General features: G+C 64.1%; 213 protein-coding genes, 7 tRNA genes and 1 riboswitch (1 of these 221 cut by a window edge). Of the genes, 79 read left to right on the top strand and 141 right to left on the bottom strand.

The features are described 5' to 3' along the window. Position 1: 1 nt before the first annotated feature. The 24 genes from I4X03_RS12580 to I4X03_RS12695 form a co-directional block, all read right to left on the bottom strand. A tRNA-Gly gene (locus I4X03_RS12580) sits at positions 2-77 on the bottom strand. 88 nt (positions 78-165) lie between these two features. After that, complete coding sequence (gene pgsA / locus I4X03_RS12585; protein ID WP_223468589.1) at positions 166-744, bottom strand: CDP-diacylglycerol--glycerol-3-phosphate 3-phosphatidyltransferase; 579 nt, start codon at positions 742-744, stop codon at positions 166-168. A gap of 206 nt (positions 745-950) precedes the next feature. Further along, entirely contained in the window at positions 951-2,843 is a 1,893-nt protein-coding gene (uvrC, locus tag I4X03_RS12590; RefSeq protein WP_223468590.1) for an excinuclease ABC subunit UvrC, read from the bottom strand. Between the two features lie 4 nt (positions 2,844-2,847). Continuing rightward, complete coding sequence (gene acpS, locus I4X03_RS12595) at positions 2,848-3,264, bottom strand: holo-ACP synthase (RefSeq protein ID WP_223468591.1); 417 nt, start codon at positions 3,262-3,264, stop codon at positions 2,848-2,850. Continuing rightward, on the bottom strand, positions 3,261-4,034 hold the full coding sequence (gene pdxJ / locus I4X03_RS12600) for a pyridoxine 5'-phosphate synthase (protein ID WP_223468592.1): 774 nt from the start codon (positions 4,032-4,034) through the stop codon (positions 3,261-3,263). The genes acpS and pdxJ overlap by 4 nt, the downstream gene beginning before the upstream one ends. A gap of 19 nt (positions 4,035-4,053) precedes the next feature. Next, positions 4,054-4,839 (bottom strand): DNA repair protein RecO, encoded by a 786-nt coding sequence (recO, locus tag I4X03_RS12605; protein WP_223468593.1) that lies wholly within the window; start codon positions 4,837-4,839, stop codon positions 4,054-4,056. Positions 4,840-4,862: 23 nt separating this feature from the next. Then, on the bottom strand, positions 4,863-5,765 hold the full coding sequence (gene era, locus I4X03_RS12610) for a GTPase Era (RefSeq protein ID WP_223468594.1): 903 nt from the start codon (positions 5,763-5,765) through the stop codon (positions 4,863-4,865). After that, complete coding sequence (gene rnc / locus I4X03_RS12615; RefSeq protein WP_223468595.1) at positions 5,762-6,601, bottom strand: ribonuclease III; 840 nt, start codon at positions 6,599-6,601, stop codon at positions 5,762-5,764. Before rnc ends, era begins: the two co-directional genes overlap by 4 nt. A 25-nt stretch (positions 6,602-6,626) precedes the next feature. After that, complete coding sequence (locus I4X03_RS12620; RefSeq protein ID WP_223468596.1) at positions 6,627-7,022, bottom strand: DUF4845 domain-containing protein; 396 nt, start codon at positions 7,020-7,022, stop codon at positions 6,627-6,629. A 16-nt stretch (positions 7,023-7,038) separates the two neighbouring features. After that, positions 7,039-7,953 (bottom strand): signal peptidase I, encoded by a 915-nt coding sequence (lepB, locus tag I4X03_RS12625; protein ID WP_223468597.1) that lies wholly within the window; start codon positions 7,951-7,953, stop codon positions 7,039-7,041. Then, entirely contained in the window at positions 7,950-9,743 is a 1,794-nt protein-coding gene (lepA, locus tag I4X03_RS12630) for a translation elongation factor 4 (protein WP_223468598.1), read from the bottom strand. Before lepA ends, lepB begins: the two co-directional genes overlap by 4 nt. A 367-nt stretch (positions 9,744-10,110) precedes the next feature. Then, positions 10,111-10,365 carry a glutaredoxin family protein gene (locus I4X03_RS12635; RefSeq protein ID WP_223468599.1) on the bottom strand — a complete coding sequence of 85 codons (255 nt, stop codon included), beginning with the start codon at positions 10,363-10,365 and terminating at the stop codon, positions 10,111-10,113. A gap of 48 nt (positions 10,366-10,413) precedes the next feature. Continuing rightward, entirely contained in the window at positions 10,414-11,859 is a 1,446-nt protein-coding gene (locus I4X03_RS12640; protein ID WP_223468600.1) for a Do family serine endopeptidase, read from the bottom strand. 93 nt (positions 11,860-11,952) lie between these two features. Beyond that, on the bottom strand, positions 11,953-12,288 hold the full coding sequence (locus I4X03_RS12645) for a sigma-E factor negative regulatory protein (protein WP_223468601.1): 336 nt from the start codon (positions 12,286-12,288) through the stop codon (positions 11,953-11,955). A 68-nt stretch (positions 12,289-12,356) separates the two neighbouring features. Next, positions 12,357-12,959 carry an RNA polymerase sigma factor RpoE gene (gene rpoE, locus I4X03_RS12650; protein ID WP_169463482.1) on the bottom strand — a complete coding sequence of 201 codons (603 nt, stop codon included), beginning with the start codon at positions 12,957-12,959 and terminating at the stop codon, positions 12,357-12,359. A gap of 68 nt (positions 12,960-13,027) precedes the next feature. Continuing rightward, complete coding sequence (locus I4X03_RS12655) at positions 13,028-13,516, bottom strand: protein YgfX (RefSeq protein ID WP_223468602.1); 489 nt, start codon at positions 13,514-13,516, stop codon at positions 13,028-13,030. Positions 13,517-13,645: 129 nt separating this feature from the next. Then, entirely contained in the window at positions 13,646-14,893 is a 1,248-nt protein-coding gene (gene fabF, locus I4X03_RS12660; protein ID WP_223468603.1) for a beta-ketoacyl-ACP synthase II, read from the bottom strand. 25 nt (positions 14,894-14,918) lie between these two features. Next, positions 14,919-15,158 (bottom strand): acyl carrier protein, encoded by a 240-nt coding sequence (gene acpP / locus I4X03_RS12665; RefSeq protein WP_020653257.1) that lies wholly within the window; start codon positions 15,156-15,158, stop codon positions 14,919-14,921. Between the two features lie 177 nt (positions 15,159-15,335). After that, a complete protein-coding gene (fabG, locus tag I4X03_RS12670; protein WP_223468604.1) occupies positions 15,336-16,073 on the bottom strand; it encodes a 3-oxoacyl-ACP reductase FabG in 738 nt (245 codons plus the stop codon). Positions 16,074-16,106: 33 nt separating this feature from the next. Then, entirely contained in the window at positions 16,107-17,051 is a 945-nt protein-coding gene (gene fabD / locus I4X03_RS12675) for an ACP S-malonyltransferase (protein ID WP_223468605.1), read from the bottom strand. 25 nt (positions 17,052-17,076) lie between these two features. Continuing rightward, the gene (locus I4X03_RS12680) at positions 17,077-18,063 is read right to left on the bottom strand and encodes a beta-ketoacyl-ACP synthase III (RefSeq protein ID WP_223468606.1); all 987 of its coding nucleotides are present in this window, start codon (positions 18,061-18,063) and stop codon (positions 17,077-17,079) included. Positions 18,064-18,073: 10 nt separating this feature from the next. Then, on the bottom strand, positions 18,074-19,135 hold the full coding sequence (gene plsX / locus I4X03_RS12685) for a phosphate acyltransferase PlsX (protein WP_223468607.1): 1,062 nt from the start codon (positions 19,133-19,135) through the stop codon (positions 18,074-18,076). 191 nt (positions 19,136-19,326) lie between these two features. Then, positions 19,327-19,509, bottom strand: coding sequence for a 50S ribosomal protein L32 (gene rpmF, locus I4X03_RS12690; RefSeq protein WP_008449924.1), 183 nt, complete (start codon positions 19,507-19,509; stop codon positions 19,327-19,329). Positions 19,510-19,686: 177 nt separating this feature from the next. Continuing rightward, positions 19,687-20,184 (bottom strand): YceD family protein, encoded by a 498-nt coding sequence (locus tag I4X03_RS12695; protein WP_223468608.1) that lies wholly within the window; start codon positions 20,182-20,184, stop codon positions 19,687-19,689. Between the two features lie 158 nt (positions 20,185-20,342). Between I4X03_RS12695 and I4X03_RS12700 the strand changes: the two genes are divergently transcribed. Continuing rightward, positions 20,343-20,957 carry a Maf family nucleotide pyrophosphatase gene (locus I4X03_RS12700; protein WP_223468609.1) on the top strand — a complete coding sequence of 205 codons (615 nt, stop codon included), beginning with the start codon at positions 20,343-20,345 and terminating at the stop codon, positions 20,955-20,957. Positions 20,958-20,963: 6 nt separating this feature from the next. Continuing rightward, the gene (locus tag I4X03_RS12705; protein ID WP_223468610.1) at positions 20,964-21,713 is read left to right on the top strand and encodes an SAM-dependent methyltransferase; all 750 of its coding nucleotides are present in this window, start codon (positions 20,964-20,966) and stop codon (positions 21,711-21,713) included. A gap of 20 nt (positions 21,714-21,733) precedes the next feature. On the opposite strand, the gene I4X03_RS12710 is transcribed toward I4X03_RS12705, so the two are convergent. The 5 genes from I4X03_RS12710 to I4X03_RS12730 form a co-directional block, all read right to left on the bottom strand. Further along, the gene (locus I4X03_RS12710; protein ID WP_223468611.1) at positions 21,734-23,008 is read right to left on the bottom strand and encodes an EAL and HDOD domain-containing protein; all 1,275 of its coding nucleotides are present in this window, start codon (positions 23,006-23,008) and stop codon (positions 21,734-21,736) included. 141 nt (positions 23,009-23,149) lie between these two features. Further along, positions 23,150-24,253 carry a 23S rRNA (adenine(2030)-N(6))-methyltransferase RlmJ gene (locus tag I4X03_RS12715; RefSeq protein ID WP_223468612.1) on the bottom strand — a complete coding sequence of 368 codons (1,104 nt, stop codon included), beginning with the start codon at positions 24,251-24,253 and terminating at the stop codon, positions 23,150-23,152. 195 nt (positions 24,254-24,448) lie between these two features. Beyond that, positions 24,449-25,747 (bottom strand): isocitrate lyase, encoded by a 1,299-nt coding sequence (aceA, locus tag I4X03_RS12720; protein ID WP_223468613.1) that lies wholly within the window; start codon positions 25,745-25,747, stop codon positions 24,449-24,451. Positions 25,748-26,076: 329 nt separating this feature from the next. Continuing rightward, positions 26,077-26,571, bottom strand: coding sequence for a ribonuclease E activity regulator RraA (gene rraA / locus I4X03_RS12725; RefSeq protein WP_223469051.1), 495 nt, complete (start codon positions 26,569-26,571; stop codon positions 26,077-26,079). Between the two features lie 38 nt (positions 26,572-26,609). Then, positions 26,610-27,818 (bottom strand): MFS transporter, encoded by a 1,209-nt coding sequence (locus tag I4X03_RS12730; RefSeq protein WP_223468614.1) that lies wholly within the window; start codon positions 27,816-27,818, stop codon positions 26,610-26,612. Positions 27,819-27,980: 162 nt separating this feature from the next. Here I4X03_RS12730 and I4X03_RS12735 point away from each other — a divergent pair, with 162 nt between their 5' ends. Beyond that, the gene (locus I4X03_RS12735; protein ID WP_223468615.1) at positions 27,981-28,775 is read left to right on the top strand and encodes an alpha/beta fold hydrolase; all 795 of its coding nucleotides are present in this window, start codon (positions 27,981-27,983) and stop codon (positions 28,773-28,775) included. 100 nt (positions 28,776-28,875) lie between these two features. Here I4X03_RS12735 and clpB read toward each other — a convergent pair whose 3' ends face one another. The 6 genes from clpB to I4X03_RS12765 all read right to left on the bottom strand — a co-directional run bounded on the left by clpB (position 28,876) and on the right by I4X03_RS12765 (position 36,307). After that, positions 28,876-31,488 carry an ATP-dependent chaperone ClpB gene (gene clpB / locus I4X03_RS12740; protein ID WP_223468616.1) on the bottom strand — a complete coding sequence of 871 codons (2,613 nt, stop codon included), beginning with the start codon at positions 31,486-31,488 and terminating at the stop codon, positions 28,876-28,878. A 132-nt stretch (positions 31,489-31,620) separates the two neighbouring features. Then, complete coding sequence (locus tag I4X03_RS12745) at positions 31,621-32,181, bottom strand: DUF5655 domain-containing protein (protein WP_223469052.1); 561 nt, start codon at positions 32,179-32,181, stop codon at positions 31,621-31,623. Positions 32,182-32,211: 30 nt separating this feature from the next. After that, the gene (crcB, locus tag I4X03_RS12750) at positions 32,212-32,586 is read right to left on the bottom strand and encodes a fluoride efflux transporter CrcB (protein WP_370660517.1); all 375 of its coding nucleotides are present in this window, start codon (positions 32,584-32,586) and stop codon (positions 32,212-32,214) included. Next, positions 32,583-33,041: a molybdopterin synthase catalytic subunit MoaE gene (gene moaE, locus I4X03_RS12755; RefSeq protein ID WP_223468618.1), complete on the bottom strand. Its 459-nt coding sequence runs from the start codon at positions 33,039-33,041 to the stop codon at positions 32,583-32,585. Before moaE ends, crcB begins: the two co-directional genes overlap by 4 nt. Next, positions 33,038-35,584, bottom strand: a complete 2,547-nt coding sequence (locus I4X03_RS12760; protein WP_223468619.1) for a DUF349 domain-containing protein — start codon at positions 35,582-35,584, stop codon at positions 33,038-33,040. The genes moaE and I4X03_RS12760 overlap by 4 nt, the downstream gene beginning before the upstream one ends. A 99-nt stretch (positions 35,585-35,683) precedes the next feature. Next, positions 35,684-36,307, bottom strand: coding sequence for a hypothetical protein (locus I4X03_RS12765; protein WP_223468620.1), 624 nt, complete (start codon positions 36,305-36,307; stop codon positions 35,684-35,686). Between the two features lie 576 nt (positions 36,308-36,883). On the opposite strand from I4X03_RS12765, the gene I4X03_RS12770 reads away from it, so the two are divergent. The 3 genes from I4X03_RS12770 to I4X03_RS12780 all read left to right on the top strand — a co-directional run bounded on the left by I4X03_RS12770 (position 36,884) and on the right by I4X03_RS12780 (position 44,595). Continuing rightward, positions 36,884-39,532 carry a diguanylate cyclase domain-containing protein gene (locus I4X03_RS12770; RefSeq protein ID WP_223468621.1) on the top strand — a complete coding sequence of 883 codons (2,649 nt, stop codon included), beginning with the start codon at positions 36,884-36,886 and terminating at the stop codon, positions 39,530-39,532. A 69-nt stretch (positions 39,533-39,601) separates the two neighbouring features. Next, positions 39,602-40,855: an exonuclease SbcCD subunit D C-terminal domain-containing protein gene (locus I4X03_RS12775; protein ID WP_223468622.1), complete on the top strand. Its 1,254-nt coding sequence runs from the start codon at positions 39,602-39,604 to the stop codon at positions 40,853-40,855. Continuing rightward, positions 40,852-44,595 (top strand): AAA family ATPase, encoded by a 3,744-nt coding sequence (locus I4X03_RS12780; RefSeq protein WP_223468623.1) that lies wholly within the window; start codon positions 40,852-40,854, stop codon positions 44,593-44,595. Before I4X03_RS12775 ends, I4X03_RS12780 begins: the two co-directional genes overlap by 4 nt. A gap of 6 nt (positions 44,596-44,601) precedes the next feature. Here I4X03_RS12780 and I4X03_RS12785 read toward each other — a convergent pair whose 3' ends face one another. Then, the gene (locus I4X03_RS12785; protein WP_223468624.1) at positions 44,602-44,760 is read right to left on the bottom strand and encodes a hypothetical protein; all 159 of its coding nucleotides are present in this window, start codon (positions 44,758-44,760) and stop codon (positions 44,602-44,604) included. 134 nt (positions 44,761-44,894) lie between these two features. Between I4X03_RS12785 and I4X03_RS12790 the strand changes: the two genes are divergently transcribed. The 9 genes from I4X03_RS12790 to I4X03_RS12830 all read left to right on the top strand — a co-directional run bounded on the left by I4X03_RS12790 (position 44,895) and on the right by I4X03_RS12830 (position 51,985). Next, the gene (locus I4X03_RS12790; protein ID WP_223468625.1) at positions 44,895-45,107 is read left to right on the top strand and encodes a hypothetical protein; all 213 of its coding nucleotides are present in this window, start codon (positions 44,895-44,897) and stop codon (positions 45,105-45,107) included. Between the two features lie 16 nt (positions 45,108-45,123). Further along, positions 45,124-46,278: a methyltransferase gene (locus I4X03_RS12795; protein ID WP_223468626.1), complete on the top strand. Its 1,155-nt coding sequence runs from the start codon at positions 45,124-45,126 to the stop codon at positions 46,276-46,278. A gap of 58 nt (positions 46,279-46,336) precedes the next feature. Continuing rightward, a tRNA-Met gene (locus I4X03_RS12800) sits at positions 46,337-46,413 on the top strand. A gap of 121 nt (positions 46,414-46,534) precedes the next feature. Next, the gene (locus I4X03_RS12805; RefSeq protein WP_223468627.1) at positions 46,535-46,771 is read left to right on the top strand and encodes a hypothetical protein; all 237 of its coding nucleotides are present in this window, start codon (positions 46,535-46,537) and stop codon (positions 46,769-46,771) included. A gap of 93 nt (positions 46,772-46,864) precedes the next feature. Then, positions 46,865-48,274: an ATP-dependent RNA helicase DbpA gene (dbpA, locus tag I4X03_RS12810; protein WP_223468628.1), complete on the top strand. Its 1,410-nt coding sequence runs from the start codon at positions 46,865-46,867 to the stop codon at positions 48,272-48,274. A 271-nt stretch (positions 48,275-48,545) separates the two neighbouring features. Further along, a complete protein-coding gene (gene tagH, locus I4X03_RS12815) occupies positions 48,546-49,190 on the top strand; it encodes a type VI secretion system-associated FHA domain protein TagH (RefSeq protein WP_223468629.1) in 645 nt (214 codons plus the stop codon). Beyond that, positions 49,183-49,950: a PP2C family protein-serine/threonine phosphatase gene (locus I4X03_RS12820; protein WP_223468630.1), complete on the top strand. Its 768-nt coding sequence runs from the start codon at positions 49,183-49,185 to the stop codon at positions 49,948-49,950. The genes tagH and I4X03_RS12820 overlap by 8 nt, the downstream gene beginning before the upstream one ends. Continuing rightward, positions 49,947-51,572 (top strand): serine/threonine protein kinase, encoded by a 1,626-nt coding sequence (locus I4X03_RS12825; protein ID WP_223468631.1) that lies wholly within the window; start codon positions 49,947-49,949, stop codon positions 51,570-51,572. Before I4X03_RS12820 ends, I4X03_RS12825 begins: the two co-directional genes overlap by 4 nt. Positions 51,573-51,586: 14 nt before the next feature. Beyond that, positions 51,587-51,985, top strand: a complete 399-nt coding sequence (locus I4X03_RS12830; protein ID WP_223468632.1) for a TssQ family T6SS-associated lipoprotein — start codon at positions 51,587-51,589, stop codon at positions 51,983-51,985. 3 nt (positions 51,986-51,988) lie between these two features. On the opposite strand, the gene I4X03_RS12835 is transcribed toward I4X03_RS12830, so the two are convergent. From I4X03_RS12835 to earP, 3 genes are all read right to left on the bottom strand, one after another. Next, on the bottom strand, positions 51,989-53,563 hold the full coding sequence (locus tag I4X03_RS12835; RefSeq protein WP_223468633.1) for an amidase: 1,575 nt from the start codon (positions 53,561-53,563) through the stop codon (positions 51,989-51,991). 122 nt (positions 53,564-53,685) lie between these two features. Continuing rightward, positions 53,686-54,261, bottom strand: a complete 576-nt coding sequence (locus I4X03_RS12840; RefSeq protein WP_223468634.1) for an elongation factor P — start codon at positions 54,259-54,261, stop codon at positions 53,686-53,688. 121 nt (positions 54,262-54,382) lie between these two features. After that, entirely contained in the window at positions 54,383-55,555 is a 1,173-nt protein-coding gene (gene earP / locus I4X03_RS12845) for an elongation factor P maturation arginine rhamnosyltransferase EarP (RefSeq protein WP_223468635.1), read from the bottom strand. 380 nt (positions 55,556-55,935) lie between these two features. Between earP and I4X03_RS12850 the strand changes: the two genes are divergently transcribed. The 3 genes from I4X03_RS12850 to I4X03_RS12860 all read left to right on the top strand — a co-directional run bounded on the left by I4X03_RS12850 (position 55,936) and on the right by I4X03_RS12860 (position 59,349). Next, positions 55,936-56,958, top strand: a complete 1,023-nt coding sequence (locus I4X03_RS12850; RefSeq protein WP_223468636.1) for a hypothetical protein — start codon at positions 55,936-55,938, stop codon at positions 56,956-56,958. A 67-nt stretch (positions 56,959-57,025) separates the two neighbouring features. Continuing rightward, positions 57,026-57,286, top strand: a complete 261-nt coding sequence (locus tag I4X03_RS12855) for a hypothetical protein (protein ID WP_223468637.1) — start codon at positions 57,026-57,028, stop codon at positions 57,284-57,286. Positions 57,287-57,318: 32 nt separating this feature from the next. Then, positions 57,319-59,349 (top strand): S8 family serine peptidase, encoded by a 2,031-nt coding sequence (locus I4X03_RS12860; protein WP_223468638.1) that lies wholly within the window; start codon positions 57,319-57,321, stop codon positions 59,347-59,349. Between the two features lie 52 nt (positions 59,350-59,401). Here the strand turns inward: I4X03_RS12860 and I4X03_RS12865 are convergent. The 5 genes from I4X03_RS12865 to gltX all read right to left on the bottom strand — a co-directional run bounded on the left by I4X03_RS12865 (position 59,402) and on the right by gltX (position 61,387). Beyond that, a tRNA-Glu gene (locus I4X03_RS12865) sits at positions 59,402-59,477 on the bottom strand. A 66-nt stretch (positions 59,478-59,543) separates the two neighbouring features. Beyond that, positions 59,544-59,619: transfer RNA gene (locus I4X03_RS12870), tRNA-Glu, on the bottom strand. Positions 59,620-59,739: 120 nt separating this feature from the next. Continuing rightward, a tRNA-Glu gene (locus I4X03_RS12875) sits at positions 59,740-59,815 on the bottom strand. A 35-nt stretch (positions 59,816-59,850) separates the two neighbouring features. Next, positions 59,851-59,926 (bottom strand) — tRNA-Ala (locus I4X03_RS12880). A gap of 66 nt (positions 59,927-59,992) precedes the next feature. After that, positions 59,993-61,387: a glutamate--tRNA ligase gene (gene gltX / locus I4X03_RS12885; protein WP_223468639.1), complete on the bottom strand. Its 1,395-nt coding sequence runs from the start codon at positions 61,385-61,387 to the stop codon at positions 59,993-59,995. Between the two features lie 277 nt (positions 61,388-61,664). Between gltX and I4X03_RS12890 the strand changes: the two genes are divergently transcribed. Both I4X03_RS12890 and I4X03_RS12895 read left to right on the top strand, forming a co-directional pair. Then, the gene (locus I4X03_RS12890) at positions 61,665-63,095 is read left to right on the top strand and encodes a vanadium-dependent haloperoxidase (protein WP_223468640.1); all 1,431 of its coding nucleotides are present in this window, start codon (positions 61,665-61,667) and stop codon (positions 63,093-63,095) included. A gap of 64 nt (positions 63,096-63,159) precedes the next feature. Continuing rightward, on the top strand, positions 63,160-63,915 hold the full coding sequence (locus I4X03_RS12895) for a Mut7-C RNAse domain-containing protein (protein WP_223468641.1): 756 nt from the start codon (positions 63,160-63,162) through the stop codon (positions 63,913-63,915). On the opposite strand, the gene apbC is transcribed toward I4X03_RS12895, so the two are convergent. Beyond that, complete coding sequence (gene apbC / locus I4X03_RS12900) at positions 63,902-64,990, bottom strand: iron-sulfur cluster carrier protein ApbC (RefSeq protein WP_223468642.1); 1,089 nt, start codon at positions 64,988-64,990, stop codon at positions 63,902-63,904. The two genes, I4X03_RS12895 and apbC, sit on opposite strands and share 14 nt — an antisense overlap. Before the next feature lie 150 nt (positions 64,991-65,140). On the opposite strand from apbC, the gene metG reads away from it, so the two are divergent. From metG to panC, 5 genes are all read left to right on the top strand, one after another. After that, positions 65,141-67,282, top strand: a complete 2,142-nt coding sequence (gene metG / locus I4X03_RS12905) for a methionine--tRNA ligase (RefSeq protein ID WP_223468643.1) — start codon at positions 65,141-65,143, stop codon at positions 67,280-67,282. A 79-nt stretch (positions 67,283-67,361) separates the two neighbouring features. Further along, entirely contained in the window at positions 67,362-68,681 is a 1,320-nt protein-coding gene (locus I4X03_RS12910) for an enoyl ACP reductase FabMG family protein (protein ID WP_223468644.1), read from the top strand. A gap of 108 nt (positions 68,682-68,789) precedes the next feature. After that, a complete protein-coding gene (locus I4X03_RS12915; protein ID WP_223468645.1) occupies positions 68,790-68,999 on the top strand; it encodes a DUF3460 family protein in 210 nt (69 codons plus the stop codon). 11 nt (positions 69,000-69,010) lie between these two features. Further along, positions 69,011-69,883, top strand: a complete 873-nt coding sequence (locus tag I4X03_RS12920; RefSeq protein ID WP_223468646.1) for a segregation and condensation protein A — start codon at positions 69,011-69,013, stop codon at positions 69,881-69,883. Positions 69,884-69,919: 36 nt separating this feature from the next. Continuing rightward, a complete protein-coding gene (gene panC / locus I4X03_RS12925; protein WP_223468647.1) occupies positions 69,920-70,759 on the top strand; it encodes a pantoate--beta-alanine ligase in 840 nt (279 codons plus the stop codon). Between the two features lie 211 nt (positions 70,760-70,970). Here the strand turns inward: panC and I4X03_RS12930 are convergent, their stop codons facing one another. The 16 genes from I4X03_RS12930 to flhD form a co-directional block, all read right to left on the bottom strand. Further along, positions 70,971-72,179 carry an EAL and HDOD domain-containing protein gene (locus tag I4X03_RS12930; RefSeq protein WP_223468648.1) on the bottom strand — a complete coding sequence of 403 codons (1,209 nt, stop codon included), beginning with the start codon at positions 72,177-72,179 and terminating at the stop codon, positions 70,971-70,973. 59 nt (positions 72,180-72,238) lie between these two features. After that, the gene (locus I4X03_RS12935; RefSeq protein ID WP_223468649.1) at positions 72,239-72,898 is read right to left on the bottom strand and encodes a protein phosphatase CheZ; all 660 of its coding nucleotides are present in this window, start codon (positions 72,896-72,898) and stop codon (positions 72,239-72,241) included. A 1-nt stretch (position 72,899) separates the two neighbouring features. Beyond that, positions 72,900-73,298 carry a chemotaxis response regulator CheY gene (gene cheY, locus I4X03_RS12940; RefSeq protein ID WP_223468650.1) on the bottom strand — a complete coding sequence of 133 codons (399 nt, stop codon included), beginning with the start codon at positions 73,296-73,298 and terminating at the stop codon, positions 72,900-72,902. 124 nt (positions 73,299-73,422) lie between these two features. Next, positions 73,423-74,490, bottom strand: a complete 1,068-nt coding sequence (locus I4X03_RS12945) for a protein-glutamate methylesterase/protein-glutamine glutaminase (RefSeq protein ID WP_223468651.1) — start codon at positions 74,488-74,490, stop codon at positions 73,423-73,425. A 17-nt stretch (positions 74,491-74,507) separates the two neighbouring features. Further along, complete coding sequence (gene cheD / locus I4X03_RS12950) at positions 74,508-75,116, bottom strand: chemoreceptor glutamine deamidase CheD (RefSeq protein ID WP_223468652.1); 609 nt, start codon at positions 75,114-75,116, stop codon at positions 74,508-74,510. Between the two features lie 23 nt (positions 75,117-75,139). After that, on the bottom strand, positions 75,140-75,991 hold the full coding sequence (locus tag I4X03_RS12955; RefSeq protein WP_223468653.1) for a CheR family methyltransferase: 852 nt from the start codon (positions 75,989-75,991) through the stop codon (positions 75,140-75,142). Between the two features lie 68 nt (positions 75,992-76,059). Further along, positions 76,060-77,796 carry a methyl-accepting chemotaxis protein gene (locus tag I4X03_RS12960; RefSeq protein ID WP_223468654.1) on the bottom strand — a complete coding sequence of 579 codons (1,737 nt, stop codon included), beginning with the start codon at positions 77,794-77,796 and terminating at the stop codon, positions 76,060-76,062. A 24-nt stretch (positions 77,797-77,820) separates the two neighbouring features. Further along, on the bottom strand, positions 77,821-78,321 hold the full coding sequence (locus tag I4X03_RS12965) for a chemotaxis protein CheW (protein WP_223468655.1): 501 nt from the start codon (positions 78,319-78,321) through the stop codon (positions 77,821-77,823). 29 nt (positions 78,322-78,350) lie between these two features. Continuing rightward, positions 78,351-80,516 (bottom strand): chemotaxis protein CheA, encoded by a 2,166-nt coding sequence (gene cheA / locus I4X03_RS12970; protein ID WP_223468656.1) that lies wholly within the window; start codon positions 80,514-80,516, stop codon positions 78,351-78,353. 54 nt (positions 80,517-80,570) lie between these two features. Further along, positions 80,571-80,936, bottom strand: a complete 366-nt coding sequence (locus I4X03_RS12975; protein WP_223468657.1) for a response regulator — start codon at positions 80,934-80,936, stop codon at positions 80,571-80,573. Positions 80,937-81,002: 66 nt separating this feature from the next. Then, a complete protein-coding gene (locus I4X03_RS12980) occupies positions 81,003-81,551 on the bottom strand; it encodes a chemotaxis protein (RefSeq protein WP_223468658.1) in 549 nt (182 codons plus the stop codon). Between the two features lie 28 nt (positions 81,552-81,579). Next, entirely contained in the window at positions 81,580-82,515 is a 936-nt protein-coding gene (motB, locus tag I4X03_RS12985) for a flagellar motor protein MotB (RefSeq protein ID WP_223468659.1), read from the bottom strand. A 55-nt stretch (positions 82,516-82,570) separates the two neighbouring features. Beyond that, entirely contained in the window at positions 82,571-83,431 is an 861-nt protein-coding gene (motA, locus tag I4X03_RS12990; RefSeq protein ID WP_223468660.1) for a flagellar motor stator protein MotA, read from the bottom strand. Positions 83,432-83,589: 158 nt separating this feature from the next. Next, positions 83,590-84,360: a class I SAM-dependent methyltransferase gene (locus I4X03_RS12995; protein ID WP_223468661.1), complete on the bottom strand. Its 771-nt coding sequence runs from the start codon at positions 84,358-84,360 to the stop codon at positions 83,590-83,592. 37 nt (positions 84,361-84,397) lie between these two features. Next, on the bottom strand, positions 84,398-84,946 hold the full coding sequence (gene flhC, locus I4X03_RS13000; RefSeq protein ID WP_223468662.1) for a flagellar transcriptional regulator FlhC: 549 nt from the start codon (positions 84,944-84,946) through the stop codon (positions 84,398-84,400). 57 nt (positions 84,947-85,003) lie between these two features. Next, entirely contained in the window at positions 85,004-85,321 is a 318-nt protein-coding gene (flhD, locus tag I4X03_RS13005) for a flagellar transcriptional regulator FlhD (protein ID WP_223468663.1), read from the bottom strand. A 634-nt stretch (positions 85,322-85,955) separates the two neighbouring features. Here flhD and kynU point away from each other — a divergent pair. Next, positions 85,956-87,203 carry a kynureninase gene (gene kynU / locus I4X03_RS13010; protein ID WP_223468664.1) on the top strand — a complete coding sequence of 416 codons (1,248 nt, stop codon included), beginning with the start codon at positions 85,956-85,958 and terminating at the stop codon, positions 87,201-87,203. Positions 87,204-87,224: 21 nt separating this feature from the next. Further along, entirely contained in the window at positions 87,225-88,070 is an 846-nt protein-coding gene (gene kynA / locus I4X03_RS13015) for a tryptophan 2,3-dioxygenase (RefSeq protein ID WP_223468665.1), read from the top strand. Between the two features lie 2 nt (positions 88,071-88,072). Here kynA and I4X03_RS13020 read toward each other — a convergent pair whose 3' ends face one another. Continuing rightward, the gene (locus I4X03_RS13020) at positions 88,073-89,080 is read right to left on the bottom strand and encodes a hypothetical protein (protein ID WP_223468666.1); all 1,008 of its coding nucleotides are present in this window, start codon (positions 89,078-89,080) and stop codon (positions 88,073-88,075) included. A gap of 197 nt (positions 89,081-89,277) precedes the next feature. On the opposite strand from I4X03_RS13020, the gene I4X03_RS13025 reads away from it, so the two are divergent. Further along, a complete protein-coding gene (locus I4X03_RS13025; RefSeq protein ID WP_223468667.1) occupies positions 89,278-89,817 on the top strand; it encodes an RBBP9/YdeN family alpha/beta hydrolase in 540 nt (179 codons plus the stop codon). 87 nt (positions 89,818-89,904) lie between these two features. Here the strand turns inward: I4X03_RS13025 and htpG are convergent, their stop codons facing one another. Together htpG and I4X03_RS13035 are read right to left on the bottom strand one after the other, a co-directional pair. Further along, positions 89,905-91,824: a molecular chaperone HtpG gene (htpG, locus tag I4X03_RS13030; RefSeq protein ID WP_223468668.1), complete on the bottom strand. Its 1,920-nt coding sequence runs from the start codon at positions 91,822-91,824 to the stop codon at positions 89,905-89,907. Between the two features lie 209 nt (positions 91,825-92,033). Beyond that, positions 92,034-92,489: a hypothetical protein gene (locus I4X03_RS13035; RefSeq protein WP_223468669.1), complete on the bottom strand. Its 456-nt coding sequence runs from the start codon at positions 92,487-92,489 to the stop codon at positions 92,034-92,036. Between the two features lie 36 nt (positions 92,490-92,525). On the opposite strand from I4X03_RS13035, the gene I4X03_RS13040 reads away from it, so the two are divergent. The 6 genes from I4X03_RS13040 to I4X03_RS13065 all read left to right on the top strand — a co-directional run bounded on the left by I4X03_RS13040 (position 92,526) and on the right by I4X03_RS13065 (position 99,260). After that, the gene (locus I4X03_RS13040; protein ID WP_223468670.1) at positions 92,526-92,990 is read left to right on the top strand and encodes a RidA family protein; all 465 of its coding nucleotides are present in this window, start codon (positions 92,526-92,528) and stop codon (positions 92,988-92,990) included. 106 nt (positions 92,991-93,096) lie between these two features. Then, positions 93,097-94,290, top strand: a complete 1,194-nt coding sequence (locus I4X03_RS13045; RefSeq protein ID WP_223468671.1) for an aminotransferase-like domain-containing protein — start codon at positions 93,097-93,099, stop codon at positions 94,288-94,290. A gap of 236 nt (positions 94,291-94,526) precedes the next feature. Beyond that, complete coding sequence (locus I4X03_RS13050) at positions 94,527-95,888, top strand: diguanylate cyclase (RefSeq protein ID WP_223468672.1); 1,362 nt, start codon at positions 94,527-94,529, stop codon at positions 95,886-95,888. Positions 95,889-95,984: 96 nt separating this feature from the next. Beyond that, positions 95,985-97,193, top strand: coding sequence for a succinyldiaminopimelate transaminase (dapC, locus tag I4X03_RS13055; protein ID WP_223468673.1), 1,209 nt, complete (start codon positions 95,985-95,987; stop codon positions 97,191-97,193). Between the two features lie 21 nt (positions 97,194-97,214). Next, positions 97,215-98,042, top strand: coding sequence for a 2,3,4,5-tetrahydropyridine-2,6-dicarboxylate N-succinyltransferase (dapD, locus tag I4X03_RS13060; protein ID WP_223468674.1), 828 nt, complete (start codon positions 97,215-97,217; stop codon positions 98,040-98,042). Positions 98,043-98,120: 78 nt separating this feature from the next. Continuing rightward, a complete protein-coding gene (locus I4X03_RS13065; protein WP_223468675.1) occupies positions 98,121-99,260 on the top strand; it encodes a PilT/PilU family type 4a pilus ATPase in 1,140 nt (379 codons plus the stop codon). Here the strand turns inward: I4X03_RS13065 and I4X03_RS13070 are convergent. Next, complete coding sequence (locus tag I4X03_RS13070) at positions 99,257-99,706, bottom strand: hypothetical protein (protein ID WP_223468676.1); 450 nt, start codon at positions 99,704-99,706, stop codon at positions 99,257-99,259. The two genes, I4X03_RS13065 and I4X03_RS13070, sit on opposite strands and share 4 nt — an antisense overlap. A 200-nt stretch (positions 99,707-99,906) precedes the next feature. Between I4X03_RS13070 and I4X03_RS13075 the strand changes: the two genes are divergently transcribed. From I4X03_RS13075 to I4X03_RS13090, 4 genes are all read left to right on the top strand, one after another. Further along, entirely contained in the window at positions 99,907-100,257 is a 351-nt protein-coding gene (locus I4X03_RS13075) for an ArsC family reductase (protein ID WP_223468677.1), read from the top strand. 5 nt (positions 100,258-100,262) lie between these two features. Further along, positions 100,263-101,396: a succinyl-diaminopimelate desuccinylase gene (gene dapE / locus I4X03_RS13080; RefSeq protein WP_223468678.1), complete on the top strand. Its 1,134-nt coding sequence runs from the start codon at positions 100,263-100,265 to the stop codon at positions 101,394-101,396. A 22-nt stretch (positions 101,397-101,418) separates the two neighbouring features. Further along, complete coding sequence (gene prmB, locus I4X03_RS13085; protein WP_223468679.1) at positions 101,419-102,312, top strand: 50S ribosomal protein L3 N(5)-glutamine methyltransferase; 894 nt, start codon at positions 101,419-101,421, stop codon at positions 102,310-102,312. Positions 102,313-102,415: 103 nt separating this feature from the next. Next, entirely contained in the window at positions 102,416-104,416 is a 2,001-nt protein-coding gene (locus I4X03_RS13090) for an ATP-binding cassette domain-containing protein (protein ID WP_223468680.1), read from the top strand. Positions 104,417-104,439: 23 nt separating this feature from the next. Here the strand turns inward: I4X03_RS13090 and I4X03_RS13095 are convergent, their stop codons facing one another. Together I4X03_RS13095 and I4X03_RS13100 are read right to left on the bottom strand one after the other, a co-directional pair. Next, on the bottom strand, positions 104,440-104,940 hold the full coding sequence (locus I4X03_RS13095) for a chemotaxis protein CheW (protein ID WP_223468681.1): 501 nt from the start codon (positions 104,938-104,940) through the stop codon (positions 104,440-104,442). A 167-nt stretch (positions 104,941-105,107) separates the two neighbouring features. Beyond that, entirely contained in the window at positions 105,108-106,574 is a 1,467-nt protein-coding gene (locus tag I4X03_RS13100) for a catalase (RefSeq protein WP_223468682.1), read from the bottom strand. A gap of 214 nt (positions 106,575-106,788) precedes the next feature. Between I4X03_RS13100 and I4X03_RS13105 the strand changes: the two genes are divergently transcribed. Beyond that, entirely contained in the window at positions 106,789-107,922 is a 1,134-nt protein-coding gene (locus tag I4X03_RS13105) for a DNA topoisomerase IB (protein WP_223468683.1), read from the top strand. Positions 107,923-107,935: 13 nt separating this feature from the next. Here I4X03_RS13105 and I4X03_RS13110 read toward each other — a convergent pair whose 3' ends face one another. Next, positions 107,936-109,822: a flagellar assembly protein A gene (locus I4X03_RS13110; protein ID WP_223468684.1), complete on the bottom strand. Its 1,887-nt coding sequence runs from the start codon at positions 109,820-109,822 to the stop codon at positions 107,936-107,938. Positions 109,823-109,984: 162 nt separating this feature from the next. Further along, positions 109,985-110,407 carry a hypothetical protein gene (locus I4X03_RS13115; protein ID WP_223468685.1) on the bottom strand — a complete coding sequence of 141 codons (423 nt, stop codon included), beginning with the start codon at positions 110,405-110,407 and terminating at the stop codon, positions 109,985-109,987. Between the two features lie 269 nt (positions 110,408-110,676). On the opposite strand from I4X03_RS13115, the gene ompR reads away from it, so the two are divergent. The 4 genes from ompR to I4X03_RS13135 are packed head-to-tail and all read left to right on the top strand — an operon-like array spanning position 110,677 to position 114,140. Then, a complete protein-coding gene (gene ompR / locus I4X03_RS13120; protein ID WP_223468686.1) occupies positions 110,677-111,378 on the top strand; it encodes an osmolarity response regulator transcription factor OmpR in 702 nt (233 codons plus the stop codon). After that, on the top strand, positions 111,378-112,751 hold the full coding sequence (locus I4X03_RS13125; protein WP_370660518.1) for a sensor histidine kinase family protein: 1,374 nt from the start codon (positions 111,378-111,380) through the stop codon (positions 112,749-112,751). Before ompR ends, I4X03_RS13125 begins: the two co-directional genes overlap by 1 nt. 55 nt (positions 112,752-112,806) lie before the next feature. Beyond that, positions 112,807-113,763 carry a threo-3-hydroxy-L-aspartate ammonia-lyase gene (locus I4X03_RS13130; protein ID WP_223468687.1) on the top strand — a complete coding sequence of 319 codons (957 nt, stop codon included), beginning with the start codon at positions 112,807-112,809 and terminating at the stop codon, positions 113,761-113,763. Continuing rightward, a complete protein-coding gene (locus I4X03_RS13135; protein ID WP_223468688.1) occupies positions 113,760-114,140 on the top strand; it encodes a RidA family protein in 381 nt (126 codons plus the stop codon). Before I4X03_RS13130 ends, I4X03_RS13135 begins: the two co-directional genes overlap by 4 nt. A gap of 1 nt (position 114,141) precedes the next feature. Here I4X03_RS13135 and I4X03_RS13140 read toward each other — a convergent pair whose 3' ends face one another. The 5 genes from I4X03_RS13140 to I4X03_RS13160 form a co-directional block, all read right to left on the bottom strand. Then, on the bottom strand, positions 114,142-114,687 hold the full coding sequence (locus I4X03_RS13140) for a hypothetical protein (protein WP_223468689.1): 546 nt from the start codon (positions 114,685-114,687) through the stop codon (positions 114,142-114,144). Positions 114,688-114,747: 60 nt separating this feature from the next. Further along, positions 114,748-115,071 (bottom strand): thioredoxin family protein, encoded by a 324-nt coding sequence (locus I4X03_RS13145; RefSeq protein ID WP_223468690.1) that lies wholly within the window; start codon positions 115,069-115,071, stop codon positions 114,748-114,750. Positions 115,072-115,160: 89 nt separating this feature from the next. Next, on the bottom strand, positions 115,161-115,820 hold the full coding sequence (locus I4X03_RS13150; protein ID WP_223468691.1) for a hypothetical protein: 660 nt from the start codon (positions 115,818-115,820) through the stop codon (positions 115,161-115,163). A gap of 56 nt (positions 115,821-115,876) precedes the next feature. Next, complete coding sequence (locus tag I4X03_RS13155; protein ID WP_223468692.1) at positions 115,877-116,602, bottom strand: PEP-CTERM sorting domain-containing protein; 726 nt, start codon at positions 116,600-116,602, stop codon at positions 115,877-115,879. Positions 116,603-116,739: 137 nt separating this feature from the next. Further along, entirely contained in the window at positions 116,740-117,660 is a 921-nt protein-coding gene (locus I4X03_RS13160; protein WP_223468693.1) for a LysR family transcriptional regulator, read from the bottom strand. Between the two features lie 100 nt (positions 117,661-117,760). Between I4X03_RS13160 and I4X03_RS13165 the strand changes: the two genes are divergently transcribed. The 4 genes from I4X03_RS13165 to I4X03_RS13180 all read left to right on the top strand — a co-directional run bounded on the left by I4X03_RS13165 (position 117,761) and on the right by I4X03_RS13180 (position 122,570). Further along, complete coding sequence (locus I4X03_RS13165; protein ID WP_223468694.1) at positions 117,761-118,966, top strand: MFS transporter; 1,206 nt, start codon at positions 117,761-117,763, stop codon at positions 118,964-118,966. A gap of 110 nt (positions 118,967-119,076) precedes the next feature. Next, positions 119,077-119,604: an SRPBCC family protein gene (locus tag I4X03_RS13170; RefSeq protein WP_223468695.1), complete on the top strand. Its 528-nt coding sequence runs from the start codon at positions 119,077-119,079 to the stop codon at positions 119,602-119,604. Between the two features lie 9 nt (positions 119,605-119,613). Further along, the gene (locus I4X03_RS13175) at positions 119,614-120,237 is read left to right on the top strand and encodes an NADH-quinone oxidoreductase subunit E (protein ID WP_223468696.1); all 624 of its coding nucleotides are present in this window, start codon (positions 119,614-119,616) and stop codon (positions 120,235-120,237) included. Positions 120,238-120,266: 29 nt separating this feature from the next. Further along, positions 120,267-120,365: riboswitch (TPP riboswitch) on the top strand. Between the two features lie 81 nt (positions 120,366-120,446). Then, on the top strand, positions 120,447-122,570 hold the full coding sequence (locus I4X03_RS13180) for a TonB-dependent siderophore receptor (RefSeq protein ID WP_223468697.1): 2,124 nt from the start codon (positions 120,447-120,449) through the stop codon (positions 122,568-122,570). Positions 122,571-122,619: 49 nt separating this feature from the next. Here I4X03_RS13180 and I4X03_RS13185 read toward each other — a convergent pair whose 3' ends face one another. Further along, positions 122,620-123,141, bottom strand: coding sequence for an AAA family ATPase (locus I4X03_RS13185; protein ID WP_223468698.1), 522 nt, complete (start codon positions 123,139-123,141; stop codon positions 122,620-122,622). After that, positions 123,138-123,740 (bottom strand): nicotinamide riboside transporter PnuC, encoded by a 603-nt coding sequence (pnuC, locus tag I4X03_RS13190; protein ID WP_223468699.1) that lies wholly within the window; start codon positions 123,738-123,740, stop codon positions 123,138-123,140. Before pnuC ends, I4X03_RS13185 begins: the two co-directional genes overlap by 4 nt. Positions 123,741-123,907: 167 nt before the next feature. Here pnuC and I4X03_RS13195 point away from each other — a divergent pair, with 167 nt between their 5' ends. Continuing rightward, positions 123,908-125,857, top strand: coding sequence for an alpha/beta hydrolase family protein (locus I4X03_RS13195; protein ID WP_223468700.1), 1,950 nt, complete (start codon positions 123,908-123,910; stop codon positions 125,855-125,857). A gap of 54 nt (positions 125,858-125,911) precedes the next feature. On the opposite strand, the gene I4X03_RS13200 is transcribed toward I4X03_RS13195, so the two are convergent. Next, complete coding sequence (locus I4X03_RS13200; protein WP_223468701.1) at positions 125,912-128,059, bottom strand: S46 family peptidase; 2,148 nt, start codon at positions 128,057-128,059, stop codon at positions 125,912-125,914. Positions 128,060-128,191: 132 nt separating this feature from the next. Beyond that, positions 128,192-128,710 carry an SET domain-containing protein gene (locus I4X03_RS13205; protein WP_223468702.1) on the bottom strand — a complete coding sequence of 173 codons (519 nt, stop codon included), beginning with the start codon at positions 128,708-128,710 and terminating at the stop codon, positions 128,192-128,194. A gap of 146 nt (positions 128,711-128,856) precedes the next feature. On the opposite strand from I4X03_RS13205, the gene I4X03_RS13210 reads away from it, so the two are divergent. Then, complete coding sequence (locus tag I4X03_RS13210) at positions 128,857-130,413, top strand: serine hydrolase domain-containing protein (protein WP_223468703.1); 1,557 nt, start codon at positions 128,857-128,859, stop codon at positions 130,411-130,413. Positions 130,414-130,420: 7 nt separating this feature from the next. Here the strand turns inward: I4X03_RS13210 and I4X03_RS13215 are convergent, their stop codons facing one another. From I4X03_RS13215 to I4X03_RS13260, 10 genes are all read right to left on the bottom strand, one after another. After that, entirely contained in the window at positions 130,421-131,818 is a 1,398-nt protein-coding gene (locus tag I4X03_RS13215; protein WP_223468704.1) for an efflux transporter outer membrane subunit, read from the bottom strand. Between the two features lie 8 nt (positions 131,819-131,826). Then, positions 131,827-135,033 (bottom strand): efflux RND transporter permease subunit, encoded by a 3,207-nt coding sequence (locus I4X03_RS13220; protein ID WP_223468705.1) that lies wholly within the window; start codon positions 135,031-135,033, stop codon positions 131,827-131,829. Next, on the bottom strand, positions 135,030-138,128 hold the full coding sequence (locus I4X03_RS13225; protein WP_223468706.1) for an efflux RND transporter permease subunit: 3,099 nt from the start codon (positions 138,126-138,128) through the stop codon (positions 135,030-135,032). The genes I4X03_RS13220 and I4X03_RS13225 overlap by 4 nt, the downstream gene beginning before the upstream one ends. After that, positions 138,128-139,438, bottom strand: a complete 1,311-nt coding sequence (locus I4X03_RS13230; protein ID WP_223468707.1) for an efflux RND transporter periplasmic adaptor subunit — start codon at positions 139,436-139,438, stop codon at positions 138,128-138,130. Before I4X03_RS13230 ends, I4X03_RS13225 begins: the two co-directional genes overlap by 1 nt. 240 nt (positions 139,439-139,678) lie before the next feature. Continuing rightward, on the bottom strand, positions 139,679-141,535 hold the full coding sequence (gene sppA, locus I4X03_RS13235; protein WP_223468708.1) for a signal peptide peptidase SppA: 1,857 nt from the start codon (positions 141,533-141,535) through the stop codon (positions 139,679-139,681). A gap of 80 nt (positions 141,536-141,615) precedes the next feature. After that, the gene (locus I4X03_RS13240; RefSeq protein ID WP_223468709.1) at positions 141,616-143,085 is read right to left on the bottom strand and encodes a sodium:solute symporter; all 1,470 of its coding nucleotides are present in this window, start codon (positions 143,083-143,085) and stop codon (positions 141,616-141,618) included. Between the two features lie 240 nt (positions 143,086-143,325). Then, positions 143,326-143,757, bottom strand: coding sequence for a hypothetical protein (locus I4X03_RS13245; RefSeq protein WP_223468710.1), 432 nt, complete (start codon positions 143,755-143,757; stop codon positions 143,326-143,328). A gap of 133 nt (positions 143,758-143,890) precedes the next feature. Beyond that, positions 143,891-145,186 (bottom strand): NYN domain-containing protein, encoded by a 1,296-nt coding sequence (locus tag I4X03_RS13250; RefSeq protein ID WP_223468711.1) that lies wholly within the window; start codon positions 145,184-145,186, stop codon positions 143,891-143,893. A 71-nt stretch (positions 145,187-145,257) separates the two neighbouring features. Next, complete coding sequence (locus I4X03_RS13255; protein ID WP_223469054.1) at positions 145,258-146,640, bottom strand: alpha/beta hydrolase domain-containing protein; 1,383 nt, start codon at positions 146,638-146,640, stop codon at positions 145,258-145,260. Between the two features lie 14 nt (positions 146,641-146,654). Next, positions 146,655-147,071: a DUF1810 domain-containing protein gene (locus I4X03_RS13260; protein ID WP_223468712.1), complete on the bottom strand. Its 417-nt coding sequence runs from the start codon at positions 147,069-147,071 to the stop codon at positions 146,655-146,657. Positions 147,072-147,362: 291 nt separating this feature from the next. Between I4X03_RS13260 and I4X03_RS13265 the strand changes: the two genes are divergently transcribed. Together I4X03_RS13265 and I4X03_RS13270 are read left to right on the top strand one after the other, a co-directional pair. Then, the gene (locus tag I4X03_RS13265; protein WP_223468713.1) at positions 147,363-147,605 is read left to right on the top strand and encodes a hypothetical protein; all 243 of its coding nucleotides are present in this window, start codon (positions 147,363-147,365) and stop codon (positions 147,603-147,605) included. A gap of 32 nt (positions 147,606-147,637) precedes the next feature. Then, complete coding sequence (locus I4X03_RS13270; RefSeq protein ID WP_223468714.1) at positions 147,638-148,063, top strand: hypothetical protein; 426 nt, start codon at positions 147,638-147,640, stop codon at positions 148,061-148,063. A gap of 153 nt (positions 148,064-148,216) precedes the next feature. Here the strand turns inward: I4X03_RS13270 and I4X03_RS13275 are convergent, their stop codons facing one another. Beyond that, complete coding sequence (locus tag I4X03_RS13275; protein WP_223468715.1) at positions 148,217-149,632, bottom strand: M16 family metallopeptidase; 1,416 nt, start codon at positions 149,630-149,632, stop codon at positions 148,217-148,219. A 12-nt stretch (positions 149,633-149,644) separates the two neighbouring features. After that, positions 149,645-151,048, bottom strand: coding sequence for a M16 family metallopeptidase (locus I4X03_RS13280; RefSeq protein ID WP_223468716.1), 1,404 nt, complete (start codon positions 151,046-151,048; stop codon positions 149,645-149,647). Positions 151,049-151,197: 149 nt separating this feature from the next. Between I4X03_RS13280 and I4X03_RS13285 the strand changes: the two genes are divergently transcribed. Further along, positions 151,198-151,413, top strand: a complete 216-nt coding sequence (locus I4X03_RS13285; RefSeq protein WP_223468717.1) for a DUF3820 family protein — start codon at positions 151,198-151,200, stop codon at positions 151,411-151,413. Between the two features lie 3 nt (positions 151,414-151,416). On the opposite strand, the gene I4X03_RS13290 is transcribed toward I4X03_RS13285, so the two are convergent. Then, entirely contained in the window at positions 151,417-152,601 is a 1,185-nt protein-coding gene (locus I4X03_RS13290) for a GAF domain-containing sensor histidine kinase (protein WP_223468718.1), read from the bottom strand. Between the two features lie 175 nt (positions 152,602-152,776). On the opposite strand from I4X03_RS13290, the gene I4X03_RS13295 reads away from it, so the two are divergent. Next, on the top strand, positions 152,777-153,217 hold the full coding sequence (locus I4X03_RS13295) for an FKBP-type peptidyl-prolyl cis-trans isomerase (protein WP_223468719.1): 441 nt from the start codon (positions 152,777-152,779) through the stop codon (positions 153,215-153,217). On the opposite strand, the gene I4X03_RS13300 is transcribed toward I4X03_RS13295, so the two are convergent. Genes I4X03_RS13300 through I4X03_RS13310 form a run of 3 tightly spaced genes read right to left on the bottom strand, consistent with a single transcriptional unit; the run spans position 153,183 to position 157,164 of the window. Beyond that, positions 153,183-154,052: a polysaccharide deacetylase family protein gene (locus tag I4X03_RS13300; RefSeq protein ID WP_223468720.1), complete on the bottom strand. Its 870-nt coding sequence runs from the start codon at positions 154,050-154,052 to the stop codon at positions 153,183-153,185. The genes I4X03_RS13295 and I4X03_RS13300 overlap by 35 nt on opposite strands. Positions 154,053-154,058: 6 nt before the next feature. Continuing rightward, positions 154,059-156,242 carry a putative bifunctional diguanylate cyclase/phosphodiesterase gene (locus tag I4X03_RS13305; RefSeq protein WP_223468721.1) on the bottom strand — a complete coding sequence of 728 codons (2,184 nt, stop codon included), beginning with the start codon at positions 156,240-156,242 and terminating at the stop codon, positions 154,059-154,061. Beyond that, the gene (locus I4X03_RS13310; protein WP_223468722.1) at positions 156,235-157,164 is read right to left on the bottom strand and encodes an EAL and HDOD domain-containing protein; all 930 of its coding nucleotides are present in this window, start codon (positions 157,162-157,164) and stop codon (positions 156,235-156,237) included. The genes I4X03_RS13305 and I4X03_RS13310 overlap by 8 nt, the downstream gene beginning before the upstream one ends. Positions 157,165-157,483: 319 nt before the next feature. Here I4X03_RS13310 and ribA point away from each other — a divergent pair, with 319 nt between their 5' ends. Genes ribA through I4X03_RS13325 form a run of 3 tightly spaced genes read left to right on the top strand, consistent with a single transcriptional unit; the run spans position 157,484 to position 160,623 of the window. Next, the gene (ribA, locus tag I4X03_RS13315) at positions 157,484-158,131 is read left to right on the top strand and encodes a GTP cyclohydrolase II (protein WP_223468723.1); all 648 of its coding nucleotides are present in this window, start codon (positions 157,484-157,486) and stop codon (positions 158,129-158,131) included. 60 nt (positions 158,132-158,191) lie between these two features. Beyond that, complete coding sequence (locus I4X03_RS13320; RefSeq protein ID WP_223468724.1) at positions 158,192-159,655, top strand: trypsin-like peptidase domain-containing protein; 1,464 nt, start codon at positions 158,192-158,194, stop codon at positions 159,653-159,655. Beyond that, on the top strand, positions 159,652-160,623 hold the full coding sequence (locus I4X03_RS13325; protein WP_223468725.1) for an FHA domain-containing protein: 972 nt from the start codon (positions 159,652-159,654) through the stop codon (positions 160,621-160,623). Before I4X03_RS13320 ends, I4X03_RS13325 begins: the two co-directional genes overlap by 4 nt. Positions 160,624-160,626: 3 nt before the next feature. Here I4X03_RS13325 and I4X03_RS13330 read toward each other — a convergent pair whose 3' ends face one another. From I4X03_RS13330 to I4X03_RS13340, 3 genes are read right to left on the bottom strand one after another with little or no spacing between them, the layout of a single operon-like run. Then, positions 160,627-161,382, bottom strand: coding sequence for a DUF4214 domain-containing protein (locus I4X03_RS13330; protein WP_223468726.1), 756 nt, complete (start codon positions 161,380-161,382; stop codon positions 160,627-160,629). Next, positions 161,292-162,014, bottom strand: coding sequence for a hypothetical protein (locus I4X03_RS13335; RefSeq protein WP_223468727.1), 723 nt, complete (start codon positions 162,012-162,014; stop codon positions 161,292-161,294). Before I4X03_RS13335 ends, I4X03_RS13330 begins: the two co-directional genes overlap by 91 nt. A 14-nt stretch (positions 162,015-162,028) precedes the next feature. Continuing rightward, positions 162,029-162,481: a hypothetical protein gene (locus I4X03_RS13340; protein ID WP_223468728.1), complete on the bottom strand. Its 453-nt coding sequence runs from the start codon at positions 162,479-162,481 to the stop codon at positions 162,029-162,031. Positions 162,482-163,043: 562 nt separating this feature from the next. On the opposite strand from I4X03_RS13340, the gene I4X03_RS13345 reads away from it, so the two are divergent. Beyond that, complete coding sequence (locus I4X03_RS13345) at positions 163,044-163,415, top strand: LysM peptidoglycan-binding domain-containing protein (RefSeq protein WP_223468729.1); 372 nt, start codon at positions 163,044-163,046, stop codon at positions 163,413-163,415. 110 nt (positions 163,416-163,525) lie between these two features. On the opposite strand, the gene I4X03_RS13350 is transcribed toward I4X03_RS13345, so the two are convergent. Then, entirely contained in the window at positions 163,526-163,846 is a 321-nt protein-coding gene (locus tag I4X03_RS13350; RefSeq protein WP_223468730.1) for a hypothetical protein, read from the bottom strand. Between the two features lie 149 nt (positions 163,847-163,995). Then, entirely contained in the window at positions 163,996-164,679 is a 684-nt protein-coding gene (locus I4X03_RS13355) for a hypothetical protein (protein ID WP_223468731.1), read from the bottom strand. A 162-nt stretch (positions 164,680-164,841) separates the two neighbouring features. Between I4X03_RS13355 and I4X03_RS13360 the strand changes: the two genes are divergently transcribed. From I4X03_RS13360 to I4X03_RS13380, 5 genes are all read left to right on the top strand, one after another. Continuing rightward, on the top strand, positions 164,842-166,251 hold the full coding sequence (locus I4X03_RS13360) for a DUF389 domain-containing protein (RefSeq protein WP_223468732.1): 1,410 nt from the start codon (positions 164,842-164,844) through the stop codon (positions 166,249-166,251). 14 nt (positions 166,252-166,265) lie between these two features. Next, a complete protein-coding gene (locus tag I4X03_RS13365; RefSeq protein ID WP_223468733.1) occupies positions 166,266-167,522 on the top strand; it encodes a DUF2254 domain-containing protein in 1,257 nt (418 codons plus the stop codon). 15 nt (positions 167,523-167,537) lie between these two features. Beyond that, positions 167,538-168,593, top strand: coding sequence for a sensor histidine kinase (locus I4X03_RS13370; RefSeq protein WP_223469055.1), 1,056 nt, complete (start codon positions 167,538-167,540; stop codon positions 168,591-168,593). After that, the gene (locus I4X03_RS13375) at positions 168,581-169,297 is read left to right on the top strand and encodes a LytR/AlgR family response regulator transcription factor (RefSeq protein ID WP_223468734.1); all 717 of its coding nucleotides are present in this window, start codon (positions 168,581-168,583) and stop codon (positions 169,295-169,297) included. Before I4X03_RS13370 ends, I4X03_RS13375 begins: the two co-directional genes overlap by 13 nt. Before the next feature lie 101 nt (positions 169,298-169,398). After that, positions 169,399-170,613, top strand: a complete 1,215-nt coding sequence (locus tag I4X03_RS13380; protein ID WP_223468735.1) for an acyltransferase family protein — start codon at positions 169,399-169,401, stop codon at positions 170,611-170,613. On the opposite strand, the gene I4X03_RS13385 is transcribed toward I4X03_RS13380, so the two are convergent. Beyond that, entirely contained in the window at positions 170,606-171,199 is a 594-nt protein-coding gene (locus I4X03_RS13385) for a CGNR zinc finger domain-containing protein (RefSeq protein WP_223468736.1), read from the bottom strand. The two genes, I4X03_RS13380 and I4X03_RS13385, sit on opposite strands and share 8 nt — an antisense overlap. Before the next feature lie 118 nt (positions 171,200-171,317). Between I4X03_RS13385 and I4X03_RS13390 the strand changes: the two genes are divergently transcribed. Beyond that, complete coding sequence (locus tag I4X03_RS13390; protein ID WP_223468737.1) at positions 171,318-172,256, top strand: alpha/beta fold hydrolase; 939 nt, start codon at positions 171,318-171,320, stop codon at positions 172,254-172,256. A gap of 3 nt (positions 172,257-172,259) precedes the next feature. Here I4X03_RS13390 and I4X03_RS13395 read toward each other — a convergent pair whose 3' ends face one another. Then, the gene (locus I4X03_RS13395) at positions 172,260-172,601 is read right to left on the bottom strand and encodes a winged helix-turn-helix transcriptional regulator (RefSeq protein WP_223468738.1); all 342 of its coding nucleotides are present in this window, start codon (positions 172,599-172,601) and stop codon (positions 172,260-172,262) included. A 91-nt stretch (positions 172,602-172,692) separates the two neighbouring features. Here I4X03_RS13395 and I4X03_RS13400 point away from each other — a divergent pair, with 91 nt between their 5' ends. Continuing rightward, a complete protein-coding gene (locus I4X03_RS13400) occupies positions 172,693-173,442 on the top strand; it encodes an SDR family NAD(P)-dependent oxidoreductase (RefSeq protein WP_223468739.1) in 750 nt (249 codons plus the stop codon). Positions 173,443-173,567: 125 nt separating this feature from the next. On the opposite strand, the gene I4X03_RS13405 is transcribed toward I4X03_RS13400, so the two are convergent. The 30 genes from I4X03_RS13405 to I4X03_RS13550 all read right to left on the bottom strand — a co-directional run bounded on the left by I4X03_RS13405 (position 173,568) and on the right by I4X03_RS13550 (position 199,689). After that, positions 173,568-174,197: a phasin family protein gene (locus I4X03_RS13405; protein ID WP_223468740.1), complete on the bottom strand. Its 630-nt coding sequence runs from the start codon at positions 174,195-174,197 to the stop codon at positions 173,568-173,570. A gap of 257 nt (positions 174,198-174,454) precedes the next feature. Beyond that, positions 174,455-175,813 (bottom strand): TrkH family potassium uptake protein, encoded by a 1,359-nt coding sequence (locus I4X03_RS13410; RefSeq protein WP_223468741.1) that lies wholly within the window; start codon positions 175,811-175,813, stop codon positions 174,455-174,457. Next, on the bottom strand, positions 175,810-176,460 hold the full coding sequence (locus I4X03_RS13415; RefSeq protein ID WP_223468742.1) for a potassium channel family protein: 651 nt from the start codon (positions 176,458-176,460) through the stop codon (positions 175,810-175,812). Before I4X03_RS13415 ends, I4X03_RS13410 begins: the two co-directional genes overlap by 4 nt. Before the next feature lie 50 nt (positions 176,461-176,510). After that, a complete protein-coding gene (locus I4X03_RS13420) occupies positions 176,511-177,398 on the bottom strand; it encodes an ion transporter (protein ID WP_223468743.1) in 888 nt (295 codons plus the stop codon). Then, on the bottom strand, positions 177,395-177,820 hold the full coding sequence (locus I4X03_RS13425) for a VOC family protein (RefSeq protein WP_223468744.1): 426 nt from the start codon (positions 177,818-177,820) through the stop codon (positions 177,395-177,397). Before I4X03_RS13425 ends, I4X03_RS13420 begins: the two co-directional genes overlap by 4 nt. 7 nt (positions 177,821-177,827) lie before the next feature. Further along, complete coding sequence (locus I4X03_RS13430; RefSeq protein ID WP_223468745.1) at positions 177,828-178,379, bottom strand: NADPH-dependent FMN reductase; 552 nt, start codon at positions 178,377-178,379, stop codon at positions 177,828-177,830. A gap of 67 nt (positions 178,380-178,446) precedes the next feature. Next, positions 178,447-178,752 (bottom strand): hypothetical protein, encoded by a 306-nt coding sequence (locus I4X03_RS13435; RefSeq protein WP_223468746.1) that lies wholly within the window; start codon positions 178,750-178,752, stop codon positions 178,447-178,449. A gap of 4 nt (positions 178,753-178,756) precedes the next feature. Continuing rightward, positions 178,757-180,025, bottom strand: a complete 1,269-nt coding sequence (locus I4X03_RS13440) for an MFS transporter (protein ID WP_223468747.1) — start codon at positions 180,023-180,025, stop codon at positions 178,757-178,759. Positions 180,026-180,122: 97 nt separating this feature from the next. Beyond that, entirely contained in the window at positions 180,123-180,638 is a 516-nt protein-coding gene (gene ispF, locus I4X03_RS13445; protein WP_223468748.1) for a 2-C-methyl-D-erythritol 2,4-cyclodiphosphate synthase, read from the bottom strand. A 27-nt stretch (positions 180,639-180,665) separates the two neighbouring features. Further along, entirely contained in the window at positions 180,666-181,355 is a 690-nt protein-coding gene (gene ispD, locus I4X03_RS13450) for a 2-C-methyl-D-erythritol 4-phosphate cytidylyltransferase (protein WP_370660519.1), read from the bottom strand. Between the two features lie 79 nt (positions 181,356-181,434). Beyond that, positions 181,435-181,995, bottom strand: a complete 561-nt coding sequence (locus I4X03_RS13455; protein ID WP_223468750.1) for an NUDIX domain-containing protein — start codon at positions 181,993-181,995, stop codon at positions 181,435-181,437. A 97-nt stretch (positions 181,996-182,092) separates the two neighbouring features. After that, positions 182,093-182,395 (bottom strand): DUF2818 family protein, encoded by a 303-nt coding sequence (locus I4X03_RS13460; RefSeq protein ID WP_223468751.1) that lies wholly within the window; start codon positions 182,393-182,395, stop codon positions 182,093-182,095. A gap of 3 nt (positions 182,396-182,398) precedes the next feature. After that, positions 182,399-183,892, bottom strand: coding sequence for an NADH-quinone oxidoreductase subunit NuoN (gene nuoN / locus I4X03_RS13465; protein WP_223468752.1), 1,494 nt, complete (start codon positions 183,890-183,892; stop codon positions 182,399-182,401). A 9-nt stretch (positions 183,893-183,901) separates the two neighbouring features. Further along, positions 183,902-185,401 carry an NADH-quinone oxidoreductase subunit M gene (locus I4X03_RS13470; RefSeq protein WP_223468753.1) on the bottom strand — a complete coding sequence of 500 codons (1,500 nt, stop codon included), beginning with the start codon at positions 185,399-185,401 and terminating at the stop codon, positions 183,902-183,904. A gap of 22 nt (positions 185,402-185,423) precedes the next feature. Next, a complete protein-coding gene (gene nuoL, locus I4X03_RS13475) occupies positions 185,424-187,499 on the bottom strand; it encodes an NADH-quinone oxidoreductase subunit L (RefSeq protein WP_223468754.1) in 2,076 nt (691 codons plus the stop codon). A 35-nt stretch (positions 187,500-187,534) separates the two neighbouring features. Further along, a complete protein-coding gene (gene nuoK / locus I4X03_RS13480) occupies positions 187,535-187,843 on the bottom strand; it encodes an NADH-quinone oxidoreductase subunit NuoK (protein WP_223468755.1) in 309 nt (102 codons plus the stop codon). Beyond that, complete coding sequence (locus I4X03_RS13485; RefSeq protein WP_223468756.1) at positions 187,840-188,514, bottom strand: NADH-quinone oxidoreductase subunit J; 675 nt, start codon at positions 188,512-188,514, stop codon at positions 187,840-187,842. The genes nuoK and I4X03_RS13485 overlap by 4 nt, the downstream gene beginning before the upstream one ends. A 24-nt stretch (positions 188,515-188,538) precedes the next feature. Further along, a complete protein-coding gene (nuoI, locus tag I4X03_RS13490; RefSeq protein ID WP_223468757.1) occupies positions 188,539-189,027 on the bottom strand; it encodes an NADH-quinone oxidoreductase subunit NuoI in 489 nt (162 codons plus the stop codon). 12 nt (positions 189,028-189,039) lie between these two features. Beyond that, positions 189,040-190,119: an NADH-quinone oxidoreductase subunit NuoH gene (nuoH, locus tag I4X03_RS13495; RefSeq protein ID WP_223468758.1), complete on the bottom strand. Its 1,080-nt coding sequence runs from the start codon at positions 190,117-190,119 to the stop codon at positions 189,040-189,042. Next, the gene (gene nuoG / locus I4X03_RS13500; protein WP_223468759.1) at positions 190,119-192,458 is read right to left on the bottom strand and encodes an NADH-quinone oxidoreductase subunit NuoG; all 2,340 of its coding nucleotides are present in this window, start codon (positions 192,456-192,458) and stop codon (positions 190,119-190,121) included. The genes nuoH and nuoG overlap by 1 nt, the downstream gene beginning before the upstream one ends. 15 nt (positions 192,459-192,473) lie before the next feature. Continuing rightward, the gene (gene nuoF, locus I4X03_RS13505) at positions 192,474-193,769 is read right to left on the bottom strand and encodes an NADH-quinone oxidoreductase subunit NuoF (RefSeq protein ID WP_223468760.1); all 1,296 of its coding nucleotides are present in this window, start codon (positions 193,767-193,769) and stop codon (positions 192,474-192,476) included. Then, positions 193,766-194,245 carry an NADH-quinone oxidoreductase subunit NuoE gene (gene nuoE, locus I4X03_RS13510; protein ID WP_223468761.1) on the bottom strand — a complete coding sequence of 160 codons (480 nt, stop codon included), beginning with the start codon at positions 194,243-194,245 and terminating at the stop codon, positions 193,766-193,768. Before nuoE ends, nuoF begins: the two co-directional genes overlap by 4 nt. Before the next feature lie 35 nt (positions 194,246-194,280). After that, entirely contained in the window at positions 194,281-195,534 is a 1,254-nt protein-coding gene (locus tag I4X03_RS13515; RefSeq protein ID WP_223468762.1) for an NADH-quinone oxidoreductase subunit D, read from the bottom strand. Continuing rightward, a complete protein-coding gene (locus I4X03_RS13520; protein ID WP_223468763.1) occupies positions 195,534-196,127 on the bottom strand; it encodes an NADH-quinone oxidoreductase subunit C in 594 nt (197 codons plus the stop codon). The genes I4X03_RS13515 and I4X03_RS13520 overlap by 1 nt, the downstream gene beginning before the upstream one ends. 15 nt (positions 196,128-196,142) lie before the next feature. Continuing rightward, on the bottom strand, positions 196,143-196,619 hold the full coding sequence (locus I4X03_RS13525; RefSeq protein ID WP_054263649.1) for a NuoB/complex I 20 kDa subunit family protein: 477 nt from the start codon (positions 196,617-196,619) through the stop codon (positions 196,143-196,145). A gap of 3 nt (positions 196,620-196,622) precedes the next feature. Continuing rightward, complete coding sequence (locus tag I4X03_RS13530; protein WP_223468764.1) at positions 196,623-196,982, bottom strand: NADH-quinone oxidoreductase subunit A; 360 nt, start codon at positions 196,980-196,982, stop codon at positions 196,623-196,625. Between the two features lie 157 nt (positions 196,983-197,139). Next, positions 197,140-197,224, bottom strand: a tRNA-Leu gene (locus tag I4X03_RS13535). 140 nt (positions 197,225-197,364) lie between these two features. Beyond that, entirely contained in the window at positions 197,365-197,829 is a 465-nt protein-coding gene (gene secG, locus I4X03_RS13540) for a preprotein translocase subunit SecG (RefSeq protein ID WP_223468765.1), read from the bottom strand. A gap of 28 nt (positions 197,830-197,857) precedes the next feature. Next, a complete protein-coding gene (tpiA, locus tag I4X03_RS13545; RefSeq protein ID WP_223468766.1) occupies positions 197,858-198,613 on the bottom strand; it encodes a triose-phosphate isomerase in 756 nt (251 codons plus the stop codon). Positions 198,614-198,708: 95 nt separating this feature from the next. Continuing rightward, positions 198,709-199,689: an NAD(P)H-quinone oxidoreductase gene (locus I4X03_RS13550; protein ID WP_223468767.1), complete on the bottom strand. Its 981-nt coding sequence runs from the start codon at positions 199,687-199,689 to the stop codon at positions 198,709-198,711. 117 nt (positions 199,690-199,806) lie between these two features. Here I4X03_RS13550 and I4X03_RS13555 point away from each other — a divergent pair, with 117 nt between their 5' ends. Then, positions 199,807-200,148: a hypothetical protein gene (locus I4X03_RS13555; protein ID WP_223468768.1), complete on the top strand. Its 342-nt coding sequence runs from the start codon at positions 199,807-199,809 to the stop codon at positions 200,146-200,148. A 3-nt stretch (positions 200,149-200,151) separates the two neighbouring features. Here I4X03_RS13555 and I4X03_RS13560 read toward each other — a convergent pair whose 3' ends face one another. Both I4X03_RS13560 and I4X03_RS13565 read right to left on the bottom strand, forming a co-directional pair. Then, complete coding sequence (locus tag I4X03_RS13560; protein WP_223468769.1) at positions 200,152-200,631, bottom strand: VOC family protein; 480 nt, start codon at positions 200,629-200,631, stop codon at positions 200,152-200,154. A 31-nt stretch (positions 200,632-200,662) separates the two neighbouring features. Next, positions 200,663-201,181 carry a GNAT family N-acetyltransferase gene (locus tag I4X03_RS13565; protein WP_223468770.1) on the bottom strand — a complete coding sequence of 173 codons (519 nt, stop codon included), beginning with the start codon at positions 201,179-201,181 and terminating at the stop codon, positions 200,663-200,665. A gap of 132 nt (positions 201,182-201,313) precedes the next feature. Here I4X03_RS13565 and I4X03_RS13570 point away from each other — a divergent pair, with 132 nt between their 5' ends. Further along, on the top strand, positions 201,314-204,187 hold the full coding sequence (locus tag I4X03_RS13570; RefSeq protein ID WP_223468771.1) for a hybrid sensor histidine kinase/response regulator: 2,874 nt from the start codon (positions 201,314-201,316) through the stop codon (positions 204,185-204,187). Positions 204,188-204,206: 19 nt separating this feature from the next. On the opposite strand, the gene I4X03_RS13575 is transcribed toward I4X03_RS13570, so the two are convergent. From I4X03_RS13575 to I4X03_RS13585, 3 genes are read right to left on the bottom strand one after another with little or no spacing between them, the layout of a single operon-like run. Continuing rightward, positions 204,207-206,111, bottom strand: coding sequence for a serine hydrolase domain-containing protein (locus I4X03_RS13575; protein WP_223468772.1), 1,905 nt, complete (start codon positions 206,109-206,111; stop codon positions 204,207-204,209). Then, the gene (locus tag I4X03_RS13580) at positions 206,111-206,722 is read right to left on the bottom strand and encodes a tetratricopeptide repeat protein (RefSeq protein WP_223468773.1); all 612 of its coding nucleotides are present in this window, start codon (positions 206,720-206,722) and stop codon (positions 206,111-206,113) included. Before I4X03_RS13580 ends, I4X03_RS13575 begins: the two co-directional genes overlap by 1 nt. Positions 206,723-206,781: 59 nt before the next feature. Continuing rightward, the gene (locus tag I4X03_RS13585) at positions 206,782-207,555 is read right to left on the bottom strand and encodes a GIN domain-containing protein (protein ID WP_223468774.1); all 774 of its coding nucleotides are present in this window, start codon (positions 207,553-207,555) and stop codon (positions 206,782-206,784) included. A 522-nt stretch (positions 207,556-208,077) separates the two neighbouring features. On the opposite strand from I4X03_RS13585, the gene I4X03_RS13590 reads away from it, so the two are divergent. From I4X03_RS13590 to I4X03_RS13640, 11 genes are all read left to right on the top strand, one after another. After that, complete coding sequence (locus I4X03_RS13590) at positions 208,078-208,662, top strand: A24 family peptidase (protein WP_223468775.1); 585 nt, start codon at positions 208,078-208,080, stop codon at positions 208,660-208,662. A 21-nt stretch (positions 208,663-208,683) separates the two neighbouring features. Beyond that, positions 208,684-209,517, top strand: a complete 834-nt coding sequence (gene cpaB, locus I4X03_RS13595) for a Flp pilus assembly protein CpaB (RefSeq protein WP_223468776.1) — start codon at positions 208,684-208,686, stop codon at positions 209,515-209,517. 21 nt (positions 209,518-209,538) lie between these two features. After that, the gene (locus I4X03_RS13600) at positions 209,539-211,146 is read left to right on the top strand and encodes a type II and III secretion system protein family protein (protein WP_223468777.1); all 1,608 of its coding nucleotides are present in this window, start codon (positions 209,539-209,541) and stop codon (positions 211,144-211,146) included. Between the two features lie 107 nt (positions 211,147-211,253). Then, on the top strand, positions 211,254-211,460 hold the full coding sequence (locus I4X03_RS13605; RefSeq protein WP_223468778.1) for a Flp family type IVb pilin: 207 nt from the start codon (positions 211,254-211,256) through the stop codon (positions 211,458-211,460). 58 nt (positions 211,461-211,518) lie between these two features. Further along, the gene (locus I4X03_RS13610; RefSeq protein WP_223468779.1) at positions 211,519-212,937 is read left to right on the top strand and encodes a pilus assembly protein TadG-related protein; all 1,419 of its coding nucleotides are present in this window, start codon (positions 211,519-211,521) and stop codon (positions 212,935-212,937) included. A 3-nt stretch (positions 212,938-212,940) separates the two neighbouring features. Next, positions 212,941-213,369: a TadE/TadG family type IV pilus assembly protein gene (locus tag I4X03_RS13615; protein WP_223468780.1), complete on the top strand. Its 429-nt coding sequence runs from the start codon at positions 212,941-212,943 to the stop codon at positions 213,367-213,369. Beyond that, positions 213,366-213,794: a TadE family protein gene (locus I4X03_RS13620; RefSeq protein WP_223468781.1), complete on the top strand. Its 429-nt coding sequence runs from the start codon at positions 213,366-213,368 to the stop codon at positions 213,792-213,794. Before I4X03_RS13615 ends, I4X03_RS13620 begins: the two co-directional genes overlap by 4 nt. A gap of 19 nt (positions 213,795-213,813) precedes the next feature. Beyond that, a complete protein-coding gene (locus I4X03_RS13625) occupies positions 213,814-215,004 on the top strand; it encodes a CpaE/TadZ family protein (protein ID WP_223468782.1) in 1,191 nt (396 codons plus the stop codon). Further along, positions 214,991-216,340 (top strand): TadA family conjugal transfer-associated ATPase, encoded by a 1,350-nt coding sequence (locus I4X03_RS13630; RefSeq protein WP_223468783.1) that lies wholly within the window; start codon positions 214,991-214,993, stop codon positions 216,338-216,340. Before I4X03_RS13625 ends, I4X03_RS13630 begins: the two co-directional genes overlap by 14 nt. A gap of 9 nt (positions 216,341-216,349) precedes the next feature. Further along, positions 216,350-217,342 carry a type II secretion system F family protein gene (locus I4X03_RS13635; RefSeq protein ID WP_223468784.1) on the top strand — a complete coding sequence of 331 codons (993 nt, stop codon included), beginning with the start codon at positions 216,350-216,352 and terminating at the stop codon, positions 217,340-217,342. Positions 217,343-217,352: 10 nt separating this feature from the next. Further along, the gene (locus I4X03_RS13640) at positions 217,353-218,258 is read left to right on the top strand and encodes a type II secretion system F family protein (protein WP_307735366.1); all 906 of its coding nucleotides are present in this window, start codon (positions 217,353-217,355) and stop codon (positions 218,256-218,258) included. On the opposite strand, the gene I4X03_RS13645 is transcribed toward I4X03_RS13640, so the two are convergent. Together I4X03_RS13645 and I4X03_RS13650 are read right to left on the bottom strand one after the other, a co-directional pair. Then, a complete protein-coding gene (locus tag I4X03_RS13645) occupies positions 218,245-218,982 on the bottom strand; it encodes a response regulator (protein WP_223468786.1) in 738 nt (245 codons plus the stop codon). The two genes, I4X03_RS13640 and I4X03_RS13645, sit on opposite strands and share 14 nt — an antisense overlap. After that, on the bottom strand, positions 218,979-220,664 hold the full coding sequence (locus I4X03_RS13650) for a sensor histidine kinase (protein WP_223468787.1): 1,686 nt from the start codon (positions 220,662-220,664) through the stop codon (positions 218,979-218,981). Before I4X03_RS13650 ends, I4X03_RS13645 begins: the two co-directional genes overlap by 4 nt. 181 nt (positions 220,665-220,845) lie before the next feature. Here I4X03_RS13650 and I4X03_RS13655 point away from each other — a divergent pair, with 181 nt between their 5' ends. Then, a complete protein-coding gene (locus I4X03_RS13655; RefSeq protein WP_223468788.1) occupies positions 220,846-222,138 on the top strand; it encodes an FAD-dependent oxidoreductase in 1,293 nt (430 codons plus the stop codon). A gap of 370 nt (positions 222,139-222,508) precedes the next feature. On the opposite strand, the gene pnp is transcribed toward I4X03_RS13655, so the two are convergent. Together pnp and rpsO are read right to left on the bottom strand one after the other, a co-directional pair. Further along, on the bottom strand, positions 222,509-224,638 hold the full coding sequence (pnp, locus tag I4X03_RS13660) for a polyribonucleotide nucleotidyltransferase (RefSeq protein WP_223468789.1): 2,130 nt from the start codon (positions 224,636-224,638) through the stop codon (positions 222,509-222,511). A gap of 162 nt (positions 224,639-224,800) precedes the next feature. Then, positions 224,801-225,070 carry a 30S ribosomal protein S15 gene (rpsO, locus tag I4X03_RS13665; RefSeq protein WP_119812589.1) on the bottom strand — a complete coding sequence of 90 codons (270 nt, stop codon included), beginning with the start codon at positions 225,068-225,070 and terminating at the stop codon, positions 224,801-224,803. Between the two features lie 176 nt (positions 225,071-225,246). Here rpsO and I4X03_RS13670 point away from each other — a divergent pair, with 176 nt between their 5' ends. Next, positions 225,247-225,747 carry a hypothetical protein gene (locus tag I4X03_RS13670; RefSeq protein WP_223468790.1) on the top strand — a complete coding sequence of 167 codons (501 nt, stop codon included), beginning with the start codon at positions 225,247-225,249 and terminating at the stop codon, positions 225,745-225,747. Positions 225,748-225,767: 20 nt separating this feature from the next. On the opposite strand, the gene I4X03_RS13675 is transcribed toward I4X03_RS13670, so the two are convergent. After that, positions 225,768-227,527, bottom strand: the 3' portion of a protein-coding gene (locus I4X03_RS13675; protein WP_223468791.1) for a DUF4214 domain-containing protein. The gene runs 1,612 nt beyond the window's last position; the window shows 1,760 of its 3,372 coding nt (coding positions 1,613-3,372); its start codon lies beyond the right edge, outside the window; it ends in the stop codon at positions 225,768-225,770.

Consider the following 227,527-nt stretch of genomic DNA (forward strand, 5'->3'; position numbering starts at 1 on the left):
CTGGAGCGGGAGAAGAGTCTCGAACTCTCGACCTCAACCTTGGCAAGGTTGCGCTCTACCAACTGAGCTACTCCCGCGTCGTCACAACAGGCAGGCATTATAGATGATCTAAACGGGTTGTCAAGGTTGCTTGCGCAAACTTGTTTCCGGACCATCGCCCTGCCCTTACAGCGCGCCACGTTCCTTGATCAAAGGCCACGCCAGGCGCATGTAATAGAACATCGACCACACAGTGAGGATGGCCGCGACCACGATCAGGTACTCGCCGACCTCCTGGGTGTCGATCACGCCCCACAGGCGGTCATGGAACAGCAGCAGCGGGATCGCAATCATTTGCGCGGCGGTCTTGATCTTACCGATCGAGCTCACCGCCACCGAGCGCGATGCGCCGATCTGCGCCATCCATTCGCGCAGCGCCGAGATGGCGATTTCGCGGCCGATGATGATGAAGGCGATGAAGTGGTCGACGCGGTCCAGGTTTACCAGCACCAGCAGCGCGCCGGCCACCATCAGCTTGTCGGCCACCGGGTCGAGGAAGGCGCCGAAGGCCGAGGTTTGATTCCAGCGGCGCGCGAGGAAGCCGTCGAACCAGTCGGTAACGGCGGCGACGATGAAGACAATGGTGGCGGCAAGGTCCTGGTCGGAACGCGGCAGCCAGTGAAGTGGGAGGTAATACACGCCCACCACCAGCGGGATAAGCGCTACACGCAGCCAGGTCAGGAGAATCGGGATGTTAAAAGGCATAAGTGCGCACAGGCTGGTTAGCGTTTGAAATAGTTGCGCCGCTAGTCTAACCTGCCCTTGGTATTTTAACCAGTTTGCTCATGCATACGTGGCGTGCGTACGTACGCACCGTCGCCCCGCGATGGCGGGAGCCTGGGCTTCAGTGGCAGATCTCATCGGGTATGGGTTCCCGCTTTCGCGGGAACGACGGGGGTGGCATCGGCAGGTCAGTGGAGCTGCTTGTAGATTTCTTCAGCCAGCTGGGTCGAAATGCCTTCCACCGACATCAGGTCTTCGACGCTGGCGTCAATCACGCCGCGCAGGCCGCCAAAGCGCGCCAGCAGGCGTTGGCGGCGTTTGGCGCCGATACCCTCAATCTCTTCCAAACGCGACGTCTGGCGCGTTTTGGCGCGTTTGGCGCGCATGCCTGTGATGGCGAAGCGGTGCGCCTCGTCGCGGATCAGCGCCACCAGCATCAGCGCCGCCGACTCCTTGCCCAGCTCCTGCTCCGCGCGGCCATCGGCGAAGATCAGCGTCTCAAGCCCGACCCGGCGCCCCTCCCCTTTGGCGACGCCGACGATCAGGCTGATGTCGAGGCCGAGTTCCGAGAACACCTGGCGCGCCATCTCGACCTGTCCCTTGCCGCCGTCGACCAGCACGACGTCGGGCATCACGCCGTCGCCATTGGCCACCTTTTCGTACCGGCGCTGCAGCACCTGGCGCATCGCCGCGTAATCGTCGCCTGGCGTGATGCCGTTGATGTTGAAGCGGCGGTACTCGCCGTTCTGCATCGCGTGGTGATGGAACACCACGCACGAGGCCTGCGTCGCTTCGCCTTGCGTGTGGCTGATGTCGAAGCACTCTATGCGCAGCGTGTCGAGGTCTTCGGCGTCGAGCGAGAGCGCATCGGCCAGCGCGCGCGTGCGCGATTGCTGCGAGCCCTGCTCCGACAGCAGCCGCGCCAGCGCGATCTCGGCGCCCTTCTGGGCCAGCTCCAGCCACTGGCGGCGTTGCCCCTGCGGCTGGAAGATCAGGTTGATGCGGTGGCCGCACTGCTCGGTCAAAGCCACCATCAGGGCCGGCTGGTCGAATTCGATATTCAGGATCAGCGTGCCGGGAATGAAGCTCTCGCTGTAGTGCTGCGCCAGGAAGGCGGCCAGTACTTCGACTTCCATCGGCGACTCGGCCACCACAGCGGCGTCGATCACGTGCGCCGGGAAGTAGGCGCGGTCGCCCAGGTGCCGTCCGCCGCGCACCATCGCCAGGTTGACGCAGGCACGCCCGCCCTGCACCACCACGGCGATGATGTCGACGTCGGCGTCGCTGCTGGCCTCCATGCTCTGCGCGTGCAGCACGCGCGAGAGCGACTGGATCTGGTTGCGCACCGTCGCGGCCTGCTCGAACTTGAGGTCCATCGCAAAGGCCTGCATTTTCGCTTCCAGGTCGGCCAGCACCTCCGACTGCCGTCCGCGCAAGAACTTGGCGGCGTTGTCGACATCGATGCGATAGTCCGCCACGCTGATCGCTTCCACGCACGGAGCGCTGCAGCGGCCGATCTGGTGCAGCAGGCAGGGACGCGTGCGGTTCGAATACACGCTGTCTTCGCAGGTGCGCAGCATGAACACCTTCTGCAGCACCTGCATCGATTCCTTGACCGCCCAGGCACTCGGGAAAGGGCCGAAGTACTGGCTCTTCTTGTCGACCGCGCCGCGGTAGTAGGCCATGCGCGGCACTTCCTGGCCGCTGAGCTTCAGGTACGGGTACGATTTATCGTCGCGGAACAGGATGTTGTAGCGCGGCTTGAGCGTCTTGATCAGGTTACTTTCGAGGATCAGCGCTTCGGCTTCACTGCTCGTCACCGTGGTCTCAAGGCGCGCAATGCGCTCGACCATCATCGCGGTGCGCGGACTGGCGAGGTTTTTCTGGAAGTAGCTCGAGACGCGCTTCTTGAGGTCGCGCGCCTTGCCGACATACAGCACGGCGTCGCTGGCGTCGTAGTAGCGGTACACGCCCGGCAGGTTTGGCAGCTTGGCCACCGTGGCCAATACCAGTTCGCGCGTGCCCGGCACTGGCAGCGCCGGCAGCGGTTCGGATGCGGGCTGTGGAATCGCTTCTGTCATTCGCTTACTCGATGCTGTTGGTCGCTAAAGGCGCTTGCGTCACGATGACGAAGGCGACGCCGTAGTCGGCTTCGTCGCTGATCGTCACTTGCGCAGTGAGCCTGTTCTCGCGCATGAATTGTTCCAGCTTGCCACTGCAGACGATGACCGGCTTGCCGCCCGGCGCGTTGAGCATCTGCGCCGAGCGCCAGGTCATCGGCATGCGCATGCCAAGGCCGATCGCCTTCGAAAACGCTTCCTTGGCCGAGAAGCGCGTGGCCAGGAAGCGCATGCCGCGCACATCATGCCTGGCGCGGCGCGCATGGAATTTGATCAACTCCTCCGGGCCGAGGATCTTTTCGGCGAAGCGGTCGCCATTGCGCGCAAGGGCTGCCTCGATGCGCGATATCTGGACGATATCGGTGCCGATCCCGTAAATCATCTTGCCTGCGCCAGCGACACGCCCAGGCGTGCGGCAATCATGATCGCCTTCATTTCGCGCACCGCGTTCTCCCAGCCGGCGAACACCGCATGGGCGACGATCGCGTGGCCGATATTAAGCTCGCCGATGTCCGCGATGGCGGCAATCGCCTGCACGTTGGTGTAGTGCAGACCGTGGCCGGCGTTGACCTTCAGGCCATGCTCGACGCCGACACGCGCGCCGGCCTTGATGCGTTCCAGCTCGAACGCCAGCTCAGGTCCGTGCGCTTCGGCGTAGCGGCCGGTGTGCAGTTCGATGACCGGCGCGCCGACGGCCGCAGCTGCGGCGATCTGCTGCGCATCGGCGTCGATGAACAGGCTGACGCGGATGCCCTCGGCCTGCAGCTGCTTCACCGCCGCCTCCACTTCCTTGTAGTAGCGGATCACGTCCAGGCCGCCTTCGGTGGTCACTTCTTCGCGCCGCTCCGGCACCAGGCACACATCCTGCGGACGGATGCTGCAGGCGAAGTCGATCATCTCCTGCGTGACCGCGGCTTCCAGGTTCATGCGCGTCATCAGCTGCGGGCGGATGGCGACGACGTCGGCGTCCTTGATGTGGCGGCGGTCTTCGCGCAGGTGCAGCGTGATGACGTCGGCGCCAGCCTGCTCGGCCAGCAGCGCGGCGCGTACAGGGTCCGGATAGACGGTGCCGCGCGCATTGCGCAAGGTCGCCACGTGGTCGATGTTGACGCCCAGGTCGATGACAGGGCCGGAAGGTTGCAGGAAGCTCATGGCGTGTTTTCTAGGTTGACTATAGCTGCATCAGGTCGATCAGGATCTGGCGGGTGTTCAGCGGCGCCCCGCCCAGCTGGTGCGCCAGCAGAAAGCGCATCAGCTGCTTGCTCTGCATCTGGGTGGCCGGATCGCCGTATTCTTCGTTGGCCATGTCGATCAGCGTCTTGCCGCTGACGACAGGCCAGGTGTCGGACGCACGCGCCATGCGCGGGCCACGCTCCGGATCGACGACGTAGTCGCTGGCCGCCTCCACCGGCCCGCGCGTGCTGGTGCAGCGGGTCAGGTCGGCGGCAACGCCTGTCTCCTTAAGTAGGGACCGTTCGAACTTTCGCAAGACCGTCTGCGCAGGCTCGTTGTGGGCCAGCTGGTTGAGCGTCGAGACGTACTGGTCGAACAAGGCGGGATGCGGGTCGTCGCGCGCCAGCAGCTTGACCAGCAATTCATTGAGGTAGAAGCCGCACAGCAGCGCGGTCTTTTCAAGCGGCAGCATGCCGCCGACCCATTCGGCGTCGATCAGCGTGCGCAGTTCGGATTTGCCGCTCCACGACGTGGACAGCGGCTGGAAGGTTTGCAGCGCGCCGCGCAGCTTGGAGTGCGGGCGCTTGGCGCCCTTGGCCACCACGCCGATGCGTCCGAAGTCGCGTGTGAACAGGTCGACGATCAGGCTGGTCTCTTTGTACGGATAGCTGTGCAGTACAAAGCCAGGCTGGCCCAGGATGCGATGGTCCGCCACCCGCGCGCGGCTACGCTTGGGCGCCGGCGCAGGCGCGCTGACGATCGGATCGGCGTCGAGGGTGGGCATGCCTGCTTGTTGGCCTCTTGCGCTTACTCGTAGCCGTAGGCGCGCAGGCCTGCTTCGTTATCGGCCCAGCCGGAGCGGACCTTGACCCAGATCTCGAGGTAGACCGGGCCGCCGAACAGCTTTTCCATGTCGAGGCGCGCTTGCGTCGAGACTTCCTTCAGGCGCGCGCCCTTGTTCCCGATGACCATCGACTTTTGCGTATCGCGTTCAACCAGGATGACCGCGAAGATGCGGCGCAGGTCGCCCTCTTGCTCGAACTTCTCGATCATCACGGTGCTGGTGTACGGCAGTTCGTCGCCCACGAGGCGGAACAGCTTTTCGCGCACGATTTCCGAGGCCAGGAATTTCTCGCTGCGGTCGGTGATGTCGTCCGGGCCGAACACGGCCGCGTTCTCGGGCAGGAAGCGCTTGATTTCGTTCTGCAGCGCGTCGAGCTGGAAACGCAGCTTGGCCGACACCGGCACGATGGCGGCGAAGTTGAACTTCGATGCGACGTTCTGCGCGAACGGCATCAGCGCGGCCTTGTCCTTGACGCGGTCGGCCTTGTTAATCACCAAAATCACCGGGACGTTCGGCGGCAGCAGCTCGATCACCTGCTGGTCGGCTGGGCCAAAGGTGCCCGCCTCGATCAGGTACAGGATCACGTCGGCCGAAATCAAGGTGTTGGTGACCGTCTTGTTCAGCGTGTTGTTCAGCGCGTTCGAGTGGCGCGTCTGGAAGCCCGGCGTGTCGACGTAGATGAACTGCGCATCGTCCAGCGTCTGGATGCCGGTGATGCGGTGGCGCGTGGTCTGCGCCTTGCGCGAGGTGATCGACACCTTGGCGCCGACCAGCTGGTTCATCAGCGTCGATTTGCCGACGTTCGGGCGGCCGACGATGGCGATATAGCCGCAACGGTAGTTCTCTGGGGTGCTTGTGCTGTTCATGCTGACTTCGTTTCTGGATGCGTTTGTTTCGGAGCCTTGCCATCGGCAGCGGCTTTCGCCGGCATTGGCGGCGGCGTTTCGCTGCTCTGGATGGTGGCGATGCCGGCCAGCTTGAGCTGCGTGGTACGTGGTTTGGATTTGCGCGCGCCGCCCGGCGCCTTGGCCAGCGCCGTTTCGGCGGCGTCGAGCGCGAGGCGCGCCGCGGCCTGTTCGCCGGCGCGGCGGCTGCCGCCACGGCCGTACACCTGGATGCCGAGCTTGGGCACCAGGCATTCGATTTCGAATTCCTGGCTGTGCGCGGCGCCGTGGGTGGCCACCACGTTATAGGTCGGCAGCGAGATTTTTTTACTCTGCAAAAATTCCTGCAGCAGCGTCTTGGCGTCCTTGCCCAGGGTGCGCGGGTCGACCGTGTCGAGGATCGGAATGTAGAAGGCGCGGATCACGTCGCGCGCGGCGTCAAAGCCGGCATCGAGGAAGATCGCGCCGAGCAGCGCTTCGAGGGTATCGGCCAGAATCGACGGACGGCGGAAACCGCCCGACTTCAGCTCGCCCTCGCCCAGGCGCAGGAACTGCGACAATTCGAGTTTCTGGGCGATTTCGTACAGCGACTGCTGCTTGACCAGGTTGGCGCGCAGGCGCGACAGGTCGCCTTCGTCGAGCGCGTTGAAGCGCTCGTAGAGTACCGAGGCGACGACGCAGTTAAGAATCGAATCGCCGAGAAACTCGAGACGCTCGTTATGCACACTGCTATGGCTACGGTGCGTCAAGGCTTGCTGCAACAGGCCAGCATCCTGGAACGTGTAACCTAAGCGCGTCTGCAATAACTGTAAATTCATCTCGATATTCTTGGTGTGGACAGCCTTACTCGGTGGCCGGTTTCTGGGCGACGGCGCCGCTTGGGTCGGTGGTGCCTGCAAAATCGATCAGCAGGCTGACATTGGCGACCAGCGGAATTCGCTTCTCATATTCAAAGCTGATTTCGGTCTCGCCGGATTCCTTGCTGATGACCAGGTCGCGCCCTTTGATCGATTCAATATTATTGATGTCGGCGTTCTTGTCGAACGAAACCTGCATTTCGCGCACCGTGCCGCCGGTGTCCTTGGCGACCGCGATGGCGTCCTTCACCGCACTATACTCCGCATACGCCGGCACCGTTTTCAGGGCGACGATTGCGACAAAGCCCATGATCGCCAACACGAGGATCAGGCCGGTCAGCGACACGCCGCGCTGGTATTTGCCAAAAACATAAGAAGTCATGTGCTTTTCCTTCAGACTAGTTTATCCCGCCAATGCGTTTTGGGTTACTAAAGTTCATCCAGACGAAGAACGCTTTACCGACAATGTTCTTATCTGGCACAAAACCCCAGTAACGGCTGTCGAGACTGTGGTCCCGATTGTCACCCATCATAAAGTAATTGCCCGCAGGAACGGTACAGGTAAATTTTTCGTAGGAAAAATCACACGCCTCACGTTTCGGGAAATTCTCGACGATGCCAACTTCAATGCCGGGCTTGTTGTCTGAATTGAGGATGCGGTGCGGGACGCCGCTGAGGTTTTCCACCAGTTGCTTGTGGTAGACCGGGCTTTCGTCGTCCAGGTAATCGTCCAGCGGCGTGTAGGCGACCGCCTTGCCGTTCACCGTCAGGCGCTTGTTTTCGTATACGACGGTGTCGCCGGGCACGCCGACGACGCGCTTGATGTAGTCCTGGCTCATGTCGTTCGGGTACTTGAACACCATCACGTCGCCGCGCTGCGGGTTGTTGACGTCCACGACCTTCTTGTTCAGGATCGGCAGGCGGATGCCGTAGGTGAACTTGTTCACCAGGATCAGGTCGCCTACCAGCAAGGTTGGCACCATCGAGCTCGACGGAATCTTGAACGGCTCGTACAGGAAGGAACGCAGCACGAACACCAGCGCGATCACCGGGAAGAAACTGCCCGAGTACTCGATCCAGGTTGGCTGGCGCAGCATCGCCGTTTCCACCGCGTGGCGGTCGACCGTGTCGACCTTCAGGCCTTCGGCCGTCAGGCGGGCGTTGCGCTCGTCGATGGCGGCCAGCGCCTTGTTGGCGGCAATCCGGCGCTGCTTGGCAAAATAGAAGATATCGAGGAACCAGATAATGCCTGTAATCACCATCAACACGAACAGGATCAGTGCAAAGTTACCCAGAATCATTTGCAGGTTCATTTATCGTCCACTTGTAAAATTGCCAGGAATGCTTCTTGCGGGATCTCCACCGAGCCCACTTGCTTCATGCGTTTCTTACCGGCCTTCTGCTTCTCGAGCAGCTTCTTCTTGCGGCTGATGTCGCCGCCGTAGCACTTGGCCAGCACGTTCTTGCGCAGCGCCTTGACGTTTTCGCGCGAGATCACGTTGACGCCGATGGCGGCCTGGATGGCCACGTCGAACATCTGGCGCGGAATCAGTTCGCGCATCTTGGCGGCGACCTGGCGGCCGCGGTAAGGGGCGTTGGCGCGGTGGACGATGATCGCCAGCGCGTCAACCTTCTCGCCGTTGATCAGCATGTCGACCTTGACCACGTCCGACGCACGGTATTCCTTGAACTCGTAATCCATCGACGCGTAACCGCGCGAGGTCGACTTGAGCTTGTCGAAGAAGTCGAGCACGATCTCGGCCATCGGCATTTCGTAGACCAGTTTCACCTGGCGGCCGTGGTAGCTCATGTCCATCTGCACGCCGCGCTTGCCGATGCACAGGGTGATCACCGAGCCGACGTATTCTTGCGGCATGTACAGGTTGACCGTGACGATCGGCTCGCGCACTTCCATGATGCGGGTCGGTTCCGGCATCTTCGACGGATTGTCGACCTTGACGATCGAGTTGTCGCGCATGACCACTTCGTACACCACGGTCGGCGCCGTGGTGATCAGGTCCATGTCGAATTCGCGTTCCAGGCGCTCCTGCACGATTTCCATGTGCAGCAGGCCCAGGAAGCCGCAGCGGAAGCCGAAGCCGAGCGCCTGCGATACTTCCGGCTCGTACATCAGGGCGGCGTCGTTGAGCTTGAGCTTTTCCAGCGAGTCGCGCAGCGCGTCGTACTGGTTGGCCTCGACCGGGAACAGGCCGGCGAACACCTGCGGCTGGACTTCCTTGAAGCCTGGCAGCGGCTCGGCGGCCGGACGGGCCACGTGGGTGACGGTGTCGCCCACTTTGGCGGCCTTCAGTTCCTTGATGCCGGCGATGACGAAGCCCACCTGGCCTGCCGAGATTTCCGGCAGCGATACCGAGCGCGGGCTGAACACGCCGACGCTCTCGACCAGCTGCGGCGAACCGGTGGCCATCAGCAGGATTTTTTCCTTCGGCTTCAGGGTGCCGTTCATCACGCGCACCAGCATCACCACGCCGACGTAGTTATCGAACCACGAGTCGACGATCAGCGCCTGCAGCGGCGCGCTCGGGTCGCCCTTCGGCGGCGGCACCTTGGCGATCAGGGACTCGAGCACGTCTTCGACGCCCAGGCCGCTCTTGGCCGAGCACTTGACCGCGTCGGCCGCTTCGATGCCGATCACGTCCTCGATTTCGGCGATGGCGTTGGCAGGATCGGCGTGCGGCAAGTCGATCTTGTTCAGGACCGGCACCACTTCCACGCCCAGGTCGAGCGCGGTGTAGCAGTTGGCCACGGTCTGCGCTTCCACGCCCTGCGACGCATCGACCACCAGCAGCGCGCCTTCGCAGGCCGACAGCGAGCGCGAGACTTCATAGCTGAAGTCGACGTGGCCCGGGGTATCGATCAGGTTCAGGTTGTAGACCACACCGTCGCGCGCCTTGTAATGCAGCGCCGCCGTCTGGGCCTTGATGGTAATGCCGCGCTCGCGCTCCAGGTCCATCGAATCGAGCACCTGCGCCTCCATGTCGCGGTCGGACAAGCCGCCGCAGATCTGAATGATGCGGTCGGCGAGGGTCGACTTGCCGTGGTCGATGTGGGCGATGATGGAGAAGTTACGTATGTTGTTCATTAACAAAACTCAAAACCAGTAGGAAGGACGGGGGCCGAAGCCGGGGCGCGCACATGCGCTGCGCCATACAAAAAAAGCGCTCCGAGGGGGGCAATGGCAATCCCCAGGCGAGCGCCTTATCGATCGGGAGGCTGGCTGAATTGGCCAACAGCATTTCCGACCACCCGCATTTTACCGGATTTCGGGGTAGAAAGCCCGGTTAATAGAGGGAAGCGGACTGATAGCAGGCGGATTCAGGCAGGATTTTTACATTATTGCAACAATTCCGAGCCGACCGGCCACGAACGGTAGGGTGGATAAGCGCAGCGCATCCACCGTGAGTCGCGTTGACGCCAATTCGGCGGATGCGCGCAGGCGCTTATCCGCCCTACGCGTTGACCGAGGCGATATATTCCTCGACCGCAGCTGCATCGAGAAAGTAATGGCACAGCTCCGGCTGCGACAAATCGCCGTACAGCACCGGCACCAGTTCGTCGAAACGCGCCACCAGCGCCTCATCCGCATCGACATCGACGACATCGACGTCGAACCGGGTGGTGTCGTCCTGCATGGCGTTCAAGGCGTCCAGCATGTCGTCGCACAGGTGGCAGTAGCTGCGCGAGTAGAGGGTAAATTTGATCATGGATAGAAACAGGCGGCAGCGCCTGGGCGCTGCCGGATTGAACAGGGGTTATTGGCGCGGCTTGATGACTTCGTAGCGCGTCGTATTGTCGCGCCGCACCAGCAGTGCCACGCTCTTTTTCGGGTCGAGCTTGGCGATGATGGCGTTGAACTGGCGCGCGTCCTTGACGTCGACGTTGTTCACCTGAAGGATCAGGTCGCCGGCGCGCAGTCCTGCCGCCGCCGCCGCGCCGCTGCTGGCGTCCACCCTGACGCCGGTTTCGCCGCGCAGCGCCGCGCGCTGGGCTTCGGTGAGGTCGGACACGGTCAGGCCAAGGGCGTTCGGTGGCGCGGCCGGGCTCGGGGCTTTCGGCGCCGCCGCGCCTGCCGCACGCTCCTCCTCCAGCTGCGCGACGTTGATCGCGATGTCTTGCTGCTGGCCCTTGCGCCACACCGTCACGACCGCGCGGCTGCCGATTGCGCTCGCGCCCACCAAGCGCGGCAGGTCCGCGCTGCGTTCGATCGGCTGGCCGTTATAGCGCAGGATGATGTCGCCGACCTTGATGCCAGCCTTGTCGGCAGGACCGCCCGGCTCCACCAGCGACACTTCCACGCCGCGCGCCCTTCCCAGGCCCAGCGATTCGGCCACTTCCTTGCTGACTTCGCCAATCTGCACGCCGATCCGGCCGCGCGTCACCTTGCCGGTTTTCCTGAGCTGGTCGGCAACCCGCATCGCTTCGTCGATCGGCACGGCGAACGAGATGCCGTTATAGGCGCCCGACAAGGTGGCGATCTGCGAATTGATGCCGATGACTTCGCCACGCATGTTGATCAGGGGTCCGCCCGAATTGCCGGGATTGACCGCGACATCGCTCTGGATCAGCGGCAGGTAATCGCCGGTGTCGCGCGCCTTGGCCGAGATGATGCCGGCAGTGACCGAGTTGTCCAGGTTGAACGGCGAGCCGATGGCGATCACCCACTCGCCCACCCGGATCTTGCCGGAATCGCCGACCACCAGGCTTGGCAAGCGGGTCGCCTCGACCTTGAGCACGGCGACGTCGGTGCGCTTGTCGGCGCCCAGCACCTTGGCCTTGAATTCGCGCCGGTCGGTCAGGGTGACGAGCACTTCGTCCGCGCCCTCGACGACGTGGGCGTTGGTCAGCACCAGCCCGTCGTTGGAAATGATGAAGCCCGAGCCGACGCCGCGCTGGACATCTTCCTGCCCCGGAACGCCACCGCGCGGTACGCGCGGCATGCCCGGCACGCCAAAGAAGCGGCGCAGGAATTCCTGCATTTCTTCGTCCGGCCCGCCCTGCCCCGGTTTGACCTTCTCGCTGGTGCGGATGTTGACCACCGCCGGGCCGACCTTGTCGATCAGGTTCGTGAAGTCAGGCAAGCCCGTCACCAGCGGTGGATTGGCTTGCGCCAGCACTGTGGCGGGTGCGAAGAACAGGCCCGCGCTGGCGATCAGCGCGGCGGACAACAGCTTGCTACCAGCGGAGGATGTCGTGGTCATGGGATGGGAAATGGTCAGGGACGATATTGTCGCCATGTTAAGCCAAATCCGGCAGCTTGTCGCGCCAGCACCGAATGGCGCTGGCGCGCGCGTTCAGGACGCGTTGATGATGGCGGGTTTGGCAGGCGGTTCGGCCGGTGCGCCATCGGCGCCGCGCGCAGGCGCCGCGGCAGTCGCTGCATTGGCGGCAGCGCGCCGGGGGTGCGCCGGCTCGGCCGCCAATCGCTCGGCCAGGCGCTCGGCAAAGCCGTCGGACAGGCTGGGCGAGGCTTGCGCGCGCAACTCGTCGCCGATGCGGAAGTAGGTGTTCCACGCGTGCTGGCCGTCGATGCTCTGCAGCGCCGCGAACGCCAGCTCGAGGTCGGCCGAAGGGAGCTCCCCATCAGACAGGGCCGAGATGTGCTCGCGGATTTTTTTGTGGGTATCCATCAGTGGTTCCATCACAGTTGGTGTGTGATCCATGTTCCATACCGAGTCTTAAGCAATCATCGCTACACCTAGTGTCGCTTGTCAACCGGGAAATCGAGCAGCGGCCTCAATTTCTCAGCGATCACTTCGCGTGCCCGGAAGATCCGGCTGCGCACCGTGCCGATCGGACACGCCATGACTTCGGATATTTCTTCGTAGCTCAACCCCTCAATCTCGCGAAGGATGATCGCCGTGCGCAATTCCAGCGGCAGCGCTTCCATCGCGGCATTGACCGTGTGGGCGATCTGCTTGCTGGCCAACAACGACTCTGGCGTGTTGATGTCCCGCAAGCTGTCCGCATCGTCAAACGCTTCGGCGCGCTCTGCATCTGCCTCCGTGGAGGTAGGGGCACGCCTGCCCTGTGTGACGAGAAAATTCTTAGCCGTGTTGATTCCGATCCGGTATAGCCAGGTATAAAATGCGGAATCACCGCGGAAGTGCCGCAGGGCACGGTACGCCTTTATAAAAGTTTCCTGGACGACGTCTTCGGCTTCGGCGGGGTCATGGACAAGCCGCGACACCAGCCGCATCAGCCTGCGCTGATACTTGCCCACCAATAGGTCAAACGCCTGCCGGTCGCCAGCCTGGACGCGCTCAACCAGCAGTTGATCACCCTCGCGTTCTGTCGTCACTGACCATGTCCTCTTGGCTGCGGCATGGGCGCGTCCCTATGCATAAGAGTTGGCCCGTTGCAATAAGTTCAAAGTATTTTGTGGAGTCTGAAAAAAACCTGATCCTGCGCTTCCTGCCCGCCAATTGCGCGGATTGCGACCGCCAATGCGCGGAACTCTTCCGCGCTGACGCTGTCAGCAAAGACCGCCACAACCACTGTTTTTCCATCATCGCCGCGCGTCAGCAGCATCAGCAAACCCGCCCATAACGTAGAGCCCGGCAACAGCCTGCACGGCGCAGCTTGAGCCACTTCTTGCGCCAGCTTATGTTGTACCGTTACACGCATCTCGCCGAGTCCAGATATATCAATCCGGCGCTTGTTTCCGGCAGAGACAAGCGCGCCGGCGGCGCCCGCTGCCGCCGCCAGGCAACAGGCGGCGATCAGCCATGGCGCGCGGAACGCACCCGGTGCGGCCAGCGGCACGCACGCCATCGCCAGGTGAATCGCGGCGGCGACGGCCAGGGTGCCGCGCAACAGGCGCGACGGCTTGACGACGGCGCTTACCGCGATGGACATGATGTGTGATGGAGGTACGCGCCGGACTTGCACAGTGCCGGGCGAAAAGAAAAACGCCGGCAAGATGCCGGCGCTGTCTATTGCGCCAACCCGTATGACACGGGCTGGCGAATAAGGTTCAGAGCTACTTCAGATCTTGCCGAGGACCAGGGTCCCGTTGGTGCCGCCGAAGCCAAACGAGTTCTTCACCGCGATGTCGATCTTCATTTCACGCGCCTCGTTGGCGCAGAAGTCCAGGTCGCAAGCAGGATCCTGGTTGAAGATGTTGATCGTCGGTGGCGAGATCTGGTGGTGAACCGCCAGTGCCGCGAACACCGCTTCGAGTCCGCCGGCGCCGCCCAGCAAGTGGCCGGTCATCGACTTGGTCGAATTGACCACCAGCTTTTTCGCGTGGTCGCCAAAGGTCTTCTTGATACCCTGCACTTCGGCCACGTCGCCCAGCGGCGTCGAGGTGCCGTGCGCGTTGACGTAGTGAACCTGATCGAGGTTGACTTCCGCATTCTTCAGTGCCGAGACCATGCAACGGCTGGCGCCGCTGCCGTCTTCGACAGGCGAAGTCATGTGGTAAGCATCCGCGCTCATGCCAAAGCCCAGCAGCTCCGCATAGATGCGGGCGCCGCGCGCTTTCGCGTGCTCGTACTCTTCCAGCACCATCACACCGGCGCCTTCGCCCAGCACGAAACCATCGCGGTCGCGGTCCCAGGGACGCGAAGCGGTTGCCGGGTCGTCGTTGCGCGACGACAGTGCACGGGCCGAGGCGAAACCGCCGAGGCCGAGTGGCGAAATGGTGGCTTCGGCGCCGCCGGCGATCATCACGTCGGCATCGCCATATTCGATCAGGCGGCCAGCCGCGCCGATGCTGTGCAGGCCGGTGGTGCAGGCCGTCACGATCGACAGGTTGGGGCCGCGCAGGCCGTACTTGATCGACAGGTTGCCAGAGATCATGTTGATGATCGAGGCCGGGACGAAGAACGGCGAAATGCGGCGCGGGCCGCGCTTGTCGTAGTCTTCCTTGGTCTCTTCGATCAGCGGCAGTCCGCCGATGCCGGAGCCGACGATGACGCCGATGCGGTCGGCATTTTCTTCGGTGACCACCAGGCCGGAGTCTTGCAGCGCCTGCATTCCTGCAGCCATGCCGTAATGGATGAAGGTATCCATGTGGCGCGCTTCCTTGCCGGGCATGTACTCTTCGACGTTGAAGCCCTTGACCTCACCGGCGAAGTGGGTCGAGAACGACGACGCGTCAAACTTGGTGATATTGGCGATGCCCGACTTGCCCGCCAGGGCGGCGCTCCACGCATCGGCAATGGTGTTGCCGATAGGTGAGACGCAGCCCAGGCCGGTAATAACGACACGACGGTTTCGTGAACGGCTCAAGCGATTCTCCCAAAAACGGTAAAGCTTAGGCCTTGACGTGCGCGGTAGCGTAGTCGATTGCTTGCTTCACGGTCGTGATCTTTTCTGCCTGCTCGTCAGGGATTTCCATTTCGAATTCATCTTCCAGCGCCATCACCAGCTCTACGGTGTCGAGCGAATCAGCACCGAGGTCATCGACGAACGACGATTCGATCTTGATGTCCGCTTCGGCAACACCCAGTTGCTCAGCGACGATTTTTTTAACGCGTTGTTCGATATCCGACATGTTTTGGCTCCATTGTGTGTGTTACGGAAAGTGCGCGCATTTTAGCAGGTTTGCGCGCTTAAAAACTAATTTCGGCGTATGACGCGAATTCAACCGAAAGTGCTGCTAAATGATGAGATCTCGCTGCCATTCGTAGATGGATTTCCCATTGGAAACTGAGCGGCAGCGGGCCAGCCATCAATTCATGTACATGCCACCGTTCACATGCAGCTCGGTACCGGTGATATATGCCGCTTGCGGGCCGGCCAGGAAAGCCACCGCGTGGGCGATGTCTTCGGGTGCGCCAAGGCGCGCCAGCGGAATCTGCGTCAGCAGCGCGGCGTGCTGGTCTGCCGACAGCGACTTGGTCATGTCGGTATCGATAAAGCCCGGCGCCACGCAGTTGACGGTGATGTTGCGGCTGCCGATTTCACGCGCCAGCGCGCGCGTCATGCCGGCCACGCCGGCCTTGGCAGCAGCGTAGTTCATCTGGCCCGGGTTGCCGGACGCGCCGACCACCGAGGTGATGTTGATGATGCGGCCGGCCTTGGCTTTCATCATGCCGCGCAATACCAGGCGCGACATGCGGCCCACGGCGCTCAGGTTGGTCGAGATGACATTGTCCCATTCCTCGTCCTTCATGCGCATGGCCAGCTGGTCTTGCGTGATGCCGGCATTGTTGACCAGGATCGACAGGCTGCCGAACGACTTCTGTACGTCGTCGACGATGGCGCCACAGGCGGCGGCGTCGGTAACGTTCAATACCGCGCCTTTACCGCCAAATTCGGCGAGGTAGTCGGAAATTGCCGCCGCGCCCGATTCGGACGTGGCGGTGCCGACCACCTTGGCGCCCTGGCGCGCCAGTTCCAGTGCGATGGCTTTGCCGATGCCGCGCGATGCGCCGGTCACGAGGGCGACTTGGTTCTGCAGATTCATGGTTATCCTTTTGGTTCTGGTTCTGTATGCAGCTTACGCGTTGAGCGAGGCGAGCACCCGTTCAAGCGCGGCCTGGTCGGTCAGCGCGTCGCCGGCCAGGCTGGCGTCGATCCGCTTGGCCATGCCGACCAGCACTTTGCTTGGCGCGCATTCGATCACCTGGGTGACGCCGCTTGCCGCCATCTTCTGCATGCTTTCGACCCAGCGCACCGGGCCTGCGGCCTGGCGTACCAGCGCGTCCTTGATGCGGGCAGGATCGGTCTCGATGGCCACGTCGACGTTGTTGATCAGGTCGATCTGCGGCGCGTTGAAGGTGATGTTCTCCATGTAGTCGCGCAGGCGGTCCGACGCCGGCTTGAGCAGCGACGAATGGAATGGCGCCGACACGGCGAGCAGCATGGCGCGCTTGGCGCCCGCGGCCTTGGCCAGTTCGCAGGCGCGCTCGATGGCCGCCTTGTGCCCGGCGATCACGATCTGGGTCGGTTCGTTGAAATTGACAGGCTCCACCACCAGCGATGGATCGGCCGCGCTGGCATCAAGGCATACGGCGCGCACTGCGTCAGCGCTCAGGCCGAGGATGACGGCCATGCCGCCCTGCCCGACCGGCACCGCTTCCTGCATCGCCTGGGCGCGGAAGCGCACCAGAGGCACGGCGTCCTTGAACGCGATCACGCCGGCCGCGACCAGCGCCGAGTATTCGCCCAGGCTATGTCCGGCAACCAGCGCCGGCTTGGCGCCGCCGGCGGCGATCCATGCGCGGTAGACGGCCACTGCCGCCGTGAGCATCACCGGCTGGGTGTTGGTGGTCAGGTCGAGGTCTTCCTTCGGGCCTTCGGCGATCAGCTTGCCGAGGTCGAAGCCGAGCGCATCGGACGCCTCAAGCACGGTCTGGTCGACGATGGCGTTGCCGGCGAAACCGCCCAGCATGCCGACGGCCTGCGAACCCTGGCCGGTGAATACGAATGCGAATTTACTCATGAACTGGTGATCTCCGTGCTTGTTCTTACATCTTGAAGAGGACAGCGCCCCAGGTGAAACCGCCGCCTACCGCTTCGAGCATGACGTTATCGCCCGCCTTCACGCGGCCATCGCGTACCGCCTTGTCGAGCGCCAGCGGCACCGAAGCGGCCGAGGTGTTGCCGTGCTGGTCGACGGTAACGACCATCTTTTCCAGCGGCAGGTCGAGTTTCTTGGCGGTGCTCTTCATGATGCGGATATTGGCCTGGTGCGGAATCAGCCAGTCGATCTGCGACGACGTCATGCCGGCTTCTTCCAGCACTTCGTTGGCCACCTGCTCGAGTACCGTGACGGCCAGCTTGAACACCGCCTGGCCATCCATGTACAGGAAGGCGCTGCCTTCGATCGCGCCGCCGGCAAGGCTGCCCGGAATGCTGAGGATATCGGCGTAGCGGCCGTCGGCATGCATCTTGGTCGACAGCACGCCAGGCTCGCTCGAGGCGCTCATGACGATGGCGCCGGCGCCGTCGCCGAACAGCACGCAGGTGGTGCGGTCTTCGAAATTGAGGATGCGCGAGAAGACTTCGGCGCCGATCACCAGCACGTTCTTGTGCACGCCGGCCTTGATGAAGGCGTCGGCCACCGAGACGGCGTAGACGAAGCCGCTGCAGACGGCCTGGACGTCGAACGCGGCGCTGTTGTTGTGCATGCCGAGCTTGCGCTGGACGATGCAGGCGGTGCTCGGGAAACTGCCGTGGAAGTCCGGCGTCGAGCTGGCCACGATGACCAGGTCGATGTCCTCGGGCAGCTTGCCCGCCATCTCGAGCGCCTTTTTGGCGGCCTCGACCGCCAGGTCGGACGACATCTGCTCGGTCGACGCGTAGTGGCGCGCGGAAATACCGCTGCGCGACACGATCCACTCGTCCGAGGTTTCGATTCCCTTGGCCGCCAGCTGCGCGGCCAGTTCATCGTTGGAGACGCGCCGTGCTGGCAGATAGCTGCCGGTGCCGATAATTTTGCTGTACAAAGTCATTCGAACCGTCCTACTGGGTAGTTGAGCCTGTCAAATCCTGATCAGGCGTGCGGGGCATCAGCTCAGCGATCAGCGTCGAGAGCTGCTCTTGCACATTATATTTTGCCGCATCGAACGAGCGTTTGATCGCCCACTCAAACGAGTAAGAATCCGCGCCGCCATGGCTTTTGAATACGAGGCCGCGCAAACCGAGCAGGCTGGCGCCGTTGTAGCGCGACGGATTGAAGCGGTTGCCGATGTTTTTCAGCGCGCCGCGGGCAACCAGTGCGCCCAGCATGGTCAGCGGGCTGCGCTTGAATTCGCTGGTCATCACGTCCTTGACGAAGCGGCCAAGGCCCTCGACCGCCTTCAGCGTGACATTGCCGACGAAACCGTCGCAGACGATGATGTCGGTGGTGCCCTTGAAGATGTCGTTGCCTTCAACGTTGCCGTAGAAGTTAAGGATTCCGCGCTCGTGGTCCTCGCGCAGCAGCTTGGCGGTCGACTTGACCACCTCATTGCCCTTGATTTCTTCGGTCCCGACATTGAGCAGGCCGATGGTCGGACGCGCGATGCCTTCCATCGCCGACACCAGCACCGACCCCATGATGGCGAACTGGTGCAGGTGGTGCGGCTCGCAATCGACGTTGGCGCCCAGGTCGAGCATGTAGGTCGGGCCGTTCTTCTGGTTCGGGAGGATCGAGCAAATGGCCGGGCGGTCGACGCCGGCCATGGTCTTGAGCACGTAGCGCGACACCGCCATCAGGGCGCCGGTATTGCCGGCCGAGACGCAGGCGTCCGCTTTGCCGGCCTTGACCATTTCGATCGCCACGCGCATCGACGAATCCTTCTTGCGGCGCAGTGCCACCTCGACCGGATCGTCCATTTCCACCAGTTCGGATGCATGCTGCACCGACAGGCGCGGATGGTTGTCCGCTTTATGCTTCTTGAGTTCGGCGCGCAACACCTCTTCCAGGCCGACCAGGATCAGCTCCGCCTGGGGTTCGCTATTGACGAAGGAAATTGCCGCAGGAATAGTGACAGTCGGGCCGTGGTCGCCGCCCATGCAGTCGATGGATATTTTAATTGTCATTTGTTGGGTTACCGCAAATCAACTACAACGGGCGGCAAGACGCGATCTGAAAACAGGCAGGCGCCAGCCAGATGCAGCGGATTTCAAAATGACGGTGTGCAAAAACTGATTGCAGCCGGGGACAAAGAAAAAGCGGCGCAACGCACGATTAATACGCAGCACCGCCTTCATCTTAGAAGACAAAACGTCGATTACTCGTCGTTTTTGGTCTTCAAAACTTTACGACCACGGTAGAAACCGTTTGGCGAGATGTGGTGACGCAGGTGCGTTTCACCAGTGGTTGGCTCGATACCCAGCTGCGGAGCAACCAGGAAATCGTGCGAACGGTGCATGCCGCGCTTCGAAGGGGACTTCTTATTCTGCTGAACTGCCATGATGACTCCTAATACATAAGTTCTAAAATTCTAACACAATCGACTTGCAAATACATGCTTATCGAGTATCCCAGCGGCAAATGTTACTTCGCCGACATGTTTAACGCTGTCTCACATTTCACTACACACTGCCATACTCGATTACTACACGCGTTTGACACGTCTGTTACGTACTGCTTATTCTGGTTTCAGCGATTTCAAGCCCGCAAATGGCGACGGCTTATCGGTCTTGAGGGACTCCAGCAGACTCGCGTCCGGGCACACCTCGTGTTTCGGCGCCAGCGGCAGGGCCAGCAAGGCCTCGTCTTCCAGCAGGTCGCGGATATCGCAGGTACGGCTGCCGACGATGACGTCGATGCTTTCGTCGGCGATGACTTCCTCGATCTCGTCGGCGTTTTCGTCGTCGCTGCCCAGCATCAGCACGGTCGACGAATCGATCTCGTACGCGAACGGGGTCAGGCAGCGCTGGCAATTCAGCTGGACCGTGCCCGACACCGAGACCGTCAGCTGCGGATAACCATGCTTGCTGGTTGCGCCATCGACAGCCCAGGCGATGTCGCCCGACTGGTCAGCACATTCCTTGTTTAACCGGCTCATTTCGGCGACAGGCGTGACGCCGTCGCGATGGCCGTTGCTTCGACTAAATTCAAAAGCGTCGATGACAAAAGCGCTCATTGCAGAAATTTTCCCCGGAAAACCTGCGATAATAACAGGCTTCTCGCCGCAGAGTCAAAGACTTAGCGCATTTTTTGCAGGCACGCGGCGAGACTTGTGGCTGGCCGGACAATCGCGTGGTTGCCGGGCTGGCGCCCACCCTTTTTCGGCCGCCCCATATGATACCAACTTCCGCCTCGCCGCGCCTGATTCTTGCATCGGGATCCGCCTACCGCCGTGAACTGCTCAGCCGCCTGCGGCTGCCGTTCGAGGTGATGGCGCCCGACATCGACGAGGCGCCGCTGGCCGGCGAAGCCCCGGAAGCGACCGCACTGCGCCTGGCCTGCGCCAAGGCGCGCGCGGTGGCCGAGCGGGCTCCGGGCAGCATCGTCATCGGCTCGGACCAGGTCGCCACCTTGAATGGCGAGCAGATCGGCAAGCCCGGCAGTCACGAAGCCGCCCTGGCCCAGCTGCAAAAGATGCGCGGGCGCCGGGTCGTGTTCCACACCGCCCTGTGCGTCTGGGACGGCCGCGCCACCGCCCTCACCGGCCCGGCGCAGGTCGAGAACGTGCAAGTGTTCGTCACCTTCCGCGACTTGCCCGATGCCGAGCTCGACGCCTATCTGCGCATCGAACAGCCGTACGACTGCGCTGGCAGCGCCAAGAACGAAGGACTGGGCATTGCGCTCCTGTCCGACGTCAGCAGCACCGACCCGACCGCCCTCACCGGCCTGCCGCTAATTGCCCTGACCGGCATGCTGCGCAAGGCCGGCATTCACTTCTTTACCTCTTGAGCTCTCATGCCCGGCACCCTTTACCTGATTCCGAACACCCTTGGCGCGACCGACGCGGTCCCTGGCGCGCTGTCGCACGTGATTCCCGAACATGTGCAGGCGGTCACGGCCAGCCTCGATTATTTTGTGGCCGAAAACGCCAAAACCGCGCGCGCCTTCCTGAAACTGGTCGCGATCAACCATCCGCTGGCCAAGACGCTGCAGGAAATCGAGATTGCCGAGCTGAATGTCAACACCCCGGCGGCGGCCCTGGCGGGCTTGCTTGCGCCGCTGCTGGCCGGGCGCGACGCCGGGCTGGTATCGGAGGCCGGCGTGCCGGCGGTGGCCGATCCGGGCGCCGACCTGGTGCGCCTGGCGCATCAGCATGGCATCGCGGTACGGCCGCTGGTCGGGCCGTCGTCGCTGTTGCTGGCGGTGATGGCGAGCGGGCTCAATGGACAGAGTTTTGCGTTTAACGGCTACCTGCCGACCGATGCGGCGCTGCGCAGCAAGCGGCTGAAAGAGCTGGAGCTACGTTCGCGCAACGAGAAACAGACCCAGCTCTTTATCGAGACGCCATACCGCAACGGGCAGATGCTCGAGGCGCTGGTGGCCAGTTGCCAGCCCGGGACCCTGATCTGCGTGGCGACCGACCTGAGCTTGCCGACCGAGTCGGTGCGGACGATGGCGGCGAACAAGTGGAAAGCGGCGCTGGCGGCGGGCAAGGCGCCCGACTTCCATAAGAAGCCGACGGTGTTTTTGTTGCTGGGACAGTAGGACGCTTTAAAACCCACGTCCTAAGCGGCCCGGCTCCTGGGCACCGGTACCTCGTGCGCCAGCTCGTTGACCCACTCAAACGCGCGCAGCTCGATTTCGCGGACCTGGCGCACCTTGATGCCGAGCTTCCTGAGCGCCCGGGTCAGCGCCGGGCCCTCGTTCGGATTCTCCAGCAGCTCGACAACCCGCAGCATCTCGCCCAGCTCGCCGGACCGCTCAAGCAGCGCGGCGCGAACCTCGTCAGGCACCTCGACGGTCTCCAGCACATCCTGCATCGACATCGAGAACAAGGCATCCATCAGCGACATGATGCCGACCGTGAACCCGGTATCGGCGTACGAGCGCATGCCTGGACGCAAGCACTGGGCCATCAGCTCCATCAGCTTGCCGCGCGTCGAAGCCATCTGCAGCAGCGGTGAATTCAGTTCCACCACGCCGCCGGGCTTGGAGTACAGCAAAATCTGCAGCCAGCGCTGCAGGCGGTCGCGGCCGAGCCGGTGAATCGCTTCGCCCAGCGAATCGATGTGGCTGGTGGTGCCGGCAGCCGGCGTATTCACCAGCCGCAGCAGGTTCAGGCCAACCGAGGCATCGCGCTTGACCGCCATCTCGATTTCGCTGTCGTCGGCGTCCGAATTGATCAGGTCGAGCAGCCGCAGGATGACCAGCTCGGTCGGCGCAATCTTCTTGCCGCTCATGATGGTCGGGCGCGCAAAGTAAAAGCCCTGGAAATAATCGAAACCCAGCGCCATGCATTCGTCGAACTCTTCAACCGTCTCGACCTTTTCGGCCAGCAGCTTTTTCTGATGGCCGCTGAATTTGCGGACCAGCGCCGGCAGCTTGCTGCGGTTGATGCCTTTCAGGTCGATCTTGATCACATCGGCCAGGTCGAACAGCTTGTTCACATCGTCCGATGCCGCAATCACGTCATCGAGCGCGAATTTAAATCCAAGTTCGCGCAATTCCACCACCCGGGCCACCAGCTCTGGCGTTGCCTTGACGGTCTCGAGAATTTCAAGGATCACGTTGTCATGCGGGAGAAAGCGGACGAAATCACTCATTAGCACGACTTCGTCGACGTTCAGGAAGGCCAGGCGGCCGCCAAGCACGGTTTCCATGCCAAGCTGGGAGGCGTGCGAAATCACCGCGGCGGTGGCCGAGGCATGGTCGGTCACATTCGCTTCAAGCGCGCCTTCGGTGCGGAACAAGAGTTCGTATGCCACCAGGCATTGGTCGCGGCCCAGGATCGGCTGGCGCGCGAGAAAGAAATCGTCGGAAATGGTGGCCTCGTTAGCCATGAAAACTCCAGGATGCGACTGGACGCCGGGGCGGCAGCCAGCCGTGGCGATTCCGCAAAGGAAGGCCACAGCTTGAATATACTATAAATATTATAAACTTAACTTTTCGATATTGAATCGAACGGCTGAGTCAGAACCGGATCACGGACGCTTGGGACCGCGTCCGCCCGGGCGGCCGGTCGGCGCCGTGGCCGCCGTCGGGCGCGCGCTGGAGCGCACCGGGGCGCCGCCCGGGCGCTGGCTGCCCGGCTTGGCGGGAGTGCGAGGACCGGCGGCGGCCCCTGGCGTTCCAGCCGGCGCCTGGCCCGGGAGACGCAGGCTGCCGGTGCCGGAGGTCGGACTGGCGCGGCGTGCATTGCCCACCGGCATGCGCACCGTACCATTGGCGCCGAGGCGCGTGGTCGCGGTACCGGTGACTTGGGCGCCGCGTTCGATGGTAAAGGTGGCGCCGGCATCCTTGCCCAGCACCTTGACCAGGTAAGGCATCACTTCGCGCAAGGTCGGCTCAAGCGTGTACGGCGGGTTCAGGATGAACATGCCGCTGCTGTGCAGCGGGCCGAAGCCATCCGGGCCGGGCGTGGTGACGGTGAGCGTGACGTTCAGCCATTCCTTGCACGGCAGGCGCTTGAGCTTGTCGGCGAACTGGCGCGATTCCATGCGCTGCAACACCGGATACCAGACTGCGTAGACGCCGCTCGGGAAGCGCGCCAGCGAGTCGTTGAGCATGTCGCGTACCTTGCGGTAGTCCTGCTTGTCCTCGTACGGCGGGTCGATCAGCACCAGCGCGCGGCGCGACGGCGGCGGCAGCAAGGTCTTGATGGCGTGGAAGCCGTCGCCGCGCTCGATCAGCACGCGGCGGCCGCGTCCCGACGGGCGCTCGCCCTGCTGGGCGGCGTGCTCTTCCACCTTGCGGAAATTGTCGGCGAGGATTTTGCTGTCGGCCGGGTGCAGCTCGAACAGCCGCAGGCGGTCGATCTCGCGCATCATCTTGTCGGCGCAGTAAGGCGAGCCCGGGTAATAACGCATCTTGCCGCTCGGGTTCAGGCCCTTGACCACGTTGACGTAGGCGGCCAGCGACTTCGGCAAGTCCTTGCGCTCCCACAGCGGGCCGATGCCGGTTTCGTATTCGGCATTCTTCGACGCGTAGCCGCTGTCGAGCGCGTACACGCCGGCACCCGAATGGGTGTCGATGTAGGTATAGGCCGTGTCCTTCTGGTTCATGTACTCGTGCAACTGAATCTGCACAAAGTGCTTCAGGACGTCAGCGTGGTTACCCGCATGAAAGGCGTGGCGGTAGCTCAACATAGCGTGGAAATTCCATAAAAAAGGTGTTCTGGTCCTCCATTATCCTCCAAGAACGACAAAGGGCCGCAGTTTAATGCCGGATTGCGACATTCAACTGCGGCCCATACGGGCGAACCCGTCAGTCGCTAGCAGGGTTTAAGCGACTTTCTTATCGTCGAAGAACTGTTCATCTTCGGTCGATCCGTGCAGCGCGGTGGTCGAGCTCTGGTTCTGCTGGATGGTCTGGGTGACGGCATCGAAGTAGCCGGTGCCGACTTCGCGCTGGTGCTTGACCGCGGTGAAGCCCTTGTCGGCGGCAGCGAATTCGGCTTCCTGCAACTCGACGAAGGCCGACATCTGGCGGCGCGCATAACCGTGGGCCAGGTTGAACATGCCGTAGTTCAGCGCATGGAAGCCGGCCAGGGTGATGAACTGGAACTTGTAGCCCATGGCGCCCAGCTCTTTCTGGAACTTGGCGATGGTCGCGTCATCCAGGTTCTTCTTCCAGTTGAACGATGGCGAGCAGTTGTACGCCAGCATTTTGCCTGGGAACTTGGAGTGGACGGCATCGGCGAACTGCTTGGCGAACGCCAGGTCCGGCTTGCCCGTTTCGCACCACACGAGGTCAGCGAACGGCGCATAGGCGATCGCGCGCGAAATGGCCTGCTCGATGCCTGGCTTGACGCGGTAAAAACCTTCCACCGTGCGCTCGCCGGTGCAGAACGGCGCATCGTTGGGGTCGACGTCGGACGTCAGCAGGTCGGCCGCTTCGGCGTCGGTGCGGGCGATCACCAGCGTTGGCGTACCCATCACGTCGGCGGCCAGGCGCGCAGCGGTCAGCTTTTCGACGGCTTCACGCGTCGGGACCAGCACCTTGCCACCCATGTGACCGCATTTTTTTACCGACGCCAGCTGGTCTTCGAAGTGAACGCCGGCGGCGCCCGCCTCGATCATCGACTTCATCAGTTCGTAGGCGTTCAGCACGCCGCCGAAACCGGCTTCCGCGTCAGCGACGATCGGCGCGAAGTAATCGATGTCATCCTTGCCTTCGGACCACTGGATCTGGTCGGCGCGGGCGAAGGTATTGTTGATGCGCTTGACGACCAGCGGCACCGAGTTGGCCGGGTACAGCGACTGGTCGGGATACATCTCGCCGGCCACGTTCGCGTCGCCGGCGACCTGCCAGCCGGACAGGTAAATTGCCTTCAGGCCGGCCTTGACTTGCTGCATCGCCTGGTTGCCGGTCATCGCGCCGAGGGCGTTGACGAACGGCTCGTTGTTGACCAGGTCCCACAGTTTTTCGGCGCCGCGCTGGGCCACCGTGTGCTCGATTTTCAGCGATCCACGCAGCCTGACGACATCAGCCGCCGTATAGTTGCGGACAACGCCTTTCCAGCGCGGGTTGGTGTCCCAATCTTGTTGCAGGGCTGCTGTTTGCTGTTCACGAGTTGCCATGGTGCTCTCCTAAAAAAACCAAGTTATGAAGTGAAATCCGTTAGATACATCATAGCGCTTTTTGTGCATGGCACAACAACTCTTATATAAGACATATAAGCAAAATTTAAATGTTTATATTCAAGAGCTTACATTTTTAATTTCATGATGCGGAATTTAATTTCTTAGAATGGAAGAGATTGGCACGGGAAATTCGCCTGGCGTTCCGCAATGTGAAATGCTCATCCCGTCCAATGAAAACCCCGCGCCCGGCAAGGATGCCCCGGCACGAACCTTGAACGTTGAGATCAGGCAATAAATCGAGGGATGCAGCGCTTGGATGTGCCGGGTCAGGCGACCTTCTGTTGCGCGACAAGAACGCCATCGGCGTCGGCGTAGATCCAGTCGCCTGGGGTGACCGGAACGCCGGCGATCATGACGCGGATATTACGCTCGCCGGCGCCGCGCTTGGCGGGCTTTTGCGGATGCGTCGCACGGGCGCGCACGCCGACCATGCACGCATTGATCTCGTCGGAATCGCGCACGCAGCCATCGACGACGATGCCGGCCCATCCATTATCCTGCGCCAGCAGCGCCAGCTGGCCGCCGACCAGCGCGCGGCGCAGGCTGCCGCCGCCATCGACCACCAGCACGCTGCCGTTGCCTTGCGTCTCGAGCGTCGCGCGCACCAGCGCATTATCTTCAAACACCTTCAGCGTCACCACCGGACCGGCGAATTTGCTGTGTTGGCCGAAATGGCGAAATACCGGAGGCAGGACGGCGAGCCGGCCATCCTCCAGCAGCTGGGAATGGTCGTCGCAGATATCGGCGGTGGCGAAATTCAGCATGGCAGACTCCGTGGAAAAATATCATTTCCACCATTCTATGCGCTTTGCAGCGCCGGCGCGCGGCCGCGTCCGCCCACACCCACGGCGGTGGCGATGGCCAGTACCTGGAACAACGCGATGCAGATGAACACCCATGACGGATGGCCACCATCCATCAGCGCGCCGAACAACAGCGGGCCGACGGCGAGGCCGCTGTCGAGACCAGCATAAACGACGCCAAATACCCTGCCGGTTGCCTGCTTCGGCGCGGCGGCGCGGATCAGCAGGTCGCGCGACGGGCCGGCCACGCCCGCGGCCAGCCCGATCAGCCCCATCAGGATCGTGGTCGACCATCCGGGCACGGCGCCCGACGCCAGCACCAGCGCCAGCGCGGCAGCCAGCGTAAAGGCGCCAGCGATGGTGCGGTCGTGGTGCCGGGTCTTCGCCGCCATGAAGCCGCCCGCCACCATCCCGCCCGCCGAGGCCAGCATGTATGCCGAATAGCCGGCCATGGCCGACGCCAGCGACACCTGGTACAGCGACACCAGGCTGGTCGACGAAAAGCTCTGGATGCCGCCCAGCGCGACGGCCGAGAGGAAGAAGAAGCCAAAGCTCATCCACACGGCGGGCAGGCGCAGGAAGCTGAGCGCGCTGCCCTCGGCGGCCACCTGGCCTTGCGGCGCAAGCGGATCGGAATACAGCGCCGCGCGGTTCAGGAACAACAGCAGCAAGGTAGCAAACGGAATCACCGACGCTGCCAGCAATGCCATGCGCCAACTGGAGAACGTCGCCAGGCCGGCCAGGAACACGGGCGCGGCCGCCCAGCCCAGATTACCGCTGACGCCATGCACCGAGAAAGCATGCGCGATGCGCGCCTTCGACACGCGCTGGTTCAGCAAGGTATAGTCGGACGGATGGAACACCGAATTGCCGAGCCCGGCCAGCATCGACCCGGCCAGCAGCATCGCATAATGGTTGGCGCCGGCCAGCAAAAGCGAAGCGATGCCCAGCAGCGCCATGCCGCCGAACAGCACCCGGCGCGCGCCGACGCGGTCGACCACGAAGCCGGCCAGCGCCTGGCCGACGCCGGACACGACGAAGAAGACCGTCATCAACAGGCCCAGTTCGGCGTACGTCAGGTTGAACGCCGGCTTCAGCCAGGGAAACAGGCTGGCGAGGATCAGGTGATAAAAGTGGGACACCCCATGCGCGAGGCCGACAAGGCCGATGACGCGCGCGTCATCGCGCAAGGAAGCTGGTTGCATTGAAAGGCTCAGGGAAGGTTGAGCCGGTAGTGTATCGCTGTTCCAAGCCATCTGCCGAACCCCGCGCAGTTTCGACGGCAATACCCCCGAAAACATTCTAAAATCGGGGACAGACCCCAATTTTGGAACATGGAGTGGTGGATGGATGGTGCGGGGACAGGTTTGACGATACAGGCGGCCGGCCACGGCCAGCCGCTGTTATGGGCGCATGGCTTGTTGTCGAGCATGGGCACCGAGGACGCGCTCGGCTGGTTCGGCTGGAACGCGCAGGCCGAAGCGGCCAGGCTGATCCGTTATGACGCGCGCGGCCATGGCGGAAGCAGCGCCCCGCGCGGCGCCCACCACTACCAGTGGTCCAGGCTGGGCGCCGACATGCTCTGCGTCGCCGATGCCAGTGGCGCGCCCTGCTTCATCGCCGGCGGCATGTCGATGGGCTGCGCAGCGGCCATCCATGCCGCTGTACAGTCACCGGAACGCGTCAAAGGCCTGATCCTCGCGCTGCCGCCAATAATCTGGGAAAACCGCGCAGCGCAGCGCGGACTGTACAAGCGCATCGGCGAGCGCGGCACGCAGACCGATGGCCGCGCACTGGCCAAGCTGATGAGCCGCGACCTGGCCCGCACCCTGCCCCACTGGCTGACCGACGCGTCACCCGGCATCGCGGCCAGCCTGGCCATCGGGGTGCGTGCGCTGGACCGCCGCATCATCCCCGACCTGTTCCATGGCGCGGCGATGTCCGACCTGCCGGCGCGCGCGCACCTGCAAGCCATCGCCCACATTCCCACATTGATCCTCGCATGGACCGGCGACACCACCCACCCGCTCGCGTCCGCGCATGAGCTCCACGAGCTGTTGCCGAACTCCACATTGCATATTGCCAAGAGTCACGAGGACTTGCTTCAATTTCCCGGCCATATCCGAACGTTCTCAGCAGGCATCGCCGCGCCCGGCCTATAAACGCTGGCCGCCCCGTCCAGCTGGCTGCGGCAAGCGCAAGGCGCATAAAAAAACCGCGCCGCGGCATTCACCGGGGCGCGGCCTTCTTCAGGGCACAGCGTCAGGCCGGTTCCGCCTCGGCCGCAGCCGGCTCCTCGAACACCAGGTTGCCGCGATCCACGCGCACGCGGATCGTGTCCTTCGGCCCGAATTTGCCGCTCAAAATCGCCTTGGACAGCGGATTTTCGATCTGCTGCTGGATCGCCCGCTTGAGCGGACGCGCCCCATACACCGGGTCGTAGCCGGCCTCGGCGATCTTCTGCAGCGCCGCGTCGTCGATATCGAGCGCCATCTCCATCTTGCCCAGGCGTGCTTCCAGGTGCTTGAGCTGGATCTTGGCGATCGCGCCGATGTTCTTCTCGTCGAGCGCATGGAACACCACGATCTCGTCGATGCGGTTGATGAACTCCGGACGGAAGTGCGAGCGCACTTCGGCCATGACCGCCAGCTTGACCACGCCCGGGTCGTCGCTGTCCATCGACTGGATCTTGTGCGAGCCGAGGTTCGAGGTCATCACGATCACGGTGTTCTTGAAGTCGACCGTGCGGCCCTGCCCGTCCGTCATGCGGCCGTCGTCGAGCACCTGCAGCAGCACATTGAACACGTCGTGGTGCGCCTTTTCGACTTCGTCGAGCAGGATCACGCTGTATGGCTTGCGCCGCACCGCTTCGGTCAGGTAGCCGCCCTCGTCGTAGCCGACGTAGCCCGGCGGCGCGCCGATCAGGCGGGCGACCGAATGCTTCTCCATGAATTCGCTCATGTCGATGCGGATCATCGAGTCCTCGGTATCGAACAGGAAGTTCGCCAGCGCCTTGCACAGTTCAGTCTTGCCGACCCCGGTCGGCCCGAGGAACATGAACGAGCCATACGGACGGTTCGGGTCCGCCAGGCCGGCGCGCGAGCGGCGGATCGCGTCCGCCACGGCGACAATCGCCTCGTCCTGCCCGACCACCCGTTCGTGCAGCTTCTCTTCGATGTGCAGCAGCTTGTCACGCTCGCCCTGCATCATGCGCGACACCGGAATGCCGGTCGCGCGCGACACCACTTCGGCGATTTCTTCCGCGCCGACCTGGGTGCGCAGCAGCTTCGGCTTGTTCTGCTGCTGTTCGCTGCCGGCCGAGATTTCAGCCTGTTTCAGTTCGGCTTCCAGCTGCGGCAGGCGGCCGTACTGGAGCTCAGACATGCGCCCGTAATCGCTCTGGCGCCGCGCTTCTTCCATCTGGTGGCGCACCGTTTCGATTTCTTCCTTGATGTGGGTAGTCCCCTGCACCATCGCCTTTTCCGACTTGAGCACTTCCTCGAAATCGTTGTACTCGCGCTCCAGGCGCGCGATTTCTTCGTTGATCAGTTCCAGGCGGCGGAACGAGGCTTCGTCCTTTTCCTTCTTGACCGCTTCGCGCTCGATCTTCAGCTGGATGATGCGGCGCTCCAGCCGGTCCATGACTTCCGGCTTGGAGTCGATCTCGATCTTGATCTTCGAGGCCGCCTCGTCGATCAGGTCAATTGCCTTGTCGGGCAAAAAGCGGTCGGTGATATAGCGGTGCGACAGTTCGGCCGCGGCGATGATGGCCGCGTCGGTGATCTCCACCTTGTGGTGCAGCTCGTATTTGTCTTGCAGCCCGCGCAGGATCGCGATGGTCGCCTCGACGCTCGGCTCGTCGACCATGATCTTCTGGAAGCGGCGCTCGAGCGCGGCGTCCTTTTCGATATATTTGCGGTACTCGTCGAGCGTGGTCGCGCCGACGCAGTGCAGTTCGCCGCGCGCCAGCGCAGGCTTGAGCATGTTCCCGGCGTCCATCGCGCCTTCGGCCTTGCCGGCGCCGACCATCGTGTGCATCTCGTCGATGAAGACGATGGTCTGGCCTTCGTCCTGCGCCAGCTCCTTGAGCACCGACTTGAGGCGCTCTTCGAACTCGCCGCGGTACTTGGCGCCGGCCAGCAGCGCCGCCATGTCGAGCGACAGCACGCGCTTGCCCTTGAGCGAATCGGGCACCTCGCCGTTGATGATACGCTGGGCCAGGCCCTCGACGATGGCGGTCTTGCCGACCCCCGGCTCGCCGATCAGCACCGGGTTGTTCTTGGTGCGCCGCTGCAGCACCTGGATGGCGCGGCGGATCTCGTCGTCGCGGCCGATCACCGGGTCGAGCTTGCCCATGCGGGCGCGCTCGGTCAGGTCGAGCGTGTACTTCTTGAGCGATTCGCGCTGGCCTTCGGCGTCCTGCGACTGCACGCCCTCGCCGCCGCGCACCGCATTGATGGCCGTTTCCAGCGACTTGCGCGACAGGCCGTTTTCACGCGCCAGCCGGCCGGCGTCGGATTTGTCGTCGGTCAGCGCCAGCAGCACCATCTCGCTCGACACGAACTGGTCGCCGCGCTTCTGCGCTTCCTTGTCGGCCAGGTTCAGCATCGACACCAGCTCGCGCCCGACCTGGACCTCGCCGCCGGTGCCGGACACTTTCGGTAGCCGTTCGAGCGCGCTCTTGAGCGCATTCGTCAGCCCGCCCACGTTGACGCCGGCGCGCTGCAGCAGCGAACGCGCGCCGCCGTCGTCCTGGCTCAGCAGGGCCGTCAGCAGGTGTACCGGCTCGATATATTGGTTGTCGTTGCCGACCGCCAGGCTTTGCGAATCGGCGAGCGCTTCCTGGAGCTTGGTCGTGAGTTTGTCTTGCCGCATGATAATGCTCCCGTAGGATTTAACTTGAAAGCAAGGTTGGGCCGGGCGGATGTCTTTTCAAGATGGCATCACCCCAATCATCATGACTGATATCGCGCCAGGGCGGCGCAAGGTAGGACCGGCGCCTGCTGCTCAGCCGGCACTGTCGTACGCTTGCCTGGCCCAGGCCAGCAGCTCGTCGTCGACCTCGGCGGCATCGGCGATGCGGACCTTGTAATTGCACATGCCGCCCGGCGCCTGTTCGAGCAGGCGCCCGCTGGCCGCCACGCCCTTCATGTTCAGGCCAAGCTCGACGCGCGTGTTGGTGGCCGGGCCCAGCATCGCGAACTGCTTCTTGCGGCGCAGGCTCAGGTAGCCCTTCTTCGGCGCGATCTCAAACTCGCCGAACTGCGCCATGGCGGCCATCAGCTTGTCGTGGATCGGGCGCAACGCCGCCTTCGGCCCGGCATAGATGGCGTCCAGTACCTCGTCGGCTTCCTTGCCCGCCGCCTCGGCCGCGCCGCCCGAGCCCAGTACATGGTGGACGGTGGCGTTGGCGTCGCCGTGGCCCATGCCCAGTTCGCGCTTGAGGAAGTCGCGCAGCTCGCCGTGCTTGGCGAGCCCGCTGGCCCGCAGGATCTCGCCCAGTTCGGCCAGGGTCTTGCCGCTGCGTTTCTCGATGTTGGCCAGCTGGGTCGCCACCGCCTTGTCCATATCCGCCACATTACCTCCTTATTGGTTTGATCAGGCAGAGAGCATGCGCCAGGTCGCGAAGCCGGCGATACAGCAGCCGATCGAGCCGGCCAGGTGCAGCGCCGAATGTGCCGCGGCCCAGCCGTAGTCGCCGCGCTGCAGCAGCAGCATGGCTTCGCCGGAGAACGTCGAAAACGTCGTCAGCCCGCCGAGGAAGCCGGTGACCGCAAACAGCCGCCACTCGGGCGACAGCTGCGGCAGCGACGTAAACAGCCCCAACATCAAGCCGATCAGGTAGCCGCCGGCCAGGTTCGCCACCAGCGTGCCGAGCGCCAGCTTGCCGTGCGCGCCGGCCAGCCACAGCGACAGCCCCCAGCGCAGCCAGGCGCCCAGTGCGGCGCCCAGCCCCACCGCCAGCCAGCTCAAACGCCACCCCATTTCGCGCGCGCGCTGTCGTCGGATTCGCGCGCGTCGACCCAGCGCGCGCCATCGGGCGTCTGTTCCTTCTTCCAGAACGGCGCTTCGGTCTTCAGGTAGTCGATGATGAATTCGCAGGCGTCGAAGGCCTCGCCGCGATGGGCCGAGGCGCAGGCGACCAGCACGATCTGCTCGAGCGGCTTGAGCGGGCCGACGCGGTGGATCACGCGCGCGCCGAACAGCGGCCAGCGCGCCCGGGCTTGCTCGATGATGTTCGCCAGCGCCTGCTCGGTCATGCCCGGGTAGTGCTCGAGCTCCATTTCGCTGACGCTGGCGCCGTCGTTCATGTCGCGCACGGTGCCGACAAAGCTGACCACCGCGCCGATGCGCGGGTCTTGCGCGCGCAGCACTGCCAGTTCGGCGCTGACGTCGAAATCGTCCTGGCGGACGCTGACCTCGCTCATGTCTGGTCCTTGCCGAGAATGCGGGCAAACAGGTGCTCGATGCGCGACGCGGTGCGGGCGTCCGCCAGCGCAGGCATCGCGCACAGGTGCAGGAACCGGGCCGACTCGGTGTGCGGCTTCTGCCCCGACTTGAGCGAGGTTTGCAGCGCCTCGACCTGCAGCTTCAGGCGCTCGCGCGCAAACTCGGCACCGCTGTCGATGCCGGTGGCGATTTCCAGCCGCAGGATCTCGTGCAGCAGCGCGTCGCTGTTTTGTTCGAGCACCCGGACATACGCGTCGCGCTGGCCTGAGCGCGCCGCCTCCAGCGCCGCGCGCAGTCGCGCGTCCAGCGCCTGCTCATAGTCGGGGCTGAGCGGCGCCATGCTGTCCCAGCGCGTTGTCCACTGGCCCGGGTCGATCTCCTTGCCCTGGGCGAGCGCCGATTCCAGCGCCTGGCACAGGCGCAGCTTTTCGCGCAGCGCGTTGGCCCGCGCCAGCCCGGCGTTGCGCCTGGCCAGGTCGGCATGCTGCTGCAGCAGCGCCACCGCGGCGTGATAGCGCTTTTCGACTTTCGCCTCGTTCGCGCGCGGCACCGGCCCTGCCGCATGCCACTCGGCGGCGGCCTCGCGCAGCAGCTTGCCGGCCGCCGCAGGTTCGATGCCTTCGGCGGCCGCTTCCAGGCGCGCGCTGATCGCGTCCTTGGCTTGCTGGTGCGCGCGCCGTTCGGCGTCGGCCGCATGCGCGCTTTCCTTGCGGCTGGCGAACACCGCGTCGCAGGCGCTGCGGAAGCGCTGCCACAAGGCCTGCTCGGTCTTGCGTTCGAGCGGCAGCGCCTTGGCGTGTTCCTGCCAGCTCTCCTGCAAGGCGCGCAGCGTGTCGAGCGCATGGCGGTCGTGCGGATTGATCGCCCTGGCTTGCTCGATCAGTTCTTCGCGCCCTGCCGCCTCCGACTTGCGGCGCTCTTCCAGCGGGCCCTGGAGCACGTTGAGCGCATTGGCGAATTCCTGGTCGAGCCGCTTCTTTTCCTTGCGGTCGATGGCGCCAAGGTGGCTCCACGCCAGCCGCAGCCGCTGCACCGTGCCGGCCACGTGCTTCCAGTCGGCGCCGCTGGCGTCGGCAAGCCGCGCCGCTTCGGCCACCGCTTCGGCGACCAGCGCCTGCGCCTTGTCGGCATTGGCGTGGCGTTCGCCCGCCAGCTGCTTGAAGTGGGCCGCCGCCGGGGCGTAAGCCACCGTGCAAGCCGAGTCGAAGCGCTCCCACAGCGTCTTTGGCGCCGCCCCGGACAGCGCGTCGAGCGCCTTCCAGAGTTCGCGCATGCTGCCGACCTTTTTGGCCAGTTCGGCCATCGGGTGGTTTTGCGCGGGCAGCTGTTCCACCGCCTTGATCAATTCTTCGCGCGAGACGTTGCCGCCCCAGCGCGCCCAGTCGGACAGGCGTTTGAACTCGGCGCGCGCATGGGCCAGGCGCTCGGCTTGCGGCGGCGACAGGCGCACGCCCTTGCTGTCCTTGAGGGCCTTGTCGCAGTCGGCGGCGGCGGCCAGCGAACCATGCTGCAGCGCCGCTTCCAGCGCCGCCAGCGTGGCCAGGAAGTCGTCGCCGGCGCCAGGCGCCGCTTGCGGCGGGCGCAGCGCTTTCACCTTCGGCAGCGGCTGCGGCAAGGCCGCCAGCACCGCGTCGAAGCGTGGCTGCAGCGCGGGCGGCGCATCCGCCGGCAGCGGCCCGAACTGCTGCCAGGCGCGGCGCAGGCGTTCGGCGTCGAGCGATTCGAGCGGCGCCGCTTCCCATTCGGCCAGCGCGGCTTCGCGCGCGGCCAATGCCGACTGGCTCTTTTCGATCGCGCCCAGCGAGGCCCTGACGCGCGCCAGTTCCATCGCGAACTCGTTGACCAGGCTGCGCGGCAGCGTCGCATGTTCGGGCGCCGCCAGCGCGTCAGCCTGGTTTTGGTCCAGCCGGTCAAGCTGCGCTGCCATTTCGCTGGCCGGCAAGTTCGATGCGCCCAGCTCGCGCAAGGCATTCAGGCGGTCGATCATCGCGCGCTGCAGCAGCACCTGCGCTTCGAGGCGCCGCCCAAGCCGCGCGCGCAGGCCGTCGAATTCCGGGTTCAGCTCGGGGGCCGCGATCACCGACCAGCGGCGGTCGAGCTCGGCGACCTGGTTCGGGCTGAGCTTGTCGTCGGCTGCAAGCGTGTGGGCGTGGGCGATGCAGGCGCGCCCGCGTTCAAGCTCGGCCTGGTGGTGGCGAATCGCGTCCAGGCGCGACTGCAGCAGTTTTGCGACGCGCCGGTCGGTGTTGCGAATTGCCGCGTGGACTCGTTCGAGCTGTTCGCGCGAATGCACGAATTCGGCTGCGGCCAGGCGCAGCTCGGAAAACTCACTGCTCAGGATGAAATCGGCAGCGGCGGCTTCGTCGCCGGCCAGCGATGCGATCCGCTCGGCTTGCACTGCGCGCGCCGACACTTGCTGGGGCTGCGGCGACTGGTCACGCTGGCCGCCCTTCTGCTCAGCCTGTTCGGCCGGGGCCACGCCCGCCTTGTCGCCGGACCGCTTGAAAAGAAATTCGAACATGACGTCGGATCAATCATTCAAAACCACCATCATAGCAAGAACACAGCCCGGAGCACGGGACTGGCGGCGGTTTCGGGTGCCGGCGGCAGCTCGGCGGATTTACCCAGCGACCCAGCTGGCGTGGCGGCGCTCCATGGCGCGCGCCGCGCCAACCGTCAATGCGTCGTCCATGTCGCTCAGCACTGGCGCGGGCGCGGCGATGTCGCGCAGCGGACGGCTTTCCTGGCGGTAGGCGTCATGGGCGAGCATCTGGTTGGCGACAGCGAACCAGTCTTCGCCGGAAATCATGGTGCGCGCCAGCGCGAATAATTCATGTTCCTCGCGGTCAAGCCGCGCCAGCATCGCGTCGCAGAAGGTGTCAATGCCAATGCAGAAATGGCGCACGCCGGCCGCCGTGTTGATTGGTCCGGCGTTGACGCGCGCAACGACATCGGCAATGGCGTGGCCGGCGACATCGCTGAGCGCGTCGAGTTCATCGAGCAGGCTGTTGGCGTGCGAGGTGGCGCGGCGGATTGCGGGAATCAGGAAAATGTCGATCTTGCGCCAGTGGCAGTTGTGGAACAGCCGCTGCAAGGCATCGCAGGCGTAGCTGACCTGCCCGGCCGTCAAGGCGGACTGGTTGACGAAATTGGTTGGCAGTAACTTTTGAAGTGACTGCAGGCTGACACGAACGCTGGCTTGCTCGACCGACAGGGCTACAAGGGTGTATGTCGCCGTTAACATTCGCTCTCCTCGGGATCGTTCGCCGGCAAGGCGCCCTGGCGGCACCGAAGCGCGCCTGATGGACCTGGCGGTATATGTTTTGGAAAGGCTTGACGGTTGTTGTTTGATCTCTGTTTTCGTCAGCCCGGAAGATCAAGTGTAAATAAGGCCGACATCCCCGGTTTGATATGGCGCAAGCCGGGGGGCATTGACGACGGCCTAATTTGTGCAGGTTTGCAATATTGCCTAGGCGGCCTCAGCTTCGCCAGGAGACAGCGCGGCCAGCGCAGCACGCCGCTGCGATATCGGCGGCGAACCGGTCGCTGATGCGCACGCCCGGCTCCAGCGCCACCGATTTCAGGTCGAACACACCCTCGCGCCGGTGCGCCTTGGCGTCACAGCAGGACCTGTGCGGCCAGGTGCAACGCGCGGGCGCGGGCAATGGTGAGGTGCAGTTCGCTCATGATGCTATTTTAGAGTCCTGCCCGCATTTTTTTCTTAACCGGAAGAACTATTTTTCGCCAACTGCGACCAAACCCGCGGTTTTGGGGGCAGAATGTTAGTACAGCATGCCGGAAGTCTCATCTAAGGGGAAACTTGAGCACCTCAGTCAAACTGCTTCGCCGCTGGGTCGCCACAAGGTTCGGAGCCTACCTGCTACCGGCCTCGGCCACCTTGTTGCTGTTGGGCTTGTGGGGCGTGATGATTTACCAGGTCGACCTTGAGCGCCAGGTAGCGCACAGCAAGGCGGTCGGGCAGAGCCAGTCGCAAGCGCGCATGCTGTCGGACTACGTTGGCAACATCCTGCGCCAGGCCGGCCATGCGACCCACGTCTTCAAGTTGCGCTTCGAGCAGGCCGGCGCCTATCCGCTGGCGCAGTTCGCCGCGCCCGGCGGCCTGCTCGACAGCGTGCTGCCGGTCAGGCTGGGCATCCCGATGGCGGTGTATGACGCCAGCGGCAAGCTGGTCGACAGCCTGAACGGCCCCATGCCCACCAGCGCCGCGGCCTCGCCCTACTTCCCGGTTCTTGCCGGCAGCGCGCGCGACGTCGACCTGGTCACCGCCGCGCGCACCTCGGCGCACGCCAGCGCCTGGCAGATCCAGGTGGCGCGGCGCCTGTCGTCCGCCGACGGCAGCTTCGCCGGCGTGGTGGTGATGGTGATCGAGCCCTCGCTGTTCATCGACGATTACGACCGTCTCGATATCGACGAGCGCTCCGCCGTCGTGCTGCTGAACCGGACCGCGGGCCTGTCGGCGGGCCGCCTTGGCGAATCGCTGTTTACCAGCGATACGCTGGACTTCACGCCGCTTGGAACACGCGGGCGCAGGCTGGCCGAGGTGGTGCCGGACGAATCGCTCGATGAGGTGCCGCGCATCTACGCCGCCAGCGAGCTGGGGCGCGATGCGCTGGTCGCGGTGGTCGGCATCCCGCGCGATGTGGCGCTGGCCAGCTTCGAGCGCCAGCGCCTGGCCTACTTCGCCATCGCAGCCTTTGCCGGGGCCTTGATCCTGGGCGTGACCGTCACGCTGATGCGCCAAAGCACGCGCCTGCGCGCCAGCATGCGGGCGGCAAAGGAAGCACAGGCGATGCTGCGCGGCGCGGTCCACGGCAGCCTCGATGCCTTCATGCTGCTCAAGGCAGTGCGCGGCGAGGAGGGCCAGGTGGTCGACTTCGTCATCGCCGACATCAACGAGATCGGCGCGGCGATCCTGAAACACCCGCGCGGCCGGCTGCTCGGCCAGAAGGCGTTCGCGTTCCTGCCGCGCCTTGCCACCACCGGTCTGTTCGGGCACTACGTCGATGTGCTGGAAACCGGCCACACCCACTCGGAAGAATTCGAGATCCGGCTCGAGGGCGAGAGCCCGACCTGGATCCATCACCAGGTGGTGCCGATCGAGGACGGCGTGGCCGTCACCTGGCGCGACATCACGGTGCGCAAGCACGAAGAACTGGAGATCCGCGGCAGCCGCAACTTCCTGCAGTCGCTGATCAACAACCTGCCGCTGCTCATTTACGTCAAGAGCGCCCGCCCGGAGAGCTTCGGCCAGATCCGGATCTGGAACCAGGCCGCCGAAGCGGTCACCGGCTACCGGCCCGACCAGGTGATCGGCAAGCGCGACGCCGAAGCGTTCCCGCCCGGCTTTGGCCTGTCCACGCCGGCCGAAGACCTGGCCATGCTCGATACGCCGATGATCGTCGACCTGCCGGAAAGGCCGGTCAACCGGCCCGACGGCACCGTTCGCTACCTGCATACGATGTCGGTGCCGCTGTTCGACACCGATGGCCAGCTTGAATACATCCTGTGCATCGCCGAAGACGTGACGCGCCGCCGCGAACAGGACCAGAACCTGCGCGAGGCCCTGGCCGCCCACCGCGCCAGCGAGGCGCGCCTGCGCACCATTGCCGATGCGCTGCCGGCCATGATCGCCTACGTCGACGCCAAGCAGGTCTACCGCTTCCAGAATGCGGCGTTCGTGCGCGACTTCCTGGGCGGTAAAAGCGTGCTTGGTGCCAGCGTGCGCGCAAGCGTAGGCGAACGGCACTACAAGGCGCTCGAACCATACATGCGGCGCGCGCTGGCCGGCGAGACCGTCGTGTTCGAAGAATCCGAAGATAGCCATGGACGCGAACTCACCTACGAAGTGACGTACATACCGCAGACCGGCGACGACGGCCGCACGATCGCTGGATTCCACGTCATGCGGCAGGACATCACCTCGCACAAGCGCGAGAAGCGCCAGCTGATCATGCTGTCGCAGATCGACGCCCTGACCGGGCTGACCAACCGCGCCGGCTTCTTCCAGAAACTCAACGCGGCGATGAAGAACAGCACCGACAAAGGCTCGCTGATGGCGGTGATGTACATGGACATCGACCACTTCAAGCCGGTCAACGACACCTACGGCCACAACACCGGCGACGCGCTGCTCAAGGCGTTCTCGGGACGCCTGACGCATACGGTGCGCGCCAGCGACACCGTGGCGCGCCTCGGCGGCGACGAGTTCACCATCGTGATGGAAAACCTGGCGCGCAACGAGGACGCCTCGGCCATCGCGGCCAAGATCGTCGCGGCCATGCAAAAGCCGTTCAAGCTGGGCGAAGTCAATGTCTCGGTGTCGACCAGCATCGGCCTGGCCTTCTTCGCCGGCGGCCCGATCGAAGCCGAGGAACTGCTGCGACAGGCCGACATGTTGCTGTACCAGGCCAAGCAGGCCGGCCGCAACACCTATCGCGTCGCCAACTGACATTCGTCGTGGCGGGCAGGCCGCCGGGTGCGCTATAGTGAGCGCTTGATTGTCACCCAAGCGTATCCGATGCGGCTGTTGCACACCTCCGACTGGCATCTTGGCCAGGCCCTCCACAATTACGAACGCACCTACGAGCACCAGCGCTTCCTCGACTGGCTGCTCGACACGATCGTGTCGGAACAGGCCGACGCCCTGCTGATCGCCGGCGACATCTTCGACACCGCCAACCCGCCGGCCAGCGCGCAGCGCCAGCTTTACCGTTTCCTGCGCCAAGCGCGCGAACGCTCGCCGCAGCTCGATATCGTCGTCATCGCCGGCAACCACGATTCTCCGGGGCGGCTCGAAGCGCCCGCACCGCTGCTTGAGGCGCACGGCACCAGCGTCATCGGAAACATCGTCCGCAACGCCGACGGCGAGATCGACCTCGAACGCCTGCTGGTGCCGCTGCATGGCAGCGACGGCCAGGTCGCTGCGTGGTGCCTCGCGGTGCCCTTCCTGCGCCCGGGCGACGTGCCGCGCGGCGAAACGCCGCAGGAAGGCGTCGATCCCTACATGAATGGCATCGGCCTGCTGTATCAGCAGGCATTCGCGCTGGCGCAGTCGAAGTGCGTCGATGGCCAGGCGATTGTCGCGATGGGGCACTGCCACATGGTCAACGGCGAGTCATCCAACGACTCCGAGCGCCGCATCGTCATCGGCGGCACCGAGGCGCTGTCCGCGGGGATCTTCGACCCTACGATCGCCTACGCGGCACTGGGCCACCTGCACCTGGCCCAGCGCGTCGGCCACAACGAACACATTCGCTACTGCGGCAGCCCGCTGCCGCTATCGTTCGCCGAGACCGGCTACAAGCACCAGGTGCTGCGGGTCGACCTGGCCGGCGGCAAGGCGGCCGCGGTGACGCCGCTGCTGGTGCCGCGCGCCGTCGAGCTGCTGCGCGTGCCGCCGCAGCCGGCGCCGCTGGAAGAAGCACTGGCGGCGCTGGCAGCGCTTGACCTGCCCGACCTGCCGCATGCGTTGCAGCCCTTGCTGGAGGTGCGCGTGCTGCTGGACGCGCCCGAACCCGGGCTGCGCGGGCGCATCGAAGCGGCGCTCGCCGGCAAGCCGGTGCGGCTGGCGAAAATCGAACCGACCCGCAAGCGCGACCCGTCAAATGCCGAGGCCGCCGCGCTGTCGCTGGAGCAGCTGGCCGAACTCCAGCCCGACGACATCTTCCGCCGCCTCTACCTGCAGCAGTACGGCGAGGACGCGCATCCCGAGCACCTGAGCGCGTTCGCGGAACTGATGCTGACGGCGTCCCATGACGGCGGCAAGGCATGAAGATACTGAAAATCAGCGGCCGCAACCTGGCCTCGCTGGCGGGCGAGTTTTGCGTCGACTTCGAGCAGGAGCCGCTCGCCTCGGCGGGCCTGTTCGCCATCAGCGGCCCGACCGGCGCCGGTAAAAGCACGCTGCTCGATGCCATGTGCCTGGCGCTGTACGACATGACGCCGCGCCTGCTCAAGCGCAAATCCGGCAGCGTCCTTCCCGACGTCGGCGACGATACCGTCTCGGTCCATGACCCGCGCTCGCTGCTGCGCCGCGGCGCGGCCGACGCTTTCGCGGAAGTGGACTTCGTCGGCAACGACTCGCTGCGCTACCGCGCGCGCTGGAGCGTCAAGCGTTCACGCAACAAGGTGGCAGGCCCGCTGCAGAAGTCGGCCATGACGCTGCACCAGCTGCCCGAGCTGGCGCCGCTTGGCAAGACCAACACCGAAGTGCTGCAGGAGATCGTCCAGCGCGTCGGCCTGTCGTTCGAACAGTTCACGCGCGCCGTGCTGCTGGCGCAGAACGAGTTTTCGGCATTCCTGAAAACCGAGGAGAACGAACGCGGCGAGCTGCTCGAGACGCTCACCGGCAGCGCGATCTACAGCGCGATCTCGAAACGCGCCTACGAACGCTTCAAGGCGGAAGAAGCGGTGTCGAAGCAGCTGGCCTCGCGCCTGGCCGACCAGACGCCATTGCCGCCCGAATCCCGCGCCGAGCTCGATACGCGGGCCGCGGCCGCCGGCGCGACGCTGTCCCAGGCCGATGCCCGCAAGGTGGCGCTGGAACAGCAGCTGCGCTGGCAGCAGGAGTCGGACAAGCTGGCCGAGCAGATAGCACAGGCCGACAGCGCATTGGCCGACGGCGTTGCGGCAGTTGGCGCCGCAAGCGGCCGAAAACGGCATCTGGCGACCATCGACGCCGCGCAGCCGGCGCGCCAGATGGTCGCCGATCGCAACCGGCTGGCGGCGGAACAAGCCACCCTGCGGTCGTCGATTGTGGCATGCGATGTCGCCCTGGCCGAGGCGGTCGGCGCACAGGAGCAGGCAGCCAAGGCCCTGACCGGGACCAGCGCCGCCGTGCAGGCAGCCGAACAGGCCCAGCGCGCGGCCGGCCCGCAACTGGACGCGGCCAAACGGATTGACGCGACCATCGCGGCATTAACGCCATCGCACGCCAACGCAGCCGACGCCCGTGCGGCGTCATTGAACGATCTCAACCTCGCCAACGCTGCCGCCACCGACGCGGCCGGCAAGCTGGCCGCCGATCGCACGGCGTACCAGGAAACCGGTGCATGGCTGGAAGCGCACCGCCATCTCGAACCGCTCGCGCTGCAGTGGCCTCGCTGGGACAAGCTGTTCGCCCAGGCCGGCAACGACGCCGAACGCGAACGCAGCCTCGCCGCCGACCTGGCGCAGGCCGATGCCACGCGCACCCAGGCGCTCGCCGCCGAGCAGGCCGCCGCCGCGACGCTGGCCGAATCCACGGTGCGCCTGCAGGCGCTGGAAGCATCGCGCCAGCAGACGATTGCCGCGCTGGCCGGCTTTGCCGCGCTGCGTTTGCGGCCGGAACGGCAGGCGCTCGACCAGCGGCGCGACCGCCTGGCCGAGGGACAAAGGGCATGGGCCGAATTCGACGCCATCTGCAACCGCCTGCAGCAGGCCGCAACGCGTGCCGGCGAGTTATCGGCGACAACCGCGACAGCGCAGGCGCTGCTGGCCAGCGCCGCGCTTGATGCCGTTGGCCTGGATGCGGCCCGCATTCAGGCTGAGCGGTCGCACCATGCCGCGCAGCTGGCCTGTGCCGGCAGTGTCGAAGAACTGCGCAAGACGCTTGCCAAGGACGAGCCTTGCCCGGTCTGCGGCAGCGCCGAGCATCCTTACCAGAACCAGGATGCGGGCCTGCGCGCGATGCTGGCCAGCCTGGACGCCGAGGTGGCCCGCTGCCGCGCCAATGTCGCGGAGAGCCTGGCGATACAGGGTGCGCAGCGCGCCATCATTGCTGCCACCGAACAGCAGCTGGCGGTGTGCCGCGGCGATCTGGAGTCGCTCGAACTCGCGCTCGATACCGCAGCCAGCGCGTGGCAAGCCAATCCCCTGGCAGTGCTGGCCCCCAGCGAAGCAGAACGCAGCGACTGGTTCGCCGCGCAGATCGAGATAACGCGCGCCCGGTCGCAAGAACTCGAGACGCAGGAGCTGGCAGAACGCGCCGCCGCCGACGCGCGCGACCAGGCGCAGTCAGCCTGCGACCACGGCGCGGCCGAACGTGACCGCCTGCGCGAAGCAGCCGCCGCGTCGCGCGCGCTGGCAGAGAAGGCCGGCGCCGATTACGCCACCATCTCCGAACGCCTGGCCCACGCCAGCGCCAGCGTGGCCGCTGTCCTCGACGAACTCGATGGTGTCGTCGCCAGCGCCGATTGGCGTGCCGCGTGGCGTAGCGAACCCGCCGTTTTCCGCGCCCGGCGCGCAGGTGAAGCCGAGCAATTCAATGCCAAAGCGGCTAGCCATGCCGCGCTGGCAGGCGCCCTTGCGACGCAGGATGTTGAGCACCGCGCGTTGCTGCGGCGCTGCGAGCATGGGGCGCAGCTGGCGGCTGCGGCGCAATCGGCGTTTGACCGCATCGACGCCGAGCTGGCCGCCAGGCAGCGCGAGCGCACGGCGCTTTGGGAAGGCCGCGCGGTGGCGGAAGTCGAAGCGGCGCTGATGCAGGCGATTGACAGCGCGCGCGCGCGGCTGGCAAGCGAGCAGGCAGCGCGCGAACACGCCGCCCACGCTGAAACGCGGGCGCGCGAATCGCTCGCGCACAACAAGGATCGGCTTGCCGCCAACCAGACCGAAAGCGCTGCCACACAGGCGCGCCTCGACGCCTGGCTGGCAGATTTCGGCGGGCGACATCCGGGCCTGGGTCCGGTCGACGGCGACACGCTCGCCGGGCTGCTGGAACTTGAACCGTCGTGGATCGCCCACGAACGCCTCGCATTGGCCGACATCGACACCGCCGCCAACAACGCCGCGACGGTATTGGGCGAGCGCCGCAGCCGGCGCGAGCTGCACCTGCAGAACCCGCTCGCCCTGTCAGCACAACCGGCCACCGAACTGATTGAGGCGCTGAGCGCGATGGAACTGCAACGCAAAGCCGCGCACGACAGCGCCACCGCCTTGCGGCTGCAAGTCGCGCAGGACGAGGCGCGCCGCGACAACGCAAAGTCGGTCATGGCCGACATCGAGGCGCAGCAGGCCATCGAGCGGCGCTGGGGCCAGATGAACGAGTTGATCGGTTCAGCCGACGGCAAGAAATTCCGCAACTACGCGCAGCAGTTCACGCTGGATGTGCTGCTTGGCTACGCCAACAGCCACCTGTCGCAGCTGGCGCGCCGCTACCGCCTCGAACGGGTGGCGGCCAGCAGCGGCCCGTCGCTCGGCCTGCTGGTGCGCGACCAGGACATGGGCGGCGAAATCCGCTCCGTCAATTCGCTGTCCGGCGGCGAGTCGTTCCTGGTGTCGCTGGCGCTCGCGCTGGGACTGGCGTCGCTGTCGTCGAACCGGGTGCGGGTCGAGTCGCTGTTCATCGACGAAGGCTTCGGCAGCCTCGATAGCGAAACGCTGCGGGTCGCCATGGACGCCCTCGACAGCCTGCATTCCAGCGGGCGCAAGGTCGGCGTGATCTCGCACGTGCAGGAGATGACCGAGCGGATCGCGACCAAAATTCTGGTGCTGCCGTCCGGCGGCGGCACCAGCAGCGTCACGCTGGAGTAAATACGATCAGCGCTTCTGGCATGGCGGCGGTACTGTGGCGCGCACGAGATCCCAGCCCAGCTCGCGGCGAATCTGGGACGGATCGGGCGGCGGGCGGCGGCGCTCCACTTCGGTTCGCAGCCACTCCCTGACGCTTTCCTTGCTAGGTTGCTGACGCTTGTCCATACCTGGCCTGCTCCTGAGACGGCCCTACGGGCCCTGCGCAGTTAACGTGGTGGCGCGCGGGCAGTTGACAAGGGCGCCGAACCGCCGGGTGATAAAATGCGCGCTTTCCCGAACTGCCCTGCCAAAGCGAAACCATGTCCAAGCCTGCCCGCGTGCTGACCTTCAAGTGCGACACATGCACCAAACCAGTCAAAGTGTTCCTGCAAAAAGTTTCTGCATGCTCACACATCCAGCCTTATCAGGGCCTGTGCGCCTGCGGTGAACTCAAGCGCCACGCAACCGGCAACCCTGACGCGGTCGCTTCCTACCTCCAGTCCAGCGATGGCAACTGGTCGCATCACCACTGACCTTCGATTGCCCTTCATGCACCCACAATCCCCCGCACGCATCCATTGGACCGAATCCGACCAGGAGCGCTCGGCATTGTGGCGTTCCGAAAGCGGCATGCCGGCCCCGAAAAAAGTCGTCATCGCCGACGACAAGACGCCGGCCGATGTCGCCTACCGGCTGGCCTGCGAAGGTACCGCGCTGCTGTGGCGCGGCGATTTCCAGAATGCGCGCCAGTTGCTGCAGGCGCTCGCGCGCCGCGCCGACCATAAAGGCGGCAAGCCGAAACGCGTCAAGGAGCCGAAGGCCGCGCCGACCCTGGCCGAAGCGTTCCACCTTCACCGCCAGGCGCAGTCGCAACGCGCGCGCACCCTGGCGATGCTGCTGATTCCGTTCGATGCCGACTACACCATCCCTCTGCGCCGCGCGCCCGAAGTGAAACTGGCCTGTAACGAGGCGTACGGCCGCGGCGAAGAGCCATTCGTCGCATCGCTGCGCGAGCTGCTCGGCGTGATCGGTGCGCACGAGTGGCGCAAGAACGGCGTCGAGATTGCCGCGCTGGACGCGCGCATCCACCCGCACTATGGCGTGTTCTCGCCGATCCGCGGCGAGTACGTGCAGCTGGTGGCCGATGGCCCGCTGCCAGCGGGAGCCAGCCGCGCTTTCGATATCGGCACCGGCACCGGCGTGCTGGCGGCAGTGCTGGCCGAGCGCGGCATCGGGCAAGTGATCGCCACCGACATGGACCAGCGCGCGCTGAGCTGCGCACGCGAGAATATCCAGCGCCTCGAGCTGCAGCAGCAGGTGCAGGTGGTGCAGGCCGACCTGTTCCCGGAAGGCCGCGCCCCGCTGGTGGTATGCAATCCGCCCTGGCTGCCGGGCCGTCCCAGCTCGTCGATCGAATACGCGATCTACGATCCTGACAGCCGCATGTTGCGCGGCTTCCTCGGCGGCCTGTCGGCGCACCTCGAGCCGGGCGGCGAAGGCTGGCTGATCCTGTCGGACCTGGCCGAGCACCTGGGCCTGCGCCCGCGCGACCAGCTGATGGGCTGGATCGAGGCGGCCGGCCTGAAAGTGCTCGACCGCATCGATGTGCGCCCGAGCCACCCGCGCGCCAGCGATGCCAGCGACCCGCTGCATGGCGCCCGCGCCGCCGAAGTAACGTCGCTGTGGCGCCTCGCAGCACGCTAATTTCACCTGCCGTACATTGATCATTGCTTCATCCCCCAATAGTCTGTACAATTCGCAGTGCGGGGTGGAGCAGTCTGGCAGCTCGTCGGGCTCATAACCCGAAGGTCACAGGTTCAAATCCTGTCCCCGCAACCAAATACCACTACAAAGCCCGACTCCCGCAGCCGGGCTTTTGTTTTTAAGAATGGGAATGGCTGCCTTAAGCCGTTCCGGCACCAGGCGTAGCGGTCAACGCGCGTGGTGGCAAGAGGTCGACATGAGAGACAAAAAAGATAACGCGACGTTTGACCTGCCGGGTTTCGAGGCAGCGCGCCCACTGGCAGCGTCCACGATTGAAGTCAAGCGCGCGAGCACCACCCCGCGCCAGCGCAAGTCCTCCCTCAAGCAAGAACAGCTCGAACTGCTCGACGAAACCGATACCAGCGGCCTGCCCGTCTGGCAGCGCGACGACAAGCTCGACCTGACCGGCCTGCCCATCTGGGCCTCGGCCTGACCAATTAAGCTGCGGCGCGTCGCCGCAGGCGCAGTATCCCTCGGCCCGGTCGCCTGATAAACTGGGCCTGTTCCCTATTTGCCGGCCTGCCCAATGAATCCAAACGCCTTTGCCACCCTGCCCCTGACGCCGACCTTCCTGGCCAACCTCGACACGCTCGGCTACCACGAGATGACGGCGATCCAGGCGCAAAGCCTGCCGCCGGTACTGGAAGGGCGCGACCTGATCGCGCAGGCCAAGACCGGCAGCGGCAAGACGGCCGCCTTCGGCATCGGCATCCTGCACAAGCTCAATCCGGCCTGGTTCGCGGTGCAGGGCCTGGTGCTGTGCCCGACGCGCGAACTGGCCGACCAGGTGGCCAACGAGCTGCGCCGCCTGGCGCGCGGCGAAGGCAACATCAAAGTACTGACCCTGACCGGCGGCGCGCCGATGCGCCCGCAGATCGCGTCGCTCGAACACGGCGCCCACATCGTGGTCGGCACGCCGGGCCGCATCCGCGACCACCTCGGGCGCGGCACCATCAACCTGGCGCACGTGCAGACGCTGGTGCTCGATGAGGCCGACCGCATGACCGACATGGGCTTCTACGACGAAATCGCCGGCATCGTCAGCGCCTGCCCGCAGCGCCGCCAGACCTTGCTGTTCTCGGCAACCTACCCGGACGACATCCGCCGCGCCACCGAGCCATTCCTGATCGACCCGGTCGAAATCAAGGTCGAAGCGCAGCACACCGGCGACGCCATCGAGCAGCGCTTCTATGAAGTCGGCTTCGACGAGCGCGATCATGCGGTGGGCCGCCTGCTCAAGCACTTCCAGCCTGCGTCCACCCTTGCCTTCTGCAACACCAAGGTGCATTGCCAGGAGCTGGCCGACGAACTGCGCGCGCAGGGCTTCTCGGCGCTTGCGCTGTACGGCGACCTTGAGCAGCGCGAGCGCGACGAGATCCTGGTGCTGTTCTCGAACCGCAGCTGCTCGGTGCTGGTGGCAACCGACGTCGCCGCGCGCGGCCTCGATATCGCCAATCTTGGCGCCGTGATCAACGTCGACGTCTCCAAAGACACCGAGGTGCACATCCACCGCGTGGGCCGTACCGGCCGCGCCGGCGAGTCGGGCCTGGCGCTGTCGCTGTGCGCGCCGAATGAAAAGAAGTGGGTGCGCCTGATCGAGGAATACCAGGGCGCTCCGGTGGCATGGCACGACCTGGAAGAACTCGAGGACGAAGGCCGCGAAGCGGTGCCGGCGCCGATGGTCACGCTGGTGATCCACGGCGGCAAAAAGGACAAGCTGCGCCCGGGCGACGTGCTGGGCGCGCTGACCGGCGACGCCAAGCTGACCAAGGAACAGGTCGGCAAGATCAACGTCACCGAATTCCAGACCTATGTGGCGCTGGACCGCCATGTGGCCGAACCGGCGTTCAAGCGCCTCAACGACGGCAACAAGCTCGGCCCCGATTTCGGCAGCTTCAAGGGCCGCAGCTTCAAGATGCGCTTTATCGCCGCTTGAGCGTCGCCGGGGCGCGACGACGGCGGCGGCGATTGCCGCCGCCGCCACGATTCAGGCAGCAATCGTGTTGCCATAAACTACAGCACTGACGCTTCGTCGTCGCCGCCACGCCCCGAAATCCGCGCGTGTTGACTTAATCCAATGGTCTGTTGAAAATTTCTGTGGCTTTCTGACCCATCGCGCACGCTTGAGTGCGCTCGGCTGATGCGTACACCGCGCGAATCTGGCATTATTGCCACACATAAACATTCCCTAGCGATTGAGTGGCCAAATGAGCAAGAATGCCGATATCTCAGCAAACAGTGAGGCAGGATCCCCCGATGCGCTGACCCAGGCTTTCCTGCGCGGCGCCGGCATCGGGGCCGAAGCGCTGCCGTCCGCGCTGACGCCAGAGCAGATGGAACTCATCGGCAAGCTGCTGGCCGCCTCGCTGCAGGGCGCGATCGACCAGCTGGCCCTGCGCTCGCTGGTCAAGCAGGAAGCCAGGGCCGACGTCACCATGGTCGTGGTGCGCAATAACAATCCGCTCAAGTTCTTTCCCGACAGTCCAACGGTCATCACCCAGATGCTGCGCAAGAAAATGCCCGGCTTTATGGAGCCGCTCGAGTCGATCGAAGAAGCCGGCCACGCCTTGCGCGGGCACCAGCTGGGCGTCGTCGCCGGCTGCCGCGCCGCCGTCGACAGCGTGATCAACCGCCTGGCCCCGGCAAAATTCGCGGCCGCCGCCCCCAGCGGCGTGCTCGACTCGCTGATTCCCTGGCGCCGCCCTGCCGCCTTGTGGCACCACTATGTGCGCCAGTACGGCGCCCTGGCGGGCGAAGTCAACGACCAGTTCAAGGGCGCCTTCGGCCCGGCCTTTTTGGAAGCGTACGAGCAGGAAGTAGACCGCTTCGACAAGGAACCGGCGCATGGCTGAGCGGGCCCCTGTCACCCCGTCGTGGGCCAGCATCAGTGCGCTGGGCATGCGCGAATCGAACCAGGACGCCATCGGCGACGCCCGCAAAGCCGGCGTCGCCTGCTTCGTCGTGGCCGACGGCGCCGGCGGGCATGCGGGCGGTGAAGTCGCCGCGCGGCTGGCCGTTGAAGCGGTGATCGGCACCTTTGTGGCCGAACCGGTCTTTGGCGCCGGCGCACTGCTGGCACAGGTCGATGCGGCCAGCGCCAGCGTGGCGGCCGACAAGCAGCAGGCGCCGGAACGCCAGGACATGAGCACCACGCTGGCGGTTTTGCTGATCGACGAACAGCGCGCGCGCGCCGTCTGGGCGCACCTGGGCGACACCCGCATCTACCTGTTCCGCGACGGCCGCCTGCTGTCGGTCAGCAAGGACCACAGCCTGACGCAGCAGCTGATCGAGGCCGGCTACGCCAGCAGCGGCCAGCTGCGCACCCACCCGCAGCGCAATATCCTGTACGCGGCACTTGGCGCCGGCAGCGACACGCCGGTTGCGCTCAGCGATCAAGCGGCGCTGCAGCCGGGCGACGCCTTCCTGATCTGCACCGACGGACTGTGGGAATGGGTCGTCGAAGACGACATGGAGCGCAGCCTGCGCGCCGCGCCGGACGCCGAGGAATGGCTGGCGGCGCTGTGCGCCACCGCCCACACGCACGCAAGCGCCTCGCGCAAGGTGCGCGATAACTATTCCGCGTACGCGGTGATGCTGGGCGCCGTCGCATGATGACCGCGGAGGCGAAACTGACAGGGTCCGAGAACTGCCTGCCGGCCGGCACCCGGCTATCCGACTTCGAGATCACCGGCGTGCTCGGCGAAGGCGGCTTCGGCATCGTCTACATGGCCTTCGACCATTCGCTGCAGCGCAGCGTCGCGATCAAGGAGTACATGCCAGGCCCGCTGGCCGCGCGCTCCGGCGACAACAGCGTGACGGTGCGCGCCGAACGGCACCAGGACACCTTCGACCTCGGCTTGAAAAGCTTCATCAACGAAGCGCGCTTCCTGGCGCAGTTCGACCATCCATCATTGGTCAAGGTGTACCGCTTCTGGGAGCAGAACCAGACCGCCTACACGGCGATGCAGTACTACCAGGGCCGCACGATCAAGGACATCGTCTCGAACAGCCCGGAGGTGGTCACCGAGGCGTGGTGCATGCGCGTGCTGCGGCAAATCCTCGGCGCGCTTGAAACGCTGTACACGATGCAGCTGCTGCACCGCGACGTCTCCCCGGACAATATCATCGTGCAGGACAACGGCGACGCGGTGCTGCTGGACTTCGGTTCGGCGCGCCAGATCATCGGCGACATGACCAAGGGCCTGACCGTCATCCTCAAGCCAGGTTACGCGCCGATCGAGCAGTACGCCGGCGACGCATCGCTGCCGCAAGGCCCGTTCACCGACATCTACGCCTTGGCGGCGGTCATGTACTACGCCATCATCAAGGAAGCGCCGCCGACCTCGATCGCCCGCATGATCAAGGACCCGATGACGCCACTGGCCAACCGCGGCCTGCCGGGCTTCAGCGAAGGCTTCCTGTGCGCCCTTGACGGCGCGCTCGCGGTCCCCGCGCAGGAACGTCCCCAGACGATCGACGCTTTCCGCGCGCTGCTCGGCATCCACGAGGCGGGCATGGCGCGCCCACGGCCCGCTGGCGCCACCCAGCGCATCGCCACCGTCGACCATGTTCCGCGCCTGGCGCCGCTGGCGTCCAGCGCGCCGGTCGCCGTGGCGCCCCTCAAGACAATCAATGCGCCGCGCGCGCCGCTGCCGCGCTGGCTGATCCCGGTGCTGGCTGGCGCCGTTGTGGTGCCTGCCGCGCTGCTGTTCGCACTGACTGGCGGCGATGACGTGGTAAAGGTCGCCGACAGCGCTCCGGCCGCAGCCCGCGCGCCTGTCATGCCAGCCGAAGCGGCACCGCCGCTGGCCGTGGAAGCGCCCGCGCCCGACCTCGAAGCGCAGGCATGGGACAAGCTCAAGGACGCGTCCGACAGCGACGCTGGCGCCATCGAAGCCTTCCTGCGCGCGTATCCGCAGGGGCGCTATGCGGCGCCAGCGCGCCAACGACTGGCCGAACTTGCCGAACTTGCCGTACCTGTGGCCGAGAGCAAGCCCGCCGCCCCGAAAATCGAAACGGCAAGCTACCGCTTGAGCGTCAAGCCATGGGGCACCGTGTACGTCGATGGCAAAGAGCGTGGCGTCAGTCCGCCGCTGAAGAAGCTGACCCTGAGCGCGGGCGTGCACATGGTGAAGATCACCAATCCTGGCTTCCCCGATCACGTGACGCGCATCGTCGTCAAGCCACGCCAGCCAGGCACGATTGCGCACGAGTTCACCGCCAAGCCCAAATAACCTGGAATCGCCAGATGAACACACTACTCAAACTGATCTTCGCAGCCACGCTCGCAGGCTGCGCCGCCACGCAGGTGGCGCCGCCAGCGCCTGCTCCTGCGCCAGTCAAACCTGCCGCGCCAGGGCCCGACCAGGTCGCGCTGCAGGAAGGCATCGAGCTGTATAACAAGGGCGACTTCAATGGCGCCATCAAGCGCCTCGGCACGGCCGAGATCAGCGCCGGCAGCAAGGCAAGGCAGCTTGAAGCCCTGAAGTACCAGGCATTCAGCTACTGCGTCACGTCGCGCAAGACGCTGTGCGGCAAGCAGTTCGAAAAAGCCCTCGCTCTCGATCCCGCTTTCGACCTCGGCCCGGGCGAACACGGACATCCGCTGTGGGGTCCGGTGTTCACACGCCTCAAAAAAGCCAGGTAAGAATTACACCGCCGCCTTCGCGGCGAAGCGCGGCGCCTTGCGATGCAGGGTCGCCTGCTCGTAAGCGTAGGCCATGCGGATCAACGCGGCTTCGGTCCACGCGCCCGCGACAAACGATATTCCCACCGGCAGGCCGCGCACGTAACCGGCTGGCACCGTGATGTGCGGGTAGCCCGCCACCGCGGCGGGCGACGAGAAGCTGCCGCCGTAATGGTCGCCGTTGATGTAGTCCGTCAGCCACGCCGGGCCGCCGGTCGGCGCCACCAGCGCATCGAGCTTGTGCTCCGCGATGACCTTGTCGATCCCCTCCTCGCGCGAATAACGCAGGCTGTTGGCCAGCGCATCCTGGTACTCCTTGCTGTCGAGGCCACCCTTGGCGTTCGACGCCACCAGGTGCTCCTGCTCGAAGTACGGCATCTCCTTGGCGCGGTTCTTGATATTGAAGGCGATGACGTCGGCCATGTTCTTCACCTGCGCGTGCGGCGCGTAGTCTTTCAGGTAAGCCGCAAGGCCCGGCTTGAACTCATACAGCAGCACTGCCATTTCGCTGTCGTCGTATTTGTTGGTGTTCGGTACCGTCACGTCAATCAGCGTGGCGCCCTGTGCCTTCATCACCGCAAGCGATTTTTCGATCAGCGCGTCGACCTCCTTGTTGCGTCCGAAGAAGTTACGCGCGACGCCGAGGCGCATGCCTTTCAGGCCGTCGGTGACCAGCGCCGCTTGATAGTCGGCGGCCTTGCTGCCTTTGGTGGCGCCATCGCGCTCGTCCACGCCGGCCATCGCGGCCAGCAGCAGCGCCGCATCGGCCACGGTGCGCGTCATCGGGCCGGCCGTGTCCTGCGAATGGGCGATCGGGATGATGCCGCTGCGGCTGACCAGCCCGAGCGTCGGCTTGATGCCAACCAGCCCGCAGGTGGAGGCCGGCGAGACGATCGAACCATCGGTCTCGGTGCCGACCGCGAGGGTCGCCAGGCTGGCCGCCATCGCCGCGCCCGAGCCGGAGCTGGAGCCGCTGGTATTGCGGTCGAGCGCATATGGATTCCTGGTCTGGCCGCCGCGCGCGCTCCAGCCGCTGGACGAATGCGAGGAGCGCATGTTGGCCCATTCGCTCAGGTTGGTCTTGCCGATGATGACGGCGCCGGCCGCGCGCAGCTGCGCGGCGACGTGCGAATCGCGCACCGCGCGCACGCCGTCGAGCGCCAGCGACCCGGCGGTGGTGGCCATCTTGTCGCCGGTGGCGATGTTGTCTTTCAGGAGTACCGGGATGCCGTGCAGCGGTCCGCGCACTTTGCCCGCCTTGCGTTCGCCGTCCATCTGCGCGGCGATGCTCAGCGCGTCCGGATTGAGTTCGATGATCGCGTTGATGCGCGGGCCGGCCTTGTCGATCGCGGCGATGCGCGCCAGGTACTGCTTGACCAGCGAATGCGAGCTCAGCTTGCCAGCTTTCATGGCCGCCTGCTGTTCCAGCACGCCTGCTTCCAGTATATCGGCGATCGGTACCGCCGCCGCCGCACCCACGGCCACGCTTGCCATTGCCCCGCCTGCCAATCCCAGCCTTACAAAGTCCCTGCGATCCATGCTGCCCCCATATCGTTCTGAAAATATTTCCGAGGATAACATGAGCCTGATTTGCGTTCTACAGGCGAAAAAAAAGCACGGCAGGCAATGCCTGGCGTGCTTTTCTTGACCGCGGTGCGTGCTTAGTTGCGGACGACGCGCTTGTATTCGTTGGTGCGGGTGTCGATCTCGATCACGTCGTCCTGGCTGACGAACAGCGGTACCTGGACGGTGTGGCGATGCGCTTCGATCGCGTTTTCGATCTTGGCTTCTTTCAGGACGTTGCCCGACGTGTTGCCCTTGACCGCTGGCTCCGAGTAGACAACCTGGCGTGCGATGGTGGTTGGCAGTTCAACCGAAATTGCCTTGCCGTCGTAGAAGACCGCTTCGCATTCCATACCGTCTTTCAGGTAGTTCAGTGCGTCGCCGAGGTTTTCTTCTTCGATTTCGTACTGTTCGTAGTCAGCATCCATGAAAACGTACAGCGGATCGGCGAAGTACGAGTAGGTCACTGGCTTCTTGTCCAGAACGACAACGTCGAACTTGTCGTCGCCACGGAAAACGTTTTCCAGCGGGCTGTTGGTCAGAAGATTCTTCATCTTCCACTTGTAGGTGAAGCCGGTGCGGCTCGAACCGTTGACGTCGGAGCGCAGAACGATGAATGGCTTGGCGTCAACCATGATGATGTTGCCGACGCGGATTTCTTTTGCTGGTTTCATAGGAATCTACTAAAAAGTGGGTTGCACTAAAATCATCGTCGCTTCGAGGCCAACATCGCCGCAAGCTCACGTTTGATCGAATTAAATTTCGTTAGAAAATAACCGGGCATTATACCCGAAGTTATTGCGCCGACGAACGAAGAGCGCTGGCAAAGTTCAGCATGTTGCTTGAGAGGCCGCCCAGCGCGGCCATTTCTCCGCGCCAGTCGTCAGCGCGCTGGCCGATGCGCGGCAGGTCCGAGGCCAGTGCCTGCCATAAGGCGGCCCAGTCCCCGCCGGCGCCCGCGACGCCGTTCCAGGCCAGCGAGAACTGCGCCAGGCTGTCGAGGGTTGCCGCATAGCGCTGCAGGAAAGCACGCAATTTTACATGATGCAGGTTCTCGTCCTGCGGATAGATATGCCAGACAAAGGGCTTGCCTGCCCACTGCGCCCTCACGAAGGAATCCTCGCCGCGCACAAAATTGACGTCGCATGCCCATAACAGCTTGTCGTAGTCGGGCTGCGCGACAAACGGCAGCACGCGAACGGTCAGGGCGCCGCGGGTGGCGGCGGCACCGGCGGCCGCATCCGCGCCAAGGAATGCCGACACCGCTTGCTTGGCGACGCCGTCGGGCACCAGGCAAACCACAGCGCGCCCGCTCGCCTGCCATGCCTGGAACAGCGCGGCAACCGGGGCATCCGGGTAGCAGAAAAGCGATACCTTGGTCAGCGCCATCTCACTGGCGGTCACCCCCAGCGACGCCAGGAATGCGGCTTTCGCCGCGGCGTCCGACTGGAACTGCCGGCGCTGCGCGTCCAGGCCAGCTTCGCCAAGCAAGCCACCGGTCCTGGCGGTGAATCCGGGGAAGAAAAAATGCTTGGTCAGCGGCAGGCGCGGATGCATCGATGGCAAGGTGTGACAGCCTTCGACCCACTCCTCGGCCGTCAATCCTTCCAGGTTCAGCCAGACCGGGCGCGGCGTACGGCTGGCCATCGCATCTATATAGCCAGGCGGGATATCGCAGGCGAAGAACTCGATGACGATGTCGGCCACGTCCGTCGGCGCGAACACGTCGCCTTGCCCGCACCAGTGGCGCACCGTGACGCCCTCGACTAGCTGCACCAGGGCGCCCGGGTCGACGGCGGGACACAGGCGCCGGAAACTGTCCAGGTTGTCGACCCACAGCGTGACGTCGATCGCGTGTTCGCGCCGCAACTGGCGCGACAAGCGCCAGCAAATGCCGATGTCGCCATAATTGTCGACGACTTTGCAGAAGATGGCGAGGGAGGTGGGTGTCGCTGGGCGGGAAATCATGGCGGCATTTTACCCGTTTTCACGATTCCAATCGCGCAGGAAACCAACCACTACTTACCGTTAAAACGCCACCCAGATTGACTAAACTTCACGGCGTTTGGCCTGTCCAATCCCTACCAGAGCGGCCGCACTGGACAATCGCGCGTTGCCAGCCGCACCTTACCGGTGTGACAAAGCGCTTAATACGTGGTGCAGTGGAATGCGTATGCGCCCGTAGGGAACCCGTGGTCCGGTAACAAGCAACAAGCAAGAATCAAATCGGGCACGGAGGGACATCGGCATCCGCTCGCCGACCAACAAGGGAGCAGGTCATGCAAGATTTTCAGAATGCAGGGTACGGCACAGGTGGACAGTTAGCGCCACAAGGATTCTTCGGCGGCATGTTAGGGGCACCACTGGGCGGCGCAATCGGCCGCGGCATCGGCGGATTGCTCGGCAACTCCGGGCTGGGCAACCAGATCGGGCAGATCGCAGGCGGCATTGGCGGTTCGCTGCTGCCATTCGGCGCTGACCCCGTGTCGCAGGCGTACGCTCAGCAGGCACAGCAACAGCAGCTGATGCAGCAACTTCAACAACAGCAGCAACAGCAACAGCAACAACAGCAACAGCCCCAGATGGGGCAACAGTTTTCACCGCAAGGCTGGTTCGGCAATGTCCTTGGCCAGGTAGCCGCACCGCTGGGCGGCGCGATCGGCGGCCTGTTCGGCAACGCCGGCGCGGGCCAGTCAATTGGTAACGTGGCTGGCCAGCTGGGCCGCTTGCTGCCGTTTGGCGCCGATCCCATTGCAGCGGCTTATGCACAGCAGCTGCAACAGCAACAGCAACAGCAGCAGCTGCAGCCACAGGGCTGGATCGGCAACATGATCGGCCAGGTCGGGCAGCCGCTGGGCGGCGCGATCGGTGGCATGTTTGGCCAGCAAGGAATCGGCAGCAGCATCGGCAGCGCGGTGGGCCAGCTCGGCCGCCTGCTGCCATTCGGCGCGGAGGCGCAAGGCGGCGGCATGCCTCCGCATCTTCAGCAGCAACAGGTGCAGCAGCAGCTGCAACAGCAAATCCAGCAACTGCAACAGCAATTGATCCAGCAACAGCAGCAGTTCCAGCAACAGCTGGCGCAGCTGATCGGACAACAGGGCCAGCAAGGCCAGCAAGGTCAGCAAGGTCAACTGGGTCCGCAGGGCTGGTTCGGCAATATTCTCGGCCAGGTCGGACGTCCACTGGGCGGCGCAATCGGCGGCATGTTTGGCAATTCCAGCTTGGGCAGCACGATCGGCGGCGCAGCAGGCCAGCTTGGCCAGATGCTGCCGTTTGGCAGCGATCCGATCACGGCTGCCTATGCACAGCAAGCCCAGTTAGCCCAGCAACAGGGCTTGCCGCAGTATTCATCGCAGCAAACACTGCACTAATCCTAGCCGCAGGCTAGTCAACCCGCTCCCGCCGGCGACGGCGGGAGCGGCCGCAAAGGAGAGCCGCATGCCCGCAACGTCAACCGTGCCCGCGAGAAGCCGGTACATTATTCGCGCCAGGGGCGAGCCCCCTGCCCTTGCCGCATTTATCGACATCATACGGGGCGACCCCGACATTGCGCTGGTCGACACCATCGGGCCGCCTGGCCAGGTGCATACCGCCGTGATCGACATCGCCACCGACAAGGCGCCGCAGTTTGAGCGCCGCTTTTTTCACTCCGATGAACTGATCGTTGAACGGGACCAGCCGCTGTCGATGTCCGACTAGCGCGTCGCCGCTGCGAACCGAAAGGAAAACACATGCCAAAGAATCCTGATGGCGGCCAAGCCGGCCCGCATGACAACAACCCTGCGCCAGATGACGCGACGGCGTCGGCCAGCGACAGGCGCGGCGCGGCCAGCGGCCGCGGCAGCGTCGACGCGCGCCGCGGCGCATCGGCGGGCAACGCCGGCGGCGCGCCGGAAGAAACGGCAGGCGCGCCGGCAGCTACGCAGGGCCGCGCCATTCACGAACGCAAAAAACAGTTTCTGATCGCACCGCGCCAGACGCAAGAGCTGGAAGCCCTAGGCCTGGCGCCGCTGTCCCTGTCCAGCGTCGAAGAGGCCTTGCACTCGAGCCCGGACATCGAGATTATCGACACCGTCGGCGCGCGCAGCAGCTTCGGCGTACTGACCGAAAGCATGTCCGGCGGCCAGGGCATACTCGTCGCGCGCATGACCGACCAGAAAGCCGGCGCGCTGCTCCAGAACGGCCAAGGCCGGCTGGTGGTCGAGCGCGACCAGTACCTGAACCTGATGGACCCGGCATTCCGGCCGCCTGTCATGGTCAGCAACCTGTTGCCAACCACCGGACCGGCACTGTCTGCGACGGTGATCGTCGTCAGCAAGGATGGCACCCCGCTGGCCGATGCCGAGGTATCGCTGTTTGGCAGCCTGCTGCCGGCCACCAGCGTGACCGACGCCGGCGGCCAGGCCACGCTGACGCTGTACGGCGAAACGCCCGGCTCGATCCGCGGCCTGTATGTCAAGCCGCGCGCCGATTTCTGGAGCTTTTACCAGCGCGACCCCGACATCAGTCTCGACGAGCCCAACGTCGTCGTGCTGCGCACGCTGTCCGAGTGGCCATCGCTGACGGGCTTCCCGCATACCAAAGTGTTCGGCTGGGGCCAGAAAGCCATGCGCCTCGACCAGTTGCCGCCCAACTACCGGGGGCAAGGAATCCGGATCGCCGTCATCGATTCAGGCGTCGCCACCACGCACGAGGGCCTGGCGCAAGTCAGTGCGGGTTTTGACATCGTCAACAAAAAGACCAATCCCAACACCTGGAACGACGACACGCTCGGCCACGGCTCCCACTGCGCCGGCGTGATTGGCGCGGCCGACCTCGCGTTCGGCATACGCGGCTTCGCACCGGATGCCGAAATCCACGCGTGCAAACTATTCCCCGGCGGGCAGGTCAGCCAGTTGATCGACGCACTTGAATACTGCATCGAACACCAGATCGACGTGGTCAACCTCAGCCTGGGCGGGGCTGAACCATCGGAAGCGCTGGAGCAGCAGATCCTGCGGGCAAAACGGGCCGGCATCGCCTGCATTGTCGCCGCTGGCAACTCGGGCGGAGCGGTCCAATACCCCGCTTCGTCGCCTAACGTGCTGGCTGTTGCAGCCATCGGCAAGCTGGACGAATTTCCGCCAGACAGCTACCACGCCGAGACGCTGACGCAGAGTGTCGATGCCAACGGCTACTTCCCGGCCAAGTTCAGCTGCTTCGGGCCGCAAGTGGCGGTCTGCGGTCCAGGGGTGGCGATCGCCTCGAGCGTGCCGCCGAATAACTACGCCGTCTGGGATGGCACGTCGATGGCCGCGCCGCATATTGCCGGCCTGGCGGCACTGGTGCTGGCACACCATCCAAACTTCCAGGGCGCATGGCGCACGCGTAGCGCCGAACGGGTCGAACGCTTGTTCGAGATGATCAAATTGAGTGCGCGGCGCGTCAGCCTCGGGAATCAATACCAAACCGGCTTTGGCTTGCCTGACGCATTGGTGGCCGTCGGGCTGCAGCCGCATCCGGCCCGGGCGCAGGTTCAGCCCGGACAGCTTGGCGGATTGATGGCGTCAATGTTGCCGCAGCAGGCAGCCGGGGCGGCGATCGGCGGCATTGCCGGCAGCGTCGGTGGACGCGGCGGCCACCTTGAACTGTTCGGCATGGATCCGGCGCTGGCGGCGTACGCCAGCCTGGGCACAGGTAATTATCAACAACTGCACCCATTCAACCAGTTTGGCGCGATGCCGTTTGGCCCAGGGGCACCGGGATATCGCAGCGGCTGGTAGCGCGGCAGCCGCAAAAAAGCAAAAAGCCGCTCAAGGCGGCTTTTTGCATGACTGGCGTCCCCAGGGGGATTCGAACCCCCGTACTCACCGTGAAAGGGTGATGTCCTAGGCCTCTAGACGATGGGGACCTTGAACGGTGCTGCGATACTGCTTCACAAATTCAAAAGCCGCCCAAGGCGGCTCTTGAAAACAACTGGCGTCCCCAGGGGGATTCGAACCCCCGTACTCACCGTGAAAGGGTGATGTCCTAGGCCTCTAGACGATGGGGACAGAAATCTGTCCGTGGATGATTTTATCATCCTGACCCGCCTGGCACCGCACCAATAAAAAACCCTGACGAGTCAGGGCGTTTAGCGGTACCAAACTCACACTGCTTTACTACTCGAATCCTGGCGTCCCCAGGGGGATTCGAACCCCCGTACTCACCGTGAAAGGGTGATGTCCTAGGCCTCTAGACGATGGGGACCTTGAACTGCACTAACTATATTACTCTCTTCAACGTGGTGGAGGTAAGCGGGATCGAACCGCTGACCTCTTGCATGCCATGCAAGCGCTCTCCCAGCTGAGCTATACCCCCGTCCGGTGAAGAAGCAAAATTATAGCGTACCGTCGTGCAATATGCAAATAGCTCAGCTAAAAAAAATCAAAGATATTTGTTCACGCGCGCCAGCACCGCATCGCGGCCGATGATCTGCAGCACCGCGTCGATGGCAGGCGTCTGCAACTGGCCGGTGATGATCAGGCGCAGCGGCATGGCGATCTGCGGCATCTTCAGTCCATTGGCTGCCAGCACTTCCTTGATCATCGCGGCGATCGCTTCCTTGGTCCACTCCACCGTCGACACACGTTCAGCGAACTGGGCCAGCGCAGGCTTGACCGCATCGGTCAGGTGCTGCGTCATCAATGCCGGGTCCGGTTGCGGATCGCGGAAGAACAGCATGGCCGCATCGGCCAGCTCATTGATGGTGTTGGCACGCTCTTTCATCAGGGCGAGCACGGCTGGCAGCGCGGGACCGCCGGCGAAGTTCGCGCCCTGGGCTTCCATCATCGGACGCGCCAGGCCTGCCAGGCGTTCATTATCGGCCTGCTTAATATAGTGGTTGTTCAGCCACGCCAGCTTCTCATTATTGAACTGCGCCGCGGAACGGGTCAGGTGGTCGAGGTTGAACCACTCGCAGAACTGCGTCATCGAGAACACTTCGTCGTCGCCATGGCTCCAGCCCAGGCGCGCCAGGTAGTTCAGCATTGCTTCCGGCAAGTAGCCCTTCTCTGGATAATCCATCACGCTGACCGCGCCGTGACGCTTGGACAGCTTTTCGCCGTCAGCGCCGAGGATCATCGGCAGGTGGCCGTACAGCGGCAGCGGCGCACCGATCGCGCGCAGGATATTAATCTGGCGTGGCGTGTTGTTGACGTGATCGTCGCCGCGCAGCACGTGGGTGATCTGCATGTCCCAGTCATCCACCGCGACGCAGAAGTTATAGGTTGGCGTGCCGTCCGGGCGCGCGATGACCAGGTCGTCGAGCTCCTTGTTGCCGATCGTGATGGTGCCCTTGACGACGTCGTCCCAGCTGACTTCGCCATCGAGCGGGTTCTTGAAACGCACCACCGGCTTGCGCTCGGCAGGTACCGGCGGCAAGGTCTTGCCCTCTTCCGGACGCCAGGTGCCATCGTAGCGCGGCTTCTCGCCCGCGGCGCGCATGCGCTCGCGCATCGCCTCGACTTCGTCCGGCGAGGAATAGCACAGGTAAGCGGTGCCCGCGTCGAGCATCTGCGCCACCACTTCGCGGTAGCGGTCCATGCGCTGCATCTGATAGAACGGGCCTTCGTCGTGATCGAGGCCCAGCCACTTCATGCCCTCAAGAATCGCCTGCACCGCCTCGGGCGTCGAACGCTCCAGGTCGGTGTCCTCGATGCGCAAAATAAACGTACCACCGAAGTGGCGCGCGAACGCCCACGAATACAGCGCGGTGCGGGCGCCGCCGAGGTGGAGGTAGCCGGTGGGGCTTGGAGCAAAACGGGTGCGGACGACGGTCATGGCGATCAATGTGCTGGATATAAAGACGGCTATTTTACAGCGTCGCGCTCCCGGCGCACCAGACGCCGCCCGTGCTGCCAATGCCAGGCGCAAGATCGTTCTATTGCTCAGTTCGCTATTGTGTGCGCGGTCAATATCTGCCGGCGCGCGCTGCGGATACTCGGTATCAGGTCATTACAGACACGAGGCAATCATGGATCGGCGAGCTTTTATCAAGATAGGTACCGGCGCCGCTGTTGGCGGCATGTTAAGCGCCTGTGGCGGCGGCAACGGCTCAATGCCCCAGCCAGCACCCGCACCCGCGCCCGCGCCCGATTCGTTGCGCAAGCGAACTGTGGTCGGATGGAACGACACCGCGCTGCAGGCAATACGCGCACAGCGGCCGAGCGCGCCGATGGCGGCGCGCTCGCTGGCAATTGCGCATACGGCGATGTACGACGCCTGGGCCGCTTACGACCCAAGCGCGCTGGGCACGCGCTACCGCGCCGCTTTGCGCCGCCAGGCAGGCGAACACACCGCGCAACATAAATCCGTGGCGATCAGCTTCGCGGCGTACGCGGCGCTGGTCGACCAGTTCCCCGCGCAGAAGGCCATGTTCGATGCGCGCATGGCGGCGCTGGGCCTGGATCTAGCGCGCGCCACGCGTGATGCGGCAAGGCCGGAGGGCATCGGCACGATTGCCGCCGCCGGTGTTGTTGCCGACTGCCACCACGACGGCGCCAACCAGCTCGGCGACCTGTCGCCAAGCCGGGTGCCCTATGCGGACTATACCGGCTACTCGCCGCGCAACCCGGCGATGCTGGTGATGGCATCGACACCGCGCTCGGCAATCCTGGACCCTGGCCGCTGGCAGCCGCTCACCTACCGCAATGCCAGCGGGGCCCTCGTCACGCCCGGGTTCGCGGCTGCCTGCTGGCCCCGCGTTGCGCCGTTTGCGCTGCGCACGGCGAACCAGTTCCGGCCTGGCGCGCCTGCTGCCTTCGGCAGCCCAGAATACGCAGAGCAGGCGCGCCACCTGCTCGACGTGCAGCAAGCGCTGACCGAAAAGCAAAAGGTGGTCACCGAATACTGGGCCGGCGGCGCGACCGGCGAATTACCCGCCTGCTACTGGTGCCAGTTCGCCCAGTTTATCTCCGAGCGCGACGGATACGGCGACGACCAGGATGTAAAACTCTTCTTTGCGCTGGCCAACGCCAACTTCGATGCGGGCATTGCGGCGTGGGATGCCAAGGTCTTTTACGACTCGGCACGGCCGATCACGGCACTGCGCTACCTGATGAGCGGCAAGCAGATCATCGGTTACGGGCCCGAAGGTCCGCCGGGCGGATTGCAGCCCATCGACGGCTCGGCGTGGATGCCGTACCAGGCCGCGACCCTGCCGACGCCGCCGTTTGCCGACCATGTGTCGGGCCACAGCACCTTCAGTGCGGCGTCGGCCGAAGTGCTCAGCTTGTTTACCGGCAGTGACAAGTTCGGGCACGCGGTCAAGGTTGCTGCGGGCGCGATGCTGTACGAGCCGGGCCTGCCGTCCGAGGATGTCACGCTGCAGTGGGCGACGTTCAGCGACGCGGCCGCCGAAGCCGGGATCTCGCGGCTTTATGGCGGGATTCATTTCGCCAATGCCGATACCGCTGGTCAGGCCCTGGGACGCAAAGTTGGCGCGGAAGTGTTCGAACGCGCGCGTCGCCATTGGACCGGATCGGCCTGACCCGGGAGGCCGGCGAATGGACCAGCCCGGTTGAAGCGCCGCCCCATCCGGTGCACACTATTGCATGGTCACCGCCACCTTCCGCTTTTACGGCGAGCTCAACGACTTCCTGCCGCGCTCAAGGCGCCGCCGGGATTTCACGATCGCTTGCGCGCGCGCCGCGACGGCCAAGCACATGATCGAGGCGATTGGCGTCCCGCACACCGAAGTCGAGCTCATCCTGGTCAACGGCGCATCGCGCACCTTCGACCAATTGCTGGGCGAAGGCGACCGCGTCGCCGTCTACCCGAAATTTGCAGCGCTCGACATCAGCGACTTGCAGCGCGTGCGTGCGGGTCCGCGCGCGTTTCGCTTCGTCGCCGACGCCCACCTGGGCGGCCTGGCGCGCCTGCTCCGCATGGCCGGTTTCGACACGCTGTACGACAACAACTATATGGATGAGGAAATCGAGCAGATATCGCTCACGGACCAGCGCATCGCGCTCACGCGCGACCGCGAGTTGCTCAAGCGCCGCGGCATTACGCATGGCTGCTATGTCCACGCGATTCGATCGGAGGAGCAATTGAGGGAAATTGTCATGCGGCTTGATTTGGCTGGCAGCATCGCGCCGTTCACGCTGTGCCTGAAGTGCAATGCGCCGCTACAGCGCGCCGCCAGGGCCGACGTGCTCGAGCGCCTCCCGGCGCGCGTGCGCGCGCATCACAGCGAGTTTTGCACCTGCGGCATCTGCCAGGGCGTCTTCTGGAAAGGCTCGCACTGGCAGCGCATGTGCGCGGTGCTCGCCAGAGCGACCGCGCCAGGGAGCGTCAATCGTTCTTGATGACGATGCTAGGGAACTTGCTGGTCATATCCTTGGCCTTTTCGGCGACTTTGACGGCAACCTTGCGCGCGATCTCTTTATAGATCGTCGCCACCGGGCCATCCGGCTCGGCGACCACGGTCGGGCGGCCTGAATCGGTCTGCTCGCGGATCGCCATCGTCAGCGGCAGCGCGCCGAGGAATTCGACGCCGAAGTCGGCGCACATCTTCTCGCCGCCGCCATGGCCAAAGATGGCCTCGGCATGGCCGCAGTTGGAACAGATGTGCGTGCTCATGTTTTCAACGACGCCGAGGATCGGAATGCCGACCTTCTCGAACATTTTCAGGCCCTTGCGCGCGTCGAGCAGCGCGATGTCCTGCGGCGTGGTCACGATGACGGCGCCGGTGACGGGAACTTTTTGCGACAGGGTCAGCTGGATGTCGCCGGTGCCCGGCGGCATATCGACGACCAGGTAGTCCAGGTCGCGCCAGTTGGTCTGCTCCAGCAACTGGGTCAGCGCCTGGACCACCATCGGGCCGCGCCACACCATCGGCTCGTCGGGATCGATCATGAAGCCGATCGACGATACCTGCAGGCCATGGTTTTCCAGCGGCTCCATGGTTTTGCCGTCCTTGGTCTCAGGCCGGCCGTTAATGCCGAGCATCATTGGCTGCGACGGACCGTAGATATCCGCGTCCAGCACGCCAACTGCCGCACCTTCTGCCGCCAGCGCCAGGGCCAGGTTGACGGCGGTCGTCGATTTGCCGACGCCGCCCTTGCCCGACGCGACGGCGATGATGTTCTTAACATTAGGCATCAGCTTGAGGCCGCGCTGTACGGTATGCGAAATAATCTTCGAATACACATTGGCGCTGACCGTTTCGGCGCCCGGCATGCCCTGCAAGGCCGAGGTGACGGCGCTGCGGATCGCATCGATCTGGCTGCGCGCCGGGTAGCCAAGTTCGACGTCCAGCGAAATGTTGCCGCCTTCGACCTTGATGTTCTTGATGGATTTTGAGGTAACGAAGTCTTTCTGGGTATTCGGATCGATAACGGCGGACAACCGTGCCTTGACGTCTTCTGCAGTAATGCTCATTGTGAATCTCCGTGGGTGATCCGATAAGTTTAGCGCAAATCGCCTTGGGCGACCTTGTAAAAACGGCAAACCTTGGCATTCCCCTATGCGCAGGAAGGTCATCCGCTGTTAAAATGCATCCCTTCATCTACCAACAAGTGCACTTCCACCATGACACGCAAGCTGTTCGTCACCACCGCCCTGCCCTACGCAAATGCTGCCTTCCACATCGGCCACATGATGGAATACATCCAGGCCGACATCTGGGTGCGGTTCCAGCGAATGCAGGCCGACGGCGGAAAACAGCGTGAAGTGCACTTCGTCTGCGCCGACGACACCCACGGCACGCCGATCATGATCGCGGCCGAGAAGGAAGGCATCACGCCGCAGGAATTCGTCGCCAAGATCGCCGCCGGACGCCAGCAATACCTGGACGGCTTCCACATCGCGTTCGACAACTGGTACTCCACCGATTCGCCGGAGAATGTCGAGCTGTCGCAGGGCATCTACCGCAAGCTGCGCGATGCCGGCCTGATCGTTACCAAAACGGTCGACCGCTTCTTCGACCCGGTCAAGGGCATGTTCCTGGCCGACCGCAACATCAAGGGCGAATGCCCGAAGTGCGGCGCCAAGGACCAGTACGGCGACAACTGCGAAGTCTGCGGCGCGGCCTACCAGCCGACCGAACTGGTGAACCCGTTCTCGGTCTTCACCGGCTCGACCCCGATCCTCAAGCCGTCCGAGCAGTACTTCTTCGCGCTGTCCGATCCGCGCTGCTACACCTTCCTCAAGGAATGGCTGAACACGCCGGGCCGCCTGCAGTCCGAGATGGTCAACAAGGTCTCCGAGTGGCTGGGCGAAGCCGGCGAAAAGCTGGCCGACTGGGACATTTCCCGCGACGCCCCTTACTTCGGCATTCCGATTCCTGATGCCCCGGGCAAGTTCTTCTACGTCTGGCTGGACGCGCCGGTCGGCTACCTGGCCAGCCTGAAGAATTATTGCAGCAAGAACGGCATGGACTTCGATGCCCTGCTGAACGACCCTGCCACCGAACAAGTCCACTTCATCGGCAAGGACATCGTGTCCTTCCACCTGCTGTTCTGGCCGGCGATGCTGAATTTTGCCCAGCACCCGATCATCGACAAGCTGAAGGTCAACGTGCACGGCCACCTGACCGTCAACAACGAAAAGATGTCGAAGTCGCGCGGCACCGGCATTTCGCCGCTGCGCTACCTTGACCTGAAGATGAACCCGGAATGGCTGCGCTACTACATCGCCTTCAAGCTGAACGCGAAGGTTGAAGACCTCGACTTCAACGGCGAAGACTTCGTGGCCCGCGTCAACAGCGACTTGATCGGCAAGTACGTCAACATCGCCAGCCGCTGCGCCGGCTTCATCGCCAAGAAATTCGACGGCAAGCTGGCCGCCACCCTGTCGCCGCAGGCCCAGCAGTGGATCAGCCGCGCGCTGACCAACGACGGCGCCGAGCGCCAGGCCAGCATCGCCCACCATTTCGAGCACCGCGAGTTCGGCAAGGCGCTGCGCGAGATCATGGAAATCGCCGACATCACCAACCAGTACGTCGACGAGAACAAGCCGTGGATCCTGGCCAAGGACGACAGCAAAATCGCCGAACTGCACGATGTCTGCACCGCCGCGCTGATCCTGTTCCGCCAGCTGACCATCCTGCTCTCGCCGGTGCTGCCGCAGGTTGCCGCGCGCGTCTCGGAGTTCCTCAACGACGACAGCATCAGCTGGGCCGACACCACGGGCGACGCCGTCTACCGCACCATGCTCGGTCGCACCATCGGCGCCTACAGCCATCTGATGACGCGCGTTGACGCCAAGATGGTCGACGCGCTGTTCGACCGTCCAGCCGCGCCTGCGATTGCCGCACCAGCGGCCGCGCCTGCCGCGGCGCTTGCGCCGGCCGCACCGGCGGTCCGAGATCCTGGCGTGGAAGAACTGGCGCCCGAAATCAAGATCGACGACTTCACCAAGGTCGACCTGCGCATCGCGAAGATCGTCAACTGCGAACACGTCGACGGTTCCGACAAGCTGCTGCGCCTGACGCTCGACGTCGGCGAGGGCCGCCTGCGCAACGTGTTCTCCGGCATCAAGTCCGCCTACAAGCCGGAAGAACTGGTCGGCAAGCTGACCGTGATGGTCGCCAACCTGGCGCCGCGCAAGATGAAGTTCGGCGTCTCCGAAGGCATGGTCCTGTGCGCCTCGGGTGACGACGAGAAAGTCAACCCGGGCCTGTACCTGCTGGAACCATGGCCGGGCGCGCAGCCGGGCATGCGCATCAGCTAAGCCTGTGTTGTTGTAGTACTGAGCCGGCAGAACCCAGGTTCGCCTGTCCTAAAATCATTTTTAAGTGATCAAAAACCTTATGACCGAATTGACTTCCTTGAGGCACATCCCTCACGCCAACCTGTATCGCAAGGGCGACGTGTTCGTCCTGTTCGGCGAACTGTTTGGCCGCGGCTATGTAAACGGCCTGATCGACGAAGCGCGTGCCGCCGGCATGACGATCGTCGGCATCACGGTCGGCCGCCGCGACGAAGAAGGCAAGCTGCGCGCGCTGACGACGGAAGAGCACGCGGAAGCCGAGGAAAAGCTGGGCGGACGCATCATCAATGTCCCGCTGATGGCCGGTTTCGACATGGACGCGCCGGAAGGCGAAAAGAACCCGACCGAACTGCTGTCGGGCATCACCCTGAAGGGCTGGCAGGAAGACAAGCTGGACTGGGACGCGATCGAGCGTTGCCGCGAAGCGGGCGTACGCCGCTTCACCACGTCGGTGGCCCAGGTCATGCAGGACATCGACAAGCTGATCCCGGACGGCGCAAACGCGTTCTTCGCCCACACGATGGCCGGCGGCATTCCGAAGATCAAGGCCTTCCTGGCCATTGCCAACCGCATCTACAAAGGCCGCGGCGACCGCTTCATGTCCTCGCGCGCCCTGCTCGACAGCGACCTGGGCAAGCTGATCCTGATGAACTTCGACGAAGTCACCGCCAACACCCTGCAGCACTTGATTACCGGCAGCGCCGCGATCCGTGAACGCCTCGAGCGCACCGGCGGCCAGGTGCGCTATACGGCCTACGGCTACCACGGCACCGAGATCCTGATCGACGGCCAATACCAGTGGCAGACCTACACCAACTACACCCAGGGCTACGCCAAGATGCGCCTGGAAAGCGTCGCCGCCGCCGCCTGGCAGCAAGGCGTGTCCGCCACCGTCTTCAACTGCCCGGAAATCCGCACCAACTCGTCGGACATTTTTGTTGGCGTCGAACTGTCGCTGTTCCCGCTGCTCAAAGCATTGAAAAAAGAAGGCGGCGGCGCCTGGGCCGACCAGCAATGGCAGATCTGCCAGAACTTGCTGGAAGACGGCAGCTCGCTCGACGGCCTGCTCGACACCATCGAGAAGTACAACAACGACGCCACCAGCGCGCGCTTCCGCGACTTCGCCGCCTGGCCGATGGACAACACGCCGGAGCTGGCAGACGTGATGATCGGCACCTCCGAGGACATCACCAAGATGCACAAGGACCGCAAGGAACTGATCACCGACCACCTCAGCTCGCTCGTGCTGGAAGGCGCCGGCCCGCTGATGTTCCACGGCGCCGCCGAAAAGATCGGCCCGGTCCTGTGGCTGAACCACGACATCATCGCCAAGCAACTGAACGCGCTGCATCCGGATTAAACCGGCTTGGTGGGGCGGACGCCGGCTGCGCCGGGTCCGCCCCACGTCATTTCAATTGCCCTGAGCTAAACGCGTTAAAATAGCTGGTTCGCCTCACCTATTGCATATATGAAACTCTCCAAACAATTCAGCCTGTACGAATCCGACCACACCAAGTTCATCAATGAACTGAAGGCCAAGAATCCAGGCATCGAAGAAGGCCAGCGTGAAGGCCGCGCGCTGCTGTGGGACAAGGCGCCGCTGACCCTGAACGAACAGGACCGCCGCGCCGAATCGCGCGTCAAGCAGCAGCCGTACGTGTACCAGAACAAACTCTGACCGAACCGATCATGTCGCCAGACGCGGCCGCCGGCGCACTCGCCGGCACCGTCGTTGAACCGGACGCCGGCGCCGCCGCCGTACCGGAGCAGCCAGCCGCACCCGACGCCGCAGTAGCACGCCTGTACGGCGAGCCGTTGCTGCGCATGCCGACCGACCTGTTCATTCCGCCCGACGCGCTTGAAATCTTTCTCGACGCCTTCGAAGGCCCGCTCGACCTGCTGCTGTACCTGATCCGCAAGCAAAACTTCAACATCCTCGACATTCCGATGGCGCAGGTCACCCTGCAATACCTGAAGTACGTCGACCAGATCCGCCTGCACAACCTGGAACTGGCCGCCGAATACCTGTTGATGGCGGCGATGCTGATCGAGATCAAGTCGCGCATGCTGCTACCGCAGCGCAAGAGCGAAGGCGACGACGAAGCCGGCGACCCGCGTGCCGAACTGGTGCGCCGCCTGCTGGAATACGAACAGATCAAGCTGGCCGCCTACGACCTCAACGCCGTGCCGCAGCTCGACCGCGACTTCATCCGCCCGCAGCTGTTCATCGAGCAAAGTTCGGTGCCGGCGTGGCCCGACGTCGACGTCGGCGACCTGCAGCGCGCCTGGATGGACGTGCTCAAGCGCGCCAAGCTGACCCAGCATCACCGGATCAGCCGCCAGGAACTGTCGGTGCGCGAGCACATGACATCGATATTGCGCCAGCTGCAGTCAAGCCGCTTCGTCGAGTTTGCCGACCTGTTCGACGGCCAGGGCAGCGTGCCGATCGTGGTCGTGCACTTCGTCGCCATGCTTGAACTGGCCAAGGAAACGCTGATTGAAATTACCCAGGCCGAACCGTTCGCCCCGATCTATGTGCGACTGGCGTATTCGCCAGCGTAAGGCCGCACCCCATTACTGTCTTAGGATGTACCACCAATGAAAATCGTCTCCACCATTGAAGAACTGCGCGACCAGCTCAGCGGCCAACTGCGCACCGCGTTTGTGCCGACCATGGGCAACCTGCACGAAGGCCACCTGTCCTTGATGCGCCTGGCGCGCAAGCACGGCGACCCGGTGGTTGCATCGATCTTCGTCAACCGCCTGCAGTTCGGCCCCAACGAAGACTTCGACAAATACCCGCGCACCTTCCAGGCGGACGTGGAAAAGCTGGAAAAGGAAGGCGTGTACGTGCTGTTTGCGCCGACCGAGAAAGAACTGTATCCGGAACCGCAGGAGTTTCGCGTCAGCCCGCCTGACGGCCTGGGCAACACGCTGGAAGGCGAATTCCGCCCCGGCTTCTTCACCGGCGTCTCGACCGTCGTGCTCAAGCTGTTCTCGTGCGTGCAGCCGAAGGTCGCCGTGTTCGGCAAGAAGGATTACCAGCAACTGATGATCGTTCGAAACATGGCGCGCCAGTTCGCGCTGCCGACGCAGATCATTGCCGCGGAAACCTGGCGCGCCGACGACGGCCTGGCCCTCTCCTCGCGCAATATGTACCTCAGTGCCACCGAGCGCGCCGAAGCGCCATCGCTGTACCGTGCGCTGACCTCGGTTGCCGGCGAAGTACGTTCCGGCCACCTCGACATCTACCAGCTCGAACACAAGGCGATGGACGAGCTGGCGTCGCGCGGCTGGAACCCCGACTACATCTCGATCCGCAAGCAGATCGACCTGCAGCCGCCGACGGCGGGCGACCTCGCCCAGGGCGCGCCGCTGGTGGTCCTCGCCGCGGCCAAGCTCGGCACCACCCGCCTGATCGACAACCTCGAAATCTAACGACGCAACCTTCCAAAATCGGGAACCTTCCAAAATCGGGGACAGACCGGGTCACGGTGACCACCATTTTAGAATGTTCTAAAATGGTGGTCTGTCCCCGATTTTGGAATGAAATGGTGGTCACCGTGACCCGGTCTGTCCCCGATTTTGGAATGTTTGGGCGAAAAAAACCGGAGCGCGTGGCTCCGGTTTTTTTATTGGCGGCCCGCGTTTATGCGGTCACGTTTTGTGCCCAGGCGAGCGCCTGCAGGTGCATCTTGTTGACGTCTTCCGGGATGATGCCGAGCGAGGCGGCTAGCGACGAGACCAGGTTCGAGTTCAGCTCGCAGGCTTCGGCCAGCGCCAGGTACGGACCGTACATGCCGCCACGGGTCAGCAGCGCGCGCACGACTTCGTCAGGCAGCTGGATGGTTTCGAGCACTTCCTTCATCGGCAAGCCAAGCAGGCGGTCGAGCAGCGAGAACATGCCGCAGACGAACAGGTTTTCGCCTTCCGCACGCCCCAGGATCTTTTGCCCGAGCAGCTCGGCGAGGCGCCCGCGCACTACCGCCGTTTCCATCAGCACCGGCGAGTAGCCGCTGGTGCTTGCCGTCGCCAGCAGCAGGGTCAGCCAGCGGTACAGCGGCGCGTAGCCGAGCATCGTGATGGCCTGGCGCAGCGACTGGATGTCGCGCCCGGCACCAAAGCCGGCGGTGTTGATGAAGCGTAGCAGCTTGTACGAGAGCGCCGGGTCGCGCTTGAGCACGCCTTCGATCTTGGGGATGTCTTCATTGTTCTGCACCATCTGCATCAGTTGCAGGATGATGGTCTGCGCCGGGTTCATACCCTTGACCGGAATGCCCGGCCGCGGCGTCAGGTGCAGCTTGCCCACAAAAGCGTCCAGGCCGAGCGCGGCGCAGGCGTCGAAGTCGGCCCAGGTGGTGACCGGACGGCCAACCATCCGTACCGATGCCTGCTTGAGCGCGGCGTAGGCGCGCGCTTGCGCGGCCACGTCGGCGCCGGAGAAGCGCACTTCGACATACGATGCGGCGCGCATGATCGTGTTGCGCAGCTTGGACAGGTCGCCGTCGCGCACCGAGATGCCGACCCCGCCCGCGCGCAAGCCTTGCACGGCGGCGAGCGTGTTCGGGTCGTCGAGGTCGGATGCCTTGAGGGTCAGCACGGTGTGTTCCGGCGGCATCTGGTGCAGCGCGTCGGTCGACAGCATGCCGGGCACGGCGTCGAGGAACAGGATCTTGTCGCGTAGAAGCCAGCCGCCGTCTTCGTCGTTGACGTGCTCGGCGACAAAGCCGATCAAGGATTCGAGTTCGGCGTCGGTGGGTGTTTCGTTTTCATGGTGCTGCCATGACAGTTCATAGCCGATCACGCGCTGCTTCGGGTCGAGCAGCGGTTCGCGGACGATAAAATTTGTTTGATGCATGTATTGGTCGCCAGTGATGCTAATGAATCGCGCGCGGCGGACCGAAGCCCGCGCTGCGCTTAGAAGCCGAGGCTGTCCAGCAGGTCGTCCACCTGGCCCTGGTTGGACACGACTTCGTTGCCGACCGGATTGATTTGCGGGCCGTTCAGCAGGCCGCTGTCAAACTCGCGCTTGACTTCGGCAGGCGCGAAATCGACCAGCAGCTGGACCAGTTGCTGTTCCAGGTTCTGGGCGATGGTGGTCACGCGCGTGATCACCTGGCCAGTCAGATCCTGGAAGTCCTGGGCCATCATGATGTCCATCAGGTGGCCCTTGGTCCCGTTGGCGGCCGTCGTCGATTGCTCGAGTTGGGCAATCGTCTGGGCGGCCATGGCGCGCCAGGCAGGGTCGCCGCCGCCCGGAACGTCCAGCATGGCCTTCCATGACGCGATCAGGCTGGCCGAGCCGGCGCTGATGCTGTCCTGCAGCGGACCGGCTGCGTCGGTGGCATTGAGGACCTTGTCGGCGGCCTGTTGCGACAGCCGCGCCACGTAGTCGAGGCGGTCGCGCGCGTCCGGGATGTCGGACGCGGCTTTTTCGATCAGCTTGTCGAGACCAAGACCGCGCAGGCTTTCGTGCAGCGAGCGCGTCATGTGGCCAATCCGGCTCATGAACTCGTCATGCGTGCCTTCATCGGCTTCCGTTGCGCCAACAGCGCCAACGGCCATTTGCTCAACCATCTTAAGCCCCGACTTTTTCGAGTTTCTCGAAGATCTTGTTCAGCTTTTCGTCCAGGGTCGCTGCCGTGAATGGCTTGACGACGTAGCCGTTGGCGCCGGCCTGGGCCGCGGCAATGATGTTTTCCTTCTTCGCTTCCGCCGTCACCATCAGCACTGGCAGCTTGGCCAGCGCCGGATCGGCACGAATGTTTTGCAGCATGGTCAGGCCGTCCATGTTCGGCATGTTCCAGTCCGACACGACGAAGTCGAATTGCTCGCTGCGCAGCTTGGCCAGCGCCATGACGCCGTCTTCAGCCTCATCGACATTGGCGTAACCCAGTTCCTTCAACAGGTTGCGCACAATGCGGCGCATCGTCGAGAAATCGTCTACTACTAAAAACTTCATCTTTGGATCAGCCATGAATTACTCCGTTGATTCTCTTACTGTGTTGTTGATGGGCGCTTAGCCTACGCATGCAGGCCTTAGGATAGCAGTTTTGTTGCTCTACGGCGATCAAAGTGGGTACGAAAAAGTGCGAAACGGATCAAACGCGCAACGCCCGGCTGCCATGCGTTGCCAGATGATTAAGTACCATGCCCGGCAGCGACAATAATGGCCCCACTTCGTGGGTGGCGCCGACGGCGATCGCTTCGCGCGGCATGCCAAATACCACGCACGACGCCTCGTCCTGGGCGAAGTTGTAGGAGCCGGCCGTCTTCATCTCGAGCATGCCGGCGGCGCCGTCCTTGCCCATGCCGGTCAGGATCACGCCGACCGCGTTCTTGCCGGCCGATACGGCCGCGGAACGGAACAGCACGTCGACCGACGGGCGGTGCCGGTTGACCGGATCGGTCTGCTCGATCCGGGTGATGTAGTTGGCGCCCGAACGGGCCAGCAGCAGGTGCGAATGGCCCGGCGCGATGTAGGCGTGGCCCGGCAGGATACGCTCGTCGCCGGCCGCTTCGCGCACGCTGATCTTGCACAGCGAATCGAGGCGCCGCGCGAACGAACTGGTGAACCCTTCCGGCATGTGCTGGGCGATCAGGATGCCGGGGCAGTCCGATGGCATCTGCATCAGGAATTCGCGGATCGCTTCGGTGCCGCCGGTGGAGGCGCCGATGATGATCAGCTTCTCCGACGAGGTCAGCGGGTTGCGGATGGCCGGCAGCGCGGCGCCGGTGCGCTCGCCGGTCGGCACGGTGCGCGCGCGGATGCGCGCCTTGGCGGCCGCGCGGATCTTGTCGGCGATCAGGTCGGCGTATTCGCGCATGCCCGACTGGATCGAAATCTTCGGCTTGGTCACGAAGTCGACCGCGCCCAGCTCCAGCGCGCGCATCGTGATCTCCGAGCCGCGCTCGGTCAGCGACGACACCATCACCACCGGCATCGGGCGCAGGCGCATCAGCTTTTCCAGGAAGTCGAGGCCGTCCATCTTGGGCATCTCGACGTCCAGGGTCAGCACATCGGGATTGGTCTGCTTGATCAGGTCGCGCGCCACCAGCGGATCGGGCGCCACGCCGACCACTTCCATATCGGGCTGGCTGCTGATGATTTCCTTCATGACGCCGCGGATCAGCGCCGAGTCGTCCACGATCAGTACTTTGATCTTCATAAGCTGGGCTTTCAGAATTAGAACAGGTCGATCTCGCCACCAACCGGCTGGACCTTGAGCCTGCTGGCGTAGTCGAGTTCGCGGCGGGCCAGCGTGTCGTTATGGGTTTGCATCAGTTTCTTGACGAGCACCTTGCCGGTGCGCGGGAAGAAATACACCTTGCGCGGGTAGATGTCGTTGAGGTCTTCGGCCAGCACGCGGATACCCTCGGTCTTGAGGAATTTCATCACGAAGGACGCGTTGCGCTCGCCGACGTTAATCGCCGTAAATCCGCGCAGCACCGCGCCGCCGCCGAATACCTTGGCTTCCAGGTTTTCGCGCCGGGCGCCGGACTTGAGCAGGTCATTGATCAACACCTCCATCGCGTAGGTGCCGTAACGCATCGATGCCGATACCGGATTGTTGACGTCGCCGCCGCCGTCCGGCAGCATGAAGTGGTTCATGCCGCCCAGCCCCGTGACCCGGTCGCGGATGCAGGCCGACACGCAGGAACCGAGCACGGTCACGATCAGCATGTCCTTGCCGGTGTAGTAATACTCGCCCGGAAGAATCTTCGCGGCATCGCAATCGAACGTGCGGTCGTAATAGACGTTGGTGGCGAATTGTTCTCTAGCTTCGATTGCCATAGTTGTTTCTCATTTCACTGCTGCTATCGGGAAGCGGCGCGAGGGTCGAGCTCGTACACCGTTTTGCCACGCAATTTCAAGGATTCCGATACGTACAGGAAATTCTCTGAATGGCCGGCGAACAACAGTGCGTCCGGCTTCATCAGCGGTACAAAGCGCGCCAGGATCTTGCGCTGGGTCGCCTTGTCAAAATAAATCATCACGTTGCGGCAGAAGATGACGTCGAACTGCCCTTGCAGCGGCCAGCCGTCGGCCAGCAGGTTCAGCTGGCGGAAGGTGACCATGTTGCGCAGCTCCGAACGCACGCGCACCATGCCCTCCTGGGCGCCTTTGCCGCGCTGGAAGAACTTCTTCAGGCGCTCAGGTTCCATCTTGCCGATGCGCTCTTCCGAGTACACGCCGTTGGCGCCGGTCGCCAGCACATTGGTGTCGATATCGGTGGCGATGATCTGTACCGGCGGGGTCAGCGTGTTGAAGGCTTCGCACGCGGTCATCGCGATCGAATACGGTTCTTCGCCGGTCGAACTGGCCGAGCACCAGATCGTGATCGGCTTGTCGCGCACTTTTTTCAGGTGCTCGGCCAGCAGCGGGAAATGGTGCGCCTCGCGGAAGAACGACGTCAGGTTGGTGGTCAGCGCATTGGTAAACGACTGCCACTCCTCGCCCAGGTGGCCGCCTTCGAGGTCGTCGAGGTAGCGGGTAAACGAACCGATGCCGGTGGCGCGCAGCCGCCGCGCCAGGCGGCTGTAGACCATTTCCTGCTTGCTGTCGGCCAGCGAAATCCCGGCCTTCTGGTAGATCAGTGCACGCACGCGCTCAAAGTCACCCTTGGTAAACGTGAATTCCTTGACGGTTTCGGATCTTGTTGGCGACACTTTGATAACCTCATGTTCCTATTACAGGCCGGCCTGTGCGGGCACTGCTCACTGCACTACGCCTGCGCCTAGAATTCTTCCCAGTCGTCGCCGCTGACCGCTGCCGCCGCTGCCGCCTTGGTTGGCGCCGCCCTGGTTGGCGCTGCCTTGGCCCCCGGCTCGATCCGCGGCGCCGCAACCGCGGCGCGTGCCGGCGCCGCGACCGGCACCGGCGCCTTGCGCAACGGCGCCGGCGCGGCGCGTACCGCGCGCTCGTCGTCGCCATTGAGCTTGAAGATGCTCACCGCCTCGGCCAGCCGCTGCGATTGCTCCTGCATGCTTTCGGCCGCAGCCGCCGCTTCCTCCACCAGCGCCGCGTTCTGCTGCGTCATCTCGTCCATCTGGGTGATGGCCTGGTTGATCTCCTCGATGCCATGGCTTTGCTCCGCGGTGGCCGCGGTGATTTCGCCCATGATGTCGGCTACCTGGCGGATCGACGTGACCACCAGGTCCATCGTCTGCCCGGCTTCGTCCACCAGCCTGCTGCCGGTATCGACCTTGTCGACCGAGTCGCCGATCAGTTGCTTGATTTCCTTGGCCGCGCCGGCCGAGCGCTGGGCCAGGTTGCGCACTTCGGACGCCACCACCGCAAAGCCGCGGCCCTGCTCGCCGGCGCGCGCCGCCTCGACCGCCGCATTCAGCGCCAGGATATTGGTCTGGAACGCGATGCCGTCGATGACGCCGATGATGTCGACGATCTTGCGCGAGCTTTCCTTGATCGACCCCATGGTATCGACCACCTGGGCCACCACGTTGCCGCCTTTGATCGCCACCGACGATGCCGATACGGCCAGCTGGTTGGCCTGGCGGGCATTGTCGGCGTTCTGCTTGACGGTGCTGGTCAGTTCTTCCATCGAGCTGGCGGTTTCTTCCAGCGAGCTGGCCTGGCTTTCGGTGCGCGACGACAGGTCGGCATTGCCGGCTGCGATTTCGCGCGAGGCGACCGTGATCGTCTCGCTGCCGGTACGCACGTGGCCGACGGTGCGGGCCAGGCTTTCGTTCATGTCCTTGAGCGCCTGCAGCAGTTCGGTGACTTCGTCCTTGCCTTCGACGACCACCTGCGAGGTCAGTTCGCCCGCCGCCACTTTCTGCGCCACCGCCACCGCGTTGCCCATTGGCCGGGTGATCGAACGGGTGGTCAGGATCGAGCCGACGGTGCCGATCACCACTGCCAGCGCGCCCAGCGCGAACAGCATGATGTTCAGGCGGCGGTCGCTCTGCTCGGCGCTGGCGATGAAGGCGCGGGTGGCGACCTGCTGCATGTCGACCAGTTTGTTCATCGCCGCGAGGGCCTGCTGGTTGAGCGGGTCGATGCGGTCCGACAGCACCTTGCCGGCACCTTCGGTATCGAACGCCATGACCAGCGCGGACGCTTCCTTGAAGGCCGCGTCGACCTTCGCTTCGACGCCGGCCAGTTCGGCCAGCACTGCCTTTTCGGCGTCGCTCAGCCCGGCCGCTTCGAGCGCGGCGCGCGCCTCGTCGTAGCGTTTGTCCTGGGTCTTGACGCGTGCCTCTTCCTTCTGCATCAGCTCGACGTTGGCTTGCAGGCCGATGTTACGCATCGCGATGCCGGTTTCCAGCATCGTGCTTTTCATCGTCGCGATAAGAAGGTTCTTGGCGTTGGCCTGGTCCAGGCCGTCCATCAAACGGTCCTTGTTGCGGGCATTGATGGCGGCCGAGGCCACAATCATCCCCACCAGGATCAGCAGGATGCTGCCGAAACCCATTGCAAGGCGGGTACCGATCTTGAAATCGCGCAGGTTCATTGTCTCGTCCCAGGTAAGGTTCGGTTAAGCAGCCAGCTTTTCGATCAGGCCCATCTCGCCCGACGACATCAGCTTGTCGATGTCGACCAGGATCAGCATGCGCTCGTCGATCGTTCCCAGCCCGATCATGTAGTCCGAATTGAAGGCGCTGCCCATTTCCGGCGCCGGCTTGATCTGGTCGGCGCTCAGGGTGGTCACGTCGGAGACGCTGTCGACGACCATGCCCATGATGCGGCCGCTGATGTTCAGGATGATCACGACGGTGAACTGGTCGTAGACCGGGGTGCCGAGGTTGAACTTGATGCGCATGTCGACCACCGGGATGATGATGCCGCGCAGGTTGATCACGCCCTTGATGAACTCAGGCGCGTTGGCGATGCGCGTGACCTGTTCGTAGCCGCGAATCTCCTGCACTTTCAGGATGTCGATGCCGTATTCTTCCGAGCCGAGCGTAAAGGCCAGGAACTCGCTGCCCGCGCCGTCCTTGGCATCGCCGGATTTCAGGTTGTTGAGAGAGATCGACATGGTGGGTTCCTATCAGTTAAGCGCGAAAATTAAGAGAAGATTGACTCGTCGGCCAGCTGGCGCGACGAACGGATAAGGGCCGATACATCCAGGATCAGCGACACGCCGCCGTCGCCCAGGATGGTGGCGCCGGAAATGCCGGTCACCTTGCGGTAGTTCGATTCCAGGTTCTTGACCACCACTTGCTGCTGGCCGACCAGGTCGTCCACGAACAGCGCGGCCTTGCGGCCGTCCGATTCCAGGATCACGACGATGCCCTCGCACGGGTTGGTAAAGCGCGGCACGATGTCGAACATTTGATAGAGCGGGATCAGCGGCAGGTATTCGCCGCGCACCTTGATGACGCGGCCGCGCCCGGCGATTTCCTTGATGTCGTCTTCGGCCGGCTGCAGCGACTCGACCACGAAGCCGAGCGGCAGGATATACACCTCCTCGCCGCAGCGGATCGACATGCCGTCCAAGATCGCCAGGGTCAGCGGCAGCGAAATCGAGATGGTGGTGCCGAAGCCGCGCGCCGAACGAATGTCGACGCTGCCGCCCATCGCGGCGATATTGCGCTTGACGACATCCATGCCGACACCGCGTCCAGAGACGTCGGTGACCGCTTCGGCGGTCGAGAAGCCCGGCGCGAAAATCAGCTGCCAGACTTCCGAATCGCTCATCGAATCGGACACGGCCAGGCCGTTTTCGGCGGCCTTGGCGAGAATGCGTTCGCGGTTCAGGCCACCGCCGTCGTCCGCCACTTCAATCATGATATTGCCGCCCTGGTGGGCAGCCGACAGGAACAGGCGCCCGGTGTCGGTCTTGCCGGCGGCGCGGCGCACTTCCGGCATTTCGATGCCGTGGTCGATACTGTTGCGCACCAGGTGGGTCAGCGGGTCGACGATCCGTTCGATCAGGCCCTTGTCCAGTTCCGTCGCGGCGCCGTTGGTGATGAAATCGACCTTCTTGCCAAGCTTGCCGGCCAGGTCGCGCACCATGCGCGGGAAGCGCGAGAACACGAAGTCCATCGGCATCATCCGGATCGACATCACCGCTTCCTGCAGGTCGCGGGTGTTGCGGGTCAGCTGGCTGACGGAGTTCAGCAAGCGCTCATGCACCATCGGGTCGAGCGAATCGCTGCGCTGTTCGATCATGGCCTGGGTGATCACCAGTTCGCCGATCAGGTTGATCAGCTGGTCGACCTTTTCGATCGATACGCGGATCGACGACGATTCTGCGCCTTGCGGCACCTTGTCGTCCTTTTTCACCGCCAGCTTCTTCTCGGCCATCGCCTCGGCATCGGCGCCGTCGGCCGATGGCACGATGGCCTTGGCGCTGCCAGGGGTGTCGGCAACGCGCGCGGCGGCGCGAATCTGTTCGATCGGCTGGAAGAAACCGTAGCCGCGTTCTTCGTCGCTGACCTCGGCCGCCGCCGTCTCAGGGGCGTCGTCGTCAAAGAATCCGTAACCCTGGTCCTGCTCCACCTTGGCGCGCGCGGCGTCTTCGATCGCGCGCTGCTCGGGCGTGAGCGCGGGTGCTTCAAAAATCTTCAGGTCGTCCGGGTCGAGCACGAACGAGCAGATGGCGACGATGTCGTCCAGGCTTTCATGGGTGGTCACGATGATCGCGGTGCAGCCGCCGGCCAGCGGCGCTACCGACACGCGCCCCATCAGGCCGACTTCGGCCACCAGCGCGTTGACGTCGCGCTGCTCGACCAGCGGCAGTTCGATGCGGAAGCGGCGCGCGCCCTCGCCCACCGTGGATTTGGCCACGCTGGCGCTGCCGAACGAGGCCATGACGGCGCTGCCGGCGGCGGCCACGATCTCGTCTTGCGACAGCTCTTGCAGCATCATGCGCACATTGGCGACGGCATCCTGGTCGACCGGCGCGCCGTTGCGGTGGCCGTCCAGCTGCATCTTGAGGATGTCCTTGGCCTGCAAGAACGCCTCCACGTGTTCGGCGGTCAGCGGCATCTCGCCCTTGCGGATGCGGTCCAGCAGCGACTCGAGGATGTGCGTCACTTCGGTCATGTCGTTCAGGCCGAACGTCGACGCGCCGCCCTTGACCGAGTGGGCCGTGCGGAATACCGCATTCAGGTCCTCGGCGTCGGGCGCGTCGATATCGACGGCCAGCAGCAGGCGTTCCATTTCAGCCAGCAGCTCCTCGGCTTCATCGAAGAAGACCTGGAAAAACTGGCTAATATCGATGGTCATGATGGAACTCCATGAATTTCGCGATGCATCATTGCACGTACTCCCAGCCGTTGATCAGCCGATGACTTTTTTGACGACTTCAATCAGGCGCTGCGGATCGAACGGTTTGACCAGCCAGCCATTGGCGCCGGCCGCACGGCCCTTCGACTTCATTTCGTCGGACGACTCGGTCGTCAGCATCAGGATCGGGGTCTTCTGGTATTCAGGAAGTTCGCGCAGCAGCTTGATCAGCGCCAGGCCGTCCATGCGCGGCATGTTCTGGTCGGTCAGGACCAGGTCGACCGCCTGCAGCTTGGCTTTCTCCAGGCCGTCCTGGCCATCGACCGCCTCGATGACGTTGTAGCCGGCGGCCTTCAGGCTGAAGGCGACCATCTGGCGCAGCGAACTGGAATCGTCGACTGCGAGAATTGTTTTTGCCATCTTTTGTGCTCCTGCTTTTTTTAAAATCGGGACGCGACGCGTCCTGTGGTGGTTTAACGTGGGTGACTAGAAAAGCTCTATGTCGCCGCTCTCCAGATGCTGCTGGTTGACTGCTTTTCTCAACGCGCTGCGCAATTCGAGCGACTGGATCGCCAGCGCCATGCTGACTTTGCCGAGCAGGTCGACGATTTCCTCGCTGCCGCTGTCGGGCAGGATGTGGTTGCCGTGGGCGCCCACCGTGTCGAGGAATTCGCGCAGCCCGGTCACGCGCTTGAGCGTGCGGTCGAGCAGCTGGCTGGTCATGTCCTGGAACTGCATGCTGGTGATCGCGGCGTTGACGTGCAAGCCGATCTCGCCCGACATGGCGCCGAGGCGCTCGCTGTCTTCCGCGCTCGGGGTCTGGCCGGCCAGCAGCATGTTGATCGTGCCCTGGCGGTCGCCGACCGCGGTGTGGATCGCCATGAAGCTGGTGGTCAGTTTTTCAATCGCTTCTTCCAGCAGCAGCTCGGTCTGGCGCAGGTCCGTCTCGACCTCCGTCAGGTGGCGGCGCCCGTGATCGGACACGCCTGACAACAGGCGCTTGACGTGCGATCCCAGTATTTTTTTTCTTGGCATTGCCTTCTCCGGTTCCCTATCCCGACCATCATTGCGGCGCTGGCGCGCTTGCGGTGGGCGCGACGCCCACCGCAAGCGTGCCAGCCTCGGACTCAATCGAGGCGCTGTCGCGCATGACGGCTTCTTCTGTTTTCTTGTTCATGACGATGATGCTGATGCGGCGGTTGATCGGATTGAACGGATCGAGCTTGTCGAGGTGGGCGGCCGCGGCCAGCCCGACCACGCGCAGGATCTTGTCATCCGACAGGCCGCCCAGCACCAGTTCGCGCCGCGAGGCGTTGGCGCGGTCGGCCGACAGTTCCCAGTTGCTGTAGCCGGCGTCGCTCATGTACGGGGTGGCGTCGGTGTGGCCCGACAGGCCGACCTTGTTCGGCACCTCGTTGAGCACGATGGCGATCACGTGCAGGATCTCGCGGGTGTACGGCTGCAGCTCGGCGCGGGCCAGCTCGAACATCGGACGGTGCTTCTCGTCGACGATCTGGATGCGCAGGCCTTCGCTGGTAATGTCGAGCAGCAGCTGGTTCTTGTATTTTTTGAGCAGCGGATTGACTTCGATGGCCGCTTCGATCTTGCCCTTGAGCTTTTTCAGGCGCGACACTTCCTCGCGCTCGAGCACCGCCTTGGCGGCCTTCAGGTCGTAGGTTTTCTTTTCCGGGATGGTATCGCCCTTCTTGACCTGGCCGGTGCGGCGCGTCATGTCGGTGCCGCCGCCCTGGATCACCGACGAGCTGTCGCCGCTGCCGGAGCCGCCCGACATGGCCACCTTGAGCGGGGTCTGGAAATACTCCGAGATGCCGTTGAGATCGCCCTTGGTGGTCGAGCCCAGCAGCCACATCAGCAGGAAGAAGGCCATCATCGCCGTGACGAAGTCGGCGTACGCGATCTTCCACGCGCCGCCGTGATGGCCGCCGGCGGTTTTCTTGATGCGCTTGACGATAATCGGGCGCAGGCCTTCATCCGCCATAGGGGCTCCGGGAGGTTTTTTTTACGCTAGGCATGGTTGATCGCTGAATCGAAGCTTACTTCGTTTTCGATTTCTTGATGTGGTCTTCCAGCTCGGCGAAGGTCGGGCGTTCGGTCGAATACAACACCTTGCGGCCAAACTCGACGGCCAGCGCCGGCGCGTAGCCGTTCAGGCTGGCAAGCAAGGTGACTTTGACGCACTGGAACATCTTTGCCTCTTCTTCCAGCTTCTGCTCAAGCAGGCTGGCCAGTGGGGTAACGAATCCGTATGCCAGCAGGATGCCGAGGAAGGTGCCGACCAGCGCCTTGGCGATCAGGATGCCGAGCTCGGCTGGCGGAATGCCCACCGACTCCATCGTGTGGACCACCCCCATCACCGCCGCGACGATACCGAACGCCGGCAGGCCGTCGCCCAGCTTGGCGATCACGTGGTGCGGGACCGCCCCCTCGTGGTGGTGGGTCTCGATCTCGTTGTCCATCAGGTTTTCGATCTGGAACGCGTCCATGTTCCCCGACACCATCAGGCGCAGGTAGTCGGTCATGAACTCGACGATATGGTGGTCGGACATCACGCTCGGGTACTTGGAGAACAACGGGCTTTCTTCCGGGCTGTCGATATCGCTTTCGATCGACATCAAGCCTTCCTTGCGCACTTTCGACAGCACGTCGAACAGCAGCGACATCAGCTCCATGTACAGGGCCTTGGTGTGGCGCGATCCCTTGAGCACGGTCGGAAGCGCCTTCATCGTCGCCTTGATCGACTTGCCATTGTTGCCAACGAAGAAAGCGCCGACCGCGGCGCCGCCAATCATCAGCAATTCAATCGGCTGGAACAGCGTGGCGAGGTGGCCGCCGGCAAGGGCGAAGCCGCCAAACACCGATCCGATGACGACGAGGTATCCGATAATGACTAACAACAGGAACTCCCAGTGGAATTTTTATTCTGGAGGATGTGATGCGCGAAGGCGCGTGCAGGTCAACGTGACGCGCTCAGCATTCAACTCAATTATTTACGTACGGAATCACAATAGCGTGAGAATGACCACCGGGCAAGTAAAAAGGCCTGTTCTGTCTCTTAAAAGTGCCATACGAAAACATTTGGGCCACGCCCAGTTGGCGTAATGCAAACGTCTGGCGCTTTTTCCGTTATCAGAAATTCATAACTGACCAGTTTGGAACCCGGCCGCATTTCGGCGCTGGCTTTGCGCCACAGCGCGCTCATCGCAGCGGGCGACAGGTAGGCGAACACCAGGTCGTACTCGCCGAAGTTAAGCTGTTCATAGTCGCCGCGGAGGAAGTTGGCGCTGCTGCCGACGGCCGCGGCGCGGATCCGGCTGGCCAGCCAGGGCAGCGGCGCCAGCTCGATGCCGGTGAAGCGCGACTCGGGGCGGCGCTTCGCCAGGTCCAGCACCAGCCCGCCCAGGCCGCTACCGATGTCGATCATCGACACCGCGCGCCCCGTCGGCAGCAAGGCGGCCACCTCGTCCCAGGCACGCTTGCCGGACGGGTAATACGGCACCTGGGTGCGGAAGGTCGACCAGTACAAGGTGAGCAGGAACACGAACACCACCAGGAACAGCAGCGGCGGCAACCCCAGGCTCAGCGCGCCGTACAGCGCCAGCGGAAAGCCGAACTGGATCGCGCGCCACCACGGCGCCAGGCCGCGCCACCAGGTCAGGCCGGCGGCGAGTAGCCCATGGACCAGGGCGGCGCCAAGGTAGGACACCGGCACGCCGGCGCGCGCCAGCAGGTACACCACGGCGAGGGTGGGCGCAAAGGCGCCGGCCTGGATCAGCAGCGCCTGCAGCGCGGGCGTGCGCCAGATGCGCAAAAGGGCAAGGCTCATGCCCTGCCCTTCAGACCGAAGACGATCGCGGCGGAAATCACGCCGCCTGCAGTGCCTCGGCTTCCCGCGACTTCTTGGTCTTGCCGGCGCGCGAAGGCATGTGGCACAGGCCGCACTGGTAGCCGTGGTTGAGGTCGAGGCAGTTGACGACAAATTTGCCCTGGCACTTGTCGCACGGGGCGACGGCCAGCATTTTGCTCTGGAAGAAGCGCACCAGGGTCCAGGCGCGGGTCAGCGACAGCACGGGCTCGGCGCCCGCTTCCGGCGGCATTTGTTCGAGGTACAGCTTGTAGGCCTTCATCACCGCCTCGATACCGGTCGCACCGGCGTGCTCGACGAGGAATTTGTGGATATTGATGAACAGCGAGGAATGGATATTCGGCTGCCAGGTCAGGAACCAGTCTGCCGAGAATGGCAGCATGCCCTTCGGCGGCGACATACCCTTGAGTTCTTTGTACAGCTTGAGCAGGCGCTCACGGGACAGCGAGACTTCGGTTTCGAGCAGCTGGAGGCGGGCGCCGAGCTGGATCAGTTCGATCGCGAGCTGGATTTCCTGGGCTTCGGACACAACGCTTTTCTTGGTCATTACTCTACTCCCCGACGATTAACACACGATGCTGCTGGGTACGGCGACTGGCGTTGCTTATGCGATTTCTTCGACTGCCTGGCCGGCCATCAGGATCGCGGCGTGGGATTGGGCCAGCGAGCGGTCTTTATTGTAGTTGGTCAGCATCGACAGGATCGCGCCGTCGTCGAAGCGGAAGCGGGCCAGCATCATGTTGCCGCCAGCGAGCTTGAGGATCTGGGCGTTGCTCATCGCTTCAATCAGGTCGGCGATTTCTGCCGAGATGCCGAGACGGAAGATTGCTGTGACTTTGTCCGCACGGATCATCTGCTGGGCGAGCATCAGGTAGCTCAGGTTAGCATCACGAATTTCCGCCATCATGTCGTTTGCAGTCATTTCCATCTCCTTGAATCCGATTTACCGTGGTCCGCTGTGCGAACCGCCGTGTTTGTATTGCCGATGAGATAGATTCTGGACTCACGGCAACAAACCGGGAATAGGCAGGAGCCTGTATTTTGGGTGAGGGAATGACGAAGTCGATCCGTAGGTGTTCGTCTGACAGACGCCCTCGAATCGTGGTCGCGCCCCTATGAAACAGGGACGGATAAATGGCTGTGTTCGACGGTCCGGAAGCCGGACATTGCAGTACATACTTTTTTCGTCTTGTACCGTTTACGTCAAACTTTTTGAGAACTTTAGGGTCACTTTGAAATTTTTTGATGTTTCTTAAAAAACTTCTGGTGCCCCATGTCTGAGTTATTAACGTCAGCCGCTCCCGGAACTTTAGGGTCGATCGCAAATATTTTTGAAATTTCTTCAAAAGGCTGCGGACTCCCCCTTGTCTGAACCGGTTACGGCTGAGTTTGGGCAAACTTGAGGGCCAAACCGACTTTTTTTTCACTTTCTTACATTCGCCCCGAATCCCGATACGGATGCCGCCAAATTGCTTTAAAAGCAGTATCATTTTGCTTGGCGATGAACGGCCATTTCTTGGTACACTCGCATCACTTTGCATTCGACCAAGCCGCCCATGACCACCAAGCAAGATTGCGTCGCACGCGACGCCCAAGACGCCCTCGCCCCGCTGCGCGACCAATTCGACTTGCCGGACGGCGTTATCTATCTAGATGGCAACTCCCTTGGCGCACGGCCAAAGGCTGCGCTGGCGCGGGCGCAGGACGTCATCGCCCGAGAATGGGGCCGCGACCTGATCCGCAGCTGGAACAGCGCCGGCTGGTTCGACATGCCGCGCCGCCTGGGCGACCGGCTCGCCCCGCTCATTGGCGCCAAGGAAGCCGAAGTCGTCGTCACCGACACCACGTCGCTGAACCTGTTCAAGGCGCTGGCAGCCGCCGTGCACCTGCAGGCCAGCGGCGAAAACGCGCACCGCAAGGTGATCGTCACCGAGCGTAGCAATTTCCCGACCGACATCTATATGGCGCAGGGCTTGACCAGCTGGCTCGACCGCGGCTACACCGTGCGCCTGGTTGACTCAAGCGACGAGATTGCCGCCGCGGTCGACGCCGACTGCGCGGTCCTGATGCTCACCCATGTGAATTACCGGACCGGCTACCAGCACGACATGGCCGCCGTCACCGCCCACGCCCACGCCCAGGGCGCCGTCACGGTCTGGGACCTGGCCCACTCGGCCGGCGCGGTGCCGGTCGACCTGAACGGCGCGAACGCCGATTTCGCGGTCGGTTGCACATATAAATACCTCAATGGCGGGCCCGGCTCGCCGGCCTTTATCTGGGTGCCGGCGCGCCACCAGGCCCGCTTTACCCAGCCCTTGTCGGGCTGGTGGGGCCACGCCGCCCCGTTCGCGATGGCGCCCGACTTCGCGCCCGGCACCGGCATCACCCGCGCCCTGTGCGGCACCCAGCCGGTGGTGTCGCTGGCGATGGTCGAATGCGGGCTGGCGGTGTTCGAGCAGACCGGCATGGACGCGATCCGCGCCAAGTCGCTTGCGCTGACCGACCTGTTCATCGCGCTGGTCGAGGAACGTTGCGCCGGCCATCCGCTTGGCCTGGTGACCCCGCGCGAGCATGCCCGGCGCGGCAGCCAGGTCAGCTTCACCCACCCGCACGGCTACGCGGTGATGGCCGCGCTGATCGCACGCGGCGTGATCGGCGACTACCGCGAACCGGCCATCATGCGTTTCGGCTTCACGCCGCTGTACACCAGCTTTGCCGACGTCTGGGACGCGGTCGAGATCCTGCGCGACGTGCTGGAGCGCGAAGCCTACGACATCCACGCCAGCCGCGGCGCGGTGACCTGACATAGATAAGAGAAGACGGCCATGTCCACTGAAGAGAAAAAATGCCCCGTATCCTGGCACGGCGCCAAGATGGACTTCACCGAAGCGATGAGCTACGGCGACTACCTCGGGCTCGACCAGATCCTGTCGGCCCAGCATCCGCGCTCGCCGAATCACAACGAGATGCTGTTCATCGTCCAGCACCAGACCAGCGAACTGTGGCTCAAGCTGATGCTGCACGAGCTGCAGGCGGTGCGCAGCAGCCTGCGCGCCAACGAACTGCCGCCGGCATTCAAGATGCTGGCGCGGGTCGCCCGCATCATGGACCAGCTGGTGCATGCATGGGACGTGCTGGCCACGCTGACGCCGCCCGAGTACACCGCGATCCGCCCTTACCTGGGCGCCTCGTCAGGCTTCCAGTCGCACCAGTACCGCGAGCTTGAATTCATCCTCGGGAACAAGAACGCCTCGCTGCTGGCGGTGCACACCAAGGCCACCGACGCCTACCAGGTGCTCGAACGCGAGCTGCATGCGCCGTCGGTGTACGACGAAGCGATCCAGCTGCTCGCCCGCAGCGGCTTTACCATCGACCCGGCGCGCCTGTCGTGCGACCCAACCCTGCCGACCGAGGCCGACGAATCGGTCAAGGCGGCGTGGCTGGGCGTCTACCAGGACCCGGACAAGTACTGGGCGCTGTACGAACTGGCCGAGAAGCTGGTCGACCTTGAAACGGCGTTCCGCTTCTGGCGTTTCCGCCATGTGACGACGGTTGAACGCATCATCGGCTTCAAAACCGGCACCGGCGGCACCGCCGGCGTCAGCTACCTGCGCAAGATGCTCGACGTGGTGCTGTTCCCGGAGCTGTTCGCGCTGCGCACGGCACTCTGAGCCTACGGAACGGGATCGAGGCGCACCGCCTGGCACACGCCGCCCCGGCAACCGGTGCCGGCAATCTGCTGGCGCTCGTTGATGGCGCGCGCCACCGTAATGGTCCAGCCAGCGGCCGGATCGACCAGGCTGTCGATGGCCACCATCTTGCCTCGTTGCCAGAGGAAGCCCTGTGGCTGTCCCGCCGGTCCAGACGAAAAGCCTACCACCTGCCTGCGGTTGTTGATGTCGTAGGCTTCGGCGAAGCCGCCGCCCAGATTGCCAATATTGAGTTTGAACCCGCGGATCCAGATGAAGGCGTTGCGGTCATGGAAACCACGGCCGGTTTCGGCGGTGCCCACCACCTGGCCGTGGTCATTGATGCCGTAGGCTTCGCTGACCTGGCCGCCAAAGGTGCCGATGTCGACCAGGCCGGCGCCCCGAGTGACGAAGCCATGGATGGGCGGTTCCGGCTGGGCGAATTCGCCCACGCTCGATGTCCCGGCCACTGTTTCGCGCGCATTGATCGCGTGGCCGAAGCTGTACAACTCCCCGGTCGAGGGCAAGGTCCCGAGGTTCTGCATCACGCCGCCGGATAAACGAAAGGCGCGCGGAGCGCCGGCCGGAATCGCCGCGAAGCCGGTAATGTCGCCGTCGTTGTTGATTGCCCTGGCGCCCGCCGACGGGCCGCCGAGCGTGCCCAGGTCGGTCATCAGGCCGGCAGTGTAGGCAAATGCGCGCCGCGCACCGGCAATGTTGTCGGCCTCCCCCACCACCACGCCCGCGTCGTTGATGCCCCACGCGCGACTGCTCGCCCCGCCGAACGTGCCAATGTTCAGCGCCCCGCCTCCCGTGTTGACGAAAGCGTGCTCATCGACCCCGGCCCCCGGCATGCCGCCAACGGTGTGGCCATGGATGTTGATCCCGAGCGCACTGCTGCCGGGACCCGCGACCGGCGTCACGGTATATTTCGGAAAAGAGGAACACCCTGCAAGCAACAGCAGGATGGCAAGGCACGGTACGGCTTTCATGGCACACCTCCGACGATCGGTTGATGAACGCAACATTGTTTTGTAGACACTCTGACAACATCACAGTTCAAGAATAGGCGAGCTCATCTAATGCGTAATGCGCGGGGTCAGTACCAGGGCGCGACCGGCCGGTGCGGGGCGCGATACAACATTGCCACGTACAATGAGCAGGACCACAAGGACACAACGGAGGCGACATGGACTGCGACGTACTCATACTTGCCGGCTTATGGAACTCGGGCCCCGACCACTGGCAAACGCATTGGGAGCGCAAGCATCCCGGGTGGAAGCGTGCCGTTCACCGCGACTGGAACAATCCCGAGTGCGATGAATGGGTGGCCGAGGTCAACGCGGCGATTGCCGAAAGCGCGGGCCCGCCGGTGCTGGTGGCGCACAGCCTGGCCTGCGTGACGGTGGCCAAGTGGGCGGCAACGGACTCGCCACTGAACGTCGCAGGCGCTTTTCTGGTGGCGCCGAGCGACGTCGACGCGCCCAGCTATCCGGTCGAAGCGGAGGGCTTCCAGCCGATGCCGATGGAGAAGCTGCCGTTTCCGAGCATTGTGGTGGCCAGCTCAAACGACGAATACCTCACGCTCGAGCGCGCACGCGCGATCGCGGCCGCCTGGGGCAGCAGGTTCGTGGAGATTGGTGAAGCGGGACATATCAACGGCGCCAGCGGATACGGCGAGTGGCCCGAGGGTGAACGGATGCTGCTGGAGTTCTGCGCGAAGCTGTAGCCGCCGTTCGCGCGAACGCGGGAACCCGAACGTCGCCTGAAGCTCCAGGCTCGGCCTAGGTTCCCGCTGGCGCGGGAACGACGGTGCTTATTTTGCGCTTGCCAGCAGCATCTCGTTCAGGCGCTTCACGAACGACGCCGGATCGGCCAGCGAACCGCCTTCCGCCAGCATCGCCTGGTCGAACATGATGTGCGACCAGTCCGCGAATTTGGCGTCGTCGCCGTCTTCGCTCTTCAAACGCGTCACCAGCGGGTGGTTCGGATTGATCTCGAGGATGGGCTTCGATTCCGGCGCGTCCTGGCCCGCTGCCTTCAGCATGCGCAGCAGGTTCCCGGACAGCTCGTTCTCGTCCGCCACCAGGCAGGCCGGCGAATCGGTCAGGCGGAACGTGACGCGAACGTCCTTGGCCTTGTCGCCCAGCGCCGCCTTCATCTTCTCGACCAGGTCCTTGTACGAGTTCTCGGTCTCTTCGTGCTCCTTCTTCTCGGCTTCGTCCTCCAGGCCGCCAAGGTCAAGGCCGCCCTTGGCCACCGACACCAGCTCCTTGCCTTCGAACTCGGTCAGGAACGACAGCATCCACTCGTCCACGCGGTCGGTCAGCAGCAGCACTTCAACGCCCTTCTTGCGGAAGATCTCGAGATGCGGGCTGTTCTTCGCCGCGGTGAAGCTCTCGCCGGTGACGTAGTAGATCTTGTCCTGGCCTTCCTTCATGCGGGCCAGGTAGTCGGCCAGCGATACGGTCTGGTCGGCGTTGTCGTTGGCAGTCGAGGCAAAGCGCAGCAGCTTGGCGATGCGGTCCTTGTTGGTCGCGTCTTCGCCAATGCCTTCCTTGAGCACCTGGCCGAACTCGGTCCAGAAGGTGGTGTACTTGTCCTTCTTTTCCTGTTCATCCGCGTTGGCCAGTTCTTCCAGCATGCCCAGCACGCGCTTGGTCGAGCCTTCGCGGATCACCTTCACATCGCGCGACTCCTGCAGGATCTCGCGCGAGACGTTCAGCGGCAGGTCGTTCGAGTCGATCACGCCTTTGATGAAGCGCAGGTACGCAGGCATCAGTTGTTCGGCATCGTCCATGATGAACACGCGCTTGACGTACAGCTTGATGCCGCCGCGCTTGTTGCGGTCCCATAGGTCAAACGGCGCGTGGCTTGGCACATACAGCAGCTGGGTGTATTCGCTGCGGCCTTCGACGCGGTTGTGGGTCAGGGTCAGCGGGTCCTGGAAGTCGTGCGAGACGTGCTTGTAGAACTCGTTGTACTGCTCCGGGGTGATGTCCGATTTGCTGCGCGCCCACAGCGCGCTGGCCTGGTTGACGGTCTCGTATTCGTCCTTGACGACGGTTTCGTTCTTCTCCGCGTCCCACTCGTCCTTCTGCATCAGGATCGGCAGCGAGATGTGGTCGGAGTACTTGCGGATGATCGATTTCAGCTTCCAGCTTGACAGCAGTTCGTCCTCGCCTTCGCGCAGGTGCAGGATGATATCGGTGCCGCGCGACGCCTTCTCGATCGGCTCGATGCTGTAATCGCCCTCGCCTGCCGATTCCCAGCGCACGCCTTCATTGGCATGCACGCCGGCGCGGCGGGTTTCGACGGTGATCTTGTCGGCCACGATGAAGCCCGAGTAGAAGCCGACGCCGAACTGGCCGATCAGGGCCGCGTCGGCCTGCTGGTCGCCGGACAGCTTGCCGAAAAATTCCTTGGTGCCCGATTTGGCGATGGTGCCCAGGTGCGAGACGACTTCGTCGCGGTTCATGCCGATGCCGTTGTCGGAAATGGTGATGGTGCGCGCCGCCTTGTCGAAGGTGACCTTGATCTTCAGTTCGTGGTCGTTGCCATACAGGGCGTCGTTGTTGATGGCCTCAAAGCGCAGCTTGTCGGCGGCATCGGAAGCGTTGGAGATCAGCTCGCGCAGGAAGATTTCCTTGTTCGAGTACAGCGAGTGGATCATCAGTTGCAGCAGCTGTTTTACTTCAGCCTGGAAGCCAAGGGTCTCTTTTTCGGCGATTGCCATGTTATTCCTCGTTTGAAACAAGTGGTTGAACGGATTGGGGCCATATTGGGATGGCAACGGCGTTTTCAAGAGGTGCGGCTGACCCAAATTACAGGTCAGCTTTAACGTGACTACCCTCGTCGATCGTCAGCGTTCCAGGTGGAATGTAACAGCAGGCTCATGGATCCGAAGTGCACGTCAGGAGCGCGGCGAACCATCACGGCGCAACGCTAATCGTCGGCATCAATGTCTTGAAACCGGCTACGAGGCAGAAACAGTGGCATATCGAATCCCACATGAGCCTCTATTCTCTGCGGCAAGACAGCGCCCGAGATAACGATCACGATCCCTGCGCCTAAACATAACCATTCAAACGGATATTGAAGTTCGGCGTCTCCGTATACGAGCGCGAGCGGAATCGCCATTAACCCAAATCCGACGAAGTAGAAAACAAGCCTGCCACACTTTACGACTCCCGGACTCGGAGGCGTCTGATTAGTCGTATCTTCCATATTCATTCCAATCGCGAAAAAGTTCCATATCGTATGAAGCAGTAAATTAGGTCGTGCGAAACACTCGATCGGGAGCACTTCGGGTTCGATCTTGGCATCATCGCCGTTGCCGCCGCCGGGCGTAAGATGCAGGTCAGGGGAAAAACGTAGGTAACTCACCGCGCCGACGTACAATACCGCCTTGTCTATTTTTACCGAACCGGGAACAACATGTCCGTCTACGCAAAACTCAAAGAACTGAACATCACCCTTGCCCCACCGGCTGCGCCTGCCGCCGCCTACGTCATGTACGTACAGTCGGGTAACCTGGTTTTCCTCTCGGGCCACATTGCCAAGAATGCCGACGGCTCGGTCAACGCGGGCAAGCTGGGCCAGGATGTGTCGCTGGAACAGGGCCAGGCAGCCGCGCGTTCGATCGCGATCGACCTGATCGGCACGCTGCAGGAAGCCTGCGGCGGCGACCTGACCCGCGTCAAGCGCATCGTCAAGCTGATGAGCCTGGTTAATTCGACTCCCGACTTCACCGACCAGCACCTGGTGACCAACGGCGCGTCCGAACTGATGGGCGAAGTGTTCGGCGATGCTGGCAAGCATGCCCGTTCCGCCTTCGGCGTGGCACAAGTGCCGCGCGGCGCCTGCGTCGAGATCGAAATGATCGTCGAAATCGCCGGCTAAGCAAGATCCGGGCGGCGCTTATCCAGCGCCGCCTTTCCTGAGAACGCTTACCCAGCGTGCTCTATAATGGCCTGGCTAACCTACGGCCTTTCCCAGTGAGACCAGCATGAAAATTGAAAATCCAAACCCGATCGAATGGCGCTTCTCGGAGCGCGCCAGCCAGCTGCAAAGCTCGTTCATCCGCGAAATCCTGAAGATCACCCAGCGTCCCGAGATCATCTCATTCGCCGGCGGCCTGCCTTCCCCTGCCACCTTCCCGGTCGAGCATATGAAGCAAGCCTTCGACAAGGTCCTCTCGACGACTGGCAAGGTGGCGCTGCAGTACGGCCCGACCGACGGTTACGCGCCACTGCGCGAATGGATCGCCAATTCCCTGTCGACCGACAACTGCAAGATCGCGCCGGAACAGGTATTGATGACCTCCGGCTCGCAGCAGGCGCTCGACCTGCTGGGCAAGGTGCTGATCGACGAAGGCAGCCGCGTGCTGGTCGAAACCCCGAGCTACCTTGGCGCGCTGCAGGCGTTCTCGGTGTACCGCCCTGAATTCAAGTCGGTCGCCACCGATGACCACGGCCTGGTGCCGTCGTCGATCGACGCCGTGGCCGAAGGCGCGCGCATGCTCTACGCGCTGCCGAACTTCCAGAACCCGACCGGCCGCAGCCTGTCGGTCGAGCGCCGCATCGAGCTGGTCGAAACCTGCGCCCGCCTCGGCATCCCGCTGATCGAGGATGATCCTTACGGCTCGCTGAGCTACAAGGGCGAGCCGTTCCCGAAAATGCTCAACATGAACCCGGACGGCGTCATCTACATGGGCTCGTTCTCGAAGGTGCTCACGCCAGGCATACGCCTCGGCTACGTGGTCGCCCCGCTGCCGCTGGTGCGCCGCCTCGAGCTGGCCAAGCAGGCCGCCGACCTGCATACCGCCCAGCTGACCCAGATGGTGGTGTACGAAGTGGTCAAGGACGGTTTCCTCGACACCCACATCCCGAGCATCCGCACGCTGTACGCGAACCAGTGCCAGGCGATGCTCGATGCAATGGACGAGTTCTTCCCTGCCGGCGTCCAGTGGACCCGTCCTGAAGGCGGCATGTTCATCTGGGTGACCCTGCCAAAGCATATCGACGCGATGGCCCTGCTGGACCAGGCAATCGCCGCCAAGGTGGCATTCGTGCCGGGCTCGCCGTTCTACGCCAATGACCCGGAAACCAACACCTTGCGCCTGTCGTTCGTGACGGTACCGCCCGAGCGCATCCGCGAAGGCATTGCCATCCTGGGCAAGCTGATCGCCGCGCAAATGTAATCAACCGGGCAAGGCGGCGGCGGTTTTATTACTGTCAGTTAATCAACCTCCGCTCCTCTCGGTTGCGCAGCAACAACAAATCCTCCTTCGGGAGGATTTGTTGTTTGCGACTGAACAGAGGTGACGCACGTTAGCAAAACACTAACTAGCAGGAAACATTTCTTGCTTAAGGGGATAACACGGCGCTATCATCCAATAGCTTAATTATCCCCACGGACAGGCGAAGGTTCCACTGCATGCCGCTTCCAGCTACATTCAACACCGCTCCCCGCCGCGATGCCGCAATCCTGATCGTCGACGACGCTCCGGCCAACCTCGGCATGCTGCGCAAGATGATGACCCAGCAGGGCTACCAGACCTTCGTCGCGACCTCCGGTGAGCGGGCCATCAGCATCGCGCGCCGCGTGCATCCGGACCTGATCCTGCTCGACGTCGTCATGCCTGGCATGGACGGCCTCGAAACCTGCCGCCAGCTAAAGCAGCACGCCAGCACCCAGCGCATCCCTGTCATCTTCATGAGCGCACGCTCGGAGACCGACGACGTGGTGGCCGGCTTCGACACCGGCGCGGTCGACTACATCAGCAAGCCGCTGCGCATGGCCGAGGTCTGCGCGCGCGTGCGCGCCCAGCTCAAGATCCGCGATACCAGCGACACCCAGCACGAGCAGGCGCAGCACCTGCGCACCATCGTCGACAGCATGGCCGAGGGCCTGATGATCATTGAAGGCACGGGCCGCATCCAGTACGCCAATCCGGCGTGCGGGCGCTATCTCGGCTGCTCGCCGGAGACGCTCGAAAAGAAATCGCTGGGCGACCTGCTGTCGCCCCAGGTCACCCAGGAATACCTCGACTACTTCGCCCGCTGCGCCAACGAGCCTGAGTTCGTGCCGCAGCCCGGCGCCCGCGAGGTGGTTGTTCGCCAGTGCGACGGTACCCTGCGCGACATGGACCTGACGCTGGCGCCCATGGCGATGCATGAGACCTTGTTCATCGGCCTGCTGCACGACATCACCCACCACAAGCAGTCCGAGACCGCGCTGCAGCGCGCGGCTCTGGTCGACCCGCTGACCAAGATCGCCAACCGCCGCCACTTCGACACCTTCGTCGAGATGGAATGGCAGCGCGCGATCCGCAGCGGCGAGCCGCTGTCGCTGGTGGTGCTCGACGTCGACCACTTCAAGCTGTACAACGACAGCTTCGGCCACGCCGCCGGCGACCTGGCGCTGCAGAAGGTGGCGGCCGTGCTGCAAGCGCACGCGCCACGCGCCACCGACCTGGCGGCCCGCTACGGCGGCGAAGAATTCGTGCTGCTGTTTGGCGAAACATCGCCCGCCGCGGCCGCCGCGCTGGCCGAAGACATTCGCACCGCCGTCGAGGCGCTGTGCCTGCCCCATCCGCGTTCCACCACCTCCGGGTGGGTCACCTGCAGCATCGGGGTGGTGACCATGCTGCCGACCCAGCTCGACCAGGTCGAGGACCTGTTCATCGCCGCCGACCGCGCCATGTATCTGGCCAAGGAAGCCGGCCGCAACCAGGTGCGGCTGGGCGACGTCCGCAACTCGGCATGGGAAGCAGTCAAGGCACTGGTGATGCGCTGAACGCGGCCGTACCAGCGCCATCCCCCCTGACAACAAGGGCAACATAACGGCGCTATAATAAAGGCCGCTCCTTCGCCCTTCCCAACTGGTAACGCTGTGAATCCACACCTCGACAAGCTACACCCCTACCCGTTTGAAAAGCTGCGCCAGCTGTTCGCCGGCGTGACGCCGAATCCGGCATTCGACCCGATCAGCCTTGGCATCGGCGAACCGAAGCATCCCACGCCCGCATTCATCCAGAAGGCCCTGACGCACAGCGTGCAGGGCTTGTCGAACTACCCGACCACCCATGGCACCGACGCGCTGCGCACGGCAATCGCCAGCTGGATCGCGCACCGCTACGGCGTCGCGCTCGACGGCGCAACCCAGGTCCTGCCGGTCAACGGCTCGCGCGAGGCGCTGTTCGGCATCGCCCACTGCGTCGTCGACGCATCCAGGGCCGATGCGCTGGTGCTGTGCCCGAATCCGTTCTACCAGATCTACGAAGGCGCGGCCTATCTCGCCGGCGCACAGCCCTACTTCGTCAACTCCGACCCGATGCGCAACTTCGGCTGCGACTACAGCAGCGTCCCGGACGATGTGTGGGCGCGCGTGCAGCTGATGTACATCTGCTCGCCCGGCAATCCGACCGGCGCCACGCTGACGCTCGACGACTGGAAGCAGGTGTTCGCGCTGGCCGACCGCCACGGCTTCGTGATCGCGGCCGACGAATGCTATTCCGAGATCTACCATGGCAGCGCGGCCCCGCTCGGCGCGCTCGAAGCAGCGCATGCGCTTGGGCGCAGCGGCGACGACAACCCGTACGACAACCTGGTCGTATTCTCCAGCCTGTCGAAGCGCTCGAACGTGCCGGGCATGCGCTCGGGCTTCGTGGCCGGTAGCCCGGCGATCATCAAGAAGTTCCTGCTGTACCGGACCTACTGCGGCGGCGCGATGGCGCCACCGGTGCAGACGGCATCGATCGCGGCATGGGGCGATGAAGCCCACGTGGTCGACAACCGCGCCAGGTACCGCGAAAAGTTCAGCCTGATCACACCAATGCTCAGCGACGTGATCGACGTCGGCCTGCCGGACGCCGGCTTCTACTTGTGGGCCGATGTCAGCGCCACCGGCCTGACCGACACCGAGTTCGCCCAGCGCCTGTACGCCGACTATAATGTCACCGTCCTGCCGGGCAGCTACCTGGCGCGCGATGCGCACGGCGTCAACCCGGGCCGCGGCCGCATCCGCATGGCGCTGGTCGCCGAAGTCGACGAATGCCTCGAAGCGGCCCAGCGGATCGTCCAGTTCTGCAATGCCTTATAAGTCCTCACCTACTCAATCACCATGACCCAACAACTCCAGAACATCATCGACACCGCCTGGGAACAGCGCGCCGAGATCACCCCAGCCAACGGCAGCGCCGAACTGCGCGACGCAGTCGCCCACGTGATCGCCGGCCTTGACGACGGCACCCTGCGCGTGGCGCAAAAGACCGGCGCTGACTGGGTCGTCAACCAGTGGATCAAGAAAGCGGTTCTGCTCTCGTTCCGCCTCGAGAACAACAGCGTGATGACCAGCGACGGCACCATGCAGTTCTACGACAAGGTCCCGACCAAGTTCGCCAGCTACACGGCCGACGACTTCGCACGCGGCGGCTTCCGCGTGGTGCCGCCTGCGGTTGCGCGCCGCGGCAGCTTCATCGCCAAGAACGTCGTGCTGATGCCGTCCTACGTCAACATCGGCGCCTTCGTCGATGAAGGCGCAATGGTCGATACCTGGGCCACGGTCGGTTCATGCGCGCAGATCGGCAAGAACGTCCACCTGTCCGGAGGCGTCGGCATCGGCGGCGTACTCGAACCGATGCAGGCCAATCCGACCATCATCGAAGACAACTGCTTCATCGGCGCCCGCTCGGAAATCGTCGAAGGCGTGATCGTCGAAGAGAACTCGGTCATCTCGATGGGCGTGTACATCGGCCAGTCGACCAAGATCTACGACCGCGCCACCGGCGAAGTCAGCTACGGCCGCGTTCCGGCCGGTTCGGTCGTCGTCTCGGGCAACCTGCCATCGGAAGACGGCAGCTACAGCCTGTACTGCGCCGTCATCGTCAAACGCGTCGACGCCAAGACGCGCGCCAAGACCGGCATCAACGAGCTGCTGCGCGGCATCTAACAACAATTGTCGTTTCCGGCATTGCCGGAACCGAGTTCCCGCGAAAGCGGGAACGACGCTTACTGATCGGAGACCACGATGGCGATGGACCGCTTGTTTCAGCTGATGAAAGAGAAGAACGCGTCGGATATGTTCTTCGCAGTGAATTCACCGGTTCACATCAAGATCAATGGCAACCTGATTCCGATTAACCAGACAAAGCTGGAGCCGGAAAACATCGTCGCGCTGCTGGCTGAAATCGCCACGCCGGAGCAGATGCGGGAACTCGATCGCGACAATGAGCTGAACATGGGTATTTCGGTTGCCAACCTGGGCCGCTTCCGCCTGTCGGCGTTCCGCCAGCGCGGTTCGATCTCGGCGGTGTTCCGTTTTGTGCCGGCGAACATCCCTGCCCTCGGCGACCTGGGCCTGCCGCCTGTGCTGGCCGACCTGATCATGGAAAAGCGCGGCCTGCTGCTGCTGGTCGGCGCGACCGGTTCGGGCAAGTCGACCACCATCGCGTCGATGCTCGACCATCGCAACGAGCTGCGCGCCGGCCATATCCTGACCCTCGAAGATCCGATCGAATACCTGTTCAAGAACAAGAAGTCGATCGTCAACCAGCGCGAAATCGGCAGCGATGCGGCCAGTTTCCAGGTCGCGCTGCGCAATTCGATGCGCCAGGCGCCCGACTGTATTTTGATCGGCGAGATCCGCGACAAGGAAACCATGGCCGCCGCGCTGGCCTACGCCCAGTCCGGCCACCTGGTGCTGGCGACCCTGCACGCCAATAACAGCTACAACGCGCTGAACCGCATCATCAGCTTCTATCCGATCGAGAACCGCGCGGCCCTGCTGCAGGACCTGTCGTCGGCGGTCAAGGCGATCGTCTCGCAGCGCCTGGTGCGCTCCGCCGCAGGCGGCACCCGCCAGGCAGCCGTCGAGATCATGGTCAACACGCGCTACGTGTCGGACCTGATCGAAAAAGGCGAAATCGGCCAGATCAAGGAGGCGATGGACAAGAGCCTGTCGCCCGGCTCGCAGTCGTTCGAAACCGCCCTGCTCCAGCTGGTACAGAGCGGCCTGGTGACCCAGGACGAGGCGCTCGCCAACGCGGACTCGGCCACCAACCTGCTCTGGCTGCTCAACAATGGGCCTGACAGCAAAGGCGCCGATGCTGCGGTCGAGACCAAAGAGGACGACTCGCCGTCCTTCACGGAGTTCACGCTCAACAGCTAGCCGGCGCCGCCCGGTCCCCGCAGTTGTCCGGTTGACGGCGCGCCGCCCCCGGGCGACACCCAGACATAGGTCGTGAACGGTACCGGTGTGAAGTCGAACCTCAGCGCGCGGTCGCGCGTGACGAAAGCGATCGACCCGATCGGCATGATTTCGACCTTTCCGGTGCTCGCCATGCTGGCGAAGTAGCGCCGCCCCTCGCGGCTGATTCTGAGCGTTTCGCCGTTCGACAGCGGATAATCGCCGTACACCTCCAGCATCTCGTGCGGCGCCAGGTAGTAGTTGTCGCGCTCGCGCCGCGGATCGCTGCTGGGCCGCACCGGCGCCCCGGTACGGCTCGGCAGCGGCTGCATGACGGCGCCGCCGGTTTGCATGCCCATTTGCGCCAGCGCGGCGCCGGTGTCCAGCGCCAGCAAGCCTGCCAGCGCCACATGTAGCAGAATTCGCATGTTTCCCTCCTGTTCGAGTAAGGAAGCGGGCACACGCCCCATACTCATTCGACCCGCGCTACGCTGGCCAGTTCAAGAAAACTTGGCGCTTCGGACCGACACCTTGGTGCATATGTTATGCTCCCGCCATCCCCCATGCGACTCCAGGCCCGCCGGCACCACGCCCGCCAGCCTGCGCCGCCCATGCAACCACGAACAACATGAACAAGACTCTTTACGGCATTCCCAACTGCGATACGGTCAAGAAGGCCCGCACCTGGCTGGCCGACAATGGCCAGCAGTTCGACTTCCATGACTTTAAAAAGCAGGGCCTGGAGCGCGCGACGGCCGCCGCCTGGCTTGAACAGCTCGACTGGGAAGTGCTGGTCAACCGCAAGGGCACGACCTGGCGCAAGCTGAGCGACGAGCGCCGCGCCGCGGTCGCCAGCAAGGCCGACGCACTTGAGCTGATGCTCGAATTCCCATCCGTGATCAAGCGTCCGGTGCTGGCCGGCGCCGGACCGCTGGCGGTCGGCTTCTCCGACGCGCAGTACCGCCAGATCTTCGCATGAGCGCCATGGCACCTTCACGCACGCTCGCCCTGACCGAGGAACTGATCGCGCTGTCGTCGATCACCCCGGACGACAAGGGCTGCCAGCGCCGCCTGGCCGAACTGCTGGCGCCGCTCGGCTTCGCTTGCGAGACCATCGAGTCGAACGGCGTCACCAACCTGTGGGCGCGCAAAGGCACGGCGTCGCCGGTGTTCGTGTTCGCCGGCCATACCGACGTGGTGCCAACCGGCCCGGTCGACCAGTGGCACTCGCAGCCATTCACGCCAACCCACCGCGACGGCAAGCTGTACGGCCGCGGCGCCGCCGACATGAAGACCTCGATCGCCGCGATGGTCGTCGCCTGCGAAGAGTTCACCGCCGCGCACCCGGATCACAAAGGGTCGATCGCGTTCCTGATCACCAGCGACGAAGAAGGCCCCGCCACCGACGGCACCGTGATCGTCTGCCAGCGCCTGGAAGAACGCGGCGAGACCATCGACTACTGCCTGGTGGGCGAGCCGACCTCGGCCCACATCCTGGGCGACGTCATCAAGAACGGCCGCCGCGGTTCGCTGTCGGGCAAGCTGCGCATCAAGGGCGTGCAGGGCCATATCGCCTATCCCCAGCACGCGCGCAACCCGATCCACCAGGCCGCCCCTGCGCTCGCCGAGCTGGCCGCCGAGCAGTGGGACGAGGGCAACGAATACTACCTGCCAACCTCATGGCAAGTGTCGAACATCCACGCGGGTACCGGCGCCAACAACGTCATTCCCGGCGAGATGACACTTGAATTCAACTTCCGCTTCTCGACCGCCAGCACCGCCGACGGGCTCGAAGCGCGCGTGCATGCCATCCTCGACAAGCACAACCTCGACTACGACCTTCAGTGGACCCTGTCCGGCCTGCCGTTCCTGACGCCGCGCGGCACCTTGTCGGACGCGGTGGCCGGCGCGATCTTCGACGAGACCGGCGTGCACACCGAATTATCGACCACCGGCGGAACCTCCGACGGCCGCTTCATCGCTCGGATCTGCCCGCAGGTGATAGAATTCGGCCCTCCGAACGCCAGCATCCACAAGATCGACGAACACATCGAGCTGCGTTTCGTCGACCCGCTGAAGAACATCTACCGCCGCACGCTGGAAAACCTGCTGGCGTGATCGCCCACCGAGAGAACAGGCCATGAACACCTCCACCATCTTTAGCACGCCGCGCGACCTGCTGCGCTACGCCGTCACCCGCTTCAACGCGGCCAAGCTGTTCTTCGGCCACGGCAGCGCCGAAGCGCTCGACGAAGCGGCCTACCTGATCCTGCACACGCTCAAGCTCCCGCTCGACAAGCTCGAACCGTTCCTCGACGCGCGCCTGCTGCCCGACGAAGTGCTGCAGGTGCTGGCCGTGATCGAACGCCGCGCCACCGAGCGCGTGCCGGCCGCGTACATCACCAACGAAGCATGGCTCGGCACCTACCCGTTCTATGTCGACGAGCGCGTGCTGGTACCGCGCTCCTTCATCGCCGAACTGGTGCCGCAGTCGTTCAGCCCGTGGGTTGAAGATGCGTTCGCGGTCGAAAACATCCTTGAACTGTGCACCGGCTCCGGCTGCCTGGCGATCATGATGGCCGACGCGTTCCCCAACGCCGTGGTCGACGCGGTCGACATCTCGACCGACGCGCTGGCCGTGGCGGAACTGAACATCCGCGAATACAAGCTCGAAGGCCGGGTCAACCCGATCGTCTCGGACCTGTACGAGAACGTGCCGTTCAAGAAGTACAACATGATCATCACCAATCCGCCCTACGTGAATTCGTCGTCGATGGCGTCGCTGCCGCAGGAATACCTGCGCGAGCCGCAAATCGCACTCGATGGCGGCGCCGACGGCATGGACCTGGTGCGCAAGATCGTCGCCGGCGCCGCAGAGCGCCTGACGCCGGACGGCATTCTGATGGTCGAAATCGGCAACGAGCGCGATTACGCCGAAGCCGCGTTCGGACACCTTGGCCTGACCTGGGTGACCACCAGCGCCGGCGACGACATGGTGTTCTTGCTCACCGCCGAACAACTGCAGCACGCATAAATTCAAATCGGCGGATGCGCCACGCGTATCCGTCCTACGACCACCACGGACCGTAGGGCGGATAAGCAACGCGCATCCGCCACGCACACTACTAAAGACTTCAATGATCCGCTTCATCAACGTAAGCCTCATGCGCGGCACCAAGCCGCTGCTCGAAGGCGTGGACCTCACGCTCAACCCCGGCGACAAGATCGGCCTGATCGGCGCCAACGGCGCCGGCAAATCGAGCCTGTTCGCCATGCTGCGCGGCGAGCTGCATCCCGACCAGGGCGAGATCGACTTCCCGGCCAAGTGGCGCATGGCCTACGTGGCCCAGGAAACCCCGCCGCTGGACCGCGCCGCGCTCGATTACGCGATCGATGGCGACGTCAACCTGCGCAAGCTGCAGGGCGAGCTCGAACGCCTCGAATCGGAGCCTGACACCAGCGACAACGGCATCGCCATCGGCGAGATCTACAGCGCGCTGGCCGACGCCGACGCCTACACCGTGCAGTCGCGCGGCGAACAGCTGCTGCTTGGCCTGGGCTTCTCGATGGAACAGATGCAGCAGCCGGTGGCCTCGTTCTCGGGCGGCTGGCGCATGCGCCTGAACCTGGCGCAGGCGCTGATGTGCCCTTCCGAACTGCTGCTGCTCGATGAGCCGACCAACCACCTCGACCTCGATGCGATCATCTGGCTCGAAGACTGGCTCAAACGCTACGCCGGCACCCTGATCATCATTTCGCACGATCGCGACTTCCTCGACGAAATCGTCAACGTCGTCGTGCACATCGACGAGCGCAAGCTGAAACGCTACTCCGGCAACTACTCGGGCTTCGAGCGCCAGCGCGCGGCCCAGATGATCCTGGCCGCCGGCGCGCTGGAAAAGCAGATGCGCCAGCGCGCCCACCTCGAGTCCTTCGTCAACCGCTTCAAGGCGCAGGCCTCGAAAGCACGCCAGGCCCAGAGCCGCATGAAGGCGCTGGCCAAGATGGAAGAACTGGCGCCGCTGCGCGCCGCCGCTGAATTCTCGTTCGAGTTCCGCGAGCCTTTGTCGGCGCCCAACCCGCTGCTGGTGATGGAAAACGTCAACGCCGGCTATCCGATTCTCGACGAGCACGGCGACAAGGTGGCCGACAAGACCATCGTCTCGAACATCAAGTTCTCGCTGCAGATCGGCCAGCGCATCGGCCTGCTGGGCGTCAACGGCGCCGGCAAGTCGACCCTGATCAAGACCATCGCCGGAGAACTGGCGCCGCTGACCGGCGACGCCACCATCGGCAAGGGCCTGTCGATCGGCTACTTCGCCCAGCACCAGGTCGAGATGCTGCGCCATGACGAGTCGCCACTGTGGCACCTGGCCAAAATCGCGCCGACCGTGCGCGAACAGGAGCTGCGCAACTTCCTGGGCGGCTTCAACTTCCCGGGCACCATGGTCACCAGCCCGATCCGCCCGTTCTCCGGCGGCGAAAAGGCGCGCCTGGCGCTGGCCCTGATCGTCTGGCAGCGCCCCAACCTGCTGCTGCTCGATGAACCGACCAACCACCTCGACCTCGAAACGCGCGAAGCGCTGACCATGGCGCTGGCGCAGTTCGAAGGCACGCTGGTGGTGGTATCGCACGATCGCCACCTGCTGCGCGCCACCACCGACCAGTTCATCATCGTTGCCGATGGCCGCCTGCAGCCGTTCGACGGCGACCTGGACGACTACAAGGACTGGCTGTTCCAGACCAAGCTTGGCAAGGGCACCAGCGTGCTGCCGGCGGCCGGCAAGGAAAACAAGACCGACTATCCGGCTGCTTCGCCGATCGCGCCGGCCGCCGCCGCGCCTGTCGTCAACAGCAAAGACCAGAAGCGCCAGGACGCCGAACAGCGCCAGCGCCTGGCAACCTTGCGTAAACCGATCGAGAACAAGCTGAAACGACTGGAAGAGCAGATCGCCAAACGCACCGAGCAGAAGAACGAAGTCGATGCGAAGCTGGCCGAACCTGCGATCTACGAGGCGGCCAACAAGGCCAAGCTGAAGGCGGTGATGGCTGACCAGGCGTTCTACACCAAGGACCTGGCGCAGCTGGAAGCCGAATGGATGGACCTGCAGGAACAGCTGGAAGCAGTCGCCGCGTAAGCACGCGGCGCCGCGGCGGGCCCTTATGCGGCCTGCTGCGCGCCTTCGGACTCGCCGGCGCCGGAGCGCTTGAGAGACATCAGCTTGTCGATGTCGACCAGGATCAGGCGCCGCGCGTCGACCTCGCCCAATCCGACGAAGTAGTCGCAGCCGCCCTCCTCGCTGAGCGCATCGACCGGCAGCGGCGAAATCTGCGCGGGCGACAGGCGCACCACGTCAGTGACCCCATCCACCACCATTCCCATCACGCAGCTCGATAGCTGGAGGATGATCACGTCGGTCTGGGCCGCCGTCCGGGCGCCGTCGCGGGATGCCACCCGCATGTCGACGATCGGCATGATGACGCCGCGCGACACCGCCACGCCCTCGACAATTTCGCCGCTGGAGGCGAAACGCTCGAGCGACTTCAGGCAGCGCAGCTCCTGCACCTTGCGAAGATCCAGCCCGTATTCGAGTCCGCCGAGCTGGAAGCTCAGGAACTCGATCAGGTTGCTGCCAGTCTGGGTGGCGTCGACGGTGTACATGGCGATCCTTTCGTTCTGCGGGTATGCGGCAAGGTAACGAAGTCCTATAGTACGTGTAGTCCTTCTTACCCTTGTTGACTGTAATCAACTTCCCCCGCTGACCGTTTCGCCTATGTACAAAGGGCCGGCGCCAAGGCCGGCCCTATAGGAAAAAGACTACCCTGTCATCAATCGACGTTGCGGCCGAGGGCTGTCAGCGCTTCCCGCACGCCCCTGCCGTAGGCCAGGTCAGCCTTGTCGAAGTGGCCCAGCTGGCGCTGCAGGATCTCGGCGTCGACCCCGGCCAGCGCGCCGGCCAGGTTGTTGAAGAGGTTGTGCTTTTCCTGCGCGGGCAGCAGGCGGAACAGGTTGCCGGGCTGGGTGTAGTCGTCTTCGCCGCCGCGCCCATCGAAGCGCCCCGCCGCGCCGGCCAGGGCCAGTTCCGGCTCGCCATGGCCCATGCCGCCGCCGTGCTGCCCCGCCGCGTTCACCGTCGCATAGTTCGGCGCGGCGCCGCCATGGCCGGCCGCCATCGCGCCATCGCGCTGCTGGTTGTGGAACGGGCAGCGCGGCGCGTTGACCGGCAGGTGCTGGTGGTTGGTGCCAACCCGGTACAGCGCCGCGTCATGGTACGAGAACAGCCGCCCTTGCAGCATCTTGTCGGGCGAGTAGCCCATGCCCGGCACCACGTTGGCCGGCGAAAACGCCGCCTGCTCGACTTCGGCGTGGTAGTTGACCGGGTTGCGGTTCAGTTCCAGCACGCCGGCCGGCTGCAGCGGGAAATCGCGGTGCGGCCAGACCTTGGTCAGGTCGAACGGATTCCAGCCGGTGCGCGCGCCCCAGTCGGCCAGCTGCTGTTCGCGCGCCACCTGCACGCTGACGTCCCACTGCGGGAAGTCGCCGCGCGCGATCGCCTCGAACAGGTCGCGCTGCGACGAGTCGGGGTCGGCGCCGGCCAGGCGCACGGCGTCGCCCGCGTCGAGGTTCTTGATGCCCTGGCGCGTCTTCAGGTGCCACTTCACGTACACCCGCTCGCCGTCGGCGTTGACCAGGCTGAAGGTATGGCTGCCGAAGCCGTCCATGTGGCGATAGCCGTCCGGCGTGCCGCGGTCGGAGAACAGGATCGTCACCTGGTGCAGGCTCTCCGGCGCCTGGCTCCAGAAATCGAACATCATGTTGGCCGACTTCAGGTTGCTGCGCGGGCAGCGCTTCTGGGTGTGGATGAAGTCGGGGAATTTGATCGGGTCCTTGATGAAGAACACTGGCGTGTTATTGCCAACCAGGTCCCAGTTGCCGTCTTCGGTGTAGAAACGCACGGCGAAACCGCGCGGATCGCGTTCGCTGTCGGCGCTGCCGCGTTCGCCGCCGACCGTCGAAAAGCGCACGAATGTCTCGGTCTGCTTGCCGACGGCGCCGAACAGTGCGGCCTTGGTGAAGTGGGTGATGTCGTGGGTAACCGTAAACGTGCCGTACGCGCCGGAGCCTTTGGCGTGGACGACGCGCTCGGGAATGCGCTCGCGGTTGAAGTGCTGGAGCTTTTCGATCAGGTGGAAGTCCTGCAGCAGCAATGGTCCGCGCGGGCCTGCGCTCAGCGAGTTCTGGTCGTCTTCAACCGGAATTCCCGATGCGGTCGTCTGGCGTGGTGGCTGGGTCATGCGTTCTCCTTGTTGTTGGTCGGTGCGATGAGGTTCATCTTATCGACCGGGCAACCATAAGAGAAGTTGATTGATTTAATCGGAATGATAGCTTTTCATATTTAAACATTCGGTCACGATGGTGTGTGAAGCAACCGACCCGGGCGAAGCAGTCCATGTACTATCCGAAAAATTACCCCGGCGGCGCATCGCCACGACTGTTTGAAGGCCGAGAATGAAGAGTGAAACCCTGCCGGGCGCCAGCCCGCTGCCGAACATGGATGCGCCCGCCGCCGCGAAGTCGGCCGGACTGCGCTACGTGAACGATACCCGCCCCGGCATCAGCCGCAAGGGCAGTCCGGGCGCGTTCGAATACGCCGATGCCGCGGGCGCCCGCGTCACCGACGAAGCCACGCTGGCCCGCATCAAGTCGCTGGTGATTCCGCCCGCATGGACCGAGGTGTGGATCTGCGCCCAGGCCAACGGCCACCTGCAGGCAACCGGACGCGATGCCAGAGGCCGCAAGCAGTACCGCTACCATCCGCGCTGGCGCCACCTGCGCGACGAGGTGAAATACGAGCGCATGCTCAACTTCGGCAAGGCGCTGCCGGCCATCCGGCGCCATGTCGACGCCGCGCTCAAGCTGCAAGGCCTGCCACGCGAGAAGATGCTGGCGACCGTGGTCTACCTGCTGGAGCTGACCATGATGAGGATCGGGAACGAGGAATACGCCCGCACCAACAAGTCCTTCGGACTGACCACGCTGCGCAACCGCCACGTGAACATCGATGGCAAGGCGGTCGAATTCCGCTTCCGCGGCAAGAGCGGCGTGTTCCATAAAATCAAAGTGGAAGACCGCCGGCTGGCGCGCATCATCCAGCGTACCCGCGACCTGCCTGGCCAGGAGCTGTTCCAGTACCTCGACGAGGACGGCGAGCCGCACTCGATCGACTCGGCCGACGTCAACGATTACCTGCGCGAGATCACCGGCGAAGAGTATACGGCCAAGGATTTCCGCACCTGGTCGGGGACGGTGCTGGCGGCGCTGGCGTTGCAGGAGTTCGAGAAGTTCGATTCGGAAGCGCAAGCCAAAAAGAACATCGTGCGGGCGATTGAATCGGTGGCTGAAAAGCTCGGCAATACGCCGTCGATCTGCCGCAAGTGCTATGTGCACCCGGCGATCATCGACGCGTATCTTGAAGGGACCGTGCTGGAAGCGCTGCGCACCCGCGCCGAGAAGGAGCTGGTCGAGGAACTGCACGACCTGCAGCCTGAAGAGGCGGCGGTGCTGGCGATGCTGCAGCAGCGCCTGCAGCGCGAGGCAGCGCAACCGGCCGCAAGGAAACAGCGCGCCAGCCGCAAGAAGTAGCAGCGGCGTTCGTTTATTTAAGGCCGCTGTCCCAGTCGACCGAACCGGTGCTGCCGGCGAAAATGCACTCGCCCTGGGGCACGGTCGCGCGCAGCTTGGCCTTGATCTCTTTGGGAGTCAGGTCGTAGGTGCTGTCGCCGTTGGGTTGGTATTTGATGGCGTGCACCGCGGTCTCGCCGGTCAGGCTGCCGACCCTCACCGAGCTGCCGCCCGCGCTGGCGCGGCGCTGCTCCTTCAGCTGTTCGACGAGCGCCGACCCGGCCTGGTGCTCGGTTTCCGCCGCCTTGATGTCTTCGGACAGCTTGCCGATCGCCTTGAGCGACGGTGCGACCGCGGCGCCCATCTTCTGGAACTGCGGCGCCTGCTCGGGCGACAACACCAGTTCGCCCTTGCGCACGCGGGTCGCCAGCTGCATGTACATGCGCACGTCCTCGCGCGCCTGCAGCGCCTGCATTTCCTCCTTGCGCTGCGCGGCAGCCTGGGCAAACATCGCCACGCGCTCGCCGATCTGCAAGATCACGTCATCGATGCGCTGGCAATCGGGCTGCAGCACGAACACCAGCATTTCGCTCTGCTTGCGGGCGCCGGCCGATTCGATCTGCACGCGCCGGCCAGCCACGGCGCAGCCTTCGGCCTGGTTGATGACGACGTCGTCGCCGATGATCTCGCAGTTCACCGCATGCTCGACGAAGACGCGGGTACCCGAGATGACGCAGCTCTCGGCGCGCTGGAGCCGCACATCGCCCTGCGCGGCCTGGATGATCGCAGCCGACGCCACGCCATTGACGGTGATGTTGCCGAGCGCGTTGTGGGCCGAACCGCCGACCAGGTTCTTATTGAGCAGGATCGCGCCGCCGCGCGAAACGATATTGCCGAACACGTCGGCGTGCACGGTGATGCCCTCGCCTTCGATCACGCGCTTTTCCTGGACCTCGCCGAACTCCTCGTAGTCGCCCTCGAGCTGCAGGTTGCCGGTAGTGCGCGCGCTGACGCCGTCACGGCTGACGATCTTGTCGCCGACCGAGACCTGGGTGCTCTGGCGGTCGACATTCAGGAAGCCGTTCTGCATCGCCACCAGAAACTCGCCATCGGCGGTAACCTCGACCTTGGTGCCCGGTCCCGTCATCCGGTTCAGGTCGACGTCGTTGGGAAGCGCCGGCTCGAGCGCGCGGCCGGCCAGGTCATAGCCGTTCTCGCCGGCGCTGCGCGGAATCTTCTTCAGCAAGCGCGCGCCCTGCTGGATCTGCGGGAAGCGGTTCTGGAACGCCATCAGGTCAAGCTTGCCGTTGGCAAGCTGGCGCGGCGCATCGCTGCGGTGCAGGTCTTCGCTCACTTCGATCACATGGGCATCGATGCCCGGCACCGCATCGCACTGTTCGGCGACGATGGTGCGTTCCGACTTGTTCGAGGCAATCGCGGCGCTCACCGCGGCCATGTCGATGCCGAAGCGGATCCCCTTGCCCCACAGGTCGGCGACGAACTCGCCGGGATCGAGGCGGGCCAGGACCCCGGCGCTCCCGGCGTCGTTCGGGTCGGCAATGTACACCGGCTCGAAGTAGTACTCGGCCCGGCCGCTGCTGATCTTGACTGCCTTGTACAGGGCCCGCCGCTCGGGCATGAACAGCTCGACGCTCGCCGCGATGCGCAGCAGGTCGCCGGCGCGCTCGCGGGCCGGCCCATGGTTATACAAGGCCTGGATGAAGGCGGGGTAGTCGATGTCGCCGAAATAGCGGTTCTTGCCGAAGATGCTATCAACGCTGGAGATCAGGACAGCGCCGCCTGCGCCTGGGTCGGCATACACACCATCGGCGCGCGCGATGATGCCCGGCCCCAGCTGCTCCGCGCCCGGGCCAGGGTATGCAGCCGGCGCCGGCTCTGTTTCGGAAAACTCAATGGACAAACGATACCCCGGTCTCTTGGCTATGTTGCGGTTATGTAAATGTTCTTACTTCGATGGTAAGATTTTTCGCAAGGGTAGCACGAGTATTACGGCCATAAACAAAATGGCAAGGAGAAAGTTAGCAATTGTCACCAAAAAATGACAATTGCCGAACTGTTGGCCTTAGCGGCGCGGGGATTTCGGGTACAGATCCATACCCGCTTCGTTGATCTGGCGGCGCAGGTCGCGACGTTCGTCCGGGGTCAGGCGGCCACCGCGGCGGCTCGATTCGGCGTTTTGCTGGTTCTGGTCCTGGTGCATCTGCAGCTGGCGGCGCTGCTCCTCGGCGCGCGCCTCGAAGGTGCGCGCATCGAACTGGCGCGTATCGTACTGGCGTACACGTTCCTGGCGGTCCGGCGGCGGCTGGCGATCGCCGCGCTGCGACTGCATCGCACGCTGCGCATCGTTATCGCCCGGACCTGCATGGGCGAGCGACACCATGGCGCCGGCCATCACCAGGCCAGCGGCGACACGGCGGACGAACGAATACCGGCCGAAAAATTGGGCGCCTGATGCCGCGTCGATTTTGTTGTGCAGGTTATTCATAGGTTCCTCTTCCGCGATGCCATTTAAACAGATAAGCTTCACTCGCTTGAGGCCAGTGTATGGCTAATCGCATAGGGGTGTAAGCCGAATTGGGTAAGGTTTGTAACACTTTGTAATGCCTTGCATGCAGAGCGCATGCATAAAGCGATATGACGTTACCATAGCGACATGAATATGACAAATCTGACAGCCATATGAATCCAACATCGACATCGAACGCAGTCAACAATACAACGGCCACGGGCGCCGGTGGTCACACCGCCAAAATTATGGTAGTGGACGACGACGTCCGTTTGCGCGACCTGCTGCGCCGCTACCTTACCGAGCAAGGCTTCGCCGTCGTCACCGCGGAAAGCGCCACCGCCATGAACAAGCTGTGGCTGCGCGAACGCTACGACCTGCTGGTGCTTGACCTGATGCTGCCTGGCGAAGACGGCCTGTCGATCTGCCGCCGCCTGCGCGGCGCCGGCGACCAGACCCCGATCATCATGCTGACGGCAAAAGGCGAAGACGTCGACCGAATCGTCGGCCTCGAGATGGGCGCGGACGACTACCTGCCCAAGCCTTTCAACCCGCGCGAGCTGGTGGCCCGCATCGGCGCTGTCTTGCGCCGCAAAGGCCCCGACGAAATTCCCGGCGCGCCGTCCGAAACCCCGCAGACCTTCGAGTTCGGCCAGTTCGTTCTCGACCTCGGCACCCGCACCCTGAAAAAGAACGGCGACACGGTACCGCTGACCACCGGCGAGTTCTCGGTGCTCAAGGTGTTTGCACGCCATGCGCGCCAGCCGCTGTCGCGCGAGAAGCTGATGGAGCTGGCGCGTGGCCGCGAATACGAAGTGTTCGACCGCAGCCTCGACGTCCAGATTTCGCGCCTGCGCAAGCTGATCGAGCCCGATCCTTCCAGCCCGCTGTACATCCAGACGGTATGGGGCCTTGGCTATGTGTTCATCCCTGAAGGACAGCCGCGCTAGTGTTCCTTCGTAACGAAACAAGGCCGGCAACGCCGCGCCTGGGCAGGTTCCGCAGCGGCTTGTTCTGGCGCACCTTCCTGTTACTGAGCATCCTGACCACGCTCTCGATGGCATCGTGGATCGGCATGATCAGCACCATCCAGCGCGGCGCCAAGGTCGAACAGACGGCGCAGCTGGTGATCTCTGTCGTCACCATCACCCACGCCGCCCTGACCCACTCGGCGCCCGAACTGCGCCGCGAACTGCTGTTCGAACTGGTGTCGAACGAGGGCATCCGCATCTTCGCGCTGGAAGACTCCGACGTCGTCGATCCGCCGCCGGATAATCCACTGATGCCCGACATCGCCAAGATCGTGCGCGACAAGCTTGGCGCCGACACCCAGTTCTCCAGCAGCGTCAACGGGATCGCCGGCTTCTGGATCAGCTTTAACATCGACGACGACAAATACTGGCTGATGCTCGAACGCGAGCGCCTGTCCGGCCTGACCGGCGTGCAGTGGCTGGGCTGGGCCAGCGTGGTGGGCGTGCTGTCGCTGCTCGGCGCCGCGCTCATTTCCAGCCTGGTCAACCTGCCGCTGGCACGCCTTACCGCCGCGGCGCGCGACATCGCCCAGGGCAAGCGCCCGGCGCCGCTGCCGGAAAAAGGATCGAAGGAGATCATCGAGGCCAACCGCAGCTTCAACCAGATGGTCGAAGACCTGCAGCAGGTCGAGTCCGACCGCGCGGTGATCCTGGCAGGCATCTCGCATGACCTGCGCACGCCGCTGGCGCGCATGCAGCTCGAACTGGAGATGGCCAACCTGGGCACCGAGGCGCGCGAAGGCATGCAGTCAGATATCGCGCAGATGGACGCCATCATCGGCCAGTTCCTCGACTACGCCAAGCCAACCGAAGCGGCCACGTTCGTCCCGATCGACATCAGCGGCCTGCTGGAAGACGCGGCCCGCGCGGCCGAGCGCATCCCAGGCATGAAGGTCAATACCGACATTGACCAGGACCTGCTCGTCAACGGCAACGCGACCGACCTGCGCCGCGTGGTCAACAACCTGATCGAGAACGCGCGCCGCTACGGCCAGACCCCAGGCGCCGGCGTTACCGAGATCGACATCGCCTGCCACATCAAGCCGACCGGCGCGGGCAAGCGGGTCGCCATCGAGGTGCAGGACCACGGCGCCGGGGTTCCGGAAGACCAGATCGAACAGCTGCTCAAGCCATTCACGCGCATGGACAGCGCGCGCGGACAGGCCAACGGCGCGGGGCTGGGACTGGCGATCGTCGAACGCGTGGTGTCGCGCCACAACGCCGAACTCCATGTCAGCAACCGCGAAGGCGGCGGCCTGCGCATCGAGATCCTGATGCCGCTGGCCGAGTAAGTCCGCGACGCGCAGGCGGTTTATACTAGCGGTTTCGCGCCCACCTCCGGACACCATGCTCACCTACGCAGATATCGAACAAGCCGCGCAACGCATTCTCGGCGCCGCCCACCGCACGCCTGTACTGACCTCGCGTACCGCCGACCAGCGCTCCGGCGCGCAGCTGTTCTTCAAGTGCGAGAACTTCCAGCGCATCGGCGCCTTCAAATTCCGCGGCGCCTACAACGCCCTGGCGCGCTTTACCGAAGACCAGCGCCGCGCTGGCGTCGTCACCTTCTCGTCGGGCAACCATGCGCAGGCGATCGCCCTGTCGGCCAGCCTGCTGGGCATTCGCTCGGCGATCATCATGCCGCACGATGCACCTGCGCTGAAGGTCGCCGCGACCAAAGGCTATGGCGGCGAAGTGATCATCTACGACCGCTACAAGGAAGACCGCGAAGAGATCGGGCGCCGCCTGGCCCAGGAACGCGGCATGACCCTGATTCCCCCTTACGACCATCCGGACGTCATTGCGGGCCAGGGCACGGCCGCAAAAGAGCTGTTCGATGAAGTGGGCCCGCTCGATGTGCTGCTGGTGTGCCTTGGCGGCGGCGGCCTGCTGGCCGGCTCCGCGCTGGCCGCGCGTGCGCTCTCCCCCGGCTGCAAGGTCATCGGCGTCGAGCCGGAACTGGGCAACGATGGCCAGCAATCGCTGCGCAAGGGAGAGGTCGTGCACATCGGCGTGCCCGATACGATCGCCGACGGCGCCAAGGTCACCCACGTCGGCGACCATAACTTCGACGTCATCAAGCGCGACGTCGACGACATCGTGACGGTGTCGGACGCGCAGCTGGTGGACGCCATGAAGTTTTTCGCCGAACGCATGAAGATGATCGTCGAGCCGACCGGCTGCCTTGGCGCCGCGGCGGCGCTGAACGGCATCGTGCCGGTGGAGGGCAAGAAGGTCGGCATCCTGATCAGCGGCGGCAATGTCGACCTGGCCGCCTTCGCACGCTTCGTGGGTGCGGCGTGAAGCTGATCCAGGCGCAAGGCCTGCCCGCACCGGCAGGCCATTATTCGCAGGCGGTCGAGGCCAACGGCATGGTGTACCTGTCCGGCGTGCTGCCGCAACAGGGTGTGGTCGATCCGAACGTCGATACCTTCCAGGACCAGTGCGAATCGGTGTTCGGGCAGTGCGAGAAGATTCTGGCCGCGGCCGGATGCGAATTTTCCGATGTGGTCCAGTGCACCGTGTACATCGTCGGCATCGCACACTGGCCAGAATTTAACGCGACCTATGCCCGCGTATTCGGCGCGCACAAGCCTGCCCGCGCGGTGGTGCCGGTGCCCGAACTGCACTTCGGCTACAGCGTCGAAGTGCAGATGGTCGCCGCGCGCCCCTCGGCCTGATTTACTTTCGTAGCAGTTCAGCCTTGAAGCGCGGCTTGGCGTCGCGCTCAAGGTAGTACGACATCGACTTGCCGTCCGGCGCCAGCGTCACTGTCCATACATTGGTCGATGCGGCCGGGATCAGCTTGGCCGTGTAGGCATCGGCTTCGAACGACTGGACGCTGGCGCTGCCTTTGGCATTCGCCATCCCGCCGTACATGGTCTGTTCGTCGGGCGTGCCGTCGTCGTGGCGATGGTCGTGTTTGAGTTCCAGGCCCGCGCCGCTCTTTTTGAAGACCCAGGTACGCGAGCGGTCGGTGCCGACGATGAATGGCACCCGCACTTCGTCCGCGCTGCATGAGGCGACATGGGCCACCAGCTTTTTCCCAGCGAAGGCATCGCCTGCATCGCGCGGGAACACCGAGGCGCCTTCGAAGGTGGCGCCGCACAATGCCGTGAGGCGCGTGAAGAACTCGGCCTTCGCATCAGGCTTGCCAGCGTCGTGCGCGTGGACGGGAATGGCGGCTGCGAGAGCGCCCAGCATGGCTGCGGTACCCAGTAATTTCATGACTGCTCCTGTGGTGGTGTGAGCAGCAAGATAGGCCGGGCGCAGCCCGGTGTCAACGCCTTAATCCTTCTCGGCCTGCGCGATCGCCTGGCGTACCTCATTGGCGTCGGCGGGACGCACGACGCGCGCCAATTCCTTGCCATCCTTGATCACGACCACGGTCGGCCACAGCTTGACGCGGAACGAACGGCCGAGCGGACGGCCGGGGCCATCTTCGACTTTGATGTGCGTTACCGACGGACTGGCCGCCAGGGCCGACGTGATGTGCTGCTCCGCCGACCGGCAGTAGCCGCACCAGCCGGTGCCAAATTCGAGTGCGACAGTGCCAGGCATCGCGTCAATCGCGCTACGTTCCGGCTGCGTGGTTTCATATGCCTTGCCCATGCTGGCTCCTTTCAACGCTTGTCTGGCGCGCATGCGCCGTGTTAGTCAAGTATGCCATGCAGGCTGCGGCAAGGCCCGCACCAGTCGTTCTATTGCGCCGCGGCGCCGGGGACGCTGCAGGCGACATCCCACGCATTGAGTTCGGCGCCGCGCTTCCTGATCCACACCTGGGCACGCGCCGCGCCGTCGCTGTCGAACACCAGAGCATGGAGCTCCTCCTTGCCGTACGGCGGCGCGCTGACGTCGACCGCGGCAAGGCGGAAGCGCAGCGACCGGTGCGGGGCGCAACTGGTGTTCCCGGAGAACAGCAGGCGCGAACGCAGTAACAGCACGCCGTGCTGCGCAATAAGGGGCGCCAGGTCGGCATCGGGGATACGCTGTTTGAGTTCGACCAGCCGCGCCGGTTTGCCGCAGCCTGCACGGTCAAGCCAGGCGAAGCGCTTTTCGCCAGCCATGCTCCAGCGGCGGCTGGCGGCTGCCCGCGCATCGTACGCATAGCGGTTCTGCGTCATGCGGCACAGTGCACCTGCGGCGCGGTAAGGGGCGCCGGCAACGCTGGCTTCGACCTGCCACGGCGCCTTGCGCGAGGCGCGCACGATCTCGAACACAGGCGCGCCCGCCGCGCTGCCCTGGAAAGCGCTGAACGATGCGATTTCCTGGGCGGTTGGGTCGCGCCGCTCTGGCTGCGTATCCTGCGCAAGCGCGGGCATGGACAAGGCGACGGTGAGGACTAGCGCGGCTGGGAGCATGGGTGGCACTGGAGGCCGCGGGCGCGGCCGGAAATGTCGGGTGCCCAGTATGACGCTTACGCCGCCTGCGGACAAGCGGCGGCGCGGCCAGCGCCGCGGCGCCGCGCCGCCAACATGCCGGCGATGCCCAATGCGCCAAGCGCAAGCGATCCGGGCTCGGGCACTTCGCCCGGCTCAGGGTCCGGATCCGGGTCAGGATCAGGATCGGGCCCGGGGCCGCCTACCAGGTCGACGACAAAGTTATCAAGCGTGAAGCCATTATTGCCGGTGAAGCTGCCGAGCCCGGTGAACACAAAAGTATCGACCACCATGCCCGGCAGGGCGAACGTCTGGAAGTCCGGTATCCCGCCGGGGCCGTCCACCAGTTGGTCCAGCACCAGTGAACCGGTGGTAACGAGCGCGCCGCTGGTAAAGCCCTGATAACTGATCTGCACTGCACCGTCGGCCAGGAATGGCGCCGAAAACAGTTCGGCGGCGTCGACGCTGGTCAATCTGAATTCGCCGCCAGAGGCGCGGCTGACGGTGATCCGGTCGGCGTAGCCGAGCAAAGGCCCGGCCGCAAGCAATGTGCGGGTCCCATTCGACGCGCATGGCGGCGCGCAGCTGGAGCCGCCGGTGACGTAAATCGCGCCACCGTAGTTGGCGACAAACTTGAAGCCGTTGCTGACAATGCTCGTGCTCACTGTGCCCTCGGCAACATCTTCGAAATCGATCAGTGCTCCGTGCGCGCTGAACGCGACAGCCGATAGCAAGATGGGTAAGAGCTTGAGAAAGTTGTTCATGCGATGTACCTGTTGTTGTTATTCAAGCGAATTACAATAATAGCAAGATTCACGCCAACAATTATTTCGCGAGTAAATTCAACAACTTAGGCATGTAGTAACTCTGCCGTGCAGGTGAACTGTAAAGTGTTGCTATTTTACAAATTCGATTTCCCGATGGTGGCCGGATCAAGCACCTCGCGCAGACGCCGCGCCAGAAAATCGACCAGCGCCGCCACCCGCGGCGCCAGCGCGCCTTGCTTGTAAAACACCGCCCACACCGGCTCCGACCACGCCAGCGTGGCCCCTGCCAGCACCGGCACCAGCGCGCCGCGACGCACATCGTTCGAGGTAAGAAAGTCGGCCAGGCGCACGATGCCGGCGCCCGACAACGCCAGGTGGCGAAGGGTTTCGCCGCTCGACGCCGTCACGGCCGGCGCGACCGGCAACCCGTCGATGCCGCCGTGGGCCAGCGGCCAGATGTTCAGCGATGCGGGCGCGGTGAAGCCAAGCAGGCGATGCGCCGCCAGGTCGGCCACACTGCCCGGCATGCCATGGCGCGCAAGGTAAGCGGGCGACGCCAGCAGCCGGACCTGGCTTTGCCCGAGCTGGCGTGCGCTCAGCGTCGAATCGGTCAGGTTGCCGATCCGGATCGCCAGGTCGGCGCGCTCCTCGATCAGGTCGACGAAGGTCTCGCCGCTGGCAAGTTCAAGGCGGATCAACGGGTAGGCGTCAAGGAAGTCGCCCACCAGCGGCGCCAGCATATGGGTCAGCGCCGGCGTCGCCGCATTCACCCTCACCAGGCCCGACGGCTGCGAGCGGCGCGCGGCGACCTGCGCCTCGGTGTCTTCCAGGTCGGCGATCAGGCGGCGCGCGCGTTCGAGCAGCCACTGGCCTTCTTCCGTCAGGTCGAGGCGGCGGGTGGTGCGCTGGATCAAGGTCATGCCAAGCTGGCCTTCCAGACGCGAAATGGTCCTGCTGACGCCGGAGGGCGTCTGGCCGAGCCGTTCGGCGGCAGCCGAAAACGACCCCGTATCTATGACCGCGGCAAACGCAATCAGCGCATCAACACTCAGCATTCGTGACTCCCAGTCAAAAGTGTATTGTACGGCAACCCATTTTTCTCTTCCCCGCAAGCGTTCACACTGCGTCATCGCTTACTTGGAACAGGAGAAACACATGCCACTCGCACTCTGGGCACTCGCGCTGAGCGCCTTCGCCATCGGCACCACCGAATTCGTCATCGTCGGACTGATTCCCACCATCGCCGCCAGCGTGAACGTGTCGGTCCCGTCGGCCGGGCTGCTGGTCAGCCTGTACGCGCTCGGCGTTGCCGTTGGCGCGCCGGTACTGACCGCGCTGACCGGGCGCATTCCGCGCAAGCAGTTGCTGCTCGGAATGATGGCCTTGTTCACCGCCGGTAACCTGCTGGCCTGGATCGCGCCCAACTACGAGGCGCTGATGGCTGCGCGCGTGCTGACCGGCCTCGCGCACGGCGTATTCTTTTCGATCGGCTCGACCATCGCGACCGGCCTGGTGGCGCGCGAGAAAGCGGCGAGCGCCATCGCGCTGATGTTCACCGGCCTGACGGTGGCGCTGGTCACCGGCGTCCCGCTCGGCACCTTCATCGGCCAGACGTTCGGCTGGCAAGCGACCTTCCTTGCGGTGTCGCTGCTTGGCGTGGTCGCCATCGCCGGCAGCTGGTGGCTGGTGCCGTCGACCATCCCCAACAGCAAGCCATCGAGCGTGATGGCCCAGCTGGCGGTGCTGAAAAAGCCGCGCCTGTTGCTGGTCTATGCGATCACGGCGCTCGGCTACGGCGGTTCGTTCATCGCCTTCACGTATCTCGCACCAATCCTGCAGGAGGTCGCCGGCTTCGCGCCGTCGAGCGTCGGGCTGGTGATGCTGGTGTACGGCGTATCCGTCGCGTTCGGGAATATCTGGGGCGGCAAGCTGGCCGACAAGCATGGACCGATCCGCGCGCTGCAAGTGGTGTTTTCGCTGCTGGCGATCGTGCTGCTGGTGCTGACCTTCAGCGCCGCGAATCCCTGGCTGGCGGTGGCCACCGTGCTGGCGTGGGGAGCGGTCGCCTTTGGCAACGTGCCGGGCCTGCAGGTGTATGTGGTGCAGCGCGCCGAACGCGACGCGCCGAACGCGGTGGATGTGGCTTCCGGGCTGAACATCGCCGCCTTCAACGTCGGCATCGCGATCGGCGCCTGGGGCGGCGGCCTGATCGTTACCCATCTCGGGTTGATGGCCACGCCCTGGATCGGCGCACTGGTGGTCGTCGGCGCCCTCGGTTTGACCACGCTGGCCGGCTGGCTGGACCGCCGTGACGGCATCGACGCCAGGGTCGGCGGGCCGCGCACGGCGGGCGCGCACTGAGGGCTTGCGCCATCCATTTTTGCCACTCGAATTGCTTCAACCCAACTGGTCAATCATGCTACTCTTCCGGCTCGGGTGCGACGCCCGCCAACACGACCTGAGGGACAAAAATGCTAAAAAAACTCGTTATCGCCGTTGTCGTCATCTTCGCTGTCATCCTCGGCCTGGCCGCGATGCAGCCGGATACCTTTACCGTCACGCGCAGCATCACGATCAAGGCCCCGCCCGAGAAAATCATCGCGCTGGTGAACGATTTCCGCAACTGGCCAAGCTGGTCGCCGTGGGAAAAACTCGACCCGGCGATGCAGCGCACATTCAGCGGCGCGGCCAGCGGCACCGGCGCGGTGTACGCATGGAAAGGCAACAGCGATGTCGGCCAGGGCCGCATGGAAATCACCGGCCAGGAACTGCCCTTCAAGGTCACCATCAAGCTGGAGTTCATCGAGCCCATCCCTTCGACGAACATCACCGACTTCGCGCTGGTGCCGAACGGCGACCTGACCACGGTCAACTGGACCATGAACGGTCCCATGATGTTCATCACCAAGATCATGAGCGTGTTCACCAGCATGGACAAATTGGTCGGCCGCGACTTCGAGAAAGGCCTCGCGCAGCTGAAGGCGGCGGCCGAGCGCTAAGGCCGCCTCATGCCAGTTGCCGCGCGCGGGCGCCTCACCGGGCTGTCGCTGGCGCTATGCCTGCATGCGGCCTTCGTTGCACTGTTCCTGTGGCAGCCGAAATCCCTTCCCGATGCGCCGGACCCTTCGCGCATGGCGCTGGTATGGGCCAGGCCGGTCGCCGAGGCCGCGCCGGCGTCGCCGGCGCGGCCCAGATCGGCGGCGTCACGTCCGGCGCACCGCAAGCGCGCCCCCGCCGCTGCCGTACCGCTGCGCGACACATCTGCGCCTGTACCCGCGGCCGAACCGATTCTTGAGTCCGATTCCGCCGACCCGTTTGACACGCCCAACAGCGTTGTTGCGACATCGTTCGACAAAGCCGTGATGGGAACGGCGATCAAGGTCGCCATGGCCGAACGCCAGGCGCTGGAAGACACCCAAAAATTCGTCAAATCGGGACGCGGAAGAACCAGGCACGAGCAGTTCGCAGCCGACGTCGAAGACGCTACCACTCCCTACTGCCTTGGCAGCGATTCGATGAAGCACACGCCGCCGGTTATCGATGTTGGTGGCGTGAAAATCGGAATGGGCAACCTGCTTGCCCTGCCCTTTTTCGTGAAGGCAGTTGCCACCGGTAAGTGCCGCATCAAGTAGGCCGCGCGCACCCCGTTCGTGATAAAATCGCATTTCGCTAGGGGTCCTGGAACGCAAGTTCCGGGTGAGAGATACCCTTCGTACCTGATCTGGATAATGCCAGCGAAGGAAAGCGCAAAGTCTGTTTCCCTCTTTGTTTGCTCCCCCACGTTGGCTCCGGCTTTTTAAAGCTACGCGCAGCATTTGCAGCGCGTAAAACGAGCACACCCATGTTGACACCACACCTGAAACAATCTGCGATTGCGCTTGCGCTGCTGCAGGCCTACGCCCTTTCCGTCCACGCGCAAGAGACCATGCCAGAGGTCGTCATTACCGGCCAGTCGGTCGCGACCAGCCGCGCCGCCATTGGCGGGTTCTCCGAAACGCCGCTGCTGTACACGCCTGCTTCGATCACCGCGATCAGCCGCGAGCAAATGCAGGACCTGAGCATCCGCACCACCACCGACGCCGCCAAATTCGACGCCAGCATCAGCGACTCGTACAACGCCGTCGGCTACGCCGAGCAGTTCTCGATCCGCGGCTTCACGCTCGACAACAGCTCCAGCTACCGCAAGGACGGCATGGCGATTCCGGCCGACGCCCAGATCCCGCTGGAAAACAAGGAACGCATCGAAGTGCTCAAGGGCCTGGCTGGGCTGCAGGCTGGCGTCGCCGCGCCCGGCGGCATCGTCAATTACGTGACCAAGCGCCCGACCAATGCGCCACTGCGCTCGGCGACGGTGGAAGTAAAGGAGCGCGGCAATGTATATGGCGCGATCGACCTGGGCGGCCGCTCCGACGACAAGCGCTTCGGCTACCGCATCAACGCCGCCGCCGAACGCCTGCGCTCGTATGTCAAAGGCGCCGATGGCGAACGCGAATTCTATTCAGGCGCGTTCGACTGGCAGATCTCCCCGGCGGCGCTGCTGCAGCTGGACATGGACTACCAGCACAAGTCGCAGATCACCGCGCCTGGCTATCAGCTGATACGCAATGAATTGCTGCCAACCGGCGTGTCGGCCAAGACGCTGCTGAACGCGCAGCCGTGGACCAAGCCGGTCGACTCCAAGAGCACCAACGTCGGCCTGCGTTTCGAGTACCTGTTCGCCAACGGCTGGCGCGCCAGCATCTCGGCCAACAAGCACAAGTTCCAGCGCGACGATTACACCGCCTTCCCTTACGGCTGCAGCAATGAAGGCGACGGCTTCTATCCGGGCTACTGCTCGAACGGCGACTACGACGTCTACGACTACCAGAGCGTTGGCGAATCGAAGTCCCCGTTCGGCGCGCAGGCGCTTTTGCAGGGCAAGTTCAGCACCGGCGCGGTCGCGCATGACCTGACCATCGGCAGCTCGCTGTTCCGCCGCAGCGATCGTTTCGGCGACTATGTGTACGACTACGCTGGCTCGTCGAACATTTATCAGAACGTGATCGTACCGCCCGCGCCGGACAGCCGGACGACCGGGCCGGTATTCGAACGCCGGAAGGAGAATGAGCGCTCAGTGTTCGCACAGGACGTGCTGACGCTGTCGCAGAAGTTCAAGCTGCATGCGGGCGTGCGTCATGTGCAAGTCAAGCGCACCGAGTTCGAGGTCGATCCGAGCGACACCAGCTTCACGCTGCCGAATGTCGCGCTGGTGTACAACCCGACCCAGGACTGGACCGTGTACGGCTCCATGGCGCACGGTCTTGAGCACGGCGGCATCGCACCGATCGAAACCACCAACGCCAACCGCGCGCTCGATCCGAGCCGCTCGAAACAGCTGGAGTTCGGCGTCAAGGGCGCGATCAACAACAGCATCAACGTGTCGGCGGCCGTATTCCAGGTCACCAAAGGGCTTGAGTACACGCAGGCCAACGCCGATGGCATCACCTCCACCTATGTGCGTGCGGGTGAGGCCGAGCATCGCGGCGTGGAGCTTGGCGTGCAGGGCAAGGCAGCGCGCAATCTGCAGTATTCCGTGTCGGTCGCCGCGCTCGATACCGAGCAGTCCGGCACCGGCCAGCCGGGCATGGACGGCAAGCGCGTGACCAATGTGCCGAAGCTGAAATCGACCGCGTGGGTTGAATACGCGGTGCCGGGCGTGGATGGCCTGAGCGTGAACGGCGTGTGGCAGTACGCGGGACGCAAGGCGTTTGACGTCGACAACCGGGTGTTCGTGCCGTCGTATCACACGCTTGACCTGGGCGCCGCGTACGAAACCGGCAGCATGGATACGCGGATCACATGGCGCGCTGGCGTGCAGAACGTGACCGACAAGTTCTACTGGCGCGATGTGACGCCGGCGCTGGGCGGCTACCTGCTGCCGGGTGCACCGCGCACGTTCAGGGTGTCGGCGCAGTTCGACTTTTAAGTGAGTCAAGCCGGCGGATGACGGCCTCCGGCCTCGTCCGCCGAGCTGATTAAACGGCCACCTTCAGGAACCGGTCCACCTGCAGCACCCGCTCGGGCAGGCTGCCAGTGACCAGCATGAACCGAATAGCTCGCTCGTCGAGCGTCTGCACCACTTCCTCATGCACGGCCTGGCGCACTTCCTCCGACTCGCGCTGAAGGCCGTCCGGGATCCACGGACTGTCAGGCGCGGTCACCAAAGTGAACGCGTAGTCATGCGCCAGTTCCAGATCCCCCAGCTCCTCATCCACCCTGCCCCAGTAATGCCGGCTGTAGATCGCGGTCATCAACGGCGTGGTATCGCAGAACAAGAAACGCTTGGCCTGCTGCATGGCCGCGTCCTCACGCTCGCGCTGCGTGCGCGCGATATCGAACTGTTCGTGCTCCTGCGGGACGCGCCCCCTGGTGTCGACGAATTCGCGCAGGTATTCGGGCACCCAGACGGTGCCGAAGTGCGTGGCCAGCGCCGCCGCCAGGGTCGATTTTCCTGACGACTCCGCGCCCAGGATCGCTACGCGTAAAACACCGCTCATGCCTTCACCTCCTGTTGCGCGATGTTGCTCCAGGTGCGCAGCCCGATCCATGCCAGCACGATGAACACCGCGTACAGAATCGCCGTCAGCATCAGGCCCTTGTAGACATACAGGCCGACATACAGGACATCGACCGCGATCCAGACGTGCCAGTTCTCGACCTTCTTGCGTGACAGCAGCAGCTGTCCGACCAGGCTGCCGGCAGTGAGGAAGCCGTCAATGTGCGGCACATCGGTGTTGGTCCAGGTGCGCAGGAACAGCGCGATCAAAACAAAGCCGACCAGCCACGCGCCGAGGGAATACAGCTTTCCACTTCGGTCAAGGTGGGTGACATGCAGCGGCTCATGGCGCGTGCCGCCGTACAGCCACATGTACCAGCCCCAGACCGACACCGCGATGAACACGACCTGCAGGGCCATATCGCCGTACAGCCGCGCGCCGAAGAACACCACGCCATAGGTCGCCGACGACAGGATCGAGAACAGCCAGGCCCAATGCGTCTGGCGGATGTTGAGCACAACTGTGATGACCGCGAGTACGAAAGAAACTAGTTCAAGCGGGGTGGTCGTGAAACCGAGCAAGGGGATCGAATCGTTCATCAGGGGGGATAGGTGGCAAGCCCGTTCGGTGTTGCTTACGATTAAACAACTGGGCGGGCGGATTATCTCTCGACAGGGCATCTGCATGCAAGGGCACGAAATACCCGCTATGCATAAGTAAATATTGGTAACATCGCAAGATACCTTAACTCCGTGGAAGCGTGCTTATGAAATTTCGTTTTGCGCTGGCGTGTTGGACAGCCATAGTCACGCAGGCTTGGGCTGCGAGCCCAGCCCTGGTGCCAATCGAAGCGTTCGTTGAGAGAGAAACATTCAGCCAGCCGCGCATTTCCCCCGATGGTCAGCATATTGCGGTCAACGTCCGCATCATGCGCAACGGTCGCATGATCCCGACAATGACCGTGTTCAAGCTGCCGTCGCTCGACCCAGTCAGCCGGATCGCATTGCAGGGTTTCGAGGTACCTGTAAACTTTCTCTGGCTGACGAACCGCCGCCTGATCGTGCGCAAAGGACTTGAGATTGGCGAGCGCGAAAGACCGGTCGCAACCGGCGAACTGGTGACAGTCGACCTTGACGGCAAAAATCAGCAATACCTGTACGGATATAAAGCGCGCGCACAATCGAGCCGGGGCGAGCGCTACGGTAACGATTACGGTTATGGGATCATCAATCACATTCCGATGGCACGCGATGGGCATGTGCAGGTCAGCGCGCACCTGTTCGACGGGAATCACAGCTTCTTATATGACATCAATACGACCAATGCCATCCGGAAGCTGCTGGCGGACATTTCAGAGCCAGATGTCAGCTTCCTGAGCGATCGACATGACGAGCCGCGCTTCGCATTTGGTCTCGACGAGCAAGCCGACCCGACGCTGTTCCGCCGTGACCTCGCAACGGGAAAATGGAATAAGCTCGACCAGAAAAACCTGGGTTCACGTTTCGTCCCGATCGCCTTTTCAACGGATAATGCATCGTTCCTTGCGCTTCAGCACGTGAATGATGGACCGGCAATACTCGTGCGTGAGGAAGTTGCAACCGGAAAGCGAACTACACTGGTTGAAGATCCATTCGCCAGCGTTAGCGGTATTCACTACACGTCGGCAAGAATTCCTTTTGCCGTGTCCAAATCGGTTGGCATTCCCACCCTGACCTACCTCGACCCGGCATCGCCTGAGGCGGCACTGCATAAGACCTTGTCCGCATCGTTCCCCGGCGCGTATGTCAACTTCATCAACTTTTCGGACGATGGGCAGGCACTGCTTTTTTCCGTTAGCAGCGACCGCGACCCAGGTTCGTTCTACGTATTCGACAAACGGACCGGCAAGGCAGACCTGCTGTTTTCTAACATGGAAAAGATCGATCCGGCACGCATGGCGCCACGCGTCCCCATTCGTTTCACCGCGCGTGACGGCCTCGAAATCGCTGGCTACCTCACCCTCCCGAAAGCGGAACCTGGAAAAAAACTGCCGATGGTACTTCTGCCCCACGGCGGTCCGTTCGATGTTGAAGATGATTGGTTCTTCGATACCGATGCCCAGTTCCTTGCCAGCCGCGGATATGCGGTGTTGCAGGTCAATTTCAGGGGTTCCGGCGGACGCAGCCTCAGTTTTGAGAAGGCTGGCTACCGCGAATACGGCGGCAAGATCATGGATGACCTGATCGATGGCGTGAAGTGGGCTGCGACGCGTCCCGACATCGACAGCAGCCGTGTTTGCGTCTACGGCGGCAGCTTCGGCGGCTACGCGGCGATGATGCTGCCTATCCGGGAACCGTCGATGTTCAAATGCAGCGTCGGATTCGCAGGACGCTACGACTTGCCGAGCCGCTTCAAGCAGGACAGCATGGTCGGCGACAAGATGGGGAAGAACTACATCACCCGGACCATGGGTAATGACCCCGCCATGCTGGCAAAGTACTCACCGACGCAACATGCCGACAAGATCAAGATCCCGGTGTTGCTCGTGCATGGCAAAAAGGACAAAACCACTCAGCTCGACCAGGCTGAAATGATGCGCGACGCCCTGATCAAGGCTGGCAATGCGCCGGAATGGATGCTGGACGATATCGAAGGGCATGGCTTCTACGATACCGAAAACCGCAAAAGATTTTATGAGAAGCTCGAAGGCTTCCTGGCGAAGCATATCGGCAACTAGCTGGAATGAAAAAGGGCCGCTGAATTGGCGGCCCTTGTTGATCAACCCGGCTGTTTACTTCGCCGGATACTTGATCTTCATTTCCTTGAGCAGGTTATCCGCCTGGTCGACTTCTTTCATAATCCACAGCATGTAGCGGATATCGACGTGGATCGCGCGGGTGATGGCGCTGTCGAAGTACCAGTCCTTCGTGATCGACTCATAGGTCGAATCGAAGTTCAGGCCAACCAGTTCGCCGCGCTTGTTCATCACCGCGGAACCTGAGTTGCCGCCGGTGGTGTCCGCGCTCGACAGGAAATTGACTGGCACGGTACCCAGCACCGGATCCTTGAACACGCCATAGCGCTGTTCCTTGACCGCGGCGAGCAGGTTCTTCGGTGCGATGAACGGATCGGCGCCGGTGTGCTTCTCGACGATACCCTGCACCGTCGAGAAAGGACCCTTGACCAGGCCATCGCGCGGCGAGTATGGCGAGACGGTGCCGTAGGTCACGCGCAGCGTCGAATTGGCGTCCGGGTAGACCGGCTTGCCCTGCGACTTCTTCCATGCGATCACGGCCGACATGTACTGCGGGATCACGCGTTCGAGGTTGCCGTCGATTTCCTTGCGGCGGTTCTCGATCGACATGGCGACGTCATGCATCTTGACGGCCAGCTGAATGAAGGCGTCGTCCGAGGCCCTGAACGCGGCCGGGTCCTTGCTCATCCATGCGAGGCGCTGGGCGGTGTCGCCCAGCTTGGTCTGCTGGTACAGCGCGCCGACCGCGTCTGGCGCCGGCAGCAGCGCGTCCAGGCCTTGCGGGTGGGTCTTGGCAGCCAGCTTCGCATAGCGCTGCAGCGAGGCGCTGAAGCGCGCCTGGTCCACCGCCGGCACGAACGACTGCTCCAGGCGGGTCAGGCGCGCCTTGATGAACGACAGGTCGCGTTCCTGGTAGCCGCTTTCGCGCTGGGCGTTTGGCTTTTGCTGTTCCAGCGCCAGCCGGTACAGCGTGCGCGCGCTCTTGAGCAGGTCGCTGTTGGCAGCGACCGAATACGCGAACTCTTCTTCCGACAGCGCCATGTCGGCGGCGATCACCGCGTCGAGGTCCGCCAGCAGCGTCTTCGACGCGCCCTTCTGGTTGGCCGGCTGGTTGAACCAGGCGCGGAATTCGGCGTCCTGCACGTCCTTGATCGCGGCGATGTCCTTGCGCGCGAAGCCGTCCAGCAGGCCCTGGGTTTTCTTCAGTACGTTGTTGATGCTCTTGACCACGCTGGCGTAGCGCACGTCGGACTGCGCGTTGCCCTTGGTGGCGGCGGCGATCACGGCCAGGTCGGCCTGCATGTCGGCCACGCGCAGCGGGAAGTTGGCGTCGCGCGCGAAGCGGATCTCGGCTGGCAGCTTGTAGCGGCTGGTGCGGCCCGGGTAGCCGGCCAGCAGGATCGGGTCGCCGTTCTTCAGCCCTTCGGCCGACACCACCAGGAAGTCTTTCGACTTGTACGGCACGTTGTCAGGCGATGGATCTGCCGGGCGGCCGTCCTTGCCGACGTAGGCGCGCAGGAAAGCGAAGTCGCCGGTCTGGCGTGGCCATTCGAAGTTGTCGACGTCGCCGCCGAAGTTGCCCACCATGTCGGACGGCGCGTACACCAGGCGCACGTCGCGGATCATCAGCTGGCGGATGCGGTAGTACTCGAGGCCGCGGTGGAAGCTCGGCACCGAGCAGCGGTAGGCCTTGTCGGTCTCGCATTCGGCGATCAGGGCCTTGACGCGGCTGTCGACGGTTTCATTGCGCTCGCGCCCGGACATCGTCGGCGACAAGCCGTTCAGCACCCGGTCAGTGACGTTCTCGACCTTTTCGGTCACGTACACCAGCGTGTTCGGGCCGCCCGGCAGTTCGTCGGCGCGGGTTTTGGCGAGGAAGCCGTTGACGATGTAGTTCTTTTCCGGCGTCGCATTGCGCTGGATCGCACCGTAGGCGCAGTGGTGGTTGGTGACAACCAGGCCATCGGGCGACACGAACGAGGCCGAGCAGCCGCCGAGCGACACGATCGCGCTCATCGGATGCTTGGTCAGGTCGGTCAGCTTTTCAGCCGGGATGGTGATGCCGATGCGCTTGAGTTCGGATTTAAGCTGCGGCAGCTGGTGCGGCTGCCATTGGCCTTCGTCAGCGTGCGCAACGGCGAATACGCCCAGCAGAGCGACAGGCAATGCGATGGATTTGAACAAGATAGTCCCCAGTTTTAGAAAGCAAGCGGGGAGTATATCGCTGTTGCAATTGACTGGAAATGATTTCGTCGCGCCGTATTGACGCGCGCCGCCCGGAAAACGGCGCATTCACGCCCCCGCGGAACCGGCGGTTCAGCCGTTCGCGGCGGGCTTTTTGGCTTTCGCCTTGCGCTTGGGCGCCAGCATCGTGCCGGTGCAGCCGGGCGTGCCGCAGTTGCAGGCGAACTGGCGCTTGACCGCTGCCGTGTGGCGCTCTTCATACACCAGCGCATAGTTGTAGTTCAGTTCTTCGCCGCGCCCGATGGCGCGCCTGGCGTAGATGAATACCCGGCCGTCGTCTTCCTGCGCTTCGCAGTTTGGCTCGCACGCGTGGTTGATGAAGCGGGCGTCGTTGCCGTTGCTGCCGCCATCGATCACGCGGCCATCTGCCAGCGAGAAGAAAAATGTGTGGTTGACCGGGCCGTGCGCCTGTTCGGCGCGCAGGTTCGCTTCGTCCCAGTCGATCCGCTCGCCCAGGTACTCGTCGATCAGCTCTCCCTCGCGGATGTTCCGGCGCGCGAACACGCCGTTGCCGTGGATGTTGGAACGCCGGACAACGTAAGGGAGGCTGTCGGCGCGCGCGGCGGCTGCTGGTTTGGTCTTCGTGGTCATCTGGGATAAGAAAAGAGGTTGGCGCTGCTCGATGTGCATTACACCACATTGGCGGCAGCATGACACACACGGTTCACGAATGAACTTGTATGATTGCCATTGCACGCCCATTCCGTTTCGCTGCCCCCAACATACAAGGACACCGCATGAACCGATCGCGCAGCATTGCCACTTCCCTCCTCGTCTTGATGACGGTCACCGGCGCCATGGCGGCTCCCGCGCCGCCGGCCCATGCGCCGGCGGCCTTCGCCGACAGCGGCCGCGCCGCCCGCGTCACAGCGCTGCTGCCGGAGATCGACAAGATGTACGCCGAGCTGGCCGCCGCGCAGCACCTGCCCGGCCTGGTCTACGGGGTCGTCATGGACGGCAAGCTGGTGCACGTGCGCTCGATCGGGTACGCCAACGTGGAAGGCAAAGTCCCGGCCAGCCCGGCCACGGCGTTTCGCATCGCGTCGATGACCAAGAGCTTCGCGGCCATGGCGGCGCTGCACTTGCGCGACGCCGGCAAGCTGCGGCTCGACGATCCGGTGTCGAACTACCTGCCAGAGATGAGAGGCGTTCGCCTGCCAACCAGCGATTCGCCGGTGCTGACGATCCGCCACCTGATGACCATGAGCACCGGCCTGCCCGAGGACAACCCGTGGGGCGACCGCCAGATGGCGGTCGATAACGCGGCGCTGGCCAGGCTGGCAGCGGCCGGCTTGTCGTTCTCCAACGCGCCCGGCGTCACCTTTGAATACAGCAATCTCGGCTACATCATGCTGGGCAAGGTCGTCACGAAGGTGTCGGGCATGCGCTTCCAGGACTACATCACGAAAAACATCCTGCTGCCGCTGGGGATGAAGGACACGGCATGGGAGTACAAGGGCATCGCGAAAGACAAGTTCGCCCAGGGCTACCGCTGGGCGGGCGACAGCTGGATTGCCGAGCCGGTGCTGGGCGACGGCGACGGCGCCGCCATGGGCGGGCTGATTACGACGATGGACGACTTCGCGCGTTATGTCGCCTTCCACCTGAACGCCTGGCCGGCGCGCGATGGCACCGACAGCGGCCCGCTCAAGCGCGCCTCGGTGCGTGAAATGCACCAGCCCCGGATGTTCGCCGGCCTCTCGGCCAAAGCCCTGGCGACCGACGACAAGACCGTCAATCCGCGCGTCGGCTTCTATGCTTACGGGCTGACCTGGAGCCGCGACAGCCAGAACGTGGTGACGGTCGGCCACTCCGGCGGGCTGCCTGGCTACGGCAGCCAGTTCCGCTTCGCGCCAGAGCACGGCGTTGGCGTCATCGCATTCACCAACCTGCGTTACGGGCCGGTCTACAACCCGACGTCGAAGGTGCTGGCCACATTGATCGAAAAGGGCGGCTTGCCGGTCCGCGCGGTGCAGCCGTCGGCGATCCTGCTGGAACGCCAGCAACAGGTGGCGCAGCTGATTCAGTCATGGGATGAAAAGCTGGGTGCCGATATCGCGGCCGAGAACTTCTTCATGGACCGCTCGCGCGAAGACTGGATTACGACCGCGCGCGAGAAACTGGCGCCAATCGGAAAAATTCAGTCGATCGGTCCGCTCAAGCCGGACAACCAGCTGCGCGGGGGCTTCGACATCATCGGCGAAAACGGTACCCGGCGGGTGTTCTTCACGCTGACGCCGGAGCGTGTTCCGAAGCTGCAGGAACTCGATATCAGCGAACCGAAAAAGCCGTAAATCCCGGCTACTGGCCCACCTTCCAGCCGCCGCCAATCGACTGGATCAGGGCCACCGCCGTCGCCTGGCGGTCGGCCTGCACCTGCACCAGCGCGCGCCTTGCCGACAGCGCGCTGGCCTGCGCCAGCACCACTTCAGAATAGCCGACCTGGCCGGCCTTGTAGCGGTTCAGCATCTGGGTCTCGACCTGGTCGGCCGCGTCCGACGCCTGCTTGCGCAGCACCTGCTGGCTGGCCAGGATGCGCGCCGCCGCCAGCTGGTTCTCGACATCGCCGAACGCCGCCAGCACCGTTTGTCGGTAGCGCGCCACCTGCACCTCGTGCTGGGCCTCGGCGCCGGCCACGCTGGCGCGCGTGGCGCCAGCGTTGAAGATGCTCTGCGCCGCCGACAGCCCGAACGACCACAGCGCATTCGATACGCTGAACAGGTCTCCCACCTTGCTGCCGCCGGTGCCGTACGATCCGCTCAAGCCGATGCTCGGATAGTAGGCCGAGCGCGCGATGCCGATCTGCTGGTTGGCAGCGGCCACGCGCCGCTCGGCCGCGGCGATATCCGGACGGCGTTCGAGCAGCGTCGAGGGCACGCCGACCGGTATGTCCGGCACCGCGGCGGTCCAGGGAGCGGCGGCCAGGCTGAAACTGGACGGCGACTTGCCCACCAGGATGGCGATCGCGTTCTCGAACTGCGCGCGCTGGCGCGCGATCGACAGCTGGTCGCCTTGCGCGTTGGCCAGCTGGGTCTGGGCTTGCAGTACATCCGACTTGGCGACGATGCCGGCGTTGAAGCGGTTCTGGGTAATCGTCGAGACGCGCTGGTAGCCCTCGATGGTGGTGGCCAGCAGCGCCAGCTGGGCGTCGGCTTCGCGCACCAGGAAGTAATTGATCGCCAGTTCGCCCTGGGCCGACAGGCGTGCCGCCGCCAGGTCGGCGGCGCTGGCTTCGGCGCCGGCACTGGCCGCACTCACGCCCGCCCGCAGCCGGCCCCAGATATCCGGCTCCCAGCTGCCGCCGATGCTGAGGCGGTAGCGGCTTTCGGCCGGTACGTCATTGCCGCCGGAACGGTCGGCCGAGGTATTCAGGCCCACTTCGGGGAACAGCGACGCGCGCTGCGCCTGCACCAGCGCCCTCGCCTGCGCATACGATGCGACCGCCGCTGCCACGTTCTGGTTCGATACCTCGACCTGGCTTGCCAGCTGGTTAAGTACCGGGTCGCCGAACAAGGTCCACCACGGGCCCTTTTCCAGCATGTCGGCCGGCTGCGCCGGCGACCAGCCGGGCGCCGCTTCCTTGAACGCCGCGGGCTCCGGCGTCGACGGACGCTGGTAGGTCGGACCGACCGCGCAGCCGCCGAGCAGCAAGGCGGCGATGGCGATGGCGTGAAGCCTGGCGAATGGAATCTCTGTCATCGGGTATCTCATGGTGTGGTTGGCGCGGCCGCGTCCGGGCGGCGCGCAAGCTGGCGCTCCGCCGGACTGCGCCTGCGCAGTTTGTCGAGCACGATGTAGACCACCGGCGTGGTCAGCAGGGTCAGCAGCTGGCTGGCGATCAAGCCGCCGATGATGGCCACGCCCAGTGGGCGGCGCAGCTCGGAGCCTTCGCCGAAGCCGATTGCCAGCGGCAGCGCGCCCAGCGCCGCGGCCAGCGTCGTCATCAAAATCGGGCGGAAGCGCAGCAGGCAGGCTTCGCGCACCGCTTCCAGCGGCGACAGCCCGCGCGAGCGCTCGGCATCGAGCGCGAAATCGATGATCATGATGGCGTTCTTCTTGACGATGCCGATCAGCAGGAACACGCCGATCAGCGCGATGATCGAGAATTCCATGTCGAATATCAGCAGCGCCAGCACCGCGCCCACGCCAGCCGACGGCAGCGTCGAGAGCACGGTAATCGGGTGCACCAGGCTTTCATACAGGATGCCGAGCACGATGTAGATCACCACGATGGCGGCCAGGATCAGCATCGGCTGCTCCTGGTTCGAGTCCTGCGCCGCGCGCGCCGCACCTTCAAAGCTGCCGCGCACGTTGGCCGGCAGGCCGATGTCCGCCTCGGCCTGGCGCACCGCCGCCTCGCCATCCTGCATGTTGCTGCCTTCGGCCAGGTTGTAGGACACCGTGGTGGCAAGTTCGCCGTCCTGGTGGTTGACCGAGGTTGGCGTCGAGCTTTCGGCGAAGGTGGCGATCGCCGGCAGCGGCACCATCGTGGTGGCCGTGCCGGCCAGGGCTGCCCCGGTCGATGGATCGCGGGTCGCGCCGGAGGCGGCCGGCCCGGCCGTTGTGGCGGAAGGCGCTGCGCCGCGGCCCGGCACGTGAACGTCCCCGAGCGCCTGCGGCGACTGCGCATAGCGCTGCGCCACGCCCATAATCACCTTGTACTGGTTGAGCTCATCGTAGATCGTCGCGACCTGGCGCTGGCCGAAGCCGTTGTAAAGCGCGTTGTTGACGTCGCGCGAGCTGATGCCGAGCCGCGCGGCGCTGTCCTTGTCGACGGTGACATACATTTCGACGCCATTTTCATCGAGGTCGGTGTCGATGTCGGTCAGCGCGGGCTGGCGCTTCATCGACTCGGCCAGCTTTCCGGCCCATAGCTTCAGGTCGGCCTGGTTATCGCTCTTGAGGGTGTACTGGTAGGTCGAGCTGCTCTGGCGTCCGCCCATGCGCAGGTCCTGCACGGTATTGAGGAACATCGACACGCCGGTCACCTGCGCCAGCTGCGGGCGCAAGCGCGCGATGACGGCCTGCCCGCCCTCGTCCCGCTCCGACGCCGGTTTCAGGTTGATGAACATGAAGCCGCCGCCGGCGCGCGCGCCGCCGGTGAAGCCGACCACCGTCTCCACCGCCGGATCGGCGCGGATGATGTCGACCAGCTGGCGCAGCTTCTCCTGCATCGCCTGGAACGAGATGCTCTGGTCGGCACGGATGCCGCCGTTGATCTGGCCCGTATCCTGCTGCGGGAAAAATCCCTTCGGTATCGCGGTAAACAGGTAGGCGTTCAAGCAGATCACGAAAGCCAGGATGAACATCACCAGGCCAAGGCTGTGCAGCGCCCAGTCGAGCGAGTGCTCGTAGGTCTTGAGTACGCGTGCAAAGCCGCGCTCGGCCCAGCGCGACAGCCTGCCTTGCGGGCGCTCGATTCCGCCCGGCTTGAGCAGCCAGGCGCACATCATGGGCGTGGTGGTCAAGGAAATCACCAGCGAGATCATCACCGCGGCCGACAGCGTGACGGCAAATTCGCGGAACAGCCGGCCGACCTGCCCGCCCATGAACAGCAGCGGAATGAACACGGCGACCAGCGACAGGCTGATCGACAGCACCGTAAAGCCAACCTCGCGCGCGCCCAGCAGCGCCGCCTTCATGCGGTCCATGCCCTGCTCGATATGGCGCGCGGTATTTTCGAGCACCACGATGGCGTCATCGACAACGAAGCCGGTGGCCACCGTCAGCGCCATCAGGCTCAGGTTGTTCAGGCTGAAGCCAAGCATGTACATCACGCCGAAGGTGCCAAGCAGCGACACCACGGTGGCCACCGCCGGGATGATCGTGGCCCGCACGCTGCGCAGGAACAGGCTGACGACCAGCACCACCAGCAGGATCGACAGCATCAGCGTGAATTCGATCTCGTGCAGCGAGGCGCGAATCGACAGGGTGCGGTCGGATGCCACCTGCAGCTTGATATCGGACGGCAGCTGCGCCTGCAGCGCCGGCAGCAAGGCGCGCACGCCGTCGACCGTTTCGATGACGTTGGCATCGGGCTGGCGCGTGATCAGCACGATCACCGCGGGCTGGCCATTGAACAGCCCCAGCGTATTGACGTTCTCGACGCCGTCGATCACCTCGGCCACGTCGGACAGGCGGATCGCCGCGCCATCGCGCCACGCGACCACCAGGTCGCGGTAGTCGGCGGCGCTGCGGCCGCCGCTGGCGCCGGCCGGCTGCGAGTAAATCTGCAGGCGGCGGTCGCTGACTTCGATGTCGCCTTTCGGACGCGCCGGGTTGTTGGCCTGGATCGCGGCGCGTATGTTCTCGGTGGAGACGCCATAGCGGTTCAGCGCGTACGGCAGCAGTTCGACCCGCACCGCCGGCAGCGAGCCGCCGCCGATTTCGACCTCGCCAACGCCCTTCACCTGTGCCAGCTTCTGCTGCACCAGGTTGGACACCGATTCGTAGATCTGGCCGGGCGACTTGGTCGGCGACGTCAGCGCGAGGATGATCACCGGCGCGTCCGACGGGTTGGCCTTGCGGTAGGTTGGATTGCTGCGCAAGGTCGCCGGCAGGTCGGCGCGCGAGGCGTTGATCGCGGCTTGCACTTCGCGCGCGGCGGCGTCGATCTTGCGGTTCAGGTCGAACTGCAGGCTGATGCGGGTGGAGCCGTTGCGGCTCGACGAGGTCATCTCGTTGACGCCGGAGATCACCCCCAGCCTTCGCTCAAGCGGCGTGGCCACGCTCGAGGCCATCGTGTCCGGGCTGGCGCCGGGCAGCGAAGCGCTCACGGAAATGGTCGGAAAGTCCACCTGCGGCAGCGGCGACACCGGCAGCACGAAAAACGCGCCGATGCCCGCCAGCGCGATGCCGAGGGTCAGCAGGACAGTGGCAATCGGGCGGCGGACAAATGGCTCGGACAGGTTCACGGCGTGGCCTCGCCGGGTTTGGCGCCAAAGCGGCGCGTCCAGCGCCGCTCAAGGCTGTCGAAGCCGAGGTAGATGACCGGCGTCGTGTACAGGGTCAGGATCTGGCTGACGATCAGGCCGCCGAAGATCGCCAGGCCGAGCGGGCGGCGCAGCTCCGCGCCCTCGCCCCAGCCGAGCATCAGCGGCACCGCCGCGAACAGCGCCGCCAAGGTCGTCATCAGGATCGGGCGGAAGCGCAGCAGCGCGGCCTGGTGGATCGCCTCGCGCGGCGCCATCCCCTGTTCGCGCTCGGCTTCGATGGCGAAGTCGATCATCATGATGGCGTTCTTCTTGACGATGCCGATCAGGAGAATGATGCCGATGATGCCGATCACCCCAAGCCCCTGCCCGCTGACCAGCAGCGCCAGCAGCGCGCCGACGCCGGCCGACGGCAGCGTCGACAGGATGGTCAGCGGGTGAATGTAGCTCTCGTACAGCACGCCGAGCACGATGTAGACGCACACCACCGCGGCCAGGATCAGCCACAGCTGGCTGGTCAACGACGACTGGTAGGCGCCGGCCGCACCGATGAAGGTCAGGCTCACCGATGGCGGCAGCTTGATCTCGGCCGCGGCGGCGCGGATCGCGTCGACCGCCTGGCCCAGCTGCACGCCTGGCGCGGTGTCGAAGCCGACGGTGGTGGCCGGGTACTGCGCCACGTGGGTGATCTGCAGCGGCGCGGGACGTTCGGTGATGCTGGCAACCGCCGACAGCGGCGTGCTCTGGCCGGAGCCGGTGCGCAGCTGCAGGCGGCCCAGCGCCTCCAGCGACATCGCCTCGTCCATCTGCGCCTCCAGGATCACCCGGTACTGGTTGGTCTCGGTGAAAATGGTCGACACGATGCGTTGGCCGTAGGCGCTGTACAAGGCATCGTCGATCGATGCGGCGGTGATTCCCAGGCGCGAGGCGGTATCGCGGTCGATGTCGACATAGGCCGCCGAGCCGGTGGCGCCGGCGTCGGTGACCGCATTGCGCACCTGCTCGAGCTGGCGCATGCGCTGCACCAGCTTGTTGGCCCACTCCTTGACGACCGCGCCGTTGGCCCCTTCGATCGACAGCCGGTACTGGGTCGGCCCGGTCTCGGCGTCGATGGTCAGGTCCTGGGTCGGCTGGATATACAGCCTGGCGCCGGGCACCTCGGCGACCCGCTGGCGCAGCCGCTCCATGATGTCGGCCTGGCTGTCCGAGCGCGACTCCTTCATGTTGATCAGCATGCGGCCGGTGTGCATCATCGTGTTGTTGGCGGCGTCGACGCCAACGTTGGAGCTGAGCGACTCGACATCGGGATCGGCCAGGATGGCCTTGGCCGCGGCCTGCTGCAGCGTGGCCATGCTGTCGTAGGAGATGTCCTGGCGCGCTTCGATGCGTGCCTGCAGCTGGCCGGTGTCCTGGGTCGGGAACAGGCCCTTGGGGATCCAGATGTACATCACCACCGTCAGCACCAGCGTGCCGAGCGCCACCAGCAGCGTCAGGCCCTGGCGCGCCAGCACCCACGTCAGCGACCGGTCGTAGCGCACGATGACGGCGTCGAAGAACGCCTGGGTGCGTTGCGCAAGGCGGCCCGGCTTTTCCTCGGCGTGGCTGCGCAGCCAGCGCGCCGACATCATCGGCACCAATGTCAGCGATACCACGCCGGAGATCAGGATCGTGATCGCCAGCGTGACCGCGAACTCGCGGAACAGGCGGCCCACCACATCGCCCATGAACAGCAGCGGGATCAGCACCGCGATCAGCGACACCGTCAGCGAAATGATCGTGAAGCCGATTTGCGACGCCCCCTTGATGGCGGCGGCCATCGGCGTTTCGCCCTTTTCGATATAGCGCGCGATGTTCTCGATCATCACGATCGCATCATCGACCACGAAGCCGGTGGCGATCGTCAGCGCCATCAGGCTCAGGTTGTTCAGGCTGTAGCCGAGCAGGTACATCGCGCCGAAGGTGCCGATCAGCGAGATCGGCACCGCCAGGCTGGCGATGATGGTGGCGCGCAGGCTGTGCAGGAAGGCGAAAATCACCAGCACCACCAGCACCACCGCCAGCAGCAGTTCGAATTCGGTATGCAGCACCGAGGCGCGGATGCCGGTGGTGCGGTCGGTCAGCACCTCCAGCCTGAGCGCCGCCGGCAGCCCGGCCTGCAATTCGGGCAAACGCTCGCGGATCGCGTCGACCGTGGCGATCACGTTGGCGCCAGGCTGGCGCTGCACGTTGAGGATGATCGCCGGCTTGAGGCCCGACCAGGCGCCCAGCTTGACGTTCTCGGCGCTGTCGACCACGGTGGCGACGTTTTCCAGCCGCACCGGCGCACCGTTGCGGTAGGCGACGATCAGGTTCTTGTAGCCTTCGACTTCCAGCAACTGGTCGTTGGCGTTGATGGCGTAGGAGCGCGTCGGGCCATCGAAGTTACCCTTGGCGCTGTTGGCGTTGGCGGCACTGATCGCGCTGCGCAGGGTGTCGAGCCCGAGCCCGTACGATGCCAGCGCGTCGGTGTCGGCCTGGATGCGCACCGCGGGGCGCTGGCCGCCGCTCAGCGTCACCTGCCCGACGCCCGAAACCTGGCTGATCTTCAGCGCGAGGCGGGTGTTGACCAGGTTCTGGACTTCGGTCAGCGGAATCGTGTCCGAGGTAATCGCCAGCGTCAGCACCGGGGCGTCGGCCGGATTGACCTTGGCGTAGACCGGCGGCGCCGGCAGGTCGGCCGGCAGCAGCGAGCCGCCGGCGTTGATCGCCGCCTGCACTTCCTGCTCGGCGACGTCGAGCGTCTGGCCGAGGCCGAACTGCAAGGTCACGATCGACACCCCGGCCGCGCTGGTGGAACTCATGCGCTGAAGGCCGGACATCTGGCCGAACTGGCGTTCCAGCGGCGCGGTGACGGTACGCGACATCACTTCCGGGCTCGCGCCCGGGTACAAGGTCTGCACCTGGATGGTCGGGAAGTCGACCTGCGGCAGCGCCGACAGCGGCAGGAAGCGGAAGCCCACCAGCCCGGCCAGCACGATGGCCAGCATCAGCAGCGCCGTGGCGACCGGCCGCGCGATGAATGGACCCGACGGGTTCATTACGCGCCCTGCCGCTGGCGCCGTCCGCGCTCGCCGCCGCCCGCGCCCGCGGGCTTATCGCCCGGCAGCGTGACCCTGGCGCCGTCCTGCAGGCGGTCGGCGCCTTCGGTAATCACCTGCTCGCCAACTTTCAGGCCCGTGGCGACCTGCACCTTGTCGACGGTGGCCTGGCCGCGCGTCACCTTGCGCACCGCGACGGTACGGTCCGCGGCGTTGAGCACGTAGACGAAATCGCCGTCCGAGCCGTGACGCAGCGCTGTCACCGGTACCATCACCGCATCCTTGATGGTGCGCAGTTCAAGCCGCAAATTGACGAACTGGCTCGGGAACAGCGACTGTTTCGCATTCTCGAAGCGCGCCTTGGCGCGCACGGTGCCGGTCTGGGTATCGACCTGGTTGTCCAGCGCGGCGAATTTGCCGCTGGCGAGCGCCTGGCTGCGGGTGCGGTCAAGCGCCGTGGCGGGCAAGGTCGCGCCGCTGGCGATCCGCTCCTGCAGCGCCGGCACCTGGTCCTGCGGTACCGCGAATTCGACATCGATCGGCGACAGCTGGGTGATGACGGCGATGCCGTTGGCATCCGAGCTGCCCACCAGGTTGCCCATGTCGACCACGCGCAGGCCGACCCGGCCCGTGATCGGCGCCTTCACTTGCGTATAGCTGAGGTTCAGGCGCGCCACGCCTTCCGCCGCGCGGTCGGTCATGATCGTGCCCTCAAGCTGCTTGACCAGCGCGGCCTGGGTATCGACCTCCTGGCGCGCGATCGAGTCTTGCGACAGCAAGGTGCGGTAGCGCTCCAGCGTCACGCGCGCGCTTTCCAGCTGGGCCTCGTTGCGCTGGCGGGTGCCGCTGGCCTGCAGCAGCGCCATCTCGAATGAGCGCGGGTCGATGGTCGCCATCACCTGGCCGGCCTTGACCAGCTGCCCCTCGCTGAAATGAATCTTCTGGAGTATCCCGGACACTTGCGGACGCACTGTGGCCGTGGCCGCCGCCGTCACCGTGCCAAGCGCGTCGAGCACGACGGGAATGTCGGCCGTGCTGGCGGTGGCGACGCCAACCGTCGTGGCCGGCGCCCCGCGTCCGCCGCGGCCTCCCGCACGCCCGCCGCCGCCACCTCCGGGCCTGGCCTGGGCGCCGGCGGCGGCAGGTCCGCCAGCGCGCGCGGGCGGTTCATCGGGCCGGGTCAGGTACCAGGCGAGCAAGCCCAAGGCGATCATCGCGATAACCGCGATGGCGCTGCCAATGAGTTTCTTGCGGCGGCTGGCGGCGGCTGCCGGCTGGGTGGTGTGAGCGGGAAGTACAGGTGGTTCCATGCTGGTCCTTGTGGGGCGATCGGTCACGGAAAGTGATGTGATTTTCGCCAGACTCTAGCATGTAGCAGAAAACTCCTATGTCTTGTAGCGCACATAGAATCGGTCAATACCGGGTCGGCCGTTACAAAGGCCAGGCCGGGCGCCAACGAAAACGGCGGCCGAAGGGCCGCCGCAAGGGGAATCGGGCCTGGCGGCAGCCACCGGGCCGCCGTACAAGCCGTTACAAACTCGCTACAAGATTCATGGGGTACCGCACAGGCAGTGCGTGACCGCCGAAAACGGCTTGCGGCCTTCGGTCAGGTCGGCCAGCCATGCCATGTCGCGCGCCGCGCCGGCCATCGCACCGGCCGGGAAGCCCACTGGCGCCAGGCCCAGCTTGACCTCGATATTGACCGCTTGTGCGGCCGACACGCCAAACATCTGCAGCACGCGCTCGAAACGCGAGCTGTCCTGCTCGATGTAGGCGACACGGTAGTCGCCGCCCAGCTTGGCGCGCTTCGCAGCCGACTGGATCGCGTCGCCGTAGCTGCCCAGCGAATCCACCAGCCCGCGCTCCTGCGCCTGCTGGCCGGTCCAGACCCTGCCCTGTCCCACTGCGTCGATCTTGGCCGGCGTGGTCTTGCGCGCCTGCGCGGCCTTGGTGGTGAACTCGCTGTAGATATGGTTGATGCTGCTCTGGATCAGCTGGCCGAAGCGCGGGTCGAGCGGACGCAGTGGATTGTAGGCGTCGGCCAGCCACGTGGTGCGCACGCCGGCGGTATGGATGCCCATTTTCTCGACCACCTTTTCGGCGGTCGGCAAAATGGCGAACACGCCGATCGATCCGGTGATGGTGGTCGGGTCGGCGATGACCTCGTCGGCCGCCATCGAGATCCAGTAGCCGCCCGAGGCGGCCACGTTACCCATCGACACCACCACCGGCTTGCCGGCGGCGCGCGTCAGCTCCAGTTCGCGGCGGATCAGTTCCGAGCCGTAGGCGCTGCCGCCCGGCGAATCGACGCGCAGCACGATCGCCTTGATCTGGTCATCCTCGCGCGCGCGGCGCACCAGGTTGGCGGTCGACATGCCGCCGATCGCGCCAGGGCTGGCGTTACCGTCGGTGATCTCGCCGGACGCCACAATCACGCCGACGCCGTCGCCCAGCATCTTCGGACGCTGGCGCGCCAGGTATTCATTGAACGACACCTGGCGGAACGTTTCGTGATCGAGATCGGGGGCGCCGCGCTCCATCATCAGGTCGCGCACTTCATCGCGGGTCTTGAGCCCGTCAACCATATTGGTCTGCAGCGCCAGCTTGCCGGTGTTGCCGGCGACTTGCTCCATCAGCTCCGGCAAGGACTCGATGGTCTTGGCGATCGCGCCGGCCGGCAGCTTGCGGTTTTTTTCGACGCTGGTGGTGTAGCTGGCCCACAGCGCGTTGTACAGCACCGCGTCCTGCTCGGACGATGCCTCGGACGGGCCGTTGCCGATGAACGGCTCGGCGAAGCTCTTGTAGGTGCCGACCTTCATCAGGTTGACGGTGACGCCGACCTTGTCGAGCGCGTCGCGGTAGTAGTTGCGGTAGCGGCCCATGCCTTCGATGAGCACCATGCCCATCGGGTGCAGGTACACCTCGGTGGCGTGCGACGCGATGCGGTACTGGCGCTGGTCGTAGCTGCCGCCCCAGGCGATCACGGGCTTGCCAGCGGCCTTGACGCGGTCGACCGCCAGGCCGACCTCGTTGAGCATGGCCTGGCCGCCGCCTTCGAGGTCGTCGAGCAGCAGCACGACGCTGCTGATGTTGGTGTCCTTGGCCGCCGCGTCAAGCACCGTCAGCACATCGCGCAACTGCACCGTGCGGCGCTCTTCGCCGCGCGCATTGGCCATCAGCGTGTCGCGCAGGGTGCCGCTGTGCTGCTCAACCAGCCGGCCCTTCAGGTCGAGCACCAGCGCCGTCTTGCTGGCGATCGGCCTGGCCCCGCCGAAGAAGACGATCCAGACGAGGAAAATGATCAGCAGCAGGAACAGCAGGTTGAAGAAGGTGCGACGGGTCGCGTCGAGCGTATTCCAGAAAATGCCGAAACCGCGGCGCAGGTAATGCAGGGGCTTGAAAGACATCGATACTCCAGCGATTGAAATGGGCAGTGGAACCAGGCCTTCACTGTACGTGAAAACCGGGTTTCGTTGTCAAAAACGTCTTACGCAGCGACTGCGGACGGATCGCGCCTTTCCTTGCTGGAAATAGCGTACAAACCGGCAAACACCAATATGCCATTAATCATGAGCAATTCAAGTCCGAGGCGGTAGCTTCCCAGCAGGTATGCCTGATTAAACTCAATTAATCCGCACAGCACAGGGGCGCCGACGGCGATCGCAGGAACCCAGCGGTCGTCGAGCCGGCGCGTGGTCAGCAGGCCGAAGGCGAACAGTCCGAGCAGCGGGCCATAGGTATAGCTGGCCAGTTTCAGGATCACGATGATCATGCTCGGGCTATCTGCCCATTTGAAGCCCATCACCAGCAGCAGGAACAGGAAGGCAAAACCCAGGTGGACGCGCTGGCGCCATTTGACCTTGTCGGCTTCGGACAGGTCATCGCGGCGCTTCAGGCCCAGCAGGTCGATACAGAAGCTCGATGTCAGCGCGGTGATGGCGCCGTCGGCGCTCGGGAACAGCGCCGACACCAGCGCGATCAGGAAGATGATCTGCACCGCGGCCGGCAGGTGGCCCATGACGACGGCCGGGAAGATCTTGTCGCCGGTGGCGGTGACGCCGGCCAGCGGCGCGTACAGGTACAGCAGGCCGCCGAGGAACAGGAACATCGACAGCACCACGACCAGGATCAGGGTCAGGGTCAGCAGGTTCTTCTGCGAGTCCTTCAAGGTTTTGACGGAAATTGTCTTCTGCATCATTTCCTGGTCCATGCCGGTCATGGTCAGCACGATGAAGGCGCCCGCGATGATCTGCTTGAGGAAGAAGTTCGGGCTGTCGAGGTCGGTCGTAAAGATGGTCGACAGGCCGCGCGCATCCATCGCCGCCAGGCTCTGGCCGACGGTCATGTCGAGCTGGGTCAGCAGGTAGACCACGCAGGCGACCAGGCCGAACAGCATGCAGGTCGTTTGCAGGGTGTCGGTCCAGACGATGGTCTTGACGCCGCCTTCGTAGGTATACATCAGGATCATGCCGAGGATGACCAGGGTGGTCAGCCAGAACGGCACGCCGAGGCTGTCGAGGATGATCGCCTGCAGGATATTGACGACGAGGTAAAGGCGCGCGGTGGCGCCCAGCAGGCGCGACAGGATGAAGAACGAGGCCCCGCTCTGGTAGGCGCGGCGCCCGAGGCGCACGTCGAGGTAATGGTAGATCGAGGTCAGCTTGAGGCGGTAGTACAGCGGCAGCAGGATGAAGGCCACGGCGATGTAGCCGATCACGTAGCCGATCAGGATCTGGCCGTAGCCGAAGGCGTCGAGACCGACGTTGCCCGGCACGCTGATGAAGGTGGCGCCGGACAGCGTGGTGCCGACCATGCCGAACGCGACCAGCATCCAGTTGCTGCTCTTGTTACCGATGTAGAAAGAATCGTTGTTGGCGTTGCGGGAAGTGGCCCAGGCCACGCCCATCAGCAGGGCGAAATACGCGATCAGAATAACGAAAAGTAAAACCGGTGACATGGCAGGTCCAGTGCAAAGTGGCGATGAGTTCGCCAGCAATATACACCGATACCGCCGGGCAGACGAGCCTTGCGCAGAGAGGGATTACCTGGGTATCTTGGCTGATAACTTCAGGGAATGGACAGGAAATGTAGGGCGGAAGAGCGCAGCGTCATCCGCCGAACGCATGTGTCAACGCGGCACATATTTGCCGGGTGACGCTCCGCTCTTCCGCCCTAACAGTTCAGGTCGATGGTTAACCTACGTCCCCTGCCCCATCACCCGCTGGAACGGCCCGATACACGAGTCCATCGACTCGGCCGCGCACATCAGGAACAATGCGCCCGACGGATGGAAGCGGATGAAATTGGTCGTACTGGCCCCCACCTTCATCACCTGCCCCAGGCAATCTTCCTTGCCGTTGTCCTTCACGATGGTATCGACCATCCGGTAAAAGCCCTTCGCGCTCGGCTCGGCGGGAATGGTGAATTCGCTTTCCGACACCTCGGCGGCGCTGGTCACCAGCGTGGTGCCGTCGCTGCGGAACCGATAGGTCTCGGAGCAGCTTCCATCAGGCAGCGTGAGCTTCCAGATGCCAAGGATGGGATGGTTGGACGCCGGCGCGCGCGGCGCCGCGAGCGCGAGTGGCCCCGTGAGGGAGAGGGACAGCAGCAATCCGGTAAGCATGCGCATGGTGAACTCCTTCACGATCGGGCTCGGACAACTGGTTAGACCTGAGTATGAGACCTCAGTTTGCACCATTCCGACGGAATGCACCGTCGGGTTGACGCGCGCACCTGAACGGCCGCGCGTCAACCGTGTTACGTCAGGCGTTTTCCGGCGCTGCCTTCGGCTTGGCCGGACGGCGGCTGCGGGGAGCAGTCTTGCGTGCCGGCTTGGATGGCTTGGCTTCGTCCGCCGCAGCTTCGGCTGGCGCCTCCACCACGATCGGTGCTTCCGCTGCAGGGACCACCGCTTCGGCCTTCTTGGCGGCAGCCTTGCGGGTGCGTGCGGGGGCCGGCTGGCGCTTGGCCTTGGCTGGCGCCGGCGAAGGCGCCGCAACCGGCTCCGGCTCCACCGCTACCGGTTCCGCTGCCTCGGCCGATGCCTCAGCGACGGCTTCCACCAATTCTTCCGGCGCCTCGGGCGCGTCGGCCGGCGTTTCCATCACTGGCGCAGGCTTGCGTCCACGGCCGCCACGGCGGCGCGATTCCTTGGCCGGCGTCGCCTCTTCGATCAGCTCCACCACTTCCTGCGCGACCGAGGCGTTGTCGGCGGCCGTTGCCGCAGCCGTCGCGGCGCTGCTGCGGTACACGTAGGCGCCCGATTTCTCGTCGCGGCCGAACTCGAGCATGCCGCGGTTCTGCGCTTCTTCCAGCAGGTTGCCGAAGGTGCGGAAACCGTAGAAGGTCTCGTTGAAGTCCGGACGGCGGCGCTTGAGGGTGTCCTTCAGCAGCGATGCCCAGATCTTGCCGCTGTCGCCGCGTTCGGACACCAGCGCGTCGAACATCTCGACCACCAGCTCGATCGCCTGCGCCTTGCGCGCTTCGCTTTCTTCCTTGCGGCGGTTGCCTTCGTCCGGCGACTTGCCGCGCGCGGCCGGCTGCGTCTTGCGCTCGTCGCGCTTGGCGGCGGCGCGGCGCACTTCGCGCACCAGGTCGTCGTAGAAGATGAATTCGTCGCAGTTGGCCACCAGCAGGTCGGAGGTCGACTGCTTGACGCCGACGCCGATCACTTTCTTGGCGTTCTCGCGCAGCTTGGAGACCAGCGGCGAAAAGTCGGAGTCGCCGCTGATGATGACGAAGGTGTCGACATGGGATTTGGTGTAGCAAAGGTCGAGCGCGTCGACAACCAGGCGGATATCCGCCGAGTTCTTGCCGGACTGGCGCACGTGCGGGATTTCGATCATCTCGAAGTTCGCTTCGTGCATGGCGCTCTTGAAGCCCTTGTAGCGGTCCCAGTCGCAGTACGCCTTCTTGACGACGATGCTGCCCTTGAGCAAAAGCCGTTCGAGGACCGGCTTGATGTCGAATTTCTCGTAGTTGGCGTCACGCACGCCGAGTGCGACGTTTTCGAAGTCGCAAAACACAGCCATGCTGATGTTGTCTGAGGATGAAGCCATATTTAGTGTTCTCTATGTTTATCGGGCAATGCCTGCGCGATTATACGCAACAACGCCGAATGGGTAGTTCATCAGGGCACGCGCGTCTCGCGCCGGGCGCGTTCGATGTAGCGGTCGACGTCTTCCTGCAGCAGCAATCCCTGGTCGCGCAAAGCGCGCGCCGACAGCGCCACCGCCTTCGCATACTCGATCCGGCTCGGGTAGCGCTGCGATATCGCCCGGCGCGGGTCGCCCTTGCGCGGCGTGGCGGAAAACGGCACCAGCAGGCCGTTCGGGCCGCACAGCGGCGGCGGGTTGGCGCGGCCACGGCGCAGGTTCCAGCCGGCGTGCGTCGCCAGCGGCACCTCGATCTCGGGCAGTCGGATGCCTGCGATGTCGTGGCCATCCACATCGGCCATCGGCACCAACAGCGGATACGGGCCCTGCCCGCCAAGGCCTTCCGGATGGCTGATGCCAAGCGCGCGCAGGTCGGGGAAACCGACCGAGTCGGGGTCCGCCTTCGTCAGCATGGAATCGGCAAGCAATGGATACCGGCTCGGCGGCGGCGCCTTGCCGCCGCGCGTCCAGGCCACCAGGTGATCGAGCATCACGCGCACCACCGGCGACTGCCGTGCCGGATTGTTCGGATGCCGGCAGTCGGCCTGCACCGGACGGTCGGCGTAGAAGTGCTGGGTCGAGGAAATCAGATAGGCGCGCACGGCGTCCGGCATGGCGATATCGCGCGACGTACCGCCGGTGGCCACGAGCGCGGCGCGCGCTTGCCAGAAATCGTTGGTGCTGTCGAGATGGATCAGTTTCGGGCAGGTCGCGGTGGCGCTGCAGCGCGCGAAGATGCCGTCGGTCCTTCCGCTGACCGGGTCTTTGGCCGGGCCGTAGGTGAACGGGAACTGCTCGCCGGCGCCGGTCATCATCACCAATGCGCCGTCAAATACCTTGTGGCCTGCCGGCGAGCGGTTCAATCCGTCCTTGACCATGTCGCGCAGCAGGTGGCCGCCCTGCCCGCCCCCGATCGCCAGTGTCGCATCCGGGAGATACTGGCGTTGCAGCAGGAGCGCCGCCTCGCGCAGCTGCTGCGGGTTCGACACCTTGACCGAAACCAGCGCGTGCCCGCGCCGCATCGTGAAGCCATTTCCCGCGCTGTCAGCGCGCTCGTGCCTGGCGTCGCCGTCGTTGGCCATGCGCGCCAGCAGCCGTCCGTCGGCGCCTGCCGCTTCGATCAGCAGCACGCCCGATTTTTTCAGCGCGTCCGTCGGCTGCAGCACCAGCACCTCGGCGTCGCCGCTGGCCAGGTGCGCCACCGCGGTGACCGCTTCGTAGGCCCCGCCGCCCTCAAATACGGTGCCGCCATAAGCGGGTGCGCGGGCCACGATTTCCAGCGTGCCGATCCTGGCGGAAGGCTGGCTGGCGCAGGACGCCAGCGCCAGCAGTGGGGCAAGCAGGGACAGGCAGCGCATCAATCTCAACTCATTTACTCCTTTAAGCGGGACAGCGTCAGCGCGTCCGGCGCGCCGCCGAAATACTTGTCGAGGTTCGCGCGGAACACCGGATCGGCTGCGGGCACGGCGGCGAACAGCGTCATCGACGAATGGAACTTCATATTATCCGGATATCCGAAGATTTCGTCGACGGTTGTGTCCTGCGCCGCGAGCACCAGTGAAGCGCACTCGCGCAGGCGCGCGCCCAGGACCGGGTGGGCCAGATAGGCCCTTGCATCATCAAGCGACGCGATGGCGTAGCGCTGGGCCATCTCGCTGCGCCCAATCCCTGCGATCTGCGGGAATACAAACCACATCCAGTGGCTGCGCTTGCGCGCGGCGCGCAGCTCACTGAGGACCGTACCGTGGACCGGTGCCTGCGCCTTGATAAAGCGATCGGGGTCGAACATGCCGCCTCCTGCGAAAACAGATTCGGCCAGCGACCGAGTGCGAAATGCGTTGGTGGGTCTCCATCATAAACCAGACAGTTATGGCCTGAAAATCCTTCATGACGGCGAGACCGCTTCCGATCCGACCAGCGACTGGCGCGTCACATCCACCACGAGACGCCCCCAACACATGCGTGAATTTTGGGCGCTAACGCGCAGCGCGCACCTTGGATATAGCACAACCTGCTCATCAGTTGTGACGCTCATACTTTTAAGCTTCTTGATGACTTATACATTTTCTTGGGAAGAAGCATGAAAAATCTGATAGCCAAAATAGTAGGAATACTGACGTTAACTTGGGGCGGGATGTCAATTGTTCAGGCCACGCCAACCCCGGCAACGGTGACGGTTTGCACTGATATAGAGGTCAAGACTTGTAAGGTTGCAGCGCTGCCAGCGAAGGCCGGTCATGTGATTCACATCGTCCGGGGCAACTGGGTGTCACCAGTGACGGCTACGGCAAGCTGGATCGCAGGCACAAACGGGGAAGCATGACTTCTTCTTACTCGAAACGACATGGAGGAACAATGCAGATACCGCACCTGGCAATCTATGTGAACGACAAAAGCGAACTCGTGATGAGTCATGTCATGAGGGCCGACAGCGACCCGCTTGATGTTGAGCGACCGCTTAAAGAGCTTAGCGACCGCGGCTTAGAGGAGGCATCAAAGGGGATTGGCCGAGTAGTGCTCGCCTCGATGGCGAACTTCTACCCCAAAGAAATGCAGAAGTATCCAGGGTTGATAATCCCGTACGACGAAGACGAGGATATGCTCGTCATCGGCGCACTAATCAGCAGATCTGTTTTGGGGAAAACTAAAGTCCACTTCGCCAGCATCGACACGCTTATCGAGGATGTACTGCGGGAAAAACCTGAACTGGCGACGTCAAGTCCTACAATCATTGCGTGGCCTGACATTCGCAAAAATCTTGAGAGCCAGACGGCTAAATGACGGCGGCTTGCTCGCCGTTGTAGTAGCGGCATACAACGTACCCCGGGGCGAGATTAACGCGATCATGAACATTGCGGTCGGCCCAGCCTGCCGGCGGACCAAAACAAACGGCCAGGGTAACGCTACCCCGGCCGTGGCATGCGCGATGAGGCGCTATTTTTCGGTGACGGTGAATTCGCCGAACTGTTTCAGCTGCGCCGAGACCGATGCGTTGTCGCCTACCACCACGACCGACTGCGCCTCAGGGTTGAAGTACTTCTTGCCCATGTCGCGCACCTGCTCCGGCGTGACCTTCTGGATCGCCGGCACGAACTCGCCGAGGAATTCGGAAGGCAGGCCGACCAGCCAGTTGTTGGCCAAGGTCGATGCCACCGCGCGCTGCAGCTGGTTGGTGATCAGGTAAGTACCTGCGACGTAACGCTTGTTCATGCTCATTTCGTCGGCAGGCACCAGCTCGCCGCCCAGGCGGCGGTACTCGCCGAAGTACTCGGCCAGCGCCGCGCCGGTGACTTCATTGCGCACGTCCGCGCCGCCGACGATGCCGCCGCCGTTACGCATGGTGCGCGCGCCGGCCGAAGCGCCGTAGGTATAACCCTTCTCTTCGCGCAGGTTGGTGTTGACCCGGCTGGAGAAGCCGCCGCCGATAATCGTGCTGGCAAGGCGCAGCGGCACATAGTCCGGCGAGGTGGCTGGAATGCCGGCCGCGCCAAGGCGCAGGGTCGACTGCACGCTGCCGTCACGCTGCAGCAGAATGCGCGCCGGCTTGGCCGACGGCGTGAAAGCCGCAATCGCCGGCGCCGCTGGCCCCTGCCCCTTCCAGTCGCCGAACGCCGCCTGCGCGAACTTCATCGCGTCGGCCTGCGAAATGCGGCCCGTGATGACCAGCAGGCTGCGCTCCGGACGGAAACGCCTGGCGTGCTCGGCGCGCAGCAGTTCTTCGGTGGTGCTGGTGATCGACTCGGCGGTCTCGGTGGTGTTCCCGTACGGATGATCGCCGTAGATCGCCTTGCTGATCGCGCGTTCGGCGCGGAAGCGCGGCGTGGTTTCGGACACGCGCAGCCCTTGCAGCGCATTGGCCTTGGCCAGCTCGACTTCCTTGGCCGGGAACGACGGCATGCGCGCCACTTCGGCCAGCAGGTTCATCATCGGGCCGGCACTCGAGCTGACCGCATTGGCGAACACCGTGATGCCGTCGTTACCGGGGCTCGCGGCAACCGAGCCGCCGTAGCCTTGCGCCAGTTCGGCAATCGCACGCGAGTCGCGCCTGGTAGTGCCTTCATTGAGAAGGCCCGCGAGCAGTTTGGCGAAACCAGGATGGCTCCTGGGGTCGGCGGCCAGCCCCGAATCGCGCACGGCCAGCACGTAGTCGACGCGGGGCAGGCCCTTGCGCGGGACGACCCAGACTTCGAGCCCGTTCGACAGCACCTTCTTGGCGATGGTCGGCGCCGGAATGGTTTTCTCCTGGCCGAAAGGCGGCAGGTTGTTGGCAGGCTTGGCGTCGGCGCCGGCAGCAAAGGCGGCAGGCGCGAACATCAGGGAAACGGACAATGCCAGCATCAGTTTTTTCATCGATGCTCTCCTTTATGATTTTGCGCCGGCAGGCGCTGGGGCTGCGGCTGGCGCCGGGGCAGGCTTGGCGGCGGCGACAGGCTTGCGGTCGATGACGGTGCGGTTCTCGCGCGTCAGGTAGGTTTTCGCGACGCGCTGCAGGTCGGCCGAAGTGACGCCTTCGATCCACATCGGAATCTTGTTGACGACGTTGGCGTCGCCCCACAAGGTCTGCAGCTTGGCCAGCCTGTCGGCGCGGCCCATGAAGCTCTCCAGCGAATTGTTCCAGTCTGCCAGCATGCTGGTCTTGACGCGCTTGAGGGTCGCGGCATCGACGCCGTTCTTGACGACCTTGGCGATTTCCTCATCCATCGCGGCCAGCATCGCGTCGGCATTGGTGGTCGGCTTGTAGACGAAGAACACGGTGAACAGCGTCGGGCCGTCATATTCCCATGGGCTGGTCAGGCCATACAGCGCGTCGACGTTAAGCGCCAGCTCGCGGCCCTTGACGATGCCCTGGTAAAAACGCGACGCATCGCTGCCGGCCAGCAGTTCGCCCAGCACGGCCATCGGCGCCTGGTCGCGGCTGGCGCGGTCGGGCATCTTCCATGCGGCGGCAATCGCCGGCACCTGGGCCAGCGTGTCGCTTTGCTCGACGCGCTTTTCAGCGGTGTTGAGCGGCTCGGTGAAGTCGCCCGCCTTCGGGGTCGGACGCCTGGCGATATCGCCGAAGTACTTCTTGGCCAGCGCGAAGCCCTGGGCCGGCGTCACGTCGCCGGCGATCGACAGCACGGCGTTGTTCGGGCCGTAGTAGTCGCGGTGGAAGTTGCGCACGTCTTCAAGGCTGGCGCCTTCCAGGTCCTGGAAGCTGCCGTAGCCGTCGTGGTTGTTCTCCCACTTCTGGAACGCGTGCTGGCCGATGTCGATCCACATGAAGCCGCCGTATGGCTGGTTCTTCACGTTGACGCGGATTTCTTCCTTGACCACGTCCTGCTGGTTTTTCAGCGTCTTCTCGTTGAAGTCGAGGGTCTTCATGCGGTCCGCTTCGAGCCACAGGATGGCGTCGAGCGCCGACACTGGCGCGGTCTCGATGTAGTTGGTGAAGTCGGCGCGGGTGGAGCCGTTGTTGTTGCCGCCGCCGCCGGTGATGGTTTTATCGAACACGCCCTTCGGCGCATTTGGCGTGCCCTGGAACATCAGGTGTTCGAACAGGTGGGCGAAGCCGGTGCGGTTCTTCGGCTCGAGGCGCATGCCGACGTGGTACACCACGCTGACACCGACGGTTGGCGAACTATGGTCTTCGGAGACGATGACGGTCAGGCCGTTATCGAGTTTTTGGACATTGACCGGGAGCTTCCAGCTGTCGGCCGCGGCGGCAAGCGCCGACAGCGACAGCGATAGACCCGCCAGCAGGACAGGGATATGGCGAAAACGCATAGAAAACCTCATGGTGACGTTTGGCGAGGAAATACCAACAAACCGTCCGGCCCGAAGGTCGGCCCGGCGAGGTATATTACCGTAGCGTTACGAGCAAGAATAGCGTTTGAACATCAATATTTTCACGACATACATATACATATACCTGCATGAAGCCCGAGCACCTGTCATTGCTGTTGACCCGAGAAATGCCTTACGGAAAGTTCAAAGGCCGCGTGATCGCCGACCTGCCCGCCCATTACCTGAGCTGGTTTGCACGCGAAGGCTTTCCCAAGGGCGAGCTGGGCGAACTGCTCGAACTGATGTACGAGCTCGACCATAATGATTTGAAGGGATTGCTGGACCCGCTGCGCCGGCGGCGCTGAGAATCAGGCAGTGTCGGGCATCGTGAAGCGGAACGAGGTCGTGCTGCCGGCCGACAGCACGTCGATCTCGCCGCCATGCGAACGGGCGATTTCCGAGACGATGAACAGGCCCAACCCGAGGCCATCGCGCGGCTGCTCGGTGGCGGCGCGCCAGAATGGCTTGAACAGCTGCGCCGATACGCGATCGGTCAGCTCCGGTCCATGGTTGGTCACCATCAGGTAAAACCTCCCGTCGACCGAATGGGCGGCGACCCGGATCGGGTGATCGGCGCTGCCGTGCACCAGTGCGTTCTTGAGCAGGTTCGACAGCATCTGCGCCATGCGGCCAGCGTCGCATCGCAGGCGCAGGTTCGGCTGGATTGTGGTGACAAGCCTACGCTCGGGATACATCCCGCGCAGCTCGCCGATGACCTGCTCGAACACCAGGTCGAGCCTGTCCTCGCGGTATAGCGCCAGTGCGATGCCCCCGCCCATGCGCCCGCGGGCGAAGTCGACCACGTCGTCGACCAGTGCCGACATCCGTCCCACGCTGCGTTCCATCCGTTCCAGGACCGGTTGCGCGCCAGGATCGCTGTGCTTGCGCTTCAGCACATCGACGCCGGTCTGGATCGCGCCGAGCGGGGTGCGCAAATCGTGGCCCAGCACCGCGATGAACTGTTCGCGCAGCTCGGCCGTTTCGCGTTCCCGCTGCAACGCCGCTTCGGCCTCGGCCAGCGTATGCGCGCTTTCCAGCTGTGCGGAGATCAGTTCGGCGAACAAGGTCATCGTCGAGACGGTCGCCGGATCGGACAAGCTGGCGCGCTTGGGATCGAGCCCGCAGAGGGTGCCAAAATATTCGCCGCCCGGACGGTACACAGGCACCGAGAAATAGCTTTCGAAGCCGTACATTTTCGGGGTGTGATGGTCGCGGAACGCGACGCTTTCATTGACGCAGTCGATCACGATGGGCGCCTTGGCGGCGCGCACTTCACGGCACAGCGTGGTCCGCACATCAAGCGGATCGCCCGGCTTGAGGCCGAAACCGAGCTTGTCGAGCACAGCGCAGGTGACCCAGGCCTCTTCCGTCACATAGGCGACGCACACAAAACCCAGTCCTGTCATCGATGACACCGTTTCCAGTATCCTGGGGACGGCCTTGATCGACTGGATCTCTCTGACGGAATCACCGTAGCCTTGGGGCATTGCCATACGCTTTCATTAATCGGGGTTTTCATGGTAACACCTCTCGCCCCCCCAGCGCCGCAGTTTCACAACTGAAAGTCACCCGTCGTTTCACAGGCCGGGCTTCCGGTACTGGCGCCCACTCAGCTCGGCCGCATGCTGTATCCTGCACCTGTTTTGCTAACCAACCTGAGAGACCAACGTGAAAAAGCTGCTTTCCACCTGCCTGCTTGGCCTGGCAATGACGCTCACCGTCACCGCATGCAAGCGCGCCGATGCGCCGCAAGCCGCTGCAACGCCAGCCGTGCCCATGCAAAAGATCGACACCGTGAGCGGCACCGGCAAGGAGGCCACCGCGGGCGTGACCGCTGTTGTGCATTACACCGGCTGGCTCTACGAGCCCGCAGCCCCGGCGCAGCGCGGCGCGCAGTTCGACTCATCCGTAGGACGCGAGCCCTTCAGCTTCCAGCTCGGCGGCGGACAGGTCATCAAGGGATGGGATGAAGGCGTGCAGGGCATGAAGGTCGGCGGCAAGCGCACCCTCATCGTACCGCCTGACATGGGCTACGGCGCGTCCGGCGCGGGGCCGATTCCGCCCAATGCCACGCTCACCTTCGAGGTCGAGCTGCTGGACGTGCGTTAATCCCGGGAGCACGTGCCTGCTGCTGCTTCACGTGCTTCATGATGTTGATGAACGTATCGGTCCAGACCAGCTGGCGGTGTTCGGCGAGGAAGCGCACCAGCTCCTCGTGCGCCTCGGCCGATACGCTGAGGTAGTCGCCACCAATGCCGTGGAAAGTGAAATTGACCATCGTGCCCTGCCCTGCCGCACGCTGCACGATGGCGATCAGCTGCTTGCCGGTCAAGCCGACAGGCGCGGCCACCGGCACCGCTAGCGGATCGAGCGTGGTCATCGCATCGATCACGCCGCTGCCGCCGCCAACCTTGATGGCGGCAAAGCTGTCCTGCACCGCCGCCAGGTAGTCGCGCCCGCCAGCTACCGTGTCGCCGCAAGGGACCGTGAAGGTCCGCTCCTTGCGGCCGTCGATCGCTTCGAGCATCGTATTGGCAAGCAGCACCTGGTCGCGCATCTGTTCGACACTCGTGGTATCGAGGTCGCGGTGCGGCTCGACCCAGCCGCGATCGGGCTTGCTGCGCGCGCACTGGTGGAACAGCGTGTGGTTGCCGAGTTCATGCCCGCGCTGCGCCGCCGCGCGCCAGTCCGCCATGCGCTGCGCCACCGACGGGTTGGACAGCGTCAGGTAAAAGCTGCCCTTGATGCCATGCCGGTCGAGCACCGGAATGGCGTTGCCGAGCTGGGAGTCGAGCGCGTCGTCATAGGCGAGGCTGACCGCGGCGCGCGCACCGTTTGGCCAGGCGAAGGCCGGGCCGGCCGCTGCGGCAAGCGGACTGGCGATGGCAGCGGCGGCGAGCAGTGCCAGCACGCCATTCAAGCGCAAGCCTGTGACGCGCGCCATCACCGCTCAGGCCGGCAACCGCGCCACGCTCAGGCGGTCGCCATCGCGCATCATGCGTTCGAACTCGGCGCCCGTCACGGCCGGGCTGAACAGCCAGCCCTGCAGCTGGTCGCAGCCGAGGTCGCGCAGGAAGGCCATCTGTTCTTCGGTCTCGACGCCTTCGGCGACGATTTCCTGGCGCAGCTGCTTGGCCATCGTGACGATCGCGCGCGCGATGGCGCAATCGCTTTCCTCGTGCGGCAGGCCGACCACGAAGGCGCGATCGATCTTCAGGGTCGAGATCGGGAATTTCTTCAGGTAGGCCAGGCTGGAATAGCCGGTGCCGAAGTCGTCCAGCGCCAGCGCCAGGCCCATCGCCACCAGCTCGTTCATGATGGCGACGACGTTGTCGGCGCCGCCCACCAGCAGGCTCTCGGTAATCTCCAGCATGATCTGCTCGGGCAGCACGCCGTGCTTGTCGAGCACCGCCAGGATGCGCGACGGCAGGCGGCGGTCGAACTGGCGCGCCGACAGGTTCACCGCCACCGGCGGCATCACCAGGCCGGCATTGCGCCAGGCGCCGATCTGGCGGCAGGCTTCTTCCAGCACCCACGAGCCGATGTCGTGGATCATGCCGGTTTCCTCGGCCAGCGCGATGAACACGCCCGGCGAAATCATGCCGCGCTCCGGATGGCGCCAGCGGATCAGCGCCTCGGCGCCGACGATGCGCCCGCTGCGCAGGCTCACCTTGGGCTGGTAATGCAGTTCAAGCTGGCCTTCGTTGACGGCGGTGCGCAGCTCCGCCTCGAGCATCATGTCTTCCTTGGCGCGCAAGTCCATCTGCTCGCGGTAGAACAGGAAGGTGCCGCCGCCGCCTTCCTGGGCCTTGGCCATGGCGACATCGGCGCAGCGGATCAGCGAGGCCGCATCGGCGGCGTCTTCCGGATACACCGAGACCCCGATACTGGCGCTCACTTGCAGGCTGTGGCCGTCGACCGTCAGCGGCAATGCCAGCGCGGCCAGGATCTTGTTGACGACGATCGTGACGTTTTCGCGCCGCTCGCTGTGCGGCAGCGCGACGGCGAACTTGCTGCCGTCGATGCGCGCCAGGATGTCGGTCTCGCGCAGCAGGCCGCGGAAGCGGCGTCCCAGTTCGCACAGCAGCTCGCTGGCGGCGTCGTGGCCGAGCATGTCGCTGATGGCGGCCATGCGGTTGATTTCAATGACCATCAGCGCGCCATACTGGTTGGTGCGGCGCGCGTCCGTCAGCGCCTGCCCGAGCAGGTGGATCAGCAGGCTGCGGTTCGGCAGCCCGGTGAGGCTGTCGTAGTTGGCCATGCGCTGCACGCGCGCCTCGGCAGCCTTGTGCACGCTGATGTCGGAGAACAGCGAGAAGGTGTGGGTGATGCGCCCGCCGCCGTCGCGCACCGCGCTGATGGTGACCGATTGCGGGAACAGGTCGCCGTTCTTGCGCTTGCCGACGATCTCGCCGCGCCACGGGCCGTTGCCGCGCATCGCGGCGCGCACCTTGGCGCGGAACTCGGCGTCGTGCACGCCCGAGCGCAGCAGGTCCGGGGTCTTGCCGATCGCTTCGACCGGCGCATACCCGGTAATGCGGGTAAACGCGCTGTTGATCGAGACGATGCGCTCGCTCGAATCGGTGATCAGGACGCCCTGGTCGCTGTCTTCGATGATGCGGGCGTGCAGGCGCACCTTGTCGGCGTCGCCCAGTTCCTGGACGATCGGCGAGACGTGCACCAGCATGCCGTTCGCCTCGCCGCCATCGTCCTTGAGCAGCGACAGCGCCAGGCGCACGCCGATGATTTCGCCGTTCTTTTTACGGCGCCGCACCTCGATCTGGTCGCTGCCCTTGTCCAGGAACAGTTCGGCGATGTCGGCGTCGTCGTCACCCTCGGCGTACAGGAACAGCACGTGCTGGCCGATGGCTTCCTCGGCGGAATAGCCAAACAGGGTCGCGGCGGCGGCATTCCAGCCGGTCAGGTAGCCGGCCATGTCGAGCACAATCGCCGGCTCCTCCGGGTCGAACGGTTCGACGCTGACCCTGGCGGGCGCAGGCAACCCGACCTTGCCGGCGGCCAGCACCAGGATCGCCGCTTCCAGCTCGTCGAGCGAGGCCGACAGCGCCGCGCCGTCGAGCGCGCGGGCGCCGCGCAACAGGGCGAGGCAGCGTTCGAGTGCGTGCTCAGGCATTGGCTCCACCCTTGTTCTCCTTAACGACCTCGAGCATCCAGCCAGCCGCTTCCAGCACGGCGTCGTTGAAATCGGCGGCGCTGAGCTGGAAGGCCGCCAGCTTGGCGGCCACATCGGCAAAATCGCCCCGCTCCGCGCTTTCGACCAGCGCCAGCAACGCGCCCAGGTCGCCCGCGCGGTCGAGCAGCGCGGCGCGCACGCCGTTGCTGATCGCCAGCGGCGCCAAGGCATCGCATAGCGGCATGCCAAACAGTACGCCGAGCAGCGAGAACATGCCAGTCATAAAGGCCTGCTCCTGCATATTTTTGTCGAAGCCGCCGGCTTTGGCCAGCAGTTCGACGGCGCGGCCGCGCAATGCCACGCGCGACAGCAGCATGGCGCTGCGCATGTCGCCCTGGCGGGCGGCGAACAGCATCAGATTGAGCCAGCGGCGCAGCTGCTGGCGGCCGAGGATCAGGATCGCCTGGGCAAAACTGTTGACCTTGCGCCCGCCCCCGACGCCCAGCGAGTTGACCAGCCGCAGCAAGTGATAGGACAGGGCCACGTCCTGGCGCAGCAGCGCTTCGATCTGATGGGTGTCGGCGTCCTCCCCGACCAGCTGCACCAGCTGCAGCGCCAGCGAGCGCGAGGCGGCCTGGGCGCCGCTGGCCTTCTCGGGCGGCGCCAGGTACCAGTCGCCGTCGATCCATTTGACGTCCCCGCCCAGCTGGCTGGGTACGAACGGCGCGCTGGTATGCAGCAGCGCGCCGAGGTCGATCTGCTTCCAGTGCGCCTCGGCGTAGGCCTGGCGCAAGGACGGTTCAAGGCCAGGCGCGACGAAACACGGCAGCGCTGCGGGCAGCACCCTGCCAGCACCCGATTCCACCAGCGCCAGCAGCGCCACCGCGTCGCCGGCGCCATCGGCCAGCAGGGCTGCGGGCATGCCGCTGCGATTGGCAAGGACACGGACAAAGAACAAAGGCTCAGCAGCTACAGGATTCATCGAACGCCAGAGGGGTAAATGTGAACTGCAATGTTACCCGGAAAATGTTGACTCATACCAACATTCGACACCGATTTGTGTGCCGGGCGCCGCGTTTTCGATCCGCTTTACACGGTTTTTTGTAAAAAAATTAATGCAATTGCCGCTTTCATCATGCCGGCGCGGGCCGCGCCGGACCAGCGCCGGCGGGGCCGCCCCAACGGCTGGGAAGGATTTCCGCTACACTTGCGGGTACAGCAATAGATTTGAGATCACCGCCATGCCTGCCACCCCGCCCTCCGAAGAACTGTTGGATTACACCACATCGTGCCTGCTGCCGACGCCCTGGGCGCAGTTCACCTTGCACGCCTTTGTGGAGCATGCGACTGGCAAGGAACACCTGGCGATGACCCTGGGCGACATCAGCGATGGTGCGCCGGTGCTGGCGCGCGTGCATTCGGAATGCCTGACCGGCGACGTGCTGTTTTCGCAGCGCTGCGACTGCGGCGCCCAGCTCGAAGGCGCGCTCAAGAAGATCGCCGATGAAGGTCGCGGCATCCTGCTGTACTTGCGCCAGGAAGGCCGCGGCATTGGCCTGGTCAACAAGATCCGCGCCTACCGCCTGCAGGAAGCCGGCGCCGACACGGTCGAAGCGAACCTGCAGCTGGGCTTCCAGGCCGATGCCCGCAACTACGCGCTGTGCAAGCCGATGCTGGCGCAATTCGGCATCAAGTCGCTGCGCCTGATGACCAACAACCCGCGCAAGATCGACGCCATGGAAAAGCTGGGCGTGAACGTCAGCGAGCGGGTGCCGCTGCTGGTCAACCGCAACGCCTTCAACAACACCTACCTGAACACCAAGGAAGCCAAGCTGGGCCACATGATGCAGCCCCAGCTCGACGCGGTGGTCGAAGACGGACAACTGTAACGGTCGCACAACGGAAATGCGTTAAGCTTGGGGGCAAGTTAGCCATGGTGCTCCCCTCAAATGCGCATAAAAAGATCGATTACCGCAGCGCTGCTGTGCGTCGCTGGCGCGCTGGCTCTCGCTGCCCAGCCGGCCAGGCCGGGCGCCGCCGCTGCCGCCGCGCCATCCCTTCCGGCCGCCACGCCGTCCTCCGCTGCCTCCCCCGTTCCGACCCCGGTTCCCCAGGGCGTGATCCCGCCCGCCGCGGTGCCGCCTGGGGCCACTCCGCCCGCCACCGACGCCGAAACCGACCAGGACACCACCCTGCCTGAGCCTTCATCGGCGGCCCAGAAAGTGTACTCGGCGGCGAAGGGCGATTTGTTGCAGATTCGCATGTTGCTCAAGAGCGGGCGCAGCCAGTCGACCGTCGGCTCGGGCTTCCTGGTGGGCACCAGCAACCTGGTGCTGACCAATTACCACGTGGTGTCGCAGATGGCGCTCGAACCGAATGCCTACAGCGGCGAGTACATCGATACCGACGGCAAGAGCGGACCGATCGAGCTGCTGGCGGTCGATGTGCTGCACGATCTGGCGGTGGTGCGGGTCGACCGCTTCGGCAGCGGCTTCTTCACCATCCCCACCAGGTCGACGCTGACCCAGGGCCAGTATTTGTACTCGCTCGGCAACCCACTCGACCTGGGCTTCGCGATTTCGGAAGGCGCCTATAACGGCATCGTCACACGCAGCTTCTACGATCACCTGATGTTTACCGGCCCGATCAACTCCGGCATGAGCGGCGGCCCCAGCGTTACGGCCGACGGCAAGGTGGCGGGGGTGAATGTCTCGCGCCGCAGGGACGGCGAGCTGGTCAGTTTCCTGGTGCCGATCCGCTACGCCCAGCAACTGCTCGACAAGGTGGCCGGCCAGGCCCGCGCCCCAAAGGACTTCAACCCGCTGATCGCCCAGCAACTGCTGAGTCACCAGCGCGGCATGATCGACCGCCTGCTCGAGCAGCCGCTGGCGCTCAAGATGATGGGGCCCTACCACGTGCCGGTGCGCGAATCGGGCCAGGTACGCTGCTGGGGCCGCTCGAACGACCAGGCCCTGGCGACCTTCAACGCCGATACCATCGCCTGCTCGATGGAGTCGGCCGTGTTCGTGTCGGAAACCCAGCAGACCGGGCATGTCTCGATGGTCCACCACTACATCCGCGCCACCAGCCTCGACCCGGTGCGCTTTGCCGTCATGGTCAGCGGCGTGTTCAAGGCCGACAAGCCGGGCAGTGCGCGCGACGCCCGCCTGACCGAACCGAAGTGCACGGAAAGTTTCGTCACCACCAAAACCCTGCCCTTGCGCGCGGTGACCTGCGTGCGCGCCTACCGCAAGTTCGAAGGCCTGTACAACTTCACCCTGCTCACCGCCAGCACCGACGATGCGCGCGCCAGCCTGCAAAGCCGGCTCGACGTCACCGGCGTGTCGTACGAGAACGGCCTGCGCACCACGCGGGCCTTCCTGGCCGCGCTGGGGCGGAGCGGCCAGCGATGAAGGGGCCGTTTTTTATCGAGACGCTGGCGCGCAACGGCGACGTGCTGCACCGCCACCAGGTGGACAGCCTGCCGATCAGGCTGGGCCGCGGCTACAACAACGATTTCATCCTCGACGACGCGTATGCGGCGCCGCGCCACGCGCTGATTGAGGGCGGCGACGACGGCCGCCTGGTGCTGCGCGACCTGGGCAGCAGGAACGGCGTGGTCTACAAAGGAAAACGCCAGCACAGCCTCGAACTGACTGGCGACACCGTGATTCGCCTGGGACACACCAGCCTGCGCGTGCGCGGCGCCGATTTCCCGGTGCCGCCCGAGCTGGTCGACCGCACCATGCACCGCTGGGAAGGTGCGCTGCCGGGAGCGGTGGGCATGCTGTTGATCGGCATCGTCGCGCTCGCCACCGCGTTGCTGAATGACGCGCGGCCCTTCCAGCTCAGCCGCGTGCTCCAAGGGCTGGCCTACGGCATCGCGGCCGGCCTGGTCTGGGCCGGCGGATGGGCGTTTGCCAACCGCCTGTTCGGGCGCCACGCGCGCTTTGGCCGGCATCTGTTCATCTTCGGTTGCGGCCTGGCCGCCATCGGCCTGTACAAAGTACTGTCGAGCATCATCGCCTACGCCTGGTCGCTGGAATGGCTGGTTCGCTACGGCATGCATGTGGCCATTGCACTGATTGCTGTCACTGTGTACTTCCACCTCGGCACCGTCAGGCCGCAGCGGCGGCGCCATTTCGCCGCCAGCTGCGCGCTGCTCGCGCTGCTAGGATCGGGGCTGACGCTGGTCGGCAACCTGCAAACCAGCGGCCGCGCGGCCGACCATCTGTATATGCCGCTGTTGCTGCCGCCGGAGTTGCGGGCCAGCCAGGACCGCAGCATCGATCAGTTCATGGCCGATGCTGCGGCCATGAAGGCGCGCATCGATGCCGAGCGGATCAGGAAGGTCGAAGAAGAACGGGCTGCAGCCGATTAGTGGTTACTCGTACACCGTGTATTCAAAGCCATTGCCGATCACGCCAATCAGCGCGGCCTTGTTCTCAGCCGATTCGCTGAACTGCAGCAATACCCCTTCCCGCGGGTAGCCGCTTTGCAGAACCTTCTCCCAATAACTGCAGCCCGGCGTGTCCGGCGAACGGCCCAGCACGTTCTGGTACAGCAGATCGATATATGCCGCATCGGTCGGCGCCGCGCCATACAGCGACTTAAATTCTCCACTGGCGACGAATTGAGCGGCGACGTCCTGCAATGGCATGCCTTCATCGAGCCGGGATATCCAGTAGCCGACGCCGGCGAAGTCGGGAACGCGATGAAACGCGGCCTGATACAGGCGGTAGGCTTGGCCGCCGTTGCCGTCGATGTCCAGCGCATAGCCCTTGTAATCGAGGAGCAGCCGTTCAACGTCGACCAGCGTGTCGACGCCGCCGGAGGCACTTGTGACTGTCGCGTTCGCGCCATCGCGTGTGATCAACTCAGCTCTCGTGCGCCCGCCATACAGCACTGAGTCGATGCCCGCGCCGCCGTCCAGCGTGCGTCCCTCGCCGCCGAGGAACAAGTCATTCCCGGCGCTTCGTGCCGTGACCGGCAGCACCGTCGTGAAACTCATGCTTTCAATGCCCTGGTAAGGGTTGCCGGCCAGGTCTGTCAAGGCGAAGCGCGGCAGCGACAGCGTGTAGGTATCAGGCTGCAGGAACACGTCGTAGAGATGGTAGAGCAGTTGGTTGTCGACCTGCATCGGGAAGTAAACGGGACATTGTCGACCGACATCGCCTCGCCCTTGCTGTTGGTAAGCTTGATGGCGGATCGGTCGACAATCTTGATCGGTTCCCCGAACGTCAACGTGAGCTGGCGTGCCGCCAGCGGCACACCGCTAGCCCCCGCAGGATGGGATGAGGCGACCAGCACCGGACCGACGCTGTCGCCGTTAAGCGACAAGGACTTGATCAGGTAGTCGTGCGCGCTGTAGGCGCCCGTCGCAACGCTGACGAAGTAATCGCCGCTGGTTGGCGGGGTAAAGCCAAGCCAGGGTTGTGGGCCGGCAGCCAGGGTCACGAGGCCGGGCGTATTCGCGTTATCGCGCAGGTATTGAATGCCCTTGACGTCTTCAAATCGCAGCGTCAGCCCATCTTCCGTGCCTTTGCCCGCGTGCACGGCAAACGCGTACTTCACGCCGCCAATCAGTGAATACTTGAAGACGTCGATATCCGAGGCGGCCTGCAACTGCCCCGCCATGTTGATGCCGACAGTGGCCGGCGCAGCATCGGCGGCGGTATCGCCGACATCGTCTGTGACCTTGGGGCTTACGGCGATCACATACTGCAGCGGTGTCGCCAACGGGCGAGTTTGCAGCATATGCGACACGTTCAAGTATTAATCGCCGCTCACGCTGGGGTGGAACGTAAGCACCAGCCCGTCCCCATCGGTATTCCCAAGCGCATAAGGCAGTGAGCATTACCTGGCCCGGTCAGCTTAAGTTGGTAATAGTTCAGGTCGCCGGTCAGGGTAAACGTGTAAAAGCCGCCGGCATCGAGCTGGACGCGGAACGGATCGATATCGGCTTCATAGCCGATAACGCCGCTGGCGCGCCCACCGGCCGGGAGAGCGCCGGCGGTGGCTGGGGTGTCAGGAAAGTCGTCATTCCAGGTTTTCTGAACGACCTGGTAGTCGCCCGCCCTGAAACCGAGCACCTCAAGATAATAGTCGCCGCTGACAATCGGGTCGAACGATCCGGGGTGGCCGTATTCGCGGCCGGTGGCGTCGACAATGCGCAGGTTGGACGGGAAGACATATGGCGACTGCTCCGACCCGAACCCCGGGCCGATCGAATTGAACACATAGTGAACGCCGACCTCGGCCCGGAAACGGAACCAATCCGCATCGCCGCCAGTTTCAAAGCGGCCCGTGACGGCGCCATTGCGGGTGAAAGCGGCGGACGTGGATGCGGTGGCGGCATAGTCGTCGCCGCCAGTGCGGACCGCCGCTTCCAGCGTGTAGCTGCCGAGCCCGTATCACTGATACAAGGAGGCGGGCGAAACGTCTGGGGCAGACATTGGAGCCCAAATAGAAATTAAAGCAACATTTCAGCAGGGAAATACCATGCGTAAGGATAGTTTGCCCCCCGGTAAGGCGCCTGCAAGCGGCACCCAGATACCTGCCGTCTCTTCAGGTTCGGTTCGTACAGCGCGTCGGATGCCGCACGCGATGGGTGTAGATGCCAGAATTTTATAGACGATGGACGAAAATCACGATTATTGCGCAATCGTCCCTGAAAAGCTCGGTAGGAGAACATACTGGCAAAGGAGTCGCGTTCCCGGTGCAGTCGCATCGTCAGGACGCCTGAGGCGTATTGCTCTCTTGGGGCGGCACGTCCTTTCAAACTTTCTAAAGGGGAACGATATGAAAAAATTACTGACTGCACTGGCTTGTGTTGCTTTGTTGGGCGCATGTACGAAAGAAGAACCTGCGGCGGCCGCTTCGGAGCTTGCCGTGGTAGCGCCAGTCGAGGCACCTGCCGTGGTTGCAACCGTGCCGCCACCCACCACGAACGCCGATGTGGTACCAGCACCTGGAACGGGCGCAGTAGGCGCATCGGGTGCCGGCGCGACCCAGGGTAGCGGCGATGGTATGTACGTGGTGGAAAAAGGCGACACCCTGTGGACTATCGCGGAGAAAAACGGGATCGCCCACGGTAATCTCGCAAAATGGAACAACGTGGACGATCCCAAGGAACTGCAGGTTGGCAAGAAGCTGAGGCTGACTGCTCCATAAGCGTGAGTGCTTCGATCGGAAGTGCGGCGGCACTGTGACTATGTCGCGCTATTGCGATGAAGCAGCGCGGCGTTCGGTACCGCCTCTTCTGAGAAGAACAGCCAGTCGTGCTAGCCCAGGCCGGTACCGATACCGTGCAGCTGGAAGTGGCCGCCGAGGTCGGGGGTGAAGAAAATCTGCGGAGTGTCGTCGAACGTCGCATCGTCCAGCACGACGAAAAGCGACGAAGAGAGCGCATCGATTGTCAGGGCCGTCGCGCTCGAGGTCGCGATTCGGCCGCGGCCGCTCAGAACCAAGCCGCCCACTGTGCGGGTATAGCTGAAGCACGGCATCTGACCGGCGGTTTGCCACCCATGCAGGCGCTGTCGAGCGGCGTCCTCCCCTGGCGCCGTGATGCATGCAGGTTTCATGCTGGCGACGTTCATGTTCATGGTCGCGCCCCTTTTTTCCGAACTACGTTACGCCTGCTTCTGTTCCGAGAGCAGTCTAGCAGTGAAGGTCCAGTCTATTCAGATCTGTTCCGAGTCCGCGCGCGTGACCTATTCGCGCCGTCGGGATCGCAACAGTCCCCATGCGATGACTAGCGTGACTGCGAGACAGTAGCTAGCGCGGCTCGCGCTTCATCGACCCGATCCGACGCGTAACGCCACATTGCCGCTAGCGCCTGATCGCGATGCGCACCGGGCTTCGCGTTCCATAATCCAGCCTTCTGGGTGGGGACGTCATACTTTGAAATAATCGCTTCGGTGCCAGCAAGTTCAATCGGCATACCTCCTGGGTATTTGGTTGAGCTATTGCGTGCGAAGAAATTTATATCGGTCTGCCAATACCAGCGCGCGTCGCGCATCGCGGTCAGTGCCTCACCTAAACGGTCGGCTGCTTCCTTTTCCTGATCCGTTACAGCGGACGCCCTGAAGCGATCGATGGCAATGGCAAGGCCCTGGACATAAGGCATATAGTCCTTAAAAGTTATACCCCTGGTCGCCAAACCCGGAATATCCTGTACCGCCGATAACACGTCGGCAGCCCTACGCACCGCATCCGGTTTCGCGCCGCCTTGTGAACTCGTCGGCCTTGGAACCGGACGCGCAGCCAAGGACGCGACAGCAACCTCAATACACTTATCCCGGTCGCTCTGGCGCTTGAGCTTTTCGCATTCGGCGATGAGTGGCCGCTGGGATGCAGCGGTCAGCTTGTCTGGTACAGCACCCGCACATGCCAACGCCGGCAAGGCAAGCAGCGAAAGTAATGCTTTCTCGCGCATAGTCGTCCTTATGATAGTAATGCCCACTCCTGAAGCCGACCGATTAAAGGCTGTAATGAGGTGCAAGCATCTCACAGCCGGTCTTCGATCTAGCCAAAGCTATTAATACACCGTTTCTGCGCGCGCAATCCTGCGGCGTCCATGGCACAGGCCGGTGATATCATGCGCGGGAGGAACAAGACCGTCAACAAGAAAGCCCGCACCATGCTCGACAAAATGAAGCAGCTGTTCGACCTGCGCCAGGACCAGAACGAATTCCCCGTCATCGACGACACCATCCGCTCCGGCGTGCGGATCGGCGGCACCAATATGTGGGTGCTGATCTTCGCCATCCTGATCGCATCGGTCGGCCTGAACGTCAATTCGACCGCGGTCATCATCGGCGCCATGCTGATCTCGCCTCTGATGCGGCCGATCCTCGGCATCGGCTACGGCGCCGCCATCAGCGACTACCGCCTGATCCGCACGGCGGCGCGCAGCCTGGCCATTTTCGCCGTCCTCAGCATCGTGACCTCGACCCTGTATTTCATGGTCAGCCCGCTGGAACACGCCCAGTCGGAACTGCTGGCGCGCACCACCCCGACGCTGTGGGATGTGCTGATCGCCTTCTTCGGCGGCTGCGCCGGCATCATCGCCCAGACCCGGCGCGACGAGTCGACCATCATTCCTGGCGCGGCCATCGCCACGGCGCTGATGCCGCCGCTGTGCACCGCCGGCTATGGCCTGGCCACTTTGCACTGGGACTATTTCCTCGGCGCGAGCTACCTGTTCCTGATCAACGCCTTCTTCATCGCGCTGTCGACGTATGTGTTCGTCAAGCTGATGGGCTTTCCCGAGCATGAAGAGGCCGACAAGCGCCTGCAGAACCGCGCCCACTTCGCGATCGCGCTGGCGGTGCTGGCGCTGGCCATTCCAAGCGGCTTCCTGGCTTACCGGCTGGTGCAGGACCAGGTGTTCCTGGCCGCCAGCAAGGAAGTGCTGCGAGAACTCGACAACCAGCCAGGTGCCATCCTGCTGACCAAGGACGTGTCGGTGCCGCTGCGCCGGGTGGCCGTGACGATCGGCGGCGACGAACTGGCTGCCAGCGTCCAGGAGCGCCTGTCGCACGACTTGCAGCGGTCAGGCTTCCTCAACGCCAGGCTGGTGGTGCGCCACGTCGGCAACGAGAAAGTCGACCTGGCCTCGCTGCGCGACCAGCTGCGGCGCGACCTGGTCGTCAGCACGGCCGAGCAGCTGCAGGACCGCGCCACCAAGCTCGACGCGATGTCGCTGCGGCTGGCCAAATTCGAAGAAGTAAAAGCCGAGCATGGCAGGATCATCGCCGAGACCATGGCCCAGTATCCCGCCATCACCCAGTTCACGGTCACCACCGGCGCCAGCGCCGGTAAATCCGATGCGGCCGCCCAGCAGCTGACGCTGGTCATGGTCGAGGCCACGCCGGCCCTCCCCGAAGCCGACCTCGAACGGATCCGGGTCGGGCTGGGAATACGCCTCGGCGGCGCCAATGTGCGGCTGGTACAGCTGACGCCGCCACCAGCGCCGACGCCGCCGAAACGCGCGCGGCGCGGCTAACCAAGGGACCTTATATGTATCCACGTCTGAAGCAGTTATTGTTATCGATACGCGAACGCCTGTGGGTCAAGCCGCTGGTGGTCTCGCTGCTGTCGATCGGCGCCGCCCTGCTCTCCAGCGCGCTCGACGCCACCGTCATGGGCTGGCATGTGCCCGAGGTCAGCCGCGAATCGATCGAGGACCTGCTGAAAATCCTCGCCGCCAGCATGATGGGCGTGGCCACCTTTGCGGTCGCCTCGATGGTGGCCGCGTACAGCGCCACCGGCAACACCGCCACCCCGCGCGCGTTCCCGCTGGTGGTGGCCGACGACGTGTCGCAAAACGCGCTGTCGACGTTCGTCGGGGCGTTCATCTTCAGCGTGGTCGCCCTGATCGCGCTGATGAACGGCTACTACGGCCAGGCCGGGCGCTTTTCCCTGTTTGCGCTGACACTGGCCGTGCTGGCCTTTGTCGTGTTCACCTTTACCCGCTGGGTCGACAGCATCGCCCGCCTCGGCCGGCTCGGATCGGTCGTGGCGAAGGTGGAACAAGCCACCGCGGCGGCGCTGGAACGCTACCGCCGCGACCCCGCCAGGGGCGGCGTGCCCCCCAATCCGGGCTGGACGGAAGGCGAACCGGTGTTCGGGGACATGGTCGGCTACGTGCAGGACATCGACACCGAAGCGCTGCAGCAGCACGCCGAGCACAAGCGGCTGCGGATTGCCGTCTGGGCCATCCCGGGCACGATGGTATTGCCGGGCCGCGCCGTCGCGATGGTCAGCAGCGACGACGGCGGCGCGATCGACACGGCGCCGGTCGCCGCCGCCTTCACCATGGGGCCGGTGCGCAAGTACGACCACGACCCGCGCTTCGGCCTGGTGGCGCTGGGGGAAATCGCCGGCCGCGCGTTGTCCCCGGCCGTCAACGATCCCGGCACCGCGATCGGCATCATCACCACCCTGACCCGCCTGTTGTCGAGCCGCCCCGTGGACGCTGAGGAGCGCGAGCACAAGACGCCACATGACCGGGTCAGCGTGGTGCCGGTGTCGGCGCGCGACATGTTCGACGACGCCTTTACCGCGATCGCGCGCGACGGCGCCGGCCTGGTGGAAATCGGCGTGCTGTTGCAGCAGGCGCTGGCGGCGCTGGGCTCCGACAGCGACCCTGCCATTCGCGCCGCGGCGCGCGCCCACGCCGACCTCGCGCTGGCGCGCGCCGAGCTGGCGCTGACGCTGCCGCAAGACCTGGCAGCGGTGCGCCAGGCCGCCACGGCCGGCGCGCCGAGCAAGTAGCACAGCGTCCGCGTGATGCACCCAACGCGCACCAGAGCGGTTGTCGCCATCGGCTGGTTGCTGTTCTGGGTGCTGATGGTCTCGGTCGCCGTGCAGGATTACGTGCGCGATGGCGGCACCGCCATCTGGCAGCCGCTGGTGTGGGAAAGCTCGTCGATGGTCACCGCCACCGTGCTGGTGCTGCTGCAGCACCGGGCCAGCGCCCGCTTCAACCACTTGCTGGCGACGCCATGGCGCTGGTTCGCCATCCAGGCGCTGTGGCTGCCGGTGTACTGGATCGCCTTCGTTCCGCTGGCGTTCGGGCTGCGCCACGCCGCCTATGCCCTGGCTGGCGCGCAATACCAGCACGAACCCTGGCTGGACACCTTTTTCTACGAGTCGCTGCGCATCACCGTGTTTGCCGGCATGTTCACGCTGATCCGGTTTGGCATCTTGTCGTACCACGAGCTGCTCGAAGAAAAACTGCGCGCCGAAAAATCGCGGACCCTGATGCGCCAGGCCCAGTTGCAGCGCCTCACGCAGCAGATGCAGCCGCACTTCCTGTTCAACGCCTTGAACACCGTCTCGTCGCTGATGCGCTCGGACGTCGACAAGGCCGACGCCACCCTGATCCAGTTGGCCGAGGTGCTGCGCGCGACCCTGGACGCGGGCGAACAGCCGGAGACCACGCTGGCTGCCGAACTGCGCCTGGTGCGCGCCTACGCGCGCGAGATGGAGGAACGCTTTGCCGGCCGCGTCGCGCTCGAATGGGATATCGCCGAAGACGCGCTTGTCTGCAATGTGCCAGTGATGAGCGTGCAGCCCTTGCTCGAAAATGTGTTCAAGCACACCGTCGAACTGCGCCGCCAGCCAACCGGCATCGTCGTGCGCGCCCTTTGCCAGCACGGCCGCTTGCTGGTATCGGTGACCGACGATGGCGGCGTCCTGCCAGCCGACCTCGATAGCGGCACCGGCCTGAGGAACCTGCGCCAGCGCCTGGCCGTGTTGTACGGCGACAGCGCCGTCCTCACCCTGGAACAGCTGGCGCCGGCCGGGGTGCGCGCAGAAATGAGGCTGCCATGCGCGTGCTGATCGTCGACGACGAACGCCCTGCGCGCGACAAGCTGCAGCGCATGCTTGAACTGGAACCGGATATCACAGCCATCGAGCGCGCATGCGACGGCGTCGACGCGCTCGAACAGTGCGCGGCTTTTTTGCCGGACGTGGCCTTCCTCGACATTCAGATGCCCGAGGTGAGCGGCATCGAACTGGCCGCATCGCTGCCAGCGCCCGCCCCTCTGGTGGTGTTTGTCACGGCCTACGACCAGTACGCGCTACAGGCGTTCGACGCCAACGCGATAGACTACCTGCTCAAGCCGTACGACCAGGACCGCCTGCAGCGCACCCTGGCGCGGGTCCGGGACCGGCTGCGCGCACGCGAATCTCCTCGCCTGTCGACGCTGCCGGTGCGGCAATTGCTGGTCAGCGAGAGGGGCGTCACACGGGTGGTCAAGGTGGACGACATCGCATGGATCGAGACTGCCGACAATTACGTCGTGTTGCATACGCCAGGCGCACAGCCGCTGTTGCGCCAGACGCTCACTGGCCTGCTGGGGCAGCTGGGCGGCGCCCTGGTGCGCTGCCACCGCCGCGCAGCGGTGCGCCCGGAGCTGGTCGAGCGCATTGTGTCGCTCGACAAGGGCGACTGCGAACTGGTGCTGCGCGGCGGCGCGCGCGTGCCATGCAGCCGCCAGTACCGCGCCGCGCTGATGGACCGGCTGCAAGGCCAGGCTTGAATCCGGTTCGCCCCATCCGCCTCCCGTTTCACCCCATATCGGTTTTTCTCCGGCGGTGCGCATCTTAAGCTGGGCAGGTGATCAACTCAAGCCTCCCTGCCATGCATACCAAGCTCCCCGGCTCGCGCCTGTTCTTCCTCGACTGGATCCGCATCCTCGCGTTCTTCGTGCTGATCTTCTATCACGTCGGCATGTACTACGTCAGCGACGACTGGCACGTCAAAAGCCCGCACGCCGGGCCCGCCATCGAGCCGCTGATGCTGCTGTCCTCGCCGTGGCGCCTGGGTTTGCTGTTCATGGTGTCCGGGGTCGCCGCCAGTTTCATGCTGGGCAAAAGCGGCACGGCAGGATTCCTGCGCAAGCGCAGCTGGCGCCTGTTGCTGCCGCTGCTATTCGGGATGTTCGTCGTGGTGCCGCCGCAAGCCTATTTCGAGGTGGTCGAGAAAGTTGCTTACGCCGGCAGCTACGCCGAGTTCATGGGCCTTTACGTGACCTCGTACGGCGGCTTCTGCCGCGCGACCGATTGCCTCGACATGCCAACCTGGAACCACCTCTGGTTCGTCGCGTATCTCTGGGTCTACACGGTCGTGTTCGCTGCGATCATGCAGGGCGCCGGGACGCGCTTTGCGGCATGGTCGGACACGCTGGCCGGCTGGCTCACGGGATGGAAGATCCTTGCCTTGCCAACTGCGATGCTGGCGGTGCTCAAGCTGGTCCTGCAGCCGCATTTCGAGACCACACACGGGCTGATCGACGACTGGCACAACCACGCGCACTCGTTCTCGCTGTTCATGCTGGGGGCGCTGCTTGCGCGCCAGCCGCTGTTCTGGGCACGCGTCGACGCCATCAGGTGGCCGGCACTCGGGATTGCGCTGTCCTGCTGGGCATCGATGGTGGTGGCGTTCGCCTGGCCCGAGGCGGGCATTGAGCGCCCCCTGCTGGAACAGGTGTACAACGTCCAGCGCGTGGTCTACGCGCTGTGCGGGTGGAGCGCCATCGTCGCCGCGTGCGGCTTCGGGCATCGGCACCTGAACGCCGACAGCGCGGCGCGGCGCTACCTGACCGAGGCAGTGTTCCCCGTGTATATCCTGCACCAGACACTGATCGTATCGATGGCGCACCTGTTCAAGCCGGCGGGCCTGGATCCGGTGACGGAAGCGGCCGCGCTGGCCGTGTTGACCCTGTGCATCAGCTTCGGCACATTCGAGCTGGTCCGGCGCGTATCCCTGTTGCGCCCGCTGTTCGGGCTTGGGCCGCAGGCCGCCAGGGCCGACGCAAGTTCGGGCGTCCCGGCGGTTGCTGTTACGGCTAGGTAGCCGTCGCGCGCTTGCGGAACTGGGCCGCCTTGACCCGGTTTCCGCACAGGGTCATGCTGCACCAGCGCCGCCGGTGCGCCTTGGTGCGGTCGTAGAACCACAGCACGCAGTCGGGATGCTCGCATTGCTTGACCAGGCTAAAGTCGCCTTCGGCCAGCAGCTGCCCGACGCTTTCGGCCAGCGCGCCGACCATCCGGGTCGCCGGGTCGACGTTCGAGGTCCGGGTCATGTGCAGCTTGCCGTCGGCATCCAGGCCGATATGCGGTGCGCTGTGGTTGGCATGCAGATAGCGGTTCAGCGGCGCCGGGTCGACCTCCGCACCCGCTTTACGCTGCTCGACGAGCTGGCGCGCGATGCCCCTGAGTTCACGGGCATCGGCCAGCAAGCGGGCGTCGTCTTCGAGCGGCGCGTCCGTCCCCGCCGCCAGCCCGGTGCGGCGGCACCAGTCGGCCACATCTTTGCCGGTGTTCCAGAATTCCACGGCGTTGTCGCCGGTACCGGCCTGCGTGTTAAGCATGTCCATCGCTGGATGGTCGCCGAGCAGCAGGAATGGGCCAGCTTGCGCATTGGTTTTTTGCAACGCCATGCCACCTCCGTTAATAACCACTAAAAATAAGCTTGACAGGTTACATTACCCAGCCTATTCTGGACTGGAGTAACCGCAATAAGTTAATTATACAGGTTAAAACCAAAAGGAGAGCAACATGAACACCACCATCAAAGCGATCGCCGCCGCCACCGTACTGGGAACCGCCCTCGGCGCCGGCGCCGCCAATCCACTCACCGAGGTACATCACAAGAGCATCGAACTGCAGGGAGTGAGCGTGTTCTACCGCGAGGCCGGCTCACCGGATGCACCAAAGATCCTGCTGCTTCACGGCTTCGGCGCCTCCTCGCACATGTTCCGCCACCTGATGCCGCAACTGGCGGCGCGCTACCATGTGATCGCCCCCGACTTGCCCGGCTTCGGCATGACGACCGTCCTGCCCGGCACCGCGTTCAAATACAACTTCGATAATCTCGCCTCGGTGATCGACGCCTTTACCGTCGCCAAGGGCATGGACCGCTACGCCATGTACGTGTTCGACTATGGCGCACCGGTCGGCTGGCGCCTGGCGGTCAAGAACCCGGAAAAGATCAGCGCGATCATTTCGCAGAACGGCAACGCCTACGAAGAAGGACTGAGCGAGGGGTGGGCCGAGGCCAGGGCCGCGTGGGCAAATCCGAGTCCGGCCAACCGCGCCGCGCTGCGCAAGTACAACTCGCTGGAAATGACCAAATGGCAGTATACGCACGGCGTCAAGGACACCTCGGTGATCGCGCCGGAAGCGTATCAGCTGGCCGTTGCGGCAACTGAGCGGATCGGCGTCGATGTTCAGGTAGACCTGCTGACCGACTACGGCAGCAACATCAAGCAATACGCGCAGCTGCACCAGTTCTTCCGCCGCTACCAGCCGCCGACCCTGGCGATCTGGGGCAAGAACGATCCGTTCTTCCTGCCGCCGGGAGCGGAAGCGTTCAAGCGCGACAACCCGAAGGCCGACGTGCGCTTCCTCGACACCGGCCACTTTGCCCTGGAAACGCATGGCGCCGACATCACGGCGGCCATCCTTGAGTTCCTTGCCCACAACGTCAAGCAGTAGGCTTCATCCAGCTTGCGCTTTCCCCGGCAACGTCGCCTCGATCCATGCGCGGTTGACGTTGCCCCAGTCACAGAGCGGCGCCAGGGCCGCGGCCAGCGTCACCCCCACATCGGTCAGGGCGTAATCGACCCGCGGCGGCACCTCGCGGTAGTCGTGGCGGACGATGACGCCGTCATCGGCGAGTTCACGCAGGTGCTGGATCAGCATCTTCTCGGTGACGCCCGCCACCAGCCGTTTCAGTTCGCCGAACCGCGTCGGCCCGCGGTTCAGGTGGAACAGGATCAACGGCTTCCATTTCCCTCCCACTATCCGCAGCGCCACATCCAGGCCACATCTGCTGTCCATGTTTTCTCCACACTTACTAAAAGGTAGGTACTAGTATAAACGAAACCTCAGACCCATAATAAGTCCTCAAACAATTTTTTTGGAGTCAGACATGGGTAAGCTGGACGGTAAAGTAGCGGTGATCACAGGCGCCAACAGCGGCATCGGGCTGGCGACGGCCAAGCGCTTCGCGCAGGAAGGCGCGCTGGTATTCATGACCGGCCGGCGCCAGCAAGCGCTTGACGCGGCAGTGGCCGAGGTCGGCGAACGGGCACGCGGCATCCAGGGCGACATCGCCAACCTGGCCGACCTCGACCGCCTGTTCGAGGCCGTCAGGCGCGAGGTCGGCAGCATCGACGTGCTGTTTGCCAATGCGGGGGGCGGTGAATTTGCGGCGCTGGCCGACGTTACCGAGGACCATTTCGACAGCACTTTCGCGACGAATGTCAAAGGCACGCTGTTTACGGTGCAGAAGGCCTTGCCACTGCTAAAGGACGGCGCATCGGTGATCTTGACCGGCTCGACCAGCGCGACGACCGGCATTCCGGCATTCAGTGTCTATAGCGCCAGCAAGGCAGCGATCCGCAATTTCGCACGCGGCTGGATCCTCGACCTGGCGCCGCGCAAGATCCGCGTCAACGTGCTGGTGCCCGGCTCGACATCGACACCCGGATGGCACGACTTGGCGCCGAATGATGCAATCAACCAGGAGATGATCAGGATGGTGGAAGCGGCCACGCCGCTGGGACGACTGGGCGACCCGGCCGAAGTGGCCAGCGCGGCCCTGTTCCTGGCGTCCGATGAAAGCAGCTTCGTCAATGGAAGCGAGCTGTTCGTCGATGGCGGCGCAGCGCAAATTTAGTCCACGCCATACCGAGGGCCGGCGGCTGCCGCTACCCTCTCCAAGCTGGCGGTACCGGCAGGCCGGCACGGGGAAGTGCCGGCGCATTCGCCGCGCGGCGCGCCCAAGGCGCCGCGACGGCCAGCTTATTCCCTGCGCGCGCCGGCCGAGCTGCCCTTGCCTGCCTGGCTGCCACTCTGGACCGGGATGTTGCCTTGCATTTCGCTCTGGCTCGCGCTGCCCTGGGCGCTGCCGGCGCCGCCGCTCTGCATGCTGGCGCCGCCGCGCATCTGCTCGCCGTCACCACGCATCTGGCCATCGCCGGTGCGGAACGGGTCGGTGAACTTACGCATGGTTTCCTGCTGGTTGCGCATGCTGCGGTCGGTTTCTTCCGATGCCACGCGGGCGACTTCGTCAGCCAGTGCGCGCGCGGTGCGGGTGGTTTCCTGCACGTGCTGCTCGGTGACACGCGCCAGTTCGACCTGGGCGTCGGCGGCCACGCGGGAAATATGCTGTTGGTAGGCACGCAGCTTTTCGGTAGCAGGCTGGGCGCGCGATGCGGTCGCGCTGATCATGTCGGTCTGGCGATCGGCGGTCAGCATCGAATTGGTGGCCAGGGTGCTTTCTTCCAGCATGGTCTGGGTCAGCTGGATGTTCAGGTCGCACAGTTGCTGGAACGAACGGAACAGCGATTTGGACATGTCGTTCATGAACGCTGCCTGCGCTTCGAAATGGCTACGGACTGCTGGCGTGACGGATTGGGAAAATGGAAACATTAGAGTCGCCTCATTAGTTAGTGTGAACATGACAGCGAAGGGGAACACACGCAACCGGAAATGGTGCGCCGTGTGCCGCCCCGCGACGGGAAGTGAGAAGACTGCATTGCCTGTCGATCGGGGTCGACCGCGGCAGATCGTCTTCAGCACGAACTGCAAGGCTAGGCCTCTGCGCCCATCGCGACTTGACAAAGATCAAACGTCTCCGGGCGCGGACGAAAACGGATCAGGCCGTACAGTCGTGCAATTTTTTCCCGTTATCCGATGTTGACACGGCCGCTAGGGTATTGAATGGCGGCGCTGCGCCGCGTTGCGAGGAGGAAGGCAATCGTCAGCGGCCCGACCCGGCCAATCAGCATCATCAGGATCACCAGGCCCTGCCCGGCCGCGCTGAGATTCGGGGTGAGCCCCCGTGACAGGCCGGAGGTGGCGAACGCGGACACGCCTTCGAAAGCGATGTCGAGGAAGTCGCCGCGCTCGGTGATCGACAGCAGGAAGACGCCGATCAGCACGCCAAACACCGAAATGGTCGAGATCGCCAGTGCGCGCAGGATCACGGTCGAATCGAGGCTGCGCCCGAAGACCACCGGCTGGTGGTCGGCGCGCAGGAAGGAGCGGGTCGCCAGCACCAGCACGATGAAGGTGCCCAGCTTGATGCCGCCGGCGGTCGAGCCGCTGCCGCCGCCAATGAACATCAGTACCATGGTCAGCAAGGAGGTCGCGGGCTGCATCCCGGCCACATCGAGCGTGTTGAAGCCGGCGCTGCGCGGCGCCGCGCCATGGAACCATGCCACCCACAGCTTGTCACCCAGGCTGGACAACTGGCCAAGGGTGGCCGGGTTGCCGTATTCGAGGGCCAGCACCGCCAGCATGGCGACCAGATTGAGCACCAGGGTGCCGACCAGCATGACCTTGGTGTGCAGAGCGTATTCGCGGAAACGGCGCTTGCGGATCACGTCGGCAATCACCACGAAGCCCAGCCCGCCGCTAATGAACAACGACGAGATGACGATATTGACCAGCGGATGGCCCGAGTAGGCAACCAGGCTGTCGGCGCGCAGCGCGAAGCCGGCATTGTTAAACGCCGATACGGCATGGAACAGGCTGTGGTACAGGCCCTGCCGCCATCCCAGTTCCGGCACCCACTGAATCGCCAGCAAGAATGTGCCGGCCAGTTCCATGACCGCGGTAAACCCGAACATCATGCGCAGCAGGTGGCGCATGTCTTCCTGTCCGGGCTGGTTAAGCGCTTCGCTGATCTGGGCGCGGTGGCCGAGCGACATGCGGTCGCGCATCAGGTAGATCACGAACATGCCAAAGGTCATCAGGCCAAGGCCGCCGGCCTGCATCAGCACCAGCAGCACGGACTGGCCGAACAAGGTGAAATGGCTACCTGTGTCGACCACCACCAGCCCGGTCACCGTGGCGGCGGACACCGCGGTGAACGCGGCCTGGGCCCAGCTGGTGCCATGGTGGCTGGCCATCGGCAGCTTAAGCAGCAGCATGCCGACCAGCGCCAGCCCGAGGAAGGACAGGATCAGCGCGTGCGGCGGGGTCAGCCGGCGCACGCGCTTTTCGACCAACCCGGCGAGGGTGGCGGCGGGTGCCTGCCTCATAGGTACTTCGAGACCCTGCGCAGCCTTGACAGAGTGCCGAGCAGCACGATCTGGTCACCGAGTTCGAAGTGGTGTGACGGCGGCGGCGGCGCCATCACCATGCCGCGGCTGCGGATGACCAGGCACTGGATGTCGTTTTCCACGAGGTGCAAGGCCTCGATGGTCTTGCCATGCAAACACTCCGAGGCCCGCACTTCGGAGATGAACTGGTCGTCGCCGAGGTTGATGTAGTCGAGCACGTGCGGGTACGTCAGGGTGCGCGCGACCCGCAGCCCCATTTCGTGTTCCGGGTTGACGATATGGTCGGCGCCGAGTTTCTCGAGGATCTTGTAGTGGTTGGCGTTCAGGGCCTTGGCCCATACCTGGGTTGCGCCCATGTTCTTGACCACCAGCGTGGCCAGGATATTGGCTTCGATGTCCTCGCCGATGGCGACCACGACCACATCCGACTCGTGCACGCCCAGTTCGCGCAGCACGCGCTCGTCGCGGGCGTCGGCGATCACGGTGCGGTCGAGATGGTCGGCCAGCGCGCTGACGCGCGACGGATTGGTGTCGATGCCCAGCACTTCGATCCCGAGGCGGGTCAGTTCAAGCGAGACAGTCGAACCGAACGCTCCGAGTCCGATGACGGTGGCATTACCTTTCATGCAGTTTCCTTGTCAAACGCACAGCTGTGCGCGGCAGAAGGATAGCATGCTCAGTCGACCTGGTAGCGCGGCAGCGCCGTGCCGCAGTCCGAGCAGTATTTCGCCTCGGGCTCGTGGCCTTCGCTCAGGCAGGCCGGGCAGGTGCGGGTGGTGGGCAGCCGGCGCCCCATGCGCAGCGAGGCCATCTCGGCGGTCACGATGCCGGTGGGCACCGCGAGGATGCCCCAGCCGAGCAGCATCATGAACGACGCGATCATCTTTCCCAGCGTGGTATGCGGCACCACGTCGCCATAGCCGACGGTGGTCATCGTCACGATGGCCCAGTACATCGCCATCGGAATGCTGGTGTAGCCGTTCTCGGGGCCCTCGACGACATACATCACGGTGCCGAAAATCAGCACCGCCATCAGCACGGCCGACAGGAATACCAGGATCTTGCGCCCGCTGGCGCGCAGCGCCCGCGCCAGCATCGTGTATTCGGCCACGTAATGGGTCAGCTTGAGGATGCGGAAGATCCGCAGCAGGCGCAGGATGCGGATGTCGAGGAATACCGCCGCTTCCGGCACCAGCAGGGCGAAATAGGTGGGCAGCACCGACAGCAGGTCGATGATGCCGAAGAAACTTGTCGCATAGCGCCACGGATGGCGCACGCAAGCCAGGCGGGCGATGTATTCGGCCGAGAACAGCAGGGTGAAGCCCCACTCCAGCATGGTCATGGTGGAGCCGTGGCGCTGCCTGATCGAGGGCACGCTGTCGGCCACCACCACGCCGATGCTCACCAGGATCAGCAGCACCAGCGCGAGGTCGAAGCGCCGCCCGGCTTTGGTGTCGGCCTCGAAGATGATGGTGTACAGGCGGCGCCGTACCCCGGTATCGGGCTTGCCGAATTCGACAAGGGGATCGAATCCCTCCGGAATCGCTGTCGGTTTGTCGTTCATGGCAGGGGTGCGGCCGCCTCCCAGGCGGGCCCCTTCAGTTCCAGCGTATTGCCCTCGGGGTCGTCAAGGTAGATCGACGCGCCCTCGCCCTCGGCGCCATAGCGCGACTCGGCCGGGCCGCACGCTACGCCGCAGGCGGCCAGGTGGGCGCGGATGGCCGCCTCGTCGAACGGCTCGACCCGGAAGCAGATATGGTCGACGTTGCGCCCTTCCCTGCCCGGCGCCGCGCCGCCGCGGCGCCCGAGGTGGCCGTCGACCGCCACCAGGTCGACCAGCGCGCTGCCGGCGCGCAGCTGGACCAGGCCAACCTCGTCCCGGCGGCGCTCGACTGTGCAGCCGAGCGCCTCGCAGTAAAAGCGCACCATCGCGTCAAGGTCGGCGACGCGCAGGACGACATGGTCGATGTGGCGGAGCTGAATCATTTCGGACTCAATCGGCGTGGCGTTCCACCCAGGTAGCGAAGGCATCGACGAACTTCTGCAGGAAGGCGCGGGTCGAATCGTTGTTCAGCTGGTCGCCGTCGAACTGTCCGCCGATGTTGCCGAGGTAAGCTTCCGGCTGCTGCATCGCAGGCATGTTGAGGAACACCAGCGACTGGCGCAGGTGGTGGTTGGCGCCAAAGCCCGCCAGCGCGCCCGGCGACACGCTGACCACCGCGCACGGCTTGCCGTTCCATGCGCTCTGGCCGTACGGGCGCGAACCGACATCGATCGCGTTCTTCAGCACGCCAGGCACCGAGCGGTTGTATTCGGGCGTACAGAACAGCACGCCGTCGAATTGCTTGATCTTGTCGCGGAACTCGACGTAGGTGGCAGGCGGATTGTCGTCATCGTCCTGGTTGTACATTGGCAGGTGGCCGATCTCGACGATCTCCATCTCCAGGGTGGACGGGGCCAGCAGCATCAGGGTTTTAGCCACCTTGCGGTTGAACGATTCCTTGCGCATGCTGCCGATGATAACGGCGATCTTTCTGGTTGCCATGACGTTCCTTATCGATGTCTGTAAAGAACGTTAATAGTAACCATTTTTGCATTATCGTGGAGCCAGACTAGATGCGTCCGCGCCGGAAATGGGCCAAAAATGCCTGCGCCTGCGCTTTGGTCAGCACCACCACCGGGTCGCCGTGGTACACGAACAGGAACGGCCTGCCGCCGAGCCGGTCGGTCAGTTTGGCATTGACCAGGAAGCGGGTGCCGGCCGGGTACCGGGCCGGGTCGCGCATGCTGCGCGCGCACTGCACCCGCATGCTAGGCGCAAACGCCTGGCCGGCCATCGGCTGGACCGACAGGCCGCCGTGCGGGCCGGGCACGGATTCAAGGGCCACTTCGCGGTAGGCGTACAGGTCGCGTGCCACCGGCTTAGGCCTTGGCGGCGGCGGGCGCGCGCACCACCTTCGCTTCGCGGATCGGCAGGTTGACCAGCGCCGCGCCGATCGCCAGCACGATGTCGATGTACCACATCCAGGTGTAGTCGCCATAGGTGACGAACGACAGGCCGCCCAGCCAGGCCCCGAAGAAGCCGCCGATCTGGTGCGACAGCAGGGTCAGGCCGAACAAGGTGGACAGGTAGCGCATGCCGAACAGCTTGCCCACCAGGCCGGCCGTCGGCGGCACCGTGGCCAGCCACGTGAAGCCCAGCGCGGCGGCCAGCACATAGAACGTCATCGCAGTCTTCGGCGACAGCAGGTAGATGCCGATGATGACGGCGCGCGCGGCGTAGATCCACACCAGCAGCGATTTCATGCGGTAGCGCGTGCTGAGCGCGCCGACCGTCAGGCTGCCGGCGATGTTAAACAGGCCGATCAGCGCCAGCGCGGCCGCCGACACGCCGGCGGCCAGGTTGCACAGCGCGACTTCGCCCGGCAGGTGGGTGACCAGGAAGGCGATATGGAAGCCGCAGGTGAAGAAGCCAAGGTGCAGGCACAGGTAGCTGCGGTCGCGCATGGCGATCCTGACCTGGGCGCCAAGGCCGATGCCGGGTGCGGCAGGCGGCGGCGCCGGTATGGCCTCGCTGGCGTCAGCGGCAGCCGCCGGCGCCGGCGCGGCCTTGCGGGTGCGCAGCGGCCAGGCCAGCGGTATCGTCAGCAAGGATGCGGCGGCCATGGTGAACATCGCCGCGATCCAGCCGGTGCTGGCGATAATGGCCTGCATCAGCGGCGCAAACACGAACTGGCCGAACGAGCCGCCGGCATTGATGAAGCCTGCCGCGAACGGCCGCCTGTGGACTGGCAGGCGCTGCGCGGTGGCGCCGATCAGGATCGAGAAGCTGCCTGCCCCCGCGCCGGCGGCGCTCAACAAGCCCATGGTGAGGATCAGGCCCCATTCGGACGACACGAACGGCGTGGCCGCCAGGCCCGCGGCCAGCATCACGCCGCCCATCACGATGACCCGGCCGGAACCGTATTTGTCGGCCACCGCGCCGAACACCGGCTGCGCCGCGCCCCACATGAACTGGCCGATCGCCAGCGCGAAGCTGACGCTGGCGATGCCAAGCCCGGTCGCGGTATTGATCGGCGACAGGAACAGCCCCGAGGTCAGGCGCGCGCCCATCGTGATCATCAGGATCGCCGAGGCCGTGAGGATTAGCGCCCAGGCGGCGCGCGGGGTCATTTCGGGTTGTGTGGACATGGCCGGTGCGTGTTCTTGTTGTGTATCGGTTCCCGCCCGCGCGGGAGGTCTGCTCCGCCAATGGGGGGCACGACGCAGGTGCGTCGTGCCCCCCATGCTACGCGGTCGTCGACCGGATCAACATCGCGACCGCTTCGGCCGCCATGCCCTCCTCGCGGCCAAGGTAGCCCATCTTCTCGTTGGTCTTGGCCTTGATATTGACCTGCTGCGGCGACACACCGATGTCTTCGGCGATGCGCGACACCATCTGCGGGATATGCGGCGCCATCTTTGGCGCCTGCGCGATGATGGTCGCGTCGATGTTACCGATCGTGTAGCCGGTGGCGACGACGCGGTGCGCCACTTCGCGCAGCAAGGTGCGCGAATCGGCGCCGGCGAACATCGGGTCGGTGTCGGGGAAATGCTTGCCGATGTCGCCCAGCGCGGCCGCGCCAAGCAGCGCGTCGATCACCGCGTGCAGCAGCACGTCGGCGTCGGAGTGGCCCATCAGGCCGGTCTTGTGCGGGATCGTGACGCCGCCGACGATCAGCTTGCGGCCCTCGACAAGGGCGTGGCAGTCGTAGCCGGTGCCGATGCGGAACGGCGGGGTCGGATTGTAGGATGCTAGTGCCATGGTTGGTTCATTCCAAGTGTGAGGTCGTCATGACGCCGCCAGGTACATCTCGGCGATCCGGATATCGGCCGGCAGCGTCACTTTCAGATTGCGGGGGTGGCCTTCGACCAGCCTGGGCGACAGGCCCATGGCCTCGATGGCGCTGGCGTCGTCGGTCACGAGCGCCGGGTCAACCGCCGCTGCGAGCGCCTCGCCCAGCAGCTTGTAGCGGAACATCTGCGGCGTCTGCGCCAGCCACAGGCCGTCGCGCGCAACGGTTTCGACCGGGCCGCTGGTGCTGCGCTTGACGGTATCGACCACCGGCAGCGCCAGCAGGCCGCCGACCGGGTCGCTGCCGACCGCGGTAATCAGTTTTTCGATCAGCGCCGCGTCCAGCCCCGGGCGCGCGGCGTCGTGCACCAGCACCCAGTCGTCGCCCTGGACCATGCCGGCAAGCGCCGCCAGGCCGTTCCTGATCGATTCCATGCGGGTGGCGCCGCCGCAGCGCAGCACCGTCACCGCGCCCGGCGGCAGGACGGCGTCGATGTGGCCGTCGTCGCGGCTGACCACGACAAAGGTGTGCGCGATCAGCTCGCTCGACAGGAAGGCGTCGATGGTGTGGCGCAGCATCGGCTTTCCGCCGATCGCGATATATTGCTTGGGCGTAGCTGCGGCCATCCGCGCACCGACCCCGGCGGCCGGGATCAGGGCGAAATAGCGCGGGGCTTGCAGGATCATGGGAGTCATCTAGTGGTTTGGGCAGTCCGATAAAGACTGTACCTCACCTGCACAAAATTTGCAGGCGGATCGCGCTTTCTCAGGCGGCCGGCAGCCACACGCCGCTTTGGATCTTCTCGAGCCAGAACGCGCCGATGATGGTCTTGACGTCGGTGATCTCGCCTGCCTTCACCATGCCGAGCATCTCCGGCACGGTCGAGGTGAAGATCTCCAGGAACTCGCCCTCGTCGAGCTTCGCCTCGCCCGCGGCGAGGCCGCGCGCCAGGTAGATGTCGAGGTGCTCGTCGGAGTATGCGATGGCGTTGTGAATGGTGCAGACGAAGTGCCACTCGGTCGCGGTGTAGCCGGTTTCTTCGGCCAGTTCGCGCTTGGCGCAGGCCAGCGTGTCTTCGCCCGGATCGATTTTACCGGCTGGGAATTCGATGAACTCGCGTCCCAGCGGATAGCGGAACTGGCGTTCCAGCAGCACCCTGCCGTCGTCGAACAGCGGCAGGATCACGACCGCGCCGGGATGCTTGATGTATTCGCGGTCGGTGATTTTCCCGTCCGGGAGCGCGATCCGGTCCTTCGCCACCTTCAGGAAGCGGCCGTCATAGGCCATCTCGCCGTCGATACGGGTTTCCTTCAGCTTTGAATCCATGCGCGGCTCCATCCAAATGTCGTTCCCGCGCAGGCGGGAACCTATACCAGCATATTCCAAGGCGCCATGGGTTCCCGCCTGCGCGGGAACGACGGAACTAGTGGCGGTGCTTGCGCAGGTAGCGCCAGACGAAACCCGGGAACGACAAGGTCACGAACAAAGGCACCGTGATCATGTAGAACTCCTTGACCTGGGTGAAGACGCTACCGATGCGCGATTCGAGCAGGAACGCGATGGCGCCGACCACAAAGTACAGGACAAGCAGCTCGAACACCCGCACGAACGCGTGTTTCGGCTGCTTCAGGGGAATCAGGCCGAACACCTTCTCGGTCAGGAACGGCAGGTTGGCGGACGCCAGAGCGACGGCGATCACCAACCAGCTTGCAAGGGATACATCCATCAATTACGTCGAAAGCGTGGTGATCATCGCGTTGGTGCAGACGGTCAGCAGCGGACCTGCGAACACGCCCAGCGCCACGACGGCGATACCGTTGACCGACATCACCACGCGCATGTCCATCGGCGCGCTGATGACCGAGACGTCAGCCGGCTCGTCGAACCACATCACCTTGACCACGCGCAGGTAGTAGAACGCGCCGATCAGCGAGAACAGTACCGCCAGCACGGCCAGCCAGATCGCGCCGGTCGACAGCACCGATTCGAGCACCGTCAGCTTGGCCATGAAGCCCATCGCAGGCGGCACGCCGGCCAGCGAGAACATCATCAGCATCATCACGGTGGCGAACCACGGGCTGCGCTTGCCGAGGCCCTTGAAGTCGCTGATTTCTTCGGCTTCGAACCCGGAACGCGCCAGCATCATGATCAGGCCGAAGGTGCCGACCGTGGTCAGGACGTAGGTGATCGAATAGTACATCGCCGAGCTGTAAGCCGATGCCGCGTTGGCGGCGTCGCCGCCGACCACGCCCGACATCAGGCCAAGCAGCACGAAGCCCATTTGCGCGATGGTCGAATAGGCCAGCATGCGCTTGATGTTGGTCTGGGCGATCGCGGTCAGGTTGCCGATTGCCAGCGACATCACGGCCAGCACCATCAGCATCTGCTGCCAGTCGAACGCCATCGAGCCCAGGCCTTCGGACAGCAGGCGCACGGCGATGGCGAAGGTGGCCAGCTTCGGCGCCCCGCCAAGCAGCAGGGTCACCGCGGTTGGCGCGCCCTGGTAGACGTCAGGCACCCACATGTGGAACGGTACCGCGCCAAGCTTGAAGGCCAGGCCGGCGACGATGAACACCAGGCCGAACACCAGGATGGTGCGGCTGGCCGCGCCCGATTCGGCAGCGCGGGCGATCTCGCCGAGATCGAGCGAGCCGGTGGCGCCGTACACCATCGACAGGCCGTACAGCAGGAAGCCGGATGCCAGTGCGCCGAGGATGAAGTACTTCATCGCCGCTTCGGTCGATACCGCGTGGTCGCGGCGCAGCGCGACCAGTGCGTACAGCGACAGCGACATCAGTTCGAGGCCGAGGTAGATCGACAGCGCGCTGTTCCCCGAGATCATGATCATCTGTCCCAGCATCGAGAACAGCGCCAGCACGTAGAACTCGCCGCCGAGGTTATCGGACATCATGTTGCGTTCGGTCGCGTAGCTGCGCGAGTACACCAGCGTCATCGCCACCGTCAGGTAGGTAAACAGCTTGAGCAGGCTCGACATCGGGTCCGACACGTACATGTTCGAGAACGTGTACACGGTCGCGCCGCTGTTGAAGTCGGCAAACGAGAAGATCGCGCAGCCGCCCAGCGTGAGCAAGGTCAGGTAGTACGTGATATTGCGCTTGGCCGCGGGCAGGAACATGTCGATCAACAGGATCGCCGATGCCGCCACCACCAGGAAGATCTCGGCGTAGACCGGGGCCAGGTTAGGATTGGTGTATTCGTTCATAGTCATTTCTTACGGAAGCTTCGATACGGAGACATGCTGGAGCAGGTCCGCAACCGAGGTTTGCATCGTGTCGGTAAATGGCGCCGGGTACAGGCCCATGTACAAGGTGGCGATCGCCAGGACGGCAAGCATGAAGAACTCGCGGCGGTTCAGGTCGACCAGCTCGGCCACGTGCGGGTTGGCCACTTCGCCGAATACCACGCGCTTGACCATCCACAGCGAATACGCCGCGCCGAAGATCAGCGCCGTCGCGGCCAGCATGCCGATCCAGAAGTTGTACTCGACCGCGCCCAGGATCACCATGAACTCGCCGACGAAGCCGGAAGTGGCCGGCAAGCCCGCGTTAGCCATCGAGAACAGCACGAAGAACGCAGCGAACTTCGGCATGCGGTTGACAACGCCGCCGTAGTCGGCGATCTGGCGCGAGTGCATCTGGTCGTACAGCACGCCGATACACAGGAACATCGCGCCCGACACGAAGCCGTGCGAGATCATCTGGACGATACCGCCCTGCAGCGACATGGTGTTGAACATGAAGAAGCCGAGGGTGACGAAGCCCATGTGCGCGATCGACGAATAGGCGACCAGCTTTTTCATGTCCTTCTGTACCAGCGCCACCAGGCCGATGTAGATCACGGCGATCAGCGACAAGGTGATGATGAACGGCGCCATCGAATGCGATGCGTCAGGCGTGATCGGCAGCGAGAAGCGCAGGAAACCGTAGGCGCCGAGTTTCAGCATGATCGCCGCCAGCACCGCGGAGCCGCCGGTAGGCGCTTCCACGTGGACGTCGGGCAGCCAGGTGTGGACCGGGAACATCGGCACCTTGACCGCGAACGCCGCCAGGAAGGCGATGAAGATGAAGGTCTGCTCTTTCATCGTCAATGGCAGTGTGTGCCACTCGAGGATGTCGAAGCTGCCGCCAGCTGCGTTGTACAGGTAGATGATCGCGACCAAGGTCAGCAAGGAGCCGAAGAAGGTGTACAGGAAGAACTTGAACGATGCGTAGATGCGGTTGTCGCCGCCCCAGATACCGATGATGATGTACATCGGGATCAGGGTCGCTTCGAAGAAGAAGTAGAACAGCAGGCCGTCCATCGCGCAGAACACGCCGATCATCAGGCCCGACAGGATCAGGAACGCGCCCATGTACTGCGCCACGCGCTGCTGGATCACTTCCCATGCCGAGATGATGACGATGACGGTGATGAAGGCCGTCAGCGGCACGAACCACAGCGACAGGCCGTCGATGCCGAGGCTGTAGAAGATGTTGAAGCGGCCGATCCACGGCGCGCTTTCGACGAACTGCATGCCGTGGGCGGCGTTGTCGAAATTCGACACCAGCGGGAACGTCGCCAGCAGGCTGATGACGGCGCCGGCCAGCGCCAGCCAGCGGGTCATGCCGGCGCGCTCATCGCGGCCGATGGCCAGGATCAGTACACCAAACAGGACCGGGAGCCAGATCGCCAGGCTCAGGTAAGGGAAGGAAGATATCGTTGACTGCATCATATTATTGTCTTAGCTGGACGTGTTAAGCGTGCCAAAACGGCAGGAAGTAGACCAGGAACCCCAGCACGCCGAGGATCATCACGAAAGCGTAGTGGTAGATGTAACCGGTCTGCAGTACGCGGACCAGCGACGAGAACCAGCCCACCACTTTGGCCGAACCGTTGACCAGCAGGCCATCGATCAGGTTGCGGTCGCCGTGTTTCCACAAGCCGCCGCCCAGCAGGCGTGCACCGCCGGCGAAGACGACATCGTTGAACTTGTCCATGTAGTACTTGTTGTCCAGCAGGGTGTGCACCGCTTTGCCCTTGGCATAGAACCATGCCGGAACGCGCGGATTGACCATGTAGCAGTAGTAGGCGGCGGCGACACCGGACAGCGCGAGCCAGAACGGCGCGGTCGTCAGGCCGTGGGTCACCATCGCGACCGGGCCATGCCAGTTGGCGGCCAGCTCTTTCAGGCCGACGTGGTTGTCGCCAACGAAGATCACGCCCTTGAAGAAGTCGCCGAACAGCATTGGGCCGATGGTCAGGAAACCGATGATCACCGAAGGAATCGCCAGCAGGATCAGCGGCAGGGTCACCACCAGCGGCGACTCGTGCGGCTTCTGCCCTGGCGCCAGGCCGTGGTGATGGTGGTCGTCATTTGCGGAATCGCTGTGCGATTCCTCTTCGTGATGGCCGTCCGAATCGTGGCCTTCCGAATGGTGGTGCGGCTTGCCGAAACGCTCTTCGCCGTGGAACACCAGGAAGTACATGCGGAACGAGTAGAACGCGGTGACGAACACGCCGGCCAGCACGGCGAAGTTGGCAAAGCCCGAACCCCACAGGTTGGTCGCGTGGACCGCTTCGATGATCGAATCCTTCGAGTAGAAGCCCGAGAAGAACGGGGTGCCGATCAGTGCCAGCGAACCAAGCAGCGAGGTGATCCAGGTGATCGGCATGTACTTGCGCAGGCCGCCCATGTTGCGGATGTCCTGATCGTGGTGCATGCCGATGATGACCGAGCCGGCGCCAAGGAACAGCAGCGCCTTGAAGAACGCGTGCGTCATCAGGTGGAACACGGCGGCCGAGTAAGCCGAGGCGCCCAGCGCCACCGTCATGTAGCCCAGCTGCGACAGGGTCGAGTACGCGACCACGCGCTTGATGTCGTTCTGGATGATGCCCAAAAAGCCCATGAACAGCGCGGTGATCGAGCCGATTACCAGCACGAAGGACAGCGCGGTGTCGGACAGTTCGAACAGCGGCGACATGCGCGCCACCATGAAGATACCCGCGGTAACCATGGTCGCCGCGTGGATCAGCGCCGAAATCGGGGTCGGGCCTTCCATCGAGTCAGGCAGCCAGACGTGCAGCGGGAACTGGGCCGACTTGCCCATCGCGCCGATGAACAGGCAGATGCAGGCGACCGTGATGATCATCCAGTCGGTTCCCGGCAGCGTCGCGCTGACCAGCGCTTCCTTCTGCGCGAACACTTCCTGGTAGTTCATCGAGCCGGCGTAGGCCAGCAGCAGGCCGATACCGAGGATGAAGCCGAAGTCGCCGACGCGGTTGACCAGAAACGCCTTCATGTTGGCGAAGATCGCGGTCGGGCGGGTGTACCAGAAACCGATCAGGAGGTAAGAGACCAGGCCCACCGCTTCCCAGCCGAAGAACAGCTGCAGGAAGTTGTTGGCCATGACCAGCATCAGCATCGCGAACGTGAACAGCGAGATGTACGAGAAGAAGCGGTTGTAGCCCTCATCCTCGGCCATGTAGCCGATCGTGTAGATGTGCACCATCAGCGACACGAACGTCACCACGCACATCATCATCGCCGACAGGGTGTCGATCTGGAAGCCGACTTCCAGCTTCAAGGTACCGACCGTCATCCAGTTGTAGATGGTGCCGTTGAAGCTGGCGCCGTCGAGCACCGCCATCAGCGTCTGCACCGACAGGATCAGCGCGATCAGCACACCCAGGATGGTGACCGTGTGCGACGTCTTGCGGCCGACCACGTTGCCCAGGAATTTAGTACCCAGCAAGCCGGCGACCAGCGAGCCGACCAGCGGCGCCAAGGGGATAGCCAGCAAGAGATTAGGGTTAAGAATTTGCCCCGCCATATTGAACCTTATTCGTTATCTGTTGGGTTAAAAACTTAGCCTTTGAGGCTGTCGAGGTCTTCCACATTGATCGTGTCCAGGTTACGGAACAAGACCACAAGGATCGCCAGGCCAATTGCCGACTCTGCTGCTGCAACGGTCAGGATGAAGAACACGAAGATCTGTCCCGACGCGTCGCCCAGGTAATGCGAAAAGGCGATGAAGTTCATGTTCACTGCCAGCAGCATCAGTTCGATGGCCATCAGCAGGACGATGATGTTCTTACGGTTCAGGAAGATCCCGACGATCGAGATCGCGAACAGGATCGCGCCCAGGACCAGGTAGTGTGCGAGCGATAAGGTCATTTTGTCTCCTTGGCGGCGGCGTCTTGGGCTTCGGCGGCAGCCAGTGCTTCGGCTTTCGAGACGGCGTCGAGCGCCGGCTGGTCGATCGCGTTCATCTTGACGACGCGCAGGCGGTCGTTACGCTTGACGCGTACGGCGTCGGCCGGATCGATGGCCTTGGTGTCCTTGCGCTTGCGCAGGGTCAGCGACACTGCGGCGATCATTGCGACAAGCAAGATCACTGCGGCAATTTCAAAGCCATAAATATATTTCGTGTAGATCAGCAGGCCCAATTCCTTGGTGCCGCCGATGTTCGCCGCAACCGCTTCCGGCGACTGCTCGAAGCCAAGGAAGCCGCGCCACAGCACCGCCGCCATCTCCAGCACGATCACCGCGCCAATGGCCGAGGCCAGCGGCAGGTGGCTCCAGAAGCCTTCCCGGATCCGGTCCATGTTGATGTCCAACATCATGACCACGAACAGGAACAGCACCATCACGGCGCCGACGTAGACCAGCACCAGCACGATGGCCAGGAACTCGGCCTTGAGCAGCATCCAGATGCCGGCGGCGTTGAAGAACGCCAGCACCAGGAACAGCGCCGCGGTGACCGGGTTGCGGGCCGTGATAACGCGGGTCGAGGCAATCACCATGATGGCCGCGAACACGTAGAACAAAGCAGTTTTAAAGTCCATAACTAAACCTGGTAGCCCTGCAGATTAACGGTAAGGCGCATCGGCGGCGCGGGCGGCGGCGATGTCGGCTTCATAGCGGTCACCGACCGCCAGCAGCATTTCCTTCGTGTAGTACAAGTCGCCGCGTTTTTCACCGTGGTACTCGAGCACGTGGGTCTCGACGATCGAGTCGACCGGGCACGATTCTTCGCAGAAGCCGCAGAAGATGCACTTGGTCAGGTCGATGTCATAGCGCGTGGTGCGGCGCGAACCGTCGTCGCGCTGCTCGGATTCGATGGTGATCGCCATCGCCGGGCACACCGCTTCGCACAGCTTGCAGGCGATGCAGCGCTCTTCCCCGTTGGGGTAGCGGCGCAGCGCGTGCAGGCCGCGGAAACGCGGCGACATCGGGGTCTTTTCTTCCGGATACTGCACAGTGATTTTGCGCGAGAACATGTACTTTCCCGTCAGCGCCATCCCTTTGAACAGTTCGGTCAGCATCATGCTGCTGACAAAGTCTTTAAGTCGTTCCATGATTCCTGTTCCTTACTTCCAAATATTCCAGGACGTCTGCATCCAGGCGGCGACCAGCACCAGCCAGAACAGGACGAGCGGAATGAAGACTTTCCAGCCGAGGCGCATGATCTGGTCGTAGCGGTAGCGCGGGAAGGTGCCGCGAATCCAGACGAACAGCGAGACGATGAAGAAGGCTTTCGCAAACAGCCAGAAGAAGCCGCCCAGCGCGCCGAATTCGAGGAAAGCAAACGGTGCCGACCAGCCGCCCAGGAACATGATCGAGGCCAGCGTCGCGATCAGGATCATGTTGGCGTATTCGGCCAGCATGAACATCGCATACGACATGCCCGAGTACTCGACCATGTGGCCGGCGACGATCTCGGACTCGCCTTCGACGACGTCGAACGGGTGGCGGTTACATTCGGCCAGGCCGGAAATGATGTAGACGACGAACAGCGGCAGCAGCGGCAGCCAGTTCCACGACAGGAAGTTCAAGCCCATCTCGGCGAACTGGCCCTTTTGCTGGCCCAGCACGATGTCCGAGAAGTTCAGGCTGCCCGACACCATCAGCACGACCACCAGCGCGAAACCCATCGGGATTTCGTACGAGATCATCTGCGCCGAGGCGCGCATCGCGCCCATGAACGAGTATTTCGAGTTCGACGCCCAGCCGGCGATGATGATGCCGTACACCTCCATCGAGGTGATCGCCATCAGCAGCAGCAAGCCGGCGTTGACATTGGCCAGTACGATTTCCGGGCCGAAAGGCACGACCGACCAGGCCGCCAGCGCCGGCATGATCGTCATGATCGGGCCGATGATGAACAGGGTCGATACCGCCTTGGTCGGCACCACGATCTCTTTGAACAGCAGCTTGAGCGCATCGGCGATCGGCTGCAGCAGGCCCATCGGACCGACGCGGTTCGGGCCGACGCGGATCTGGATCCAGCCGATCAGCTTGCGTTCCCACAGGGTCGCGTAGGCAACCAGGCCCATCAGCGGCAGCAGCACGCACAGGATCTTGATCATGGTCCATGCCAGCGGCCATACCGGTCCCAGCAAGCCTTCGCCGGTGGTGGTAAGGGTGTTAATGAATTCAGGCATCGCCATTACGCACCCTCCCCTGCTTTTTCAACGTGGATCGCACCGAACAGCGCGCCCAGCATGGCGGTCGCGTGGTGCGCGGTCGCGACGCGGACGGCGTTGGCCGGCAGGCGGGCATCGATGCCTGCCACCAGCACGGCGCTGCCCGAACCCTGCGTCACCTTGACGGTGTCGCCCGCCTTGACGCCCAGCTTCTCGGCCAGGGCGCGCGGCAGCTGGACCAGCGGCGCGTTGGCGTCGGCGGTGCGCAGCAGTGGTTCGGAACGGCGCGCGATCGCGTCGGCGAAGTAGATCGGTACGTCGGTGATGCGTTCCAGCGCGCCGGACGTGCCGAACGCGCTTGCTGCCAGCGCGGCCTTGCCGGTGTTGCTCAGCTTGGCGGACAGGTCGGTCACGCCCTTGCCGAACAGCTCGTCGCGGATCGCTTCCGAGGTGTCGTACTCAAAGCCTTGCAGGCCCAGCAGGTTGCCCAGCACGCGCAGCACTTTCCACGCGGGACGGGTGTCGCCGAGCGGCTTGACGGTGCCGTTGAAGCTTTGGGCGCGCCCTTCGCAATTGACGAAGGTGCCCGAGGTTTCGCTGAATGGCGAAATCGGCAGCAGCACGTCGGCGTACTCGAAGCCATGCTTGAAGGCCGACATCGCAACGACCATCTCGGCGCCCTCCAGAGCGGCGCGGGCCTGCTGCGGGTTGTGGCTGTCGAGCTCAGGCTCGGCGTTCAGCAGCACGTAGGCTTTCTTCGGCGTGGAGAACACTGGCGCTGCATTCTTGCTGTAGGCGCCGGCCAGGTAGCCGCCGACCGTATTGGCCGCGTCCACCAGGTAACCCAGCTTGGCGCCGGTTTGTTCGGCGATCCACTGCGCCGCTGCGTGCAACTGCGACGCTTGCGGGTGCTGGCTGACCGCGTTACCCAGCAGGATCGCGCCTGGCAGGTCTGCGCTGGTCTGGGTCAGGCTGGCGGCGATGGCCTTGGCTGCATCGGACGCTTGTACGTTCTCGAAACCATTTGGCGCCGCGATACCTTTGGCGCCGGCGATGGCTGCGACCACTTCCGACAGGGCTGCGAGCCAGTCGGACGGCGCGGCGATCATCTTGCTGGCGGTCGGGATCAGCAGCTCGTCGTCGGAGGCGTGCAGGATCGACAGCTTGGCGCCGCTCTTGACGGCGGCGCGCAGGCGCGTGGCGACCAGCGGGTGATCCTTGCGCAGGAACGAGCCGATCACGAAGGCGCGCGACAGGTTCGACAGCTCGGCGATCGGCATGCCCAGCCATGGGGTGACCGCGCCATCGTTGGCGAAGTCGGTCTGGCGCAGGCGGAACTCGATGTTTTCCGAACCGATGCCGCGCATGGCCTTGGCCAGCAGGGTCAGTTCTTCGACGGTCGAATGCGGGGTCGCGACAGCGGCGATGGCGTCGGCGCCATGCTCGTGCTTGATGTTACGCAGGCCATGGGCCACGTATTCCAGCGCGGTCTGCCAGTCGGTCTCGGCCCACTCACCACCCTGCTTGATCATTGGCGAGGTCAGGCGTTCGGCATTGTCCAGCGCTTCGTACGAGAAGCGGTCCTTGTCCGAAATCCAGCATTCGTTGATCGCTTCGTTTTCCAGCGGCAGTACGCGCATGACCTTGCCGCCCTTGACCTGGACGATCAGGTTGGTGCCGAGCGAATCGTGCGGGCTGACCGACTTGCGGCGCGACAGTTCCCAGGTACGGGCGCTGTAGCGGAAAGGCTTGGAGGTCAGCGCGCCGACCGGGCACAGGTCGATCATGTTGCCCGACACTTCGGAGTCGACGGTCTTGCCGACGAACGAGGTGATTTCGGCGTGTTCGCCGCGGCCCAGCATGCCCAGTTCCATCACGCCGGCAACTTCCTGGCCGAAACGTACGCAACGGGTGCAGTGGATGCAGCGGGTCATCTCTTGCATCGAGATCAAGGGGCCGGCGTCTTTCGGCGGCACCACGCGCTTTTCTTCTTCGTAGCGCGAACCGGACTTGCCGTAACCGACCGCCAGATCCTGCAGCTGGCATTCGCCGCCCTGGTCGCAGATCGGGCAATCGAGCGGGTGGTTAATCAGCAGGAATTCCATCACGGATTTCTGTGCCTGCACCGCCTTGTCGCTGTTCGAGCGCACGATCATGCCTGCCGAGACTGGCGTGGCGCAAGCCGGCAAAGGCTTCGGGGCCTTCTCGACTTCTACCAGGCACATGCGGCAGTTCGCTGCGATCGACAATTTCTTGTGATAGCAAAAATGCGGGATGTAGGTGCCAAGCTTGTTGGCCGCGTCCATCACCATGCTGCCTGGTGGGACTTCTACCTTTTTACCGTCAATTTCAATTTCAACCATGAGAGTTCTCTGGCCTTAGAGATAAGTCGGCACGAGGCAATGCTTGTGCTCGATGTGATATTCAAATTCTTCGCGGAAGTTCTTGATCATGGCGCGTACCGGCATCGCCGCCGCATCGCCCAGCGCGCAAATGGTGCGTCCCTGGATGTTGTCGGCGATCGAGTTCAGCATGTCCAGGTCGTCTGCGCGGCCCTGGCCGTGCTCGATACGGTGGACCATGCGGTACATCCAGCCCGTGCCTTCGCGGCATGGCGTGCACTGGCCGCACGATTCTTCGTAATAGAAGTACGACAGGCGCAGCAGCGACTTGACCATGCAGCGGGTCTCGTCCATGACGATGACGGCGCCCGAACCGAGCATCGAGCCGGCCTTGGCGATCGCGTCGTAGTCGAGATCGGTGTCCATCATGACCTCGCCGCGGATCACCGGCGCGGACGAACCGCCAGGAATGACCGCCTTGATCTTTTTGCCGCCGCGCATGCCGCCGGCCAGCTCCATCAGCTTGGCGAATGGCGTGCCCAGTGGCACTTCGTAATTGCCTGGACGCTCGACGTCGCCCGAGATCGAAAAGATCTTGGTGCCGCCGTTATTCGGCTTGCCCAGGCCGAGGTAGTTCTCTGCGCCCATGTTCAAAATGAACGGGACGGCAGCGAAGGTCTCGGTGTTGTTGATCGTGGTCGGCTTGCCGTACAGGCCGAACGAGGCCGGGAACGGCGGCTTGAAGCGCGGCTGTCCCTTCTTGCCTTCGAGCGACTCCAGCAGCGCGGTTTCTTCGCCGCAGATGTAGGCGCCGTAGCCGTGATGCGCGTGCAGCTGGAAGGAAAAATCGCTGCCCATGATCTTGTCGCCCAGGAAGCCCGCCGCGCGCGCTTCTTCCAGCGCGTCTTCGAAGCGCAGGTAGTCTTCGAAGATCTCGCCGTGGATGTAGTTGTAGCCGACGGTGATGCCCATCGCGTACGCGCCGATGGCCATGCCCTCGATCAGCGAATGCGGGTTGTAGCGAATGATGTCGCGGTCCTTGAACGTGCCCGGCTCGCCTTCGTCGGTATTGCAGACGAGGTATTTCTGGCCTGGGTACTGGCGCGGCATGAAGCTCCACTTCAGGCCGGTCGGGAAACCGGCGCCGCCGCGGCCGCGCAGGCCCGAGGCCTTGAGGTCGGCAATGATCTGTTCCGGGGTGATCTTTTCTTCGATGATACGGCGCAAGGCGCTGTAGCCGCCGCGCTTGACGTACTCGTTCAGGCCCCAGTTGTCGCCGTTCAGATCCTTCAGGATCAGCGGATTGATGTGACGGTCGTGCAGGCTGGTCATTTGTTGAGTTCCTCTACCAGTGCGTCGATCTTGTCGTCGGTCATGAACGAGCACATGCGGTGGTTGTTAACGATCATGACCGGTGCGTCGCCGCACGCGCCCATGCATTCGCCTTCCACCAGCGTGAACTGGCCGTCATGGGTGGTTTCGCGGTAGCCGATGCCCAGCATTTCCTGCAGGCGCTTGCCGGCGCGTTCGCCGCCCGACAGCGCGCATGGCAGGTTGGTGCACACGGTGATCTTGTGCTTGCCGACCGGCTTGACGTTGTACATGTTGTAGAAGGTCGCCACTTCCTGCACGGCGATCGCAGGCATACCGATGTAGTCGGCCACTTCCTGCATCACTTCCGGCGACAGCCAGCTGGTTTCCACCTGCGCGTGCGCCAGCGCGGCCATCACGGCGGACTGGCGCTGGTCGGCCGGGTACTTGGCCAGCTCGCGGTCGATCTTTTTGTAGCACTGTTCTGATAACAACATAAATTTCTCTCTCTCGGGCTTACCGGACGCGAGCGTCACCTGTCAATACTGCCGAATACGATGTCCTGGGTTCCGATGATGGTGACGGCGTCTGCCAGCATGTGGCCGCGCGCCATTTCGTCAAGGCTCTGCAGGTGGGCGTAGTCGGGCGTGCGCAGCTTCAGGCGGTACGGCTTGTTGGCGCCGTCGGAGACGATATAGACGCCCATCTCGCCTTTCGGATGCTCGACTGCCGCGTAGACTTCGCCTGGCGGTACGTGCATGCCTTCGGTAAACAGCTTGAAGTGGTGAATCAAGGATTCCATGTTCGACTTCATCTCGGTGCGCTTTGGCGGCGCCACCTTGTGGTTGTCGACCATGACCGGGCCCGGGTTGGCGCGCAGCCAGCTCGATGCCTGCTTGATGATGCGGTTCGACTGGCGCATTTCTTCCACGCGCACCAGGTAGCGGTCATAGCAGTCGCCATTGGTGCCGACCGGGATGTCGAAGTCCATCTTGTCGTAGACGGCGTACGGCTGCATCTTGCGCAAGTCCCATTCGACGCCCGAACCGCGCAGCATGGCGCCGGTGAAGCCCATCGCCTTGGCCGCTTCCGGCGAGACCACGCCGATGCCGACGGTACGCTGTTTCCAGATCCGGTTGTCGGTCAGCAGGGTTTCGTATTCGTCGACATAGGTCACGAAACGCTTGGTGAAATCGTCGATGAAGTCCAGCAGCGAGCCCTGGCGCGCTTCATTGAGCTCGTCGATGGCCTTGGCGCTGCGGATGATCGACGCCTTGTGCTTTGGCATCGCGTCGGGCAGGTCGCGGTACACGCCGCCCGGACGGTAGTAGGCCGCGTGCATGCGCGCCCCCGACACCGCTTCGTAGCAGTCGAACAAATCTTCGCGGTCGCGGAACGCGTACAGGAACGGGCCCATCGCGCCGACGTCGAGCGCGTGCGTGCCGAGCCACATCAGGTGGTTCAGCAGGCGCGTCATTTCGTCGAACATCACGCGGATGTACTGCGCGCGTACCGGCACCTCGATGCCGAGCAGCTTTTCGATGGCCATCACGTAGGCGTGCTCGTTGGACATCATCGACACGTAATCGAGGCGGTCCATGTACGGCACCGACTGCAGGTAGGTGCGGGTTTCGGCCAGCTTCTCGGTGGCGCGGTGCAGCAGGCCGATGTGCGGATCGGCGCGCTGGATCACTTCGCCGTCGAGCTCGAGCACCAGGCGCAGCACGCCGTGCGCGGCCGGGTGCTGGGGACCGAAGTTCAGGGTGTAATTCTTAATCTCAGCCATTATTTCATCCCGTAGGTTTCTTCGCGGATCACGCGCGGAATGATTTCACGCGGCTCGATCGTCACGGGTTGGTAGATCACGCGCTTCTGCTCGGGGTCGTAGCGCATTTCGACATAGCCGGAGATCGGGAAGTCCTTGCGGAACGGATGGCCGATGAAGCCGTAGTCGGTCAGGATGCGGCGCAGGTCGTTGTGGCCTTCGAACAGGATGCCGAACAGGTCGAACGCTTCGCGCTCGTACCAGTTGGCGGCACGCCAGATGCCGGTCACCGAGGCGAACACCGGCATCTCGTCGTCCGGCGCGAACGCGCGCACGCGCACGCGCCAGTTGTGGGCGATCGACAGCAGGTGCGACACGGCCGCGAAACGCGGGCCTTCCCACGTGCCTTCGCCGTAGGTCGAATAATCGACGCCGCACAGGTCGATCAGCTGATCGAACTGCAGCGCCGGATCGTCGCGCAGGGTCTGCATCGCCGCCAGGTAGCCGGCCGCCGGAACGACGACGGTCAGTTCGCCGAGCGCGCTGGAAATAACCGCGCCCTCGCCCAGCGCAGCCTGCAGCGCCCGTTCGAGGGTTTCGAGTTTTGATGTCATGATGGGAGCCGCTTCTTATCGAGCAATGGTGTTGGTGCGCTTGATCTTGTTCTGCAACTGCAGGATGCCGTACAGCAGCGCCTCAGCGGTTGGAGGACAGCCAGGCACATACACGTCGACCGGCACGATGCGGTCGCAACCGCGCACCACCGAGTACGAATAGTGGTAGTAGCCGCCGCCGTTGGCGCAGGAGCCCATCGAGATCACCCAGCGCGGTTCCGGCATCTGGTCGTAGACCTTGCGCAGCGCCGGCGCCATCTTGTTGCACAGCGTGCCGGCGACAATCATCACGTCCGACTGGCGCGGCGATGGGCGGAAGACCACGCCGAAGCGGTCCATATCGTAACGGGCCGCGCCCGTGTGCATCATCTCGACCGCGCAGCAAGCCAGACCGAACGTCATCGGGAACATCGAACCCGTGCGCGCCCAGTTGATCAGCTTGTCGGCTGTGGTGGTGATGAAACCTTCGTTTAATACGCCTTCAATTGACATGGCTTATTCCCAATCAAGGGCACCTTTCTTCCAGATGTACCAAAAACCAACCACGAATTCAGCGATGAAGATCATCATCGTGACGAAGCCGGGCCAGCCCAGTTCTTTCATGGAGACACCCCATGGGAAGAAGAATGCCGTTTCCAGATCAAACAAAATAAACAGGATCGCGACCAGGTAGTACCGGACGTCGAATTTCATGCGTGCGTCTTCGAACGCTTCGAAGCCGCATTCGTATGGGGAAAGTTTTGCAGTGTCAGGCTTGTTCGGGCCGAGCAGGTAGCCGAGTACCTGGGGGACGACACCGACGCCGATGCCGACAAGAATGAACAACAGGACGGGGAAATAATTTTCGAGGTTCACGGAGATGAGCCTTTGTTGAACGATCGGTTAATGAACCACTGCTTCGCAAGCAGCGCCCTACCGCGCGATCCTGGCTTTCTGATCATGCGACCAGGACCGAACGTCTGATCCCGTAAAAAAGCCAGCAAAGGCGCAGCCCTTGCTGGCTTCTGGATTCTGGTGCCGACGGCGAGACTCGAACTCGCACAGCTTGCGCCACTACCCCCTCAAGATAGCGTGTCTACCAATTTCACCACGTCGGCAGTGAAGTCCGCTATTCTACAGCGTTACCTCTTACTGTTCAATGCGTACTTGCGATAAAACAAGGAAAAAACAAAAAAACTAGACTGCTTTTTTGACAAGGACCCGAGGAAGGCCCCTGCCTGCCAACCCACCCGGCAGATTACTTCGGCACTTCGGTCGCCGGGGCCGCCGGCGCTGGGGCCGGCGCTGCAGGGACCGCGCCAGGAGTCGCCACTGGCGCCGCAGGAACGGCTGCCTCAGGGGCGGTCGCGGTCGGCAGCGATGGGTCCACTGGCGCAGCAGGCGCGGTGGTGGTCGAAGGAATCGCAGCCGGGCCAGTGACAGGCGTTGCGCGCTCCATCACGCCGCCGCCGACGGCCACTTCACGGTCGCTGCTGAAGTACGCCAGCGCCAGGGTCGCGCTGAAGAAGATCGCGGCGAAGACGCCGGTCGACTTCGACATGAAGTTGGACGAACCCGATGCGCCGAACAGGCTGCCCGAGGCGCCCGAACCGAAAGCGGCGCCCATGTCGGCGCCCTTGCCGTGCTGGAGCAGAACGAGGCCGATGATGATCAGGGCCGACAGAACCTGCACGACGACGACCAGATTGTAAAAGGTGTTCATTGCTATTCCATTCCAAGATTAACTAAGTTTAAGTATTCGTTGCTGCGTGGATGATGGCGAGGAAATCCGCCGCCTTCAATGCTGCTCCACCGATCAGGCCGCCATCGATATCAGGCTGCGCCATCAATTCTTTTGCGTTATCGGGTTTCATGCTGCCGCCGTACAAAATCTGCACCTTGCCGGCCGCCACTGCATTCTTTTCCGCCAACTGCGCGCGCAAGCGCGCATGCACTTCCTGGGCCATCTCCGGCGTGGCCGTGCGGCCAGTGCCGATCGCCCAGACCGGCTCGTAGGCGACGACGATCTTTTCCAGGCCGTCCGCATCGAGACGCTCGAGCACCTGGGCGAGCTGGTTGCGCACCACCACGCTGGTCTGCCCTGCTTCGCGCTCATCGAGCGTTTCGCCCACGCAAACGATCGGCGTCATGCCCGCAGCAATGACTGCGACCGCCTTTTGGGCCACGAGTTCACTGCTTTCGGCGTGGTACGCGCGGCGTTCCGAGTGGCCGACGATCACATAGCGGCAACCGAGGTCGGCCAGCATCTGTGCCGACACTTCGCCGGTATAGGCGCCGCTGGCGTGGGCCGAGACATCCTGCGCGCCCCAGCCGATCGGCGAACCGGCCAGCGCCGCTTCGCACTGGGCCAGGTAAGGCGCCGGTGCGCACACGGCAGCTTCGGCCGTGGCAGCGTCGAAGCCGCTAACAATGCCCGACAACAGGGTGGCATTAGCGGCACGGCTGCCGTTCATCTTCCAATTACCTACGACGAGTTTGCGACGCATAGTAGCCCAGATCTAAATAACCCGCTATTCTAACCCCCGTTCCTATGTGGGTCAAACAATGGACAGCGGGAACCGCCAATCTGCGCGCAAGCGTATCAAATTAGCTGCAAGACAATCTTTCCAACGTGGGTAGACGACTCCATCAGCGTGTGGGCCTGGGCGGCCTGGGCGAGCGGGAAGGTCTTGAAAATGACTGGGCGAATCTTGCCCTCCTCGATCAGCGGCCAGACTTTTTCCTGCAGGCGCCAGGCGATCGCCGCCTTGAAGGCGACCGGGCGCGGGCGCAGCGTTGACCCGCTGATGCTCAGGCGGCGGCGCAACACCTGGCCGAGGTCGACATTGGCCTTGGCGCCGCCGAGCAGCGCGATCAGGGCGATGCGGCCGTCGTCGGCCAGGCAGCCGATCTCGCGCGCCACGTAGTCGCCGGCCACCATGTCGAGGATCACATCGACGCCCTTGCCCGCGGTGAGCTCCTTGACCACCTCGACGAAATCTTCGGTGCGGTAGTTAATGCCCCGCTCGGCCCCCAGCTCCTCGCAGGCACGGCATTTCTCGTCGCTGCCGGCGGTGGCGAACACCCGGTGGCCCAGCGCGGTGGCGATCTGGATGGCGGTGACGCCGATGCCGGAGCTGCCGCCCTGGACCAGCAGGGTCTGTCCGTCCGACAGTCCGGCGCGGTCGAACACATTACTCCAGACGGTGAAAAACGTTTCAGGCAGGCTGGCCGCCTCCAGCGGGGTCAGGCCGGCCGGGATCGGCAGGCATTGCTGCAGGGGCGCCGCGCAATATTCCGCGTAGCCACCGCCCTGCACCAGCGCGCATACCATGCTGCCGATCTTGAACGGGCTGCCATCGAGGTCGCCGCCGACGATCTCGCCGGCCACTTCCAGGCCTGGCAGGTCGGAGGCGCCGGGCGGCACCGGATAATGGCCGAGGCGCTGCAGCACGTCGGGCCGGTTGATGCCGGCCGCGTGCACCTTGATCAGCACTTCGCCGGCCTTCAGCTCGGGAAGGGGACGTTCGCACAGCTGCAGGACGTCGGGCGGGCCGGGCTGGGTGATTTCAATTGCGCGCATGGGAATCGCTCCTTGGTCGGAAACAGCGATTGTAAGGGAGCGCGGCGATGCGCGTTTGGCGCGCTCAAAACGCCGCGCACCGGCCCCCAAGGCCGCGAGTGGGGATATAGTACGGCCATGCCCTCATCCGAGAAATATCCGTGCACGCCCGATGGCCGCTACTTTGTGGTGGCTGGACGCCTTTGGCGCATGAGCAATCCCGGGCTGGCGCCGGAACAACGCCAGCAGCTGGTGGACCAGCTGATGACGGCGCGCCGCCAGGTCGGCGCGGCCAAGCGAAGCCAGGATGCCGCGGCCGAGCGCGCCGCCCGGGCGGCGGTCGATCTCGCCAAGCGCGCGCTGGGTGAGCGCGGCCCCGTATGGTGGACCGATGGCGCGCCCGATTTCAACCGGCGCAAGGTGGCCAATACGCCCTACGCCGACTGGCACGCGACGATCGCATCGAACCAGCCGGCCTGACCGTCATCCGCGCCGCGCCGCCTCGATCCTGGCGATGTCGATCTTGCCCATCTGCATCATGGCGTCGAAGGCGCGCTTGGCCGCCGCACGGTCCGGATCGGCGATTGCTTCGGTCAGCACGCGCGGCGTGATTTGCCACGACAGTCCCCATTTGTCGCGGCACCAGCCGCAGGCGCTGGCCTGGCCGCCGTTGTCGATGATCGCATTCCACAGGCGGTCGGTCTCGGCCTGGTCATCGGTGGCGACCTGGAACGAAAAAGCTTCGGAATGCTTGAACGCCGGGCCGCCGTTCAGCCCAAGGCAGGGAATGCCCATCACGTTGAACTCGACCGTGAGGACATCGCCCTGCTTGCCGGACGGGTAGTCGCCTGGCGCCCGGTGTACCGCCGTCACCGCGCTATCAGGAAACGTTTCTGCATAGAACCTGGCCGCCTCCTCGGCGGCGCCATCGAACCAAAGACAAATCGTGTTCTTGCTGACCATGTTTTTTCTCCTGTCATTGACGAAAGTGGGCTTAAGCGGCGTCCAGCATTTTGCTCATTACGGCGTTATCGAGTTCGACACCGCGGATCGTCGGGCGTTGCCTCGCCTCGACGATAAAACCGGCTTGCCGAAAAAACGGCTCGGCCGCCAGGCTCACGTGCGCGAACAGCTTCACGGTGCCGCGCGCGCGTGCAACGTCATGCAAGTGGCGCATCAACGCCATGCCAATACCGTGGCGGGCAAACTCCGCCGCGACAAAGAAATGGTCGATGTAGCCGGATGGCTGGACGTCCGCGAATGCGGCCAGGCGGCCATCCACGTCCACCACCCACGGCTGGTTGGACCGAATGCGCCGCACCCACTGCTCGCGCAACTCGGCGCCCTCCTCGGGCGGCGACCAGGCGTCGATCTGCAGCGGCGTGTATTGCTGACATGCCAGACCGCGGACCGACGAGCGGAAAATCGCCCGAAGCGCAGCTTCTTCCCCCTCGGCATACCGTCGTATCTGCATATGGACTGATAGAAATGATAGATAGATCGGCGACGCCATCCCAGCGTGCGGCACGGCCAGCGCCGGCGAGCCGGCGCTGGCCCCACAAGGATTGTCAGTCGCGCTGCAATTAGACCAGAACAATGTATTCTTCGTAGATAATTCGTTCAACCGACATTTTACGTATTCATTGTGACCCACAGCGACCAGGCCCCAGACGATTCCCCACTTTCTCCGGACTTCGCGGCGCTGTTCAACGCCACTCCAGCCGCCTGCCTGGTGGTGTCGCCGGCGTTTACCATCGTTGCCGTCAGCGACGCGCATCTGGCCGCCACCGGCGCCAGGCGTGAGGATATTGTAGGCCGCAACATTTTCGACGCGTTTCCGGATAACCCCGACGAGCCTGGCGCGACCGGCGTTGCCAACGTGCGCGCGGCGATCCTGCGGGTATTGCAAACCAGGGCCGCCGATGTCATGCCGATCCTGCGCTACGACGTCGCCAACCCGGCCCTGCCCGGCGCCGAATTCTCCGAGAAATACTGGAAACCGACCCATTCGCCCATCTTCGATGCGCGCGGCGAGGTGCAGTACGTGATGCAGTATGTCGAGGACGTCACCGAGCAGTTCAGGAACGTCGCCGAAGCCGATCAGATGCGATCGGAGATCTCGGCGCAGGCGCGGCAGATCCGCGACCAGCAGCACGTGACCGAGTTGTTCCAGCAGGCGCCGGCGTTCATGGCCATCCTGGCCGGTCCCGACCATCGGGTCGAGTTTGTCAATCCCGGCTATCGGAAGCTGATCGGCCACCGCGACATCGTTGGCATGACCATCGCCGAAGGCCTGCCCGACGCCGCGGCGCAGGGGTACGTCAAGCTGCTCGACGCGGTGTATCAGGGCGGCACGCCATTTACCGCCGACGGCGCGAAGTATGCGGTGCAGGCCACGCCGGGCGGCGCGGTCGATGAGCGCTACGTCGATTTTGTGTTCCAGCCGGTGCGCGACGCCGCCGGCGCCGTTTCCGGCATCCTGGTACAGGGTGTTGATGTCACCGGACGGGTGCTGGCCGAGGCGCGCCGCGATGCCCTGGTCCGCTTGAATGACGTGGTGCGCAACCTGAAGACGCCGGACGAAATCATTTTCCAGGCCTGCACGATCCTGGGCGAGACGCTGGGCGTGAGCCGGGTTGGCTACGGGACCATCAATGCGGACGCCGAGACCCTCACGGTCGAGCGCGACTGGAACGCGCCGGGCGTGGACACGGTGGCAGGCACCATGAACATGCGCGATTACGGCTCCTACATCGACGACCTGAAGCTGGGCAAGGTGGTGGCCATTGCCGACGTCGCCAACGATGAGCGGACCCGGGAATCGCTCGCGGCGCTCAAGGCGCGCCACGCGGGCGCCCTCGTGAATGTGCCTGTAACCGAGCACGGCAAGCTGGTTGCGCTGATGTTCCTCAACAGTAGCGAGGCGCGCAGCTGGCCCGCCGAAGAGCTTGCGCTGATCCAGGAAATCGCCGAGCGTACCCGGAGCGCCAGCGAACGCTCGCGCAGCGAGCTGGCCGTGCGCCTGAGCGAGGCCAAGTTCCGCACGATGACCGATGCGATGCCGCAAATGGTCTGGTCGACCCTGCCCGACGGCTTTCACGATTACTACAACCAGCAATGGTACGACTTTACCGGACTGCCGCACGGCTCGACCGACGGCGATGCCTGGAACGATGTGTTCCACCCCGACGACCAGCACCACGCGTGGCAACGCTGGCGCCACAGCCTGGCAACCGGCGACATCTACGAGATCCAGTATCGGCTGCGGCACCACACCGGCCAGTACCGCTGGGTGCTCGGACGCGCGCTGCCTGTTGAGGATGAGTCCGGCGTGATCGTGCGCTGGATGGGTACCTGCACCGACATCCATGCCCAGAAGCTGTCCGAAGACGAGTGGCGCGAGTCCAGCCAGCGGAAGGACGAGTTCCTGGCGATGCTGGCGCACGAGCTGCGCAACCCGCTGGCGCCGATCAGCACCGCGGCGCAGCTGCTGAAAATCCAGGGCGCCGATCCCAAGCGCATCGCCCAGGCCAGCGAGATCATCAGCCGCCAGGTCAAGCACATGACCAACCTGGTCGACGACCTGCTGGACGTGTCGCGCGTCACCCGCGGCCTGGTCGAACTGGCCAACGATGACCTCGACCTGAAGGCGATCGTCCAGGGGGCGATCGAACAGGCGCGGCCGTTGCTGGAAGCGCGCCATCACGAGCTGGTGCTGAGGATCCCATCGGCGCAAACGCATGTGCGCGGCGACAAGACCCGGCTGGTACAGGCGATTTCGAACGTCCTCAACAATGCCGCCAAATACACGCCGCCGCGCGGCACGATTGCGCTTGCCCTCGACGTGGACCAGCAGCAGGTGCGGATCAGCGTCAGCGACGACGGGATCGGCATGGCGCCGGAATTGCTGCCAAGGGTGTTCGACCTGTTTGCGCAGGCCGAACGCACGCCCGACCGCGCCCAGGGCGGCCTTGGCCTGGGATTGGCGCTGGTCAAGAGCATCGCCCTGCTGCATGGCGGGACCGCGACCGCGGACAGCGCCGGGGCCGGGAAAGGCAGCACCTTCACGATCATCCTTCCCCGCAGCACGCCGGAACAGCGGCGCGAACTGGCGCCGGCGGCCGAACCGCTGGCGAAGGCGCCGATCGCGCTGCGCCTGATGATTGTCGACGACAACCAGGACGCCGCGTTCGCGCTTGGTGCGCTGCTGGAGGCAACCGGCCACCAGGTGCTGGTGTTCGACGACGCCGAAAGCGCGCTGAAGGCGGCCGGCGAGGCCGACACCCAGGCCTTCATCCTCGATATCGGTCTGCCCGACATGGACGGCTATCAGCTTGCCCGGCACCTGCGCGCCAATCCCAGGACGGCCGGCACGGTGCTGATCGCGCTGACCGGGTATGGACAGGCCCACGACCGCGTGCTGTCGAAAGCAGCCGGATTCGACCACCATTTCGTCAAGCCGGTCGACAGCGCCGAGCTGGCCCATGTCCTCGCCAACATCGCTCCCGGACGGTCGTAGGGCTGTCCTCTGCGCGCCGCTAGTAACCCGGCGGGAAGGTAAGCAGATTGACCTGATAGGCAAGCCACAGCGACGCAAGCGCGGCCATGTACACCAGTCCCAGGTGGACCAGCACGGTTGCCGGCTGCGCCTGCTTGCCATGCAGGCGCTTCCAGCGCCATGCCAGCCCTCCGAGAATCAGCGGGCTCAACCATCCCGCCACCTGCAGGACCTGCAGCGAGGTGTCGAACCACGCTGACGGCAAGCGCTCGATGTGCGTCGCCGCCGCCACGGCAAGCGCGGCCGCGGCGCCCCACATCGACAAGGTAATGGCCGCAGCGGCATGAATCGGCGCATGTGCGGCCAGCTTTCCGGTGCCGCGGCCGGCGCGGCGCCGGCGCCACGCCGCCACCGGCCACGCCGCCACGCTCAGCGCCGATACACCGATGGACAACACGGCCAGCCCCATCACCACGCGCTGGTCCTGGTACCACGCGGCACGCTGCTGGACATTGCCGGGATTACCATCGCTAAACTGCCACTGGCCAGAGGAGTCGCGCTTGAATATCAGGTGCCGCCGCAGCCCGGCATTGTCCTCCCAATAGCCGGGCGCCGTCTGGCGCCAGGCGATCGGCGGCTGGCGCGACTGCCCCAGCAGTCTTTCAACGCGGATGGTTCCGTCCCGGTTGGCAGAAACGCGCGTCTGTCCAAGCAACGCCGCCAGGTAGGCCAGGTTCGATTGTCCGCGCCGGCTCGGCATATACGATCCGGCAATGTCGGGCATGGCGCTTGCCGGCATGGACAGGCTTGGCCGAGCGGGCGGGGGATGAGGAAAGTAGCGCTCAAAGAAGGCGCGCAGTACCGGCCCCGACGCGCCCCCCGCCCCATTCCCGCTACTGTTATAAGCAATGAAGATACCGGTACCGGCGGCGGGAACCAGCACCAGGTTCGCGTGGAAGTACAAGGTTGCGCCGTCGTGGCCGATCAGGCGCTGGCCGTTGCGCGCCAGGTTCGTCCAGCCCAGGCCGACGGCGTTGTCGCGCCCATCGAAGGCATGCTGGGGCGAGTGCATCAGTGCGGTCGTGCCCGGGTCAAGGATGCGCGCGCCGCCCAGGTTCGCCAGCATGAAGCGCGCCATATCGGTGGCGGTCGCCGACGCGCCGCCTGCCGGGGACAGCATCAGTTCAAACGGCTTCGCGCCGCCTGAACCAAGCCGGTAACCTGACGACATGTGTGGCGCAAGCGCGCCGGGCAGCGGCTGCAGGAATGTCGTGCGGGACATCCCGAGGCGGCCGGTGATGTGCCGCTCGACGTAGGCATCGAACGGCTCGCCCGAGACCCGTTGCACGATGTAGCCGGCAAGGGCGGCGCCATAGTTGGAGTAGGCGGCGACTGTCCCCGGCGCGAATATCCGTTGCGGTACGCGCATGGCGGTGTCGAGCCGGAGATACGGGCTCTGGTCGGGACGCTGGCGCCACAAGCCCTGGTACGCATCCTCGAAGCCTGCCGTATGCGTCATCAGGTGGCGCATGGTGACCGGCTTGCCGAAGGCATCGGGAATGCGGAAGTCCAGGTATTGGTTGACGTCCGCCGACAGGTCGATCTTGCCCTGCTCGACAAGCTGCATCACGGCAGTCCATGTGAACAGTTTTGATACCGAGCCAATACGGAACAAGGTGTCCGAGGCAGACACGGGCTTCCGGCTGGCCGCATCGGCATAGCCGTAGCCCTTGGCGAAGACGACCCGGCCGTCGCGTACGACAGCCACTGCCGCGCCGGCGATATCGTTGTGCGCCAGTTGCGCCGGAATGATCGCGTCGAACAGGCTGGCGAGGTCGGCGCTCGTCATGCGCTCCAGTGCCGGCCTTGCGGTGGCCGCAGCGGCCGACGACGCCCAGGCGGGCGCCATCAGCAGCGCTCCACAGAGCAGGAGCCTGCCGAGCATCAGGTATTGTCGCCAGTCCTGGACTTCAGTGGCAAAGGCGTGCCCGGCCGCCACGAGCGCGACATCGCCTGCGCTTCCTCGATCTGCTCGGGCGTCATGCGGCGCGCGATGGCGGCGCGCTGCTCGACGGCGTTGGCGTTGCCGCTGGCGGCCGCCAGGTTCCACAGCATGTAGGCGAGCACCACGTCCTGCGGCAGCCCCGCCGCATGGTAGCGGTACATCAGCCCGAGCGCGTGCTGCGCCTCTGCATGGCCCTGCTCCGCCGCCTTGCGGAACCACGAAATCGCGGTCTTGTGATCCTGCGGCACGGTGTTGCCTGTGTAATACATGGCGCCGACGACGTACTGCGCGTCGGCCTTGCCTTGCATTGCCGCCTTGCGGTGCCATTGCAGCGCCTGCTTGTAGTCGCGCGCCACGCCGCGGCCCATGTAGTACATCAGGCCGAGCAAATGCTGCGCGTCCGCGTGCCCCTTCTTGGCCAGCGGCGTGACTTCCTTCAGCGCCAGCGCGTAGTTCTTGGCATTGTAGGCATTGGCGCCTTCAGTAAAGCCTGCCAGCGCGCCGGTATGCAGGCCTAGTGCGAATGTGATCGCAACGAATAATTTTTTCATGTCTCAAACTGGGTTCTGTTAGTACACCCTGCCGGTCCTCTTGAAAGGACTGCTCGCTTTTATTTCCAGCTGACCTTGCCGAGGCCGTCGACGCTGACACTGCGGTTGGCCGGCTTGCCGTACACCGTCACCGAGCCCATGCCCGACAGATTCAGCGTGGCGTTCTCGCGCGCCGATACCGAGGCATTGCCCAGGCCGCTCAGCTCGAGGTTGACGGTGTCGACCTGGAAGTGCTGCGCATCGAGGCCGCCAAGGCCACCCAGCGATGCCTTGAGCCACTTGCTGCGGCCGTGCAGCGTGACAAAACCGGCGCCGCGCAGGTTCAGGTCGATGCCCTCGCTGTCGAGGCCGTCAATATTCATGCTGCCCACGCCGCCCAGGCTGGCCGTGATGATGCGGTATTGGCAGCTGACCTTGATCGAGCCGGCGCCCTCCAGCGAGAGGTCGAGTTCGTCGCCGGAGAAGCCGCGGATCTCGGTCCAGCCGACGCTTTCGGACGAGACTTCGCGCAGGTTCGGCAAGGTCAGTTCGGCGCGCACGCTGCCGTGGCGGTTCAGCTTGAAGCCGCGCATCTCGGTGCCGATGTTGAGCGTATCGCCGTGCTGCACGACGGTGGTCTTGTCAAGCCAGCGCCGGTCGCCGGTAAGGACGAGGTTGGCGACCGGCCCCTGGCGCAGCTTGAGGTCGATGACGCCATCGAGCTTGACGCGCACCGCGCGCGCATCGACAGGACGGGTCTCGGTCACGACTTCGTCGCCGGCGGCCGCGAAGGCGCTTCCGATCATGGCGAAAAACGCCGCAATGACAACGCCCAGATTCAAGTACTTGCTCATTCCATCTCCATACGGTTCGCTGCCGGTTTAATGCTGGCGAGCTTGGTTTCATGCCGCGCCGGCACGCTGGTCAATACACTACCAGTTAGCTGGGCGGTGTTCCAGCGGATTGTTCACAATCCCGGCGCGTTATCCAGGCCGTGACTATAGACAGCGCTTGCACGCGGAACCACGGAAATGCGACGAACTGCATTTTTGACTATACAGATGACATATACGCGGGATGGTTTCCCGTCCCCAACCCCGAGTACGGGCGCAAACATCGGGTGAAACAGCCAGTTTGCAAGGCGCTGTAACCGTTCAGGAAAACCCGGCACAGCGCGGTCAGCCCTCGCTTAAACCGTTCTGACCGCATGCGGTCCATAGGACAAAAGTACCAGGCGCAATGGGATCGCCAGACTAGCTGGCCGGCCAAAAATCAGGAGCCTCATCCCCCCGGCAAAAGGACATCCCTCCGATTCGCAGAAGAGCTCGCCTAAATATACTCAAGCCATCGATCACCACCTCATTGCGGGAACGATCATGGCTGAAATTGCTTCCTTCTTAGAATTGCTCGGCATGCTGGTCACCGACCCGCGTACCGGCGTGCTGCTGGCCCTGCTGGTGGCCGCGGCGGTCAGCGATCTCCGTACTTTCCGCATTCCCAACCGCATCACCGGCGGCGGCATCGTCTTCGCGCTGCTCTACAACACCATCGTCCCGCCCGAGTGGCACGCGGACTGGACCTGGGCGCCGGCCGGCATGCTGCTGGGCTTTTTCGCGATGCTGCCGATGTACCTGATCCGCGCCATGGGCGCCGGCGATGTCAAGCTGATGGCAATGGTCGGCGCCTTCCTGGGCGTCGCCGATACCGCCTACGCGCTGCTGTTCTGCATCGTCACGGCCGGCCTCTCCGCCCTGGTCTGGGCGCTGCACAAGGGTGTGATGCGCCGCATCCTGAGCAACACCGGCGCCGTCCTGCGCGGCATGTTCTGGTCATCCGTCGCCACCGGCAACCCGCAACTTCATCCCAACGCGATCGAATCGGTCGGCAAGCTCGCGTACGGAATCAGCATCGCGTTCGGCACCATCAGTTTCCTGATCGCACGGCAGTTCAACCTCGTCTAACCGTCGCCCGGAGATATCACCATGAAGAACTTCAAAGCGCTCGGGCTGATCCTGCTGGCCCTGCTGATCGGCCTTGCCGCGGCCGCCTACGCCACCGGATGGGTGTCGCGCCAGGCCGGCATCGCCTCGAACAAGGTGGTGGTGGCGGCAGTCGACATCGAGCTGGGCACCAGGATCAATGCCGAGATGCTGTCGACGCTGGACTGGCCTTCGGCTGCGGTGCCGCCAGGCGCGTTCATCGACGCAAAGGACCTGCAGGACCGCATCGCCAAGGTCGGCATCCTGCGCGGCGAGCCGTTGATCGAGCGCAAGCTAGCGCCGCTGGGCACCCTGGGCGGCTTGTCGGCCGTCATCGCCGAGGGCAAGCGGGCCATGACCGTCAGGGTCAATGACGTGGTCGGCGTGGCAGGCTTCGCCCTGCCCGGCAACTATGTCGACGTGATGGTCAACGCCCAGCAGGACAAGGACGGCGCCGAAGAGGGCAAGCAGATCAGCATCACGGTGCTCGAGCGCGTGCTGGTGCTTGCCGTGGCCCAGGAGGCCGGCCGCGACGACACCAAGCCGAAGGTCGTCAGCGCCGTCACCCTCGAATTATCGCCCGAAGATTCTGAGAAGCTCGACCTGGCGCGCAGCGTCGGCACCCTGTCACTGGTGCTGCGCAACCAGGTCGACCAGAAGACCGTCGCTACCGCAGGCATCACCAAGACCGAGCTGTTCGGCACCCCGAAGAAGCCGGCGCCCAAGCCTGCGGTAGCGGTCAAACGGCGCGTCGCCGCAGCCCCCCGCCCTCTCGCCGCCAGGCGCACTTGTGTGGAAGTGATCCAGCACGGCGCATCCACGCTGAGCTGCTTTTGACCCGCCACGGAGAACACAGCCATGAACAAGCATATTGTCATTGCAGCCTGCAGCGCCGCCTTCGCTGCGCCCGCCTTCGCAGCGGCAGCCCCCAGCACCGGCACCTGCAAGGCCGTCGTCGTCGCCCAGACCGTGCAGGTAATGCTCGGCAAATCGTCGGTGGTGCCGCTGTCGGCTGCCGTCAAGCGCATCGTCGCCGGCGGGCAGGCCGCGGCAAAGCCTGGAGGGGCGCCGGCACCGGCGCCGGCAGAGGCCGCCGACACCGGCAGCATCGCCGACCTGGATGTTTTGCTGCTGAGCCCGACGGACCTGTTCCTGCGCGGTAAAAAAGCCGGCGCTGCCAATGTCATCATGCAGGACGCCGCCGGCGTCTGCTACCTGCTCGACATCATCGTCGCGATCGACCCTGCCACCTTGCAGTCGAAACTGGCCGAGCTGATGCCGGAGGAAACCGGCATCAGCGTGCGCAGCGCCGAGAACGCGATCGTGCTGACCGGCAAAGTCAGCGACGCCACCAAGCTCGACGAAGCGATGCGGGTGGCCGGCGCCTACGGCGGCGGCAAGCGCGTGGTCAACCTGCTGCGCGTCACCTCGCCCCAGCAAGTAATGCTCGAAGTGAAGATCGCTGAAGTGAGCAAGTCACTGCTGGACAAGTTCGGAATCGATTTCGCGCGCATGTTCACGTCGGCCGACGGGCTGACCTCGCGTGTCATCTCGGGCATTTTCGGCGGCAACCCCGCCCTGCTGGGCAAGTTCGGCAACAATCTTGCCGGTGGCGCGGTCGAGAGCATTGCCGATGTGGCGGTCGGCGGCGGCAACTCCGCCGCGCGCTCCCGGCTGGCCGCAGCGGGCAAGAATTCCACGCTGCTCGGCATCGACGCCGAGAAGAAAGACGGCCTGGTGCGTGTCCTCGCCGAACCCAACATCATGGCGATCAGCGGCCAGTCCGCCAGCTTCCTCTCCGGCGGCAAGATCTTTATCCCGGTGGCCCAGTCGCGCGACAACGGCGGCACCACGATCACGCTGGAAGAAAAGGAATTCGGCGTGGGACTGAAGTTTTCGCCGACCGTGCTCGATGGCACCCGCGTCAACCTGAAGCTGGTATCGGAGGTGTCGGAACTGGCCCAGACCGGCTCGCCCTTCACCACCGTGGGCGGCGTCACCTCGGTGCTGCCCTCGATCACCACGCGCAAGATCGACACCACGGTGCAGCTCAACGACGGGCAAAGCTTCGCCGTCGCCGGCCTGATCCGCAATAACGTCACCGAAACACTGTCGCGCTTCCCGGGACTGGGCGAGCTTCCGGTGCTCGGCGCGCTGTTCCGCTCGACCGAATTCCAGAAGGACCAGACCGAACTGATCTTCATCATCACCCCGCGCCTGGTCAAGCCAGCGACCGCGCTGGCCGCCCCGACCGACAAGCCGGCCGCCGAGGCGACCCTAGGCGAGTCGGTACGCGCCGCGCGCACATCGATGACGGTCAATCCGGAGGCTTCGGCCAGCTCGGACCCGGCCACGGGCATCGACGGCCAGGCCGCGAAACAGGCGATCGACCGCTACCACGACAGCTTCAAGGCGCCGCCTCCGGTCGTCAACGTGATCAACATCGGCGGGACCCCAGCGAAATAGGGGACGCCGCCCACAGAATCCAGCACCGGCTCTCCCTGCCGGTGCGCGGAGCAGCAAGCCATCCAGCCGGATGGATCGTTATTAACCTCACCTTAAAAGGCCACAAAATGAACAGCTTCCTGAAAACGGTAAAACAATCGGTCAAATCCTTCGCACAGGACGATGAAGGCGCCCAGGTCGTCGAATACGCGCTGATCATCGCCGTGGTGTCGATCATCCTGGTGGTCGCACTGCGCAACCTGACTGGCACCAGTTTCAGCGGCTTCATCGACCGCGTCGCCACCTGCCTGACTACCTCGGCGTCCTGCGCCTGATTGGCCAGCCGGCGGACCGCGCGCGGCAGCGCGGTCCGCCACTGACGGAGATATGACCATGCACACGCTTACGCTCCATAGCCAGCCGCCGTTCCCGCGACAGCGCGAACCGGTACCGACGGCGATCAGTCGCCGGGTGCCCCGGTTTCACCGGCCCGCGCGCACGATGGGTCCGCGCATGCGCGGGAACGACGCCGGGGGCCGGTTCGCCCGCCGCCAGGGCGGCGCCGTGATGCTGATGGTCTGCTTCCTGCTCTTTTTCCTGCTCGGATTCGTCGCGATCGCGTTCGATTTCGGCCGCCTGTTCATCGTCAAGACCGAACTCCAGACCGCCATGGACAGCTGCGCGCTCGCGGCCGCCCAGGAGCTCGACAGCCAGGCCAGTTCCATGAGCCGCGCGCGCAGCGCCGGCATGACCGCCGCGAACGCCAACGGGGTCAATCTGCAGTCGCCCAGCTGGGACGGTAAAGGCAAGGTCACCAGCGCCGAGATCACCTTCAAGGACGCGGCCTATGCGCCTCCCACGGCAGGCTGCTGCGCGCGCTATGTCCAATGCGAGCACCGCCAGGCCGGCGTGCGCACCTGGCTGATGCACGCAATGGCCGCCTTCACCGGCGACAGCGCGGCCTTCCCCGCTTCCCGCGACGTCGTCGCCAGCGCCGTCGCCACCCGCGCCAGCGCGCAAAGCACCTGCCCGATCCCGGTCGCCATCATGGCCCGCCCGGGCGGCACCCCGGCCAACAACTTCGGCTTCCTGGTCGGCGAATGGGTCACCGTGTTCGACAAGGCCGGCGTCGGCATTTCGCCCGGCGAAATGGGCTGGTACAACCTGGACGGCAGCCGCAGCGCCAGCGAGACCGCGGCCGAACTGTCCGAGGGCGGCCGCTGCGGCACGCGCATCGGCGACACCTTGGGCACCCCTGGCGCGCAGACCAGCGTCGACCGGCCATGGAACTTCCGCTTCGGCATCTACAAAAACGCCGACTCGCCCAGCGAACACCATCCGGACCAGACCGGCTACGCCTACACCGAAGCGAACTGGAAGAACGCCGTGCCGCAGAACGCCTTCTCGGGAACACCGGCCGCCGGCTCGCACCCGACTGCGCAGAACTACATCACCAAGCGCGCCGCGTTCGCCTCGTTCGCCGACACCGGCAGCAACCTGAAAACCGGTTCGCAGATCGCCTTCAACGACAGCAACAAGCTAAACAGTTTTCACAAGCTGGCCACTCCCGGCGCCGGCGGCCAGCACCGCCAGTACGGATACAGCCGCCGCGTGGTCGTGGTCCCGGTCATCAATGGCAGCGCGCAGGTGATCGATTATGTGTGCATGTTCATGCTGCATCCGCTCAGTGGCCCGAACGATACGGCCAGGCTCGAGTTCCGCGGCCTGGCCAGCATCCCTGAAACCCCATGCGCCCCAAGCGGCATGCCCGGCGGCTCCGCCGGTCCGCTGGTGCCGGTACTGGTGAGGTGAGCGATGAGATCCCGTCAACATGGCGTCGCGCTGGTCGAATTTGCGTTCGTGCTGCCGCTGCTGCTGGTGCTGTCCCTGCTCAGCACCGAACTTGGGCGCGCGGTGTACCGCTACAACACCACCGCCAAGGTGGTGCGCGACGCGGTGCGCTACCTGTCGACGCAAACGCCCGGCACCCACGTCACCGAGGCCCGCAACCTGATCTTGTACGGTAACGTGGCCGGCACCGGCGAGCTGCTCGACGATGCGCTTACCGCCGCCAACGTCCCGGCGCCAACCTGGCAGACAGCCGGCAGCAACCCCTTGATCAATACGGTCACGGTGCGCGTTACCGGCTACCAGTTCCGCCCGATGATCGCCAATATGTTCGGCGCCCGGTTCGCCGCGATCCCGTTCAACGACATCAGCGCGACGATGCGGAGTCCGATATGAGAACGCGGCAGGCAGGTGCGACGACGGTGGAGCTGGCGCTCGTGCTGGTGGTGTTCTTCATGTTCCTGCTCGGGGTGACGGACTTCAGCCGCATGCTGTTCACCTGGAACGCCGCCACCGAAGCGACCCGCCTGGGCGCGCGCTTCGCGGTGGTGTGCGCCGACCCGGCCAACCAGCAGCAGGTGGTGGAAAAAATGCGCAGGATGGTGCCCGAAATCGGCGGCGTCAACCTGGCCTGGCAACCGGCCGGCTGCGACGCCACCAACTGCGCCGGCGTCACCGTGACCATCACCGCACTGAACTACCGCTGGATATCGCCGATTGCCGGCGCCGTGATGCCGGTGCGCTCGCTGCCGACCTTCAGCACCTACCTGCCGCGCGAGATGATGCGCCAGGACCCGAATAACGCGCTCATTTGCCAATAACCGAAGCGAGGGAACCGCCATGAAGATCGCCATCGTCTCACCCAACAAGATCCTGCTGAACGAGATCGGCAAACTTCTGCAGGCCGCCTCGCATGTGGCGGTACTGGCCGAAGGCGGCAAGGAAAAGCTGCGCCAGGTGGCCGAACGGGACCAGCCGGACCTGATGCTGGTCGATGGCGGCGCTTTTTGCGACGGCAATAGCCTGGCGCCGATCGAAGACCTGACCACGCGCCATCCGCATCTCGCGGTGGTGCTGCTGTGCGGCGGCTGCTCGCCCGACTTCCTGATCAGCGCCATGCGCTCGGGCGTGCGTGAAGTGCTTGCGTCGCCGGTGGTGCCGGCCGACCTGGCGGCGACAGTCGAGCGCATCGGCAGCAAGCTGCGCAGCGCACAAAGCCGGGCCATCGGCAAGGTGCTGGCCTTCATCCCTTGCAAAGGCGGCAGCGGCGCCACCTTCCTCGCCACCAGCCTTGCCTTCCAGCTGTCGGAGACCAGGTCGGTGCTGCTGATCGACCTGAACCTCCAGTTCGGCGACGCACTGTCGTTCGTCCATGAGGGCCGCCCGCCGTCCACCCTGGCCGACGTGGCGCGCGCCATCGACCGGCTCGACGCGTCGTTTCTCGCGGCCAGCACGGCGCGGGTCGCGCCCAACTTCAGCATCATGGCCGCGCCGGACGACCATGCGCAGGCGGTCGAGATCACGCCGTCGCAAGTCGATGCGATACTCGCAGTCGCCGTCCTGCACTACGATTTTGTCGTGCTCGACCTCGGGCGCTCGGTCGACAACCTGAGCATCAAGGCGCTCGACCGCGCCGACACGATCTACGCGGTGATGCAGGCCGGCCTGCCGTCGATCCGCAACGCCAAGAAGATGCTGGCCATCTTCAAGTCCCTCGACTATGGCCCCGCCAAGATCGCGCTGATCGTCAACCGCTTCGACCGCAAAGGCGCAATCGGCGTCGCCGAGATCGAGCGCACGCTGGGCAAGTTCACCATTCATACCGTGCCTAACTCGTACAAGCATGTCACCACCGCCATCGACCATGGCGAGCCGCTGGTGACCAGTGCGCGCTCCGACCCGGTGCTGCGCAACGTGGCGGAGCTGGCCGATTCGCTCAGCCCCCGCCCTCACGCCCCGCGCAACATGTTCGAACGCTTGCTCGCACGCGCCGCCGCTTCGACTTCAGGAGACTCCCATGTCCTTCCGTGAGAAATTGACCGCCATCGACGGCAGTGCCGCCGAGGCCCGGGCTCCGGCAGCAGGCGCCAGCGACGACTACTTTGCCATCAAGACCCGCATCCACCTCAAGCTGCTCGACAAATTCGACCTCGCCGCGCTGGAGGCGCTGCCAGGCCCGCTGCTGCGCGCCGAGATCGCGGCCATGACCGAACGCCTGCTGGACGACGAACAGGCCGCGATCAATGAGCTGGAGCGCCGCTCGCTGATCCGCGATATCCAGCACGAGATGCTCGGCTTCGGCCCGCTCGAACTGCTGATGGCCGATCCGACCGTGTCCGACATCCTGGTCAACAGTTACCACCGCATTTTTGTGGAACGCCGCGGCAAGCTCGAACTGTCGCCGGTGCGCTTTACCGACGAAAAGCACCTGCTGCGCATCATCGACAAGATCGTTTCCCTGGTCGGACGCCGCATCGACGAATCGAGCCCGATGGTCGATGCGCGCCTGCCCGACGGCTCGCGCGTCAACGCCGTGATCGCGCCGGTCGCCCTCGACGGGCCGATGATGTCGATCCGCCGCTTCGCCCATATCCCGCTCAAGATGCACAACCTCGTCAACGACCTGCGCAGCCTCACGCCCGACATGGCCACCATGCTTGAGGGCCTGTGCAAGGCCAAGGTCAACATGGTGATCTCGGGCGGCACCGGCGCGGGCAAGACCACGCTGCTGAATATCCTTTCCGGCTTCATCCCGCCGGACGAGCGCATCGTCACGCTGGAAGACGCGGCCGAACTGCAGCTGCAGCAACCGCACGTGGTGCGCATGGAGACGCGCCCGCCGAACATCGAAGGCAAAGGCGAGATCACCCAGCGCGCGCTGGTACGCAACGCGCTGCGCATGCGGCCCGACCGCATCATCATCGGCGAGGTGCGCGGCGCCGAGGCGGTCGACATGCTGCAGGCGATGAACACCGGCCACGACGGCTCGCTGACGACGATCCACGCCAACAACCCGCGCGACGCGCTGTCGCGCCTGGAAAACATGGTGGGCATGGCGAACCTGAACCTGCCGCACAAGGCGGCGCGCCAGCAGATCGCATCGGCCATCACTGTGGTAATCCAGGCACTGCGCCTGATCGACGGGCGCCGCAAGATCACCAGCATCCAGGAGATCACCGGCATGGAAGGCGACATCATCACGATGCAGGAGATCTTCGCTTTCCGCCAGACTGGCGTCGCCACCGACGGCACGGTCGAAGGCTACTTCCAGGCCACCGGCGTGCGGCCCAAGTTCAGCGAGCGCCTGCGCTCATTCGGCATCGCCATGCCCGACACGATGTTCGACAGCGCGCGCCGCTTCCAGTAGGAGCCGACCATGACCGCCAATGCCGCCGGCCACACCTCGCTGATCCTGTCGATGCTGGTTTTCATCGCAGTGATCCTGCTGCTCGAAGGGCTATACCTGATGTGGAAGACCTACAAGGGCCCAAAGGTGAAAAAGGTCCACCTGCGCCTGAAAGCGCTGTCGGCCGCCGGCGACAGTTCGGCCCAGTCGCACCTGCTGCGCGAGCGGATGATGAGCGAATTGCCGCCGTTCCAGCGCTTCCTGCTTCGCCTCCCGCGCGCGCACCAGCTGGACCGCGTACTGCTCCAGGCGAACCTGGGCTGGTCGGTCGCCAACCTGCTGCTCGCCTGCGTGGCGCTGTCCGCGGCCAGCTACCTGGCCGTAACGGGGATGCTGCACCAGTCCATGCTGGCCGGCCTGCTGGCCGCCGGCGGCACCGCCTGGCTGCCGCTGGCCTATGTACAGTACCGCCGCTCCAGGCGCCTGAGAAAGCTGGAACAGCAGCTGCCCGACGCGCTCGACCTGCTGGCGCGCGCGCTGCGCGCGGGCCACGCCTTCGGCGCCGGCCTGCAGATGATCGGCGAGGAGATGAGCGAGCCGATCGCCAGCGAATTCCGTTTCGTGCACGACGAAGTCAACTTCGGTGTGTCGCTCGAACAGGCGCTGTCGAACCTGTCAGTGCGCGTGCCGATCACCGACCTGCGCTATTTCGTCGTGGCGGTGCTGATCCAGCGTGAATCGGGCGGCAACCTGACCGAGGTGTTGACCAACCTGTCGCGGTTGATCCGGCAAAGGCTCAAGCTGTTCTGGCACGTGCGGGTGCTGTCGGCTGAAGGCCGCCTGTCCGCCTGGCTGCTGTCGCTGCTACCGTTCGCGATCGGCGGCCTGATGACGGTGTTTAACCCGACCTTCATGGAGCCCATGTGGACCGACCCGATTGGCCAGACGCTGGTGCAAAGCCTGCTGGTGTCGATGGCGCTCGGAATCCTGATGCTTCGCAAGATTATCCGTATCCGTATCTGAGGGGATGACCATGTTCGTGCTCGCCGCCCTAGTCTGCCTGGCCGTCAGCGCCGCTGTCGCAGGCCTGTTCATGCTGCTGGTGCCAAACCGCGTGTACCAGCGCCTCCAGAGCATTGAGAATCCCGCCGCCGCCGACTGGGGCGCGACCGTCGCCCAGGCGGTCGGTCCGTTCGCGCGTGTGCTGGCGCCCACCGGGCCATGGGAAGACTCGCCCCTGCGCCTGCGCTTCATCAACGCCGGCATCCGCCGCGGAGACGCGCGCCTGATCTACTTCGGCCTGAAAGCGGTGCTGCCGGTGGTGTTCGCGTTCGGCACCTGGCTGCTGCTGCGCGCCTTCACCAGCATGGAGGGGATCACCGCGCTGATGAACCTGATGATCGCCGCGCTGATTGGCTGCTACCTGCCCAACCTGGCGCTGTGGCTGCGGCTGCGCGATCGCAAGCGCGAGATTTTCGAGAACTTTCCCGACGCCGCCGACCTGATGCTGGTGTGCGTCGAAGCAGGGCTCGGCCTCGATGCGGCCCTGACCCGCATCGCCGACGAGATGGGCATGAAAAGCCGTGCGCTGGCCGAAGAGCTGCACCTGACGAACCTGGAGATGCGTGCCGGCGCCAGCCGCGCCCAGTCGCTGCGCAACCTGGCCCTGCGCTGCGGCATCGAGGAGATCGGCACCTTTGCGACGATGCTGACGCAATCGGAGAAGTTCGGCACCAGCGTGGGCGATTCGCTGCGGGTGTTCTCGGAAGACCTGCGCCACAAGCGCCAGGTGCGCGCCGAAGAACACGCGGCCAAGGTGCCGACCAAGATGCTCATTCCGCTGGCACTGTTCATTTTCCCGGCGATTATCATGGTGGTGCTGGGGCCTGCGATGATCGTCATCATCCGCACCATCGGTCCGATCCTCAGTGCCCGCTAAGGGGCTCCTGGCGCGGCCGGGCCACCTCCGGCTGCACCAGCCCGTGCCGGATCGCGTAGACGTACATCTCGAGCCGGTTGGTGACGTTAAGCTTGCGGTAGATGGAGGTGAGGTGATTGCGCAGCGTGTGCTCGGAGATGAACAGGCGCTCGGCCACCACATGGTTGGCGCTGCCGCTATGTTCGACCGCGGCGCTGACGATGGCGCGTTCGCGCGCAGTCAGGCTGGCGTGCTTTTCCTGCGCGGGGTCGACCCGCGCGGGAGTGCGTGCGCCGAGCAGCTGGCCGAATACGCGGTCCATGGTCGCGCAATCGAACCACAACTCGCCGCGATGGATTTTGCCGATCGCTTTGAGCACCTGTTCGGCCGACACCTCCTTGTGCAGGATGCCGCGCGCGCCGCGGCGCACCGCGAGGTCGAGCCGCTCCGCGTTGTGCGCCGCTGTCAGCACCAGCGCGCGCGACAGGCCGTTGGCCAGCAGCTCGGGCAGGAAGTCGATCATCGACACGCCGCCCAGGTCAAGGTCGAGCAGGATGACGTCGGGGGCCAGCTGCGCGGCCGCGGCCAGTGCTTCGCTACAGGTGCGCGCGGTGCCGACGACGATCATGCGCGGGCGTTCGGAGTCGATCAGTTTTTGCAGGCCCCACAGCATGGTCTGATGGTCTTCGACGAGCAGCACACTGATGGTGCTGCCTCTTTGTTCCGGCGATGCGCTGCTGTTCATAATGGAATCTCCACGCAAACAATGGTGTCGTTGAACCTGCCCTGGCATACGAACGCGGCGCCGCCCAGGGCGATGGCGCGCTCGCTGATTGAATGCGGACGGAACGGCGGTGGCTGGCCGCCGCCATGCTCGTTGTTGATCTCGATGCGCAGCAGGCTTTCGCTGCAGCGAAGCAGGACCGCCGCGCGCTTGGCTTCGGTATGGCGGCACACATTGCTGATCCCCTCGCGCACGATTTGCAGCACCTCGGCGGTGAGCCGGTCACCGAGGTCGAGCGGTCCGTCGACCTCGATCCGGACGTCGACACCGTATGACGTCATCGCCTGCGCCGCCTGGCGCCGCAGCGCGGTGAGGAAAATCGGTTCGCTCCCCGCCGGCTTGCCACAGGCGCCCTGAGCGAAGTCGCGCAGCTGCACCACGACCTCGCCGGCCATTGCCACCAGCTTGGCCAGCTCGTCGTTCAGCGGGTTCGACGGCGTGGCGTGGCGCGAAAGTGCGACCAGCCCAAGCTGCAGGCCGATATAGGACTGGATAGCCGTGTCGTGCAGGTCAAGCGCGATCCGCTTGCGCTCCATCGCGGCAGCGTCGGAAGCGATGCGATCGAGCATGTCGATGCTGTCGATGGCGTGCAGTTCCTGCGCCGCGATCCGCGCGAGGAAGAGCGCATCGCTTCGGCTCAGGTTGCGGGTGCTGGCGGTGACGAAAACACGGCCCTTGCCGCGTCCAAAGACCAAGGGCGCGCTGATATACGATCCCGCTTCGAGCAGCTCGCCGAGGTTATGCATGCTGGGGCCTTCATGCGGCACCCAGCCGCCAGCAGTGCCGGGATGCGTCAGCGCTGCGGCGGCCGCGCCCAGCCCCCAGCTATGCGGGCCAACGTAAAACAGCACATGGTTGCGCAGTGCGGGCAGCATGGCGCGCGCCAGGGCGGCATCGACAGCCTGCGCCGGCGCCGCTACCGGACCGTCCTTGCGCACCGCGCGGATCTCGTACAGGCCGGAGTCGCTGTCCTGCAGCACCGTGAAGCAGGTGCTCGCCCTGAAGTAGGCGCGAATGTGTTCAAGCGCCGCGGTCATGGTGCGGTCGATGCCAAAGCGCGGATTCGACACCTGGTTCAGGTCGCGCAGCAGCGCTTCGCGGCGCGCGGCCTGAATGTGCCGCTCCCCCAGCTGGGCGATAGCGCGGCCAAACGCCAGCAGGAGCGCGGCACGCAGGTACAGGCGCGCCTCGGCCACGGCATGGGTATTGGCGATGGTGGCGGCGCAGTACAGCACCACCGCCATGATGGTGACGCGCGCGCCCTCCTCCAAGCCGTAGCGCAGCGATGCGACCACGATGGCGAAAAACATGAACACCAGCGGGAATATGTCGGCCTGCCCCCCGGCCGCAATCATCGCCCCGCACATGGCCGCGTCGACCCGGTGCATCAGCTTTCCGCGCGTCCACTTTTGCTCGAACCGTGTGCAGACGTAGGCCAGCGCGCAGGCCGCGGCATAGGCGGACAGGACCAGCAGCGCCGCCTTGTTCGCCCGGCCCGGCCCGATCACGTCGGTGATTGCGACGAGCAATGCCGACAGCGCCAGCATCAGCCTGATGCGGGCGACCAGTTCGTTGTCGGCCCGGTCCGAATGCGCCGGCGCGGCCGCTGCATTCTTGTCCAATATGGAGCTTGAAGGTGCCATGACTCACTTGCCGTAGGTTCGCCGCAGAGCAACATCGCCGCCCAGGCCGACATTGCTACCGTTAACTCCTTCCTTGAGTCTACGTTCATATTTTTATGACAAGATGATGTGGGTCAGGGCATCTGGTTTGACGTGGCGCCATTGCACAGCGATACTCTGGTTCGATTCCCCCGGTCCCCGTATGCAAACAAGTATTCCTCAATCGTTTGACGTCATCGTTGTCGGCAGCGGCCCTGGCGGCGCGGCGGTCGCGCGCGAACTTGCGCGCGCGGGCAAGCGCGTGCTGATTCTCGAACAAGGCAGCGCCGCGCCGGTCACCGGAAAACTCGGGCAAATGGCGGCAATGGCAGCCGTGCCAGGGCGCGGCGCGTTCATCCATCGCGATGCGTCGTTGCTGGTGCAGGGAATCACCGCCGGCGGCAGCTCGACGGTGAACTTTGCCACCGCGGCCAATCCGCCGCTGTCGATGTTTGCTGCGCATGGCATTGATCTTGGCCCTGCGCTGCAGGCGCTGCGCGAAGAGTTGCCGATCGGCCCGTTACCGGATTCGCTGATTGGCCCGATGGCCACGCGCCTGATGCAGGCGGCGCGCTCGCTGGGCATGGACTGGCAGAAACTCGACAAGATGATCCGCCCTCAGATCTGCCGCAGCGGCTGCTGGCGGTGCGTCTACGGCTGTCCGTTCGGCGCCAAATGGACGGCGCGCGACTTCGTCGACCAGGCTGTCGAGCATGGCGCAACCTTGCTCGATGGCGCCAAGGTGCTGCGCGTGACGATCGAGAATGATGCGGCGACCGGCGTCGAATTCGTGCGCGGCGGACGGCGGCAGCGCGCGGCGGCGAAGGTGGTGGTGCTGGCGGGCGGCGGCATCGGCAGCCCTCGCCTGCTGCACAACACGGGGCTGATGGCGTCGACGGCGCGTTTCTTCAGCGATCCGGTGGTCGCCGTCATGGGCAGCGTGCCGGACATCGATGGCGGTGCCGAGGTGCCGATGGCGGCCGGCGTGCGCTTCGACGCGGACGGCATTTCGCTCGCCGACATGACCTTGCCGCAGCCGATGTACCAGGGCTTCGCCGCGCAGGTCGGGCGCTTCGATCGCCTGTTCGCGCATCGCCGTACCTTGACCTTGATGGTCAAGGTACGCGACGAGATCGGCGGGAGCATCGGCCCGCGCTGGGTGGACAAGACCTTGCAGGCGGCCGATCGCAACAAGCTGAAGGATGGGACGGAGATGGCGCGCGGTATCCTGAAGGCGGCCGGCGCGCGGCACATCTTCAAGAGCTGGCATTTCGCCGCGCATCCGGGCGGCAGCGTGCGTATTGGCGAGGGTGTTGCGGGCGACTTGCAGACCAAGGCTGCGGGGCTGTATGTGTGCGATGCATCGGTGATACCAGAGGCGTGGGGCTTGCCGCCGACCTTGACGCTGCTGTGCCTGGGAAAGCGATTGGGATCGCAACTTGTCCACGGGCTGTAGGTTCCCGCTTTCGCGCACTGCTGTCCGGAATAATCTTGTTGACAGTGCCATTGCATCAATCGGGTTCGGGGCGCTCACAGAAATCGCGGCATTGAGACTTGGAATGCAAGACTTAACGTCGCCCCTGCGAAGGCAGGGGTCCATACTCGGCACGATTCGTATGGGCCCCTGCCTGCGCAGGGGCGACGTTGGCCTGCATTGCCGATTTCCTTGTGGCTGTAGCTTCTAAAACGACGCTTGGCTGCCGAGCGATTCGTGTCAAGCAGAATATTCCGGACAGCAGTGCGCTTTCGAGGGAACGACGATACGAAAAAAAACCGCCAGACGCTTGCGCGCTGGCGGTTTTTTGCTGGCCTAAGCCAGGTGCTAATTACACAGCGGCAGGCGCTTCGGCTGCACCTTCAGCGGCCTTCATCGACAGCTTCAGGCGGCCGCGGTCGTCGGTCTCGAGGACCTTGACGCGCACTTGCTGGCCTTCTTTCAGGTAGTCGGCAACGGCGTTCACACGCTCGTTGGCGATCTGCGAGATGTGCAGCAGGCCGTCCTTGCCTGGCATGACCTGAACGATCGCGCCGAAGTCCAGCAGCTTCAGGACCACGCCGTCGTAGGTCTTGCCTACTTCGACCGATGCGGTCAGCTCTTCGATGCGGCGCTTGGCTTCCTGGCCGGCAGCGGCGTCAACCGACGCGATGGTCACAACGCCTTCGTCGCTGATGTCGATCTGGGTGCCGGTCTCTTCGGTCAGCGCGCGGATGACTGCGCCGCCCTTGCCGATGACGTCACGGATCTTCTCCGGGTTGATCTTGATCGTGATCAGGCGTGGTGCGAAGTCCGACAGTTCGGTCTTCACGTGCGGCATTGCCTTCTGCATTTCACCCAGGATGTGCTGGCGGCCTTCTTTGGCTTGCGCCAGTGCCACTTGCATGATTTCCTTGGTGATGCCCATGATCTTGATGTCCATCTGCAGCGCGGTAATGCCCTGGGCAGTACCAGCCACCTTGAAGTCCATGTCGCCGAGGTGATCTTCGTCGCCCAGGATGTCCGACAGGACTGCGAACTTGCCGCCTTCCTTGATCAGGCCCATCGCGATACCGGCAACGTGTGCCTTCATCGGCACGCCAGCGTCCATCAGTGCCAGGCAGCCGCCGCACACCGACGCCATCGACGACGAACCGTTCGATTCGGTGATTTCCGATACCAGGCGGACCGAGTAGCTGAAGTCTTCCGGTGCCGGCAGCGCAGCGATCAGCGCGCGCTTGGCCAGGCGGCCGTGGCCGATTTCGCGGCGCTTCGGGGTGCCAACACGGCCGGTTTCGCCGGTGGCGAACGGAGGCATGTTGTAGTGCATCATGAAGTCGTCGGTGTACTCGCCCATCAGCGCATCGATCTTCTGGCTGTCGCGTGCGGTGCCGAGGGTGGCAACCACCAGCGCCTGGGTTTCACCGCGGGTGAACAGCGCCGAACCGTGGGTACGCGGCAGGATGCTGGTGCGGATCGCGATTGGACGCACGGTGCGGGTGTCGCGGCCGTCGATACGCGGCTCGCCGTTCAGGATCTGCGAACGGACCACTTTTGCTTCGATATCGAACAGGACGTTGCCGACATCGACATTGTCCGGCGCCGAGACGCCGCTTGCTTCCGCATCCGACTTCAGTGCCGCGTAGACGTCGGCGAAGGTGGACTTCAGCATCGCGGTACGGGCGACTTTGTCCTTGATCTGGTAGGTCTCGTTGATCTTCGCGCCAGCCAGTTCGTTGACGCGGGCGATCAGCGTTTCGTTCTTGGCAGGTGCGGTCCACTCGACTTCCGGCTTGCCGCCGTCGCGTACCAGTTCATGGATCGCGTCGATGACAGCTTTCATCTGGTCATGACCGAACACGACTGCGCCGAGCATGATTTCTTCCGACAGCTGCTTGGCTTCCGATTCGACCATCAGCACAGCGGTTTCGGTACCGGCGACAACCAGGTCCATTTCCGAGGTCTTGAGCTGGGTGGTGGTCGGGTTCAGGATGTACTGGCCATTGGCGTAGCCGACGCGCGCTGCGCCAACCGGGCCGTTGAACGGTACGCCGGAGACCGACAGGGCGGCCGATGCGCCGATCATCGCGGCGATGTCAGGATCGATCTCCGGGTTCACCGACAGAACGTGGATGATGACCTGGACTTCGTTCAGGTAACCTTCTGGGAACAACGGGCGGATCGGACGGTCGATCAGGCGCGAGGTCAGGGTTTCTTTTTCGGATGGACGGCCTTCACGCTTGAAGAAACCGCCTGGGATTTTACCGGCTGCGTAAGTTTTCTCGACGTAGTCGACCGTCAGCGGGAAGAAGTCCTGGCCTGGCTTGGCATCCTTGCGCGCAACGACGGTTGCCAGCACGACGGTATCTTCGATCGATACCATCACGGCGCCGGAAGCTTGACGAGCGATTTCGCCAGTTTCCAGGGTCACGGTGTGTTGGCCGTACTGGAAGGTTTTGGTAACTTTATTGAACTGTAACATGGGTAATCCCTTTCTATTTGCCGACAGATTTTCAGGAGCTGTCGTTCACCTCACCACAGACAACCGAAGTTGCCTTTACGACTTATTTACTGCTTTTTAAATGAAAAATGCCCGCGACAGCGAACTGACGCAGGCATTTCACTAAATCTTGTGCGGCAAAAATTACTTACGCAGGCCGAGTTTAGCGATCAGGTCACGGTAGCGACCCAGATCTTTGCTCTTCAGGTAGGACAGCAGGCTCTTACGACGGTTGACCATCATGATCAGGCCGCGGCGCGAGTGGTGATCCTTCTGGTGTGCCTTGAAGTGGCCGTTCAGTTCGTTGATGCGTGCGGTCAGCAGTGCGACCTGAACTTCTGGGGAGCCGGTGTCGTTCTGACCACGAGCGTTGTCCGCGATGATCGCGGCTTTGTTGATGTTTTCTACGGACATGATGTTACCTTTCACATGCGGTGCAAGAGTCGGAACCCAGCGCACCGTGAACTTCGATGGATAAAGCTGACCAAAAGGCCAGACGCGCAAGTATATGTCAAAACGCATCGTGCAGCCAGTGATGATTGCAATCGACTGGTGCATGATAGGAGTTTTCCGGGCCAGGAGTAGTTTTTATGCAAAAACTTATCAAGATGCTCATTGTTGGAAGTGCGGCCGCGCTCGCTGGCTGCGTTGGGATGACGCGCACGGCGCCGGTTCCGGGCGACACGGTGGCCGATACACAGGCGAAATTCGGCGCGCCGACGGCGGTCTATGCTGCTCCGTCGGGACAGGTAATGGAATACGCGACCGGTCCGATGGGCCAGTACACCTGGATGGCCAAGGTCGGCCCCGACGGACGGCTGGTGTCGTTCGAACAGGTGCTCACCGGCGAGAAGTTCGCCACGCTCAAGATCGGCAAGGCGCGCAAGGAAGACGTGCTGCGCACGATCGGCAGGCCGGCCGAGACCTCGTTCCTGTCGCTGCCGCAGCTGGAAGTCTGGTCCTATCGCTACAAGGAAGCGGGCGTGTGGAACTCGATGATGCACGTTCACTTCGACCGCAGCGGCGTGCTGTCGATGATGCAGAACGGGCCCGACCCGATGTACGAAGAGCGGCGCTTCTTCCTTGATTAAAGGTCGAGCAGCGCCGCGCCTTAGCCGTATGGCTGGTAAAGAAAACCGTTACCGATCACGCTGGCGAGCGCGCCCTGGTTCTCCGCCGATTCGCTGAAACCCGTCAGCACTTGGTCACGCGTCGCGCCATTGGCGAGCGAGTTCACCCAGAAATCGATTCCGCCCTGCTCCCCTTTGCGGTGCAGGATGTTGTCGTAGAGTAGATCGACGAACTGCGCGTTCGTTGGCGAGGCGCCGTACAGCGTGCGGAACTCGTCGCTGGCGACGAAGTTGCTGGCCACCGTGGTGAGGGCCATGCCGCGATCCATCTGCGCAATCCAATAGCCGAGCCCGCCATGGTCGGGAGCGCGGTCGAACGCCGCCTGGTACAGGCGGTAGGCCTGCCCGGCGTTCCCGCTGATGTCGAGGGCAATGGCGCCATCGGCAAACAGCAGGCGTTCAATGCCGGTCAAAGCATCGCCTGTGGCCCCATTCCGATAGACGACCAGGGCATCGCCGCCGTTGCGCACCACGCGGTAATTTGCCATGCTCTCGGCATACGGGGCGGTATCGATGCCAGCGCCGCCATCAATGCGGGTGCCATTGCCAAAGCCCGTCATCAAGTCATTGCCTGTCGTGGCTGTACTGGCGATCGCCGTCGTGGTGAACGTAAATGATTTCACGCCAGCATACGGATTTCCCGCGTAGTCCATGACGCTTCCAACGGGCAGTTCCAGCGTATAGGTAGTGCCCGCGCGCAGCGTAGCATCGGCCGCCATGATGAGCTTGTTACCAGTTTCGATAGGAGCCTGAAGCGCGATTGCGCCGCCCGATCCCGTGCGTAGCAAGATCGGGCCACCACCAACTTTAACGCCTTCACTGAAGGTCAGCACGAAATCGCCAGTGAGGCTGACGCCGGTTGCGCCATTGGAAATCCACTGCGCCGCCAGGGTCGGCGCGACGGTATCGTCGACTACTTCAGTCGCCTTGACGGTGTACGTTCCGGCATTTTTATCATACCCATGGGCTAACAGGAAATAGTCGCCCGTTTCCCGTGCCGTAAACTGGATGTAAGGCGAGCCGCGATTGGCTTCCGTTGCGATCGTATCGAGCCGCATCGCGTCGGGCCCAAGCAATCTGAAGATGGAGCCGCTCTGTGTATCCAGAGTACCGCCGCCACCGAGCACGCCGATCAGTTCGAAGGCATATGTCTTGCCGGCTGTTAGCGACACCTTGAACGCGTCTTCATCAAAGATATGTTCGAGCCTGCCTTTGGTTTGGCCGTTGATGGCGACAACACCCGCTGTCGACCCGGTAGAGCCGAAGTCGTCGCGCCCGACGGAATAGGCATTGATCGCATACGATCCCACACCGCCGCCCGCTGCGCCATCCATGGTCACCAGATAGTCGCCGGACGAGGTCGCGTCCACCACAACATATTGATAGCCCAAGCTGAAATCGCCGGTTCCCTGTCCAACACGGGACACGCCGCTGCCATCGACTACCTCGATATCCGTATAGCCGAACGAGTCGGCGACCGGCCGGGTCTTGACCTCGATAACGTATTGGTTGCCTGCAGTGACCGCCAGCTTGAAGCTGTCGCGGTCGCCCATCACCTCCAGGGCGCCAGCCTGGGACACCCCCTCGGTGAGGCGGCCAGCAGTTGCACTGGTGTGCCCGAAGTCGTCGTTTGGAATTTGCTTGGCGGCGATCGTGTAGGCCCCACTGCCGCTCGGCGCCGATAATTCAAAAAAGTATTTCCCGCTTGTCGCAGCGGCGAACGTCAGCTCCAGCCCATCCA

Source organism: Massilia soli (genome assembly GCF_016809835.1).
Taxonomy (GTDB): Bacteria; Pseudomonadota; Gammaproteobacteria; order Burkholderiales; family Burkholderiaceae_D; genus Telluria_A; species Telluria_A soli.

Coding starts and splice junctions, on each gene's coding strand:
- I4X03_RS13185 (WP_223468698.1), bottom strand. CDS start 123,141: ATGAGCGGTGTTTTACGCGTAGCGATCCTGGGCGCGGAGTCGTCAGGA.
- I4X03_RS12995 (WP_223468661.1), bottom strand. CDS start 84,360: ATGAGCCTTGCCCTTTTGCGCATCTGGCGCACGCCCGCGCTGCAGGCG.
- apbC (WP_223468642.1), bottom strand. CDS start 64,990: ATGAGCATTACTGCAGAAGACGTCAAGGCACGGTTGTCCGCCGTTATC.
- I4X03_RS12850 (WP_223468636.1), top strand. CDS start 55,936: ATGTTAGGGGCACCACTGGGCGGCGCAATCGGCCGCGGCATCGGCGGA.
- I4X03_RS13150 (WP_223468691.1), bottom strand. CDS start 115,820: ATGCTCCCAGCCGCGCTAGTCCTCACCGTCGCCTTGTCCATGCCCGCG.
- kynU (WP_223468664.1), top strand. CDS start 85,956: ATGACCACCAAGCAAGATTGCGTCGCACGCGACGCCCAAGACGCCCTC.
- I4X03_RS13590 (WP_223468775.1), top strand. CDS start 208,078: ATGGCTGAAATTGCTTCCTTCTTAGAATTGCTCGGCATGCTGGTCACC.
- I4X03_RS12795 (WP_223468626.1), top strand. CDS start 45,124: ATGCACCCACAATCCCCCGCACGCATCCATTGGACCGAATCCGACCAG.
- I4X03_RS13300 (WP_223468720.1), bottom strand. CDS start 154,052: ATGGCGCGCGTCACAGGCTTGCGCTTGAATGGCGTGCTGGCACTGCTC.
- I4X03_RS13240 (WP_223468709.1), bottom strand. CDS start 143,085: ATGTCACCGGTTTTACTTTTCGTTATTCTGATCGCGTATTTCGCCCTG.
- I4X03_RS12945 (WP_223468651.1), bottom strand. CDS start 74,490: ATGAAGATCAAAGTACTGATCGTGGACGACTCGGCGCTGATCCGCGGC.
- I4X03_RS13145 (WP_223468690.1), bottom strand. CDS start 115,071: ATGGGCAAGGCATATGAAACCACGCAGCCGGAACGTAGCGCGATTGAC.
- I4X03_RS13250 (WP_223468711.1), bottom strand. CDS start 145,186: ATGGCTTCATCCTCAGACAACATCAGCATGGCTGTGTTTTGCGACTTC.
- prmB (WP_223468679.1), top strand. CDS start 101,419: ATGAACACCTCCACCATCTTTAGCACGCCGCGCGACCTGCTGCGCTAC.
- htpG (WP_223468668.1), bottom strand. CDS start 91,824: ATGGCAATCGCCGAAAAAGAGACCCTTGGCTTCCAGGCTGAAGTAAAA.
- I4X03_RS12915 (WP_223468645.1), top strand. CDS start 68,790: ATGAAACTCTCCAAACAATTCAGCCTGTACGAATCCGACCACACCAAG.
- I4X03_RS12840 (WP_223468634.1), bottom strand. CDS start 54,261: ATGAAACCAGCAAAAGAAATCCGCGTCGGCAACATCATCATGGTTGAC.
- cheY (WP_223468650.1), bottom strand. CDS start 73,298: ATGGCTGATCCAAAGATGAAGTTTTTAGTAGTAGACGATTTCTCGACG.
- I4X03_RS12830 (WP_223468632.1), top strand. CDS start 51,587: ATGAACACACTACTCAAACTGATCTTCGCAGCCACGCTCGCAGGCTGC.
- I4X03_RS13555 (WP_223468768.1), top strand. CDS start 199,807: ATGCCCTCATCCGAGAAATATCCGTGCACGCCCGATGGCCGCTACTTT.
- I4X03_RS13210 (WP_223468703.1), top strand. CDS start 128,857: ATGAACCGATCGCGCAGCATTGCCACTTCCCTCCTCGTCTTGATGACG.
- I4X03_RS12930 (WP_223468648.1), bottom strand. CDS start 72,179: ATGCATCAAACAAATTTTATCGTCCGCGAACCGCTGCTCGACCCGAAG.
- I4X03_RS12920 (WP_223468646.1), top strand. CDS start 69,011: ATGTCGCCAGACGCGGCCGCCGGCGCACTCGCCGGCACCGTCGTTGAA.
- motB (WP_223468659.1), bottom strand. CDS start 82,515: ATGGCGGATGAAGGCCTGCGCCCGATTATCGTCAAGCGCATCAAGAAA.
- I4X03_RS13330 (WP_223468726.1), bottom strand. CDS start 161,382: ATGCAGGTCGACAACCAACTGCTCTACCATCTCTACGACGTGTTCCTG.
- I4X03_RS13520 (WP_223468763.1), bottom strand. CDS start 196,127: ATGACATCAAAACTCGAAACCCTCGAACGGGCGCTGCAGGCTGCGCTG.
- I4X03_RS12910 (WP_223468644.1), top strand. CDS start 67,362: ATGACCGAATTGACTTCCTTGAGGCACATCCCTCACGCCAACCTGTAT.
- cheA (WP_223468656.1), bottom strand. CDS start 80,516: ATGACCATCGATATTAGCCAGTTTTTCCAGGTCTTCTTCGATGAAGCC.
- I4X03_RS13260 (WP_223468712.1), bottom strand. CDS start 147,071: ATGTTCGACCCCGATCGCTTTATCAAGGCGCAGGCACCGGTCCACGGT.
- I4X03_RS12705 (WP_223468610.1), top strand. CDS start 20,964: ATGCCCGGCACCCTTTACCTGATTCCGAACACCCTTGGCGCGACCGAC.
- ribA (WP_223468723.1), top strand. CDS start 157,484: ATGCCTGCCACCCCGCCCTCCGAAGAACTGTTGGATTACACCACATCG.
- I4X03_RS13090 (WP_223468680.1), top strand. CDS start 102,416: ATGATCCGCTTCATCAACGTAAGCCTCATGCGCGGCACCAAGCCGCTG.
- I4X03_RS12700 (WP_223468609.1), top strand. CDS start 20,343: ATGATACCAACTTCCGCCTCGCCGCGCCTGATTCTTGCATCGGGATCC.
- I4X03_RS13230 (WP_223468707.1), bottom strand. CDS start 139,438: ATGGAACCACCTGTACTTCCCGCTCACACCACCCAGCCGGCAGCCGCC.
- I4X03_RS13650 (WP_223468787.1), bottom strand. CDS start 220,664: ATGGCACCTTCAAGCTCCATATTGGACAAGAATGCAGCGGCCGCGCCG.
- I4X03_RS13380 (WP_223468735.1), top strand. CDS start 169,399: ATGCATACCAAGCTCCCCGGCTCGCGCCTGTTCTTCCTCGACTGGATC.
- I4X03_RS13485 (WP_223468756.1), bottom strand. CDS start 188,514: ATGGACTTTAAAACTGCTTTGTTCTACGTGTTCGCGGCCATCATGGTG.
- I4X03_RS12640 (WP_223468600.1), bottom strand. CDS start 11,859: ATGACCACGACATCCTCCGCTGGTAGCAAGCTGTTGTCCGCCGCGCTG.
- I4X03_RS13345 (WP_223468729.1), top strand. CDS start 163,044: ATGAAAAAATTACTGACTGCACTGGCTTGTGTTGCTTTGTTGGGCGCA.
- dbpA (WP_223468628.1), top strand. CDS start 46,865: ATGAATCCAAACGCCTTTGCCACCCTGCCCCTGACGCCGACCTTCCTG.
- nuoF (WP_223468760.1), bottom strand. CDS start 193,769: ATGACCAGCCTGCACGACCGTCACATCAATCCGCTGATCCTGAAGGAT.
- I4X03_RS13565 (WP_223468770.1), bottom strand. CDS start 201,181: ATGGCGTCGCCGATCTATCTATCATTTCTATCAGTCCATATGCAGATA.
- I4X03_RS13585 (WP_223468774.1), bottom strand. CDS start 207,555: ATGAGCAAGTACTTGAATCTGGGCGTTGTCATTGCGGCGTTTTTCGCC.
- I4X03_RS13385 (WP_223468736.1), bottom strand. CDS start 171,199: ATGGCGTTGCAAAAAACCAATGCGCAAGCTGGCCCATTCCTGCTGCTC.
- I4X03_RS13600 (WP_223468777.1), top strand. CDS start 209,539: ATGAACAAGCATATTGTCATTGCAGCCTGCAGCGCCGCCTTCGCTGCG.
- nuoH (WP_223468758.1), bottom strand. CDS start 190,119: ATGGCGATGCCTGAATTCATTAACACCCTTACCACCACCGGCGAAGGC.
- I4X03_RS13635 (WP_223468784.1), top strand. CDS start 216,350: ATGACCGCCAATGCCGCCGGCCACACCTCGCTGATCCTGTCGATGCTG.
- I4X03_RS13045 (WP_223468671.1), top strand. CDS start 93,097: ATGAAAATTGAAAATCCAAACCCGATCGAATGGCGCTTCTCGGAGCGC.
- I4X03_RS13070 (WP_223468676.1), bottom strand. CDS start 99,706: ATGCGAATTCTGCTACATGTGGCGCTGGCAGGCTTGCTGGCGCTGGAC.
- I4X03_RS13140 (WP_223468689.1), bottom strand. CDS start 114,687: ATGAAATTACTGGGTACCGCAGCCATGCTGGGCGCTCTCGCAGCCGCC.
- panC (WP_223468647.1), top strand. CDS start 69,920: ATGAAAATCGTCTCCACCATTGAAGAACTGCGCGACCAGCTCAGCGGC.
- metG (WP_223468643.1), top strand. CDS start 65,141: ATGACACGCAAGCTGTTCGTCACCACCGCCCTGCCCTACGCAAATGCT.
- kynA (WP_223468665.1), top strand. CDS start 87,225: ATGTCCACTGAAGAGAAAAAATGCCCCGTATCCTGGCACGGCGCCAAG.
- I4X03_RS13550 (WP_223468767.1), bottom strand. CDS start 199,689: ATGCGCGCAATTGAAATCACCCAGCCCGGCCCGCCCGACGTCCTGCAG.
- I4X03_RS13470 (WP_223468753.1), bottom strand. CDS start 185,401: ATGATGCAGTCAACGATATCTTCCTTCCCTTACCTGAGCCTGGCGATC.
- I4X03_RS12655 (WP_223468602.1), bottom strand. CDS start 13,516: ATGTCCATCGCGGTAAGCGCCGTCGTCAAGCCGTCGCGCCTGTTGCGC.
- I4X03_RS13460 (WP_223468751.1), bottom strand. CDS start 182,395: ATGGATGTATCCCTTGCAAGCTGGTTGGTGATCGCCGTCGCTCTGGCG.
- rnc (WP_223468595.1), bottom strand. CDS start 6,601: ATGAATTTACAGTTATTGCAGACGCGCTTAGGTTACACGTTCCAGGAT.
- I4X03_RS13410 (WP_223468741.1), bottom strand. CDS start 175,813: ATGAGGCAGGCACCCGCCGCCACCCTCGCCGGGTTGGTCGAAAAGCGC.
- lepA (WP_223468598.1), bottom strand. CDS start 9,743: ATGAACAACATACGTAACTTCTCCATCATCGCCCACATCGACCACGGC.
- pnp (WP_223468789.1), bottom strand. CDS start 224,638: ATGTTACAGTTCAATAAAGTTACCAAAACCTTCCAGTACGGCCAACAC.
- I4X03_RS13075 (WP_223468677.1), top strand. CDS start 99,907: ATGAACAAGACTCTTTACGGCATTCCCAACTGCGATACGGTCAAGAAG.
- I4X03_RS12775 (WP_223468622.1), top strand. CDS start 39,602: ATGCGGCTGTTGCACACCTCCGACTGGCATCTTGGCCAGGCCCTCCAC.
- plsX (WP_223468607.1), bottom strand. CDS start 19,135: ATGACAATTAAAATATCCATCGACTGCATGGGCGGCGACCACGGCCCG.
- I4X03_RS12785 (WP_223468624.1), bottom strand. CDS start 44,760: ATGGACAAGCGTCAGCAACCTAGCAAGGAAAGCGTCAGGGAGTGGCTG.
- rpmF (WP_008449924.1), bottom strand. CDS start 19,509: ATGGCAGTTCAGCAGAATAAGAAGTCCCCTTCGAAGCGCGGCATGCAC.
- I4X03_RS12760 (WP_223468619.1), bottom strand. CDS start 35,584: ATGTTCGAATTTCTTTTCAAGCGGTCCGGCGACAAGGCGGGCGTGGCC.
- I4X03_RS13215 (WP_223468704.1), bottom strand. CDS start 131,818: ATGACAGAGATTCCATTCGCCAGGCTTCACGCCATCGCCATCGCCGCC.
- I4X03_RS13165 (WP_223468694.1), top strand. CDS start 117,761: ATGCCACTCGCACTCTGGGCACTCGCGCTGAGCGCCTTCGCCATCGGC.
- pnuC (WP_223468699.1), bottom strand. CDS start 123,740: ATGAACGATTCGATCCCCTTGCTCGGTTTCACGACCACCCCGCTTGAA.
- flhC (WP_223468662.1), bottom strand. CDS start 84,946: ATGACCAAGAAAAGCGTTGTGTCCGAAGCCCAGGAAATCCAGCTCGCG.
- secG (WP_223468765.1), bottom strand. CDS start 197,829: ATGAACACCTTTTACAATCTGGTCGTCGTCGTGCAGGTTCTGTCGGCC.
- I4X03_RS13670 (WP_223468790.1), top strand. CDS start 225,247: ATGCAAAAACTTATCAAGATGCTCATTGTTGGAAGTGCGGCCGCGCTC.
- sppA (WP_223468708.1), bottom strand. CDS start 141,535: ATGTCTTTCAAGCCCCTGCATTACCTGCGCCGCGGTTTCGGCATTTTC.
- I4X03_RS12805 (WP_223468627.1), top strand. CDS start 46,535: ATGAGAGACAAAAAAGATAACGCGACGTTTGACCTGCCGGGTTTCGAG.
- tagH (WP_223468629.1), top strand. CDS start 48,546: ATGAGCAAGAATGCCGATATCTCAGCAAACAGTGAGGCAGGATCCCCC.
- I4X03_RS13020 (WP_223468666.1), bottom strand. CDS start 89,080: ATGAAAGCCGTACCGTGCCTTGCCATCCTGCTGTTGCTTGCAGGGTGT.
- I4X03_RS13205 (WP_223468702.1), bottom strand. CDS start 128,710: ATGACCACGAAGACCAAACCAGCAGCCGCCGCGCGCGCCGACAGCCTC.
- fabG (WP_223468604.1), bottom strand. CDS start 16,073: ATGAATCTGCAGAACCAAGTCGCCCTCGTGACCGGCGCATCGCGCGGC.
- I4X03_RS13350 (WP_223468730.1), bottom strand. CDS start 163,846: ATGAACATGAACGTCGCCAGCATGAAACCTGCATGCATCACGGCGCCA.
- I4X03_RS13610 (WP_223468779.1), top strand. CDS start 211,519: ATGCACACGCTTACGCTCCATAGCCAGCCGCCGTTCCCGCGACAGCGC.
- I4X03_RS13245 (WP_223468710.1), bottom strand. CDS start 143,757: ATGCGCATGCTTACCGGATTGCTGCTGTCCCTCTCCCTCACGGGGCCA.
- I4X03_RS13645 (WP_223468786.1), bottom strand. CDS start 218,982: ATGAACAGCAGCGCATCGCCGGAACAAAGAGGCAGCACCATCAGTGTG.
- I4X03_RS13415 (WP_223468742.1), bottom strand. CDS start 176,460: ATGAAAGGTAATGCCACCGTCATCGGACTCGGAGCGTTCGGTTCGACT.
- I4X03_RS13170 (WP_223468695.1), top strand. CDS start 119,077: ATGCTAAAAAAACTCGTTATCGCCGTTGTCGTCATCTTCGCTGTCATC.
- I4X03_RS13155 (WP_223468692.1), bottom strand. CDS start 116,602: ATGAACAACTTTCTCAAGCTCTTACCCATCTTGCTATCGGCTGTCGCG.
- recO (WP_223468593.1), bottom strand. CDS start 4,839: ATGCCCACCCTCGACGCCGATCCGATCGTCAGCGCGCCTGCGCCGGCG.
- I4X03_RS13095 (WP_223468681.1), bottom strand. CDS start 104,940: ATGTACACCGTCGACGCCACCCAGACTGGCAGCAACCTGATCGAGTTC.
- I4X03_RS13265 (WP_223468713.1), top strand. CDS start 147,363: ATGAAAAATCTGATAGCCAAAATAGTAGGAATACTGACGTTAACTTGG.
- dapD (WP_223468674.1), top strand. CDS start 97,215: ATGACCCAACAACTCCAGAACATCATCGACACCGCCTGGGAACAGCGC.
- I4X03_RS13575 (WP_223468772.1), bottom strand. CDS start 206,111: ATGCTCGGCAGGCTCCTGCTCTGTGGAGCGCTGCTGATGGCGCCCGCC.
- acpS (WP_223468591.1), bottom strand. CDS start 3,264: ATGATTTACGGGATCGGCACCGATATCGTCCAGATATCGCGCATCGAG.
- dapE (WP_223468678.1), top strand. CDS start 100,263: ATGGCACCTTCACGCACGCTCGCCCTGACCGAGGAACTGATCGCGCTG.
- nuoK (WP_223468755.1), bottom strand. CDS start 187,843: ATGACCTTATCGCTCGCACACTACCTGGTCCTGGGCGCGATCCTGTTC.
- I4X03_RS13515 (WP_223468762.1), bottom strand. CDS start 195,534: ATGGCTGAGATTAAGAATTACACCCTGAACTTCGGTCCCCAGCACCCG.
- I4X03_RS13025 (WP_223468667.1), top strand. CDS start 89,278: ATGGACTGCGACGTACTCATACTTGCCGGCTTATGGAACTCGGGCCCC.
- ispF (WP_223468748.1), bottom strand. CDS start 180,638: ATGGCACTAGCATCCTACAATCCGACCCCGCCGTTCCGCATCGGCACC.
- I4X03_RS13040 (WP_223468670.1), top strand. CDS start 92,526: ATGTCCGTCTACGCAAAACTCAAAGAACTGAACATCACCCTTGCCCCA.
- I4X03_RS12960 (WP_223468654.1), bottom strand. CDS start 77,796: ATGAACCTGCGCGATTTCAAGATCGGTACCCGCCTTGCAATGGGTTTC.
- I4X03_RS13560 (WP_223468769.1), bottom strand. CDS start 200,631: ATGGTCAGCAAGAACACGATTTGTCTTTGGTTCGATGGCGCCGCCGAG.
- ompR (WP_223468686.1), top strand. CDS start 110,677: ATGGTAGTGGACGACGACGTCCGTTTGCGCGACCTGCTGCGCCGCTAC.
- I4X03_RS13360 (WP_223468732.1), top strand. CDS start 164,842: ATGCGCGGGAGGAACAAGACCGTCAACAAGAAAGCCCGCACCATGCTC.
- I4X03_RS13430 (WP_223468745.1), bottom strand. CDS start 178,379: ATGGCAACCAGAAAGATCGCCGTTATCATCGGCAGCATGCGCAAGGAA.
- nuoN (WP_223468752.1), bottom strand. CDS start 183,892: ATGAACGAATACACCAATCCTAACCTGGCCCCGGTCTACGCCGAGATC.
- I4X03_RS13455 (WP_223468750.1), bottom strand. CDS start 181,995: ATGGATTCAAAGCTGAAGGAAACCCGTATCGACGGCGAGATGGCCTAT.
- lepB (WP_223468597.1), bottom strand. CDS start 7,953: ATGAACCTGCAAATGATTCTGGGTAACTTTGCACTGATCCTGTTCGTG.
- earP (WP_223468635.1), bottom strand. CDS start 55,555: ATGATTTCCCGCCCAGCGACACCCACCTCCCTCGCCATCTTCTGCAAA.
- I4X03_RS13525 (WP_054263649.1), bottom strand. CDS start 196,619: ATGTCAATTGAAGGCGTATTAAACGAAGGTTTCATCACCACCACAGCC.
- I4X03_RS12790 (WP_223468625.1), top strand. CDS start 44,895: ATGTCCAAGCCTGCCCGCGTGCTGACCTTCAAGTGCGACACATGCACC.
- I4X03_RS13630 (WP_223468783.1), top strand. CDS start 214,991: ATGTCCTTCCGTGAGAAATTGACCGCCATCGACGGCAGTGCCGCCGAG.
- I4X03_RS13225 (WP_223468706.1), bottom strand. CDS start 138,128: ATGAACCCGTCGGGTCCATTCATCGCGCGGCCGGTCGCCACGGCGCTG.
- I4X03_RS13320 (WP_223468724.1), top strand. CDS start 158,192: ATGCGCATAAAAAGATCGATTACCGCAGCGCTGCTGTGCGTCGCTGGC.
- I4X03_RS13255 (WP_223469054.1), bottom strand. CDS start 146,640: ATGCGCTGCCTGTCCCTGCTTGCCCCACTGCTGGCGCTGGCGTCCTGC.
- I4X03_RS13290 (WP_223468718.1), bottom strand. CDS start 152,601: ATGGCAATGCCCCAAGGCTACGGTGATTCCGTCAGAGAGATCCAGTCG.
- uvrC (WP_223468590.1), bottom strand. CDS start 2,843: ATGACAGAAGCGATTCCACAGCCCGCATCCGAACCGCTGCCGGCGCTG.
- I4X03_RS13405 (WP_223468740.1), bottom strand. CDS start 174,197: ATGTTTCCATTTTCCCAATCCGTCACGCCAGCAGTCCGTAGCCATTTC.
- I4X03_RS13420 (WP_223468743.1), bottom strand. CDS start 177,398: ATGAACGACAAACCGACAGCGATTCCGGAGGGATTCGATCCCCTTGTC.
- I4X03_RS13130 (WP_223468687.1), top strand. CDS start 112,807: ATGCTCACCTACGCAGATATCGAACAAGCCGCGCAACGCATTCTCGGC.
- I4X03_RS12645 (WP_223468601.1), bottom strand. CDS start 12,288: ATGGATACCCACAAAAAAATCCGCGAGCACATCTCGGCCCTGTCTGAT.
- I4X03_RS13425 (WP_223468744.1), bottom strand. CDS start 177,820: ATGATTCAGCTCCGCCACATCGACCATGTCGTCCTGCGCGTCGCCGAC.
- I4X03_RS13370 (WP_223469055.1), top strand. CDS start 167,538: ATGCACCCAACGCGCACCAGAGCGGTTGTCGCCATCGGCTGGTTGCTG.
- I4X03_RS13285 (WP_223468717.1), top strand. CDS start 151,198: ATGAAGCCCGAGCACCTGTCATTGCTGTTGACCCGAGAAATGCCTTAC.
- acpP (WP_020653257.1), bottom strand. CDS start 15,158: ATGTCGGATATCGAACAACGCGTTAAAAAAATCGTCGCTGAGCAACTG.
- I4X03_RS12820 (WP_223468630.1), top strand. CDS start 49,183: ATGGCTGAGCGGGCCCCTGTCACCCCGTCGTGGGCCAGCATCAGTGCG.
- I4X03_RS13280 (WP_223468716.1), bottom strand. CDS start 151,048: ATGCGTTTTCGCCATATCCCTGTCCTGCTGGCGGGTCTATCGCTGTCG.
- I4X03_RS12935 (WP_223468649.1), bottom strand. CDS start 72,898: ATGGTTGAGCAAATGGCCGTTGGCGCTGTTGGCGCAACGGAAGCCGAT.
- I4X03_RS13365 (WP_223468733.1), top strand. CDS start 166,266: ATGTATCCACGTCTGAAGCAGTTATTGTTATCGATACGCGAACGCCTG.
- I4X03_RS12620 (WP_223468596.1), bottom strand. CDS start 7,022: ATGACTTCTTATGTTTTTGGCAAATACCAGCGCGGCGTGTCGCTGACC.
- I4X03_RS12835 (WP_223468633.1), bottom strand. CDS start 53,563: ATGGATCGCAGGGACTTTGTAAGGCTGGGATTGGCAGGCGGGGCAATG.
- cpaB (WP_223468776.1), top strand. CDS start 208,684: ATGAAGAACTTCAAAGCGCTCGGGCTGATCCTGCTGGCCCTGCTGATC.
- nuoG (WP_223468759.1), bottom strand. CDS start 192,458: ATGGTTGAAATTGAAATTGACGGTAAAAAGGTAGAAGTCCCACCAGGC.
- I4X03_RS12695 (WP_223468608.1), bottom strand. CDS start 20,184: ATGAGCGCTTTTGTCATCGACGCTTTTGAATTTAGTCGAAGCAACGGC.
- I4X03_RS13195 (WP_223468700.1), top strand. CDS start 123,908: ATGAAATTTCGTTTTGCGCTGGCGTGTTGGACAGCCATAGTCACGCAG.
- I4X03_RS13625 (WP_223468782.1), top strand. CDS start 213,814: ATGAAGATCGCCATCGTCTCACCCAACAAGATCCTGCTGAACGAGATC.
- cheD (WP_223468652.1), bottom strand. CDS start 75,116: ATGGCAATCGAAGCTAGAGAACAATTCGCCACCAACGTCTATTACGAC.
- flhD (WP_223468663.1), bottom strand. CDS start 85,321: ATGACTGCAAACGACATGATGGCGGAAATTCGTGATGCTAACCTGAGC.
- I4X03_RS13065 (WP_223468675.1), top strand. CDS start 98,121: ATGGCGATGGACCGCTTGTTTCAGCTGATGAAAGAGAAGAACGCGTCG.
- I4X03_RS13050 (WP_223468672.1), top strand. CDS start 94,527: ATGCCGCTTCCAGCTACATTCAACACCGCTCCCCGCCGCGATGCCGCA.
- I4X03_RS12980 (WP_223468658.1), bottom strand. CDS start 81,551: ATGCCAAGAAAAAAAATACTGGGATCGCACGTCAAGCGCCTGTTGTCA.
- I4X03_RS12890 (WP_223468640.1), top strand. CDS start 61,665: ATGCCCCAGCCAGCACCCGCACCCGCGCCCGCGCCCGATTCGTTGCGC.
- nuoI (WP_223468757.1), bottom strand. CDS start 189,027: ATGGAACGACTTAAAGACTTTGTCAGCAGCATGATGCTGACCGAACTG.
- I4X03_RS13310 (WP_223468722.1), bottom strand. CDS start 157,164: ATGCCCGCAGCCCTGCTGGCCGATGGCGCCGGCGACGCGGTGGCGCTG.
- I4X03_RS13400 (WP_223468739.1), top strand. CDS start 172,693: ATGGGTAAGCTGGACGGTAAAGTAGCGGTGATCACAGGCGCCAACAGC.
- I4X03_RS13640 (WP_307735366.1), top strand. CDS start 217,353: ATGTTCGTGCTCGCCGCCCTAGTCTGCCTGGCCGTCAGCGCCGCTGTC.
- I4X03_RS12710 (WP_223468611.1), bottom strand. CDS start 23,008: ATGGCTAACGAGGCCACCATTTCCGACGATTTCTTTCTCGCGCGCCAG.
- era (WP_223468594.1), bottom strand. CDS start 5,765: ATGAACAGCACAAGCACCCCAGAGAACTACCGTTGCGGCTATATCGCC.
- I4X03_RS13605 (WP_223468778.1), top strand. CDS start 211,254: ATGAACAGCTTCCTGAAAACGGTAAAACAATCGGTCAAATCCTTCGCA.
- aceA (WP_223468613.1), bottom strand. CDS start 25,747: ATGGCAACTCGTGAACAGCAAACAGCAGCCCTGCAACAAGATTGGGAC.
- I4X03_RS12855 (WP_223468637.1), top strand. CDS start 57,026: ATGCCCGCAACGTCAACCGTGCCCGCGAGAAGCCGGTACATTATTCGC.
- I4X03_RS13325 (WP_223468725.1), top strand. CDS start 159,652: ATGAAGGGGCCGTTTTTTATCGAGACGCTGGCGCGCAACGGCGACGTG.
- nuoE (WP_223468761.1), bottom strand. CDS start 194,245: ATGTTGTTATCAGAACAGTGCTACAAAAAGATCGACCGCGAGCTGGCC.
- I4X03_RS13100 (WP_223468682.1), bottom strand. CDS start 106,574: ATGACCCAGCCACCACGCCAGACGACCGCATCGGGAATTCCGGTTGAA.
- gltX (WP_223468639.1), bottom strand. CDS start 61,387: ATGACCGTCGTCCGCACCCGTTTTGCTCCAAGCCCCACCGGCTACCTC.
- I4X03_RS13355 (WP_223468731.1), bottom strand. CDS start 164,679: ATGCGCGAGAAAGCATTACTTTCGCTGCTTGCCTTGCCGGCGTTGGCA.
- I4X03_RS12895 (WP_223468641.1), top strand. CDS start 63,160: ATGGTCACCGCCACCTTCCGCTTTTACGGCGAGCTCAACGACTTCCTG.
- I4X03_RS12780 (WP_223468623.1), top strand. CDS start 40,852: ATGAAGATACTGAAAATCAGCGGCCGCAACCTGGCCTCGCTGGCGGGC.
- I4X03_RS13375 (WP_223468734.1), top strand. CDS start 168,581: ATGCGCGTGCTGATCGTCGACGACGAACGCCCTGCGCGCGACAAGCTG.
- I4X03_RS12765 (WP_223468620.1), bottom strand. CDS start 36,307: ATGTTAACGGCGACATACACCCTTGTAGCCCTGTCGGTCGAGCAAGCC.
- pdxJ (WP_223468592.1), bottom strand. CDS start 4,034: ATGAGCTTCCTGCAACCTTCCGGCCCTGTCATCGACCTGGGCGTCAAC.
- tpiA (WP_223468766.1), bottom strand. CDS start 198,613: ATGCGTCGCAAACTCGTCGTAGGTAATTGGAAGATGAACGGCAGCCGT.
- I4X03_RS13275 (WP_223468715.1), bottom strand. CDS start 149,632: ATGAAAAAACTGATGCTGGCATTGTCCGTTTCCCTGATGTTCGCGCCT.
- I4X03_RS12680 (WP_223468606.1), bottom strand. CDS start 18,063: ATGACTTTGTACAGCAAAATTATCGGCACCGGCAGCTATCTGCCAGCA.
- I4X03_RS12730 (WP_223468614.1), bottom strand. CDS start 27,818: ATGCAACCAGCTTCCTTGCGCGATGACGCGCGCGTCATCGGCCTTGTC.
- I4X03_RS13580 (WP_223468773.1), bottom strand. CDS start 206,722: ATGAAAAAATTATTCGTTGCGATCACATTCGCACTAGGCCTGCATACC.
- moaE (WP_223468618.1), bottom strand. CDS start 33,041: ATGAGCGAGGTCAGCGTCCGCCAGGACGATTTCGACGTCAGCGCCGAA.
- I4X03_RS13175 (WP_223468696.1), top strand. CDS start 119,614: ATGCCAGTTGCCGCGCGCGGGCGCCTCACCGGGCTGTCGCTGGCGCTA.
- rpsO (WP_119812589.1), bottom strand. CDS start 225,070: ATGTCCGTAGAAAACATCAACAAAGCCGCGATCATCGCGGACAACGCT.
- ispD (WP_370660519.1), bottom strand. CDS start 181,355: ATGATCCTGCAAGCCCCGCGCTATTTCGCCCTGATCCCGGCCGCCGGG.
- I4X03_RS13180 (WP_223468697.1), top strand. CDS start 120,447: ATGTTGACACCACACCTGAAACAATCTGCGATTGCGCTTGCGCTGCTG.
- I4X03_RS13105 (WP_223468683.1), top strand. CDS start 106,789: ATGAAGAGTGAAACCCTGCCGGGCGCCAGCCCGCTGCCGAACATGGAT.
- I4X03_RS13390 (WP_223468737.1), top strand. CDS start 171,318: ATGAACACCACCATCAAAGCGATCGCCGCCGCCACCGTACTGGGAACC.
- I4X03_RS12635 (WP_223468599.1), bottom strand. CDS start 10,365: ATGATCAAATTTACCCTCTACTCGCGCAGCTACTGCCACCTGTGCGAC.
- I4X03_RS13395 (WP_223468738.1), bottom strand. CDS start 172,601: ATGGACAGCAGATGTGGCCTGGATGTGGCGCTGCGGATAGTGGGAGGG.
- I4X03_RS12860 (WP_223468638.1), top strand. CDS start 57,319: ATGCCAAAGAATCCTGATGGCGGCCAAGCCGGCCCGCATGACAACAAC.
- I4X03_RS13440 (WP_223468747.1), bottom strand. CDS start 180,025: ATGTCCACACAACCCGAAATGACCCCGCGCGCCGCCTGGGCGCTAATC.
- I4X03_RS13160 (WP_223468693.1), bottom strand. CDS start 117,660: ATGCTGAGTGTTGATGCGCTGATTGCGTTTGCCGCGGTCATAGATACG.
- nuoL (WP_223468754.1), bottom strand. CDS start 187,499: ATGGCGGGGCAAATTCTTAACCCTAATCTCTTGCTGGCTATCCCCTTG.
- I4X03_RS13615 (WP_223468780.1), top strand. CDS start 212,941: ATGAGATCCCGTCAACATGGCGTCGCGCTGGTCGAATTTGCGTTCGTG.
- I4X03_RS13620 (WP_223468781.1), top strand. CDS start 213,366: ATGAGAACGCGGCAGGCAGGTGCGACGACGGTGGAGCTGGCGCTCGTG.
- I4X03_RS12825 (WP_223468631.1), top strand. CDS start 49,947: ATGATGACCGCGGAGGCGAAACTGACAGGGTCCGAGAACTGCCTGCCG.
- I4X03_RS13270 (WP_223468714.1), top strand. CDS start 147,638: ATGCAGATACCGCACCTGGCAATCTATGTGAACGACAAAAGCGAACTC.
- I4X03_RS13115 (WP_223468685.1), bottom strand. CDS start 110,407: ATGAATAACCTGCACAACAAAATCGACGCGGCATCAGGCGCCCAATTT.
- pgsA (WP_223468589.1), bottom strand. CDS start 744: ATGCCTTTTAACATCCCGATTCTCCTGACCTGGCTGCGTGTAGCGCTT.
- I4X03_RS12975 (WP_223468657.1), bottom strand. CDS start 80,936: ATGGCAAAAACAATTCTCGCAGTCGACGATTCCAGTTCGCTGCGCCAG.
- clpB (WP_223468616.1), bottom strand. CDS start 31,488: ATGCGGCAAGACAAACTCACGACCAAGCTCCAGGAAGCGCTCGCCGAT.
- I4X03_RS12745 (WP_223469052.1), bottom strand. CDS start 32,181: ATGGACAAGGCGGTGGCGACCCAGCTGGCCAACATCGAGAAACGCAGC.
- I4X03_RS12965 (WP_223468655.1), bottom strand. CDS start 78,321: ATGTCGATCTCTCTCAACAACCTGAAATCCGGCGATGCCAAGGACGGC.
- fabD (WP_223468605.1), bottom strand. CDS start 17,051: ATGAGTAAATTCGCATTCGTATTCACCGGCCAGGGTTCGCAGGCCGTC.
- I4X03_RS13305 (WP_223468721.1), bottom strand. CDS start 156,242: ATGCCTGAGCACGCACTCGAACGCTGCCTCGCCCTGTTGCGCGGCGCC.
- I4X03_RS13655 (WP_223468788.1), top strand. CDS start 220,846: ATGCAAACAAGTATTCCTCAATCGTTTGACGTCATCGTTGTCGGCAGC.